General features: G+C 65.0%; 203 protein-coding genes, 3 tRNA genes, 14 pseudogenes and 1 other annotated feature (2 of these 221 cut by a window edge). Of the genes and pseudogenes, 94 read left to right on the top strand and 126 right to left on the bottom strand.

Going from position 1 to position 226,721, the window contains the following annotated elements; translation table 11 throughout:
- Both ACQCSZ_RS21090 and ACQCSZ_RS21085 read left to right on the top strand, forming a co-directional pair.
- A protein-coding gene (locus tag ACQCSZ_RS21090) for a chain-length determining protein (protein ID WP_427005580.1) crosses the window boundary here: on the top strand, positions 1-171 show its 3' portion. The gene continues 666 nt to the left of window position 1, outside the view; 171 of the gene's 837 nt are visible here — the last part of the coding sequence; its start codon lies off the left edge, out of view; its stop codon occupies positions 169-171.
- Positions 172-866: 695 nt separating this feature from the next.
- Positions 867-1,865 (top strand): hypothetical protein, encoded by a 999-nt coding sequence (locus tag ACQCSZ_RS21085; protein WP_427005579.1) that lies wholly within the window; start codon positions 867-869, stop codon positions 1,863-1,865.
- Between the two features lie 21 nt (positions 1,866-1,886).
- Here ACQCSZ_RS21085 and ACQCSZ_RS21080 read toward each other — a convergent pair whose 3' ends face one another.
- The 14 genes and pseudogenes from ACQCSZ_RS21080 to ACQCSZ_RS21015 form a co-directional block, all read right to left on the bottom strand.
- On the bottom strand, positions 1,887-3,239 hold the full coding sequence (locus tag ACQCSZ_RS21080; RefSeq protein WP_427005578.1) for a glycosyltransferase family 4 protein: 1,353 nt from the start codon (positions 3,237-3,239) through the stop codon (positions 1,887-1,889).
- Positions 3,240-3,636: 397 nt separating this feature from the next.
- A complete protein-coding gene (locus ACQCSZ_RS21075) occupies positions 3,637-4,983 on the bottom strand; it encodes a M18 family aminopeptidase (protein ID WP_427005577.1) in 1,347 nt (448 codons plus the stop codon).
- 48 nt (positions 4,984-5,031) lie between these two features.
- Positions 5,032-5,943 (bottom strand): intradiol ring-cleavage dioxygenase, encoded by a 912-nt coding sequence (locus ACQCSZ_RS21070; protein ID WP_427008406.1) that lies wholly within the window; start codon positions 5,941-5,943, stop codon positions 5,032-5,034.
- A 145-nt stretch (positions 5,944-6,088) separates the two neighbouring features.
- On the bottom strand, positions 6,089-7,522 hold the full coding sequence (locus tag ACQCSZ_RS21065; RefSeq protein WP_427005576.1) for an amino acid permease: 1,434 nt from the start codon (positions 7,520-7,522) through the stop codon (positions 6,089-6,091).
- 437 nt (positions 7,523-7,959) lie between these two features.
- Complete coding sequence (locus ACQCSZ_RS21060) at positions 7,960-8,859, bottom strand: ABC transporter permease subunit (protein ID WP_427005575.1); 900 nt, start codon at positions 8,857-8,859, stop codon at positions 7,960-7,962.
- On the bottom strand, positions 8,856-9,806 hold the full coding sequence (locus ACQCSZ_RS21055; protein ID WP_427005574.1) for an ABC transporter ATP-binding protein: 951 nt from the start codon (positions 9,804-9,806) through the stop codon (positions 8,856-8,858). Before ACQCSZ_RS21055 ends, ACQCSZ_RS21060 begins: the two co-directional genes overlap by 4 nt.
- Before the next feature lie 176 nt (positions 9,807-9,982).
- Positions 9,983-11,484: pseudogene (locus ACQCSZ_RS21050) on the bottom strand (bifunctional phosphatase PAP2/diacylglycerol kinase family protein).
- A gap of 59 nt (positions 11,485-11,543) precedes the next feature.
- Positions 11,544-12,740, bottom strand: a complete 1,197-nt coding sequence (locus ACQCSZ_RS21045; protein ID WP_427005573.1) for an MFS transporter — start codon at positions 12,738-12,740, stop codon at positions 11,544-11,546.
- Between the two features lie 97 nt (positions 12,741-12,837).
- The gene (locus tag ACQCSZ_RS21040; RefSeq protein WP_427005572.1) at positions 12,838-14,520 is read right to left on the bottom strand and encodes an ABC-F family ATP-binding cassette domain-containing protein; all 1,683 of its coding nucleotides are present in this window, start codon (positions 14,518-14,520) and stop codon (positions 12,838-12,840) included.
- Positions 14,521-14,581: 61 nt separating this feature from the next.
- Positions 14,582-16,027, bottom strand: coding sequence for an amidase (locus tag ACQCSZ_RS21035; protein WP_427005571.1), 1,446 nt, complete (start codon positions 16,025-16,027; stop codon positions 14,582-14,584).
- Positions 16,024-17,289, bottom strand: a complete 1,266-nt coding sequence (locus ACQCSZ_RS21030) for a M20 family metallo-hydrolase (RefSeq protein WP_427005570.1) — start codon at positions 17,287-17,289, stop codon at positions 16,024-16,026. Before ACQCSZ_RS21030 ends, ACQCSZ_RS21035 begins: the two co-directional genes overlap by 4 nt.
- Before the next feature lie 45 nt (positions 17,290-17,334).
- Complete coding sequence (locus ACQCSZ_RS21025; RefSeq protein ID WP_427005569.1) at positions 17,335-18,702, bottom strand: MFS transporter; 1,368 nt, start codon at positions 18,700-18,702, stop codon at positions 17,335-17,337.
- Between the two features lie 354 nt (positions 18,703-19,056).
- A complete protein-coding gene (locus ACQCSZ_RS21020; protein ID WP_427005568.1) occupies positions 19,057-19,974 on the bottom strand; it encodes a LysR substrate-binding domain-containing protein in 918 nt (305 codons plus the stop codon).
- 35 nt (positions 19,975-20,009) lie between these two features.
- The gene (locus tag ACQCSZ_RS21015) at positions 20,010-21,689 is read right to left on the bottom strand and encodes a PucR family transcriptional regulator (RefSeq protein WP_427005567.1); all 1,680 of its coding nucleotides are present in this window, start codon (positions 21,687-21,689) and stop codon (positions 20,010-20,012) included.
- Between the two features lie 114 nt (positions 21,690-21,803).
- Here ACQCSZ_RS21015 and ACQCSZ_RS21010 point away from each other — a divergent pair, with 114 nt between their 5' ends.
- Both ACQCSZ_RS21010 and ACQCSZ_RS21005 read left to right on the top strand, forming a co-directional pair.
- The gene (locus ACQCSZ_RS21010) at positions 21,804-23,291 is read left to right on the top strand and encodes a CoA-acylating methylmalonate-semialdehyde dehydrogenase (RefSeq protein ID WP_427005566.1); all 1,488 of its coding nucleotides are present in this window, start codon (positions 21,804-21,806) and stop codon (positions 23,289-23,291) included.
- A 28-nt stretch (positions 23,292-23,319) separates the two neighbouring features.
- Entirely contained in the window at positions 23,320-24,693 is a 1,374-nt protein-coding gene (locus ACQCSZ_RS21005; RefSeq protein WP_427005565.1) for an aspartate aminotransferase family protein, read from the top strand.
- A gap of 97 nt (positions 24,694-24,790) precedes the next feature.
- Here ACQCSZ_RS21005 and ACQCSZ_RS21000 read toward each other — a convergent pair whose 3' ends face one another.
- The 5 genes from ACQCSZ_RS21000 to ACQCSZ_RS20980 all read right to left on the bottom strand — a co-directional run bounded on the left by ACQCSZ_RS21000 (position 24,791) and on the right by ACQCSZ_RS20980 (position 32,006).
- A complete protein-coding gene (locus ACQCSZ_RS21000; RefSeq protein ID WP_427005564.1) occupies positions 24,791-26,791 on the bottom strand; it encodes a penicillin-binding transpeptidase domain-containing protein in 2,001 nt (666 codons plus the stop codon).
- A 132-nt stretch (positions 26,792-26,923) separates the two neighbouring features.
- On the bottom strand, positions 26,924-28,363 hold the full coding sequence (locus ACQCSZ_RS20995; RefSeq protein ID WP_427005563.1) for a phytoene desaturase family protein: 1,440 nt from the start codon (positions 28,361-28,363) through the stop codon (positions 26,924-26,926).
- Entirely contained in the window at positions 28,356-29,825 is a 1,470-nt protein-coding gene (locus ACQCSZ_RS20990; RefSeq protein ID WP_427005562.1) for a glycosyltransferase family 87 protein, read from the bottom strand. Before ACQCSZ_RS20990 ends, ACQCSZ_RS20995 begins: the two co-directional genes overlap by 8 nt.
- A gap of 66 nt (positions 29,826-29,891) precedes the next feature.
- Positions 29,892-30,476 carry a histidine phosphatase family protein gene (locus ACQCSZ_RS20985; RefSeq protein ID WP_211877247.1) on the bottom strand — a complete coding sequence of 195 codons (585 nt, stop codon included), beginning with the start codon at positions 30,474-30,476 and terminating at the stop codon, positions 29,892-29,894.
- Complete coding sequence (locus ACQCSZ_RS20980) at positions 30,477-32,006, bottom strand: CCA tRNA nucleotidyltransferase (RefSeq protein ID WP_427005561.1); 1,530 nt, start codon at positions 32,004-32,006, stop codon at positions 30,477-30,479.
- Between the two features lie 180 nt (positions 32,007-32,186).
- Here ACQCSZ_RS20980 and ACQCSZ_RS20975 point away from each other — a divergent pair, with 180 nt between their 5' ends.
- From ACQCSZ_RS20975 to trxA, 5 genes are all read left to right on the top strand, one after another.
- Positions 32,187-32,735 (top strand): NUDIX hydrolase, encoded by a 549-nt coding sequence (locus ACQCSZ_RS20975; RefSeq protein ID WP_427005560.1) that lies wholly within the window; start codon positions 32,187-32,189, stop codon positions 32,733-32,735.
- A gap of 73 nt (positions 32,736-32,808) precedes the next feature.
- Positions 32,809-34,872 (top strand): murein biosynthesis integral membrane protein MurJ, encoded by a 2,064-nt coding sequence (gene murJ, locus ACQCSZ_RS20970; RefSeq protein ID WP_427005559.1) that lies wholly within the window; start codon positions 32,809-32,811, stop codon positions 34,870-34,872.
- Positions 34,873-35,044: 172 nt separating this feature from the next.
- A complete protein-coding gene (locus ACQCSZ_RS20965) occupies positions 35,045-36,685 on the top strand; it encodes an ABC transporter substrate-binding protein (protein WP_427005558.1) in 1,641 nt (546 codons plus the stop codon).
- 177 nt (positions 36,686-36,862) lie between these two features.
- Positions 36,863-37,819 carry a thioredoxin-disulfide reductase gene (gene trxB / locus ACQCSZ_RS20960; protein WP_427005557.1) on the top strand — a complete coding sequence of 319 codons (957 nt, stop codon included), beginning with the start codon at positions 36,863-36,865 and terminating at the stop codon, positions 37,817-37,819.
- Between the two features lie 37 nt (positions 37,820-37,856).
- Complete coding sequence (gene trxA, locus ACQCSZ_RS20955) at positions 37,857-38,183, top strand: thioredoxin (protein WP_211877234.1); 327 nt, start codon at positions 37,857-37,859, stop codon at positions 38,181-38,183.
- 3,173 nt (positions 38,184-41,356) lie between these two features.
- Here the strand turns inward: trxA and ACQCSZ_RS20950 are convergent.
- Positions 41,357-41,914 (bottom strand): GNAT family N-acetyltransferase, encoded by a 558-nt coding sequence (locus ACQCSZ_RS20950; protein WP_427005556.1) that lies wholly within the window; start codon positions 41,912-41,914, stop codon positions 41,357-41,359.
- 173 nt (positions 41,915-42,087) lie between these two features.
- On the opposite strand from ACQCSZ_RS20950, the gene ACQCSZ_RS20945 reads away from it, so the two are divergent.
- Positions 42,088-43,008, top strand: coding sequence for an alpha/beta hydrolase (locus ACQCSZ_RS20945; protein ID WP_427005555.1), 921 nt, complete (start codon positions 42,088-42,090; stop codon positions 43,006-43,008).
- A gap of 142 nt (positions 43,009-43,150) precedes the next feature.
- Here the strand turns inward: ACQCSZ_RS20945 and ACQCSZ_RS20940 are convergent, their stop codons facing one another.
- The 8 genes from ACQCSZ_RS20940 to ACQCSZ_RS20905 all read right to left on the bottom strand — a co-directional run bounded on the left by ACQCSZ_RS20940 (position 43,151) and on the right by ACQCSZ_RS20905 (position 50,205).
- Positions 43,151-43,633 carry an MFS transporter gene (locus tag ACQCSZ_RS20940; RefSeq protein WP_427005554.1) on the bottom strand — a complete coding sequence of 161 codons (483 nt, stop codon included), beginning with the start codon at positions 43,631-43,633 and terminating at the stop codon, positions 43,151-43,153.
- Positions 43,634-43,923: 290 nt separating this feature from the next.
- A complete protein-coding gene (locus ACQCSZ_RS20935) occupies positions 43,924-44,820 on the bottom strand; it encodes a dihydrodipicolinate synthase family protein (RefSeq protein WP_427005553.1) in 897 nt (298 codons plus the stop codon).
- 186 nt (positions 44,821-45,006) lie between these two features.
- Positions 45,007-45,912, bottom strand: a complete 906-nt coding sequence (locus tag ACQCSZ_RS20930) for an EamA family transporter (protein WP_427005552.1) — start codon at positions 45,910-45,912, stop codon at positions 45,007-45,009.
- A 54-nt stretch (positions 45,913-45,966) separates the two neighbouring features.
- Positions 45,967-46,338 carry a hypothetical protein gene (locus ACQCSZ_RS20925; protein WP_427005551.1) on the bottom strand — a complete coding sequence of 124 codons (372 nt, stop codon included), beginning with the start codon at positions 46,336-46,338 and terminating at the stop codon, positions 45,967-45,969.
- Between the two features lie 7 nt (positions 46,339-46,345).
- Complete coding sequence (locus ACQCSZ_RS20920; RefSeq protein ID WP_427005550.1) at positions 46,346-46,951, bottom strand: helix-turn-helix domain-containing protein; 606 nt, start codon at positions 46,949-46,951, stop codon at positions 46,346-46,348.
- Between the two features lie 188 nt (positions 46,952-47,139).
- Positions 47,140-48,072: an alpha/beta fold hydrolase gene (locus ACQCSZ_RS20915; protein ID WP_427005549.1), complete on the bottom strand. Its 933-nt coding sequence runs from the start codon at positions 48,070-48,072 to the stop codon at positions 47,140-47,142.
- Positions 48,073-48,568: 496 nt separating this feature from the next.
- Positions 48,569-49,219 carry an FMN-binding negative transcriptional regulator gene (locus ACQCSZ_RS20910; protein ID WP_427005548.1) on the bottom strand — a complete coding sequence of 217 codons (651 nt, stop codon included), beginning with the start codon at positions 49,217-49,219 and terminating at the stop codon, positions 48,569-48,571.
- 44 nt (positions 49,220-49,263) lie between these two features.
- Positions 49,264-50,205, bottom strand: a complete 942-nt coding sequence (locus ACQCSZ_RS20905; RefSeq protein WP_427005547.1) for a DMT family transporter — start codon at positions 50,203-50,205, stop codon at positions 49,264-49,266.
- Between ACQCSZ_RS20905 and ACQCSZ_RS20900 the strand changes: the two genes are divergently transcribed.
- Positions 50,204-51,616 carry a PLP-dependent aminotransferase family protein gene (locus ACQCSZ_RS20900; protein ID WP_427005546.1) on the top strand — a complete coding sequence of 471 codons (1,413 nt, stop codon included), beginning with the start codon at positions 50,204-50,206 and terminating at the stop codon, positions 51,614-51,616. The two genes, ACQCSZ_RS20905 and ACQCSZ_RS20900, sit on opposite strands and share 2 nt — an antisense overlap.
- Before the next feature lie 243 nt (positions 51,617-51,859).
- Here ACQCSZ_RS20900 and ACQCSZ_RS20895 read toward each other — a convergent pair whose 3' ends face one another.
- From ACQCSZ_RS20895 to rpmH, 8 genes are all read right to left on the bottom strand, one after another.
- Complete coding sequence (locus ACQCSZ_RS20895; protein WP_427005545.1) at positions 51,860-53,131, bottom strand: ParB/RepB/Spo0J family partition protein; 1,272 nt, start codon at positions 53,129-53,131, stop codon at positions 51,860-51,862.
- A gap of 69 nt (positions 53,132-53,200) precedes the next feature.
- Complete coding sequence (locus ACQCSZ_RS20890) at positions 53,201-54,268, bottom strand: ParA family protein (protein ID WP_427005544.1); 1,068 nt, start codon at positions 54,266-54,268, stop codon at positions 53,201-53,203.
- A gap of 86 nt (positions 54,269-54,354) precedes the next feature.
- Complete coding sequence (gene rsmG, locus ACQCSZ_RS20885) at positions 54,355-55,005, bottom strand: 16S rRNA (guanine(527)-N(7))-methyltransferase RsmG (protein WP_427005543.1); 651 nt, start codon at positions 55,003-55,005, stop codon at positions 54,355-54,357.
- 17 nt (positions 55,006-55,022) lie between these two features.
- Positions 55,023-55,637 carry a protein jag gene (locus ACQCSZ_RS20880; protein WP_427005542.1) on the bottom strand — a complete coding sequence of 205 codons (615 nt, stop codon included), beginning with the start codon at positions 55,635-55,637 and terminating at the stop codon, positions 55,023-55,025.
- A complete protein-coding gene (gene yidC, locus ACQCSZ_RS20875) occupies positions 55,637-56,626 on the bottom strand; it encodes a membrane protein insertase YidC (protein ID WP_427005541.1) in 990 nt (329 codons plus the stop codon). Before yidC ends, ACQCSZ_RS20880 begins: the two co-directional genes overlap by 1 nt.
- A gap of 16 nt (positions 56,627-56,642) precedes the next feature.
- A complete protein-coding gene (yidD, locus tag ACQCSZ_RS20870) occupies positions 56,643-57,053 on the bottom strand; it encodes a membrane protein insertion efficiency factor YidD (protein ID WP_427005540.1) in 411 nt (136 codons plus the stop codon).
- Positions 57,046-57,456 (bottom strand): ribonuclease P protein component, encoded by a 411-nt coding sequence (gene rnpA / locus ACQCSZ_RS20865; protein ID WP_211877204.1) that lies wholly within the window; start codon positions 57,454-57,456, stop codon positions 57,046-57,048. The genes yidD and rnpA overlap by 8 nt, the downstream gene beginning before the upstream one ends.
- Before the next feature lie 40 nt (positions 57,457-57,496).
- Complete coding sequence (gene rpmH / locus ACQCSZ_RS20860) at positions 57,497-57,634, bottom strand: 50S ribosomal protein L34 (protein ID WP_062008104.1); 138 nt, start codon at positions 57,632-57,634, stop codon at positions 57,497-57,499.
- A gap of 465 nt (positions 57,635-58,099) precedes the next feature.
- Here rpmH and dnaA point away from each other — a divergent pair, with 465 nt between their 5' ends.
- From dnaA to ACQCSZ_RS20805, 11 genes are all read left to right on the top strand, one after another.
- A complete protein-coding gene (dnaA, locus tag ACQCSZ_RS20855) occupies positions 58,100-59,521 on the top strand; it encodes a chromosomal replication initiator protein DnaA (protein WP_427005539.1) in 1,422 nt (473 codons plus the stop codon).
- A 661-nt stretch (positions 59,522-60,182) separates the two neighbouring features.
- A complete protein-coding gene (dnaN, locus tag ACQCSZ_RS20850) occupies positions 60,183-61,307 on the top strand; it encodes a DNA polymerase III subunit beta (RefSeq protein ID WP_427005538.1) in 1,125 nt (374 codons plus the stop codon).
- Between the two features lie 103 nt (positions 61,308-61,410).
- Positions 61,411-62,295: a phosphogluconate dehydrogenase (NAD(+)-dependent, decarboxylating) gene (gene gnd, locus ACQCSZ_RS20845; protein WP_211877178.1), complete on the top strand. Its 885-nt coding sequence runs from the start codon at positions 61,411-61,413 to the stop codon at positions 62,293-62,295.
- A 26-nt stretch (positions 62,296-62,321) separates the two neighbouring features.
- Entirely contained in the window at positions 62,322-63,530 is a 1,209-nt protein-coding gene (recF, locus tag ACQCSZ_RS20840) for a DNA replication/repair protein RecF (protein ID WP_427005537.1), read from the top strand.
- Positions 63,527-64,090 carry a DUF721 domain-containing protein gene (locus ACQCSZ_RS20835; protein ID WP_427005536.1) on the top strand — a complete coding sequence of 188 codons (564 nt, stop codon included), beginning with the start codon at positions 63,527-63,529 and terminating at the stop codon, positions 64,088-64,090. The genes recF and ACQCSZ_RS20835 overlap by 4 nt, the downstream gene beginning before the upstream one ends.
- A gap of 411 nt (positions 64,091-64,501) precedes the next feature.
- The gene (gyrB, locus tag ACQCSZ_RS20830) at positions 64,502-66,592 is read left to right on the top strand and encodes a DNA topoisomerase (ATP-hydrolyzing) subunit B (RefSeq protein WP_427005535.1); all 2,091 of its coding nucleotides are present in this window, start codon (positions 64,502-64,504) and stop codon (positions 66,590-66,592) included.
- Positions 66,593-66,653: 61 nt separating this feature from the next.
- On the top strand, positions 66,654-69,317 hold the full coding sequence (gene gyrA, locus ACQCSZ_RS20825; RefSeq protein WP_427005534.1) for a DNA gyrase subunit A: 2,664 nt from the start codon (positions 66,654-66,656) through the stop codon (positions 69,315-69,317).
- Positions 69,314-69,949: a DUF3566 domain-containing protein gene (locus tag ACQCSZ_RS20820; RefSeq protein WP_427005533.1), complete on the top strand. Its 636-nt coding sequence runs from the start codon at positions 69,314-69,316 to the stop codon at positions 69,947-69,949. Before gyrA ends, ACQCSZ_RS20820 begins: the two co-directional genes overlap by 4 nt.
- A 99-nt stretch (positions 69,950-70,048) precedes the next feature.
- Positions 70,049-70,122, top strand: a tRNA-Ile gene (locus tag ACQCSZ_RS20815).
- Between the two features lie 34 nt (positions 70,123-70,156).
- A complete protein-coding gene (locus tag ACQCSZ_RS20810) occupies positions 70,157-70,309 on the top strand; it encodes a DLW-39 family protein (protein WP_246527244.1) in 153 nt (50 codons plus the stop codon).
- A 71-nt stretch (positions 70,310-70,380) separates the two neighbouring features.
- Positions 70,381-70,453: transfer RNA gene (locus ACQCSZ_RS20805), tRNA-Ala, on the top strand.
- Between the two features lie 109 nt (positions 70,454-70,562).
- Here ACQCSZ_RS20805 and ACQCSZ_RS20800 read toward each other — a convergent pair.
- Positions 70,563-70,931 (bottom strand): cupin domain-containing protein, encoded by a 369-nt coding sequence (locus tag ACQCSZ_RS20800; protein WP_427005532.1) that lies wholly within the window; start codon positions 70,929-70,931, stop codon positions 70,563-70,565.
- A 117-nt stretch (positions 70,932-71,048) separates the two neighbouring features.
- Between ACQCSZ_RS20800 and ACQCSZ_RS20795 the strand changes: the two genes are divergently transcribed.
- Entirely contained in the window at positions 71,049-71,963 is a 915-nt protein-coding gene (locus tag ACQCSZ_RS20795) for a DMT family transporter (RefSeq protein ID WP_427005531.1), read from the top strand.
- Between the two features lie 30 nt (positions 71,964-71,993).
- Here ACQCSZ_RS20795 and ACQCSZ_RS20790 read toward each other — a convergent pair whose 3' ends face one another.
- Both ACQCSZ_RS20790 and ACQCSZ_RS20785 read right to left on the bottom strand, forming a co-directional pair.
- Positions 71,994-72,869 carry a glycosyltransferase gene (locus tag ACQCSZ_RS20790; protein ID WP_427005530.1) on the bottom strand — a complete coding sequence of 292 codons (876 nt, stop codon included), beginning with the start codon at positions 72,867-72,869 and terminating at the stop codon, positions 71,994-71,996.
- A gap of 204 nt (positions 72,870-73,073) precedes the next feature.
- Positions 73,074-74,096: a hypothetical protein gene (locus ACQCSZ_RS20785; protein ID WP_427005529.1), complete on the bottom strand. Its 1,023-nt coding sequence runs from the start codon at positions 74,094-74,096 to the stop codon at positions 73,074-73,076.
- Positions 74,097-74,250: 154 nt separating this feature from the next.
- Here ACQCSZ_RS20785 and ACQCSZ_RS20780 point away from each other — a divergent pair, with 154 nt between their 5' ends.
- Entirely contained in the window at positions 74,251-74,796 is a 546-nt protein-coding gene (locus ACQCSZ_RS20780) for a peptidylprolyl isomerase (protein ID WP_427005528.1), read from the top strand.
- A gap of 8 nt (positions 74,797-74,804) precedes the next feature.
- On the top strand, positions 74,805-75,674 hold the full coding sequence (locus ACQCSZ_RS20775; RefSeq protein ID WP_427005527.1) for a rhomboid family intramembrane serine protease: 870 nt from the start codon (positions 74,805-74,807) through the stop codon (positions 75,672-75,674).
- Between the two features lie 1,089 nt (positions 75,675-76,763).
- On the opposite strand, the gene ACQCSZ_RS20770 is transcribed toward ACQCSZ_RS20775, so the two are convergent.
- Positions 76,764-77,369: a DNA-3-methyladenine glycosylase I gene (locus ACQCSZ_RS20770; protein WP_427005526.1), complete on the bottom strand. Its 606-nt coding sequence runs from the start codon at positions 77,367-77,369 to the stop codon at positions 76,764-76,766.
- Positions 77,370-77,406: 37 nt separating this feature from the next.
- Positions 77,407-77,661, bottom strand: coding sequence for a cell division protein CrgA (locus ACQCSZ_RS20765; protein ID WP_427005525.1), 255 nt, complete (start codon positions 77,659-77,661; stop codon positions 77,407-77,409).
- A 179-nt stretch (positions 77,662-77,840) separates the two neighbouring features.
- Here ACQCSZ_RS20765 and ACQCSZ_RS20760 point away from each other — a divergent pair, with 179 nt between their 5' ends.
- From ACQCSZ_RS20760 to ACQCSZ_RS20745, 4 genes and pseudogenes are all read left to right on the top strand, one after another.
- A complete protein-coding gene (locus tag ACQCSZ_RS20760; RefSeq protein ID WP_427008405.1) occupies positions 77,841-78,641 on the top strand; it encodes a class E sortase in 801 nt (266 codons plus the stop codon).
- A gap of 3 nt (positions 78,642-78,644) precedes the next feature.
- Positions 78,645-78,800 (top strand): hypothetical protein, encoded by a 156-nt coding sequence (locus ACQCSZ_RS20755; RefSeq protein ID WP_427005524.1) that lies wholly within the window; start codon positions 78,645-78,647, stop codon positions 78,798-78,800.
- 11 nt (positions 78,801-78,811) lie between these two features.
- The gene (locus ACQCSZ_RS20750) at positions 78,812-79,453 is read left to right on the top strand and encodes an anthranilate synthase component II (RefSeq protein WP_427005523.1); all 642 of its coding nucleotides are present in this window, start codon (positions 78,812-78,814) and stop codon (positions 79,451-79,453) included.
- A 21-nt stretch (positions 79,454-79,474) separates the two neighbouring features.
- Positions 79,475-79,700, top strand: a pseudogene (locus ACQCSZ_RS20745) (ATP/GTP-binding protein); the annotation flags it as partial.
- A 339-nt stretch (positions 79,701-80,039) separates the two neighbouring features.
- Here ACQCSZ_RS20745 and ACQCSZ_RS20740 read toward each other — a convergent pair.
- The 4 genes from ACQCSZ_RS20740 to ACQCSZ_RS20725 all read right to left on the bottom strand — a co-directional run bounded on the left by ACQCSZ_RS20740 (position 80,040) and on the right by ACQCSZ_RS20725 (position 84,830).
- On the bottom strand, positions 80,040-81,074 hold the full coding sequence (locus ACQCSZ_RS20740; protein WP_427005522.1) for an ISKra4 family transposase: 1,035 nt from the start codon (positions 81,072-81,074) through the stop codon (positions 80,040-80,042).
- A 124-nt stretch (positions 81,075-81,198) separates the two neighbouring features.
- Positions 81,199-82,026, bottom strand: a complete 828-nt coding sequence (locus ACQCSZ_RS20735) for an IclR family transcriptional regulator (protein ID WP_427005521.1) — start codon at positions 82,024-82,026, stop codon at positions 81,199-81,201.
- 85 nt (positions 82,027-82,111) lie between these two features.
- Positions 82,112-83,368 (bottom strand): aminopeptidase P family protein, encoded by a 1,257-nt coding sequence (locus ACQCSZ_RS20730; protein WP_427005520.1) that lies wholly within the window; start codon positions 83,366-83,368, stop codon positions 82,112-82,114.
- A gap of 58 nt (positions 83,369-83,426) precedes the next feature.
- The gene (locus ACQCSZ_RS20725; protein ID WP_427005519.1) at positions 83,427-84,830 is read right to left on the bottom strand and encodes an MFS transporter; all 1,404 of its coding nucleotides are present in this window, start codon (positions 84,828-84,830) and stop codon (positions 83,427-83,429) included.
- 203 nt (positions 84,831-85,033) lie between these two features.
- Between ACQCSZ_RS20725 and ACQCSZ_RS20720 the strand changes: the two genes are divergently transcribed.
- Positions 85,034-85,288 carry a hypothetical protein gene (locus ACQCSZ_RS20720; protein WP_427005518.1) on the top strand — a complete coding sequence of 85 codons (255 nt, stop codon included), beginning with the start codon at positions 85,034-85,036 and terminating at the stop codon, positions 85,286-85,288.
- A 343-nt stretch (positions 85,289-85,631) separates the two neighbouring features.
- On the opposite strand, the gene ACQCSZ_RS20715 is transcribed toward ACQCSZ_RS20720, so the two are convergent.
- Positions 85,632-87,791: a glycogen debranching N-terminal domain-containing protein gene (locus ACQCSZ_RS20715; RefSeq protein ID WP_427005517.1), complete on the bottom strand. Its 2,160-nt coding sequence runs from the start codon at positions 87,789-87,791 to the stop codon at positions 85,632-85,634.
- 189 nt (positions 87,792-87,980) lie between these two features.
- Positions 87,981-88,106, bottom strand: coding sequence for a hypothetical protein (locus tag ACQCSZ_RS20710; protein ID WP_427005516.1), 126 nt, complete (start codon positions 88,104-88,106; stop codon positions 87,981-87,983).
- A 279-nt stretch (positions 88,107-88,385) separates the two neighbouring features.
- On the opposite strand from ACQCSZ_RS20710, the gene ACQCSZ_RS20705 reads away from it, so the two are divergent.
- Both ACQCSZ_RS20705 and ACQCSZ_RS20700 read left to right on the top strand, forming a co-directional pair.
- Positions 88,386-88,679, top strand: a complete 294-nt coding sequence (locus ACQCSZ_RS20705; RefSeq protein ID WP_427005515.1) for a LapA family protein — start codon at positions 88,386-88,388, stop codon at positions 88,677-88,679.
- Positions 88,680-89,331: 652 nt separating this feature from the next.
- Positions 89,332-90,726 (top strand): IS1380 family transposase, encoded by a 1,395-nt coding sequence (locus ACQCSZ_RS20700; RefSeq protein WP_427004787.1) that lies wholly within the window; start codon positions 89,332-89,334, stop codon positions 90,724-90,726.
- Between the two features lie 147 nt (positions 90,727-90,873).
- Here the strand turns inward: ACQCSZ_RS20700 and ACQCSZ_RS20695 are convergent, their stop codons facing one another.
- The 8 genes and pseudogenes from ACQCSZ_RS20695 to ACQCSZ_RS20660 form a co-directional block, all read right to left on the bottom strand.
- The gene (locus ACQCSZ_RS20695; protein ID WP_427005514.1) at positions 90,874-91,077 is read right to left on the bottom strand and encodes a cold-shock protein; all 204 of its coding nucleotides are present in this window, start codon (positions 91,075-91,077) and stop codon (positions 90,874-90,876) included.
- Between the two features lie 211 nt (positions 91,078-91,288).
- Positions 91,289-91,413 (bottom strand): annotated as a pseudogene (locus ACQCSZ_RS20690) (aldehyde dehydrogenase family protein); the annotation flags it as partial.
- A 135-nt stretch (positions 91,414-91,548) separates the two neighbouring features.
- Positions 91,549-91,776, bottom strand: coding sequence for a hypothetical protein (locus tag ACQCSZ_RS20685; RefSeq protein WP_427005513.1), 228 nt, complete (start codon positions 91,774-91,776; stop codon positions 91,549-91,551).
- A gap of 127 nt (positions 91,777-91,903) precedes the next feature.
- Positions 91,904-93,232 carry an MFS transporter gene (locus ACQCSZ_RS20680; protein ID WP_427005512.1) on the bottom strand — a complete coding sequence of 443 codons (1,329 nt, stop codon included), beginning with the start codon at positions 93,230-93,232 and terminating at the stop codon, positions 91,904-91,906.
- 97 nt (positions 93,233-93,329) lie between these two features.
- Positions 93,330-93,710: a RidA family protein gene (locus tag ACQCSZ_RS20675; RefSeq protein ID WP_427005511.1), complete on the bottom strand. Its 381-nt coding sequence runs from the start codon at positions 93,708-93,710 to the stop codon at positions 93,330-93,332.
- Entirely contained in the window at positions 93,707-94,447 is a 741-nt protein-coding gene (locus ACQCSZ_RS20670) for a hypothetical protein (protein ID WP_427005510.1), read from the bottom strand. Before ACQCSZ_RS20670 ends, ACQCSZ_RS20675 begins: the two co-directional genes overlap by 4 nt.
- Positions 94,440-95,432, bottom strand: coding sequence for a membrane dipeptidase (locus tag ACQCSZ_RS20665; RefSeq protein ID WP_427004956.1), 993 nt, complete (start codon positions 95,430-95,432; stop codon positions 94,440-94,442). Before ACQCSZ_RS20665 ends, ACQCSZ_RS20670 begins: the two co-directional genes overlap by 8 nt.
- A 1,275-nt stretch (positions 95,433-96,707) precedes the next feature.
- Complete coding sequence (locus ACQCSZ_RS20660) at positions 96,708-98,600, bottom strand: aldehyde dehydrogenase family protein (protein WP_427005509.1); 1,893 nt, start codon at positions 98,598-98,600, stop codon at positions 96,708-96,710.
- A 128-nt stretch (positions 98,601-98,728) separates the two neighbouring features.
- On the opposite strand from ACQCSZ_RS20660, the gene ACQCSZ_RS20655 reads away from it, so the two are divergent.
- The 3 genes and pseudogenes from ACQCSZ_RS20655 (at position 98,729) to ACQCSZ_RS20645 (ending at position 100,583) form a co-directional block, all read left to right on the top strand.
- The gene (locus tag ACQCSZ_RS20655) at positions 98,729-99,643 is read left to right on the top strand and encodes a LysR family transcriptional regulator (RefSeq protein WP_427005508.1); all 915 of its coding nucleotides are present in this window, start codon (positions 98,729-98,731) and stop codon (positions 99,641-99,643) included.
- 334 nt (positions 99,644-99,977) lie between these two features.
- Positions 99,978-100,136 (top strand): annotated as a pseudogene (locus ACQCSZ_RS20650) (transposase); the annotation flags it as partial.
- 15 nt (positions 100,137-100,151) lie between these two features.
- On the top strand, positions 100,152-100,583 hold the full coding sequence (locus tag ACQCSZ_RS20645) for a hypothetical protein (protein WP_427005507.1): 432 nt from the start codon (positions 100,152-100,154) through the stop codon (positions 100,581-100,583).
- A gap of 139 nt (positions 100,584-100,722) precedes the next feature.
- On the opposite strand, the gene ACQCSZ_RS20640 is transcribed toward ACQCSZ_RS20645, so the two are convergent.
- The 7 genes from ACQCSZ_RS20640 to ACQCSZ_RS20610 all read right to left on the bottom strand — a co-directional run bounded on the left by ACQCSZ_RS20640 (position 100,723) and on the right by ACQCSZ_RS20610 (position 105,450).
- Positions 100,723-101,445: an HAD-IA family hydrolase gene (locus ACQCSZ_RS20640; RefSeq protein ID WP_427005506.1), complete on the bottom strand. Its 723-nt coding sequence runs from the start codon at positions 101,443-101,445 to the stop codon at positions 100,723-100,725.
- 193 nt (positions 101,446-101,638) lie between these two features.
- Entirely contained in the window at positions 101,639-102,631 is a 993-nt protein-coding gene (locus tag ACQCSZ_RS20635) for a Gfo/Idh/MocA family protein (RefSeq protein WP_427005505.1), read from the bottom strand.
- A 939-nt stretch (positions 102,632-103,570) separates the two neighbouring features.
- Positions 103,571-103,786 (bottom strand): hypothetical protein, encoded by a 216-nt coding sequence (locus tag ACQCSZ_RS20630; RefSeq protein ID WP_427005504.1) that lies wholly within the window; start codon positions 103,784-103,786, stop codon positions 103,571-103,573.
- A gap of 61 nt (positions 103,787-103,847) precedes the next feature.
- A complete protein-coding gene (locus ACQCSZ_RS20625) occupies positions 103,848-103,988 on the bottom strand; it encodes a hypothetical protein (RefSeq protein WP_427005503.1) in 141 nt (46 codons plus the stop codon).
- Between the two features lie 44 nt (positions 103,989-104,032).
- Positions 104,033-104,413, bottom strand: coding sequence for a cupin domain-containing protein (locus ACQCSZ_RS20620; RefSeq protein WP_427005502.1), 381 nt, complete (start codon positions 104,411-104,413; stop codon positions 104,033-104,035).
- Positions 104,414-104,529: 116 nt separating this feature from the next.
- The gene (locus ACQCSZ_RS20615; protein WP_427005501.1) at positions 104,530-104,895 is read right to left on the bottom strand and encodes a cupin domain-containing protein; all 366 of its coding nucleotides are present in this window, start codon (positions 104,893-104,895) and stop codon (positions 104,530-104,532) included.
- A 141-nt stretch (positions 104,896-105,036) separates the two neighbouring features.
- Positions 105,037-105,450 carry a cupin domain-containing protein gene (locus ACQCSZ_RS20610; protein WP_427005500.1) on the bottom strand — a complete coding sequence of 138 codons (414 nt, stop codon included), beginning with the start codon at positions 105,448-105,450 and terminating at the stop codon, positions 105,037-105,039.
- Positions 105,451-106,484: 1,034 nt separating this feature from the next.
- Between ACQCSZ_RS20610 and ACQCSZ_RS20605 the strand changes: the two genes are divergently transcribed.
- Positions 106,485-106,865 (top strand): cupin domain-containing protein, encoded by a 381-nt coding sequence (locus ACQCSZ_RS20605; protein WP_427005499.1) that lies wholly within the window; start codon positions 106,485-106,487, stop codon positions 106,863-106,865.
- Between the two features lie 560 nt (positions 106,866-107,425).
- Positions 107,426-109,525, top strand: a complete 2,100-nt coding sequence (gene betT / locus ACQCSZ_RS20600; RefSeq protein WP_427005498.1) for a choline BCCT transporter BetT — start codon at positions 107,426-107,428, stop codon at positions 109,523-109,525.
- Between the two features lie 569 nt (positions 109,526-110,094).
- Here betT and ACQCSZ_RS20595 read toward each other — a convergent pair.
- Together ACQCSZ_RS20595 and ACQCSZ_RS20590 are read right to left on the bottom strand one after the other, a co-directional pair.
- Positions 110,095-110,346 (bottom strand): tyrosine-type recombinase/integrase, encoded by a 252-nt coding sequence (locus tag ACQCSZ_RS20595; RefSeq protein ID WP_427005497.1) that lies wholly within the window; start codon positions 110,344-110,346, stop codon positions 110,095-110,097.
- 235 nt (positions 110,347-110,581) lie between these two features.
- Positions 110,582-112,024, bottom strand: coding sequence for an IS1380 family transposase (locus tag ACQCSZ_RS20590; RefSeq protein ID WP_427005496.1), 1,443 nt, complete (start codon positions 112,022-112,024; stop codon positions 110,582-110,584).
- 167 nt (positions 112,025-112,191) lie between these two features.
- Here ACQCSZ_RS20590 and ACQCSZ_RS20585 point away from each other — a divergent pair, with 167 nt between their 5' ends.
- A complete protein-coding gene (locus ACQCSZ_RS20585; protein ID WP_427005495.1) occupies positions 112,192-113,391 on the top strand; it encodes an IS4 family transposase in 1,200 nt (399 codons plus the stop codon).
- Positions 113,392-113,619: 228 nt separating this feature from the next.
- Positions 113,620-114,841: pseudogene (locus ACQCSZ_RS20580) on the top strand (IS3 family transposase).
- Positions 113,899-114,013, top strand: a sequence feature (AL1L pseudoknot). It overlaps the preceding pseudogene by 115 nt.
- 124 nt (positions 114,842-114,965) lie before the next feature.
- On the opposite strand, the gene ACQCSZ_RS20575 reads toward ACQCSZ_RS20580, so the two are convergent.
- Positions 114,966-115,295: a cupin domain-containing protein gene (locus ACQCSZ_RS20575; protein ID WP_427008404.1), complete on the bottom strand. Its 330-nt coding sequence runs from the start codon at positions 115,293-115,295 to the stop codon at positions 114,966-114,968.
- Between the two features lie 310 nt (positions 115,296-115,605).
- Between ACQCSZ_RS20575 and ACQCSZ_RS20570 the strand changes: the two genes are divergently transcribed.
- From ACQCSZ_RS20570 to ACQCSZ_RS20560, 3 genes are all read left to right on the top strand, one after another.
- Complete coding sequence (locus tag ACQCSZ_RS20570; RefSeq protein WP_427005494.1) at positions 115,606-116,193, top strand: TetR/AcrR family transcriptional regulator; 588 nt, start codon at positions 115,606-115,608, stop codon at positions 116,191-116,193.
- Positions 116,194-116,809: 616 nt separating this feature from the next.
- A complete protein-coding gene (locus ACQCSZ_RS20565; RefSeq protein ID WP_427005493.1) occupies positions 116,810-117,427 on the top strand; it encodes an IS110 family transposase in 618 nt (205 codons plus the stop codon).
- A gap of 5 nt (positions 117,428-117,432) precedes the next feature.
- Complete coding sequence (locus ACQCSZ_RS20560; protein WP_427005492.1) at positions 117,433-118,275, top strand: transposase; 843 nt, start codon at positions 117,433-117,435, stop codon at positions 118,273-118,275.
- Between the two features lie 47 nt (positions 118,276-118,322).
- On the opposite strand, the gene ACQCSZ_RS20555 is transcribed toward ACQCSZ_RS20560, so the two are convergent.
- The 3 genes from ACQCSZ_RS20555 to ACQCSZ_RS20545 all read right to left on the bottom strand — a co-directional run bounded on the left by ACQCSZ_RS20555 (position 118,323) and on the right by ACQCSZ_RS20545 (position 120,457).
- A complete protein-coding gene (locus ACQCSZ_RS20555) occupies positions 118,323-119,132 on the bottom strand; it encodes an ISL3 family transposase (RefSeq protein WP_427005491.1) in 810 nt (269 codons plus the stop codon).
- Positions 119,116-119,394: a helix-turn-helix domain-containing protein gene (locus ACQCSZ_RS20550; RefSeq protein WP_427005490.1), complete on the bottom strand. Its 279-nt coding sequence runs from the start codon at positions 119,392-119,394 to the stop codon at positions 119,116-119,118. Before ACQCSZ_RS20550 ends, ACQCSZ_RS20555 begins: the two co-directional genes overlap by 17 nt.
- Before the next feature lie 76 nt (positions 119,395-119,470).
- Complete coding sequence (locus ACQCSZ_RS20545; protein ID WP_427005489.1) at positions 119,471-120,457, bottom strand: HAD-IIA family hydrolase; 987 nt, start codon at positions 120,455-120,457, stop codon at positions 119,471-119,473.
- 596 nt (positions 120,458-121,053) lie between these two features.
- On the opposite strand from ACQCSZ_RS20545, the gene thiS reads away from it, so the two are divergent.
- Together thiS and ACQCSZ_RS20535 are read left to right on the top strand one after the other, a co-directional pair.
- The gene (gene thiS, locus ACQCSZ_RS20540; RefSeq protein ID WP_427005488.1) at positions 121,054-121,302 is read left to right on the top strand and encodes a sulfur carrier protein ThiS; all 249 of its coding nucleotides are present in this window, start codon (positions 121,054-121,056) and stop codon (positions 121,300-121,302) included.
- Positions 121,295-122,107 (top strand): thiazole synthase, encoded by an 813-nt coding sequence (locus ACQCSZ_RS20535; protein WP_427005487.1) that lies wholly within the window; start codon positions 121,295-121,297, stop codon positions 122,105-122,107. Before thiS ends, ACQCSZ_RS20535 begins: the two co-directional genes overlap by 8 nt.
- On the opposite strand, the gene ACQCSZ_RS20530 is transcribed toward ACQCSZ_RS20535, so the two are convergent.
- A complete protein-coding gene (locus tag ACQCSZ_RS20530; RefSeq protein WP_427005486.1) occupies positions 122,104-122,319 on the bottom strand; it encodes a hypothetical protein in 216 nt (71 codons plus the stop codon). The two genes, ACQCSZ_RS20535 and ACQCSZ_RS20530, sit on opposite strands and share 4 nt — an antisense overlap.
- 550 nt (positions 122,320-122,869) lie before the next feature.
- Here ACQCSZ_RS20530 and ACQCSZ_RS20525 point away from each other — a divergent pair.
- The gene (locus tag ACQCSZ_RS20525) at positions 122,870-124,327 is read left to right on the top strand and encodes a GntR family transcriptional regulator (protein WP_427005485.1); all 1,458 of its coding nucleotides are present in this window, start codon (positions 122,870-122,872) and stop codon (positions 124,325-124,327) included.
- Between the two features lie 128 nt (positions 124,328-124,455).
- Positions 124,456-124,944 carry a hypothetical protein gene (locus ACQCSZ_RS20520; RefSeq protein WP_427005484.1) on the top strand — a complete coding sequence of 163 codons (489 nt, stop codon included), beginning with the start codon at positions 124,456-124,458 and terminating at the stop codon, positions 124,942-124,944.
- Here ACQCSZ_RS20520 and ACQCSZ_RS20515 read toward each other — a convergent pair.
- The 11 genes from ACQCSZ_RS20515 to ACQCSZ_RS20465 all read right to left on the bottom strand — a co-directional run bounded on the left by ACQCSZ_RS20515 (position 124,916) and on the right by ACQCSZ_RS20465 (position 138,306).
- Positions 124,916-126,736: a glycoside hydrolase family 15 protein gene (locus tag ACQCSZ_RS20515; RefSeq protein WP_427005483.1), complete on the bottom strand. Its 1,821-nt coding sequence runs from the start codon at positions 126,734-126,736 to the stop codon at positions 124,916-124,918. The two genes, ACQCSZ_RS20520 and ACQCSZ_RS20515, sit on opposite strands and share 29 nt — an antisense overlap.
- Positions 126,737-127,038: 302 nt before the next feature.
- Positions 127,039-127,689, bottom strand: coding sequence for a DUF5134 domain-containing protein (locus ACQCSZ_RS20510; RefSeq protein ID WP_427005482.1), 651 nt, complete (start codon positions 127,687-127,689; stop codon positions 127,039-127,041).
- A 128-nt stretch (positions 127,690-127,817) separates the two neighbouring features.
- Positions 127,818-129,758: a primary-amine oxidase gene (locus tag ACQCSZ_RS20505; protein WP_427005481.1), complete on the bottom strand. Its 1,941-nt coding sequence runs from the start codon at positions 129,756-129,758 to the stop codon at positions 127,818-127,820.
- Positions 129,759-130,127: 369 nt separating this feature from the next.
- Positions 130,128-131,126 carry a heme-dependent oxidative N-demethylase family protein gene (locus ACQCSZ_RS20500; protein WP_427005480.1) on the bottom strand — a complete coding sequence of 333 codons (999 nt, stop codon included), beginning with the start codon at positions 131,124-131,126 and terminating at the stop codon, positions 130,128-130,130.
- A complete protein-coding gene (locus ACQCSZ_RS20495; RefSeq protein ID WP_427005479.1) occupies positions 131,123-132,109 on the bottom strand; it encodes a PDR/VanB family oxidoreductase in 987 nt (328 codons plus the stop codon). Before ACQCSZ_RS20495 ends, ACQCSZ_RS20500 begins: the two co-directional genes overlap by 4 nt.
- Positions 132,106-132,573: a dimethylamine monooxygenase subunit DmmA family protein gene (locus tag ACQCSZ_RS20490; protein WP_427008403.1), complete on the bottom strand. Its 468-nt coding sequence runs from the start codon at positions 132,571-132,573 to the stop codon at positions 132,106-132,108. The genes ACQCSZ_RS20495 and ACQCSZ_RS20490 overlap by 4 nt, the downstream gene beginning before the upstream one ends.
- 23 nt (positions 132,574-132,596) lie before the next feature.
- Complete coding sequence (locus tag ACQCSZ_RS20485) at positions 132,597-132,977, bottom strand: cupin domain-containing protein (RefSeq protein WP_427005478.1); 381 nt, start codon at positions 132,975-132,977, stop codon at positions 132,597-132,599.
- A gap of 1,361 nt (positions 132,978-134,338) precedes the next feature.
- Entirely contained in the window at positions 134,339-134,527 is a 189-nt protein-coding gene (locus ACQCSZ_RS20480; protein WP_427005477.1) for a hypothetical protein, read from the bottom strand.
- 272 nt (positions 134,528-134,799) lie between these two features.
- Positions 134,800-136,272 carry an APC family permease gene (locus ACQCSZ_RS20475; protein WP_427005476.1) on the bottom strand — a complete coding sequence of 491 codons (1,473 nt, stop codon included), beginning with the start codon at positions 136,270-136,272 and terminating at the stop codon, positions 134,800-134,802.
- A gap of 640 nt (positions 136,273-136,912) precedes the next feature.
- A complete protein-coding gene (locus tag ACQCSZ_RS20470) occupies positions 136,913-137,620 on the bottom strand; it encodes a cache domain-containing protein (protein WP_427005475.1) in 708 nt (235 codons plus the stop codon).
- Entirely contained in the window at positions 137,617-138,306 is a 690-nt protein-coding gene (locus ACQCSZ_RS20465) for a FadR/GntR family transcriptional regulator (protein WP_427005474.1), read from the bottom strand. Before ACQCSZ_RS20465 ends, ACQCSZ_RS20470 begins: the two co-directional genes overlap by 4 nt.
- A gap of 359 nt (positions 138,307-138,665) precedes the next feature.
- On the opposite strand from ACQCSZ_RS20465, the gene hxlB reads away from it, so the two are divergent.
- The 8 genes from hxlB (at position 138,666) to ACQCSZ_RS20425 (ending at position 147,307) form a co-directional block, all read left to right on the top strand.
- On the top strand, positions 138,666-139,265 hold the full coding sequence (hxlB, locus tag ACQCSZ_RS20460; RefSeq protein ID WP_427005473.1) for a 6-phospho-3-hexuloisomerase: 600 nt from the start codon (positions 138,666-138,668) through the stop codon (positions 139,263-139,265).
- Positions 139,266-139,347: 82 nt separating this feature from the next.
- Positions 139,348-139,971: a 3-hexulose-6-phosphate synthase gene (gene hxlA, locus ACQCSZ_RS20455; RefSeq protein ID WP_164204622.1), complete on the top strand. Its 624-nt coding sequence runs from the start codon at positions 139,348-139,350 to the stop codon at positions 139,969-139,971.
- 261 nt (positions 139,972-140,232) lie between these two features.
- Positions 140,233-140,424 (top strand): hypothetical protein, encoded by a 192-nt coding sequence (locus ACQCSZ_RS20450; protein ID WP_427005472.1) that lies wholly within the window; start codon positions 140,233-140,235, stop codon positions 140,422-140,424.
- A gap of 46 nt (positions 140,425-140,470) precedes the next feature.
- Positions 140,471-142,027 carry a glucose-6-phosphate dehydrogenase gene (zwf, locus tag ACQCSZ_RS20445; RefSeq protein ID WP_427005471.1) on the top strand — a complete coding sequence of 519 codons (1,557 nt, stop codon included), beginning with the start codon at positions 140,471-140,473 and terminating at the stop codon, positions 142,025-142,027.
- A complete protein-coding gene (locus tag ACQCSZ_RS20440; protein WP_427005470.1) occupies positions 142,024-143,016 on the top strand; it encodes a glucose-6-phosphate dehydrogenase assembly protein OpcA in 993 nt (330 codons plus the stop codon). The genes zwf and ACQCSZ_RS20440 overlap by 4 nt, the downstream gene beginning before the upstream one ends.
- Positions 143,017-143,121: 105 nt before the next feature.
- Positions 143,122-144,228, top strand: a complete 1,107-nt coding sequence (locus ACQCSZ_RS20435) for an S-(hydroxymethyl)mycothiol dehydrogenase (protein WP_427008402.1) — start codon at positions 143,122-143,124, stop codon at positions 144,226-144,228.
- Positions 144,225-144,845: an MBL fold metallo-hydrolase gene (locus ACQCSZ_RS20430; RefSeq protein WP_427005469.1), complete on the top strand. Its 621-nt coding sequence runs from the start codon at positions 144,225-144,227 to the stop codon at positions 144,843-144,845. The genes ACQCSZ_RS20435 and ACQCSZ_RS20430 overlap by 4 nt, the downstream gene beginning before the upstream one ends.
- 110 nt (positions 144,846-144,955) lie before the next feature.
- Positions 144,956-147,307 (top strand): FdhF/YdeP family oxidoreductase, encoded by a 2,352-nt coding sequence (locus ACQCSZ_RS20425; protein ID WP_427005468.1) that lies wholly within the window; start codon positions 144,956-144,958, stop codon positions 147,305-147,307.
- A 176-nt stretch (positions 147,308-147,483) separates the two neighbouring features.
- Here the strand turns inward: ACQCSZ_RS20425 and ACQCSZ_RS20420 are convergent, their stop codons facing one another.
- The 3 genes from ACQCSZ_RS20420 to ACQCSZ_RS20410 form a co-directional block, all read right to left on the bottom strand.
- Positions 147,484-147,666 (bottom strand): ATP-binding protein, encoded by a 183-nt coding sequence (locus ACQCSZ_RS20420; RefSeq protein WP_427005467.1) that lies wholly within the window; start codon positions 147,664-147,666, stop codon positions 147,484-147,486.
- Between the two features lie 179 nt (positions 147,667-147,845).
- On the bottom strand, positions 147,846-148,586 hold the full coding sequence (locus ACQCSZ_RS20415; RefSeq protein WP_427005466.1) for an IclR family transcriptional regulator: 741 nt from the start codon (positions 148,584-148,586) through the stop codon (positions 147,846-147,848).
- A complete protein-coding gene (locus tag ACQCSZ_RS20410; protein ID WP_427005465.1) occupies positions 148,583-149,980 on the bottom strand; it encodes an APC family permease in 1,398 nt (465 codons plus the stop codon). The genes ACQCSZ_RS20415 and ACQCSZ_RS20410 overlap by 4 nt, the downstream gene beginning before the upstream one ends.
- A 525-nt stretch (positions 149,981-150,505) precedes the next feature.
- On the opposite strand from ACQCSZ_RS20410, the pseudogene ACQCSZ_RS20405 reads away from it, so the two are divergent.
- The 5 genes and pseudogenes from ACQCSZ_RS20405 to ACQCSZ_RS20385 form a co-directional block, all read left to right on the top strand.
- Positions 150,506-150,775: pseudogene (locus ACQCSZ_RS20405) on the top strand (aldehyde dehydrogenase family protein); the annotation flags it as partial.
- Positions 150,776-150,792: 17 nt separating this feature from the next.
- On the top strand, positions 150,793-152,742 hold the full coding sequence (locus tag ACQCSZ_RS20400; RefSeq protein ID WP_427005464.1) for a primary-amine oxidase: 1,950 nt from the start codon (positions 150,793-150,795) through the stop codon (positions 152,740-152,742).
- The gene (locus ACQCSZ_RS20395) at positions 152,739-154,397 is read left to right on the top strand and encodes an APC family permease (protein ID WP_427005463.1); all 1,659 of its coding nucleotides are present in this window, start codon (positions 152,739-152,741) and stop codon (positions 154,395-154,397) included. Before ACQCSZ_RS20400 ends, ACQCSZ_RS20395 begins: the two co-directional genes overlap by 4 nt.
- 151 nt (positions 154,398-154,548) lie before the next feature.
- On the top strand, positions 154,549-155,214 hold the full coding sequence (locus ACQCSZ_RS20390; protein ID WP_427005462.1) for a DUF5134 domain-containing protein: 666 nt from the start codon (positions 154,549-154,551) through the stop codon (positions 155,212-155,214).
- 321 nt (positions 155,215-155,535) lie between these two features.
- Positions 155,536-157,263 (top strand): IS1634 family transposase, encoded by a 1,728-nt coding sequence (locus tag ACQCSZ_RS20385; protein WP_427005461.1) that lies wholly within the window; start codon positions 155,536-155,538, stop codon positions 157,261-157,263.
- A gap of 385 nt (positions 157,264-157,648) precedes the next feature.
- On the opposite strand, the gene ACQCSZ_RS20380 is transcribed toward ACQCSZ_RS20385, so the two are convergent.
- Positions 157,649-158,917: a LuxR C-terminal-related transcriptional regulator gene (locus ACQCSZ_RS20380; RefSeq protein WP_427005460.1), complete on the bottom strand. Its 1,269-nt coding sequence runs from the start codon at positions 158,915-158,917 to the stop codon at positions 157,649-157,651.
- A 202-nt stretch (positions 158,918-159,119) separates the two neighbouring features.
- On the opposite strand from ACQCSZ_RS20380, the gene tkt reads away from it, so the two are divergent.
- The 5 genes from tkt (at position 159,120) to fbaA (ending at position 164,916) form a co-directional block, all read left to right on the top strand.
- On the top strand, positions 159,120-161,273 hold the full coding sequence (gene tkt, locus ACQCSZ_RS20375; protein WP_427005459.1) for a transketolase: 2,154 nt from the start codon (positions 159,120-159,122) through the stop codon (positions 161,271-161,273).
- Positions 161,274-161,378: 105 nt separating this feature from the next.
- Positions 161,379-162,500, top strand: coding sequence for a transaldolase (gene tal, locus ACQCSZ_RS20370; protein WP_427005458.1), 1,122 nt, complete (start codon positions 161,379-161,381; stop codon positions 162,498-162,500).
- A 34-nt stretch (positions 162,501-162,534) separates the two neighbouring features.
- On the top strand, positions 162,535-163,254 hold the full coding sequence (rpe, locus tag ACQCSZ_RS20365) for a ribulose-phosphate 3-epimerase (protein ID WP_427005457.1): 720 nt from the start codon (positions 162,535-162,537) through the stop codon (positions 163,252-163,254).
- A gap of 10 nt (positions 163,255-163,264) precedes the next feature.
- Positions 163,265-163,738: a ribose-5-phosphate isomerase gene (locus tag ACQCSZ_RS20360; protein ID WP_427005456.1), complete on the top strand. Its 474-nt coding sequence runs from the start codon at positions 163,265-163,267 to the stop codon at positions 163,736-163,738.
- Between the two features lie 158 nt (positions 163,739-163,896).
- The gene (gene fbaA / locus ACQCSZ_RS20355) at positions 163,897-164,916 is read left to right on the top strand and encodes a class II fructose-bisphosphate aldolase (RefSeq protein WP_427005455.1); all 1,020 of its coding nucleotides are present in this window, start codon (positions 163,897-163,899) and stop codon (positions 164,914-164,916) included.
- Between the two features lie 7 nt (positions 164,917-164,923).
- Here the strand turns inward: fbaA and ACQCSZ_RS20350 are convergent, their stop codons facing one another.
- Both ACQCSZ_RS20350 and ACQCSZ_RS20345 read right to left on the bottom strand, forming a co-directional pair.
- Positions 164,924-165,949, bottom strand: coding sequence for an ATP-dependent 6-phosphofructokinase (locus ACQCSZ_RS20350; RefSeq protein ID WP_427005454.1), 1,026 nt, complete (start codon positions 165,947-165,949; stop codon positions 164,924-164,926).
- 392 nt (positions 165,950-166,341) lie between these two features.
- Positions 166,342-167,835 (bottom strand): glyceraldehyde-3-phosphate dehydrogenase, encoded by a 1,494-nt coding sequence (locus ACQCSZ_RS20345; protein ID WP_427005453.1) that lies wholly within the window; start codon positions 167,833-167,835, stop codon positions 166,342-166,344.
- 248 nt (positions 167,836-168,083) lie between these two features.
- Between ACQCSZ_RS20345 and ACQCSZ_RS20340 the strand changes: the two genes are divergently transcribed.
- The 4 genes from ACQCSZ_RS20340 to ACQCSZ_RS20325 all read left to right on the top strand — a co-directional run bounded on the left by ACQCSZ_RS20340 (position 168,084) and on the right by ACQCSZ_RS20325 (position 171,411).
- Positions 168,084-168,446 carry a cupin domain-containing protein gene (locus tag ACQCSZ_RS20340; protein ID WP_427005452.1) on the top strand — a complete coding sequence of 121 codons (363 nt, stop codon included), beginning with the start codon at positions 168,084-168,086 and terminating at the stop codon, positions 168,444-168,446.
- A gap of 314 nt (positions 168,447-168,760) precedes the next feature.
- On the top strand, positions 168,761-169,747 hold the full coding sequence (locus tag ACQCSZ_RS20335) for an HAD-IIA family hydrolase (RefSeq protein WP_427005451.1): 987 nt from the start codon (positions 168,761-168,763) through the stop codon (positions 169,745-169,747).
- Between the two features lie 87 nt (positions 169,748-169,834).
- Positions 169,835-170,869, top strand: coding sequence for a Gfo/Idh/MocA family protein (locus ACQCSZ_RS20330; RefSeq protein ID WP_427005450.1), 1,035 nt, complete (start codon positions 169,835-169,837; stop codon positions 170,867-170,869).
- A 143-nt stretch (positions 170,870-171,012) separates the two neighbouring features.
- Positions 171,013-171,411, top strand: coding sequence for a DUF4913 domain-containing protein (locus tag ACQCSZ_RS20325; protein ID WP_427005449.1), 399 nt, complete (start codon positions 171,013-171,015; stop codon positions 171,409-171,411).
- 61 nt (positions 171,412-171,472) lie between these two features.
- Here ACQCSZ_RS20325 and ACQCSZ_RS20320 read toward each other — a convergent pair.
- A pseudogene (locus ACQCSZ_RS20320) lies at positions 171,473-172,089 on the bottom strand (pyridoxal 5'-phosphate synthase lyase subunit PdxS); the annotation flags it as partial.
- A 23-nt stretch (positions 172,090-172,112) separates the two neighbouring features.
- Positions 172,113-172,367, bottom strand: a pseudogene (locus tag ACQCSZ_RS20315) (formyltransferase family protein); the annotation flags it as partial.
- 66 nt (positions 172,368-172,433) lie between these two features.
- Here ACQCSZ_RS20315 and ACQCSZ_RS20310 point away from each other — a divergent pair.
- A pseudogene (locus ACQCSZ_RS20310) lies at positions 172,434-172,580 on the top strand (ATP-binding protein); the annotation flags it as partial.
- A gap of 135 nt (positions 172,581-172,715) precedes the next feature.
- On the opposite strand, the gene ACQCSZ_RS20305 reads toward ACQCSZ_RS20310, so the two are convergent.
- The 3 genes from ACQCSZ_RS20305 to ACQCSZ_RS20295 form a co-directional block, all read right to left on the bottom strand.
- Positions 172,716-173,117 (bottom strand): CBU_0592 family membrane protein, encoded by a 402-nt coding sequence (locus tag ACQCSZ_RS20305; protein ID WP_427008401.1) that lies wholly within the window; start codon positions 173,115-173,117, stop codon positions 172,716-172,718.
- Between the two features lie 168 nt (positions 173,118-173,285).
- Positions 173,286-174,044, bottom strand: coding sequence for an SDR family NAD(P)-dependent oxidoreductase (locus ACQCSZ_RS20300; protein ID WP_427005448.1), 759 nt, complete (start codon positions 174,042-174,044; stop codon positions 173,286-173,288).
- A gap of 178 nt (positions 174,045-174,222) precedes the next feature.
- Positions 174,223-174,477 (bottom strand): hypothetical protein, encoded by a 255-nt coding sequence (locus tag ACQCSZ_RS20295; RefSeq protein WP_427005447.1) that lies wholly within the window; start codon positions 174,475-174,477, stop codon positions 174,223-174,225.
- 406 nt (positions 174,478-174,883) lie between these two features.
- On the opposite strand from ACQCSZ_RS20295, the gene ACQCSZ_RS20290 reads away from it, so the two are divergent.
- Complete coding sequence (locus ACQCSZ_RS20290; protein ID WP_427005446.1) at positions 174,884-175,282, top strand: hypothetical protein; 399 nt, start codon at positions 174,884-174,886, stop codon at positions 175,280-175,282.
- Here ACQCSZ_RS20290 and ACQCSZ_RS20285 read toward each other — a convergent pair.
- From ACQCSZ_RS20285 to ACQCSZ_RS20265, 5 genes are all read right to left on the bottom strand, one after another.
- A complete protein-coding gene (locus ACQCSZ_RS20285) occupies positions 175,279-176,079 on the bottom strand; it encodes an IclR family transcriptional regulator (RefSeq protein ID WP_427005445.1) in 801 nt (266 codons plus the stop codon). The two genes, ACQCSZ_RS20290 and ACQCSZ_RS20285, sit on opposite strands and share 4 nt — an antisense overlap.
- Positions 176,080-176,268: 189 nt before the next feature.
- Positions 176,269-177,393, bottom strand: coding sequence for a mandelate racemase/muconate lactonizing enzyme family protein (locus ACQCSZ_RS20280; protein ID WP_427005444.1), 1,125 nt, complete (start codon positions 177,391-177,393; stop codon positions 176,269-176,271).
- Positions 177,390-178,562, bottom strand: a complete 1,173-nt coding sequence (locus tag ACQCSZ_RS20275; RefSeq protein ID WP_427005443.1) for an alcohol dehydrogenase family protein — start codon at positions 178,560-178,562, stop codon at positions 177,390-177,392. Before ACQCSZ_RS20275 ends, ACQCSZ_RS20280 begins: the two co-directional genes overlap by 4 nt.
- A 48-nt stretch (positions 178,563-178,610) precedes the next feature.
- Positions 178,611-179,417 (bottom strand): HpcH/HpaI aldolase family protein, encoded by an 807-nt coding sequence (locus ACQCSZ_RS20270; protein ID WP_427005442.1) that lies wholly within the window; start codon positions 179,415-179,417, stop codon positions 178,611-178,613.
- A 92-nt stretch (positions 179,418-179,509) separates the two neighbouring features.
- Positions 179,510-180,871: an MFS transporter gene (locus tag ACQCSZ_RS20265; RefSeq protein WP_427005441.1), complete on the bottom strand. Its 1,362-nt coding sequence runs from the start codon at positions 180,869-180,871 to the stop codon at positions 179,510-179,512.
- Between the two features lie 300 nt (positions 180,872-181,171).
- On the opposite strand from ACQCSZ_RS20265, the gene ACQCSZ_RS20260 reads away from it, so the two are divergent.
- From ACQCSZ_RS20260 to ACQCSZ_RS20230, 7 genes are all read left to right on the top strand, one after another.
- Positions 181,172-182,572, top strand: coding sequence for an LLM class flavin-dependent oxidoreductase (locus tag ACQCSZ_RS20260; RefSeq protein ID WP_427005440.1), 1,401 nt, complete (start codon positions 181,172-181,174; stop codon positions 182,570-182,572).
- 39 nt (positions 182,573-182,611) lie between these two features.
- Positions 182,612-183,913, top strand: coding sequence for a flavin monoamine oxidase family protein (locus ACQCSZ_RS20255; RefSeq protein WP_427005439.1), 1,302 nt, complete (start codon positions 182,612-182,614; stop codon positions 183,911-183,913).
- Positions 183,910-184,419, top strand: coding sequence for a flavin reductase family protein (locus ACQCSZ_RS20250; RefSeq protein WP_427005438.1), 510 nt, complete (start codon positions 183,910-183,912; stop codon positions 184,417-184,419). The genes ACQCSZ_RS20255 and ACQCSZ_RS20250 overlap by 4 nt, the downstream gene beginning before the upstream one ends.
- Positions 184,420-184,448: 29 nt before the next feature.
- Positions 184,449-185,006 (top strand): flavin reductase family protein, encoded by a 558-nt coding sequence (locus ACQCSZ_RS20245; RefSeq protein ID WP_427005437.1) that lies wholly within the window; start codon positions 184,449-184,451, stop codon positions 185,004-185,006.
- The gene (locus tag ACQCSZ_RS20240) at positions 185,003-185,419 is read left to right on the top strand and encodes an ester cyclase (RefSeq protein ID WP_427005436.1); all 417 of its coding nucleotides are present in this window, start codon (positions 185,003-185,005) and stop codon (positions 185,417-185,419) included. Before ACQCSZ_RS20245 ends, ACQCSZ_RS20240 begins: the two co-directional genes overlap by 4 nt.
- A gap of 47 nt (positions 185,420-185,466) precedes the next feature.
- A complete protein-coding gene (locus ACQCSZ_RS20235) occupies positions 185,467-187,050 on the top strand; it encodes an aldehyde dehydrogenase (NADP(+)) (RefSeq protein WP_427005435.1) in 1,584 nt (527 codons plus the stop codon).
- A 114-nt stretch (positions 187,051-187,164) separates the two neighbouring features.
- Entirely contained in the window at positions 187,165-187,947 is a 783-nt protein-coding gene (locus ACQCSZ_RS20230; protein WP_427005434.1) for a 2-keto-4-pentenoate hydratase, read from the top strand.
- Between the two features lie 665 nt (positions 187,948-188,612).
- Here the strand turns inward: ACQCSZ_RS20230 and ACQCSZ_RS20225 are convergent.
- Positions 188,613-188,882 (bottom strand): annotated as a pseudogene (locus tag ACQCSZ_RS20225) (ISAzo13-like element transposase-related protein); the annotation flags it as partial.
- Between ACQCSZ_RS20225 and ACQCSZ_RS20220 the strand changes: the two are divergent.
- Positions 188,824-189,162 carry a TatD family hydrolase gene (locus ACQCSZ_RS20220; protein ID WP_427008400.1) on the top strand — a complete coding sequence of 113 codons (339 nt, stop codon included), beginning with the start codon at positions 188,824-188,826 and terminating at the stop codon, positions 189,160-189,162. The pseudogene ACQCSZ_RS20225 and the gene ACQCSZ_RS20220 sit on opposite strands and share 59 nt — an antisense overlap.
- A 231-nt stretch (positions 189,163-189,393) precedes the next feature.
- Here the strand turns inward: ACQCSZ_RS20220 and ACQCSZ_RS20215 are convergent, their stop codons facing one another.
- Positions 189,394-189,726 (bottom strand): hypothetical protein, encoded by a 333-nt coding sequence (locus tag ACQCSZ_RS20215; protein WP_427004571.1) that lies wholly within the window; start codon positions 189,724-189,726, stop codon positions 189,394-189,396.
- An 81-nt stretch (positions 189,727-189,807) separates the two neighbouring features.
- Here ACQCSZ_RS20215 and ACQCSZ_RS20210 point away from each other — a divergent pair, with 81 nt between their 5' ends.
- Positions 189,808-190,959, top strand: coding sequence for an IS630 family transposase (locus ACQCSZ_RS20210; protein WP_427005433.1), 1,152 nt, complete (start codon positions 189,808-189,810; stop codon positions 190,957-190,959).
- Between the two features lie 47 nt (positions 190,960-191,006).
- Here ACQCSZ_RS20210 and ACQCSZ_RS20205 read toward each other — a convergent pair whose 3' ends face one another.
- The 10 genes from ACQCSZ_RS20205 to ACQCSZ_RS20160 form a co-directional block, all read right to left on the bottom strand.
- Positions 191,007-192,365 carry an IS4 family transposase gene (locus tag ACQCSZ_RS20205; RefSeq protein WP_427004280.1) on the bottom strand — a complete coding sequence of 453 codons (1,359 nt, stop codon included), beginning with the start codon at positions 192,363-192,365 and terminating at the stop codon, positions 191,007-191,009.
- 135 nt (positions 192,366-192,500) lie between these two features.
- A complete protein-coding gene (locus ACQCSZ_RS20200; RefSeq protein ID WP_427005432.1) occupies positions 192,501-192,794 on the bottom strand; it encodes a type II toxin-antitoxin system RelE family toxin in 294 nt (97 codons plus the stop codon).
- Positions 192,791-193,066 (bottom strand): type II toxin-antitoxin system Phd/YefM family antitoxin, encoded by a 276-nt coding sequence (locus ACQCSZ_RS20195; protein ID WP_427005431.1) that lies wholly within the window; start codon positions 193,064-193,066, stop codon positions 192,791-192,793. Before ACQCSZ_RS20195 ends, ACQCSZ_RS20200 begins: the two co-directional genes overlap by 4 nt.
- A 450-nt stretch (positions 193,067-193,516) precedes the next feature.
- On the bottom strand, positions 193,517-195,493 hold the full coding sequence (gene pknB / locus ACQCSZ_RS20190) for a Stk1 family PASTA domain-containing Ser/Thr kinase (RefSeq protein ID WP_427005430.1): 1,977 nt from the start codon (positions 195,491-195,493) through the stop codon (positions 193,517-193,519).
- 6 nt (positions 195,494-195,499) lie between these two features.
- Positions 195,500-197,365, bottom strand: coding sequence for a protein kinase domain-containing protein (locus ACQCSZ_RS20185; RefSeq protein ID WP_427005429.1), 1,866 nt, complete (start codon positions 197,363-197,365; stop codon positions 195,500-195,502).
- Positions 197,362-198,816 (bottom strand): peptidoglycan D,D-transpeptidase FtsI family protein, encoded by a 1,455-nt coding sequence (locus ACQCSZ_RS20180; RefSeq protein WP_427005428.1) that lies wholly within the window; start codon positions 198,814-198,816, stop codon positions 197,362-197,364. Before ACQCSZ_RS20180 ends, ACQCSZ_RS20185 begins: the two co-directional genes overlap by 4 nt.
- On the bottom strand, positions 198,813-200,264 hold the full coding sequence (locus tag ACQCSZ_RS20175) for an FtsW/RodA/SpoVE family cell cycle protein (protein ID WP_427005427.1): 1,452 nt from the start codon (positions 200,262-200,264) through the stop codon (positions 198,813-198,815). The genes ACQCSZ_RS20180 and ACQCSZ_RS20175 overlap by 4 nt, the downstream gene beginning before the upstream one ends.
- A complete protein-coding gene (locus ACQCSZ_RS20170; protein ID WP_427005426.1) occupies positions 200,261-202,105 on the bottom strand; it encodes a PP2C family protein-serine/threonine phosphatase in 1,845 nt (614 codons plus the stop codon). The genes ACQCSZ_RS20175 and ACQCSZ_RS20170 overlap by 4 nt, the downstream gene beginning before the upstream one ends.
- Before the next feature lie 2 nt (positions 202,106-202,107).
- Positions 202,108-202,590, bottom strand: a complete 483-nt coding sequence (locus tag ACQCSZ_RS20165) for an FHA domain-containing protein FhaB/FipA (RefSeq protein WP_427005425.1) — start codon at positions 202,588-202,590, stop codon at positions 202,108-202,110.
- Positions 202,587-203,336, bottom strand: coding sequence for an FhaA domain-containing protein (locus ACQCSZ_RS20160; protein ID WP_427005424.1), 750 nt, complete (start codon positions 203,334-203,336; stop codon positions 202,587-202,589). The genes ACQCSZ_RS20165 and ACQCSZ_RS20160 overlap by 4 nt, the downstream gene beginning before the upstream one ends.
- A 442-nt stretch (positions 203,337-203,778) precedes the next feature.
- Here ACQCSZ_RS20160 and ACQCSZ_RS20155 point away from each other — a divergent pair.
- Positions 203,779-203,861 (top strand) — tRNA-Leu (locus tag ACQCSZ_RS20155).
- A gap of 153 nt (positions 203,862-204,014) precedes the next feature.
- On the opposite strand, the gene ACQCSZ_RS20150 is transcribed toward ACQCSZ_RS20155, so the two are convergent.
- Entirely contained in the window at positions 204,015-205,487 is a 1,473-nt protein-coding gene (locus ACQCSZ_RS20150) for an NCS1 family nucleobase:cation symporter-1 (RefSeq protein ID WP_427005423.1), read from the bottom strand.
- 361 nt (positions 205,488-205,848) lie between these two features.
- A pseudogene (locus ACQCSZ_RS20145) lies at positions 205,849-206,258 on the bottom strand (DUF1097 domain-containing protein).
- Between ACQCSZ_RS20145 and ACQCSZ_RS20140 the strand changes: the two are divergent.
- On the top strand, positions 206,182-206,457 hold the full coding sequence (locus ACQCSZ_RS20140; protein ID WP_427008482.1) for a hypothetical protein: 276 nt from the start codon (positions 206,182-206,184) through the stop codon (positions 206,455-206,457). The pseudogene ACQCSZ_RS20145 and the gene ACQCSZ_RS20140 overlap by 77 nt on opposite strands.
- Here the strand turns inward: ACQCSZ_RS20140 and ACQCSZ_RS20135 are convergent.
- The 6 genes from ACQCSZ_RS20135 to ACQCSZ_RS20110 form a co-directional block, all read right to left on the bottom strand.
- A complete protein-coding gene (locus ACQCSZ_RS20135) occupies positions 206,454-207,722 on the bottom strand; it encodes an amidohydrolase family protein (RefSeq protein ID WP_427005422.1) in 1,269 nt (422 codons plus the stop codon). The two genes, ACQCSZ_RS20140 and ACQCSZ_RS20135, sit on opposite strands and share 4 nt — an antisense overlap.
- Before the next feature lie 44 nt (positions 207,723-207,766).
- Positions 207,767-208,675, bottom strand: a complete 909-nt coding sequence (locus tag ACQCSZ_RS20130) for an alpha/beta fold hydrolase (RefSeq protein ID WP_427005421.1) — start codon at positions 208,673-208,675, stop codon at positions 207,767-207,769.
- On the bottom strand, positions 208,672-209,535 hold the full coding sequence (locus ACQCSZ_RS20125; RefSeq protein WP_427008399.1) for a fumarylacetoacetate hydrolase family protein: 864 nt from the start codon (positions 209,533-209,535) through the stop codon (positions 208,672-208,674). The genes ACQCSZ_RS20130 and ACQCSZ_RS20125 overlap by 4 nt, the downstream gene beginning before the upstream one ends.
- A gap of 150 nt (positions 209,536-209,685) precedes the next feature.
- On the bottom strand, positions 209,686-210,294 hold the full coding sequence (locus ACQCSZ_RS20120) for a GntR family transcriptional regulator (protein WP_427005420.1): 609 nt from the start codon (positions 210,292-210,294) through the stop codon (positions 209,686-209,688).
- A 69-nt stretch (positions 210,295-210,363) separates the two neighbouring features.
- Complete coding sequence (locus ACQCSZ_RS20115; protein ID WP_427005419.1) at positions 210,364-211,059, bottom strand: TetR/AcrR family transcriptional regulator; 696 nt, start codon at positions 211,057-211,059, stop codon at positions 210,364-210,366.
- Between the two features lie 123 nt (positions 211,060-211,182).
- Positions 211,183-211,632, bottom strand: a complete 450-nt coding sequence (locus tag ACQCSZ_RS20110) for a hypothetical protein (protein WP_427005418.1) — start codon at positions 211,630-211,632, stop codon at positions 211,183-211,185.
- 254 nt (positions 211,633-211,886) lie between these two features.
- Between ACQCSZ_RS20110 and ACQCSZ_RS20105 the strand changes: the two genes are divergently transcribed.
- The 4 genes and pseudogenes from ACQCSZ_RS20105 to ACQCSZ_RS20090 all read left to right on the top strand — a co-directional run bounded on the left by ACQCSZ_RS20105 (position 211,887) and on the right by ACQCSZ_RS20090 (position 216,320).
- Positions 211,887-213,275 carry a flavin monoamine oxidase family protein gene (locus ACQCSZ_RS20105; protein WP_427005417.1) on the top strand — a complete coding sequence of 463 codons (1,389 nt, stop codon included), beginning with the start codon at positions 211,887-211,889 and terminating at the stop codon, positions 213,273-213,275.
- A gap of 86 nt (positions 213,276-213,361) precedes the next feature.
- Positions 213,362-214,238, top strand: a pseudogene (locus ACQCSZ_RS20100) (APC family permease); the annotation flags it as partial.
- 159 nt (positions 214,239-214,397) lie between these two features.
- Positions 214,398-215,033 (top strand): annotated as a pseudogene (locus tag ACQCSZ_RS20095) (amino acid transporter); the annotation flags it as partial.
- Positions 215,034-215,147: 114 nt separating this feature from the next.
- On the top strand, positions 215,148-216,320 hold the full coding sequence (locus tag ACQCSZ_RS20090; protein ID WP_427005416.1) for an ATP-binding protein: 1,173 nt from the start codon (positions 215,148-215,150) through the stop codon (positions 216,318-216,320).
- 66 nt (positions 216,321-216,386) lie between these two features.
- Here the strand turns inward: ACQCSZ_RS20090 and ACQCSZ_RS20085 are convergent, their stop codons facing one another.
- Positions 216,387-217,025, bottom strand: coding sequence for an NADPH-dependent F420 reductase (locus ACQCSZ_RS20085; protein WP_427005415.1), 639 nt, complete (start codon positions 217,023-217,025; stop codon positions 216,387-216,389).
- A 31-nt stretch (positions 217,026-217,056) separates the two neighbouring features.
- The gene (locus ACQCSZ_RS20080; protein ID WP_427005414.1) at positions 217,057-217,653 is read right to left on the bottom strand and encodes a hypothetical protein; all 597 of its coding nucleotides are present in this window, start codon (positions 217,651-217,653) and stop codon (positions 217,057-217,059) included.
- A gap of 139 nt (positions 217,654-217,792) precedes the next feature.
- Here ACQCSZ_RS20080 and ACQCSZ_RS20075 point away from each other — a divergent pair, with 139 nt between their 5' ends.
- Positions 217,793-218,170, top strand: coding sequence for a VOC family protein (locus ACQCSZ_RS20075; protein WP_211881211.1), 378 nt, complete (start codon positions 217,793-217,795; stop codon positions 218,168-218,170).
- 148 nt (positions 218,171-218,318) lie between these two features.
- Here ACQCSZ_RS20075 and ACQCSZ_RS20070 read toward each other — a convergent pair whose 3' ends face one another.
- On the bottom strand, positions 218,319-219,032 hold the full coding sequence (locus ACQCSZ_RS20070; RefSeq protein WP_427005413.1) for an SDR family oxidoreductase: 714 nt from the start codon (positions 219,030-219,032) through the stop codon (positions 218,319-218,321).
- A gap of 13 nt (positions 219,033-219,045) precedes the next feature.
- On the bottom strand, positions 219,046-220,119 hold the full coding sequence (locus tag ACQCSZ_RS20065) for an alkene reductase (protein WP_427005412.1): 1,074 nt from the start codon (positions 220,117-220,119) through the stop codon (positions 219,046-219,048).
- 169 nt (positions 220,120-220,288) lie between these two features.
- On the opposite strand from ACQCSZ_RS20065, the gene ACQCSZ_RS20060 reads away from it, so the two are divergent.
- Positions 220,289-220,891, top strand: coding sequence for a TetR/AcrR family transcriptional regulator (locus ACQCSZ_RS20060; protein ID WP_427005411.1), 603 nt, complete (start codon positions 220,289-220,291; stop codon positions 220,889-220,891).
- Here the strand turns inward: ACQCSZ_RS20060 and ACQCSZ_RS20055 are convergent.
- Positions 220,875-221,084 carry a hypothetical protein gene (locus ACQCSZ_RS20055; protein WP_427005410.1) on the bottom strand — a complete coding sequence of 70 codons (210 nt, stop codon included), beginning with the start codon at positions 221,082-221,084 and terminating at the stop codon, positions 220,875-220,877. The genes ACQCSZ_RS20060 and ACQCSZ_RS20055 overlap by 17 nt on opposite strands.
- Here ACQCSZ_RS20055 and ACQCSZ_RS20050 point away from each other — a divergent pair.
- The 3 genes from ACQCSZ_RS20050 to ACQCSZ_RS20040 are packed head-to-tail and all read left to right on the top strand — an operon-like array spanning position 221,014 to position 222,060.
- Positions 221,014-221,316, top strand: a complete 303-nt coding sequence (locus ACQCSZ_RS20050; protein ID WP_427008398.1) for a type I restriction-modification system subunit M N-terminal domain-containing protein — start codon at positions 221,014-221,016, stop codon at positions 221,314-221,316. The genes ACQCSZ_RS20055 and ACQCSZ_RS20050 overlap by 71 nt on opposite strands.
- Positions 221,246-221,659 (top strand): HIRAN domain-containing protein, encoded by a 414-nt coding sequence (locus tag ACQCSZ_RS20045; RefSeq protein ID WP_427005409.1) that lies wholly within the window; start codon positions 221,246-221,248, stop codon positions 221,657-221,659. The genes ACQCSZ_RS20050 and ACQCSZ_RS20045 overlap by 71 nt, the downstream gene beginning before the upstream one ends.
- Complete coding sequence (locus ACQCSZ_RS20040; protein ID WP_427005408.1) at positions 221,641-222,060, top strand: type I restriction-modification enzyme R subunit C-terminal domain-containing protein; 420 nt, start codon at positions 221,641-221,643, stop codon at positions 222,058-222,060. Before ACQCSZ_RS20045 ends, ACQCSZ_RS20040 begins: the two co-directional genes overlap by 19 nt.
- A gap of 21 nt (positions 222,061-222,081) precedes the next feature.
- On the opposite strand, the pseudogene ACQCSZ_RS20035 reads toward ACQCSZ_RS20040, so the two are convergent.
- Together ACQCSZ_RS20035 and ACQCSZ_RS20030 are read right to left on the bottom strand one after the other, a co-directional pair.
- Positions 222,082-222,681, bottom strand: a pseudogene (locus ACQCSZ_RS20035) (NADPH-dependent FMN reductase).
- Between the two features lie 141 nt (positions 222,682-222,822).
- Positions 222,823-223,227 carry a DUF5997 family protein gene (locus ACQCSZ_RS20030; RefSeq protein ID WP_427005407.1) on the bottom strand — a complete coding sequence of 135 codons (405 nt, stop codon included), beginning with the start codon at positions 223,225-223,227 and terminating at the stop codon, positions 222,823-222,825.
- A gap of 100 nt (positions 223,228-223,327) precedes the next feature.
- On the opposite strand from ACQCSZ_RS20030, the gene ACQCSZ_RS20025 reads away from it, so the two are divergent.
- Positions 223,328-224,092, top strand: coding sequence for a LysR family substrate-binding domain-containing protein (locus ACQCSZ_RS20025; RefSeq protein WP_427005406.1), 765 nt, complete (start codon positions 223,328-223,330; stop codon positions 224,090-224,092).
- Here the strand turns inward: ACQCSZ_RS20025 and ACQCSZ_RS20020 are convergent.
- Positions 224,089-224,424: a hypothetical protein gene (locus tag ACQCSZ_RS20020; RefSeq protein WP_427005405.1), complete on the bottom strand. Its 336-nt coding sequence runs from the start codon at positions 224,422-224,424 to the stop codon at positions 224,089-224,091. The two genes, ACQCSZ_RS20025 and ACQCSZ_RS20020, sit on opposite strands and share 4 nt — an antisense overlap.
- Positions 224,425-224,513: 89 nt before the next feature.
- Here ACQCSZ_RS20020 and ACQCSZ_RS20015 point away from each other — a divergent pair, with 89 nt between their 5' ends.
- The gene (locus ACQCSZ_RS20015; protein WP_427005404.1) at positions 224,514-225,026 is read left to right on the top strand and encodes a hypothetical protein; all 513 of its coding nucleotides are present in this window, start codon (positions 224,514-224,516) and stop codon (positions 225,024-225,026) included.
- Between the two features lies 1 nt (position 225,027).
- Here the strand turns inward: ACQCSZ_RS20015 and ACQCSZ_RS20010 are convergent, their stop codons facing one another.
- Positions 225,028-225,246, bottom strand: a complete 219-nt coding sequence (locus ACQCSZ_RS20010) for a three-helix bundle dimerization domain-containing protein (protein ID WP_427005403.1) — start codon at positions 225,244-225,246, stop codon at positions 225,028-225,030.
- Between the two features lie 62 nt (positions 225,247-225,308).
- Entirely contained in the window at positions 225,309-225,476 is a 168-nt protein-coding gene (locus ACQCSZ_RS20005) for a hypothetical protein (RefSeq protein WP_427005402.1), read from the bottom strand.
- 222 nt (positions 225,477-225,698) lie between these two features.
- Between ACQCSZ_RS20005 and ACQCSZ_RS20000 the strand changes: the two genes are divergently transcribed.
- Complete coding sequence (locus ACQCSZ_RS20000; protein WP_427005401.1) at positions 225,699-226,160, top strand: MarR family winged helix-turn-helix transcriptional regulator; 462 nt, start codon at positions 225,699-225,701, stop codon at positions 226,158-226,160.
- Positions 226,157-226,721: the beginning of an MFS transporter gene (locus ACQCSZ_RS19995; RefSeq protein ID WP_427005400.1), read on the top strand. It continues 719 nt past the right edge of the window; 565 of the gene's 1,284 nt are visible here — the first part of the coding sequence; it begins with the start codon at positions 226,157-226,159; the stop codon falls past the right edge of the window. Before ACQCSZ_RS20000 ends, ACQCSZ_RS19995 begins: the two co-directional genes overlap by 4 nt.

The following is a 226,721-nucleotide window of genomic DNA, read 5'->3' as shown; positions in this document are numbered from 1 at the left end:
GGACGGCCCAAAAGATGGCAGGGACCAACGGTGAACAAGTTCCGGGAAGAACAGACAGGTCCGTCAAGCCCCTCGGTGCTGGCCCCACACATTGACGGAGAACACAGCCAAGATGAATCCAAAGACCTAAAGGCAACGCAGGATCACCGTCTGGCCGGGGTCAAGAGATGACGGAGCGGACTGCGAAGGATCCGGTCCGCCTCGGATACCTTGTCCCTGAATTCCCTGGGCGGACGCACGGTTTCTTCTGGCGTGAAATAGGGGTCCTCACACAGCTCCGCATCCAACCGGACATCGTGTCCACACGGCGCCCCCGCAAGGATTCCGCCAACCAGGAATGGGGTGGGCAGGCCGAGGGGCTCACAACCTACCTGGCGCCGTCGTCCCTGCTGGAACTTGTGTCCATGGTGCGGGAGCTGCGCACATGCTCGCCAACGGTGAGGTTTACACGCATCCCGGCGCGGACTTCTGCCTAAGGAGGGAACCGGAACGGTGCATGACCGTGCGTCTATTTTCGTACCAGAACCGCAAGCTAATCGAGTCCGATGCATCAGCAGGGAGTTAAGATGTCCGCACATGCCCGAGGAGTAACTGCCACCAAACGCTCCCGATCCCGGAGAGTAGCGCAGACAGCCATCCTCGGACTGGCGCTGGCGGCGACGCTTAACGCCTGCCATGCCGTCGATGTGGCTTCGGTGGACACTTCCGCCACATCCTTGGAAGAGCTTCCACGGATCCCTTGGGAAGGAGGACCGGCGTATTTTGACCAGTTTGCCAAAGCGTCTGCCGCCGGTTGGAATGACCCCTCATTTTTTCCCATCGCCGTCTACATGGGCAAACCTGAGCACGCTCCTCAGCTAAAAGCTATGGGCATCAACACGTACATGGGGGCTGAGCATGACGGCTCGGCACTGTCGACCATCACGGACGACGGACTCTTTGTCCTCGCCCAGGACGAATGGTCACCCGCCGAGGTGGGAGACGACGGCCGCGTCGTCGGTTGGTTCGTGTCCGACGAATGCGACATCGGCCTGGGCTGCTCAGGGTTGGACGCCGCCGCAAACCTGGTCGACCAGCAGGGAAAGGTCGCCAGGATCCGCGGCCTCAACGACGGGCGCTTCGCCATGGCCAACTACTCCAATGGCGTCCTGGACACCTATTGGGCCCAAGGATCAATGGCGGGGCTGATGGACGTGGTTGACGTTGCCAGCGTGGACAAATACGCGTATACCAGTCCCTTCGTGGATGACCAGATCGTTCATTCGCCGCATTGGCCCGAAGGCGCCAAGCCAGCCACCTCCGCCGCATATGGCTGGTTGGTGGACCGGATGCGGTCGTACCAGGACCCGGCTGGAAACAAGCCCAACTGGATTTTCGTCGAGTCGGCAATGCCGCTCCTGCGGGACCAAGGCTCTTTGACCATCTCCATGGAACAGTTGGAGGGGGCTGCCTGGTCGGCCATCATTCACGAGGCCAGGGGGTTGGCGTACTTCCAGCACAACAACGGCACACGCTGCGGTTTTTACTCCCTGGTGGACTGCGATGCCGAACGACTCAGCGGTATCCGGGCCATCAACAAAGGCATCACGGCCCTCGCCCCGGTCCTGAACACGCAGTCGTATCAGCACAGGTTCAACACCACCACGGAAACCATGCTCAAGACCTACGAGGGATCCGCGTACATCTTCGCCGGCATCGGCCTGGGGCAGTCACCTGGTGCCAAAGCCTTCAACCTTCCGGTGGGAGTCACCGGTTCAATAGTGGAAGTCGTTGGTGAAAACCGGACCCTGACTGTTGTGGACGGATCCTTCACCGACACCTTCGCCAGTGAGTTCTCCCATCACACGTACAAGGTGGCCATCTAGGAACGGAGCAAAGACCGCCCTTCACCGTGCGGGCTGTGCCAGGCTGATGGGCTCTCCGAGGGCGGCCGCTTTGAGGACGTCCGCGTGACGCCTAAGGCACAGCGCGCCGTCGAATCTCGCCGCGGCCTCCGCTGCAAAGCTTCCCGGTGCGCGGTCCGACATTTGATCCCGGGTAAACGAAATCATTGCCTCCACCAGCTCATCCTGGTTGTTCTGGCGCTGGAATCGCGCCGCAGTCATGCTCTCCCAGTCCACTTCCAGGGGGTTGCCAAGCGGGTTGCAGACCAGCCGCCCCCATTCCGGGCGGTCGGCCAACTGTTCAACGGCACCGCCCACATCACTGACGATTACCGGCACGCCAGCCACCAAAGCCTCCATTGACGAAAGGGCCCACCCCTCGAAGAACGAGTCGAGGACGAAGCCGTCGGCTGCTGACAGCAGGACGCGCGGATGAGGCGAGTGGTCCCGCAGGTGCAGCCGGTCGCCGTTCTGCATCTTGCCCTTCAACCCCACCACCTGCCCCGCATAGGCTGTGTCGTCCGGGCGCCCGCAGATCAGCAGGTGGGCCCGGGGGACCGTGCCTGCAACCCGCGAAAACGCCGTGGCCAGGCCGTAGGTGTTCTTCTGGATGCAGTGGCGTGACAGGGACAGGAACAGATATTCGTCATTGAGCCCGAGTATCTTCCGGGCCTGTTCACGTGGCATCGCCTGCTGGCGATGGGCTGGCACGCCGTTGGGGATGGTCACCACCGAGGCCGGATCGCAGCTGCTGTGGATGGCCAGGTACTGCCGGCGGACCATTTCGCTGACGCTCACCAGGCCTGCAAGCAATCTACGGCGGCCTGCGACTTCGGACGTGGCCGCGTTGAACTCGTTATGCATACCGTGGAGCGTCTCAATGGCAGGCACCGAACACCTTGCTGCCGCCTCGAGCACCCAGTTGGGGGCGCCATGGATACTGAGCACATCGGGTTTCCAGTCCCGGATCCAAGCTTCGCAGTTTTCCCTGCCCACATTGGCAATTTCGATGCCCTGCTTCCGGAGGACCTGTCCCAGGCGCCCTAGCGGACTCGCGCCGTCCGTGGGCGCATGCAGGATTGCCACACTCAGGCCGAACTGCGGCAAACCCCGTGCCAGGAATCCGACCACCTCGTCCATGCCACCGGCATCCAGCGTTTCGGTCGCGATCAGGCACCGGACATTCGCGCTGCCCTGACCCCGACTGTGCGGAAGGGTGCCGGGATGAGCCACGTCAGCGCTGACCGGGTCGGGCCACTGTACTTGCACCGAAGTATTGTCGGGGATGAGCGGCTTCGTCCAGTCCGCCACCGGCGCCATCTCCAGGGTGACAGCCCGGCTCAGTTGCCCCCGCACCAGCTGCCTGACCCCGGCGGGTACCAGCGTGGAATGTCGCTGCATGAACAGGAAAGTCCGGGTAAGGAGTTCGCGCCCGAGCCTCCGGGGAAGATCAGTGTTGAGCTTACTCACGGGTTGTGTCGTCCCTTTCCCACTCGTTGGACCGGATGGCGCGCCGGCGCCCGAGTCAAGCGAACACTGCGGCGCCTTGACTGGTGCGTCAGTCAGTTGTCACCTATGCCCCTTCGCCGGGGACCACTCGGTCTCCCGCTATGCAGTCCGGAACCGGGGGCTGCAAGCCAAGAAGGCATCTGTGTCTGACAACCGTAGACACGCCGAACCCCCGTTCATAGGTGTAGTCACCGGGGTCTGTGGGTATCCGCACCAGCTATGTGGTGCCCGCCGGCACGCCAGGCTACGCCGCAGTCCGGAAGAACCGTTCGGTGACCGCGGCCAGCCGGTACGGGTCTTCCACGCCGCAGAGCTCGCGCGCGGAATGCATCGAGAGCAGGGGCACGCCGACGTCGACCGTCCTGATCCCGAGCCGGGTGGCCGTCAGCGGCCCGATCGTGGAGCCACAGGGCATCACGTTGTGGGAGACGAATTCCTGGTACGGGATGCCGGCCGCGGTGCACAGCCGGGCCCAGAAGGCGGCGCCGGGGGCGTCCGTGGCGTAGCGCTGGTTGGCGTTGATCTTCAGCAGCGGCCCGCCGTTCAGGGCCGGCCGGTTGGCGGGATCGTGCCGCTCGGCGTAGTTGGGGTGCACGGCGTGGCCGGCGTCGGCCGAGACGCAGAACGACGCCGCGAAGGCCTGCCGCCGCTGGCTCGCCGACGCGCCCAGCCCGTCGGAGATACGCACCAGGACGTCCTCGAGGAGGGGCCCGCTGGCGCCGGAGCGGGAGGCCGAGCCGATTTCCTCGTGGTCGAAGGCGGCCAGCACGGCGACCGGGGCGCCGTCGGGCAGCGGAGTGGACGCGTGCCCGATCAGGGCGGTGAGTCCGGCGTGCGTGGCCGAGAGGTTGTCCAGACGGCCGGAGGCGAAGAACTCGCCCTTGGCCCCGAACACCGCCGGCGCCTGGGTGTCTGCGACGACGACGTCGTACCCGCCGATCTGCGCCGGGTCGACTTTTGCCCCGGGGACCCGGGCCGCCAGCAGCCCCAGCAGGTCCTCGCCCGCCGGATCCCCGAGTCCGAAGACCGGATTCATATGCTGCTGCTTGTCCAGCGCCAGGCCTTCGTTCACCGCACGGTCCAGATGAATGGCCAGCTGCGGGAAGCGCAGCAGCGGGCCCGTGGCCGTGAGGTGCTGCGTGCCGTCCAGCATCACCAGGCGGCCGGCGAGCTGGAGTTCGCGGTCCAGCCACGAGTTCAGCAGCGGTCCGCCGTAGATCTCAACGCCGGCCTGGAGCCAGCCGAACTTGCCGGTGGTGGGTTTCGGCTTGAGTTTGAACGAGGGCGAATCGGTGTGCGCGCCCAGGATGTTGAACCCGGTAGTGGGCCCGGCGCTCCCGGGCGTCACCCAGGCGATCAGGGCGCCGTCGCGGATCACATAGTATTTGCCGGCGCCTGCCAAGCCGTTCCGGTGACCGGCGCCGCCGTCCGGGCGCCCGCCGCCCCAGGCCTGAAGTTCGTCCAAGCCGGTGAAGCCCGCCTCGTCCAGCCGGCGGGCGGCCTCGTGGACGGCGTGGAAGCTCGAGGGTGACGCGGTGACGTACGCCCCGAGGTCCCGGATGTGGTCTGCGGCAGTGGTCTGTGTTGGCATGGCTCCGAGTCTAGCGGCGCCCGCAGCCGTGGCTTCTTGTACCAAGACCTACACCGTGACGTTGAGCCCCGCCGCGTAGCCGCCGGATACCGAGCCCGCCATCGTGGCCAGCTGGTAGATCCCGCCGTCGTTGCCGAAGACGTTGTCGGACTTCAGCGTGGTCCGGGGGAAGTTCCGCGCGCTGGATTCGTAGCCGGCCGAGGCGTAGACCTCCTTGCAGGCCGCCTCGGTCAGCGCGATCTGGGAGACGGCCAGGACCTGGCCGGCCGCGGTGGCGTTGGACATGGACTCGAAGACTTCGAAGTGGATGTGCGGCCAGCGTCCGCTGTACGCGCCAGGGAAGATGGTCTTGAAGGTGACCTGCCCGTTGGCGTCCGCCTCCTGGACGCCGCGGAGGAAATTCTCGTTCTTCAGCCCGGAGTCGTACATGGAGTACCTGCCGTCCCGGTCGCAGTGCCAGGCATAGACGGCGGCGCCGGCCAGGGGCGTGCAGCCGTTGGCATTGTCGAGCAGGGTCAGCGTGACCGTCAGCGGCACGCCCCCGGCCGTGGTGGTGGAGGTCCCGAAGCTGGACGTGATGTCCTGCCGGATCACCCCGGAGGCCGCCAGCGCATTGGGCCCGTTGGAGCCGTCACCGGGATAGGGCCCGGCCGTCTCCTTCGGGATCTCGACGCCGCACTCGGCGATCGCGCGGGTCAGTGTCGGAGCGGCGGAGGGGACCGCCGTCGGAGTGGCGGCCGCGGGGGCCGTGGATGTTGCCGTGGCTGTGGCCGTGGCCGACGACGCAGGCGTGGTTCCGGGGCCGCTTCCGGAGGCGGCCGGCGTCGGGCCCCCCGGCGTGCATGCCGCCAGGGCCGCCGCGGTCCCGGCCCCGAGGAACAGGCCCAGGGAGCGGCGGCTCATCAGGGCGGAGAGATCGAATTCCAGGCCGCGGTCATGGTCGGGATGCGGCTCATGCATGGGCTGCGGGGATGGGTTCATGCCTCCATGGAACGTCCATTCGCTATGCCGTGACTAGGCCGGTCCTGTGAGCGCGCTGTACTCCCTGCGCCTGAGCGACCGGAACGCCGGCTGAACCGTCCGCGGACGGTTCAGCCGGTGCGGACTACGCTGCCGGTCCGGCGCCGACGCTGGCTTCCTCGGGGACGGTATCGGCCTGAATCTCGGCGCTGGAGAGTCCCGAGGCCTTCGCGCCCCGCCTGCGGTAGCGCCAAAGGCCGATGCCGACCACGACGACAGCGAGGGCCAGCGAGAGCACGAGAGACTCCCGCGTCGATTCGAGAATCACCATGCCGATCAGCAGTGCGACGATGCTGATGATGGCCATCCAGGTCAGGTAGGGGAAGAGCCACATCTTGAGCTGGAGGTCCTTGGCGGCTGCGCCCATCCGGCGGCGCAAGATCAGCTGCGAGCCTGCGATCACAAGCCACACGAACAGAGCGATGGCTCCCGAAGTGTTGACCAGGAACAGGAAGACCGTGTCCGGGGCGATGTAGTTCAGGCCGACCGTGATGAAGCCGACGAGGGTGGATGCAAGCACCGCGGCGGCGGGGACGCCGCGCTTGGAGATGCGCATCCAGGAGCGCGGTGCGTCGCCGCGGCGGGAGAGCGAGAACAGCATCCGGCTGGCGGTGTAGAGGCCGGAGTTGAGGCAGGACAGCACGGAGGTGAGCACGACGATGTCCATGATGGTGCCGGCGCCCGGGATGCCGAAGAGCTCGATCACGGCGACATATGGGCTCTTGGCCACCGAGGCGGAGTTCCAGGGGAGCAGGGTGACCACAACGGCGATGGAGCCAATGTAGAAGACAAGGATGCGCCAGACTGTGGACTTCACTGCCTTCTTGACGGCGTCGACCGGGTTCTCGGACTCGCCGGCGGCGATGGTTGCGATTTCAGCGCCGAAGAAAGAGAAGACGACCACCAGGATGCCCGCCAAAACCGCGCCGGGGCCGTTGGGCATGAAACCGCCGTTTTCGATCAGATTGCTCAGGCCCGGGGCGGGAACTCCGGGAATGAGGCCGAGGATGGCCGCCACGCCGAAGAGCAGGAACAGCGCGATCGCTGTCACCTTGATGGAGGCGAACCAGAATTCAAACTCGCCGAAAGACTTCACGGAGCCGAGGTTGGTGAGGGTCAGCAGCACCATCAGGAGCAGCGCCCAGACCCACTGATCGATGCCCGGCACCCAGCGGTGCATGATCGCGGCCCCTGCCGTGGCCTCGATCCCCAGGACGATGATCCAGAACCAGGCATAGAGCCAGCCGATGCTGAACCCGGCCCAGCGTCCCAGGGCCTTGTCTGCGTAGGTGGAGAAGGAGCCTGTTTCCGGGTTGGCTGCTGCCATTTCGCCCAGCATTCGCATGACCAGGATTACCACCAGCCCCGCCGCCATGTAGGCGATCAGGATGCCGGGACCGGCCTGCTGGATGGCGGCGCCGGATCCGACAAACAGTCCGGCGCCGATCACGCCGGCGATGGCGATCATGGACAGATGCCTGGGTTTCAGGGACTTTGAAAGCTGTTGGTCAGCGTGCATGGAAGCGCCGTCCTTCGTGAATTGTGCGGGCCCGGTTACAGGGGATGTGCTGCGGGCCACATGGTCGTTTCACCCTAGCCCGGGCCGGCGACAGTGCGTCCTGTGCAGTCACACAAATAACCCGCCGCGAGGCAGGGCGGTGCTCCAAAAGGTGGCGCAGAAGGCAAGTAAAGTTGCCTGAGGGGCAATTGTGAAATGTGCCTGAAACCACTGCTTCAGGACTCGGCGGTCAGGCCGGACTGCTACCGATCAGTAGCGGGCGGTCAGTAATCCGGGTTGCTCGTGGTCCCGAGCCGGCCTCGTGGGCGTACCAACTCGACCCCGCCGTCGGGCAGTGATTCCAGTGAAGGACGCGTCAGTCTGGCGGGCTGGCGCGTCCTTCACGGGTACAGCATCGATCATGCTCTGAGCCTAGACGATGGGAACCGGCGCCCGGCCTAGACGTCGCGCTTCTTCAGCAGCACGGCGGCCAAGAGGACCGGGATGAGAACCCAGGCGCCCAGGACGAGACCGGCCTGCCATGCCTCCAGGGTGTCGGTGACATGTTCGGCGGCGGTCATGGGCGGCAGGGTGTTGTCCGGGATGAACTTGCGGAGTTCCTTGACGAAGTCGCCCTGGATAATCTGCAGGGCAATCGGCAGGACAAAGAAGATCCCGACGAGGCTCATGATGCCGCCCGCGGAGTTACGGATCAGGGCGCCAAGGGCCATGCCGATGGCGGCAACGGCGGCAACGTAGACGCTGTTGATCAGCAGCGTCCTGAGGTAGTGGCCGCTGGAGATGTCCAAGGTGTGCCCGTACTGGTCGAAGATGGGCACTGCCACGAGGCCGGCCAGCCAGAGCGAAAGAGCGGTGACCAGGAAGGCGGAGACCACCACGACGAGGAGCTTGGCCAGGAAGGCCGGGATCCGCTTCGGCACGGCGGTGAACGTTGAACGCGCCATGCCCGTGGTGAACTCGGAACTGACGATCAGCACGGCCAGCGATCCGAGGATCAGCTGCGCGAAGGAGATCCCGGCGCTGGGCGCGGAGGCGGCGATGTCGCCTTGGGCGGCCAGGGCGGCGGCCCGCTGCGGATTCGCTCCGGAGGCCTGCAGGGCCTGGCCGATTCCCCACGCCGCGAGGGCGCCGACGCCCACAATGACGGCGATGGTTGCGCCGAGCAGGATCAGGGTGGACAGCAGGGTCCGGAACTTGATGAATTCGGAATGGAGCACGCGCAGGAAGCGCGGGCCCGGGCCGGTGCTGGTGCCGTTGCCGGACAGCGCGCGGCGGACGTCGGGCCCGGCGTGGGCGCCGCGGCGTGAGGGTGTGGGGTCGAGGGTGGTGGAGCTCATGCTTGGTTGCCTCCGGACTGGGCGGAAGCGGCAGCGCCCGCGGTGATCAGCGAATGGTATTCGACCTCATCCTTGGTCAGTTCCATGTAGGCCTCCTCGAGACTGGCCTGAAGCGGGGTGAGTTCGTAGATCATGACCTGGCGCTCGAGGGCGGCGCGGGCAATCTGCCGCGGATCAAGGCCCTTGACCTCCAGCAGTTCGTTCTCCTGCACCTCCACCGAGACGCCCGTTCCGGCCAGCGCGTGCATGAGCTGGTCCGGCTGGTCGGTGCGGACGCGCGTGCGGCTTTGGCCATTGCCGTTGATGATCTCCTGGATCGGGGCGTCGGCGATGATCCTGCCGCGGCCGATCACGATGAGGTGGTCCGCCGTGACGGCCATTTCGCTCATGAGATGGCTGGAAAGGAACACGGTGCGCCCCTCGGAGGCCAGATACTTGGCCAGGTTGCGGACCCAGACGACGCCCTCCGGATCGAGGCCGTTGACGGGCTCGTCCAGGATGACCGTCTGCGGGTCGCCCAGCAACGCCGCGGCTATTCCCAGCCGCTGGCCCATGCCGAGCGAGAAGCCCTTGACTTTCTTCCTGGCCACCTCGGCCAGGCCGGTCATTTCGATAACCTCGTGCACGCGCTTCCTCGGAATGCTGTGCGTCGCTGCCATCGCCAGGAGGTGGTTGTAGGCCGAGCGGCTCGTGTGGACGGCCTTGGCATCGAGCAGCGCACCGACGTCGCGCAGCGGGGCGGCATGACTGGCGAACGCGGCACCATTGACGGTGACGGAGCCCGACGTCGGCCGGTCCAGTCCCATGATCATGCGCATGGTGGTGGACTTGCCGGCTCCGTTCGGGCCCAGGAAGCCGGTGACCCGGCCGGCTTCGACGGTGAAGTTGACTCCGGCGACGGCGGTCTTGTCGCCGTAGACCTTGGTCAGGCCTCTTGCTTCGATCATGGAAGCGTTCCTTTGCGTAGCGGGATGTGCGGACCGTCGTGGACACGAGTCCGTGTGCACACCCCACGGTACAGAGGGCCGCGGCGGATTCCACCGGTCTCAGGGATGATTCAGGGTCGAATCAGGGTAATCCCCACTGAGAATTGCCGGGTCGGCACGTCCCCGACGGCCGGACATCAGCTCTCCGGCCAGGGTGAGTAGTACCGAAGCGCGCCACGCTTCACCGAAAATTCGGCGGCGCTGATCCCGGGCATGGCTTCGCCGTCCACGGCCAGCACCATGGGCGATCCGGCGCGTTCCACCCGGATCCGGCTGGTTTCGCTGAGATGCGTGATTCCGGAGGTGGCGATCGTGCCGGTCAGTACTGACCAGAGCAGCCGCAGCCGGGCAAACGGTTCGTCGGCGGTGATCATCCGCAGGTCCAGGACACCGTCGTCCAGCACCGGGCGCACCAGGGGGCGTGGTCGCGGGGGTAGTAGCGGCCCCGGCCCACATACAAGATCCAGAGCTTGTGCCGGACCCCGTCCACGATCAGCGTGGTCGGGGTCCCGGCGGCGAAGGTCCGGAACATGGCCACGACCCCGGCCAGCGGCTTGCCCAGCGCAGGCTGGAGCCGTTCCCGGCGTCGTACCAGGTTCGGGTAGAGGCCGATGCTGGCCGTGTTGAGCATGGTCAGCTCCAGTGTTTCGGGACTGTCCGGCCGGCCGCGTTCCACTGCCACGTGACCGACGTCGGCCAGGGCGGCCTGGCCCCGGGAGGCCGCTGCGGCGGCCGCCGTCAAGGTGGGCGTCCCGGCGTCGCGGGCGAAGTGATTGAGGGTCCCGCCGGGCAGCATAAGCAGCGGGAGTGAGTGTTCGACGGCGGCGGCGGCGGCGGTGCCGACGGTCCCGTCGCCGCCCCAGACGCCCAGGGCCACAATGCCGGGGCGGTCCGCGACGGCGGCGATCCCGGCGGCGACGTCCTCGTCGTGCCCGATTTCTTTTATATACGCCTTAGGGAATACTTTTTGGAGGGCGGCCGCGGTCTCGGCGGCGTAGGAGCCGCCGAGGGTGTTTACCGCGATGCCCAACCCTTCCCCGTCGGGAAGTTCCGGGGCACGTGCGCGGGTGCAGCTGCTTGCCGGGAACGGCGGCCGGACGGGCCACCACTTCCGCGTCACCAAGGCTGCGCCGGCCCCGATGGCGGAGCCGAACACTACATCGGAGGGCCAGTGGGCGCCGGTGTGGACCCGGGAATAGGCGACGCCCGCCGCCACGGGAGCCAGCGCTGCACCCAGCCAGGGGCGGACTATTCCGACCCCCAGCGCGAAGGCCACCGCCGAGGCGGAATGGCCGGAGGGCATGGACGAACTCGTGGGCTGCGGATGGACGAAGCGGAAAACGGGCAGATGCTCGGGACGGGGACGCGCCCGGGGCAGGAGGGTCTTGAACCCCAGGTTGGTGACCCCGGAGGCCACCCCTTGGGCAAGGAGGCCATGCAGGGCCGCGCGCCGGGTCTTGCCCGGCGCGAGTGCCAGCACACCGGCGATCCCCAGCCACAGCCTGCCGTTGTTGGCCGCCGCCGACAGCCGGCGGAAGAAGTCGTCGTGCCTCCCCGCGGGGAGTGCCGACACCGCCCGCACCAGTTTCCGGTCCAGCCGTGACAGGCGGCCCGGCGCCTTTCTCAGCATGCTTCGCATCCGATCACCTTACTCCGGGACCGCAGCGGCGGGTGCCGGTGCCGCGGTGCTGTTGGGCCTCAGCCGGCGCGCAGGGGTTTCGCGGCGCCGGCGAGCAGCAGTGCACCCAGAATCGGAACCCCGATAACCAGCAGCGCCGGCCTGATTCCGGTCACGTCGCCGAGGTAGCCGATCAGCGGCGGCCCGGCGAGGAACGCGACGTACCCGATCGTGGACACGACGGACACGCGGGCGGCAGCGCGCCTGGGATCATCCGCGGCGGCGGACATGCCCACCGGGAATGCGAGGGCAGCCCCCAGACCCCAGAGGGCGGCACCGGCGGTGGCCAGCCAGATGTTCCCCGCCAGCACGAAGAGCCCCAGCCCGGCAGCGGCCGCGGCCATGCTGGCACGAAGCACCGCCACCCGGCCGTAGGCGTCGATGGCCCGGCCGCCGAAGAAGCGCATGGCAGTCATCGCCAGGACGAACGCCGCGAACAGCAGGGCACCGGCTGACTGGGAGGCCCCGAGGCCGTCGACGGCGGCCTTCGCAATCCAGTCATTCCCGGCGCCCTCCGTGAGCGTGGCGCCGAGGACAACGGCGCCGATCAGCAGGGTGCGTCCGTCAGTCCACGCCGCCCCGCCCCTGGTCTCTTTCCCGTCCCCGGCCAGCGGGGCGGCCGCCGGGAGGTGTGGCAGGAAATACCGCGGGGCCAGCATGGTCAGCACGGCCACGACGGCGGCGATGACGAGCAGATGCGCAGGAAGCCCGACGCCGAGGTTCGACAGGCCCGCCCCGATCAGGGCGCCCAGGAAGGCGCCGCCGCTGAATGCTGCGTGGAACTGCGGCATGATGGTGCGCCCGAGCCGGTGCTCGACGTCGGCACCTTCAATGTTCTGCGAGACGTCCCACAAACCGATGCCGATGCCGAAGACAAACAGCGCGATTGCGGTGCCCGGCACGGATCCCGCCAGCAGCGCCAACGCCACCGCGACGCCGGCGGCGGCGGCCAGGAGGCCTGCCGCGCGCACGGTGTTGGCCGTCCCGATCCGGCCGACCACGAGCCCGGCGGTGGGCAGCGCAATAAGGGAGCCGAGGGCCAAGCAGAGCAGCAGGGTCCCCAGCTGCCCGGACGTGACGTGCAGCAGGTCGGCGACCGCCGGAATGCGTGCCGCCCAGCTGGCGAACACGAGGCCGTTGATGCCGAAAACAAGGAATGTGGCCGCGGCCGCGGCGTTGAGCTGTGCCGTGCGGGCCGCCGGGGGGAGCGCTGTCATGCCCCCACTCTATCCACGGCAAAGAGCAACGCGGGGTCACTTAGCGCCCATAAACCCCGTGGGAATGGGCGCTAAGTGACCCCGCGTTGCTCTCGGTTTACCGGGCGCGCTCGACGCGCTTCTCGTCCCAGACGGGTTCCTCGGACTCGTAGACCTTGCCGTCGGAGCCGAAGACCAGGAACCGGTCGAAGGTGCGCGCGAACCAGCGGTCGTGGGTCACGGCCAGGACGGTGCCCTCGAAGTGGTCGATGGCGCGTTCCAGCGCCTCGGCCGAGTGCAGGTCCAGGTTGTCGGTGGGCTCGTCCAGGAGCAGCAGGGTGGCGCCGGAGAGCTGGAGGAGGAGGATCTGGAAGCGTGCCTGCTGCCCGCCGGAGAGCGACTCGTATTTCTGTTCCGACTGCCCGGCCAGGCCGTAGCCGTCCAGGGCGCCGGCCGCGGCCTCGCGGCCCAGGCCGGAGCGGTGTTCGTCGCCCCGGTGCAGGATCTCGAGCAGGGTCTTGTCCAGCAGGTCGGGCCGGGCATGCGTCTGGGCGAAGAACCCGGGACGGATGCGGGCGCCGAGTTTCACGGTGCCCTCATGCGGGACCTCGGCGATGTCGACGTCGGACACCGGCAGGTGCTCGCGCTCCGGATCGGTGCCGCCGGTGGCGAGGAGCCGCAGGAAGTGGCTCTTGCCGGAGCCGTTGGACCCCAGGACGCCGATCCTGTCCCCGAACCAGACCTCGGTGGAGAACGGCTTCATCAGCCCGGTCAGTTCCAGCCGCTCGGCCACGATGGCCCGTTTGGCGGTGCGGCCGCCCTTGAGCCGCATCTTCACGTTCTGCTCGATCGGCAGGGCCTCCGGCGGACCCGCCTCCAGGAACTTCGCCAGCCGGGTCTGCGCGGCGTGGTACCGGTTGGCCATGTCGGAGCGGAACGCCGCCTTGTTCTTGTACATGTTGACGAGTTCCTTGAGCTTCACGTGCTCCTCGTCCCAGCGCTTGCGCAGCTCCTCGAAGCGGGCGTTCCGGTCCGCGCGGGCCTCCACATAGGAGCCGAAGCCGCCGCCGTGGACCCACGCCCCGGCGCCGTTGATGCCGGGTTCCAGCGTGACGATCCGGCCCGCGGCGTTGTCGAGCAGCTCGCGGTCGTGGCTGATGAAGAACACGGTCTTCTTCGACTGGTTGAGTTTGGCCTCCAGCCAGCGCTTGCCCGGGACGTCAAGGTAGTTGTCCGGCTCGTCCAGGAGCAACAGCTCGTCCGGGCCGGCGAAAAGCGCCTCGAGCACCAGGCGCTTCTGCTCGCCGCCGGAGAGGCTCGACGCCGGGCGGTGCTGGGCGCGGTCGAAGGGCAGGCCCAGCGCGGCCATGCAGACCTCGTCCCAGACGGTCTCGACGTCGTAACCACCGGCATCCCCCCAGTCGACGATCGCCTGGGCGTACTGCATCTGGGTGGGTTCGTCGTCGAACTCCATCATAGCCAGTTCGGCCTCGTCGACGGCCCGGGCGGCGGCGGCCAGCGCGGGCGGGGCGGCGGAGACCAGGAGGTCGCGGACGGTCGAATCGTCCCGGACCTGGCCGACGAACTGCCGCATGATGCCCATGCTGCCGGAGCGCCCGATCACGCCTTCGTCCGGGACGAGATCCCCGGAGATGATCCGGAACAGCGTCGTCTTGCCGGTTCCGTTGGGACCGATCAGCGCCGTCTTGGTGCCGTCCGGGACCTTGAAGGTCACGCCGTTGAGGAGCTGGGTGCCGTCGGAGAGGAAATAATCAATGCCGGAAACGTCAATATGGGCCACCCAGCAATCTTCCCACGTTGCACGTGCCACCCCGGCCGTGGGAGGGCCGCTGGTGCCGGGCTCAGGACTGGCTCCTCAGCAGGAGCTCCGGACGGCGGGCGGCCCAGGGCCGCACAGCTTCCACGGCGGCGCCAACGGTGAAGACCGTGGCGTCGTCGAAGGGGTGGCCCACAATCTGGACCCCGGTGGGGATGCCGCAGTCGGCCATCCCGCTCGGCACGGCCAGCACCGGGCAGCGGTTGGCGATATTGAACGGCGCCGTCATGTGGCCCTGCCAGTAATGTTCCAAATGCACGTCACCGGCTTCGATGCCGTCAAGATACATGCCGTCAGCGTCGAGCGCGGCAACGGCGGAGGCCGGGCAGATCAAGGCATCGAAGCCGGCCATCGCAGCGGCCAGCTCCGCCTGGAGGCGCGTCTCCGCCCTGATGCCGTCGACGAAGCGGTTTTCCTCTGCGGCCTTGCGTGCGTCCGCCATGAAGCGTCGGGTGTAGGCGGCGAGGAGCCCCGTTGAGTTGGCAGTGTCTTCCTCCATGGCCGGGCCCAGAAGGTAACCGAAGTGCGTGAACATCGTCCGGCTGATGTCCTCGGTGGTCCATGGCAGTTCGATTTCCTCCACCACAGCTCCGGCGGCGCGCAGGGCGGAGGCCACGGCGCGGGTGTTGGCCTCCACGTCCGGGGCCACGGGGTAGTTCCCCAGCCGGATGCACAGCGCCATCCGCATGCCGGCCACGGCAGCGGCGGCATCGGCGGCCGGAGGACAGGACAGCGCCGGGCTGCCGGCGAGGGAAGTGTGGTCCCCGGGATGCCGCCCGGCCATGACGTTGGCCAGCAGCGCCGTGTCGGCGACGGTCCGCGCCATCGGGCCGTCGCCGCGGTAGTGGTCCGCGGAGAGCGGAGCCAGGCCCGGAATCCGCCCGTAGGGTGCCTTGTAGCCGACCGTCCCCGTGAACGACGCCGGCAGCCGGGTTGAGCCGGCGATGTCGGAGGCGGTGGCGAGCGGCGCGAACCCGGCGGCCAGCGCAGCCGCCGAGCCGCCCGAGGAACCACCGGGCGAATACTCCGGGTTCCAGGGGTTGCGGGTGACACCCCACAGCGGGCTGTGGGTGACCGTGGCACAGCTGTATTCCGGCGTGGTGGTGCGCGTGTGGATGATTCCGCCCGCACGCCGGATCCGGTCGATGACGGGATGGTCCGCCTGCGCCAGCTCGCCCTTGCGGGCCACCAGTCCCTGCGAGAGGGTGCGTCCCTTGAGTCCGTGCTTTTCCTTGGCGGCGACCGGCAGCCCCAGCAGCGGCGTCAGGTCCCGGCCGCGCGCGTATTGGGCGGTTGCCTGCCGTGCGGCGGGCAGCGCTTCCTCGAAGAGGGTTTCGGTCAGGGCGTTGATCTGGCCATTGACGGCTTCCGCCCTCGTAATCACAGCTTCCAGGTGCTCCACGGGGGAGAGCTCCCTGGTACGGAAGAGCTGCAATGCCGTGGCGGCGTCCAGGTAATGCAGTTCGGTCATGCCAGGGCTACCGCCGCCAGCGCCGAGGACCCGGCGAGGGCGCCGGCGGTGAGCTCACGGGCCACGCCGGTGAGCATGTCCACCCCGGCAACCATGTCGGCGTCGGTGGTGAATTCCCGTTCGCAGTGCGAGACGCCGTCCACGCTGGGGATGAACAGCATCACGGACGGTGCCACCGTGTTGATGGCGACCGAATCGTGTCCGGCCATGGTCCGGATCCGCCGCGAGGAGAGCCCCAAGTCGGCCGCCACCTTGTCCGCGAGTTCCAGGCCGGCCTCAGGGAAGCGGCGTATGGGGCGGACATCGAAGTCCTTCACGTTGACCTTGATGTTATGCTCGCGCGCCAGTACATCGATGTCCTCGATGAGCTTGGCGCGTGCGGCCTTGACGATGTCCGGGTCGCCCGAGCGGAGGTCAGCCACGAGGCGGACCCTGCGCGCCACCACGATGGGCGAGTTCGGCTCCAGGGTCAGCTGCCCCACCGAGGAGACGAGGGCCTCCTCGGCGAAGTCCTTCGTGACATCGTGCACCATGAGGATGATTTTGGACGCTGCCACCAGGGCATCGTGCCGGTCGGCCATGGCCGTCGCCCCGGTATGCGACTGTTCGCCCAGCACCTCGATGTCCAGCTTCTGGGTGTACCAGCTGCTGTCCACCAGGCCGATCGAGATCCCTTCGCGCTCCAGGATCCGGCCCTGCTCGATGTGGATCTCCGCGTAGCCGGCAACCTCGGGCCCCTCGGACGTGCCGAGGTACCCGATGCCCTCCAGGGCCTCGCGGACGGTGACCCCCTGCAGGTCAGCGACATCCAGCATCTGTTCCCGCGGCAGCAGCCCCGCGAAGACCGAACTTCCCATGATGCTCGGGGCGAAGCGGCCGCCCTCCTCGTTGAACCAGTTCACCACCGCCAGATTGAACCGTGGTGCGGCGCCGCCCTCCTCGACGTCGGCGCCTACCCGCCGGGCCGCGTGCAGCGCGGCGACGACGCCGTACGCTCCGTCGAACCGGCCGCCGAGTGGCTGGCTGTCCAGATGCGAACCGATCAGCACATACGGTGCCCCGGGCGTCCACTCCAGCAGCCCGAACATGTTGCCGATTCCGTCCACCCGGAGTTCCCACCCGGCGTCGCGCACCCAGGCGGCGAACCAGTCGCGTGTCCGCGCATCCTCCGCCGTGGCCGCCTGGCGGTCCACGCCCTGGTTGGGGGTGGCCCCGATGGTGGCCACCTGGTGGAAGTCTTGAAGGAAAGCTGCTGAGTTCATGGGAAGTCCTTTGTACGTTGCGGTGACGAGGATGAGGCAGCGGGCTTAGCCCATGCGACCGCGGGTCTCGGGCACCTTGGTGAAGAGAACCAGGAGGAGCACGACGGCGGCAGCGGCGGCCATGTAGAAGCCGGGTGCGTGGGGCACCCCGGTGCCCCCGACGAGGGCGGTGCCGATGAACGGTGCTGTGCCGCCGAAGAGCGCATAGGCGCCGTTGTAGCTGATCGCGGCCGAGGTGAAGCGCGTCCGCGTCGTGAAGATTTCGACGAAGAATGTGTAGCAGCCGCCGCCGTAGATGCACAGTGCCACCACGAAGACTGCCTGTCCCAGGAGAGCGAGGGGAAGGCTGCCGCTTGTCACAAGCATGAAGCTCGGCACCGAAAGCAACGCCAAGGCGGCGGAGCCGGCAATGAGCATCGGCTTGCGGCCGAAGCGGTCTCCGAGCCGCCCGCCGATGGGAAGCAGGATGGCGTAGAGGGCGAGTGCCGCGGCATTGGCCATGAGCGACTGCTCGCGGCTCAGGTGGCCGGTGGTCTGCACGTAGGAGACGAAATAGGCGGAAAGGAAGTAGAAGCCCATCGCCGTAAGTCCCATGACGAAGATGACCTGGAGCATCCGGAGCTTGTTCTCTCGGAAGGCCTCGCGCACCGGGCTGAATTCCTTTGTCTGGGCTGCCTTGGCCTCGTTGAACGCCTCGCTTTCAACCGTGCGGCTGCGGATCCATGCGCCGAAGAGTGCCAGCGGGAGTGCCAGCAGGAACGGCAGGCGCCAGCCCCACGCCATGAACGCCTCATTGGGCATCGACTGGCTCAGGATCAGGATCATCGTCCCGGCAACAACCGAAGGCAGGGCTGTGGCAGCGATGGTGATGTTGAGCCAGAATCCGCGACTGTTGACCGGGGCATGCTCGAACACGAACGAGGGGGCGCCCACGGACTCGCCCCCCGCGGAGAACCCCTGGATGAGGCGGCAAAGGACCAGCAGCATAGGCGCCCAGGCGCCGATCTGACCGTACGTCGGCAGCAGCCCCATCAGAGCTGTGGCCCCGCCGATGGCGATGAGGGTGATCGTCAGGACGCGGCGGCGGCCAATGCGGTCACCGAGAGCTCCGAAGAACAGGCCTCCGATGGGGCGGACCACGAAGGCGACGCCGAAGGTGGCGAAGGTGGCGAGCATGGCGGTGACAGGATTGCTGCCCGGGAAGAACAGCTGCGAGAAGATGACGGCGGTGAGTCCGTAAAGGGTGAAGTCGTAGAACTCGATGAACTGGCCGATGCTGCCGCCGGCCAGGACCCGCTTCTGCATCTTGGTGATGCGGGGGGTTCCGGACCGGGAAGAGTCGCGGTCCAAGGAGGTAGTTGTCAGGGAAGACTCGGGGACAGGTGGCTGGTCCTTGGTGTCGTTGATCGTCATGCCAGCCACGCTAGAGCCGCCGTGTTTCCGATTTCCTCTGGCTGGTTACGGCCGTGGGAAATGAAATCTGCTGATGTTGCCGCCGTGTTGCCGGCATCCCCCTTTCCGGACATGCTGTGGACACGTTGGGCGTCAATCGGAACCATTGAATCTCCTTTGATCAACATGGTTGTCGCGCGTCGGGAATCGGTCAGGGCCGTCCTTGCGGGGGATTTGCCGCTGGAGGCTCCCCGGCATTACCGCACTGCACTAACTGTCTGTGATCGGCTTCACATCTGTCTAATTGATTGTTTTGGACGAGCCGATGGATTTTATCAATGCCAAATCTCCGGGGTTCCCGCCAGCCGCGCGCGGCTAGCGTCCTGCGGCTCCGTAGAGACGCATGCAGGTCTCCTCAAAGGCAAGGGCCCTGCGGGTAGGCTGCACACCCTCGGGCCGGACCAGCATCACCTCGATCGGCGGAAAGTCGTCCGTCAGGCTTAAAGCCACCACCCTGCCCCCGGAATAGGTCAGGTCACTGTGGATTCTCTGGTTGAGCATTGCGTAGCCATGGCCCTTCGCCACAAAGGAGCGGACCGTTTCATAGCCAGCGAAGCGGTGCCGGACCTTGGGCACCACCCCCGCGATGGCATATAGCTGCTCGTAGTATTCCCGGCTGTGCGGGAGATCCAGCACAACCGAGGGTTCGCCGTCGAGATCCTTCAGCGCGATGCTCCGCTCCGGGCGGGACGCCGCAGGATGTCCGGCATGGACCAGGACATGCGGCGGCACCCGCTCCAGCACCTTGTGGGTGAACCCCCGGCCCAGGCCAAGACCGTACGTCAGCGCCACGTCGCAATGGCCCTCCAGCAGGGCTGTCTGCAGGCTCGCCAGATCGGCTTCGAGGATGGAGACCTCAACACCGGGATGCTGGGCTTCGAAGGTCTGAAGGATCGCGGGAAGCCTGAAAGGCGCCAGCGGGGAAAATACCCCCACCTTGAGTTCGCCCACCAGGCTCGTCGCAAGCCCCCGGGCCGACTCGTACAGGGAGTCGGCGTGCTCCAGCAAGACTTTGATGTCCTGGGCCAGCTGCCGGCCCGACGGCGTCAGCCGCAGGCCGCGCGTCCTGAGCCGCACGAACAACTGCGTGGACAGGCTGGCCTCAAGCTGGGCCATGGCGGTGGACAACGTGGACTGCGTCACCAGCAGCCTTTCGGCCGCCGCCGTCATATTCTCGAGCTCTGCCACCACCGCGAAGTACCGCAGCTGGGTCAGGGTGAAGGGCTTCGTCATTCGTCAACGCTCGCATTCTGCGCGGTTCCACGCTGTCACAGGGCTCGGAGCCGATATAGAAGGAGGGCGACGTGCAACGAGGTGCGTGATTCCGCATCGTCGAGGTCCACGGCAAGGAGGTCCTCGAGACGGTCGAGCCGCGCGTAGAGCGTCGGCCGGCTGAGGTAGCTGTTGCGGGCCAGGGCTGCTTTGTTGCCGCCGGATTCAAGAAACTGTCCAAGCAGCTCCAGGTGCCCTCCTGCGCCTCGGGCTTCGGCTTGCAGCACGCCCGCCAGTTCGGACTCGACGAACTGTTGGACCCGTGGGTCCTTGCGCAGCAGGGCCAGCAGCCCCCGCAGGCGGACGTCCGTTGCCCGGTAGAACGGCTTGCGATCACCCGGCAACGTGGCAGCCGTTTCGGCGACGTGGGAGGCCTCGTCGATGCCCGCCGCTGCCTCGAGCAGGGTGCCCCGCAGGCGGCCGACGCCGATGCTCCAGGCCACGTCCGCCTGCCCGCGGGCCCGGCTTCCATCCACGGACTGACCGGATTGTCGGGTGTCCGCCGCGAGGGCATCGGCCAGGCGCTGCAGGGTCGGATCTTCGAGTTGCTTTGCCGGGATGGCCAGGACCATCCCGACCGAGCCGGACCGGATGCTCGCCGTCAGGGCGGTGCCCGAAAGGGATTTGAGGGCCCGGGCGAGCTGCTCGAGCAGCGCACGCTCCTCCTGCTGCCCTGCCAGCGGGTCACTGGCCGGGTCCGCGGCCTCCGGCGAGGCACCGGACGACGCCCTGCAGCTCCGGAACACTATCGGCACATAGTAGGGGGAGCGTCGCAGGCCCAGCGCGGCGGCCCGGGCCTGCGCTTCTCCCTCGCTCAGCCCGCGGGGCTGGCGCAGGGCATTGAGGAGCCCGGCCTGCGCCTGGTGGCCCAGCTCGCGCCGGTCCCGTTCAGCCAGCCGGTTGATGGCCAGCGTCTGGGCAGCGCGTTCCAGCACCATGGCCGCCGCGGCGTCGTCCTCCAGCGGCATCGGAACCACCAGCCGCCCCCACAGTTGCCGGCGCACTCCGACCGGCGTCTGCAGCCAGGCCTCGGGACCGGTCCGGGACGTCGCCGCCGGGGACGGCGTGGTCCGCGACCGCCGCTCCCAGTCGTCCAGCAACTCGGTAGTGGTGAGTTGCCGGGCCGAGTAGGCGAGGACAAGATGCGAAAGGTCCTCCAGGACCACCGGAGCGCCGATCATGGCGGCGGCCCGCTCCACGACTTCCTGGGTCCCGGCGCTTTCCAGGCTCAGCACCGTGAAGGCTTCGTGGACGTCGCGGGCTCGTTCCACCCGTTGCAACTGCTCGGCCACGATCATCCGGTGCACGATTTCCGTGATCTCCACGAAGCGCACCCGCCGTTCCACCACAATCACGGGCAGGTCAGTGCCCAACGCAGCCGTGCGCAGGGCGTCCAAACTGCGCTTCCGGTTTCCGATGACTTCCACGATCAGGCCCGCGGCTGCCGCGTCCTCCAAGGACCGGATGAACGACGCCGTGAGGCCGGGTTCCTTTTCCAGTTCCAGGCCCGTCGTGAGCACAAGCTCTCCGCCGGACAGCAGCCCGGAAATGTCGAGCACTTCGCTCACGTGGACCCAGCGTACGGGGGTATCAAGGCAGCCGGAGGCACCCAGAAGCCGCGGACTGGCGTCCTGCAGCACGGGGAGCTCAAGGATGGAGCGGAGGGTTGGCAACATTTACAAAGTGTAAAGCATGATGCCATTTCCTTTACACACCGCAGCTTACGGCGGGCCGCCGCGGCAGACACACTGGACGCAACGCACACCTCGTCCGCATTTAGGAGAACCCTTATGAACACCATCGAGCACTGGATCAACGGCAGCTACGTCCCCTCCGGAGTGCGCACCGCCCCCGTGACGAACCCGGCCACGGGCAAGGTCACGGGCCAGGTTTCCCTGGCGACCGGGGAAGAAGGTCATGCCGCCGTTGCAGCGGCCAAGGCCGCGTTCCCTGCCTGGCGGGACACCTCCCTCGCCCGCCGCACACAGATCCTCTTCGCCTTCCGGGAGCTGCTTAACTCGCGCAAGGGCGAACTCGCCGCCATCATCACCGCCGAACACGGCAAGGTCCTTGACGATGCGCTCGGTGAAGTGACCCGCGGCCAGGAAGTCGTGGAATTCGCCTGCGGCATCCCGCACCTGATCAAGGGCAGCTACACGGAGAATGCGTCCACCAATGTGGACGTCCACTCGATCCGCCAGGCCCTCGGCCCGGTAGCCGTCATCAGTCCGTTCAACTTTCCCGCCATGGTCCCGATGTGGTTCTTCCCGCTCGCCATCGCCGCCGGCAACACCGTGATCATCAAGCCGAGCGAAAAGGTCCCCACGGCCGCCAACTGGATGGCCGAACTGTGGAAGGAAGCCGGGCTGCCGGACGGCGTCTTCAACGTCCTGCACGGCGACAAGGTGGCTGTTGACACGCTCCTCACCCACCCGGACATCAAGGCCGTCTCCTTCGTCGGCTCCACCCCGATCGCCAAGTACGTGTACCAGACGGCCACTGCCAACGGGAAGCGTGTCCAGGCCCTGGGCGGCGCCAAGAACCACATGATCGTCCTGCCCGACGCCGACCTCGACCTCGCGGCCGACGCCGCCATCAACGCCGGCTTCGGCTCCGCCGGTGAACGCTGCATGGCCATCTCGGCGCTGCTCGCGGTGGGCGGGATCGCCGATGAACTGGTGGCCAAGATCGCCCAGCGTGCACGTTCGCTGCGCACCGGCGACGGCCTGCGCGGCTGCGACATGGGACCGCTGGTCACGGCGGTCCACCGCGACAAGGTGGCAGGGTACGTTGATGCCGGAGAAGCATCCGGTGCCACACTGGTGGTCGACGGGCGGAGCATCGCCCCCGACGCAGAAGGCGACGGCTTCTTCGTCGGCCCCACACTCTTCGACAACGTCACCCCGGACATGTCCATCTACACCGACGAGATCTTCGGACCGGTCCTGTCCGTGCTCCGCGTGGACAGCTACGAGCAGGCCCTCGAGCTGATCAACACGAACCCCTACGGCAACGGCACCGCGATCTTCACGAACGACGGCGGAGCGGCCCGCCGCTTCGAGAACGAGGTGGAAGTCGGCATGGTGGGCATCAATGTTCCGGTCCCGGTCCCGATGGCCTACTACTCCTTCGGCGGCTGGAAGAACTCGCTGTTCGGCGACACCCACGCCCACGGCACCGAAGGCGTCGGTTTCTTCACCCGCGGCAAGGCGGTCACCTCGCGCTGGCTGGACCCCAGCCACGGCGGCATAAACCTCGGCTTCCCGCAGAACGCCTGACCGATCCGGCAACCGAAAGGCCATTGACATGACTTCCACGATTGACAGCGGCACCGTTCAGCAGGACCTCGGCCTGGACGCCGCCAAGCGCGCCTACGAACTGGACCGCAAGCACGTCTTCCATTCCTGGTCAGCCCAGGACCTTATTGACCCGATGGTCATCACCGCCGCCGCAGGCTCCCACGTCTGGGACGGAGAGGGCAAGAAGTACCTGGACTTCTCCTCCCAGCTGGTCAACACCAACATCGGCCACCAGCACCCCGCCGTCGTCGCCGCCATCGCGGCCCAGGCCGCGAAGCTGTGCACCATCGCCCCGAGCTACGTCAATGACGCCCGCTCCGAAGCCGCCCGGCTGATCGCCGAACGCACCCCCGGGGAACTGGACCGGATCTTCTTCACCAACGGCGGCGCCGACGCCAACGAGCACGCGGTCCGCATGGCCCGGCTGCATACGGGCCGCCACAAGGTCCTCTCCGCCTACCGCTCCTACCACGGCGGCACCCAGTTGGCCATCAACCTCACCGGAGATCCGCGCCGCTGGGCCAGCGACACGGCCAGCACCGGAACCGTGCATTTCTTCCCGCCTTATCTGTACCGCACCGCGTTCCACTCCAGCACCGAGGAGGAGGAAAGCCAGCGGGCCCTGGAACATCTGGAACAATTGATCGCCTTCGAGGGCCCGTCCACCATCGCCGCGCTGATCCTCGAATCAATTCCGGGCACCGCCGGCATCTACATGCCTCCGCCCGGCTACCTCCAGGGCGTCCGGGAACTGTGCACCCGGCACGGCATTGTTTTTATCGCCGACGAGGTCATGGCCGGCTTCGGCCGCACCGGCAAGTGGTTCGCCGTCGAGCACTTTGACGTCGTCCCGGACCTGCTGACCTTCGCCAAAGGCGTGAATTCCGGCTACGTCCCGCTCGGCGGGGTGGCCATCAGCCCGGAGATCGCGGCCACATTCGGCCGGCACGCCTACCCCGGCGGCCTGACGTACTCCGGCCATCCCCTCGCGACAGCTGCCGCTGTGGCCACCATTAACGCCATGGAGGATGAGCAGATGGTCCATCACGCAGCATCCCTTGGAGAGACGGTGATCGGCCCGGCGCTCCGCGGATTCGCGGAACGGCACCGCTCCGTCGGCGAAGTCCGTGGAGCGGGAGTTTTCTGGGCGATCGAACTGGTCAAAAACCGTGGGACCCGCGAGCCCCTTGCCGCGTACGGAGGCTCGAGCCCGGAAATGAACGAACTCGTGGCGGCCTGCAAGTCCCGCGGTCTGCTGCCGTTCGCGAACTTCAACCGCATCCATGTGGTGCCGCCCTGCAACACGAGCGTGGAAGACACAAAGGCCGGCCTTGCCATTCTCGACAGCGTCCTGGACATCGGGGACGGCTACACGGCCTGAGACGCCCCGCCGCCCTTCGCGTGACAATGACGGACGCTCCCTCACATCGGGGGAAGGAGCGTCCGTCATTCTCGTAGGCATCCGCGCCTTCAGCGCCTCAGCCGGCGGCGGTGAGGAACTCCTTGAGCAGCGGCCCGGACACGGTGGCGCCGAGCCCGCCCTCCTCGACGAACACCGCGACGGCGAGGTCGCCGTGGACGGCCACGATCCAGGCGTGGGTTTTGGGCGGGTTGTCCTTGCCGAATTCCGCCGTGCCGGTTTTGGCACCCACGGGCGCCCCCGGGACGGAGGCGAGGAAGCCGGCGTGCCCGGAGGTCACCACGGCGCGCATCATGTCGGCCAACGCGGCGGCTTCCGCCGCGGTCACCGGCGTGCCGGCGGTCTTCGCCGGGGCGGGGGCGGACGACGCCGTCGCGTCGCCCTGCGGCGCGGAGGCTGCCGTCGTCGGAGCTGCTGAAGGGGTGCCGGGCGTGGGGCCGGCGCTCGGGTTCAGCACGAGCTGGGCCGAGACGGGGGCTCCCTTCGCGACCGAACCGGCCATGACGGCGGCCGACAGCGGTGACAACAGCACCTTGCCCTGGCCGATCATGGAGGCGGCGTGCTCGGTGCCCTCGGCCGCGCCGGGGACGGAGCCCAGGAACGCCGCGGCCCCCAGTGCCGGCGCTTCGACAGCGACGCCCAGCGAGGTGGCGGCGCTCTCCAGCTGGGCCTGGCTGACCTTGTCCCGGGCGTTGATGAAGGCCGTGTTGCAGGAATGGGCGAAGGCGTCGCGCAGGGTCACGGAGCCCAGCGAGGAGGCGGGGTAGCCTTCGGCGTTCTTGAAGGTCCGGCCGTCCACCGTCAGGGTGGCCGGGCAATCGACCTTCGAGTCCGGCGTCATCCCGTTGCGGAACATGGCCAGCGAATCGACCATCTTGAAGATGGAGCCGGGGGCGTACTGGCCCAGCATGGCGGTGTCGTAGCCGTTGCTGCCGGGCCCTGAGGCAGCCGCGAGGACGGCACCGCTTGAGGGGCGCAGTGCCACGATGGCCGACGCCGGGCCGACCTTGGCCAGCACATCCTCGGCCAGCTGCTGGAGTTTCGGATCGAGGGTGGTTTTCAGCGGGGTCCCGGCCTTGATCTCAACCCGGAACAAGACCCGGCGGGGGTCGGGGGAGGCAGCCTTGATTTCCTCGGCCGTGAGGCCGGCCTTCTGCGCCCGGACCACGATGCCGTCGGTGCCGCGCAGCTGGGCGTCGTATTGCTGCTGGAGGCCGCCGGTGCCCGTGGTGTCGCCGGCTTTGAGGACCCCGCCGGACTTTTCGATCTGTTCCGCACTGGCCTCGGCGGCTGTGCCCAGCAGCGCCCGCGCGAACGTGCGGGTGGGAGCGAGCGGCAGCATGTCCTTGATGGCCCGGCCGCCCGGAATCGCCGAAATCTGTCCGTCCGTGATGGTCCGGGTGCCGTCGTCGCGCAGGGTGATGGCCGCAACGAACGCCTCGGGGCCGGCCGCTGTGACCTGTGTGGCGTACGCGGCGGGGTCCACCCCCACCAACTGGGCGAGCTTCGTGGCGGAGTCCGCGGCGTCGGCCCCGCCGAGCTGGGGTTTGTCGATCCCGACGTTGACCACCGGGCGGTATGTGACCAGCGGGACGTCGCCGGCGCCCAGGATGGCTGCCCGTTGTGGAGTCTCGTTAGAGCTGCTGAGCACTTCGCCGTCCGCCAGCCCGGGCACCAGGATGGCGGGGTTCCACACGGTCAGCCATTTGTCGCCGGACTTCTTCAGCTGGGCCGAAACCGTGTATTTCCACTGTTCCGTGCCGATGTTCCAGCTGTAGTCCAGCGGGACGGTGGCCGTTCCGGAGTCCAGCTTCAGCTCCCCTGCCTGCACCGACGGCTTCGCCGGCGCCAGGGCCTTGAACACCTCTTTGAGCTGGTCGTTGGCTGCGCCGGAGTCCTTGCCCTCGAAGGCGACGGCGCCGACGTCGAGCGCCGAAACCGCGGAGGCGAGCTGCTTGACGGCATCCTGGGCGCCGGCCCGGCCGTCGTCGCACGCCACCAGGGAGGCGCCAAGAATGAGACCGATCAGGACAAGTGAAAGTTTCGATGAGTTCCCCACCGCGCCATTATGCCCCGAGTCGCGGACAATTTACGTGTCACATGGTGCATGCCAGCACTTAGGGCGACCGCGCGCCAGGGTTCGGCGCGGGTTGCCGGGCAGTAACAGGCCGGCAACCGGCGGCCCGAAGACCTAAATCCCGAGGTCCGGAACCGGAAGTTTGAATATGTCCTTGAGGGCATATGTTGCGGCGTGGAAGCCGGGCATGCCGGTCACCCCCGGGCCGGGGGGCGTCGAGGACGAGCACAGGTACACGCCCGGCAGCGGGGTCCGCCACGGCACAGGGCTCAGGACGGGCCGGCGCAGCAGGCCCCGGAGGTCCATCAGGCCGGCGCCGTAGTCGCCGCCCACGTAGTTTTCGTTGTAGTCCGCGAGCCCGGCCGCCGTCGTCACCTGGTACCGGACCACGAGATCCCGGAATCCCGGGGCGAACCGCTCCAGTTGCGCCATGACGGCTTCCGCCATATCCACGCCGGAGCCGGCCGGAACATGGCAGTAGCTCCAGAGGATGTGCCGGCCGTCCGGGGCGCGTCCGGCGTCGAACCGTGAGGGCTGGGAGAGCAGGACGTACGGCCGCTCCGGATGCCGCCCCGCGGCCACGAGGTTTTCCGCCTCGGCCATCTCGTCCCGGGTGCCGCCCACGTGGACGGTTCCGGCGTCGGCCAGTCCGGGCGCGGCCCACGGCACCGGCCCGGAGAGAATGAAATCGACCTTGCAGGCGGCATTGCCGAACCGGAACGCTTCAAGTGCCCGCCGGTAGCGCGCCGGGAACCTGCCGTGCGCCAGCCGCAGCAGCGCGGGCGGGGCCACATCCAGCAGGGTGGCCCGGACGGGGGGCAATTCCGCCAGCGAGCCGATCCGCACACCCGTTTCGACGACGCCGCCGTGTGCTTCAAGGTCCGCGACCAGGGCACGGGAGATCGCCGCGGATCCGCCCTGCGGGATCGGCCAGCCGCCTGCGTGCGCGAGCGTGCCCAGCATGAGGCCCGCTCCGGCGGCCGCGAGCCCCGGCAGCGCCGCGGTGGCATGCGCCGCTGCCCCGGTCAGCAGGGCCGGTGCCAGGTCCTCCCGGAACCTCGCGTTCCACAGCCTCGTGCCTTGTTCGAGCGTCCTGAGGCCGAACACCGCGGCCGCTGCGGGGTCCCGGGGCACCCGCAGCAGCTGGTTCAGGGTCAGCCCGGTGATGCCTTCCACGTGCCGCACCAGCGGGGCCATCAGCCGGCGGTACGCGCCGCCGTCGCGCCCCAACCCTGCGGCCGTCCGATCGAGCGAGCGGTGGGCGAGGGCCGCCCGGCCGCCGTCCAGGGGGGAGCCGTAGGAGACGTCGGGGACCGTCAGGCGGATCCGCCGGGACAGTTCGAACTCCCGGAAGAAGGGCGAGGCGATGGCCATCGGATGCACCGCGGAGCAGACGTCGTGGAGGTGCCCGGGCTCCATCAGCTCGGTGGTCCGCAGGCCGCCGCCGGGCGTCGGGGCCGCCTCGTAGACGTGCACCTTAAGCCCGGCCCGGGCCATCGTCACGGCCGCGGCCAGTCCGTTGGGTCCGGAGCCGACGACGGCGACGTCAGGCATCGGCCGGGGCCTTCCGCCAGGGCAGCAGCGAGGCGGAGGGCCGGACCGGATCCAGCCGCAGCCGGTCCGCAGCGCGGTCGAACGGACCGCCGTGGGGATCATCCATGCCGTGGCGGCGGATGACGTCGTACCCCGGCTCCCAGGCGTCCCACGCCACCCGCACCATCAGGTAGGCGATGGCGAGCATGTGGAAGACCACGGCCAGGACGTAATAGGGCATGTCTATATTGTGCTGGGAGGAGCCGCCGCTGGTCACCTGTCCGAGGTACATCCAGACGGCGGCCCAGTGCAGGCCCTCAATGGCCTGCCAGATGAGGAAGTCCCGCCATTTGGGCCGCGCGAGGGCAAGCAGCGGGATCAGCCACAGGACGAACTGGGGCGAATACACCTTGTTGGTGAGGATGAACGCGGCGACGATCAGGAAGGCCAGCTGCGCGAGCCGGGGCCGCCGCGGAGCCGTGAGGGCCAGCACCGCGATCAGGACGCAGGCCAGGAGGAACAGATTCAGGGCCAGGGCGTTGATGGTGTCGGCCGGCAGCGGTGTCCAGCCGGTGCGCCCGGCCACCAGGTTGTACGCGAACCAGGGTGAGCTGTAGCCGGCCGGCCGTTCCTCCGTGAACTGGTAGAAGTATTTCCAGCCGTCCGGGTTGAGCGCGGCGACCGGGAGGTTGACGGCGAGCCAGGCCGCGACGGCGGCGCCGGCGGTCACCAGGATGGCCCGGAGCCGGCCGGTGCGCAGCGCCAGCAACAGGATGGCGCCCAGGATCAGCAGCGGGTACAGCTTGGTCGCCGTTCCCAGGCCGATGCAGATGCCTGCCAGGACCAGTTTGTTCCTGGCGAAGAAGTACATGCCGACCGCCAGGAGCCCGACGGCCCACATGTCCCAGTTGATGGTTCCGGCCAGGACAATGCCGGGGGCGAGGGCCACCATGGCGGCGTCCCAGGGCTGGCGGCGGGTCATCCGGGCCGTGGCCAGCACGGTGACGATCCAGACGGCAGCGATCAGGGTGGCGTTGACGTCAAAGTAGGCCAGGACGCGGGGGGCGCCGGCGCCGCCGCCGGGCACCAGCAGTGCGGTGGCGCCGGCGATGAAACCCATCAGCACGGGGTATTCGAAGGAGCTTCCCTCCGTGATGAAGGGGAAGGCGCCGCCGCCAAGCCCCCGGTTCCGGAAGAGCTCCGGGAAGTCCGAGTAGCACGTGGCGTAGAACTGGCCGGGGGTTTCCCAGCCGTTGCTGCGGCAGTAGTTCTTGATAAGGATTCCCGCCAGTGCCGCCAGGACGGTGAGCAGGATGAGGACCCGTTCCACGGTGAAGAAGCCGGGCGAGACGATGCCGGGTGCCGAACGGCTGCCCATCGGACCGCCGATGAGTTCGGTGAAATTCCCCAGCAGCAGATCGCTGCGGCTCGGGATGACCAGTCGGGCCCGTTTGCGCTGCTCCGCCGGCGTTGTCTCCTGCATGACCTCGAGCTTACCGGTGAGACCGGGGCTGCCCGCGGTGGACACCGCGTCCGGACTAAACCGGATTCACAGCCCCCAGCGGACCACGGCCGGCGTTTTCTTGTCCCAGCCCAGGGTGCAGACTTTCGCGGTGCCCAGGACGAAATGGCGGCCCTCGCGGGGATCCAGTCCCAGCCACCTGGCGGTCAGGATCCGGGAGAAATGGCCGTGCGCCACAATGAGGATGTTGTCCAGGCCGGATTCGAGCACCCGGGCCACAATCTTGTCCGCCCGCGCGGCCACGTCATCGAGGGACTCGCCGTTCGGTACACCGTACGTCCAGATCAGGTAGTCGGGATTGTCCTTGCGGATGAGGTCCGAGCTGATGCCCTCGTAGTCGCCGTAGTCCCATTCCACCGCGAGCGGTTCCAGCTGCGCGTCGGGATAGCCGGCCAGCTCCGCCGTCCGCCGCGCCCGGCGCAGGGGAGAGGTCAGCACGAGGTCAAAGTCGACGGTTTCCAGTACCTTGCGCGCCTCCACGGCCTGCTGCTCGCCCTCCACGGTGAGGGGAAGATCGGTCAGCCCGGTGTACTGCCCGCTCTTGGACCATTCGGTTTCGCCATGCCGCAGGATCCACAGTTGTGGACGGGGGCTGTTGGACGGTGTGATCACTTAGGGCTCCTCGATGGTGGAAGGTTCGACGGCGGCGGCCACGGCGGCGGGCCCCTCTGGCGTGCCGGCGGCCGGAGAGTCCGCCGGCGACGCGGCCTCGGGCTGCGCCGCCCACCACTCGCGCAGCCTGGCCTCGGCCACGGCGGGATCGAGCGGGCCGTGCTCCATCCGTTCCTCGAGCAGGAACTTGTAGGCGCGGCCCACGACGGGGCTCGGCCTGAGCCCGAGCAGTGCCATGATCTGCCCGCCGTCCAGATCGGGACGGACGGCCTCGAGGGATTCCTGTTCCCTCAGTGCAGCGATCCGTGACTCAAGATCGTCATAGGCGAAGGAGAGCCGCTCGGCCTTGCGCTGGTTGCGCGTGGTCACGTCGGAGCGGGTGAGCCGGTGCAGCCGTTCCAGGAGGGGCCCGGCGTCGGTGACGTAGCGGCGGACGGCGGAATCACTCCAGCCTGCCTCGCCGTAGCCGTAGAACCGCATGTGCAGCTCCACGAGCCGGGCCACGGCCTTAATGGTGTCGTTGTCGAAGCGGAGGGCCTTCATCCGCTTCGCGCTCAGCTTGGAGCCCACCATGTCGTGGTGCCGGAAGCTCACCGCGCCGCCCGGTTCGAAGCGGCGCGTGGCCGGCTTGCCGACGTCGTGCATCAGGGCGGCGAACCGCAGCACAAAGTCGGGGCCGGGAACCGGCCCGTCCGCCCCCGTTTCCAGGGCGGCCGCCTGCTCCAGGACCTGGAGCGAGTGCTGGTAGACATCCTTGTGGCGGTGGTGCTCGTCGGACTCGAGGCGCAGGGCGGACACTTCGGGCAGCACAAACTCGGCGAGCCCGGTATCCACCAGCAGGTCCACGCCCGGCCGGGGACGGGCCGAGCAGATGAGCTTGACGAGTTCATCGCGCACGCGTTCCGCGGAAATAATGGTGATCCGCTCGGCCATCCGGATCATGGCCTCGCGGACGTCCGCGCGGACGCTCACGCCCAGCTGGGCCGCGAAGCGGGCGGCGCGCATCATGCGCAGCGGGTCATCGGAGAAGGAAATTTCCGGTGCTCCCGGCGTGGCGAGGACGGCGGCATGCAGATCGCGGACGCCGCCGAACGGATCCACGAGTTCCAGCGTCGGCAGGCGCAGGGCCATGGCGTTGATCGTGAAATCCCGCCGCAGCAGGTCATCCGTCAGTGAATGTCCGAACGCCACCACGGGTTTGCGGGACTCCGGATCGTAGGCGTCGGCCCGGTAGGTGGTGATCTCGATCTGGAATCCGGCCTTGCGCATCCCGATGGTGCCGAAGGCGCGGCCGATCTCCCAGTAGTTGTCCGCCCACTTCTTGATCAGCGCGACCGTCTGGTCCGGAGTGGCATCGGTGGTGAAGTCCAGGTCGAGGGCCGCGCGGCCCAGGAAGAGGTCGCGGACGGGCCCGCCCACGAGGGACAGTTCATGGCCGGCGTCGACGAACCGCTGCCCAAGCTCCAGAACCACCGGGTCCACCTGGAAGTCAACGGTGTGGGAGTCAATCTTGTGATGTGCGTGCGCCATAGTCTCTTAAGCTTGTCAGAAAACCGCGCCAGCACCACACCGGAACCTTGGGGAATCCGGGTGCCGGCCGCCTGTTGGCCCGGAAAGCCCGCCGGCGGCGGCAATCCACTTTCCCGGCAGTCCATGTTCCGGCCATGTTTAGGTCATCAACTGCGGGCAAGAGTAGTTAGAGTGGACTTCATGGCCCATCCCGTACCGAGCGCTCCCGGCAGGAGGACGAACCCACCGTTGCCGTCGGCAATCGGTGCCAACATCGCGCCTGTCCAGCACCTGGGACAGGCCCCGCTGCCCACCGTGGAGGAAATCTCCGCCGGCGGCGTCGTCGTGGACACGTCCGACGCCGAACTCCGGGTTGCGATCATCGCCCGCCTCAACCGCGGGGGGCGCCTGGAATGGTGCCTGCCGAAGGGCCATCCGGAGGGCAAGGAAAGCAACGAGGAAGCGGCCGTGCGGGAAATCGCGGAGGAAACCGGCATCGAGGGCAAAATCCTCGCACCGCTGGGGAGCATCGACTACTGGTTCACCGTCAGCGGGCACCGGGTCCACAAAACTGTCCACCATTACCTGCTGCAGGCCACGGGCGGGGAACTCACGATTGAGAACGATCCGGACAAGGAAGCCGTGGATGTCGCCTGGGTCCCCATCCACGAACTGGCACGCAAGCTCTCCTTCCCGAACGAGCGCCGCATCGCGGATCTCGCCAAAGAAGTGCTTCCGGGACGCCGCTGAGCGCACCGAAGCCGCTACCGCCCGCGGTAGGACACAAACGCGGTAGCGCACAAAACGGTGCCCGGGTGAGACGATGAAGACGATGTCACCAGCCAAATCCACCCCCTCATCCTCCGGCGCCGCCAGTTCCCCCGCGGCCCACCCCGGAGAAACCCGTTCCAGCGCCATCATGGCAGCAGGGACCCTGGTTTCGCGTTTCCTGGGGTTCGGCAAGACCTGGATGCTGGGCGCCGCGCTTGGCCTGGGCTCCACCGTCAATGACACGTTCATCAACGCCAACAACCTGCCGAACCTGATCTTCCTGCTGGTGGCCGGCGGCGTCTTCAACGCCGTACTGGTCCCGCAGATCATCAAGGCCAGCACGGCGCCGGACCGGGGGGCGGACTACATCAGCAGGCTGCTGACCCTGGCCGTCCTGGTCCTGCTGACGCTGACCCTGCTGGTGACCCTGCTGGCACCGTCGGTGATTGAACTGACCACCCAGGGCTATTCGCCCCAGCAGAAGTCCCTGGCCGTGTCCTTCGCCTTCTGGTGCCTTCCGCAGATCTTCTTCTACGGCCTGTACGCCCTGCTGACGCAGGTGCTCAACGCCAACGGGGCGTTCGGGCCGGCCATGTGGGCGCCGATCATGAACAACATCGTGGCGATCGCCGGGCTCGGCATGTTCATCGGGATCCTGGGCGCCAACGTTTCCAACCCCCACACGCTGGACAACTGGGGGCCCTTCCAGACTTTCCTCGTGGCCGGTTTCTCCACGATCGGCGTCATCGCCCAGACCGCCATCCTGCTGATCCCCGTGTTCAGGCTGAAGCTGGGCCTGCGTCCGCGGTTCGGCTGGCGCGGGGTGGGACTGGGCCAGGCGGCGAGGCTGAGCGTGTGGACCCTGGCCACCGCCGCCGTCGGGCAGCTGGCGTTCCTGTATGTCATGCGCATCGCCACCATCCCGGGCGCCGAACGCCTGCGGCTCGAACACTCGGGGGACCCGGCCGCGGACACGCTTCCCGGCAACGCCGTGCTGGAAGTGGCCAGCCAGCTGTACCTGCTGCCGCACTCCATCATCGCGCTCTCCCTGGCCGCCGTGCTGTTCAACCGGATGACCCGGGCCTCCCAGGACGGAAACCGGAACGAACTGCGCAACGCGCTCTCCCACGGGCTGAGGACCATGGCGGTGGCCACGGTCTTCGGCGCGCTGGCGCTGTTCGCCCTCGCCGGGCCGCTGGGCATGTTCTTCTCCGGCGGGGAGCGCCAGGACGGCGTCATGCTGGCCCAGACTCTGACGATCCTGGCTCTGAGCACGCCGTTCATGAGCGCCAACTTCATGATGTCCCGGGTGTTCTACGCCAACGAGGACGCCCGGACCCCCTTCTTCATCCAGCTGGTGCTGGCTTTGGTTAACGTGGTGGCCGCGTTCCTGATCCAGTTCCTGCCCTTCGACCAGATCATCTTCGCGATCGCGATCCTGTACACCGGCGGGAACATCCTCTCGGTCATCGTCAGCGCGTTCTTCCTCCGCAGGCTGCTGGGGCACCTGGACGGGCCGCGGATCGCCAACTCGTATATCCGGATGGGCTATGCGGCGCTCGGATCCGCCATCGTCGCTGCCGTCGCCCTGTGGCTGATGGGCAGCTACAACCCGGACGGGTTCGCCTGGAGCAGCCGGCCGGCCGCCCTGGTGACGATCGTCGTCGTCGGACCCGTCATGCTCGCCGTCTACCTGTTCCTGCTCAAGATCTTCCACGTGACCGAACTGCGGGACCTGCTCCAGCCGCTCCTGGGCAGGCTCCGCCGCGGGCCGGCCGCTGGGCCGGGTCCCGGCACCCCCGCGGAAGGGGCCGCTGCGGAACGCCCAACGCCGGGCCGTGCCACCGTGTCGGTTGATACCGGCCTGATCCCGAGGATCTCCGGTGAGTTCGACGCCGCGTCCTTCCGCGCCGGTCCGGATCTTCGAGGCCGGGACGATTTCCCTGGCGGGCGTGCTGACGGGCGTGAAGGCGGCTATCTGCCGGAGGAGGACCTGCCGGCCACCGCGCAGGGCGGCCTGGGGCGCGCAGACATCCCGCTGCCGGGACGCAGGACCTACCAGGGCCCGGCCGGGCACAATCCGCATTTCCCGTCTGAGCGGAAAAAGAAAAAATAGTGTCCTGCCGGCGTCCCCCCGCCGTGCTCACGTGGCCCGGACCCTGCATCGGCTAGGATCGAAGACTAACAAGGGGAGTTGCAGACCAAGGGTCAACCGGCTTACCGGGGGACCTGCGGACACTGTTGAGGTGGTCGCGGTCGAAAACTCCCGGACAGTCTAGGAGGAGCCCGTGTCCCATCCGATCGATGTCGGATCAGTACTTGGCGGCCGCTACAAGGTCACTGCCACCGTACTGACCTCGCATGACCAGGATCTGGTGCTGGACGGTGTGGACCAGGTACTGAACCGTGACGTGAGCATCCTCGTCGCCGGCCCGGAAAACGCCGACCAGGTGGCCCAGAGCGCGCGCGAGGTGGCCACCGGCGAGCGGCCCGGCCAGATGCAGATCCTGGACCTTGGCGTCAGCGAATCCACCACCTACCTGATCACCAACCACGCTTCGGCAGCTGACCTGCTGGACCTCGTGGTGTCCTCCAACCCGCCCTACGTGGAGCCGTTTTTCACGGACACCCTGGGCAGTGAAATCTTCGGGCAGGCCCGGTCGCAGGAGCCCGAAACCTACGACGGCCTCTACGATGACGAGGAAGTCGACGCCGGGTACATCAATTACGGACAAAACCGGCCGCAGCAGCCGGGGCAGCAGGCCGCCGTCCCGCCGGTCCCTCCCTCCCGCGTTCCGCCGGCGGCCGTGGCCGGGCCATCGGCGCCCGCTGCGGGTGGCGGCGCTGCAGCCGCTGGCGCGGCAGGTCTCGGTGCGGGTGCCGCCGCCTCGACTTCCCCCGATACCGCGCCCCAGGAGACCGCACCGCAGCCGACGGCGCCGCACCCGCTCCAGGACGGCGCCGCCTACCGTCCCGCCGGGGCGGCAGCCGCTCCGGTTCCGTCCCCTCCGGCCGAGGAGCCCAAGGTCTCCCTGTGGTCCGGCGAAGACTACGACTACGACGCCGCCGGTCAGCCGGCGCACCCGGCCCAGGAGGAATATGTTGCCGGGCCGTATGGTGCCGAGCCGTATGTTGCCGAGCCGCATGTTGCCGGGCCGCCGGCGACAGCCGGTGCCGGGGGCAACTCCCTGGACCGCGCCCCGGGCAACTTCCCCGCTTCCGCCCGGAACCATGACTCCGCGCAGGACGACGGGTACTACGGGAAGGACGACGAGCCCCGCCGCGAGCCGCGGTCCGCGCGTTGGCTTGTCGGTGGCCTGCTGGCCGCGGTACTGGTGGTTGGCATGATCTTCGCCGTCACCAATCTGGGCAGCCTCTTCAAGAGCAGCCCGCCGCCCGCCGCGGGCGGAACTTCCTCCTCCAGCGCCCCGAGCCAGTCCTCGGCGCCGCCGTCGGGCACCGCAAGCCCTGCACCCGTGGCGGGACCGCCGGCGATCGAAGGCGTCACCCGGCTGGGCAACTTCGATTTCGCGGCCACGTATGACGGCGATCTGGGGAAGACTTTTGATGGAAATGGTGCCAGCTACTGGTCGGACATGGAGTTCGCCTCGGACAACTGGGGCGGCTTCGCCACCGAAGTTCCCCTTGTCATCAAGCTGAAGAGCCCTTCACAGGTTTCCTCCGTGACACTGAGCCAGCTGGGCGGCTCGGGCGGAAGCATCAGCGTGTTCACCAACGACCGTCCCGCCCTGGACGGGGCCAAGCAGGTGGGCGTCAACAGCTTCACCTCCCCGGATCTCACCATGCCGTTGCCGGAACCTGTTACGGCCCAGTACGTGATCGTCTCCATCAAGTCCCTCCCCAAGCTGGCAGCACCCAAGACCCGCTTCGGGTACGGGCTCCGCCTGGCAGAAGTCAAGGTGCAGTAGCGCGTCCGTAACCCGGCCGGGTTCCCGCCGGTCTTCGGCGGGAACCCGGTACCCTGAATGATGGTGTCCTCCGGCGACACCAAGCCCCACCGGAATATTCAGCACGAGGATTTAGTTGTGCCATGTGGCCGGCCCATGCAGGCGGGCGCATCAACAAGGGAAGAGGTTCACCGTTCAGTGAGCAACGCAGAAAACACCGCGTCCGAAGTACGTGATGTCATCATCGTCGGCTCCGGCCCGGCGGGCTATACCGCCGCGGTGTACACGGCGCGCGCCAACCTGAAGCCGCTGCTGCTGGCAGGATCCGTTACCGCCGGCGGCGAACTGATGAATACCACCGACGTCGAGAATTACCCCGGTTTCCCGGACGGCATCATGGGGCCGGACCTGATGGAGAACTTCGAGAAGCAGGCTGCCCGTTTCGGCACTGACATCCAGTTTGAGGACGTCACCGAACTGGACCTCGACGGCGACATCAAGACCGCGACCATCGCCACGGGGGAGACGTTCCGGGCCCGCTCCATCATTCTGTCCACGGGTTCGGCCTACCGCGAGCTTGGCCTGCCGAACGAAAAGCGCCTCTCGGGCCACGGCGTCAGCTGGTGTGCAACCTGCGACGGTTTCTTCTTCAAGGACCAGGACATCGCCGTTATCGGCGGCGGAGACTCCGCCATGGAGGAAGCGCTGTTCCTGACCAAGTTCGCGAAATCCGTCACTGTGGTGCACCGCCGTGACTCCCTCAGGGCGTCCAAGATCATGGCGGACCGCGCCCGGGACCACGAGAAGATCAGCTTCGTCTGGAACACCGGCGTCGAGGACGTCATCGGCCAGGACAAGGTCACCGGCCTCCGGCTGAAAAACCTGGTGGACGGCACCGAATCTGAACTGCCCGTCACCGGCGTGTTCGTGGCGATCGGCAACGATCCCCGCACCGAACTGGTCAAGGGCAAGCTGGACCTCACCCCGGCAGGAACCATCGCCGTCGAGGGAAGGACTTCCAAGACCAGCATCAAGGGCGTCTTTGCGGCGGGCGACGTCATTGACCCGACCTACCGCCAGGCGATCACGGCTTCCGGCTCCGGCTGCGTGGCCGCCCTCGACGTCGAACACTACCTCGCAGACTTCCACGCCTAACCGGCGCGCAGCACCAACCGAAGAGAGAGACAACGTTATGAGCAACGCAAAAGACGTAACAGACGCAAGCTTCAGCACCGATGTGCTGGCTTCCGACAAGCCGGTCATCGTGGACTTCTGGGCCGAATGGTGCGGCCCGTGCCGCAAGCTCGGTCCCATCCTCGATGAAATCTCGGTGGAGTACAGCGAAAAGGTGGACGTCGTCAAGGTCAACGTGGACGACAACCCGGCGATCGCCGCCCAGTACGGCATCACTTCCATCCCGGCCGTCTACCTGTTCCAGGGCGGCGAGGTGAAGAGCACCGTCATCGGCGCCAGGCCCAAGCAGTTCTTCGAGAAGGAATTCGCGGACGTCCTGTCCTGATTCTTTTCCGGTCCGTGGACACCACGGACTGAGTATCGTGGCCCCCACTTCGCGGAAGTGGGGGCCATTGGCTTTTGGGCGGTGCCGTCATGGGTGCTCCCGTCTGCCGGCCGGCGGGGTCCAACGTCGGGATGGACAAAGCCCCGACGACGGCCGGACACGGCGGCGGGGAACGTCACTGGCCGGGCGGGGCGAGATGCTGTCGAGCGAATGAATCCTTTGCCGGTTGTGTATCTGTTTGTTTTTGCAGTGGCGGACTTCTCTTATTCAAGAGTTTCCGACCTTACCCGGGGTAGGGGAGAGATGCCCGCCCAAGAGTGGATTTCACTCGGCCTACGGGCGTTTCACGTGAAACATCCGGAGAACGGGGCAGGGTCGGTGCGCCGGGCCGCCCAGGTGAAATGAACGGCCCGTATTGTGGGTCCCGGACCGGCGGTCCCTGTTTCACGTGAAACCTGAGAACCAGATCGGGCAGCTCGGCACTCTTCGGGCCATCCGGATGGTGGCATTCATGGTCCCTTGAGGCGTGTCAGCGTCCCGAGGAGATCCGGCATTCCCCTAGAAGGGCAACTGAAACTACTTGACAGAGGGAGTCGGCAACGGAGTTCTGACGGGCGACAGTGCTTGCCCGTTGTTTTCCGGGACACGTGGAGTGCGTACCGCCCGGGACGCGTGGACTCCAACGGGCGGCATGGCGAAGAGAGGTCCCCAAGAGCTTGACCCTTCGTGGGCACATCCGCCCCAAGCCGCGGTCCCGCCCTCAATGCGCCGCGGCGCCGATGACGGTTTCACGTGAAACACTGCGGGACGATTCCGGAACTACCACTGCGCAGCTGCCCCGTGGAACACGCGAGTAGGCTTCCGAAGATGCAATCAACAATGACGAATTCATACTTAGCTATCACATAGGGGTGCAGGGATTATTGGGCGGCCTGCAGCGGGGGACCGTATGGCCCAAAGGAAATCCCGACAGACCCGGGGCTCCGTCACATACCCAGAAGCGACCCGCACGATATGCGGGGCCGGGTGGTACCGAGGAACCCCCGGAGCGCAACTTCTCCGCCTGCCCGGGCCACCCTGTTTCACGTGAAACGTTCAGCTGCCCCAGGCGAGCCCAAGTTCAGTGCGCAGAATTGCCCAACTTGCTGAAGCGTCTGCGAGCTTCGCCTGGACCGCTACCCGGACCACCACCCGGCACGCGGTGGTTGCGCGTCACAGGATAACGGCGGTAAGGGGCGGGCAAACTGCCCTAGCGTGCGGTTAACCAGCGTCCTGACAGGAGGCACGCCGCGCTCCCGGCCTGTACCCACTCCACGCCTATGGCTGCGCCGCCGCAAAGTTGAATGACCAGGAGAACCGTGTGCTGGTGGCGCTGCCTGCTATCCGGGGATTCTTCATGACCATGTTGCCGTGATCCTCGATATAGTCACCAGCGCTGTCCCCGGTAGATTGGCAACAGGCCAGCTCGAGACGGCGCACAGCGCATCGAAACTTCCGTCGCCGGCGGGCCACATCGCCTGTGTGGTGGCTGGTTCATCTTGCGTTGCTGCGCAGTCCGGACCGGACCTCTCCTGTGGAGTCTTCCCGGCGGGGGCATCCTTGTCGGTGGTCCGGGCCGCCGGGTCGAACCCCGCGACACGACTCGCCCTGACCGTGATGGCCTCCAAGAATGTCGCCCTCTCGCCGACGCAGGCGTGGCGCCCACTCCGCGGATGCGTCCGGCTGGCGGCCTTGCCAGTCCCGAAACTGGGCTTGGGACCAGAAGCCCAACCCACAAGGCGAGTACACCTGACGAGCTGGCAACGACATTGGCTGACTGCACGTATGACCACTGACGCACCACTTCCTGTCCGCGGCTACCAGCACCGGGCGCTTCCACAGCTTCTCCCGCGCGGTCCGGTTGCCGCCACGCCGATGCTCTCCCGTGAGTTCTCCACAGAAGTTATTCACATCGTTATCCACATCCGCTGAGTTGTTGCTCACAGCTCACGCTGCCACCCAGCCACGGCCCCCCACAGACCTCCCCAACCAGGCAGACTGGTAGGACCCAAAATTTGCGGGCGCACGAATTAGGTCTTGCGTGGGTCCCTTGCGTAATTCGCAGGAAAGGCTGTCCGGGCAGAAAACGCCGAGATGTAGGCGAAAATGACCGGGTGGCGGAGTTCCGGAAGGCACAACTTCCGGGTTTGTCACAAAATCATCCACGTCCCGGCCCCGCCAATGTTTCACGTGAAACGCAGAGCGGCCCCGAAGGGGGAAGGTACCCGGCCACATATCTGCCCCGTCGCATGTCACGGCGGAGACCGCGGCGTGGCGAATTAATCCACACAGTTATCCACAGGCAAATCCGCGAGAGTATTCGCCCGCCCACAACTACGCCGTCACGGCAGCGCACCCCGTAGCCTGGGCAAATTCTGCTTAGCCTGGGTGGCGGCGCTAGAGGGTGGCGCCGATCCCCGCCCGTCCAAACGGGGTGGGAATCGGACCCCGCCATCCGGTGCGACGCCAGGAGCCCGACGGGCAGACGGGTGTGGCCGGGCAAGGGTGATTCTCACCTGGCATCGACAAAGTCGTCACGGATCCTGAGTTTGACTCTCTGTCTGGATGCGGAGCCGCCGAGATGCAGGAGACGACAATGTGGATCGGATTCAACAGGCCAAGTCGCTGTCGTTGACTGCTGTTCCTGAGAAGGAGTGGCGAAGCAGGTGTCCGGGGGAGTCATAGATCCAACGGCACATGGCGTTGCGTCGGGCCTCAGCGCCGGAAGACCGCAAGCGTCCCCGCGCCTGACCCAGGCAGAGGCCCAAAGACGGTGATGGCGCCACCCACCATGCGGCCGACGCCGCCGTATTCCAGGGACGGCGCGATATAGGTGAGTACGGCAAAGCGATCCGGCGGTAGGCCCAGCCCTCCATGTTCTGAGCCGTCTGGGAAGGCGCATCCTGCGCAGGGACCACTGGGGTCCGGGCGCAGAGATGCCGGTGCGGTGGCGCTGGCCCTCGGCACAGGCTCAGCACTACGACGGGCAACAGGGAAGCACGGGGAGGGTCGTGCGCGGCGGCAGGTCGCCCTGCCGTCCGAGCCCCGGCGGACCGCCGGGGCTCGGATCACCGGTGAAGTGCTGGCGGACGTTGTGCGCTGCCCACCGCGTGATTGTTAGCTGACGATGGCGGTTAATTCGCAGGATAAGTTGGCGGTTCGGGCTCCGGAAGGCGGAAGTCCTGTGTGGCGCCTAGCTGCATTCCGAGCACAGTACGGACGGCGATCGCGCCGCCGTGGTCGTCCTCGAGGGGCTGCATGCCGATCTTTTCTGCCACTCGACGCGAAGAAGCGTTGTCCGGCTGGATGATTGCGATGAGCTGCTGTGCGTGCAGTTCATCCCGTGCAAAGTTCCTGCAGGCTGCAGCGGCTTCGGTGGCGTATCCACGTCCCTGGAATTCGCCGCGGATGTGGTAGCCAACCTCCAGCTCGTAGCGGCCGTTGACTTCCTGCCAGGTAAGGCCGCAGTCACCCAGGAACTCGCCGTCGTGCGTTTCAACAATCCACAGCCCGTGTCCGTGCTCGGAGTAGTTGGCTTCATTCCACGCTATCCACTGTGCAGCTTCGTTCCTGGACTTAGGAGCGGGGTAGTACGCCATGACGTCCGGATCACCGAGGAGCGCGCTCATGTAATCGAAGTCCACTGAAGTCATCTGACGCAATCGGAGTCGAGCAGTCTCGTTGGGAAGCACCCACAAAGCTTACAGACAGCCGCACATCACTGACCGTGAGATCTGGGGCGCTGGCGTTCAGTTTGCCGGGCGATCGTGAATCACTCGCGGCATTATTCGGGTATCGATGGGGCCGCGCAGCCGATCAGGGTCACTGTGTAGGCGATGGGCATTCACCAGGAGATCATTGACAAGTGAATGAGATTCTCGCCGATGACGAGCTGGTGCGATGGATATCTGACATCCGGTCGCAGCCAGCGGAGGCCCCGCCCCTGGATGTGAACCGGCTGCGCGCCGCACGCGTGCGGGCAGCAGGGCCAAGCTTGCCCGTTGTCAGGGACCTTTCGGTGGCCGGTGACCATCCGGTTAAGGTTCGTTTCTATCGCCCTAACGAGCGCCCTTTGCCCCTTATCGTCTACGTCCATGGCGGAGCTTTCATTTTCGGGGACCTCGATTCCCATGACCGGACGTGCCGCCGTTTGGCCGTGGAAGCCAACGCTGCGGTACTGGCCGTCCACTATCGACGTGCGCCGGAGAACCCGGCACCGGCGGCGATTTACGATGTCGTCGCCGCGCTGAAATGGGCTATCAGGCCGGCGGCAATCCTTGGAGGAATCGTTGGCTCTCCTGCCCTGGCCGGAGACAGCGCCGGCGGCCTGATCGCCCTCCTGGCGGCCCGGCAGCTGGTTGCGGCGGGTGTCGGCCTCAGCGGACTCCTACTGGTTTGTCCCAACGCCGATCTGACGCTGTCGCAGCCAAGCGTGCAGCAAAAAGGGTCGGGGTGGGGACTGGATGCTGCAGCCCTGGCGTGGTCGCTGCAGCAGTGGGTTCCGGATATGGACGCTGAACGACTCGAGACATGGAGCCCACTGCACGCCATGTTCAGCGGACTGCCACCGACTGTCATAGCAACGGCGGAACACGACCCGCTTCGTGACGAGGGCACGGCTCTGGCCCAAAAGCTGAATGCTGCAGCAACAGAGGTCCATCACATCCGTCATCCGGGACTCGTTCACGGATTCCTCAGCCTCGACACTGTGTCGCCAACGGCGTTGGAAGCCGGCAACAATCTCATGCGCAAATTCGGATCCGTCATTCGCGGCGACCACGACTAGTTACTCGCATCCCCGCTCCCGTCACCTGCCTCGTGGACGGACAAGACGCTCACCCATCCACAACGAAGCAACCGGAGCCTCCAACCACCGTGAACTACGCCGCGGACAGTAGCTGGAGGACTAGGGATTGTGCATCGCGGAGCTATTTGGCGTGGCTTTGGCAGCGATTTTTGGCGCGCGCCTGGTGCCCTCGCCCGACGTGCTGCGGGCATGTCGGGGCGAGGGTGCTGTTGAAATCAGGCGGCCTAGTGCTTGGACCTGGACGGGATCGCTCGATAATGCTGGTGGTCGCAGCAACTGCTGTGAGTGCGGTCGCCAAAAGAAGCGGTGCCCAAACTGTTTGTGCAATGGTTGCACCCGCGACAGCTGCCCCGGCTGATCCTGCAGCGATCTTGAGTGCGCCTACCCAGATGAAGACTTGGCCGCGAGCTTCAATCGGTGAGTATTCACTTCGCGCGGCCAGCGTTGCCGCGAAGAACATCGCGTTAGCGACCCCTGCCAAGCAGAAGGCTATGAGCGATGTGGGGAGTGTCGGAGTAAGCATCACCAGTATCAGCGTTGACGCCACGAGTGCAGCCAGAGAACTCATGAGAGGGTCCGCGTCGCGGCGAAGCGGCCGAAGCATGAGCCCTGCTGATCCGAGAAGATTCCCTGGCCCGTATGCCGCAACCAGTGTTCCGGCGGCTGAGGCGCGAGGACGGCTCCCGCACCGGCCACGGTGGCCCCGGCCAGAACCAGTGTTGCGGTGAGTGCGTCAGATGCTGCCGCGATCCATGCGACTGCTGCGGGGCCGAGGGTGCCGCTCAGCCCGTAGCTTGCGACGTCCCAGCTTAGTGCTCTGCGTTGGCTGCGCAAGACGTAGCGCGCCAGCGCCCCGACCGGACGTTCCTCCTGCGTGGAACGCCGAGGCCAGCGCTACGGGTTGAGCCCGAGCTCATCGACAATCCTGCCAACATGGGCACGCTGGTTCTCGGTCAATCCTTGGAGGGGAAGCGGCAGGCTCGATTTTGAAGCGAGTCCCAACTGTTCTGCTATTGCCGCAACTACCCGGATACTCCCGCCAAACTCGACAAACAACTGCCACAACGGTGCAAGCCGTTCGGACTCGGCCATCGCCTCGGAGACCCGTCCTTCCAGGGCGGCCCGGGTGATCCGCATCGCAAGGGCGGGTAAAGTGCCGCCGATGACTGAGTACCAGGCATCACATCCGGCGGCCAGTCCAGCGACGGCCTTGGCGTCACCGGAAACTCCGATGGTCACGTGCGCGGGGACAGCCGCCCGGATTACCTGGACCCGTGCTTGTGCCTGTTCCGGATCGGCCGGTACGCCCGGGATTTTGATGGAAGCGATACCGGGCAGTTCCGCGATGCGTCCGTAGAGTTCGGTGGTGAAGGTGAAGTGGGTGGTGCCGGGGTTGTCATAGACGATGACGGGCAGCGATGAGTTCACAGAGACGGTTCGGAAAAGTTCGAACACATCATCGTCAGTGAGGGGCTGATACGTCATCGGAGCGAGCAGAACACCCGAAGCTCCTGCCTGTTCTGCGTTCTCAGCGTTCGCGAGGACGTGGGAGGTCCGCAGCGCCCCGATGCCAATGAAAACGGGTGTTTCGCCGGCGTGCTCGACTGCCAGGCGGGCGACGCGGCTTCGCTCCTCGCTGCTCAGGTAGGCGTAGGAGCCGGTGGATCCGAGCGCGGTAATGGAGCCAACCTTCGCCTCCGCGAGCCGTTCTATCAGGCGAACGAAAGCAGTCTCGTCAACCGCATCATTGGCCAGCGGGGTCAGGGGGAAAGCACTCAAGCCGGTGAACATCGTTCTATCTCCTTGGTTTGAATCACGGTGGAAGCAAAGTGTGCGGCACGTGCCATTGCCCGGGCAGGGCAGGGTGGATGCAGAGAAGAATGTGGAGTTTGCCGCTGAAGCACATGCGGCGAAGCCCACTGAGCTGCGGGTGCAGCAGGACGTGGCCGGGATGGATGCCTGTCGGCTGTTGCGACCTTAGCGGATGAGGTCGAGATCCGCGTGGCTGCCGGCCTGCTCGGGGGACCGTGGGCGGCGTCGGCCACCGCGTTGTGCGGCGGCGCCGGCGAGAACAACGAGCAGGATGCCGACCAGCTGGGTGGCCGAGGGTTGCTGGTGCAGCACGAGCAGTCCCAGGAGAACACCGAGGGCGGGTTCAAGGGCCATCAGGGTCCCGAACGCGGTCGGCGTCATCCTGCGCAAGGCGAGCATCTCGAACGCGAACGGCAGGACCGGCAGCAGGACGGCCAGCCCGGCCGCGGCGGCCAGGACCCCGAGCGTGAGGTGGCCGGCGGCCTGCGGTATGCCGACTATCGCTGCCGTAACGGCGGCGATAGGCACGGTGAGAGAGAGTGTTCCGATGCCGGTGAAGCGGTCGCCGATCCGTTGGGTGAGCACGATGTAGGCGGCCCACGCGACGGCCGCAAGCCCGGCGAACCCCACGCCGGCCGGATCGAACCCGCTCTGCCATGGCTGTGTGAGCAGAACGACCCCGAGCAGCGCCACGGCGGGCCAGATGAGCGCCCGGGCACTGTGACTGCGCACGGCGGCCACCGTCAACGGGCCGAGGAACTCGACCGCGACGGCGGTCCCGAGAGGGATGTGCTCGATCGCAGCGAGGAACGCGACGGACATCAGGCCGGTCGCCATGCCCAGAGCGAGCAGCGTCGGAACGTCTCGACGGCGGACAGCGCGCAGCGGGGGGCGGGCCAGCGCCAAAAGGATGAGGGCCCCCAGGCTGAGCCTGAGCCATGCGGTTCCGGCCGGACCCACGGCCTCAATCAGATCCACCGACAAGGCGGAGCCCAGCTGAACCGACAGCATCGCCGCCACGGCCAGACCCCATGGCGGCACCGGGACATTGTAGGAGGCACGATTTGTCATGGCCGGTCCCCGGGGCAGTCACCGATCACAGCATCGAACGGGTGTAAAAACATCTCAGTCTCCTTCTTCGATCGTCGTTCCGGCGGCCATCAGACGGCGGACGACCCTGACATCGGGACCGAGCCGGGCCAGATGGGCGGACAGGTCCTCAGCGGCAGCGCCGAGTGCCTCGGCGGTCATGGGTTCCAGCGCGTCCAGGATGAACAGTGCAGCGGTGGTGTCTTCGCGGAGTTGGGTGCGCCGGCCCTGGCGCCAGTTCCAGCGCCGGCAGGTCACGCCGGTATCGTCGCACCAGACCACCTCGCCAGGGATCGGGGTGGTGCCCGGGACGAGCCCCTCGGCGGCCAGCAGGACGGCGCGGTAGTCGGGCCGCAGCGAGAACACCCCGGCGTCTACCCGGCCGCCGTCAAGGAATCGCCGAAGCACGCCCGGATCACGCATCGGTCACCGCCGGACGGTGTCCTGACCCGACGCCCGGCTCGAAGACGGCGAGGGAGAACCTTGCCGGTTCCGTACCTGGATTGGCGTAAGAGTGTGCCACGTCGCCGGGGAAAGTGACCGCATCGCCGGCATCGAGAATGACCGGCTGGTCTGCCACCACAACCGTGATCGTGCCCTGCTGGACCTGCAAGAGTTCCTTCGTGCCAGGCGAGTGGGCCTCGCTCAGATGTTGGTCCCCAGGACCCAGGGTCCAGTCCCAGAGTTCAACCACATCCGGTGATTCCGTACCGGCCACCAACAACCCGCGGCCACCGGACTCCCCGTTCCACAAAGCCGCACCCTCACCACGCCGGGTGACCTTCACCGGCTTGGGCTGAGGCGACTCGACCAATGCCGGCAGCCCGACGCCGAGCGCGTCGCTGATCCTCAACAGGGTCCCCACGCTGGGATTCGCAGCGCCCTGCTCGACGTTGACCACCATCCGTCGGCTCACCCCGGCAGCCTCCGACAGCTGATCAAGGGTCCAACCCCGTGACTGTCGCTCCTGCCGCACCCGCCCACCGATTGCCATCGCCAATATAGTTGCGCTCTGATCCATGAGTGCATCATACTGCACTTGAAGTGCACTTTGAATTATCGACTTCGCCCGCATGGAAGCAGAAGGCCCGAGTCTCTGAGGAGTAGGGTGGTCGGCACCGGTCGCCAGATCGGCGGTGTTGGTTCATGAACGACCGGCGACGTGCGTCGGAGTGCCGTCCTGCAGGCGCAGGCGCAGGCTCAGGTTACTCACCGCCGGCGGACATCTCGCGGGGGCCGCAGGTCATCGAGCAGCCGTTGCACTTGTTCCGGCCGCTCGATGTTGGCGAAGTGGCCGCACCGCGGGATCGTCACCAGCTGGACGTGCGGGACCATTTCGGCCAACCGTTCCAGGTCGGACGGAGGCGTGAACACATCGCTGTCCCCGCGGGTGGCCAGCACCGGGCAGCGGATGCCGCGCCACTGGCCAAAATCGTAGTGCGCCGCGGCCCGGGCTGCCGCACAGAAGCCGGCCGGCCGGGCGTCGTCGCCGAGTCCGCGGATGACCCCCGGGGAAATGGCTGCGGGATCTGCGAAGAACGGGGACATCAGCGGCCCCATCACGGGTGTGGCGCCGATGGCACGGATCAGTGCCGGCCCTGCCGGACCGAGGGCCGCCATGGAGCGCATGACCAGCAGCATGCCGGCAAACGCCGGGAACCTGGACAGGCCGTGCAGCGGCCGCCGGGCCGCCTCGGCCACGCCGAAGGTGGTGGCCGAGATGGTGGCCACGCTGGCGGTCCGCTCCGGCCACGCCGCGGCAATGTGCAATGCCAGGAAGCCTCCCATGGAGTGGCCCACCAGGTTCCACCGCCGGTAGCCGAGCGCATCCAGTACCCCGGTGACAGCGCGTGCCATCGCCTCGATGCTGAAATGTTCCAGTCGGGCACCCTTCGTGGATTCACCCCAGCCCGGCAGGTCAATCAGCACCCGGGCATGGGCCGGCACCCCGGAAAGCAACGGGAGGAATGTAGTCCAGGACCCCGCGGCGCCGTGAAGGTAGACAACCGGTGTGTCGGACGCGGGACACCGGCCTCCGGTGCCCCGCTGCACATGCACCGTGCAGGGGCCCAGCTCCGTGGGAAGGATCTGCCGCCGCAGCGTGGCCGCTCCCGCGGGCGCGGTTTCCTGCTGAACACTCATGGTCACCTTCTGCTCTTGGTCTCTGAAACTGATTCGGAGCCGCAGGGGTACCGGACCGGACCCGCGGGCTCCAGTCCGGAAGCCAGGACGTCAGCACGGATCCCACCGGGGCGGAAGAGGCGGTGCAGGCCGCCGTCGAACGGTTCGGATGCATCGATGTGCTGGTGAACAAGACCGGGAACTTCATCGCGGGTGTCTTCGAGGAGATCCCCCCGGGGGGACTTCCGGCCGCAGATCGACACCAACCTGCTCGGCCCGATAATTATCATCCCGTACGGTGCTACCCGTAAGGCTTTCCGGCTCCCATGCTCACCAGGACGATGATTCTCGGAGCCTGCATCCCGGGGTGCAGGCGGTTTCACGTGAAACACGGCAGGGCGGGCACGCGCGTTCGATCCCGGAATCTTCACAACACCTCATTGTTCCAGTCAGTTGATGTGGCGTCCCCGGGCCTGCTTCGCCAGTTCCAAAAGCATCTCGGTGCCGAGCCGGCGCCCTACGCGCGGCCGGTTTTCAGATCCACATGTCCCCGTCTTGCCCGAGCGACGTCGGCGGCACTCTCAGCTTGCCCCCGGGCAGTCAGTCCTGCCACGACGCCGTCGACGTCGGCGCCGGGCCGGTTCTGGCTGAGTTTGGTCTTCGTTTCTATCTTGGTGATGAGCAGTTCGATGCCGACGATGGCGCGTAACTGGCCGGAGATATAGGGACCGGGTGCATCGTCCACCGTCCAAGGGTGATCTGACCGGGCTTCGTGGAGGTCGGTCAGCCGCCTGACGTGGCCGCCGAGCCAGGCCGGGTCCTCGTGGATGACGAGCTTGCCGTAGACGTGGGCGGTGGAGTAGTTCCAAGTCGGGACGACGCGTCCGTGTTCAGCTTTCGATGCGTACCAGGACGGAGAAATGTAGGCATCCGCACCTTGGATGATGACAAGCGATTCGCCGAGCGCGGGTTCGGACCACTGGGTGTTGTTGCGGGCAAGATGACCGTGCAGCGCACCGTGCTCACCTATCGAAGGTTCGTAGATGAAGGGCAGCAGGGTGGCGAGCAGGCCGCGCGAGGTCGTAGTTACCAGGTTGGCTGCGGCTGGCCGGGTGAGGAGGTCGTGGATTGCGCCGGGGCCGGCTGCGAAGTGCGCTGGGATGTACATAGGGCTCTTCCCTTGGTTGAAGGATTTTCGGGGTCGGTAACCCGTCAGGGGCTCTGGGTCGCGGGCGGCGGGTTGAGCCGGACGCGGACCGCGGCGCCGGCGCAGAGGATGACGGCCAGGCCGCCGAGGATGGTGGTCCAGCTCAGGTTCTCGCCCAGCAGGAGTCCGGCCCAGCAGATGCTCAGCACGGGCTGGATGAGTTGGATCTGGCTGACCTGGGCCATGGGGCCAATGGCCAGGCCGCGGTACCAGGCGAAGAAGCCGAGGAACATGCTCACGACGCCAAGGTAGGCAAGAGCGGCCCACTGGACCGGTGTGCCCGACGGCGGCTGCTGGGTCACCGAGAGCGCTGCCAGGAAAACCATCAGGGGCGAGGCAAGGACGAGCGCCCAGGATACTGTCTGCCACGCGCCGAGTTCGCGTGCGAGCAGGCCACCTTCGGCGTATCCGATGGCCGCTGCCACGACCGCGCCGAGGAGCAGCAGATCCGCCCAGTGCGGCTGTCCGAAGCCGCCGGACTGCGCGAAGCCGAAGACTATGGCAGCCACCGCGCCCACGGCGGTGATGACCCAGAAGGCTGCCAGCGGACGCTCGCGCCCGCGGAGAACTGCTGCCGTTGCCGTCGCGGCCGGGAGCAGGGCGATGACGACGGCACCGTGACTGGCGGGAGTCGTGGTGAGCGCGAAGGACGTGAGCAGCGAGAAGCCGACGACGATTCCGGCGGCGACCACCGCGAGCCGCGCCCACTGCACACCGCGGGGAAGGCACTGCCGGGTCAGAGCGAGGGCGAAGGCGGCCAGAACCGTGGCTACGACCGCACGGGCTGACCCGATGAACAACGGGGCGAGTCCCGCGACAGCAACCCGGGTGAACGGAACGGTGAACGAGAAGGCCGCTACTCCAAGGAGGCCCCACCACAGGCCGTTGGGCTGACGTGACGGTATCACTTGGCGGATAAGTGTAGTAGCGCTACTATTGTCTCTCATGAACAACGATAGCAGTTCCCGGATTGCGGCGCGACTAAGGGAATGGATCGCCGGGGCTGCGCCGGGATCCCGGCTGCCGTCCACACGGTCGCTCGTTGCCGAGCATCAGGCCAGCCCCGTGACCGTGCAAAAAGCCCTGCAGACCCTCACGGCGCAGGGTTTGATCGAGAGCCGGCCCGGCGTCGGGACCTTCGTGCGGGCCGTACGGACCGCACGCCCGTCGGACTACGGCTGGCAGAGTGCGGCCCTGCGTTCACCTCAGAGGCCCCTTCCCAAAGCCTCCACCACGATGCGCAGCGCATCCAACGATGCCATTGCCTTCCACTCCGGCTACCCGGACCGGGAACTCCTGCCGGAGCGCCTGGTGCGCGCGGCACTGACCCGTGCGGCCCGGGGCGACGCGGCCCTGTCCCGTCCACCGGTAGCGGGGCTTCCCGAATTGCAGTCCTGGTTCGCGCACGAACTCGGGGCCTCGACCCCGGTTGGGATCACCCCGCCAACACCGAGCGATGTCATCGTGCTGCCGGGAAGCCAGAGCGGACTCAGCTCCATCTTCACGGCACTGGTCGGCCCCGGGCAGCCATTGCTCATGGAGTCGCCGACCTATTGGGGCGCCATCCTGGCTGCCGCGCAGGCGGGCGTCCGCGTCGTCCCGGTGCCCAGCGGACCCGAGGGTCCCGACCCGGAGGAACTCGCCCGGGCATTTGAGGAAACCGGCGCCCGCCTGTTCTATGCACAACCTAACTACGCGAACCCCACAGGTGCGCAATGGGCCCCCGGACGGGGCGAAAAGGTCCTGGGTATCGTGCGCGAGAAAGGCGCCTTCCTCGTTGAGGACGACTGGGCGCACGACTTCGGCATCACCACTGACCCCGTGCCCGTTGCAGCCCGGGACGACTCTGGCCATGTTATTTACCTGCGATCTCTGACTAAGAGCGTCTCTCCAGCCATTCGCATCGCCGCCGTCATCGCCCGCGGCCCGGCACGTGAACGCATCCTCGCGGACCGGGGAGCCGAGTCGATGTATGTCAGCGGCCTCCTCCAGGCCGCAGCACTCGATGTCGTCACACAGCCTGCCTGGCAGACGCATCTGCGCAGCCTCCGCCACCAGCTCCACTCGCGCCGCGACCTGCTGGTCACCAGCATGCGCGATCATGCCCCGCAGGCCCACATCGAGCGCGTTCCAAAGGGAGGGCTGAATCTCTGGGCGCGCTTGCCCGATGGGACCGACGTCGAACAGCTGAGCCGCGACTGCGAGGCCGCCGGGGTCCTCATCGCCGCCGGCAGTGAATGGTTCCCGGCCGAACCAGCGGGCCCGTTCATCCGGCTCAACTACGCGGGACCGAACCCCGGCGCGTTCCCGGAAGGCGCGCGCATCCTCGGCCAGGCCATCGAAAGCAACAGGTCCTAGAAACCAGACCGGGACGCGGAAGGGCCTCGTCCGAGGAAATACCAGTCCCGTCGCCCGCGACGCCGGCTGGCCGACGTGGACAACGGGGCAGCGATCCACCCTCGAGTTGCGTAGCCGCATGAGAGGCCGCCGCAGCACAGCCGGACCCGTGCCGACAACGGGTTCCGGACGCGACGGATCCCAGCTACGCCTATGGCCTGTTTCACGTGAAACGTTGAACAGGCCTTAGCAGGAACTCTGGTGCTAGTCCGACGGCCCAGGGGTCAGCACGTCCATGATCCGGTTGAGATCCTCGACGCTGGCAAATTCAATGCTGACGCGGCCCTTTCTCGCACCCAGCGAGATCTTGACGTTGGTGTCCAGCCGATCGGATAATGACGACGCAAGGTAGTCAAGCCGCTCATGGCGCGCACCGGGACGCGGAATGTTGTTCTTGGTGGGGGAAGCCGGACTCTGATACAACGTCACGGCCTCTTCCGTGGCACGGACGGACATGCCTTCGGCAACAATTTTCTGCGCCAGGCGTTCCATGGCCGCCGCGTCGGGCAGGGCAAGGAGCGTCCGGGCGTGGCCGGCGGAAATGATACCGGCGGCAACGCGGCGCTGGACCAGCGGCGGGAGTTTCAGCAGGCGGAGCGTGTTGGACACCTGGGGGCGCGAGCGGCCGATGCGGTCGGCCAGCTGCTCGTGGGTGGTTCCGAAGTCCTCCAGCAGCTGCTGGTAGGCGGCGGCCTCCTCGAGCGGATTCAGCTGGCTGCGGTGCAGGTTCTCCAGCAAAGCATCACGCAGGAGGTCGTCATCGGTCGTGTCACGGATAATTGCCGGGATCGTTTCCAGCCCTGCGGCCTGTACTGCCCGCCAGCGGCGCTCACCCATGACGAGTTCATAAGGTTCGCCACCTGTTTCCGTTGAGGTACGGACGACAATTGGCTGGAGGACGCCGATTTCCTTGACCGAGTGAACCAGCTCCGCCATATCGTCTTCATCGAAGACTGAACGCGGCTGCTTGCGGTTGGGATGGATGTCCGTGACGGGAATTTCGGCGAAACGCACCCCGGGAACTTCGACCAGTTCCACGCCCCCGCCGTCGTCCGGCTCAGGGCCCGAATCCCGGACCGCCTGGTCGGCCGTCTGGTCGCCGGCCTGATCGCCGGCCTTCGAGGCGGCGGACTTGGATGCGGCGGACTTGGATGCGGCCGGCCTCCGGGCGGGAGCATTCCTGCGTGCAGGAGTCCCAGCCGGAGCCGCACCCGGAACGTCCGCCTCATCCGGAGTCTCAGCGGTGGCGGCCTTCAGGGAAAACAGCTGCGGCGCCGCTGCGTCCTGGTTCGTTCCGGCGGGGGCCGTGTGCCCGGGCACCGGAGCATTTTCGACGAGAGTCGTTTTCCGGGACTCGGGAAAGAAGAGATCCACCGGTCGGGAAGGGGCAGAACCGTTTCCGGAGGCGTTAGCCGCGGCGGAACTTGGAATGAGTGCGCCAAGTCCGCGGCCGAGGCCGCGTCGCTTATCGCTCATGGATAAATCCCTCCAGTGGAAGAGCCGGGCATGACCTTGGCTCTGGCTAGTGCAGTTTTTGAAAAGATTCTAACGTTCAGCGATTTCCGCTGCGGCTTCCAGATAGGACAGGGCGCCGCTGGACGAGGGGTCATAGGTCATGACGGTCTGCTGGTAGCTGGGAGCTTCGGAAATACGCACGGAGCGGGGAACCACAGCGCCGAGGACTTGTTGCGGGAAATGCTCGCGGACCTCTGCTGCCACCTGGGCGGCAAGGTTGGTGCGGCCGTCGTACATGGTCAGCAGGATGGTGGAAACAACCAGATCGGCATTCAGATGCTTCTGGATCATTTCGATGTTCTTCAGCAGCTGGCTCAGCCCCTCCAGCGCGTAGTACTCGCACTGAATCGGGATGAGCACCTCGTTGGCGGCACAGAAGGCGTTGACCGTGAGCAGTCCCAGGCTGGGAGGGCAATCGATGAAGATGTAGTCCAGCCGCTCTTCACCGTTCGCGGCGCGTTCCTTGGAATAGACCTCGATCGCCCGCCGCAGCCGCTGTTCGCGGGCCACAAGGCTGACGAGCTCGATCTCTGCGCCGGCCAGATGGATGGTCGCCGGTGCACAGATCAGATTGCCGATGTCCGGGCACGGAGCCACGACGTCCTTCAGCGGCATGTCGTTGATCAGGACATCGTAGATGCTGTCGACGTCGGCGTGGTGTTCGATCCCCAGGGCCGTCGAGGCGTTCCCCTGCGGGTCAATATCAATCACGAGGACATTGAGGCCGGCGGCGGCAAGGGCGGCGGCGATGTTGACCGTGGTGGTGGTCTTGCCCACGCCGCCCTTCTGGTTGGAGACGGTGAAGATCCGGGTCTTCTCCGGCTTCGGCAGGTTCCGGCCCAGCAACCGTTCCCGGCGCTTGTTCTCGTGCGCGAGCTCCCGGGCAATGGGGCTGGAGTCGTCGATCGAGTCCAGGACGTTGCGGCTTGCGACAACCGATGTTTCACGTGAAACATTTGCCATACCGGCACCCCTGGCAACCGAAGCCGTGTGATTTCCGGAGTAATCACGAGCGACTGCGGGCGCGGCGAACGCCCTTGCTGACCCCAGGGACACAAACGGGGGGATCCGCTGTGTGGAGGCTTCGCTACTGGTCACTGTGACACACTCACTCTCGTCCGGCTTTTTCTGCCGGTTACTAGCCTAACCTCTACCCCTTGGACTCCGCGGGCACCGGGCTGGTGCTAGGTAATCTTTTGAGGCTTCTTCACGACGATCCGGACAACGGTCGTGGGTTCTTCAAGCAGACCCTCGCCCACCACCACCACGGATGTCTCGATCCCGCCCAGCTTCCGGATCACCTTGGCTGCTTTTTCTATTTCCTCGCCGGCACTGCGCCCCTTGATGGCAATGACCTCACCCTTGCCGGAAAGCAGCGGAATGGTCAGCCCGGCAAGGTTCGACAGCGCAGACACGGCGCGGGCCGTGACCACATCGGCGTCGACCATGCCGACGGCGAGTTCAGCCCGGGTGCGCATGACCGTGACATTTTCCAGGCCCAGATCATCCACTACTTCCTGCAGCCAGATGACACGCCGTTCCAGGGGCTCGATGAGCGTCAGCTCCAGGTCTGGCCGCGCAATGGCAAGGCACAAACCCGGCAATCCGGCTCCGCTGCCGACGTCGGCCACGTGGCTGCCGTGCGCAATCTGGCTCTCGATCACCGCGCAGTTCAGCACATGGCGGCTCCACAGCCGCGGTACCTCCCGCGGGCCGATCAGGCCCCGTTCGGTCCCGGAGGTGGCCAGGTGCTCCACATAGCGCTGCGCGAGGCCCAGCCGCTCACCGAAAATCGATTGCGCCGCCTGCAGTTCGGCCGCCGTGATTTCAACCATCAAGCTACTCAACGGATTCAGTCTGTGGAGACGACGATGTGCCGGTCGGCACCTTCGCCTTCGGACTCACTGACGAACCCCAGCTCGGCGACGGCGTCGTGCACGATCTTCCGCTCATAGGCGCTCATCGGCGCCAGGGCCACGGCGTCGCCGGACTCCTTGACGGCGGCGACGGCGTCCTCGGCGATCTTCTGCAGGTCGCCGGCACGTTCGGCGCGGTAGCCGTTGATGTCCAGCACGAGGCGGGACCGGTTCTCCGTCGCGGACAGGACGGCAAGGCGCGTCAGTTCCTGGAGGGCTTCGAGGACTTCGCCGTCGCGGCCCACCAGGTTCTCGAGACCGGCCGACTCTTCCTCGGCAACGATCGAGATGTAGGTGCGGCCGTTGCGGACCTCGATGTCGATGTCCCCGTCGATGTCGGCGATGTCCAGGAGTTCCTCGAGATAGTCCGCCGCAACGTCGCCTTCCTCTTCCAGGCGGCTGGCGGTCACGCCCTTGTCGGGGCCGTCCTCGGACTCCGGGCCAGTGTCCTGCGTCGCGTTTTGCGCTTCGTCCCCTGACCCGTTCGGGGTCCCGTCCTGGTCGTCGATGACCTCGGTGGAAAAAGTCTGTTCGGTGCTCTCGGCGGACATTACTTCCTCTTCCTGTTTTTACGTTGCGGCTGGACGCGCTGGCTCCTGGCCTCGACGGCAGCGGCCGCGGCGGCAGCGGAAGCGGAAGCCGCTGCCTCGGCGTCGGCTTTTTTCGCACCCATCAGGGGCAGTGCCGGCAGGCCCTTGGCGGCCCTGCGCTCGGCGAGGGCCTTGGCGGCCGGGGATCCCGGCGTCGGCATGCGGCGGATCACGAAGAACTGCTGCGCCATGGTCCAGAGGTTGGTGGTGGTCCAGTAGATCAGGACGCCGATGGGGAAGTTGATGCCGCCCACGCCGAAGACGACCGGCAGGATATACAGCATCATCTTCTGCTGCTTCATGAACGGGCTGGCCATGGCCTCTTCGGACATGTTCTTGGCCATGATCTGCTTCTGGGTGATGAACTGCGAGGCCGTCATGGCCAGGATCATCAGGATCGAGAGCACCCACACGGCCACCTCATTGCCGCCGGCACCGCCGTGCAGCAGGGACGCCGAGAGCGGGGCGCCGAAGATGCTGGATTCGTCGAACTGCCGGACCTGCTCATGGCTCATGGCACCGATGCCCTCGCCGCTCGCCTTGGCGGTGCTGATGCCGGAGAGGACCTGAAACAGCGCGAAAAAGAACGGCATCTGGATCAGCATCGGCAGACACGCCGAGAACGGGTTCGTCCCGTGCTTCTTGTACAGGGCCATCTGCTCCTGTGCCATGGCCTGGCGGGACAGCTGGTCGGTCTTGCCCTTGTACTTGTCCTGCATCTTCTTCAGGTCAGGCTGCAGCAGCTGCATGCCGCGCTGGGCCTTGATCTGCTTGACGAAGACGGGAATCAGGGCGGCACGGATGACCAGCACCAGCCCGATGATGGACAGCGTCCAGGTCCAGCCGTTGGCCGCCGGCAGGCCGATGGCGCTCAGTCCGTCATGGAATCCGACCATGATGACCGAGACCAGCCACTTGAACGGGAACATGATTTGTGCAAAAAGGTCCATACGATATCCCTATTCGTCAGGCCGCAAAACGGCCTTCTCCATCAGACTGAGCAGGCAAGTACTTGTCCGGGTTGTTCAACACAACAATTGTGGGGGTGCGGTCTTCGGGCCACTCCCGGTGCCCGGCGGGGACATGGTCCACTCCACCGGCATTCCAAGGATGGCAGCGCGACAGGCGCCTGGCAGCGAGCCAGCTTCCCTTGACCGCGCCGTGGACCGTGATCGCCTCAAGGGCGTAGGCCGAGCAGCTGGGGAAGAAGCGGCATACCTGGCCGTACAGCGGTGAGATCACCTTGCGGTAGGCCATGAGCAGCACGATGAGGATATTGCGGGGCAGCTGCCAGAGGGCGGTGCCCAGCCAGCGCAGTGCCGATACCGGTGCTGCTGGTTTCACAGGAGGGACGACGGCGGCAGCTGGGTTACGCACGCGGGGTCCCTTCCTGTGTTGTCTCGTCAGAAACTGAGGAAGCAGCCCGGGGAAGGCGGCTGCCCAGCCGTTTCATAGTTGTCTCCAAAGCGGCGTCATAGTCGACAAGCAGCTGGTCCCAGCTGGCCTCCGCCGCGGCGGGCAGGGCCCGGACCACGATGGCAAACCCGCTGCCGTATTTCTGCAACGACAAAGCGCCGGCTTCCCTCAGTCTCCTCTTAACGAGGTTCCTGACGACAGCGTTCCCGACACTCTTGGAAACGATGAATCCGATCCGGCTTGGTTCATCGGCAGCGAGGGCTGCCGTATATAACACTACGTTCCGGCGTCCATTGCGGACACCGGAACGTACAGTTGTTGAAAAATCGGTTGATGTCCTCAGACGGTTGCGGGTGGCCAGCACCGTTAAACTCGCACAGGGAGGTGGACCGACGAGTCAGTATTTAGGCCGACAGTTCGATGCGGCCCTTGCCACGACGGGCTGCCAGGATGGCACGGCCGGCACGGGTACGCATACGAAGGCGGAAGCCGTGCTTCTTGGCTCGACGGCGGTTATTCGGCTGAAAAGTCCGCTTGCTCACGTTAGTTACTCCAGTGGATCAAAGGTGCGCCCACCCGATCAAGGGGAAGAACTGGCCGACGCTAAGTTTTGTATGTGCCGCTACCCTCGACTCGCAAGACGCGGGGCGTCGGGGAGAGGTTCAAAATGAAGTCGGAAAGCGGACACAAAGGACTTCACAACGTTAGGTCAAAATCGCACCGGGAGTCAAACCGGGGGTCGCTTGGCGCACTATCCCCAGCTGTGGCTAACTTCCGTCCGGGCCTGTGGATGAAGCGGGTTAAAGACACCCATTCCGAACTACACGAGTGTAATTATCCACAGGAGCCAGCCAGCTATCTTCTAGGCTTTTGATCCCCTAGAGTGGCTCAGTAGCCGATTATCCACGGGCTGTGCATAACCCTGTGGATTAATCCGGGGCCAGGGCACTGGTTCGGGACTTGTGGCTGCAGTTAATGCAGGCAAGCAAGTTTGAGGAAACCGATTGATGACAGTAGACGAAGCCGACCAAGCCAACACTGTCGGAAGTTCCTGGCGGCGGGTAGTGAGCCTGCTGGAGAACGACCACCGTGTCTCACCCCGGCAGCGCGGCTTTGTCATCCTCGCCCAGGCGCAGGGACTGATCGGCTCCACCCTTCTCGTGGCGGTGCCGAACGAACTCACCCGGGAGGTTCTGCAGACCCAGGTCAAGGAAGCCCTCGACGAGGCCCTCCGGAATGTCTTCTCCGATGAAATCCGCTGCGCGATCGACGTCGACACCGATCTGGTGCCGCTGCACACCGAGCCGGAACCCGCCGTCGAACTCTCCCTCGTGGCGGACCCCGCGGCGGAACTCAAGCCGCAGCCCATGCTGCCGAGCACGTCCCATGAATTCGGCCGCCTCAATCCGAAGTACGTCTTCGACACCTTCGTGATCGGTTCTTCCAACCGTTTCGCCCATGCGGCGGCCGTCGCGGTGGCCGAGGCACCGGCGAAGGCCTACAACCCGCTGTTCATCTACGGTGACTCCGGACTGGGCAAGACCCACCTGCTGCACGCGATCGGGCACTACGCCCGGCGGCTCTACAGCGGTATCCGGGTCAGGTACGTGAACTCCGAGGAATTCACCAACGACTTCATCAACTCCATCCGCGACGACGAAGGCACCAGCTTCAAGACCACGTACCGCAACGTGGACGTCCTGCTGATCGATGACATCCAGTTCCTGGCCGGCAAGGACCGGACGGTGGAGGAGTTCTTCCACACCTTCAATGCCTTGCACAACAACAACAAGCAGGTCGTCATCACCTCCGACCAGCCCCCCAAGCTGCTTGCCGGTTTCGAGGACCGGATGAAGTCGCGCTTCGAGTGGGGCCTGCTGACCGATATCCAGCCGCCTGAGCTGGAAACCCGGATCGCGATTCTGCGGAAGAAGGCGCTGAGCGACTCTCTCTCCGCCCCCGATGACGCGCTGGAATACATCGCCTCCAAGATTTCGAGCAACATCCGCGAACTCGAGGGCGCCCTGATCCGGGTCACCGCCTTCGCGAGCCTGAACCGCCAGCCCGTCGACGTGGCCCTGGCCGAAATGGTCCTCAAGGACCTCATCACCGACGACGGAGCCCAGGAGATCACCTCCGGGCTGATCCTGACCCAGACCGCGGACTACTTCAAGCTCAGCATGGAGGAGCTCTGCAGCAAATCCCGTACCCGCACCCTGGTGACCGCCCGGCAGATCGCCATGTACCTGTGCCGCGAGCTCACCGACATGTCGCTGCCCAAGATCGGGCAGGAGCTGGGCGGCCGCGACCACACCACGGTGATCCACGCGGACCGCAAGATCCGCGAACTGATGGCCGAACGCCGCGTGATCTACAACCAGGTGACCGAGCTGACCAACAGGATCAAGCAGCAGCAGCGCAATTCCTGAGCCGTCCGGCCGCGCACTCCCGACCTTATTAACAGGCACCTGTGGACAACCCTGTGGATAGTTAAGGGGACAACCGCGGTTAATGGGCTTAAAACCCTTAAGGCGCCTGTGGATCAGCGATCCGGGCAAAAACGTTATCCCCATCTACACCCTGTTTAAAACCTGCTGGACCCACAGTCCATGAACAGGGCTTAACCGCGGAATCGCACCGCGAAACAGAGTTATCCACAGTTTCCACAGCAGTTATTAACACTACTAATCCCAAGAAAATGAAATTCCCTCAAATAACAGTCTCGTTCCGCCCCCTCACAGCCGCCGGGCAGCGGCCGGGCACCTCCCCGCCGCTGGCGAAGACGCTGGCGCCGAAACCGGCGACGAGCAGATCCGGCGGCGCCGGCGGCGGCAGGGCAAAACGGTCGGCCGGGCGGAACAGCCTGCCCGGCGGAACAACAGCGGTGTAACCCCGGGGATGGGAGAACGCACCTCGTGGGGCTAAGCTGTCTGCAGTGTGTCCGTTCCGGAATAATTTGTAGTTCACAACTGCCATGACGCCCGGGCCGGCCGGCACATCCCCTCGATGACGTGCGCCGGCAACCCTGCCGGTCCGCGTAGTTCGGCGTGTTTTAGCGATGACAGCAGCAATGAAAGGCGGCACCCTTCCGTGAAGTTCAGAGTCGAGCGGGACGTCCTGGCAGAAGCCGTGACCTGGACCGCCCGGTCGTTGTCTCCGCGGCCGCCGGTACCAGTGCTTTCCGGCCTGCTGCTCAAGGCCGAGGCCGGCACTGTGAGCCTCTCGAGCTTCGACTACGAGACCTCCGCCCGGCTCGAAATCCCGGCTGACATCAGCACCGAAGGCACCATTCTGGTGTCCGGGCGCCTGCTCGCCGACATCTGCCGCAGCCTGCCCTCGGCACCGGTCGAGGTTGAGACCGACGGCAACAAGGTCACCCTCACCTGCCGCCGGAGCAGCTTCCACCTGGCCACCATGCCGGAAGCCGAATACCCGCCGCTGCCCGCCCTGCCCGCGATCAGCGGCACCGTGCCCGGCGATACCTTCGCCCAGGCCGTCTCCCAGGTGATCATCGCGGCCAGCAAGGACGACACCCTGCCCATCCTCACCGGCGTCCGGATGGAGATCGAGGACGACCTCATCACCCTCCTGGCCACCGACCGCTACCGGCTGGCCATGCGCGAACTGCCCTGGAAGCCCGTCACCCCGGGGATTTCCACGAGTGCCCTGGTCAAGGCCAAGACGCTCAACGAAGTGGCGAAAACCCTCGGAAACAGCGGCGACATCAACCTTGCCCTCGCCGACGACGACAGCCGGCTTATCGGCTTCGAGAGCGGCGGCCGCACCACGACGTCGCTCCTGGTCGACGGCGACTACCCCAAGATCCGCTCGCTCTTCCCGGAATCGACCCCGATCCACGCCACGGTCCAGACCCAGGCACTGGTCGATGCGGTGCGCCGCGTGTCCCTCGTGGCCGAACGCAACACCCCCGTCCGGCTGGCTTTCACGCAGGGGCAGCTGCACCTGGACGCCGGCACCGGTGAAGATGCGCAGGCCTCCGAAGAACTCGAGGCGCAGCTGACCGGCGATGACATCACGGTGGCCTTCAACCCGCACTACCTGGTCGAGGGCCTGAGCGTCATCGAGACCAAGTTCGTGCGCTTCTCCTTCACGACAGCCCCCAAGCCGGCCATGATCACGGCACAACAGGACGCCGACGGCGAGGACCAGGGCGATTACCGCTACCTGGTCATGCCGGTCCGCCTGCCCAACTAGCTCGCAATTGTTGCCGTTCTGGGCCGCCAGAACGACCACTAATGCGAGTCAGTTGGGTGGGGTTTCCACCCGAAGTACCCCAGCGCAGAAAAGAGTTCACACCGTGCACATCGGACTGATCGGCCTTGGAAAAATGGGTTTCAACATGCGCGAACGGCTGCGCAAGGGTGGAATCGAGGTCACAGGCTTTGACCGCAACCCGGACGTCGCCGACGTCGCCAGCGTCGAGGAGCTCATCGCCGCCGTTCCGGCGCCGCGCCTGATCTGGGTGATGGTTCCGTCCGGGGACATCACCGATGCGGTCATCACTGAACTCGGCAGCAAGCTCGACGCCGGCGACCTCGTGATCGACGGCGGCAACTCCCGGTTCACCGAGGACCAGAAGCACGGCGCGGCGCTGGCCGAAAAAGGCATCCGCTTCGCCGACTGCGGCGTTTCCGGCGGTGTCTGGGGCCTGGCGAACGGCTACGGCCTGATGGCCGGCGGGGATGCCGCGGACATCGAACGGGCCCTGCCGGTTTTCGACGCCCTTCGTCCGGACGGTGAACGGGCCGACAGCTTCGTCCACGTGGGAGCCGTCGGCGCCGGCCATTACGCCAAGATGGTCCACAACGGAATCGAATACGGCCTGATGCAGGCCTACGCGGAAGGCTACGAACTCCTGGCCGCGAAGGACATCGTCGCCGATCTTCCCGGCACCTTCCGCGCCTGGCAGAAAGGCACCGTCGTCCGATCCTGGCTGCTGGACCTCATGGTCAAGGCGCTGGATGAGGACCCGGGCCTGGAATCCATTGACGACTATGTCGAGGATTCCGGCGAGGGTCGTTGGACCGTGGAGGAAGCCATCGCCAATGCGGTGCCCGCCCCCGCGATCACGGCCGCGCTGTTTGCCCGCTTCTCCTCCCGCGAGGACAACTCGCCGGCCATGAAGATGGTGTCCGCGCTGCGTCACCAGTTCGGCGGGCACGCCACCCGCCCGGCCAAATAGCTCCGCCCTGGAATCTTGAACCCGGCGTGTACCTTGAAAAACTCTCCCTGACTGATTTCCGCAGTTACGCCCAGGTGGACCTGAGCCTGGAACCCGGCGTCACGGTCCTCGTGGGGGCCAACGGGATCGGCAAAACCAACCTCATGGAAGCGATCGGCTACCTGGCCACGCTCAGCTCGCACCGGGTCAGTTCGGACGTGCCGCTGCTGCGTTTCGGCACGGACCGGGCGCTGGTGCGGGCCAAACTGGTCCGCGGCGGGCAGTCCACGGTCCTGGAACTCGAAATCAACGCCGGCCGCGCCAACCGAGCACGCATCAACCGCAGCAACCCGGTCCGGGCCCGCGACATCCTCGGAATCTGCCAGACCGTGCTCTTTGCCCCGGAAGACCTGGCGCTGGTCAAGGGTGACCCGTCCAACCGCCGGCGCTTCCTCGACGAGCTCCTGGTCAGCCTGATTCCGCGCCATGCAGCCACCCGCAGCGATTACGACCGGGTGCTCAAGCAGCGCAACGCGCTGCTCAAATCGGGCCGGTCCGGCAAGTTCACCTCCGCCCATGAGGCCACGCTCGATGTCTGGGACCAGCACATGGCCAGGGCCGGAGCTGAACTGCTGCACGCGCGGCTGGAGCTGGTGGAGCGGATCCGTCCGCACCTGAACAGCGCCTACGCGCAGCTCACCGACGGATCCAAGGAAGCCGGTGCCAGCTACCGCTCCACGCTGCAGCATGTGGGCGAGGACGACGGCGCCGCGCCGCCGGCCCACGCGGCGGCCGGTGAGACAGCCGGGCAGGCCGAGGATCTCCGCCTGCTCACCGTCGACGAACTCACGGACCGCTATGTCCAGGCCTTCGCCGCTTCCCGCCGCCGGGAACTGGAGCGGGGCATCTCACTGGTCGGGCCGCACCGCGATGAACTCGACCTAGCCCTGGGCATGGCGCCGGCCAAGGGCTATGCCTCCCACGGGGAAACCTGGTCCATGTGCTTGTCGCTGCGGCTGGCCTCGTACTACGTGATGCTGGACGACGCCAGGACCGGCGGTTCCGCGCCGATCCTGATCCTCGATGATGTTTTTGCCGAGCTGGATGTCCAGCGGCGGCGTAAACTGGCGGCAATAGTATCCGGTGCCGAGCAGGTGTTGGTGACCGCCGCCGTCGAGGACGACATCCCGGCGGAACTGGCCGGACGCCGGGTGAAGGTCATCCCGGGAGGAATTGATGAGCGGGACGCTCGATGAATAAGGATAGCGACGGCGGCCTGCAACCGGGCCGCGATCCTGATGACATCAATGCTGCCCAGGCGGCCCTGAACCGGATGCGTGACGCGGCCGCGTCCCGGGGGGAGATCCGGCGCAAGGCCCCGCCGCGGCCGGGCTCGGGTCCACAGAAACCCGCCCGCAGCACCGGCGGGACGCGGGGCTTCAAGCAGTTCCACGGCACCGGCCGGGACCCGCTGGGGCTGGGAAAAGTCGTGGGACGCCTCGTCGCGGAACGCGGTTGGAGCTCCCCGGTGGCGGTCGGATCGGTGATGGCCCAGTGGGGAACCCTGGTGGGACCGGAGATTTCGGCCCACTGCACCCCGGAGAGTTTCGAGAACACGACCCTGCATGTGCGCTGTGATTCCACGGCCTGGGCCACCCAGCTTCGCCTGCTGAGCATGAGCCTGCTGGAGAAGTTCCGCACCGAACTCGGCGACGGCGTCGTGACCAGCATCCAGGTCCTCGGACCCGCCGCGCCGAGCTGGCGGAAGGGCATCCGGACGGTCAACGGCCGCGGCCCCCGGGACACCTACGGGTAGGTCCGCCGCACCGGTGCCCCCGGGTGTGAAGCAGTCCTTGCAAAAATCCTTGAAAATTCAGGAAACGGCGTGTGGGGCGCTTTAACGCCCCGGAGTCGTATAGGCACCCTAGGGCGGGACCCCTAAAGCCTTGCAGGGGGAGCCACTGGCCTCCCAGCGGCATCTTCCGGCGCGTTTGAGGCCCTGGAATGCGGGTTTGCGCTCCCTCACACGGTAGAATCGTGGTAGATAACTGGGCGCCGGTGAAACGTTGACTGAGTCCGTTTCCGACGCGCTGTCAGTGTGCGGCAGACGGTTCCTCGGGCCAGCGGACCAGCCGGCGCCATCAGCGACGTGCCTGTTGGCAGAAGCCTTTCCCCCGGGAAGCGGCAACGCCGGCCTTCAACGAATACAGAGGAGTCGAAAGCGCCTGTGGCTAACCACAATGCAGATATCCCGACAGTGGAAACAGCAGCGGAGGACGCCTTCACGGCTGATGCGCCGCCGGAGGCCGATACGCGACACGGGTACGGTGCCAGCGACATTACCGTGCTGGAGGGTTTGGAAGCCGTCCGGAAACGTCCGGGCATGTACATCGGGTCCACCGGTCCGCGCGGGCTGCACCACCTGGTCTATGAAGTCGTGGACAACTCGGTTGACGAAGCGCTGGCCGGCTACTGCACCCACATCGAAATCGTTCTCCAGGCGGACGGCGGGGTCAAGGTGGTTGACAACGGCCGCGGCATCCCCGTCGACATGCACCCGACGGAGCACAAGCCCACGGTTGAAGTCGTCATGACCATCCTGCACGCGGGCGGCAAGTTCGGCGGCGGGGGTTATGCCGTTTCCGGCGGACTGCATGGCGTCGGCATTTCGGTGGTCAACGCCCTGTCCAGCCGCGTGGACACGGAGGTCCGGCGGCAGGGCCACGTCTGGCGGATGACCTTCGTCGACGGCGGCAAGCCGCAGGGTGGACTGGTCAAGGGCGACGAAACCACCGAAACCGGGACGACGCAGACGTTCTACCCGGATGCCGGCATCTTTGAGAGCACGGAATTCGACTTCGAGACGCTGCGCGCCCGGTTCCAGCAGATGGCCTTCCTGAACAAGGGCCTGCGCATCACGTTGACCGACGAACGCAGCCTCGTGGCGGAACCCTCCGAGGATGACGACCTTGACCTCGACACCGTCCCCCTCGAAGGCGAAGTCCCCGCCGAGCACCACACCGTGGTCTACCAGTACGACGACGGCCTGCTGGACTACGTCAAGCACCTGAACTCCGGAAAGAAAGTCGATGTGGTCCACGAGGACGTCATCTCCTTCGAAACCGAGGACACGGAACGCCACATCGCCCTGGAAATGGCGATGCAGTGGACCACCTCGTATTCCGAGAGCGTGCACACGTACGCCAACACCATCAACACCCATGAGGGCGGCACCCACGAGGAGGGTTTCCGCGCCGCGATGACGTCGCTGATCAACCGTTACGCGCGGGAGAAGAGCATCATCAAGGAGAAGGACGACAACCTCACGGGGGACGACATCCGTGAGGGCCTGACCGCCGTCATCTCCGTCAAGCTGGCCGAGCCCCAGTTTGAGGGGCAGACCAAGACCAAGCTTGGCAACTCCGAGGTCAAGGGCTTCGTCCAGCGGGTCGTAACCGACGGGCTCGGCGACTGGCTGGAGCGCAATCCCGGTCCGGCCCGGGACGTCATCCGCAAGGCGATTTCCGCAGCCCAGGCCCGGATGGCCGCCCGCAAGGCCCGCGACAACGCGCGCCGCAAGAGCCCGCTGGAGTCCTTCGGCATGCCCGGCAAGCTCTCCGACTGCTCCTCCAAGGATCCCTCGAAGTGCGAGGTCTACATCGTGGAGGGCGATTCCGCCGGCGGTTCCGCCAAGCGCGGCCGCAACCCGGAAACCCAGGCCATCCTGCCGCTGCGCGGCAAGATCCTCAACGTGGAGCGGGCCCGGCTGGACAAGGCCCTGGGCAACGCCGAGGTCCAGTCCATGATCACGGCCTTCGGCACGGGCATCGGCGAGGACTTCGAGCTGACCAAGCTGCGCTATCACAAGATCGTCCTCATGGCCGACGCCGACGTCGACGGCCAGCACATCACCACGCTGCTGATGACGCTGCTGTTCCGCTACATGCGCCCGCTGATCGAAAACGGCTACGTCTACCTCGCCCAGCCGCCGCTGTACCGGATCAAGTGGTCCAACGCCCCGCACGACTACGTCTACAGCGACCGCGAACGCGACGCCAAGCTGGTGTCCGGCCAGGCCGCCGGCCGCCGGATCCCCAAGGACAACGGCATCCAGCGCTACAAGGGCCTCGGCGAAATGGACTACACCGAGCTCTGGGACACCACCATGGATCCTGACCACCGCACGCTGCTGCAGGTCACCATGGATGATGCCCTGGCGGCGGACCAGACCTTCTCCGTACTGATGGGCGAGGACGTGGAATCCCGTCGGAACTTCATTCAGCAGAACGCCAAGGACGTTCGGTTCCTCGATATCTAGAGGCCATCACCACCTCGAATATTCCTGGACCGATATATACCTGAAACGGAAAATATAGATTATGAGTGACGAAACACCCGAGGTTCCGGCTGAATCCGCCGGTGACGCCGAGGCCGTCCTGGTGGGCGATGTCCTGACCGACCGGATCGAGCAGGTGGACCTGCAGACCGAAATGCAGCGCTCCTACCTCGACTACGCCATGGCCGTGATCGTCGGGCGTGCCCTGCCGGACGTCCGCGACGGTCTCAAGCCCGTCCACCGCCGTGTGCTGTACGCGATGTTCGACGGCGGCTACCGCCCGGAGCGCTCCTTCAACAAGTGCGCCCGCGTCGTCGGTGAGGTCATGGGCCAGTACCACCCGCACGGCGATACCGCCATCTACGATGCGCTGGTCCGCCTGATCCAGGACTGGACCATGCGTTACCCGCTGGCGCTGGGCCAGGGCAACTTCGGTTCGCCCGGCAACGACGGCGCGGCCGCTCCCCGGTACACCGAAACCAAGATGGCGCCGCTCGCCATGGAGATGGTCCGCGACATCGACGAGGAAACCGTCGACTTCCAGGACAACTACGACGGCAAGAACCAGGAACCCACGATCCTGCCGGCGCGGTTCCCGAACCTGCTGGTCAATGGCTCCTCGGGCATCGCCGTGGGCATGGCCACGAACATCCCGCCGCACAACCTCCGTGAGGTTGCCGACGGCGTCCAGTGGTACCTGGCGAACCCGACGGCCACCCGCGAGGAGCTGCTCGAAGAGCTGATGCTGCGCATCAAGGGACCCGATTTCCCGACCGGCGCCACGATCCTGGGCCACAAGGGGATCGAGGACGCCTACCGCACGGGCCGCGGCTCGATCACCATGCGTGCCGTGGTCAACGTCGAGGAGCTCCAGGGCCGCACCTGCCTGGTGGTGACCGAACTGCCCTACCAGGCCAACCCGGACAACCTGGCGATCAGGATCGCCGAACTCGTCAAGGACGGCAAGATCTCGGGCATCGCCGACCTCCGCGATGAAACCTCCGGCCGCACCGGCCAGCGCCTCGTGATCGTGCTCAAGCGCGACGCCGTCGCCAAGGTGGTGCTGAACAACCTCTACAAGCACACCCAGCTGCAGGACAACTTCGCCGCCAACATGCTCGCGATTGTGGACGGGGTGCCCCGCACGCTGAGCCTTGATGCGTTCATCCGGCACTGGGTCACGCACCAGCTGGACGTCATCGCCCGCCGGACGCGCTACCGGCTCCGCAAGGCCGAGGAGGAAGCGCACATCCTGCGCGCCCTGCTCAAGGCGCTGGACATGCTCGATGAGGTCATCGCCCTGATCCGTGCCTCCAACACCACCGAGGCCGCCCGCGACGGCCTGATGGAACTGCTGGACATTGACGAACTCCAGGCCCGCGCCATCCTGGACATGCAGCTCCGCCGGCTCGCAGCCCTGGAACGCCAGAAGATCCAGGCCCGGCACGCCGAACTCGAAGCCCTGATCGCCGAATACAGCTCAATCCTGGCCTCCGAGGTGCGCCAGCGTGAGATCATCAGCACCGAGCTCGCCGAAATCGTTGCCAAGCACGGCGACGACCGCCGCACCAAGGTCCTGCTGGGCTTCGACGGCGACATGTCCATGGAAGACCTGATCCCCGAAGAGGAAATGGTCGTCACCATCACCCGCGGCGGCTACGTCAAGCGCACCCGCAGCGACAACTACCGCACGCAGCAGCGCGGCGGCAAGGGCATCAAGGGCGCCCAGCTGCGCGGGGACGACGTCGTGGAGCACTTCTTCGTCACCACGACGCACCACTGGCTGCTGTTCTTCACCAACCTGGGACGCGTCTACCGGGCCAAGGCCTACGAACTCGCGGAAGCGGGACGTGATGCCAAAGGCCAGCACGTGGCCAACCTGCTGGCATTCCAGCCGGATGAGACCATCGCCCAGGTGCTGGACCTGCGGGACTACCAGCATTCGCCGTATCTGGTGCTCGCCACCAAGCGCGGCCTGGTCAAGAAGACCCGGCTGGAGGACTACGACACCAACCGCTCCGCCGGCGTCATCGCGATCAACCTGCGGGACGGGGATGAGCTCGTGTCCGCCCAGCTGGTCTCGGAAACCGATGACCTGATGCTGGTGTCCCGGATGGGCCAGTCCATCCGGTTCACCGCCACCGACGACGCCCTGCGTCCCATGGGCCGGGCGACCTCCGGCGTGACCGGGATGAAGTTCCGCGAGGACGACGAACTGCTGGCGGCCGACGTCGTCAAGGACGGTTCGTTCGTGTTCATCGTCACGGAGGGCGGCTACGCGAAGCGGACCGCGGTGGAGGAATACCGGCTTCAGGGCCGCGGCGGACTCGGCATCAAGGTCGGCAAGTACCAGGAGGAGCGCGGGCACCTCGTGGGTGCCCTGATCGTCCAGGAAGAGGACGAAGTCCTGGTGGTCATGGAGGGCGGCAAGGTGGTCCGTTCCTCGGTGGCCGGCGTTCCCGCCAAGGGCCGCGACACCATGGGCGTCATCTTCGCCAAGCCGGACAAGAATGACCGCATCATCGAGGTTGCACGCAACAGCGAACGCGGGCTGGACGGCGATGAATCGGCCGATGACGTAACGTTGGCTGAAGAAACCGGATCGCATGAGGGGTCCGCAGAGGCAGAATCAGTACCGGCCCCGGAGTCAGATGAGTCATCAGGCCATGCCGAGCTGGACGAAGACAACACCGGAGGTAACGAGTGAGTAATTCCGACTCATATCCCAAGCCGAGCACCGGCGTTCCCAGCGGAACGCGGCCGCCCGCAGCAGCGCCGCGCGTGAGCGCCCCGACCCGTCCGCAGCAGCGCCCGGGCGTACCCGGGGCCGCCGGTTCAGACCAGCGTCCGCCGGTCCCCGGGCAGCGGCCCATGCAGGGCCAGCGCCCTGCCGCGCCGGGCCAGCGTCCGGACGCCTACGGGCAGCATTCCGGCCAGAACACGGCGGGCCTGATCAAGCCGGCTCCCAAGGCGAAGGTCCGCCGTGCCCGCCTGCTGGTCAGCAAGGTGGAGCCATGGTCAGTCCTGAAGATGGCTTTCCTGCTCTCGGTGGCACTGGGCATCGTCACGGTGGTGGCAGCGATCGTGCTCTGGACGGTGCTGGACCTGACCGGGATCTTTGACCAGGTGGACAGCCTGCTCGGAACCCTCGCCGGCTCGGAAGGCGGCGGCTTCGAGCTCAAGAAGGTCGCCTCGCTCGGCCAGGTGGCGTCCTTCGCCACCATCATTGCCGTGATCAATGTCGTGCTGCTGACCGCCCTCTCCATGCTGTCGGCGGTGCTGTACAACATCTCCGCGACGCTGGTGGGCGGCATCGGCGTCACCCTCACGGACGACTGAAACCCGAATTTTTTTCCCGGGATTCCGGGGAAAACAGCCTCGATTTGAGATCGGGCCGGGATGTGCTGTACAGTCATATCTCGGCCCGATGAGGCATCGGGGCGTATAGCTCAGGCGGTTAGAGCGCTTCGCTGATAACGAAGAGGTCCCAGGTTCAAGTCCTGGTACGCCCACGGAACCTGTACAGGTTCTGTAGGGATTGAAGTGATGGTCCGGAGTTATTTGGACCGGAACGGGGTGCAGGTGAAGAAGTTGCTGGTTGTTGCAGCTACGATCGCGGGCGTCCTGCTCTACAGGAAAGTACAGGAGTCTGAGGCCCGGAAAACCATCTGGAGCGAGTCGACCGATACGGTCGATTAGCCCGGAGTCCCGGTACGGAAGCAGGAAATCGGTTTCCGGAACCAGGGTATGATTGTCGGGTTGCTTCTTACGGGGGCATGGCGCAATTGGTAGCGCACCTGCTTTGCAAGCAGGGGGTTCGGGGTTCGAGTCCCCGTGCCTCCACCGTAAGAAAGGCCCCGGACCGCGGAAACGCGGTCCGGGGCCTTTTGCATGTCCTGTGCAGCTGATTCCCGCGGCTGGCCTGCTGTCCCGGACACTTACTCTGGCAGCCTCAGCCCTTGGGTTTGGCGTAGTCCGCCATGCCCTGCCAGTCGATAAACACGTAAGGCTCGTCGCCCAGGACCCAGGCGTCGTGCCCGGGCGGGATGATTCCGAAGTCGCCGGGACCGAATTCGCTCTCCTCGCCGTCGTCCATGACGACCTTCAGGCGCCCCGAGATCGTGTAGCCGACGTGGCTCGCCATGCAGCTGTCAGTTCCGGCGATGGGCTTGACGTGCTGGGACCACTTCCACCCCGGCAGGAACGTGGCGCGCCCAACCGCGCCGGCATCGAGATTGACGAGGTCCACCTGGCCCATCCCGTCTTTCACAGGACGTGATTCCTCCGGACTTTCAAAGCTCCTGCGGATGATTGAAGACATGATCGTCACCTTCTTGGATGATGTGAAACCGGAGCTTAAGACTGGCACCGGCCCACGCCGGGGTCAAGGATTCCCGGAGCGGCACCGGCCGCACCGCCGCCCCACTACTGTTGGAGCGTGAACTTCTTCCTTGCCGCCCTGGGGGTCCTGGGCGTGGCTTCCTCCGGCCCGCTCATCGCCGCCACCCTGGGCGCAACATCGGTCAGTGCCCTGGCCATCGCGTTCTGGCGCAATGCGATCGCAGCTGCCGTCATGGCCGGGCCCGTCCTGGTCAGGGAGCCCCGCCAGTTCGCGCGCGTCACTGCCCGGGAGTTCCGCTGGTCACTGGCAGCAGCCGTTGCGCTGGCGCTGCACTTCGCCTGCTTCATCAGCTCCCTGCAGCTGACCTCCGTAGCCGCAGCCACGGCGCTGGTCTGCCTGCAGTCCGGCTGGATCGCCATCTTCCAGCTGTTCCGGGGAGTCAGGCACCCTTGGCCCGTGCTGGCCGGCCTCGGCATCGCCTTCGGCGGCGTCGTGGCCATCACGGGATTCGATCTGGGCACCTCGCCGGATGCCTTGCTCGGAGACCTTCTCGCCCTGGCCGGAGGCGCCCTGGCCGGCGTCTACACCCTCGCCGGCGGCAAGGCCCGGCAGACGATGGGCACCGGCGTTTACACCACCCTCTGCTACGGCATGTGCGCCGCCGTGGTCGCCGTCCTGGCCCTAGCCTCCCGCCAGCCGCTTGCCGGATTCGACGCGGCCGGCTGGCTGGGCATCCTGGCCATCACCGTGTGCGCGCAACTGGTGGGCCATACCGCCTTCAACCACCTGCTGGCCACGATGAGCCCGCTGCTGGTATCCATGATCATCCTGCTGGAGATCCCGGGGGCGGCGCTGCTCGCTGCCGCGTTCCTGGCGGAAACACTGCCTGCCGGGACGTATGCGGGACTGGGGATGATCCTGGTGGGGCTCGCCGTCGTGGTGCTGGGTCAGCGCGGCTCGCGGTCGGTCCGGGGCAAGGCCGCGGTGCTGGCGGAACTGGGCACCGACTGACGCCGGCTGGCGCCCCGCGCAGCGTGGTGGCTATTGGCCGCCGCGGCGGGCCGGCTGGGCGGTGTTGACCGTGTGGATGGCACGCAGCAGCTTCGCCGGGAAGTACACGGAGAAGAAGACGACCATGGGTGCCTTGAGCGCCATTTTCTTGACGTTGTGTGCCTTGTACGTGCGGTCAAAGCGCGTCACGTAGTAGCGGTAGTCGCGGGGCGAGTCTTCCAGCCTTCTGGCGGACATTCCCGAAATCATCTTCGGCCAGTACTGGATCCGCAGCTCATGGTCGGCCAGATGCAGGGAAAGATCGATGTCTTCATGCATCTCGTCCTTTTCATCCAGGCACGTTTCGGTGCGGATGATCTCCCAGGCGGACCGGCGCAGGGCCATATTGGACCCGAAGAGGAAGTGGTACTGGTGTTTGGCGAGTTTGAGCATCAGCTGGCGCATCTTGTCGTCGGCCTTGAGGCCGAAGCGGCGCATCGGCATGTCGTAGTAGACGACCGGTCCCGTGGCGGCGTGGACGGACTCGTCCGCGAAGGCCTTCTGGACCTGTTCGACCCAGTCGGGTTCCAGCACCGAATCGGCGTCGATGCGGCCAAGGATGTCGCCGGTGGCGTGGTCCAGGCCGAAGTTCCGGGTCGGGATGAGCCCCTGGGTCTGGTCCTGGCTGAGCAGGATGATGCGGCTTTCCGGGTACTCCAGCTGCATTTGCCGGACGATGTCGGCTGTGCGGTCCTTGGACATGTTGTCCACCACGATGATCTCGTGGGCGGGGACGGACTGGTACACGGCGGCGATGAGGCACTGCCGGATGACACTTTCCTCGTTGTAGGCCGGGATCACAACAGACACGTCCGGCGGGGTCACGGCAACGTTCAAGTCATCCTCGAAGGATCTATCGGGTGGCATCTCCTCAAATCTAGCATCAACGCCGCCGTTTCAAGCGGGCGCCGTGCGCTGCACGGCGCGTGAAGAGACAAACAAGGGAGCGGGGAGCAATGCGGGAAGCAATAACGACCGGGCAACAAAAAAGGGAGGGATCCCGTCCAGGACGGAATCCCTCCCTTTTTGCCGGCTGCCAGCGGCAGCCTGCGTCTTGAAGCTACACGGAGGCTACTTGGACGTGTCGTCCTCTTTACCGTTCAGGCCCGCGGCGGTGTTCTGGTGGGCGGGTTCCGCATCGGTGCTTTCCTCGGCGGCGCCCGAGGCTCCTTCTGCCGCACCGGCTGCGGTCCCCGCGGTGTCGTCCTTAGACCCGGCTGCGGACCCGGCCAGGGAACCGGCAGTATCGGCGGAGGTGCCTGCGGAAGTGTCGGCGGCGGTGCCGGCTGCGCCAACAGCGGGGGAACCGGCCTTGTCAGCGCTTTCCCCGCCCTGGACCGTGGCGGCCGGGACCTCGTTGACCGTGGCGGCCGGTACGGGCGCGGGCGTCACCGGCGTCGGGGTCTTCCACGGATCTTCCACCGGCTTGGACGCCTTCCAGGCGGCGACACCCGCGGCGGCGGCAGCGGCGATAACGCCGAGGATCAGCAGCCCCCGGTGCTTGGGCTTCGTCGGCCTGGACAGTTTCCCGTTCGCGGCCTTGCTGGCCTGCTTGGCCACAGCCTTAAGCTCGGCAGGCTTGAGCTGCCGGCCCGCGGTCTGTGCCTGCTCCTGGACGGCGTGGATGATCCCCGCTTCGCCGAGCTTCCGGGCGACGGCATCCACGTGGGCCGGCGCGCCTTCCAGCGTGCGGTGCACGGCCCCGGAGGCGGCACCGATCTGGTCCGAAAGCCTGGGCAGGTATTCGACGACGACCCTGTCGCGGGCCTGGGCGATCACCGGCGCCGCCTTGTCCAGGGCCTCGTGCAGCCGCGGAGTGGCGACCTCGACGGCGTCGTGGATCTTCGGGGCCAGCTGGGCCAGGCCGTCCTGGAGGCGCGGCGTGACGGTGGCGACGCCGTCGGCCAGGTTGTGGGCTGCCGATTTGAGCCCCTCCTGGATCTTGGGAGAAGCGTTATCGATGCCCTGCTGCAGGCGCGGAACGGCCCAGTTGACTGCTGCCTCGACCCGCGGGGCCGCCCAGTCCATGGCGTTCTCTACTCCGGTGCTGACTGACTGCTCCAGCTCACGGGCAATACGATCCGTTTTCTTCACAACTACCTCCCGATTAATGTGACGGTTCTGGAGTCAGCCTACGTGTCCGGGACCGCACCGGCTATTATCCGGGCCGATTTCAGGGCGATTTCACCCAGCGCGGAACTGGCTGGTCAGCCCGGTGCGCTTTGGCCCGTCATGGAAGAATGGGCCCATGACTGCCATCGCAACTGCAAAAGCAACCATCCACACGAGCCTCGGCGACATCGTCGTCAACCTCTTCGGCAACCACGCTCCCAAGACCGTGGAGAACTTCGTCGGGCTGGCCACCGGCGAGAAGGCCTGGACGCATCCCGAATCCGGCGAGGACAAGACGGGGACGCCGCTGTACAACGGCACCATCTTCCACCGCATCATCAAGGACTTCATGGTTCAGGCCGGCGACCCGCTGGGCCGTGGCGTGGGCGGCCCGGGCTACAAGTTCGACGACGAAATCCACCCGGAACTGACCTTCAACGAGCCCTACAAGCTGGCCATGGCAAACGCCGGCGTCCAGATGGGCCGCGGCACCAACGGATCCCAGTTTTTCATCACCACCATCCCCACCGGCTGGCTGCAGGGCAAGCACAGCATCTTCGGCGAGGTCGCTGACGCGGAATCCAAGAAGGTGGTTGACGCCATCGAGGGTGTCCGCACCGGCATGGGCGACCGTCCGGTCGAGGACGTCGTCATCAACAGCATTGATGTAGAAAAGCTCTAGTCCAGCCCATGAGCTACGGAATTCCGGCGGCCGAGCCGTCCGCGCAGATCCCGGTGTGCCCCCGGCACCCGGACCGTCCCGCCTATGTGCGCTGCCAGCGTTGCGGGCTCCCGGCCTGCCCGGACTGCCAGCGGGCGGCCGCCGTCGGATTCCAGTGCGTTGACTGTGTCAACGAATCAAAACGTGCGACGCCGGCCGTCAAGACCGTTTACGGCGGGGCCGTGGCCACCGGAAAACCGCTTGTGACGTTTGGGATCATCGCCCTCTGCGCCCTTTTTTATCTGCTCCAATGGCTGATTCCGGGCCAGACGGTCTACAAAAACCTGGCCTTCGCTTCCGTGTTTGCCATTCCGGAGTATGGAGCCTTCGAACCGTGGCGCATGCTGACCTCGGCCTTTCTTCATTCACGGGAATTCATCCCGCACATTGTCTTGAACATGTACTCGTTGTGGATCTTCGGCCAGGTGCTGGAGCCGCTGCTGGGCCGGATCCGGTTCCTGACCGTGTACTTGCTGTCCGCCATTGGCGGCTCTGTCGGCTACCTGCTGCTGACCCCCGTCATGCCTCCGACTGGGGTCGTCGGCGCTTCCGGTGCCATTTTCGGCCTCTTCGGCGCCATGCTGGTGGTGCAACGCCACCGCGGCGGTGACACGAGGCAGCTCTGGGTGCTGATGGCCATCAACGGCGTCATCGGCTTCATGGTCCCCCAGATTGCCTGGCAGGCCCACCTGGGCGGCCTGGTCACGGGCGCCCTGTGCGCCGCCGTCATCGCCTATGCTCCCCGCGGCCGCCGGCAAGGCCTGCTGCATGCCGGCGGAATGGTCCTGGTCCTCGTCCTGTTGATTGCAGCCTGGGCCTTCCGGATGACCACCGCGTAAGTCCCCCTGAGAAGGGCACGGTACTGGCGCCGGACTGGTACTGGCGCCGGCCGGGCGCTGCCATTGCGAGGCTGGGGCACTGCCCTTGGGGCCGGCCCGGATTTCCCCTGGGCGTCCGTCCGGAGCCTTGTGCTACCTGATTCCTGCCGCACGGGCCTGCGGGGCAGCCGTCCCCCCGCGGCACTTCCTCTCCCTCTCTCTCCGCGCCCTGATCTAAACGACCGGGTCCCAGGCAGCGCAGCGGGGGGACTTTGACGCGGACTCGCCGCATTCTGCCGCGGAATCGCCGGTTTCGGGGTCCAAAGTAGCCCGGACCGTCCGCAGCAGGGATTCAGCGTGCGGCCCGCCGGCAATGGCCCCGAAAGTTATCCACAGGAGTTATCCACACTGTTGGTAACTTACACGGTTGTAGTTTAGGGGCGGGGCCCGATCTCACCGCGCCAGCTGGTGCTTTTTTAAACGCGCGGCTCCATTCTCCACAATTGTGGATAACTCCTGTGGGTTGTCCTGTGGTTAAGTGGACAACTTGAGCCCGAACTGATGCCGCCACAGGCCGCCCCGCCCGGAATTCCCGCGCTCCGCTGGGGATAGCGGGGCCGGACGCCTTCCATCCGCCCCCTGGATGCCTGTTTTCAACAGCGTTATTCACAGTGTTAATAACTCGATCCTTCGAGAGTCCGGGCAGAAATCCCCTCTTTCCCGCACCTTGACGGGGTCTGAGGGGGCTGCGGTTCCGGGTTATCCCCAGCTGTGGATAAGTTGTGGGTAGAGCCCTGTTGCTATGTGGATAACTTCGCTCGCCTCAGGGCAAGTTGTTGCCCACCGCAGCGGGGGAGCCGACCGCCGGGGCAGTCCGGCGCGATGTCGGTCCGGTCAGGGCTTTCGCGCTGTTTATCCACAGGAAATCCACAGTGTTAATAACTTGCGCTCGTGTATTTCGTGCGCGCGGCGGAGTGGCTTTCTACGCTCCCGGGCCATGGGGCGGCGCGTCGGCCTTGTGTGGCCCTGATTTTCCACGGAAGTTATCAACATTGGGGATAACGTTGCCCACAGCTGTGCCAAGGAGTTTCGCCGGGGAAGACTGGTTCTTCAGCGCGGCCAGACGCCGGAACTCCCGCGCCGGTGGCTGTCGAGCAGGTGCGTGTCCACCATGCCGATGGCTTCCATCAGGGCATACATGGTGGTGGGGCCGACAAACGCGAACCCCCGCTTCCGCAGTGCCTTCGACAGTGCGATGGACTCGGCCGAGGTGGTCGGGATGTGGTCGAGGGCCGTGGGCTCGGGAGTGGTGTCCGGCTTGAACTGCCACACGAAATCCACCAGGCCGCCGTCGGGCCGGAGCGCGATGGTGGCCTGGGCGTTGGTGATGGCGGCCCGGATCTTGAGCCGGTTCCGCACGATCCCGGCATCCAGCAACAGCCGCTGGACATCCGCGTCGGTGTACGCGGCGACGATGTCCGGTTGGAAGTCGCGGAATGCCGCGCGGAAGGCCGGCCGCTTCCGGAGGATGGTGGCCCAGGACAGTCCGGCCTGGAAGGCCTCGAGGCTGATGCGCTCGTACAGGCCCTGCTCGTCGCGGACGGGCAGGCCCCATTCGGTGTCGTAGTACTCGCGCAGCATCGGGTCGGCCGCGGCCCACGCGGGCCGCGGCAGCCCGTCGTCGCCGACCAGGATGCCGTTGACCTTGTTCAGCATGCCCCGCGAGACGGCAGGTGGAGTGCAGGTCCGCCGGTCAGGAACGCCAGCGGGTGGTCATCAGGAAGCCAATAATGGCAATGCCGAACCCCGCAACGATGTTCCATGATGCCCAGGCCTGGACCGGGAGGGTGCCGTTGCTGATGTAGAACGTGATGATCCACAGCAGGCCGATGATCATGAGACCGAACATCACCGGCTTGAACCACACCGCGTTGGGCTTGTAGGCCTGCGCGGCGGAAGTCTGCTGTCCGGCGCGGGCAGTGGTCTTTCGCGGCTTTGACTCGGGCACGGGTCCTCCTTGGCGGGCGGTACCAGGAGCGGCGCCTCGGCTTGATATCCTGCAGGAAGGAAACGCCGGCGGCGAACGCTCATGGTAACTCTTGGAAATCTTACTCGAAGCCCAATTCTAGCTGTAGTTCACCCCGCCCCGGCGTTAACTGCGGACCCCCAGGAGGAGAATCCAAGGTGTTGCAGCCCAAGGAGAGCTCCGCTCCCGCGCCGGCCCGCGGCGTCGGCGTCCTGGCCCGCGGCGTCGGCGTCCTGGCCCGCGCCGTCCAGATCGCGGGCGAACTCCTCATCACCGCCGGGGCGATCCTCCTGCTGTTCGTCGCCTGGCAGTTGTGGTGGACCAACGTGGAATCCGATGCCAAACAGCGCGACGTCATCAAGGACTTCGCCCAGGAGCTGAAGGCCGGGCCCGCGACGCCGTCGACCGTTACCCCTGCTGACGGCCCCGCCTCCTACGGCCCCGCCGCTGTCGGCGCCGAGCCAGCCGCCGGCGCGACGATCGGCGTCGTCTACATCCCGCGGTTCGGCGCGGAGTACACCCGGCCCATCGTCCAGGGAACCACCGCCGCCGTGCTGGACTCGCTGGGCATCGGCCACTACCAGGGCACGGCGATGCCCGGCGCGGCGGGGAACTTCGCGGTGGCCGGCCACCGGCAGACGCACGGGGCCGTCCTGGACAACATTGACGCCCTGGTGCCCGGCGACAGGATCTACGTCCAGACAAAAGACGGCTACTACGTCTATGTGTTCCGGAACAGCGAGATCGTGCTTCCCTCCCGGACCGATGTGCTGCTGCCCGTCCCGACCCAGCCCGCGGCAACACCCACCGAAAGTTACCTCACGATGACCAGCTGCAACCCGCGCTTCGGCTCCCAGGAACGCATCATCGCCTACTCGCTGCTGGAACGGTGGCAGCCGGCCTCCGCGGGGCCGCCCGCCGAGATCTCCGCCCAGGTGGCCCGCACCACCGGGGAGGGCTGAGTCGTGTACGGCTGGATTTTCCGCCATCTGCCGGGCCCCCTGTGGCTGCGGATCGCCACGGCGCTGGTGCTCCTCGCGGGCGGGCTGGTATTGATGGTTGAGTTCCTTTTTCCCTGGATGTCACAATTCACCCAGTTCACCGATTCGACGATTGATTGAGCAAGGCACCGATGAGCACAACCAAGATCCTGGTCGTAGACAACTACGACAGCTTTGTCTACACCCTGGTGGGTTACCTCCAGGAACTCGGGGCGGAGACCACCGTGGTCCGCAACGACGACGTCACCCTTGCGGAGGCGGTCGAGATGGCGGAGGCGCGCGACGGCGTGCTCATCTCGCCCGGGCCGGGAACGCCCGCCGGTGCGGGGGTCTGCATCGAGCTGATCAGGTGGGCCGGCAGCAACAACAAGCCCATGCTGGGAGTGTGCCTGGGCCATCAGGCGCTGGCGGAGGCCTATGGCGGAACGGTGACGCACGCACCGGAGCTCATGCACGGCAAGACCTCCCTGGTGGAGCACCGCGGGACCAGCGTGTTCGCCGGGCTGCCCTCTCCGATCACGGCGACCCGCTACCACTCCCTCGCCGCCGTCCGGGAGAGCATCCCGGAGGTCCTGGAAATCACCGCGGAGACGGCCACCGGCGTCGTCATGGGGCTCCAGCACCGCACCGCCCCGCTGTGCGGGGTCCAGTTCCACCCGGAATCCGTGCTCACCGAAGGCGGCTACCAGATGCTGGGCAACTGGCTGGAGTCCCTCGGCATGGAGGGCGCCGCGCAGCGGGCCTCCGAACTGAGCCCGCTGATCAAGCACTGACCGGGCAGGCACGGAGGCGGGCTGTGGCCGTTTTACTTCGGTACGTCCTCGCCCATGATCGGGGTGCCGCTGGGCCGGCACGAGGAACCCCCGGCCACGGTCTGCTGTGACCCGATCAGCTGGTTCCAGCGGGTGCACCGGATTTCCAACCCCTCAGCGTTCCTGCTCGGCAGCCCGGGATGGGAATTCCACGCTCCTGCGGCGCATGTTGCTGGGTCTTTCTGACCAGGGCGCTCACCCGCTGGTCTACCACCAACCCGATGGATCAGTTCCTTCCTCCTCCCCGCACCCAGCTCAGACCGGTTCTCGTCGTGCCGGGCCCTGACAACGAGAAAACGAACCCCGCAGGGGAGATCGCGTTCGGCTAACCTCAGCGGCCCGGCCCGGTTGCGGTCTGTGAGTTTCCCGGTTGTCCGCGCCGTTCGTGTATCTGCCCGAAGGGGACATCGCGGCTGACGGCCACGGTGTAGCTGGTGAAGCCGTGCTGGGTAACGAGGATACCGTGGCGGCATTCCTTCATGGCGGGGTGTGCGTCGGATTTGTAGGTAACTGGGCTGTGGCATGTTTCTGAGGTCGTGTGTGGCGGTTAGGCGGCTGTGGTCTGGTTGTGGTGGGTGCTGGCGTGCTGGCAGCGGAGGGTGATGATGCTGGTGGCTCCGGTGCCGGACCAGCGCATGCCGGAGAGTTTGAGGCGTTGGCCGACGACGGCCGTGCAGCCGGCTTCGACGGTGCCGGATCCGACGAACATGCCCCGGCGGCGAAAGCGGGCGTAGCGCATGCGGTGGGCGTTGGTTCGGAAGCAGGCCAGTGCTTTGCGCCGTTCGGTGGCCCTGGGGCCGACGAGCGGATAGATCTTTGCGGCGTTGATGATGGCTTCGATGTCGCCGTTGTCCAGTTCGGCGCGGCGTGCCTGGTACCAGTCGTTGGGGTCCTCGGTGATGATGAACGCGAGCAGATCGGCGAGTTCATGCAGGTGTTCACGGGCGTGGAAGAGGTCCACGATTTGGGTGGCTTCGGGGAAGCGGGCGGTGGCCAGGTTCCAGATCCAGTGCGCCCCGCCGCCGAGGGCGACGAGTTGGCGGATGTGGTTGGAACCGCGGCGGCGTGCCTCGGCGGCGACGAGGTCGGAGAATTTCTCCACCGGTTCCAGGGTGGCCAGGTGGCTCGTTGAGTCCGCGTCCCGGACCGGCCGGCCATCGGCATCGAGGCCGGTCTGGGTGAACAGGCAGGCGGGTTTCGCCTCGCGGGTGCGGGCCCGTCCGTCCGGGCCTTTGCCGGCCCGTCCTGCCGTTTCAGCCGTCGTCATCGGCACCCCGGTCCCGTCAACGGCGATGTACAGAATTTCCGGTTCCGGTTCCGGCACCGGCGGCAAGGGCACCACCTGGCCGGTTAGCACCGCCTCGGTGTCGGAGTGCAGGGCGGCGGTGGCTTGGGCCCCGGCGGCCTCGGCGGCACGTTCGACTCGTTTGGTGCTCAGGGTGATCCCGGGCAGGTCCTTGATCAGGGCCGCGGCCTGTGCGAAGGGCACCGCGGCGCCGGTGTTACGGGGCGCAGTCGCCGTAGCTGGCGTCAAAGACGGCCAGCGGCGGACGGTGCCCCAGCCGGCGGCCTCGTCGATCATTTCCAGGGCCAGCTCCCACTTCGGCCGTAGCCCGTTAGTGCCTGAGGAACCAGAGGGCCGAAAGTTGGAGGCTCCGAACAGCGTTTCTTTGGTAGGGGCCACGGGCGCCGAACCGCGCGGCAGGCTAGCTTTGCTTGCGTTGTTCCGCGTCCCCGGGCGCACGTCCGCCCAGGCGGGTGGTGACCCGGTGTGCCGCGGCGGCGCACGCTTCGCCCAGGCTTTGCAGCCGTTCCCGTGAGACGCGGAACCGGGGGGCCGGGACCAGGACGGCGGCCACGACATCGCCCCGGTGGTCATAGACCGGTGCTGCCACGCCCACTTCGTCGATGGAGGATTCGCCGTAGTTGATGGCCCAGCCCCGGCGCGATACGTCCTTGAGCCTGATCTGGTAGGCCTCGATGCCTGCGTCGTCCAGTCCCGGATAGGTGATCGCTCCGCTGCGTAGCATCGCGCTGACGCGTTCGGCGGTTTGGGCGGAGAGGAAGACCTGCACGGAGGCGCTCATGGCGTCGTTGTACCGCGCGCCGAGCGGGGTGGTGTGTTTGATCTGGTGATGGCTGGCGATCTGTTCCACGCACATCGATTCGGTGCCGTTCCACACCATGAGGGCGCTCGTCTCGCCCGTCTGTTCGGCAAGTTCACGCAGGACCGGATACGCCACGCGCCGTTCTTCCAGTTCGGCCAGCAGCGGCCCGGCGATGGCGATCAGCCCCAGGCCCAGGCGGAAACGGCGCGTTTCCGGGTCCCGTTCCACCAGGTGTTCCTGTTCGAAGGTGGACAGGATCCGGGAAACGGTGCTTTTGTGCAGGCCGACCCTGTTCGCGATCTCCGTGACGCCGAGCAGTGGTTCGTCCGCCGTGAAGGTCCGCAGGACGGCGATGGCGTTGACGATGACGGAGGTGCCCTTGGTGTCGCCGTTTCCGTTGGTGTCAGGAGAATCTGCTGGAGTCATGATATACACCATCATTCCGTACGGGAGCCGAAAAGCGGCGCCACGTCGGACGTGGCGCCGCTTCCTTGCGGGCTAGGGTTTGCGGTCAGGCGCCCACGATGTTGTGTTCGGGGCCGAAGGGGAACTTGGTGATGTTCTCGGCTCCGTCCTCGCCGACCACCAGGATGTCGTGCTCACGGTAGCCGCCGGCGCCGGGCGCACCGTCCAGGACGGTGATCATGGGTTCCATGGAGACCACCATGCCCGGCTCCAGCACGGTGTCGATGTCCTCGCGGAGCTCCAGTCCGGCTTCCCGGCCGTAGTAGTGGCTCAGGACGCCGAAGGAGTGTCCGTAGCCGAACGTCCGGTTGGCCAGCAGTCCGTGGCCCACATAGATCTCGTTCAGTTCGGCGGCGATGTCCTTGCAGACAGCGCCGGGCTTGATGAGCTCGAGGCCCCGCTTGTGGACTTCCACGTTGATGTTCCACAGCTGAAGGGAGCGGGCATCCGGTTCGCCGTAGAACAGGGTCCGTTCCAGGGCGGTGTAGTAGCCGGAGGTCATCGGGAAGCAGTTCAGGGACAGGATGTCGTGTTCCTGGATCTTGCGGGTAGTGGCCCAGTTATGCGCGCCGTCGGTGTTGATGCCGGACTGGAACCAGACCCAGGTGTCCCGGATTTCGGAATCCGGGAAAGTCCGCGCGATTTCGTGGACCATGGCTTCGGTGCCGATCAGGGCGACCTCATACTCGGTGATCCCGGCGGTGATGGCGTTGCGGATGGCCTCCCCGCCCAGGTCGCCGATGCGGGCCCCGTGCTTGATGACCTCGATCTCTTCGGCCGACTTGATCATCCGCTGGCGCATGGCGGCCTGGGCCACGTCCACCAGGGTGGCCGATCCGAAGGCGGCCTGGATCTTGTTCCGGTTGTCCAGCGGCAGCGAGTCGTCCTCGACGCCGAGCCGGCGGACGGAAATGCCGCGCGTGCGCAGCGCCTCCTGGATGGCGAAGATGTAGTTGTCCCGGCGCCAGTCCGTGTAGACCACGTTGTCGCCGTAGCTGCGCCGCCACGGCATACCGGCGTCGATGTTCGCGGTGACGGTCACGGTGTCGTCCTTGGTGACCACCATGGCGTAGGAACGGCCGAAGTAGGTGAAGAGGAAGTCGGAGTAGTACTTGATGGAGTGGTAGCTGGTCAGGACGACGGCGTCCAGGCTCTTCTCTGCCATGATCCGGCGGAGGCCGGCGAGCCGGCGCTCAAATTCCGCGGTGGAGAAAGTCAGCTTTTCCTTCTGCCCATTGTGCAGGACCTTCAGGCGCTCCAGTTCTGCGATGGACGTGGCGTTCTCGGATGCTGTGGTGGTCATTGTGGTGATGCCTTTCTTTGGTGCGGTTTCATTCGAGGAAAGTTTGGAGCCCGTCCGACTATTCGTGGCGGAGCGGTTCTTTGCAGGTTTCGCGGGAGAGGGCGACGGCGATCAGGGAGATGACAGCGGCGCCGACCAGGTACCAGGCCGGAGCCAGATTGTTGGCAGTGGCCGCTATCAGCAGGGTGGCCATGAACGGAGCCGTGCCGCCGAAGAGCGCGTTGGAGAGGTTGAAGCTGACCGCGAAGCCGCTGTAGCGGACCCGGGTCGGGAACATTTCGGCAAGGAAGCTCGGCAGCGTACCGTCATTGAGGGTGAGCATGGCGCCCAGCAGGATCTGGACGAGGACGATCACCAGGAAGTTCCCGGTGCCCAGCAGCGCGAAGGCGGGCACTGTCAGCACGATGAAGGTGATGGATGCGCTGATGAGCACCTTCTTGCGGCCGTAGCGGTCCGAGAGCATTCCGGTCAGGAAGATGAACCCGATGTACGTCAGCAGGGCGATGGTGGTTGCCAGGAAGGATTCGGTTGCGCCGAGGCCCAGCTCCGAGGACAGGTAGGTCGGCATGTAGCTGAGAATCACGTAAAAGCCGACGGCGTTGAGCAGCACGGCTCCGACGGCCTGCAGCAGCTGCCGCCAGTGGTTCCGGAACAGGCTGGACACGGGAGCCTTGATGGTCTCGTCCTCGGCTGCCAGTTCGCGGAACACCGGGGTGTCTTCGAGCTTGGTCCGGATGTAGCGTCCGATCAGTCCCATCGGGGCGGCCAGCAGGAATGGCAGGCGCCAACCCCAGCTTTGCATTGCCTCGGAACTGAGCAGGACTGTCAGCAGGCCCGCGATCAGGGAGCCGAGGAGCAGTCCCGCGGCGGTGCTGGCGGGAACGACGGCGGCGTACAGGCCGCGCTTGTTGGCCGGGGCGTACTCCACCAGGAAGGCCGACGCTCCGGCGTATTCACCGGAGGCGGAAAAGCCCTGCGCGACCCTGACAACCAGAAGCAGGATCGGAGCCCAGATGCCGATCGTGTTGTATCCGGGGATCAGTGCGATGCAGAAGGTCGCCCCGGACATGATCAGGATTGACAGGGAAAGTGCGGTCCGCCGGCCGACCTTGTCGCCGATATGGCCCCAGACGAAACCGCCGAGCGGGCGCACCAGGAACGATATTGCGAACAGGGCGAAAGTCAGCAGAAGACCGGTCTGGGGGCTGGATTCGGGGAAGAAGACCACAGCGATTGTTGCGGCCAGATAGCCGTAAACGGCGTAGTCGAACCATTCGACGAAGTTGCCGATGAAGCTGGCAGCGATGACTCTACGGCGGGTGTCCTTGCTGACCGCCGGGTTTCCGGCGACGGCATCGGCGCCGGGTGGTGCTGTGGTTTGTGCGGCAGCGGAGTCCGGAACTCCCCCCGATTTTTTGTCCGGAATGGTTGCCGCTCCCGCTGGCTTTGGTTCGTTACTCATGTGTCCACCAGTATAAATATGGGTTGCATTGAACGCAACGCTGTTGCACCAGATTAGGCGTGAGCTGAAACACAGTCAAGGGTTTACGGGTTGGCCCATAAGAAATATGTTTACATGAGGTGGCGATAACAAGGTGCTGAGCGCCACACTTGCGCATCTCCTAGTTGCATTGAACGCAACCCTGTTGCATTATTCTGAAGGAAATGATCTGCGTTCTTCCAAGGAAGGCGCAGGTTCGGCTTCGCCTACCGACGACGGCCCTCACCGTGGCGATCGCGCAGGCCATGGAGGAACGGGCCGAGCGCCGCGGCGGCCGACCGGACCTGCCGTCGCTCCTCGCACTGACCCCCCGGGGCCCGTTCTACGACTGCGACAAGTGGAGTCACCGGGATCCCGCCCATCTGGAACCGAAACGGGCACCGGGAGGCGGGTTCCCTGACGTGAGGCTCCAGGGCTAGCGGCCGGAATGAGAAGAGGGCGGTCCAGGCGCCATTTTTCTCACGTCTTCGGTTACGCTGCGGCTTCCCATTCCCAAGCGGTCAAACATCTTCCCGGCACCCGCTGGACCGATGCGATATCTGGGCGGAAGAGACGGGGATGCGCCTTGCAACCGAGGAGCGCTGACAAGTGACAATTGAGGCAGGACCGTCGTGGGTCTCAAATAATAGGGGTCAGGCTCTCTTGCTGCCTTGTACCGCAGCCCAGCGCCGATTCACGAGGGCGGAATCCGGCTGTGAGACACTCAGGCGTCCTTGCCCCTGAAGCCCGTGAGCGCGGGCGCGGTCTGGCTGGCTGTGCCCCTTATTGAGCCTTTGGGCGGCGGGCGGCCTGCTCCACGAGTTCGGTAATCCAGGGCCGGTGCCCGCGGTGGAACACCATTCCTTCGGGCAGCCCCTGGACGGTCGGGACGGAACTGGTGATGTCGATGGTGATCCGGCCGCCGGCCATAGGTGCGTTGGTTATGTGCAGGTCGCCGTAGGATTCCGGGAGGACGGGATCCATCCAGAGGCCGCCGCGGGAAACATGGGCGTCGTACCGCATCAGGCTCGTCACCAGGAGGATCGGTGTGGTCGCCGCCCAGGCCTGCGGCGAGCAGGCCGTCGGATAGGGGACAGGTGCGGCGAACTGGTCCCGGCCGAAGCCGCAGAACAATTCGGGCAGCCGGCCTCCGGAATACTCGGCCGCTTCCAGCAGGGCGGTGGCGATCCGCTGCGCCTCCGCCACGAAGCCGTAGCGCAGCAGGCCGGCGGCGATGATCGCATTGTCGTGCGGCCAGACCGATCCGTTGTGGTAGCTGGCGGGGTTGTACGCGCCCATGTCGGATGCCAGGGTCCGCACGCCCCAGCCGCTGAACATTTCCGGGGACATCAGCCGTTCCGCCACCTGCGGGGCCTTGTCCTCATCCATGAGGCCGAGCCAGAGGCAGTGGCCCATATTGGACGCGCACGCATCGACCTGCCGCTTGTGGCCGTCCAGGGCGATGGCGTAGTACCCGCGCCCGGGCATCCAGAACTGTTCGTTGAACTGTTTCTTCAACTGCGCCGCCCGGTCGGTGAGCCCGTCCGCCAACGCCGCGTCGCCGGCGTCGTACGCCATCCAGGCGCGCGCCAGGTACGCGGCATAGACGTAGGCCTGCACCTCACAGAGCGCGATCGGCGGTTCGGCCAGGTGGCCGTCGGCAAAGTTGATGCCGTCCCAGGAGTCCTTCCAGCCCTGGTTGAGCAGCCCCCGGTCGTTGAGGCGCTCGTACTCGACGAACCCGTCGCCGTCCTTGTCCCCGTAGTCCCGGATCCAGTCCAGCGCGCGGTCAGCGTGCGGCAGCAGCGCGGCGATGGTGTCTTTGGCGAATCCCCAGCGGCTGACGGCCCCGAGCACGTCCACGAACAGCGGGGTGGCGTCGACGCTGCCGTAGTAGGCGGACTTGCCGCCCAGGGCCAGGCCGGTGGAGACATCGAGCCTGACCTCGTGCAGGATCTTGCCCGGTTCCTCCTCGCTCATCGGGTCCACTACGGTGCCCTGGCGGTCCGCCAGGGTCTGCAGCGTGCCCAGGGCCAGGGAGGGGTCCACCGGCAGCGCCATTTCCGAGGCCCACAGCGAGTCGCGGCCGAACAGGGTCATGAACCACGGTGCCCCGGCGGCCACCACCACGCGGTCCGGATGGTCCGGATCCTCGATGCGGAGGGCGCCCAGATCCTCGTAACTGCGGCGTAACGTCCGTTCGATGGAGCGGTTTCCCATCTGGAGCACCGGAATCTTGGCCACCCACTCCCCGTGGCGCCGGTCCCGGGGGGACAATCCGTCCCCGCCGGAATGGACGAACGACGCCGCGGTACCGGCTTCCTCGGTGCCGGGCACCACGGTGAGAACCGTGCTCCAGTGGCCGTGCGGCGGGACGGACACCCGGTATGTCAGGGCTTCGGGTGTGACGTCTGCTCCGGGGGCATGGACGGTGACGCCCTTCCGGACCTCCTGCCAGAGCGCCCGGATGGTCACTGCGTCGCCGTCTACGTGGCGGGTCTCGTCCCAGCGCCGCTGGATCCGTGCCTCCTTCACCTCGAAAAGATCGGCGAAATCCGCCTCAACCTTCAGGGAGACCACGCATTCGGCCGGCTCCAGGGAGTAATTGCGGACGGTGACCTGCTCCTGGATGCCGGCCCCCACTTCGCGCAGGCGCTCCACGATCAGCGGGCTGTCCGCATACCCGTCCAGGCGGGGCACGCGGCCGGCAAACAGTCCCCGGTACGGCTCCTTCGTCTCCGCCGCCAGCGGCTCCAGCGGCTGGCCGTTAATGGTCAGGCTCCAGCCGGAGAGGACCCGGGTATCAAGCACGAAAACACCGTGCGGATATTCCGGATGGATGTCCCCGTTCGCCAGGGAGATGCAAAAAGACGATCCCTCGACCAGAGTGACCGCCCCGGCCCCCAGCGGACCGGCTGCCGTGTCAGCATTCCATCCAGCCATCCCGGCTCCTTCAAGAAACCAACACCAGCATGTCTGCGCCCCTTGGTCATGCTTGTGCCCGTCGCCGCCAAATTCTGCAACCGACGCTACTCTTGCTTACTCTCCGACGCCAGAGCCCGTGATGACTCATAAAAAAACCTCCGCGGGTCTGGATACGTTGCCTCAAAACTAAACCTCCGTTCAGAGTTGTCAGGACACCGTTGCAGGGTTGCCCCGCGGCTCCGCCGCACTTTTCTTGCCGGTGATGGATTCCGGCCTGGCGCACCCCGGGCAATCGAAGCCGTTGCGCTGGTTGACGCGGGGCATCGAGTTCATGACAGCCGCCTTCCCGCACCCGGCGTACCGCTGGGCCATACCGGGCAGAGGACGCAGGCTTCCGGGAGGAGTAACCTGTGACATATCCGTCCGGCACGGAGGGACTGCTCCGCTTTTAGGGGATGAAAGAACGTGGCTGCTGATCCAGCGCCGAGTCCATCAACGGGGCCGCCCCCGGCCCCGCGTCGGGAAAACGAACCTACGCCCTCGAAGCCGGAACGCCCTCCCCGGAAACCGTCCCCGGACAGGGCCGGGGCCCCGGAGGTGACGCGGGCCGGGATGATCTGGGTTGCCGTCACCGCCGGGCTGGTCGTCCTGGTGTTGCTCATCATCTTCATCCTGCAGAACCAGGATCGCGTCACCGTGCACTATCTTGGGGCCGCCGGCGAGCTTTCCCTGGGCATGGCGCTGTTCATCGCAGCCGTGGCTGGCGGGGTCCTGGTCGCGATCGCCGGGGCAGCGCGGATCCTTCAGCTGAGAAGCCAACGCCGCCACCCGCCCGGCCAGCCGCCGGCCCCCGCGACAGCCACCCGGCACGAACCCACGCCCGGGCCCGGGGGCCCACCGCGCTAGTCGCGGCGGCGCTCCAAGGTCCCGGCCCGGATCCGGAGGTGGCCGCCACGGGCAAACCGGCTGATGAAGCCCACAAAGTCTTCCTCCCCGACCTGCCAAGGGTGGTCGGGGATATCGGCACCGCCAATCCTGCATGCAAGGCGTGCGAGGAGCCCCAGCCCCGTGCCAGTCCGGCCGGCTCCTGCACGTCCACCACGCAGACACGGGCCTCCCGGCCCGGCGGGGCGGGGGATATTTGTCCGGGTGCGGGATTCCCGAACGTGCGGCCGCCTGCGCGGTGACGTCCGAAACCGTCCGGGGGATCCCCCGCCGATCCCGGCCCGCCTGGCTGTCATCGGCGGAGGCCCACTTGGCTGTGAGCAAAGGAACAAGCCCTCACAAAAACTGTATGCCGCCACCCCCATTCGACTAAACGTGGACTGTGATGCAGGCAACATGCGCTGCCTGCCTATCAGTCTGCGAAGCGGTGGACGTGGGTCCTCAGCGTTGCGGCGCGGTATGGTCGCCCGCGTCCGCCCGCCTTGCTTTAGCCTTGATCCACCGATGTTGGTCGGGGCGCCGACGGCGGTTTAAACCGAGAATGCCCGTCTTTTCAAGGAAAATGGAGCTTGTCTAGAACCCTTTGACCACCGAAAAGAGAGGCATCTCGTAAGTGGAAGTTTCCCATAAACCGTCCGCGGTGTCAGTTTCCTTTGACGAGCCGAATCTCGTGTCGGCGGCAGGGCTGTTGCCGGTCATGACGTTGGCCCGGGACGCCGGGCTGCATGAGTTGGCCGATGAATGGCTGTCGGTCCCGACGGACAAGGGTGCGAACGCCGGGCTGAAGGTCGCGTCCCTGGTCGCCGGGATGGTCGCCGGCGCGGACAGCATCGATGACATGGCCCTGCTGCGCCACGGCGGAATGAAGCGGCTTTTCAAGGCCTGCTACGCGCCCTCGACGCTGGGTTCGTTTCTTCGGTCCTTCACGTTCGGTCACGTGCGGCAACTGGACGCTGTCGCGTCCCGTTTCCTGGCCAACCTGGGGACCCGGGCCCCGCTGCTCGGGCGTCCCGGGGTGGAGGACTTCGTGTTCGTCGATGTCGATGACACGATCATCGAGGTCCACGGCTACGCCAAGCAGGGCTCCGGCTACGGATACTCGGGAGTCCGCGGGCTGAACGCCCTGCTGGCCACGGTCTCCACCAAGGACACCGCCCCCGTGGTCGCCGCCCAGCGGCTGCGCAAGGGCGCGGCGAACTCGGCCCGCGGAGCCAAACGCCTGATCACCGACGCCCTGTCCACGCTCAAGCGCGTCCACACCGGCGGGCGGGTGCTCTGCCGTTTCGATTCGGCCTTCTACGGCCATGCCGCGGTGTCCGCAGCGCTGGCCGGCGGGGCGGAGGTCTCGGTGACCGCGCGCATGGACCCGGCCGTCAAACGCGCCATCGCCGGGATCCCGGAGACGGCGTGGGAAACAATCGAATACACCGACGCGGTCTTCGACGAGACCACCAACACCTGGGTCTCGAAGGCCGAGGTCGCCGAGACCGTGTTCACCGCGTTCAGCTCCCGCAAAAAGGACGAGCAGATCACCGGCCGCCTGGTCGTGCGCCGCATCCCGGAACTGAACCGCAAAGCCGACGAGGGGCAGGAAACCCTGTTCCAAACTCACCGGCACCACGGGTTCTTCACCACCGTGGACGCCGGGGTCCTGGACACCGTCGCGGCGGACAAGACCCACCGGAAACACGCCATTATCGAGCAGGTCAATGCAGACCTGAAGGACAGTGCGCTGGCGCACCTGCCCTCCAGCGTTTTTGCCGCGAACTCGGCATGGCTCGTTGCCGCGGTCATGGCCTACAACCTCACCCGCGCCGCCGGGATCCTCGCCTCCGGGCCCTTCGGCAAGGCCCGTACCGGCACGATCCGCCGCAAACTCATCCACGTCCCGGCCCGCATCGCCACCAGCGCCCGACGCATCCGTCTTCACCTCCCCGAAGCCTGGCCCTGGCAAACATCATGGCAGGACCTGTTCGACCAGCTCTACCCGCCGCCGCAAGCCGCCTGAACCCGTCCACCCAGCCGCACGGCGCAACCAGGAAACCCGTGGAACACCCAGGGCAGCGAGACCCGGCACCCCGGCATACCCTCAGGCCGCACAACGAGCCGAAACCGGATACAGACCATCCACCCAGGCGGATCGGTGGATCAAGGCTTAGAGCGGACGAATGTTCTCCGCCTGGGGTCCCTTTGGACCTTGGGCGAGATCGAACTGGACTTTCTGGTTCTCCTCCAGTGAACGGTAGCCGCTGCTGGCAATCGCCGAATAATGGGCAAATACATCGGCAGAGCCGTCATCATTGGCGATGAATCCGAAGCCCTTTTCGGAGTTGAACCATTTCACTGTTCCAGTTGCCATGTCTATTTTCCCCGCCATACTCTCTGTTTCCCCCGGCCTTCAGTGGCCGTGGGGCTGCGGAGACCCTTCTCCGCTGTCCCAAACGTACGGTGCCGGATCGGCAGGTGCAAGCATCCCGGCCGGGAAAGCCCCGGGACCGCGCGTACACGGGCTGCCCCGGCTCGACGCGTGGCCGAAGCCTGATCGGGGGTCCCGACAAGGAACGAAAGGGTCGGCCCAGGCCGGACTGCTTGACTCCGCCGAACGGGCGGCCGCGTTGGATACCACGCCGGCGTTCAGGCCCAGCATGCCGGTCTCCAGTCGTTCGCCCATCCGGATGCCCCGGTTCAGTTCGCGCGCTTCCGACGCGGAACTCATTCCCGGGAGGCGGGGATGGTGCAGCCGGTGGATGGGCAGGAGTCGGGGCTATCGCCGTGGCTTCCGAGGGGCGGATCGGCTCTCCCGGTTGGATTGGTTTCCCGGTGGGGTTGCCTATCCGAGGGAGTTGCCGAGCCGTCGTTCCTCGCGTGTTTGGCCGAACGGCACGTCGGGGTGAAGGGTGACGGTGAAGTCGTTGTAGGCGTTCTGGGTGACCAAAACGCCGTGACGGCCCACTGCCATGGCCTGCGTGATGGCCGTGTCGACGGCGGCGGTCAGGTTGGTTTGGATCGTGTCGGGGTCTTCGCCGCTGACGTCCAGGGTCAGGGTTGTCGGGCGCATGGTTCCTGCTTTCTTCCGGTCGCGGAAGCGGTCGCGGGGCGGTGGGGTTGCCTGGCGCGGTGGCGGGAGCGGCATGGCCTCGGAAGGACAGCCGCTCCCGCTCCGCTGCGGTTGGTGGGTGGTGGTGTCAGGGGTGGAGGGCGGCTGCTTGTTCGAGGTTCTGGCCCTTGGTTTCGGGGGCCATGAAGAAACTGACGGCTGCGCCGAGCAGTGCGATGCCGGCGGCGATCCACATGGTGCCGGAGAGCCCGAGGTGGGTCAGGGCCAGCGGGGTGGCGAAGGTGCCGATTGCGGCGCCGATGCGGCTGGTGCCGGTGCAGAGTCCGACGGCGGTTGCGCGGACTTTGGTGGGGAACAGTTCGTTGGGGTAGATCCATTCCAGGATCGAGGGGCCGCCGTTGAAGATGGCGTAGAAGGCGAAGGCCAGGGCGATCAGGCCCAGGGGTGCGGTGGGGAAGAGCGCCAGGAAGAGCAGGCCGACGCCGGAGAGGATGAAGCCCCAGATCAGGACGGGCCGGCGGCCGAGCTTGTCCACGACGAGGAGGGCGGCGATGTTGCCGACGAGGAAGAACAGGTTGATCAGGCCGTAGCCGATGTTGGCTTCGTCGCCGGACTGGAGGTTGAACAGGGCCAGGATCTGGGGTCCGAAGGCGTAGATGGAGAACAGGGTCACGATGGTGCAGGTCCAGAAGATGGAGATGAAGATGACCCGGTGCAGGTAGCCGCCGGTCAGGACCAGTTTGAAGGCTTTGGCGGTGCTGAGTTTGGCCGCGTTGGGGTCGTGGGCGGTGATGCCGTCCAGGGTTGCGCCCTCGCCGATGGTTTTTTTCAGGATCTCCAGGGCTTCCTGGTGCCGGCCTTTGCCGACGAGCCAGTGGGGGGACTCGGGGATGGTGGCCCGGGCGATGAGGATCAGGACGGCGGGCACGGCGGAGGAGAGCAGCATCCAGCGCCATCCGTCCTCGAAGGAGAGGAGCCAGTAGCCGACGAAGGCGGCGACGGTGGCGCCGACGAACCACATGGCGTTCAGGCCGCCCAGGAGCCGGGCGCGCCAGTTTTTGGGCACGAATTCGGCGACCAGGGAGGTCGCGATGGGGTAGTCGGCGCCGACGGCGATGCCGATGAGCAGCCGCAGGACGAACAGCTGCCAGGGGTCCTGGACGAAGAACTGGGCGATGGAGAACACGATGATGGCCATGAGGTCGATCGTGTACATGAGCTTGCGCCCGATTTTGTCGGTGATGTTGCCGAAAACGAGCCCGCCGAGGAAGACACCGATCAGGGCGGAGGCGCCGATGAGACCGTTCCACCAGTCATTCATCTGCCAGGCCGGGATGACCTGGACCAGGGCGATGCCGATGATGGCCAGGATGTATCCGTCCAGGAACGGGCCCCCTGAGCTGAAGAGGGTGAGGCGTTTGTGGAAGGAGTTCAGCGGCGCTGAATCGATGGTCATTTGAGACGCAGGTGCTGCGTGGGAAAGCATGGTGGTTCCGATCTGGGAAGAGGGAAAGCGACGTTGGTAACCCAACAGATCCGTGGCCGTGGTCCGGTCAGGCTGTTACGGCTGCGACCGCATCGATCTCGATGCGTTTTTCGCCTCTGAACCGGGCCACCTCTACGGTGGTCCTGGGAGGCAGGGGGTGGCCGCTGAGCCTGGTGAGGTAGGCGGCGTTGTAGTCATCAAACTCGTCAAGGTCGGCCAGGAAGACCGTGAGCTTGAGCAGGCGGGACAGGCTGGACCCTGCTTCTGTGAGAGCGGCTTCGAGGTTGTCGAACGCCTGGGTCACCTGGCCGGCGATGTCGGCCGGGACGGTGCCGTCGTCCCGGGCCGGTATCTGCCCGCACAGGTAGATGATGCCGCCGGTTGCTGCGGAGGCAGAGTAGGGCCGCGGTTTACCGTCGGTGAACTGGGTCCGGGTGATCGCGCTCATGCGTCCGGCACTAGGTACTTCCGGGACAGCCGGTACATGCTCTGCCATTGTTTCTCCCGCACTTTCAGCGCTTTGGGCGCGATGTTGGTTGTTTCCGGATCTGTGTTGACCGGTTCGGGCAGGACCATGACGACGGTGCTGTCCGCGTTGGTTTGGGGCAGGAGGGCCGTGACTGCTTCCGACGCCAGGGTCTGCGTGGCCGAAAGCACCCCGTCCTGGACGGTGAGGTAGTCTGTGGCGTCTCCGTCATCCGGTGCCGTCCCGGCATGGGCCGTGGCGATGACGATCCGGCGGTGCAGGGAAGCGGTATGCCTGAGCAGCAGGTCGTTCCAGAGAAGTCCCGGGATGCGGGGGGCCGGTGTGCGGGTCACGGATATCTCGCCGTCTTGGGTGTCGCTTGCGAGGTCGAGGAGTTGGAGGGCGGTCCGCAGGGGCGGCTGTCCGGCGGAGTCAAGCTCGCGCAGGGTGCCTCCCGCCCAGGACGCGTCCCTGGCGGCTGCCGGCCGGAGGGGTGTCGTCCAGTCCGCGTCCAGGAGTTGTTCGAGGAGGCGGAGGCCGGCGTGTTCTTCGGCTTCGGCGCGGAGGACTGCGAGGGCTCCTTCCTGGGCTTCGAGGGGGTCGGCGCCGGCGGCGCAGAGGGCACGGAAGGCCGCTTCTTTGATTTCGCGGGGCTGGACGTCGATGGTGCGGTCCGTCAGCTGGCGATCGGGGGCGTCTCCGGTGGTGGTGTCAGACATGCGCGTGTTCCTTTGTGGTGTCCATGACGTGGGTGAACAGCCGGGCCCAGTTGCCGCCCATTACGGCGGCGATGGTGTGGTCCGTGAGGCCTGCGGCTGCGAGGCCGTCGGTGAGCCGGGGGAAGTCCTGGGGGCCGGTGAACCAGTCCGGCCACAGGGGCCAGGTGGGAGTGTTCTGTGGGTCGGTGGGTTGCCAGCGGCCGTTGCGGAGCCAGCCGACGAATTCCTGGTCCCAGCCGCGGGTGCAGTCGCTGCCGATACCGACGCTGCCGGGACCATACTGGTCCACCATGCGCGCCACCATGGTGCAGAAGCTTTCGATGGTGACGTGTTCACCGCCGCTGACGGTGGGGTAGAGGCAGCAGCCGATGACGCCGCCGCGGTCCACGAGGGGCTGGATGACGTCGTGGGGTTTGTTCCGCGGGGTGTCAAAGAACCAGAGCGGGTTGGAGTGGGTGACGGAGACCGGCACCGAGGACGCTTCGATGGCGTCGCGGCTGGTCCGGTATCCGACGTGGGAGAGGTCGATGAGCATGCCGACCCGGTTCATCTCTTCCACTATCACCCGCCCGTAGCGGGTCAGGCCGGCATCGTCGGCTTCGAAGCAGCCGCTGCCGATCAGATTCTGGTTGTTGTAGGTCAGCTGGGCGATCCGGACGCCGAGCCGGTGGAAGAGCTCAACGTAACGGTAGTCGTCTTCAAACGGGCTGCCGTTCTGGAACCCCAGGAACACGGCGATCCTGTTTTGCTGCTTCGCGGCGTCGATGTCTGCCCCGGTGGCGGCGAGGAACACCAGGTCCGGGTTGTGGTTGACGAGGTCCAGCCACTGACCGACGGACCGGAGGGTGTCCGCGGCGTTTTCCCAGACAGCGCAGGTCGCGTTGACCGCGCTGACGCCGCCGGTACGCAGTTCCTCCAGGACGGGGCGGCTCCAGTTGCTGATCTGCAGCCCGTCCACGACGGTCAGCTGCTCGTGCAGGCTCATTGTTCCGGCCCCTTCGGCGCCGTCGGGAAGAGCCAGTCGTCCTCGTCCGTCCCGTGGTTGATATCCACCGCGCGGGGGGCCCCGCTGAACAACGTCACGCGCAGCCAGTCCGTGGACTGTGGACTGAAGTTGTTCATCCCGTAACTGGCCAGCTGGAAGCGCTGGGTACTCAGGGGCAGGAACTCGGTGTCGATGAGGTTGTCCTGCAGCTCCCCGTAGAGGTAAGGCCGGGTCTGCTGGACCCGGGCCGCGGCGAAGCGGTGGCCGGGGTGTGCCAGGAGGAAGTCTGCGATGCTGCGGTGGGCCGGGAACCGCTCGAGGTCCGCGGCGAGGGCGTTGATGCGGCGGGCGATGTCTGTGCAGTGCTCGGCGGCACCTTCGGGCCGGGTGGCGCGCAGTGCACGGCGGGGTTCTTCGTTGGCTGCGGAGGAGAACCAGTAATAGCCCGTCCGCTCCGGATCGGTGAAGTCGTAGCCGCGGGCCCAGGCGTAGTTGGTCTCCAGCAGCTGCCTCAGTTCCCAGCAGGGCATGGCCGGCTCGAACGGCGCGGCGCCGTCAACTCTGAGCAGGGACTCGGCGTCCTCGTCGAAGTCGGTACGCAGTTCAATGACGATGGAGGCAAAGATCCCCCGGGCCTCCGGGCTGAGGCTTGCGGCCTTCTCGTGGAGGCGTGCCAGGACCGGCGCGGGTTCCGTCGCGGAGGCCGTGTGGGTCTGCAGCTCGCTCAGGAGTTGCTGCAGCTGGGGCCGGATCGCGTCGGTGGGCAGGAACGGGGCGGTGTGGAGGGCGTGTTTTTCTTCAAGGTGGCGGTCAGCCTTGAGAAGGAGTTCCGCGACGCGGGCAAGGTCGGGATGCCCGGGGGCGTAGTCCCGGCCGAGGCCGGCGGCGAGGGGAGTTTCCCGCAGCCGGCACCAGGCGTCCAGGTAGTCCGGGTGGTTGATCACGAACGGGACCATGCCCAGCCCGGTGGCGTTGCCCAGTCCCAGGTATTTGCCCCACTCCGGGTCCAGGGGGACCGCGGTGGTGCCGGCCGCCGTGGCTTTGGCGCGGGCGACGTGTTCCACCATGTCCATGCTCAGTTCACGCAGCAGCCAGGCGGTGAGCATCTGGGACCGGTAGGGGACGGCAAGCGGGTGGCCGGCGGGGATGTCCGTGAATTCCTTGAGCCCGAATTTTCCGTTGCCGTAGAACGCGGTGCTGCGGATCAGATACGGGCTGGGGCCGATGGCGTCGACGTCGGGCTGGGACCCGGCGGCCAGGCAGTCGCTGACGTAGTCAAAGAAGCGTGCGCTGCGGTTCGCCCGGGTCAGGATGATGGTGTCCGGGTCGACACGGCCGCGTTCCTGGACGGGGACATTGAGCCGCAGTTCGGCTTCGCGCTCCGGTGTGAGGTCTCCTTCGATGAGTGCCGCGGTAACGTCCCAGGCGTCGGCGATGACCCGGTCGGTGCGTTCGCTTTCCTGAAGGGTGCGGCAGAAAGCGATGAAGGTCAGCTGCCGGCCTTCGGCGTCCACGGTGTAGACGGCGGTGCCCCGGGCATCGGCGTCGAGCTCCAGGCGGGTCCTGGCCACGGACCACTGCCGGGCTGCGGCGCGCCGGAGCATCGTGCGGGCAAAGCTGTGCCGGGTGGCCCAGGCGCCGTTCATGTCGGCGCCGGAGAGCACGTCCTCCGGGGCACGGAGCCCGTGTGCGGTCCGTTCGTCCTGAAGTGTCATGATCATGCCTTCCCGGGTGCCAGGCGGAGGTAAGCGGTTTTTTCGTGGGTGAAGAAGCCGCGGCGACAGCACTGTTTTGTTCCCGGGGACCGGCGAAGGTTGAATCCTTCATCCCGCCGAAGGGGGCATGGATTTCGGAACCGGTCGAGGGAGCATTGACCTTCACGAGACCGGCGTCCAGATACGTGACGCACTGCCGGGCGGCGCGCTCATCGCTGGTGAACACCGCGGCCGTGAGGCCGAAGTCGGTGTTGTTCGCCAACGCAATGGCTTCATCGAGGGTGGCTGCGCGGAGAATGGTGACCACAGGGCCGAAGACCTCTTCGCGGCAGATCGTCATCGACGCCGGCCCGGTCAGCACGGTGGGCCGGACGTAGTGCCCGTCCGTGGCGGGAGCAGGGGCCTGGGCGAGGATTTCCCCGCCTTCGGTGAGGGCCGTCTCGATCGCGGCATTGATCTCGTCGCGGGCGGAGGCGGACACGACGGGGCCGATCTGCACCGACGGGTCAGTGCCCGGGCCCAGGACAAGTGCGGTGACCTTCTCCTTGACCCTGGCCAGGAACGCCTCGTGCCCGTCGCCGACGAGGATGATCCGCCGGGTGGCCGTGCACTTCTGGCCGGTGGACCCCATCGCGGCGTTGACGGCGCTGGACGCGGCCAGTTCGACGTCGGCATCGGGCAGGACCAGGGTCGCGTTGTGTCCGCCCAACTCCATCTGCAGTTTCGCGCCGCGTCCACAGACAATCCCGCGGATGTGGTGGCCCACCGGAACAGATCCGGTAAAGGTCACGCCCGCCACCGACGGATGGGACACGAGTTCGGAGCCCAGCGGGCCCGGGCCAAGGAGCAGGTTGGCGACGCCGGCCGGCACACCGGCGGCGGCCAGGATGTCCATCAGCAGGACCGACACTCCGGGGGTGTGGCTGGCGGACTTCCAGACCACGGTGTTGCCGTGCAGCAGGGCCGGTGCGATCTTCCACGCCGGGATCTGCAGCGGGAAGTTCCACGGTGTGATCACCCCGACGATGCCCAGCGGGCGCCGCACGGTCAGGATCCGCTCATCGGGGTGGCTGGACGGGTATTCGGTGCCGACCGGGTTCCGGGCCGAGCCCGCGTGGTAGTCGAACGTGTCGGCGGAGGCGTCGACTTCCATCCTGGACTCCGTCAGTGTCTTGCCGTGTTCGGCCGTCATGACGCGGGCTATCTCGTCGGCCCGTTCCCGGATCAGCGCGGCCGCAGCCGACAGGATCCGGCCCCGGGCCAGAATCCCCAGCCTGTCCCACGCCGGAGCGGCGTCAGTGGCCGCCTGGATCGCCTGCGCCAGCTCTTCGGAGCCGGCCTGGTGATAGGTGGTGACCGCTTCCTCCGGTGCCGACGGGTTGAACCGGGACGTCGTGTCCCCGGTCCCTTCAACCCAACTACCGTTGATGAAGCTGCTGGCGGGCCTGGTCATGACGGGCATTCTCGAACCTCTTAGTGTTTGTTGATCTGTGACTGTCCTCACGATCAACGGTAGACCCGGAAGGTCGTCCAAAGAAGTATCTATTTGACGCTAATCAATATGCGTTTAGTCTTGTTCGTATGAACCTTCGTCGCCTGGAACTTTTCGTCGCAGTAGCCGAAGAACTGCACTTCAACCGTGCCGCCGAACGGCTGCACATGGCCCAGCCACCGCTGAGCCAGCAGATCCGCAAACTCGAAGAGGAATGCAAGACCCAGTTGTTCGTGCGCAACTCCCGCAACGTGCAGCTCACCGCCGACGGGGAACTGCTCCTGAAACACGCCCGTAAAGTCCTCAGCCAGTACGCGGCCATGACCGCGGCACTCCGGCAGGCCCGGGACGGCGAAATCGGGCGTCTGCGTCTCGGTTTCGTCTCATCGGCAGCCATTTCGGCTCTTCCGCCCGTCGTGCGGGAACTCCGGTCGCAATGGCCCGGCATCGACCTCGAACTCCGCGAGGAAACCACCGACGCCCAGATCGACCTCATTACCGCCGGAGCCCTCGATGCCGGAATCGCCCGGGAAGTCCGGACCCTGCCGGGGATCAGCACTACGCTCCTGCAAAATGAACGCCTCGTCGTTGCCGTCCCGGCAGACCACCCCCTGGCCCACCGGACCTCGGTCGGGCTTGCAGAACTGAAGGGGGAGAGGTTCATTGCCTTCTCGCGGGACCGGATCTCGCGGCTTTTCGACCACATCGCTGCACTGCTTCACGCCGCCGACGTCGACTTCGACCTCGCCCAGCAGGCCGTCCAGTTCCCCACCATCCTCGGGCTGGTGGCCGCCCACCTGGGCATCGCAGTCGTCCCGGAATCCCTCCGCGCCTTCGCCATCCCCGGCCTTGCCTACCTGGACATCCAGGACGCCAGCGCCATTTCCCGCGTCAGCCTGATCTACAGCAACGACATGACCGATTCACCCCTCATCGCCAAAGTCAGGGACGCCTGCCGGCAAACAATGGGAGCCCCCGAGCTGGCGCCGCTGGACGCTGGATAACGGCCGTCCATGTTCCCAGCGGCGGAATGTCAGTGGCCTGGCCCCCTATGACAGAGGGCCGTTTCCCTTCCGATCTGTGGGGTAGGGTCACACGTCTCCATCTCGGAACAAGTCCCTGCGGGATTGCCCGGTCGAAAGTTTCAGTGGATGCCACTTTCGACCGCCCTGTCTCTCCAATCGGCCGTATTGCGTGACGTGGTGAAGGTGAGAGACTATGCGATCAAACGATCCCGGCTACCGCGTGGTTCCTCGAATTTGCGGATCCTTTTTAGGGCGTTAACCGCGTAGTGGGTGTCCGCTTTGCTCAGGTAGATTTGATGAATGTCGGGGCAGGATTTCCGCTGACGATTTTGGAGTTCCAGTCACGTTCGGAGATGAACAGGCATGCCTGGACTACTTGTTCGAGTGCCCCTGGCCTGATGGTTTCGTGTGCCCCCGGTGCAAAGGACTCGGTGTCTGGCCGATAGCCACGCGGAGGTTGTGGCAGTGCTCCGGATGCCATTACGAGGTGTCGCTGACGGCCGGCACGGTGCTGCACAGGACGCATACAGCGCTGCATTTGTGGTTCTGGGCCGCTTACCTGATGACGACCGGTACGCCGGGGATCTCTGCCGTAGCAGCCGGCACGGGCGAAGGCAAGAGCCTGATGTTCAACGGCCACCTCGATACCGTCACCGTCGCCGGCCTGCAGGCCGCACGCGAACAAGGACGAGTAGGCGGCCGCAAACGCATCACGACGGAAGCCAAGATCCGCTCCGCCCGCAAACTCCTCAACCAAGGAACACCCCCCGGGAAGTGGCCAACAGCCTCGGCGTCTCCGTGCCGACGCTTTACCGGTGGGTCCCGGCCGCAGGCACTGCTGTGGCTTCAAAGGAGTAGGTCCTGCTGGTTGGTGCAGGCGACTTCTGAAAAAAAGATGGTTGGTGCAGAGGACTATTGAGCAGAATGCGGTTCCGTGCACGGCACTTCTGACATTTCCGTTGTCAACACTCGTCTGCAGCCCCGGAATTCCGCGGGAGCGTGTGCAATCGACTCCTGAAAACGACAGTCAGCTTGGGGTGTGCCTAATATTTGTTTGTTTACTGGATTTCGAGGCCGGCACTGGTCCAGTGCACGGACCGCAGATCAGGGACTAAGGCGTCCGGCTGGTGTTCGCCGATGTCACGGCTGCCGACGCCAAGGACGTGTCCCACCTGAGCGGCGCGCGCCGCGCGAATGCCGGCCGGAGCGTCTTCCACCACGACGCACTGATCTGCCGACACGCCAAGACGTTGTGCTGCGGCCAGGTAGCCTTCGGGGTGCGGTTTGCCGTGTCTGACGTCGCCGGCCGTTACCAGTACCTCGGGGGCGGTGAGCCCGGCGGCCGACAGTCGGGCGTGGGCCAGGTCGCGTGATGCGGAGGTCACTGTAGCCCACCGGCCAGGGGGTATTGCTGCCAGGAGTTCGGCGGCGCCGGGGATCTCGGTGGCGGCAGCTGCGTCTTCGATTTCCAGTGTGTCGATCAGCTCCACGGCGGCTGGGCGCTTCGACGGGGAGATGAATTGTGCGACGGTATCGACCGATCGCCGTCCGTAAACGGTAGGGAGGACTTCTTCTGGGTCCAGGTTCATCTCGTGCGCCCATCGGGTCCAGGAACGCACAACGGCGGTGTCCGAATCGACGAGCACCCCGTCGCAGTCGAACAGTACGGCAGCGCAGTGCAGGACAGTCACGGTGCGGGCCCCGACCGTCGTGCTGCGCAGTTCCGACGTGCGCTCCTTAATGGGCCGGTTAAACCGGGCGAAGTGGTCATGAGACGCCATAGTGGGTCCTTTGCTAACTGGGGTTCCCGCGTGGGTCGCGGGAGTCGAGTCTGTGGTGCGCTTGCTGCTCGGGGCACGAGCACGGGGAGGATGAGCAGGCCTATGCGCGGATCGGAGACTTGGGTAATGGCGTCTGCGCTGAGGCCGACGATGTAGCCGATCCCGGCGGGGGTGAGTGCTAGCGAGCTCTGGGTCACGCCTCCTCTTGTTTCCGCGCGGCCTCGTCGAGAGCTTCCAGGATCCGGGCGTTGAGTGCCGCGTCGGTGAGATCGTAGCGGAGCGGCGTTCCGTTGAGGGCGCTGTCGGCGAAGTGTTCGCCCATCCGTACGAAGTGGTTTTCGCCCTTGACCTTGTGATAAATCGTGTCCTGCCCGAAGTGATGCTCCTCCAGGACCGAATCCTCCTCCAAGAGCCCAAAAGGATTGTCGAGGTAGAGCCGGCCCTCGGTGCCCGTGAGTTCCAGAAAGTTGCGGCGCTCGAGGTTGACTCCCGTATCAAAAAGCGCTGTTGCTTTGCCGGGAAAGCGCAGCATGCCCGCAATGCTGGTGTCGATTCGACCGTCGTCGTTGGCGTCGCGGTAGTTGCCAAACGCGGCGACCTGCACCGGCTCTTGCCCCGTGACCATCCGGCTCATGTTGACGCAGTAGCATCCAGCATCGAAAAGTGCGCCGCCGCCGAGCCCGGTATACCAGCGGATGTTGTCGTCTCCGCCCGCATCGAAGGAGTGTGCGACGTGGACAAAGGTCAATGTGCCCACCGCATGGGCCGCGAGCAGCTCTTGCAGCTTTTCGAAACGCGGGTGAAAACGGTACATGAAGCCTTCTAGGACTTTGAGCCCGGTCTCGTCGGCCTTGCGCGTAATCTCCCCGCACTCGGCGGCGCTCATCGCCAAGGGTTTTTCACAGAGGACGTGCTTGCCTGCGTCCAGGGCTTTAAGAATCCATTCGAGGTGCAGCGCGTTCGGCAGCGCAATGTAGACAGCGTCGATGTCCGGCGAAGCGAGCAGCGCCTCATAAGAGCCAAACGCCTGTGGGACGCCGTGCTTGTCGGCGTACTCCCGGGCCTTTTTCTCGGTGCGGGACGCGATACCTACGACCTCACCGTTTATCGTTTTCTGCAACGCCGGAATTGTCTTGCGGACGACGCGGGCGGTGCCCAGGACACCCCAACGCAATTTCTCGCTCATTGAACTCTCCATTTCTACAACTACCCTGACTGAGAACAGTACTGTTGGAACCAGCTTCCGCAGACAAACGGGCCGGCCGGATTCCGTGGATGCAATTTTTACTAGCATCCGAATCGTCATGATTGGGATTAGCGGACTGGCTGGCCAAACCCGTCATACCGTATGTGACACCACACGCTTGCAAGGCAACGACCTATCGCCTGACTATGCTGAGGTCAGAGGGCACCATTTGCCATGGCGGTATGAGTTCCTGCTCAACAGACGGGAATTTCAGTGTCAAATCATCCCTTAAAACCCAAGCTGGGAGGCGCGGACGCTGCCTGACCTTAGGCGATTTCTGTTCCGGAAAGAGGCACTTCGTTAAGCGGCATGGCACCTGGTCGGCTTCCGGTCCTGAGCGGTAGTGACAGTCATCAGAACACAGTTCAGTCATGATGCGGCGAGCTGTAGTTCGTAGCCATCCTGAATGTGGAACAGGCGGCGGCCTTCAACAGGGTCGTGGACCCAAATGATGTCACCGTCCGCTGTCCGGGCGTCCACTAGTCCGACATACTTTGGGCGCCTGCTGCCGACCAGCTGCACCTTGTCTCCAACTTGGACATTGTCCCAGCCGGAACCTCCTGTTCGATTCATTCCTGAAGTCACAATTCTCTCCTCGTTGTTGGTTTAGCAGCAGCATCTGGTGCACTGACGCAAGCGGAAGGCGGGGAACCTCTCAATGGAGGAGTTGCCGATGAAATGGGTCATGGCTGTGCCACCGTCAATCCCCGTGAGAGCGAAAGTTGAGTCAGCCAGCGTACTCAGCTGAACTTGCCTGTTTTGAGTTCGATGACGATGGCTGGAGGGTGAGCGGGACGCAGGCTGAGCCCGGGCGTGTCTGCTAGGAGGGAGGCATTGTTGCCGCACGGCCCAATCCGGTAGCGAGGCCCGCGACGACGGTCACCAGCCTGTCTGCTCCCAGGTCTCGCCAAACGGAACCGTGTCGCTGAGTTCGAATGTGTACCGGGCAGGATCATGCCGGGTGACCCTAATGCCGGCAGACCCATGGGCCATTGCTGCTTGCCGGAGCAGGGCCTCTGCCTCGTTAAGCAACTCGTAAAGTTCCTCAGGCCTGTCGACGACGACTTCCAGGGACTCAGTTGTCTGACTACTCATGGTCAACACTTCCTTGTGATATGGGTCACTATGTTGTAATTACTTTGACATGAACACTTGTTCAAGTCAATTGTTCTTCTGTGGTCGTAGTCAGGATCAGCGCCAGATGCGCGCCGCAGAGGCCTTTGCCCCTGCAGCAACAGCAGGTGATGGATAGCTGTTGCTGCAGGGGCAAGGTGGCGATACCTGCGATCTGGTTCATAGCCGCCTGCTGGCGCAGGCTATGCCCCGGTCGCGTAGGGCTCCTTAAGATGACATGGAGCCGTGTGCGGTGAAGAAGCCGAGACCGTAATCGGGCGTTTCAAAGGTAATTTCTGATCCCTTCGGGAAGAAGAGTACGTCGCGTTCCTTGGCATGGGTCACTTCTCCTGTCGCACGGTCAGTGAGGATGAACTCACCCTTCACGACAACCTTCATTTCGTCGCAGGTGTACGTGTAGACCAGTGGCTCGGAGGCCTTGAGCTCGAAGAATCCGGAGCTCATGACTGAACCGTTGGGGTGGGTGAGGGAGTCGCCGATGGCGGCGTCGACTCCTGGGACGTTCATTGACGGCAGTCCGATAAAGCCGTTTTCCACTTTATGGATGGATCCGGTCTTGGTGAATGTTCCCAGTGTTGTGGCTTCCATGATTCTCTCCTGTGAGTGGTGTTGTGTAACTCTGGCTTGTCTTTGTCAGAACTGTTCATCTTTGCCAGAACCGTCCATCTTTGGAATGGTTCTCTGTTGATAGCCTTTGTTCGTGATTAGAAGATCACATAGAGCTTGCGCAGCGTCTCGTGAATTTCCCAGTTACCGCTCCAGCCGCGGGGGATGAAGACGGTGGTCCCAGGGCCAACGAGCTCGGGCTCGCCGTCGTCGGGCGTGATGGTCATCGAGCCTGAAAGAACGTGCACAAATTCGTTCGTTTCCAGTACCCAGCGGGAGGGTCCCGCGGTGCATTCCCAGATGCCGGACTCGGCACCGTTCCCGTCGTCCTTCCACAGATACATTCCGCGGGTGTTCATCTGCTGTCCGGTCGCTTCGGGGCAGGTGCCCCAATCGTCGAGCTCCGTGACGTTCTCCGCGTCGCGGATGAGGGCTGCTGAGATGGAGGCTGTCTGTTGTGTCATGTGTTTTGCCTTTCGAGGAGCTATGGAAACTTCTACTGCTGACAGCGTTTTGTTGTTGCATTGCGGGCCGGAGGGCCCAGAGATGCGGCGCTGAAGGGTTTCGGCGTTGCAGGGCGTGCGGTCATTAGGGGTACGTCAGGCTCAGACTTCGGAATACTTGAAAGAGTGCGATTCCAGGCCTTCGGGGTTAGGGCCATAAATGGTGATCATCCGCGCATAGACGGGTGCCCAGTACCGGCCCAGGCCGCCCGGATTGACCCGGGCCGAATCGCCCGGCCTCAGGATGACAGTCTTGCCCATGCTCGCAATATGGAGTTCGCCCTCCAGTACGAAAGCAGTTTCACTGTGCGGGTGGAAGTCCTCCCAGGCGCAGGAATCCAGCGTCCATTCCGAGAGGACAAAGTCATCCCAGCTACCCACTGGATGAGCATTTATGAACCGGCAGCGCAGCCGCCCATAGTCGCCGCCCAGGGCCTCCATAGGCTTCGCGGCCCAGAAATCAATTGCATTCCCCGTCGTCGCTGTCGGGGACTGAATGGTGCCTGCATCATTCATGGCTTCAACCGTTTCAATAGTCGGAAATCTTCTCTAAAGACTTGCCCGGTGAATGTCAGTTACATCGCGTCATAGTGAGGTGGATCACCGTGCTGCCATAACCGTGACATGAACAACTGTTCTAGTCAAGCGTTCATGTTAGATCTTTTGAAAATGACCTGCAGCCGTAAAGCTTGGGTTGGTCCGCGTGAAGGGGTGGCTATGCTCTTGATTGCCAGGCGAGCCGAAACGAATTGCTCGGCGAAAAACAGCGCGGCCCCCTCGTTTGGAGAGGCCTGCTCGGCTACCCACCAGCCCGACCCCCACGGGCCGGCCACTCGGCGGCGCCATGGCCCCCTGGCGAGGGCCACGATGGACGGCGAGCCCTGCTCGGTCATGCTCATTGCTGCAGTGGTCATGTCTGCTTTACATCGTTCGGACTCTTGCTGGGAAGGATGTCGGCGGGAGCGTCGGGGGACTGGCCCCGCCGCTCCTGGATTTCGTCTGTAAAGCTGAACAGGGGCGAGGTCATCGCATCGGCTGAAGAGGCGCCCGGACAATAAGGTTTAAAGTGTTCACTCGTCCGGGAGTCCTGCAGGGGGTGCCCCTGTTCGCTAACGTCCGGAGGCTGCCTCTTGCGGAACGTAATGGTCTCGGCGGCAGGGCCTATGTGAATTTGTGGGCTCCTTGGGCGCGACTGGCCGAGCTGAGTCGGATCCCATCCGCGATGCGGCGTCACCATCTGGAGCCCTCCTTATGCCATTGCTTTGGCAAAAAAGAGGTTTGAAATCTTTGTAGTGAACGATTGACTTGAACTTCTGTTCATGTCAAAGTTTGTGGGACGAACAACGTGACTGGCATCACACCGGCAGGGCTCAACGCAGAGCTCAGCCGGTTAGTACAAATGCCAAACTTCGGGTTTGCAGGCGATCCCTCACGGAGCCCCCCAGCGGCGTTCCAGCCTGGTTCTTCAACGCAGCCTTGTGCACCCCAGCTCTGACAATGATGAACAGCTCTGACGAATCTTTCACCGCACTATTTATAGGAGATACACCATGGAAACCACCCTCGTAGGAACTCTGAGCAAGGCCGGATCCATCCACAAGGTAGAGAACGGCTTCATCGGCTTGCCGTCGATGAACGAGCCGGGGACGATCTCCGCGATCGGCGACTCCCTCCACAACCCCGAGGGGTCGGTCATGTGCGCCGGATTCTTCGAGCTGGAGGCCTCCGAGCCGTTGGTGTACACGTACACCTACGACGAAATGAAGGTTGTCATCAAGGGTGAATTCATCCTCACGGACCAGACCACGGGCGAAGTGACGCACGCGAAGGAACGCGACGTACTGTTCTTCCCCAAGGGCACCACCGTGAAGTTCGAGACCCCTGAGTACGGCCTGGGGTTCTTCGCCGGCGACCGCACCTTCGCACCCTAAGGACCGACCATGCGTTCCGCGTCCATGCCAACAGGCGCGGGGCCCGAAGCCGATGGCCGTTATCCGCTGCCTTCTTTTGTTCCGTATTAACTGCCCACTCGCTCACGCTTCAGGCAGCCACCTTCCGAATAGACCAGTTCCGCCGTCAAACCAAGGGCGGCGCTGGGCACTCACCGGCGGTGCATACCGCCATCGGTGACCGGGTCAGCTTTCACCTCCCGCATATCCGGGATTTTGGTTGGCTGACTGGCTCGCTGCATTCACAAGCCCTCGGCGTGGCCGAAATTGACGAGGGCCAACGGTTCGCTGTGAACCTGGCTCGTAGCGGCATCAGATTGGAAGTTCCGGCCGGCATTTCGTTGCTGGAGACCATCGAAAAAGCAGGAAAGGCGTCCCCAGCCTGTGCCTTGAAGGCATCTGCGGGTGGCTGCTCCCTGTCAATACTTCGAGCGGCACCTCTGCATCGAGATTTCAACCTGACCGACCAGCAAAAGGCCGCGAACACCATCATGATGTGCTGCGTTTCACGCAGCAGAGACCAAAGAATTGGAGTTGGACCTTTGAGCATCACCATCACCGACAAAGAACCTGACACCGCGCCAGCCGTAGTCATTGAGGACCGCGGGCCCAAGGTCAACTGGCGGGTCTTCATCATCGCGTCAGCCATCATCATGGCCTTCTCTGTCTGGGCGATGCTGGCGCCCACCAACGCGGACGCCACCATGAAAACGGTGGTGGCCTGGATCGCGCAGAACCTCGGCTGGTTCTACGTCCTCACCGTCACTGTAGTAATCGGTTTTGTCCTGTGGGTGGCGCTATCCAAGGTGGGCTCGGTCCGGCTGGGCCCGGACCACTCCCGTCCCCAGTACAAGCTCTTCACGTGGGTGGCCTACCTGTTCGCCTCCGGTGTGGGCATCGACATGCTCTTCTACTCCGTGACCGAACCCATCACCCAGTACATGACGCCCCCGGAGGGCAGCGGCCAGACGGCCGCCGCGGCCCAGGACGCCGTGGTCTGGACCATGTTCCACTACGGCGTGGCCGGCTGGGCCATGTATGCGCTCCTCGGCATGGCCATGGGGTATTTCGCCTACCGCTGGGGCATGCCGCTGTCCATCCGGTCGGCCCTGTATCCGCTGCTCGGCAAGCGTGTCCGCGGCGGCATCGGCGACGCGATCGACATCGTCACCCTGGTCGGCACGGTCTTCGGTGTGGCCACGGCCATGGGGATCGGCGTGGTGCTGCTGGACGTCGGGTTCGCCATCATGTTCGGCCTGGAGCAGGGCCTGGCCCTGCAGATCGCGCTGGTGATTGTCGCCGTCATACTCACCATCGCGGCGTGCACCTCCGGCGTCGACAAAGCGATCCGCTGGATCGCGGAGCTGAACATCTGGAGCGCCGCGGCCCTGCTGCTGTACATCCTGGCGACCGGCCAGACCTCGTTCCTGCTCAACTCCTTGGTGGAGAACATCGGCCGCTTTGTCGTCACCATGCCGGGCCGCACGCTGCAGACCTTCGCGTACCAGGAGGGCGGTTCGGAGTGGATGGGCGGCTGGACGCTGTTCTTCTGGGCCTTCTGGCTGGCCTGGGGCCCGTTCGTGGGCCTGTTCCTGGCCCGCATCTCGCGCGGCCGCACCCTTCGCGAGTTCGTCATCGCCGCGATCACCGCCCCGGTGCTGTGCGACTTCCTGATCGTGAGCATTTTCGGCAACAGCGCCATGCACGAGGTCCTGGGCGGCAACATGGAGTTCGCCCACCTGGCCGTGGACAGCCCGGAACAGGGCTGGTATGCGCTGCTCGGAATGTTCCCCGGAGCCTCTTTCCTGATCGGGCTGGGCACACTGTCCGGGATGCTGTTCTATCTCACCAGCGCCAACTCCGGCGCCATGATGATGTCCAACTTCTCCTCCCACATCAAGGATGCGTCGCAGGACGGGGCCAAGTGGCTGCGCATCTTCTGGGCCGTACTCACCGCGGTGCTCACCATCGCGATGCTGGTCGCCGGCGGCGTGACCACCATGGAGCACGCCACACTGATCTTCGGCCTGCCGGTGACGATCATCGCATGGCTGGTAATGGCCTCCTTCACCAAAGCGCTGCGGATGGAACGGGCGGATCTAGAGGGCCGGGTACTGCGTCGACGCTCGACGGCGGCGCACGGCGGCCACGTACCGGAGCGCACCTGGGGCCAGCGACTGGCACGGATACGTTCCTACCCGTCCAAGGACGAGGCGGCGCGGTTCATCGAATTCACGGCGCAGCCGGCACTGGCCGATGCCCTCGAGGAGTTCACCAAACAGGGCCATGACGCAACCATGGACACCATCCCGAACGAAAACACGGGTGTCCCAAGCCATGTGCTCGTGGTCACCATCCCGGACCACCGCGATTTCCACTATCAGCTCCAGGCTGTAGAAGCTTCGGTGCCAAAATTCGGCCGAGGCATGCACCGTGAATCCGACGTCTACTACCGTGTGGAGGTTTTCGCGCAGACCGGCTCCGAGGGCTATGACCTGATGGGCGTGACCCCGCAGCAGATCATGGAAGACGTCCTCGTCCGTTACGAGGCCCACCTGGGCTTCCTGGCCTACTCGAACGAGTACGACCACCCTTCGCTCATCACCCCGTCGGCACCACCGGCGACCGGATCTCTCGCATAGGCGGAGCCTGCGGATGTAACACCCGTGGAGATGGCGGCAGGACGGTCTTCCGCGCTACGGAGTGACACGAGAAATCAAGACGAACAGGGTGGGTGACCTCGTCGCCCACCCTGTTCGTCTTTTGCGTATTCATGTTCACCCCGTTTCATGGCTGCCAGCCCAAGGCCTGAGAGCGCGGAAAGCACGTTCCCCGACACGGAACAAGTTGGTCATCGCCGCTCCGGGCAGGTTTGTCCGCATGGGCGCGACGAACCGGAAGTAGTCCTCGCACAGATCTGTCCCACCAGGCGCGGCCGAGAGGACGGGTTTTGGCAGAAGACATCATGACTTCAATCGAGATCTGGACGCCGCGTGCTCCTCGGCCAGCGTTGTTGCCGACGGACGGACATATCTGGAGTGGCCCATGAGATGGCGCAGCACCAGCAGTTCGGTCCCGGGCAGGCGAGTTCCTGCCATGGGTAAAGTGCAGGCGCGCGGACGCCCGTGCGGGGTATCTGGCCTCAGCCGATGGGTGCGGAAGATCAACCGCAACCGGCCTTCGGTCAGGGCATGGCCGATGGTCGGTCCGTTCAACACCTCAAAGCATTCACCGGCAGTGCCGCCGGCCGGACGCTCGGCGCCAGGTAGGACGCCGGTTCCGTGAACAATGACGCGTCGACCGGCACGACCCGTTCCTTTCCGCCCTTGCTCGTAACCCTGACCCGCCGCAGACCAAAATCAACTTGGTCAGTGCCAGCAGGTCGTACCTCTGACGCGCGCAGTCCGCCCAGCTGCATCAACAGCGCCATCGAACGATCACTGGCGGTCAGCAGATCGGCCATGAATCGGTCACTTGGGCAGGATCCAGAGCAGAGGGAGGCCTCTTCGCTGCACGCACTAGCCCGGATTTTTCATCGGATGGCGGTCGGGGCGCCGGGCCTGGTTTTTGCCGTCCCGGCGGCCTGAATCGGATTTCGGGCGTGGCTGAAGGCCCGGGGGCGCCGGGCGGTGCGCGGGTTTCCACTGATCCCGTTGGTGTTCTTCTTTCCTGCTCGTTGGTTGACGGGGGCTGCGGTGTCAGGCCCGCAGCAGGAGTGCGGGGCGGTTCGCGGCTGCGGCGATCCGGCTGATGGCTTCGAGCAGGGCGGCGATGAGGGGTTGCTCCGGCGCGGCGGCGGGCAGCAGCAGGTGGTTCCGGCGGGCGCGGGTGATGATTTTCCCGGCGGTGGCGAAGAGCCGGTAGCGCCAGCGTTTGATGTCCCAGCCCCGTGCCTTGTGGCCGTCGGGCAGGGCGGTGAGCTGGAGCCAGGAGACCAGGTTCGCGGCCAGGACCGCGAGGTTGGCCCAGGCCTGGTTGGCGGCGAAATCGAAGAACGGGAGCTTTCCGAGCCCGGTGTTCTTTAGGGTTTTGATGCGGTTCTCGGCCCGGCCGCGGGCCCGGTGCCGGGCATCCAGAAAAGGTCCGTGCCAGCGCGGGGCATTCGTCAGGAACGCTGTCACACGGTGACCGTCGATGTCGAGCAGGGTCGGTGTCGCGCCGGGGTGCAGCGGTTCGGCGCGCAGGAAGATCTTCGTCCCGGGCGGGTAGTCCTGGAGCGGGATCACCTGGGTGGCGTTGATGACCCAGGCGTTGTCGCGTTCGACCCCGTCCTGGTCCAGGGCCGGCTGCCAGTATTTCTTGTCGTTGATCCAGTCGATCATGTGGGCCTTGCCGACCGGAACCGGGTACGAGGCGGAGAACTGCACGCCGCGCGAATGCAGGTACCAGAGGAACTTCCGGGACGCGCCGGCGCTGTCGGTGCGGACCAGGATCTTCTCCCCGTCCAGTTCCTCGTCCTCACCGTAGAGGGCGTCGGGCAGGACGGCGATGGCGGCCTCGAAGATGCGGATGTGGTCCCCGGCGTTGTTCGCCGTGGCCCCGCCGTGACGCAACAGTACCGCGAGTTCCTCCCCGGTGCCGCTGCCGGCACCATAATCAATGCTGGCGGTGAACGGGGCGAATCCAAAACCGCCCTTGTAGTTTCCGGTGGCCTGTTCCTTGTCCGAGTGCGAGGTCACCAAGGTGGCGTCGAGGTCGATGAGCAGCGGGTCCGCGGCCGTCGCCTTCACCGCGGGGCTGCGGTCCCCTGCGGCTTCCCAGGCCCGGGTCCGCAGTTCCTTGGCCAGGGTCGAAAAGCCGTAATCGAAGACGTCCGGGTTCTTCACGGTGCGTTCGAAGAACCGCGAGACTGTCGCGTTCGAGGGCACCTGGCCGAACACGCCGGGCTGGGAGCGCAGGATGTCCAGGTCGGAGGCATGCTCGCCGCCGGCGGCGAGCATCACCGCCAGCGACCCGAGCAGCCTCCCGGGCCGGTGCGAGGCCGTCACGGGGACGAACTGGCCCAGCCGGTCCTCGCACAGATCCCGGAACCCGAGGGCGTCGATGAATGACGTCAGGATCCGTCCTCCGGCATGGGAGACCAGCGACTGGCCGGTGAAAGTGACCGGGACGGACGGGAAAACCTTGGTAGGCTGGTGCATCGAAAAGGTGCTCCTTCAAGACACGGAAATAACGGCGTAGACACCCCTATTTTCCCTTGTCAGAGCACCTTTTCGTCTCTTAAACACACCCCTCAGCCCAACATTGATGAAAACCCCGGGCTAGGCTCAATGCCGTTCACTTAGAGTAGTTGTGTTAATCTTTCGGCATGGCGCGTAGCGGATGGGTGACTCCCGAGGGTCCTGAGCGGTTGAGTGACCACGTCTCGCTCGGTGTTTTGACGCGGGTTTTCCCGCCGGATGTCGTTGATGCGGTGATTGGGCGGACCGGGGCCCGTGAGCAGCGGAACCGGTTGCTGCCGTCGCGGTTGATGGTCTATTACGTGATGGCGCTGGCCTTGTTTTCGGCCGGTTCGTATGAGGAAGTGATGCGGTCCCTGCTGGCCGGCATGGAATGGATCACGGGCCGGTTCCGGGACTGGCAGATGCCGACGAAGGCCGCGATCTTCAAGGCCCGGACCCGCCTCGGTTCCGCCGTGATGGCCGAACTGTTCGCCGAGACCGCGAAGCCTCTGGCACTCCCGGGCGGTCCGGGATTCCACGGCTCCTGGCGGCTGGTGTCCGTGGACGGGACCTGCCTGGATCTGGCGGACACGGAGGCCAACGAGCGCGCGTATGGCAGGCCGGGCACGGCCACGGATCTGAAAAGCGCCTACCCGCAGGCGCGGGTGCTCGGCCTGGTCGAATGCGCCACGCACGCGGTGATCGGGGCCGTGGTCTCCGGCTTTTCCACGTCCGAGCACGACCTCTATCCGGGCCTGCTCCACCGGCTGGAGGCGGACATGCTGGCCATGGCCGACCGCGGGTTCTTCTCCTACACGGCCTGGAAGGACAGCTCCGGAACCGGTGCGCAACTGCTGTGGCGGGTCAAGGCCAACGCCGTGCTGCCCGTGCTCGAGGACCTGGCCGACGGCTCCTACCTCTCCGCCGTCTACGCGAACCCGAAGACACGGCGGAACAACACGGACCCCATCCGGGTGCGCGCGATCGAATACACCGTCAGCACCGGCGACACGAGCAGCGAATTCCGGCTGATCACCACGATCCTTGACCCGCACGCCGCCTCCGCGGAGGACCTTGCCGAAGCCTACGCCAAACGCTGGGAAATCGAGTCCTGCTTCGATGAACTCAAAACCCACCAGCGCGGCCCCGGGACCGTGCTGCGCTCCAAAACCCCCGACGGGGTCCTGCAGGAAATCTACGGATACCTCTGCGTGCACTACGCCATCCGGTCCCTCATCGGCGACGTCGCCCACCACTTCGAGGAAGACCCCCTGAGGTTCTCTTTCACCCGCACCCTCCGGGCAGTACGGCGTTCCCTCGCCGCGCGCCCGGCTATTTCCCCCTGAGCGTCTGGCGGAGGCCTTCACGGTCTTCTGCCGCGAAATCCTGCATGAACTGCTGCCCCCGCGCCGGCCAAGAACCAACCCCCGCGTCATCAAAAGGAAAATGTCGAACTGGCCACTCAAGCGAATACCAAAAAAGCCTAAGTAAACAGTATTGGGGCTAGGCTTCACGTTCGGAGTGAATCGCACCGGGATTGATGGAGACATCGATTACCCGGAAGGATGATTCCCATGCCAGCACAACGGAAGTACCCGGTCGAGTTGCGTGAGCGCGCAACGCGGATGGCCATTGATGCACGGAAGGACCCTGAGACCAGGACCGGCGCGTACCGCCGGAACGGTGAGCAGCTCGGGGTGAATCGCGAGGCGCTGCGGACCTGGGTGAGCCGGGCCGAGATCGACGAGGGCCTGCGCCCGGGGACGACGACGGCGGACGCGGACCGGATCACCGAGCTCGAGCGTGAGGTCCGTGAGCTGCGCTAAGGCGAACACGATCCTGAAGCAGGCCTCGGCTTGTCTATCGCGGCGGAGCTCGACCGCCCGTCGAGGTGATGTGCGCCTTCGTGGACAAGCACCGCGATGAACACGGGTCGAGCCGATCTGCAAGGCGCTGCAGTTCGCCCCGAGCACGTACTACGCCCGCCGGTCCCGGCCGGAGTCCGCCCGAGCGGTCAGCGACCGGGAGCTGGGGGAAAAGATCGAGAGCATCCACGCCGGGAACTACGGCGTCTACGGGGTCCGGAAGGTTCACAAGGAGCTGCACCGGCAGGAGATCCCGGCGGCGCGCTGCACCGTGGAACGGCTCGTGCGGGTCGAGGGCCTGCGCGGGATATCGCGGGCCAAGGGGCCGCGCACGACGAGGCCGGCGGCGGAGACCGGCAGGCCCTCGGATCTGGTCGAGCGCCGGTTCCAGGCTGCGGCACCGAACCGGCTGTGGGTCGCCGACATCACGTACGTCCGCACGTTCGCCGGCTGGGTCCACGCGGCGTTCGTTCTGGATGTCTTCTCGCGCCGCATCGTAGGCTGGCAAGTGGCAACCAGCCTCTACACCGAGCTGGCCCTGGACGCTTTGGAAATGGGCATCTGGGCCCGGACCCGGGACGGCACCGACCTCACGGGCCTGGCCCACCACAGCGACCGGGGGGTCCAGTATCGGGCCATCCGCTATGCCGAGCGCCTCGCCGCCGAGGAGGCTGTGGCTTCGGTGGGCTCAAAGGGCGATAGTTACGACAATGCCATGGCGGAGGCTCTAAACTCGCCGTTCAAAGCCGAACTGGTCCGGAACAAGGGTCCATGGCGTGACATCAACCACCTCGAGGTCGCCGTCGCCGAATGGGTCGATTGGTACAACCATCGAAGGCTCCACGGCGAGTTAGGCCACGTCCCGCCAGCCGAATACGAGCAGCTCCACGCCGGCCACCCGGGACCGGAACTGCTCTCAATTTCCAACTAAAAACGCCTCCACAAAACCCTGGGCTTGACAGACGATCTACCGCACCGCTTACCCGTCGAAAACAGGGTGGCGTGTCTCCGCCCAATCATCCAAATTGATCACCTTCCATAATGGTCGCCCGGGCTCAGACTTCGAGATATCGAAAGGAATGCGATTCCGCACCTTCGGGGTTGGGTCCGTAGATAGTGACCATCCGCGCGTAGACGGGTGCCCAGTATCTGCCCTTTCGTCCCGAATTTACGCGGGCTGAATCGCCCGGCTTGAGGATGACGGTCTCTCCTCCACTCTCGATGTGGAGTTCGCCTTCAAGCACGTAGTTCGTCTCGGTGTGCGGGTGAAAGTCCTCCCAGGCGCAGGCCTCCAATTCCCACTCAGAGAGGATGAAGTCGTCCCAAGGGCCTTCAGGATGGGAATTAATGAACCTGCAGCGGAGGCCCTGCCACCGGTCCTTCATGGGGGTCAAGGCCTGCGCTGGCCAGAAATCGATCGCTTCCCCCGTCGTCCGTGGCGGGGGCTGAGGGGTGGATGTGGCCATTGTGTTTTCACCGTTTCTTCAGTGGGGAGGCTGCACTACGACATGCTTTGCTGGACCTAGGTGACATCGCATCATCGTGATGCAGGTCACTGCAGTGTGTTTACTTTTTCACGGACGAATGTTCAAGTCAATCGTTCTGAACAGAGATCTTGAACATTTTTTAGACACTCAAGCAATAGTCTTAAGGAAGTGTCCCTGCCGGGCCAAACGGGAGACTGGAGAGTGAGCCATGCGGGTATCCGCTGAAGAACGAAAAGAACAACTTATTGCTGCGACGGTTGAACTTATGCGCCGTGAGGGTGTTCAGTCGGTGACCATCAGAGCCATCGCCAAGGAGGCTAATGCTCCCCTGGCTACGGCTCACTATTGCTTTAGTAACAAAGAAGAGCTCATGGACGCCGCCGCCGGGGCATGGTTTAAGAACCTGAGCCGCTTTTCCCGTGACGTCCCGGTCCATCTGGGACTCCGTAAGGCCGTGGAACAGGTGGCCGAAGGCTACTGGCGCGCACTGGAGGAAGAGCCCGCTAGCATCCTCTCTGAGATAGAACTCATTCTGTGGGCAACACGCAATGCCGCCGTCAGCCCGCTAGCCGCGAAAATTTATCCCGCCTATGAAGTGGAACTGGGAAATATCTTCGCCGCCGCCGCCCAAAGCAACGGCGACCACTGCCTCATAGACTTCCCCACGCTGGTGAGGATCTTTCTCATGATCTACGACGGAGCGGCCATCCAATATATGACCGACCCGAAGGCCACCGATCACCGCGCCCAGTTCTTCATGATGATTGACGCGCTTCTCCTCAAAGCCGGCGTCTGAACTACGCACCCAACGCTTACGGGACTGGTTGACTTCTTGCGCGCATTTTGAACCCGCATCAGGCTCCTGACTAGGGACGGCGCCGCTCCATAGGCAGAAAGGGCCGCAACGCCGGGGGAAACAGCCGCTGCCCACGGGCCGAGGTCCTTAGCTTCAAACTCCATACCTACCAGCTTTCGCGACTCGCCCGCGCGATTTCCCGGCTTGTATCTCCTAAGTACCCCCTGTTGAGGTGGGTGGTCGTCGTTTACGGTGGCCTTGGGAGGGGCCGGGGTGGTTCCGGTTTTCGGCTGGGCGTCATGGCCCGTGAAAGAGATCGACGCCCCCGGCCTGTCTTCCAAGCAGACCCGATTGAGGGAATTGGTGGGCCGGAGGAGAACGGTGCGCAGCACCGGTTTCGTCTCCGGACTTGGCACCGGATGACTTACAAGCGCGGGAGCCGTATACGACGCTTCCTCAGCAGTTGCGGGCGTGCGAGGGAGGTCGCCGCCGGCGCTCAAAGTAACGCATGACGGTTCTCCCAAGAATGGGATACCCGGCCTGGTGACTCGGCTGGTGGACCGGCAACGACGGGTTGTCCCATCGCACGTATTCGTTGCGAAAAGGGAGAACCATCATGCAGGATCAGGATAAGCCCGCAGGGCTCGTGCGGGCAGTGGCAGGTATCGACGCGGCCATCACGGCCCGGCACCATATCGCCGTCCGGGAGTTTTTCGACGACGGAACAGAGCATCTGAGCCGTTTCACGATTGACCCGACACTCGCCGGGCTGGAGAGACTCTCCCAGCGGCTGGCCGCAATTCAGGCGCCGCTGACAGCGGTCGTGGAACCGACCTCGATGACCTGGCTCGCGCTGGCCCTCGCCGTCGAACGCGCCGGCGGACAGATGGAGATGATCGGCGCCCGGCACTCCGCACGGCTGCGCGAGGCCATCATGGGAAAGAACAAATCCGACGTCATCGACTCCGAAGTGCTCACCCACGCCGGGGAGATCTTCGACCCACCACCGCTGGTCCTGGCATCTCCGGGACAGTTGGCGCTGCGCCGGGCCGTGGTCCGCCGGGCCGGTGCCGTCATCGACGGCAACCGGTACTGGCGGCGGCTGCTGTCCCTGGCCCGTTGGGCCTTTCCGGACCTGTGGACCGCGTTCGCGGGATCCGAGTCAACCGCACTGGCTGTGCTGGGACGCTGGCCCACCTCCGATCTCTGGCATCCGCGCGCGCGGCAACCCTGACCGGGGTGGTCGCCGAGCACACCCGCGATGTCTCCGACACACCCGCCCGTGCCGCCGTGATCAAGACCGCGGCCCGGGGATGGGCAGACTTCTGGGAAGGGCACCTGGACCTTGGGCGCGCTGTCCGTCGACGTCACCGAACACCTGACCGACCTGCAGGAATCCCAACTGGTCCGTGTATCCGCGCCTACTTCGGCGACGGATCCGGGTTCGACAGCGCCAAGAAGGCCGCGAACTACGTCGGGATTACGCCCTCGAACTGGTCCACCGGGACGATGAATCAGCCCCGCCGGGCCATCAGTAAGGAGGGGCCGGCACCGCTGCGCCTGGCTTTCTACCAGGCCGGCAGCGTCGCCCGGACCACGGACCCACAGCTGGCCGCGTTCTACCACCGCCTCATGACCGAACACCGCCACTGCCACACCCAGGCCACGATCGCCGTCGCCAGGAAAGTGGCCGAAAGGACCTGGAAAACCCTGACCACCGAGCGGATGTATGAACTGCGTGACCTCGAGGGGAATTCTGTCACCAAACGGGCCGCGAAAGAGCTCATCGCCTCCCGCCATACCGTCACTGACAAACAGCGCACCCAGTCCCGGTCCCACACCGTCGAAGCGAAACGGGCATGCCTGACACGACAAATACCAGACCAACCATCCAGACCGGATACGGGCCCGGCACAAGCTCCCGCTCTCGACCACCCTCCACCAGCCAGGGCGACAGCGCCGGCGATGCCCTGGCCCGGGATGTCCGGCACGCATCAACACCCCGCCACCGGCAAAACAGCGGTGACGGTGCACTCAACCATGCCTGCCGTCCAGAGCCAAAAAAGGCTTGACAAGCGTTAGGGAATCTCTTCGCGGTTCGTGGGGAAATGAATCCCCTGGAATGAGCATCATGCCGCCGTCCGGACGGCACTTTTCAAGAGAATAACCGATTTGTAGTTGTCTGGGTTGCGGTAGCCACGGGCAGTGCGTTTGATGTTCTTAATGGCGGTGTTGTTCGCCTCGACTTTGCCTGTCGTAACTTCGGTGATGATGAGTACCTCGATCTCTTTCCACCACCGGCAAACTGTGCGGTAGAGCCTGTTTGTTTCCGGCCGTGCGGCCGCCTTGACCAGTTTCTCGAGTTCGGCTTTCGCAGTTTCGGCGTCCTCCAGGGAGCCGGTGCGCAGCAGGGCCCTGAGCTGTTCCTTGACCTTCCAGACGGCTTGGAGCGTGCCGGTCGGATCGTCGGCTGCGAACACTTCTTCCAGCCGGTGTGCTGCCTTCTGGGTGAGTGTGTCGCCGCCGCGCAGCAGCAGCATCCGGTGGGCCCAGGCCTTGTCGACGGCGCTGCCGTGGCGGCCCTTGACCTGCTGGGAGAGGTTCTGCCGGGTCTCGGTCATGGCCTGGTTGGCCAGCGAGATCAGGTGGAAGTGATCGACCGCGACTGCGGTGCGGGGAAGCCACATCCGCAACGCTTTTCGGAACGCCGCCGAGGGGTCGATCGCGACGACCTGCACGGCCAGCCGCCACTGCAGGGGCCGGGCGAAGTGCCAGATCCCGACGCCTTTGTGGTCCCGGCCGTCAACGACGCCCAGGACCTGTCCGGTGTTCAGATCCACAATCGTTGTCATCCAGGGCTCGAATCGTGTCCAGGCCTTCGTGGCCGGGTTTTGGAAGTAGCGCACGGACCGGAACCGGTGTTCATCGATGCCCAGCATCCGGGGGGCTGAGTTTGTCCACGTCGGGCAGCCGCAGCAGGCACGCTTCGTTCAGCGCCGCCCGGACCATCCACCAGGACACGGCGAAGCCCGCAGCTGTTTCCGATACGGCCCTGCCGGAGCGGATGACGGCGTCCACGAGCTGGTCCCGGAGCCGGCTGGTGGAGCGGGCGCGGCGCGGGACCTGCGGCGTGGATTCGAAGAACGACAGCCGGTCGCAGGCGGGTTCTTCGCAGTACCAGCGGTACTTGGACCAGAGCACATCCACCGGCCCGCAAAAGCCGCCGCCCCTGTATGCATCCGGAGGACGGCTATGTCAGCGCACCAAGGCAAGGTTCCTAACGAGCGGTTGTGAAACTGACCTCTGGTGCGGCAGCCGGGGTCACCTCGGGGTGGACTGCCCACGCGGCGCATGCGGCACGCCAGTTGTCGAGGTCGTCCTCACTTCCGCTGATGGTCACCGTCGAGTCGGTCGCAGAGGCAACTGCCCCACCGCAGGAGTACGAGATGCCGTCGAACGTTACCGCCGGGTATTGCTCATACAACTCCTCGAGGGAGCCGATCAAGTAATCCGGGCGCTCGTCCACCCGTGCTGCCAAGGCTGTGTGAACCGAGTCCACGCCTGTGAGGACGAGCGCCGTGGCCATACCCGCGCGGTTTCCACCGAGGATGTCGGTGTCGAGCCGGTCCCCCACCACGATCGGGCGGTCGATATCGGAGTGGCGGGCGGCGGTCTCGAAGAGGGCGGCCCCGGGCTTTCCCGCGACCGATGGCGACTTCGCGGTAGCAGCGGCAACCGCCGCCACGAGCGTACCGTTCCCCGGCGCGATCCCGCGCTCCTGCGGAAGAGACATATCGGTGTTCGTGGCCACCCAGACCGCACCCGCGGCCACGGCGTAGGCAGCCTCCGCGAGGTCCTTCCATCCCAGCCCCGGAGAGAACCCTTGGATGACGGCATCCGGTCGGTCATCGGCGGTGCGGACGACGACGAGCCCCTGTGCCCTGACCGCATCCGCGAGGGTCTCGCTCCCGACGACGAGGACTGCCGACCCCGCAGCAACCTGTCCGGCCAGCAGTTCCGCGCCGGCCAGGGCCGAACCGAACACCTGTTCCGCACCGGCTGGAGCCCCCAGCTCCCGGAGATGGGCCGCCACCTGCTCGGACGAGCGGGACGCGTTGTTCGTCACGTAAGCGAGGCTCTTACCTTCCCCCGCGAGCTTCGCCAGGGCCTTTGTTGCCCCGCGGATTGCCCGCGGCCCGGTGTAAACGACGCCATCCAGGTCCGCGAGTACGCCGTCATATCTGTCGATCAACCGCTCAGTCATCGACGACGTCATCCAGAGTCGTTTTCGCCGTGGTTATGAGCACCGCGTTTATGACCAGGCTACGGGTCATGTTGTGGGCGAAAGTGTTTTCGTTCATGCCGACATACTGACGAACATTATCGCGGTACAGCCGGACGATCACCGGAATCATGGCCTCGGCGAGAGCCTCCCGGTCCATCCACGTATCAAGACAAGAATCTAAAGTCTGTAGCACGGGCTTCCTTTCCAAAGGGTCTCCTCCTTTAGAGGTGGGCCTTACATCCAATCGTCCTGTCATCTGCGGATAGTGGCAACGCTAATTCGGGATGGCTTAAACTATCCATTTTGGTAGTCCGCCGCTGCGTGGGTCGTCCCGTACGCTGGCTGAATGAGCGAGCTCGCTGGCCCAGCGCCCCATGCAAAGGTGAGCGGCCCGGGCTACCGTGGCCGCTCCTTCGTTCCATAGCCCGGGTCGCGCACGCGCCGCTTTCTTGATAAACGGAGCTGCTGTGGGAGGCATTCCTGCCCTTCGCCGGGACACGCTCTGGTGTGCTTTACGGAGGGTCCGCTCAGCCGCTGCAAACCCGAGTCACTTTTGACCAGAACAAGGAATCAGCATGAACATCACACTGAACGGCGAACCCCGCGCCGTAAAGGCAAAAGCCTCCGTGACATCGCTCGTCAGCCAGATCACAGGGCGGGAACCTGCCTCCAACGGACAGACCGCCGACGGCCAGCGGCTGGGTGTGACATTAGCGCGCAACTCCGAAGTCGTGCCCCGGAGTCAGTGGTATGGTATGGCGCTTGCTGAGGGCGATGACATCGAGCTCCTTACGGCATTCAGGGAGGATGAGGATGATGACTGAAACAACTGCACTTCCAGCCGGGCATGGAACAGACACCGACCGCCTGCTCATCGACGGCATGGAATTGAGCTCCCGGCTAATCATGGGCACAGGCGGAGCGCCCAGCCTGGACGGGCTCGGTGCCGCGCTCCTGGCCTCCGGCACGGAGCTGACCACGGTAGCCATGCGCCGGTACTCGCCCACCGAAACGAGTTCCCTTTTCCAGCTACTCGTGGACAATAACATCAGGGTCCTGCCGAACACCGCCGGCTGCTTCACCTCAAGGGATGCGGTTATGACGGCGGAGCTGGCCCGCGAGGCGCTGGAAACGGACTGGGTCAAACTCGAAGTCATTGCAGATGAGCACACGCTCCTGCCCGACGCCGTGGAACTCGTTGATGCAACCGAGCAGCTCGTCAACCGTGGTTTCAAAGTCTTCGCGTACACGAACGACGACCCCGTCCTGGCGTTGCGTTTGGAGAACCTGGGAGCCACAGCCGTCATGCCGCTCGGCTCCCCGATTGGGACGGGCCTGGGAATTCTCAACCCGCACAACATTGAACTGATCGTGTCGCGCGCCTCTGTGCCTGTGGTGCTGGATGCGGGCATGGGTACCGCCTCTGACGCTGCCCTTGCGATGGAACTGGGCTGTGACGCCGTGCTGCTGGCCACGGCCGTGACCCGCGCGCAGAACCCTGCGCTCATGGGCGCAGCCTTCAAACACGCTGTCGTCGCCGGCAGACTGGCGAAGGCGGCCGGGCGGATCCCGCGCCGCGAGCATGCATTGGCGTCTTCTGCAATGGAAGGCCGAGCCGAGTTCCTCTAGGACCACAGTTCTGGCTGCGGGGGAGCGGCGATGCGCAGCCCGGCACCGTCCCGCACTTCCTGCAACCAAAGCCCTCGGCCATCCCACATTTGAAAAACCTTCGCGTGGGCGAACGCGTCACCACACGCATGGTTGTGGTGTTCATCGATCTGACTAATCTCACTGGTCGCAGTTTTTGGAACGATGAGATGGTAGCCGCCGACCTCGTCCATGCCCTGCTAGCGGATTCATCGAGACTTTCACCGCGTTCGGAAGACTCCGGTAGGACTCCGCGGGGACGGTCTCTTCACTGGATTCGGCCCCGGGGCCACTCCGGTAGACAGCATCATGGCGTTGAGCGTTCGACCAAAGCCGTAGCCGTCCCATCCGCAAGTGTGACTGATGGACGGGGCTTTCTGCACATACCGCTGACAGGCAGAGGTGGTCGGTTGGTCAAAGACGTCAGATCTAGTAACGCGCGCCCCGCCTGTTGCCAGGCAGACAAGTGAAAAAGGAGGGCTGCTCAACAGGCTCGAGTGGAACGACAAGCCATTGGCCTCCGTAGAACTCCACGTAGGAGTCCGAAGGACAACCGGCGAAGGCTTGTTCTCGCGTCATGCTGATCATTTCCTTTCAAACCAGGTAGTGGAGGTGGTCTTGATCTCCGAGGTGATACTCTAATTATTAGACCTTTAATGTTACATGTCAATAGACATTGAAGGTTAAAGGTCAGATAATGAAGTTGGCGGAGCGAAGCGCGCCTGAGGCAAGGAGCAAGGGTCCATGACCACGTGGAGAGAGCAGCTCGCATTCGCCCCCTTGGCCACCTTCGACCGGGGGGAGGAGGTCGGGAGGCGGCTCAGGCATGCCATCGAGCTCGGAGTGCTTGAAGACGGGACTCAGTTGCCCAGCGAAAGCGAGCTTGCAGCCAAGATGGGTGTGTCGACTCTAACCCTTCGCGCGGCGTTGGCCGAGCTGCGGGGGCGCGGCTTGCTCGAGACGCGGCGGGGTAAGGGCGGCGGAAGCTTCGTCAAGGCCAATACCGGCGACATCATCAAAGCGGAGCGCGAATCGCTCATGGCCTACTCTCTTGAGGACCTGCGAGACATCCGTGACTACTGGGCCTTCCTGGCGGGCTCGGCAGCTGCTACCGCTGCGGAGCGGAGTGAGCGGCTTTCCCTTGGGCGCCTCGCATCCATGGCGGTGAAGATCGAGTCGTCTGCGGATCCTGCGAATGCCACTCGCGCCGACAGCAGGTTTCACATCGAGCTTGCTGCAAGCTCGGGCTCTGTGAGGCTCACACGCGAGGAGATGGCGATGCAAGCCGAGGTCGGGCCGCTGATCTGGGCCGTCCATGCCGGACACGGCAGCGCCGCAGCAGAGCATGCCGCAATCGTGGAGGCGATTCGGTCCGGAGACGGGATTCGTGCCCGGACTCTGGCCGAGGAGCATGTGCGTTCGGATATGAACCGGGTGCTCGACCTGCGCATGAGCGTCGATGCATCACGCGAAGAATCTCCTCCTGACCCCGGCAGGGAGGAACGTGAAGTAGCGTCGATCGAATCCTTCACCGGGCTGCTGGCAGATACGGCCTCATCTTCGATCCGTTCAATTGAACACGCGGTTCGCGTTCAGCTCGGCTCACGGCGTCAGGGGGACAGCTCTGACCTGGACGCTATCTACGACGCTTCGCGACGGACTCTCGAGGGGGCTACTCCACTTTTGTACGGAGCGGGCTTCCTGCCTGACTCCTCTTTCGGCCCTTCAGGCGCCGCGTGGTGCCACGCCCCGACAGGACCTCAGTCACTTCAGCGGCTCGTGATCGACTGGGACTTATATCAGGGCGGTACCGCGACTTGGCGGCCCGACGACTACGGCGACGGCGCCGTCCACATCAGCCATGCATATCTGGACGCCAATGGAAGCAACGAAAACATCGTCACCTTCAGCAAGGCCGCTTTCGTGGGGGAGCAAATGGTCGGGATCGTGGCTGCAGACGTACTTGTCCGAGGAATCCAGAGCCAGCTCGAATCGCACCTTCGGGCGCTACCTCCGAATACGTGCCTCGTCGACCAGAACGATGTGATCATCGCAACTAACACCGGCCGTTTCATGGGCGGGGTCTACTCACCCGCAAGATATGCCGGGAAGCAGATGGCCCTCCAAACCATGCCGTGGAAGCTCTTCGTAGGCACCCCTACCGCCGACCGTGCGCGTCGAACGACCGCTCCACACACATAGCTTAGATTGTGGACAACCGGCCGTTGAAGGGTTCGTCGTACAACCAGCTCCAGCAGAACGGGGCACGCTCTTGCCCGAACTAACCTCAATGATGGCCAGGATGCAACTTGCACGGATGTGGGGCAGTTATGACAGCCCAACTGGCCGAGTCCGAGGGCAACGAAGTGGACGTCTGGGTCAGGCGCAACTTTCTGGAACGCACGGGCACCGAGGGCCGGCTCTACCTCGACAATCCTTTTGGGCTCTTGGAGGAGGATTCGGTCCTGGAGGAGTATCACTTCGGGCAGGACACGATTTATCACAAGGTCAAGGGCGAAAACCACTTCGTACGGATGGGCGAACACTTCGTCGACAGCCTCCTCAACGGCACGCCGCTCCGCTACGATCTCACGGACGCGGCAAAAAATGCGCCGGTGCTGGAAGCTCTCGACGAGGCAGCGAGGAAACAAGAGGGGGAGAACCCGGTGGGTGGGCCGGTCGTACCAAGCCTGCGGACAACCACGCTGCTGGCTCCTGCTCTGTCTCGAGAATGCTGGCAACCACCTGAGCTGGTTTTACTCCAAAACGAGGCACCTCCGACAATGGCCACTAGACTGGAGCGTCGACGGCCAGACTGAGGCGGTCGATCCCATGCATGGCGTCGGCCGCCCTGACCAGAGTCAAGTGTGAGAATGCCTGGGGAAAGTTGCCAGCCATCCGCCTTTCGTTCGTTGCGTACTCTTCGCTAAGCAGACCGAGCTCGTTGGCAAACCCCACGAGTTTGTCCATAAGGATCTTTGCCTCGACCTGTCGACCTGTACGCGCATACTGTTCCACCAGCCAGAAAGAGCATGCGAGGAAGGGGTGTTCACCCGGTTGCAGGCCGTCAACGCCACTCTCCGTTCGATAGCGCAGCAAAAGGCCGTCGTCGGTAAGGAGTTCTTGTTCCAGCCGTGCGACTGTGCCGAGCATATGCTTGTCGTTGTAGGGGAGAAAACCGACCTGCGGCATGACTAGTAGCGCCGCGTCTGTTTGCCTTCTGCCATAGGTCTGCGTAAAGGAGCCAATCCTCCGGTCGAATCCCTCGCGCATGATCTCTTCACGCAACCGCTCACGGAGATGCTCCCACTTCTTAGCATCCCCAGCTAGTCCGTGGATCCGTACCGCCCGGATCCCGCTGTTGAAGGCTGCCCACATCATCACCCGGGAGTGGGTGAAGTACTGTGCGTCGCCGCGCATCTCCCAAAGGCCGAAATCCCTGTCATCGAAGTGTTTCTCGACGAATCCCAAGAGTGCCCGCTGAAGGGCCCAGGAGAAATGGTCTTCTTTGCCCCCGGCCATACGCAGTCTTTCCAATGCCACCATCACCTCGCCGACAACATCCGCCTGGAACTGCGAAACGGCCGCATTGCCAATGCGAACAGGCCTGGAGTTCGCATAACCTGGAAGGTGGTTGAGCTCTCGTTCAGGGAGTTCCCGCTCTCCTCCAACCCCGTACATGATCTGCATCTGCTCGGGATCGCCGGCCAGTGCCCGAAGGAGCCAGTTGCGCCACTGAAGTGCCTCCGTTTCATAGCCGTGGGTCAGCATTGACTCCAGTGTCAGGGCCGCATCGCGCAACCAGCAGTACCGGTAATCCCAGTTCCGCGGTCCACCGAAATCCTCCGGGAGGGACGTCGTGGGCGCTGCGACAATGCCGCCCGTTTCCAAATGCGTAAGGGCCCGCAGTACCAGCAGCGAACGCTTTACCGCACCCCCATACGCGCCGTCCTGCCGGCAGTGACTTCCCCAGCGGCTCCAGTAGTCAGTGGCTTCTTCGAGGGCGGCATCAACATCCACCGCTGCTGGCAAGGGGCGGTGCGAAGGGAACCACGTTAGTTCGAAATCAAGCTGCTCGCCCTTCGAAATGAGGAATTCTCCCTCGTGCCCGTGCGCGTGGGCATGCGGAAGATGAGGGCCTCTCAGCGCGAGAGCATCCGGACCGGCCATGGCCAACAGGACTGGCGCCGGCGTCTGCGCATTATCGCGTACACGACTCATCCACGGCAGGACCGTTGAATATCCAGGGCGGATCCGAAGCTCCTGGCGCATTTCAACGCTGCCTTCCAACCCGGTAACACGGCGGACAAGGGAGGAACCGTTATCCCCCAGCGGCATGAAATCGGTAACTAAGACGATTCCGCGACTGGTCTTCCAGATGGTTTGGAGCACGAAAGTCGAGTCAATATAGTGCCGATCGACAACGGCAGCGCCTGCTTCGCTGGGCGCCAACAGCCAGCGGCCGTGCTCATCGGTGCCTAAGATTCGGCTAAACACGGACGGCGAGTCGAAGCGCGGGAAACAGAGCCAGTCCACGCTGCCATCCCGGGATATGAGAGGCCCAGTCTGAAGATCCGATAGCAACGCATAGTCCTCTATGGGGGAAGCCATGCTCCACTCAATCACAACTTTTCAATCCAGGTTAGGCCCAATATATGCCCGACCTGATTCGCACGGAACCGACAAGCCGATAGATTCTTATCCGGGATCTGGTTGAACTTCATCCGCCGGCCACGCCGAAGGCCCCGGGTCCGTTGCGCTCAGTCGGTCTCAGGTCCGGTGCAGAAAAAGCGCTCCCCGGCCCTCCAGGCTTGAGTCGCAGGTCTTTTCGATGAGGAGGGATCGCTTGGCGTTTGATAGGGCTCGGATTTTTACGACGCCCTGAGTTGCTTGTGAGCGATCAATTGCCAGGGTCATGACATGGTGGCAAACATCATTGCCATGACGGCGGCGCCGAGAGCTTCCAGCCCGTGTTCTGCACGGACGGAAGGCCGCGAAGTCGCCGCATCGTCGAGAGTGGTTTTCGTTACGCGGCGACGCGCTAAAAGGAAAATGAAAACCACGGCCGCAGCTGCGAATAATACTGTCAGCCAGATTGCCAGACCGGGTGAGTGATCTAAGGTTGCTGCAGCCGTGCTTGGGGCGGCTGCATGTGCCATCGAGTGATGGGCGTTCGACATTGAAATTCCACCGGCCGGAACGGGGCCGGTAGTGACCTGACCCATCATGGCAAGCATGACCGCAGCGCCGGCCATACTGAGGCTGTGGTAGAGGCATTTCAGCCGGCCTTGGCTGCCGGCGCAGAGTGTTTTGAATTCCGACCGGGCGACGGCCTGTATGACAAACCACAGCGCTGCGCCAGTGAGGACTGCGATCTGGGCCAGCACCGTTGACGGCACAAGGTTCCATAACATGGCAGCCATGAGGACGTTCATGATTCCATGGAGGACCCTATTGATCTGGTCCGTGCGCTGGCAAGACTTTGTAGCTTGCAGGAAGTGGTAGCTCCCGCTAAGCAACAGGACGGCCGTGAGGGCGCAGGTAATCGCCGGGATATTGAACACGCGGATCACGCTCTCACTACTGGGGTGGGCTAGGTGCAGGACGGTCCCCGGTGATGCTGCCACAGCACCGGGGACCGTCCTGTTTGGGTTTGTTCCTTTTCCAGCTCTAATTCGTCAGCTTGGTCGGTTCACTTTTCCGTTCCGCAGCACTGCGAGGGTTCGATAGCTGCCGTGATGTTGCTGGGGAGGTTGAGGGTGGGGTTTTGGTCGAAGAAGCCGTGGGGTTCGAGCATGAAGCCGATGTTCTGGCGGGGCATGACGGGCCAGTCTTCGAGGCGGACGACGTGGTGCATGCCGAAGGTGTACCAGACCACGAGGTCCTGGTCGACGATGTTCCGGTCTGCCTGGGTCCAGATGTGCAGGCCGTCGTCGGCGCCGGTGGCCTGGTTCGGGAATTCGCCGGCTGCGAAGCGTTCGGTCCGGTCGTAGGCGGTGACCCAGAGGTTGTTGCGGGCGAATTGTGCTCGTTTGCTGACGTAGGACTCGTCGCCGGCGGCGAGCTGGATGCCGTTGGTTGGGATGAGGCGGTAGGCGACCGGTTCGTTGACCAGGTTCTTGCTGTCGTGGTTGGCGATCTTCCAGAAGCGGTGCTTGGAGGAGTCTGTCTTGCGGATGGCGGCCTGTTCGGTTTCCAGGAGCCGGTCCACTGCCTTGAAGGCGGTGTGGGTGGGGTTGTCCTCGGGGATTTCCATGTCCACTTCGTAGACGGCGTTGCGGGGTCCGTCGATTTCGAAGTCCATGCGGACGTTGAACATGTGCTGGTGGATCGGGGCGTACAGTCCGTCGTTGTTCAGGGTCTGGCCGTAGGGGCTCTTCTCGCCGGGTTTCTGGCCGGCGGTGGAGAGGATGCCGGTGGCTTTGACCAGGAACTCGATGCTGCCGTCGAGGAAGAGGTGCCAGTAGAAGGCGTACTCGTAGTTCGCGACGGTGGCGATGAAGGAGATCACGAGCTTGCGGCTGCGCCGGGTTTCGGTGGTGCCTTCGCGGAAGTCGAAGTGCTTCCAGAGGATGGAGTCGTCTTCCTCGTGCATGCAGATGGCGTTCTCGATCGTCAGCGGGTTGCCGTGGCTGTCGGCGGTGATGCCGTCGAAGTACTTGATTTCGCCCAGGCAGTCACAGCCCAGGGTCAGGGAATTGGCCATGTTGCCGATGTTGTATTCGCCGGAGTCGAAGGCGTTCTTTTTGGCCTGGACGGGGGCGGTATCGCCGTAGGGGACGACCATTTCGGACAGTGAGGCCCGGTTGATCACGGGACGTTCGACGCCCTTGTTGCGGAACTTCAGCTGGTGCAGGACCAGGCCTTCGCGGGGGGTGAACCCGACGCGGAAGGACCAGTCGGCCCACTGGACGTGGTTTCCGGTGACCGTGAAGGACGCGCCTTCGGGCTGGGTGATGGAGATGGGTTTGAGGTCGGTGCGGGCTTCGCCGACGTACTTGGGCAGGTAGTTGCCGCTGGCGCTGGGGACGGGGATGGCCTGGTCGTCCTCGACCTTGACGACCTCGCCGGAGTTCAGGTCCACGATGACGATGAAGTTCTCGATCGGGTGCGCGTACGGGCTGTCATCGGCCTCCTCGCGGACGAAGACCAGGGCGCGCATCAGGCGCCGGCCCTCGTTGTCTTCACCGAAGTAGCCCACGGACCACGGTTCGAAGCAGACCAGGGACATGTCGGTGATGCCGCGCCTGGCCAGGGCGGCCTGGACCTCGGGGTTCTTCCGGCAGCTCTCTTCACCCTCGGCGAACTCGTCCAGCATGAACGGGGGATGGATGTTCGCGGCCAGCTGGGTCCACTTCGAGACGATGCCCGAATCAAGGTCGACAATGGCTTCGTAGGAGCGTCCCTCGGCACGGTTGACCAGGACCGCATCAGCCTCGCGCACCGTCGCGGCGCCGGCCCGGAGCAGTTCCTTCTCCGGCTCGCGCAGCTCAATACTGATAAAGCGGAACGATTCCGCCGCGGCCGGTCCATCCTTCAGGATCGCCGCCGCCCGGGAAATCTCGGCACGGGACAGCGGATCCAGAGGATGCGCCACCCCAACTACGGTGTCGGTTTCAGTGCTAAGAGTCATGGTTTTCTCCTTGGTTGTTTGTTCAGGACGCGGGTCGTGCCGTGTGTTGGCCCGTACAGGCCCGGTTTGGATTCCCGGTGCTGTTCACCTTTGACAGAACTGTTCATCCCTGGTTGCGAATAAGACTGCGCCGAAGACCTCTCCAAACCCTGCGGAGCCTGGGAGAGACTGTCTGCAAACCCGGGCATCCCCACTTCCAGGGGCCGGCCGGGTTCCGCTCCGAACCCTGCCGCTGTGACGCCAGCCACATGCATTCCGTCTGTAGAAAAAACTACGCCATGAAAATCATCTAGTCCAGCTTTTTTTAGGGACTATTTGAGAAGACTTTGATGTTCCGGTGGTGTGGTGGGTCGGGGGCCGGGAAGGATGCTAGCTGGCGAGCAGCCAGTCGGATGCGGTTTTGCGGTAGCGGATGATGCCTTTGTATTCGGCCATGTCTTCCGGGAGCTCGGCCAGGACGTGTCCGAATTTTTCCCGCCAAGCGGGGACCTTGGCGATGTCGGAGAGGGGCAGGAGGTAGCTGCGGATCAGGAACATCAGGACCCCGGTGTGGGGGAGGCGGATCAGGTGCTGGACTTCGACGCGGAGGTGGAGCTTGTCGGGCATGTCGGGGTCGGCGGCGATGGTTCCGCGGTCCGGGCCCCACTCGGGGTAGGTTTCCGTGGAGGTGTCCAGGCGCTGGCCGATGGTCATGGTCCAGTTGGTGCGGCGGAATTGTTCTCCGGGTTGCAGCCGCAGGAGGAATTGCTCAGCGCGGCTGACGATCTTTTCTTCCTTGACCCGCGGGACGGGACCGTGGATCTCGAGGAAGTTCATGCCGACGTCGAAACTGAAGGACCAGTCCGCGGCAAAGGTCACCAGGCCGGCGTCGAGCCACATCGTGTTGTCCCGGATGTCGAGCAGAACGATGTCGTCCTGGATCTGGGTGCCCAGGAACCGCAGGGGACCTCCAGGCAGTGAATCATCGTCGCCGACGGTGAACTCGATGTCGAGGCCCTGCAGGGTATTCTGCCAGCGGCAGGCATTCCCTTCCCGGTGGAAGGACATCGTGTCCGGGTAATCCTCGGCCGTGGAGGACAGCACGGTGGTGAGGGCGTCCCACACGGCGGGCCGCATGTGGGGCAGGACCTGCATGCGTGAGGGGTCCCGGGTCAGGATCTCGTCGCGGTCCGCCAATTCCTGGTGGTAGAACTCGTCGATGTCGATCAGCCGGGCTCCCCAGGCGCCGGCTTCTGTTGGCACCGTTTTGTGCGCCGGTTCGACGTTGGCGCTGTAGCGGTACTGGTCGCCGGTAAAGGGGAAGGGGAAGCGCCTGATGCGTTCCGGGAGGGCGGTGGTGTCAGGGTCTTTGTCGATGGTGATGCTCAAAGGTCCAACTCCAATTCTGGGTCTTCGCTGCGTGAAACACAGCACATCATGGTGGTGTTCTCGGCCTTTTCCTCGTCGGTGAGGTAAAGGTCCCGGTGCTGCGGGGTTCCGCGGAGGACCGGCAGGACACATTCGCCGCAGATGCCTTTGCGGCACATATTGGGGATGCTTTTCCCTGCCTTCTCGAGTGTGTCCAGCAGCGAAACACCGGCCGGCACGTCAAGCTTCAGGCCGCTGCGGGCCAGGTTCACCGTGAACGGTTCGCCATCGTCCAGTTCGGCCGCGCCGAAGGCTTCTGAATGCAGCCTCGCCGGTGACCAACCAAGCTCCCGTGCCTGGTCCAGGACCGCATCCATGAAGGCAGCCGGCCCGCAGACGTAGAGGTGGGTTCCGAGGTTCTGGGTCGTGAGCTGTTCGGTCAGGACCTTCTGGAAACTGCCGCGATCAGTACATTCGATCAGCGCGGTCAGCCCCGGTCCCAGCAGTTCCCTCGCTTCTGCCACGTGCGCCCCGGCCCCGGGCCGGTGGACGTAGATCAGGGATGCTTCGATGCCCCGTTCGGCCGCGGCCCGGGCGTGCGAAAGCACCGGCGTGATGCCGATTCCTGCCGCAACCAGCAGGTGATGCGTCGCTGTTGACACCGGGGCAAAGGCACTGCGGGGCCGCGAAACATACACACGGTCACCGGCTGAGAGCCGGTGCATGGCCACCGAGCCGCCGCCACCGTCTTCGACGCGGAGGACCGAGATGGTGTATTCGGACGGGCCGTTGCCTGAACCGGTGAGCGAATAGGCATTGACGCCGCTGCCGTACTGGACCACGAGGTGGCTCCCCGGGACATAGGAAGGCAGCCTTTCACCCGACGGGTCAGCCAACGTGATGCTGATAATCGATTCCGTCTGAAGGCTTACGTTTGTCACCTCCAGCTGGAGACCTCCTTCCACCGCCGGGTGGGCACTGGTCTGGATCGCCGTCATTGTCATGATGCCTCCTCGGCATGAGCTGAGTAACCCAGATATGCGCCTTTTCGGCGGGAAAAGTGATCAGTGATAGCCAGGACGGTGGCACATCCTTGGCACTCCACCTCGGAGCCGGCTGCCCGATCAATGGTGGTGGTAAGGCAATGCGGGCAGTAAACAACGCAGGGTCCGGCTTCGTCAGACAGGAGGGTCACCTCCTCCTCCAGCAGTCCGCATTCCGCGGCGGCGGCTGCGGCTGCACGGATGTCCGCCGGCGGGCCAGCGAGTACAAGACGGACACCGACACGCGAACGCCCGAGCACAGATCTCAGGTCCGAGAGAGTCCCCGGGGTTGCAGATTCGAAACGGAGGTCGTGCCTGGGCCGGCCACCGGTGTCGTGATCCGCGGTGTCATCTGTTGCGCCAAACGAGGCACAGATGACACCGCGGAAACCCGGTGCCAAGCCAGCGCCTGCTTCATGCGGCATGGACGCGGTACGCATGGAGGGTCTTACGGTGCGAAAGTGCGGTCGCCGGTGAAGAACCCCAGACCATACTCAGGGGTCTCAAACTTGACCGTGGTGCCCTTGGGGAAGAACAGCACGTCGCGCTCCTTGGCGTGTGTCACTTCCCCGGTGGTCTGGTCGGTGAGGATGAACTCACCCTTCACAACGACCTTCATTTCGTCGTACGTGTACGTGTACACCAACGGCTCGGAGGCCTTCAGCTCAAAGAATCCGGCACTCATCACCGACCCCTCAGGGTTGTGGAGGGAGTCACCGATAGCAGCGATCGTCCCAGGCTCGTTCATCGGCGGCAGCCCGAGATAGCCGCCTTCTACCTTGTGGATGGATCCGGCCTTGCTGAGTGTTCCTACGAGGTTGGTTTCCATGGTCTCTCCTGTGAATACCGTTGGGAAATGGTTCGTCTTTAGGTGCATATAAGACTGCGTAAGGATGAGGTCAGAGCGCTGGCTGTGACTCCTGTAAGGAGGTCGCAAACCCGGCGTCCTCTATTTCCAGAGGGCCAGCTGAGCTCTACTGTGAACCCTCCGGGCGTGTGATGCGAGTCACGTGCGTTCATCCCAGTAGCAAAACTACGCCACCGAATTCATATAGTCCAGACTTTTTTATAAAAATTCTTATGAGATGTTCCAGTTATCTTTTTTCAGGGTCGGTTGACATTCGGGAAGCGTTCAGGTGCATGTTCGCGGCCGTCGCCATCGGACCTGATGATGCTAGTGTCTTGGGCCCGGGTCCATGACTTGCGCCAGAACGAACGTGTGCCCGGGACATCTGACCCGCGTGGATTCGCACTCGGAGACGCAATCTCCGGGCCTGATTACGGCGGCGCCCCGCCGACCGTTCCCCCGTCGCCTGGCAGGAGGATGGGACCGTTGCAGGGCGCTTTCTTGCCGCCCGTCATGGGACCACCTGTTGAGCCAGGGGAGGGGCGCCCGGTCTTGTGCCGTATTCACCGTTATGTCCTAAGTCCCGTTCCTGCGGATCTGAGAGTTCTCGGGCTTCATCCAGGCCCCGGATGCTGCCTTTCTGGGGGATGTCGGACCTGTTGGGCGGGGTGTGGGCCCTGCTGCAGTAGCGCGCAGGCCGTGGCGGTCTTGGCTGCTGCGGGACAGCGGGGCCGGCATCGGCAGGCCGGGCCACTGAACCGGTGGCCGCGTTCGCTGGCTCGGTGGGACCTGATCAAGCTTTCGCCAGGGGGTCCCGAGCCCGGGGGCATGGTTGAGAGGCTGAACCGGTTCTTCCGCCAATGCTCCGTGGCGTGCCGGCGCTTTCCCCCGCCCGCTGGCTTCAACGTCCCATTCGACGAGTGGTTGCCCCCGGCCAACCACACCGTCATTCGCGCTCCCGCTGCCGAGGCCCGGACGAGCTGATCATCCTGGGTCGGGGCGAAGATGCCGGCGGCCGAAACCGTGACCGCTGCAGGCTCCGGCTATTGGTGTACACGGCAGCCCAACAGGGCATGCTGAAAAACCCGGCCGCCATGCTGGCAGGGCGGATGATCCGTTAAACGGCGCGGCGCCGGGGCGCCTTGCGTGGCCCGTGCCGTCTTTGCTGCGCCGGCCACCTGGTTCAGCGCTCACGGGCACAACCGGGTAACGCCGTCCTGCGGCACAAAAGCAAGGAAAAGTGCGTACGGTGGAACAAGCAAGGCCGCACTCCCACCCCGGACGCCCAGACAGGAAGGCAAGACCGAGTTCCTTGACCGGTCCGCCTTCCTGCCTTTGAGAGATCAGTTCATTGCGGGTTTAAGCTGATCGTCCTCGTCAGCATCAACGGAGCCATGCACAGTTGCCGCATGCTCTTCCAGGACGCCGATGCGGTGCCTGATACGCAGCCTGTACAGCAGGAGGCCGACCATAATGACGAACCCCATGTAGATAACCCGCACCACTGGAAATTGTCTCTCGAACGGAGCCACAGAGTTGTAGCTCCTGGGCGAGGCCAGATCAGGTTGTTCATTATGGCGGCTTCTACACCACCGCAATGAGATTGACGATAAAGCCCCACTTACCGAGGCTGAGGCCCCCCTTTGTCCCCTCGTTGGCCAGCGGCCACTTTTCTTGAACCTGTTACAGGGCATGAGAGCGGTGACCAGCAGGTAGGTCAGGACGATTCCAATGTTGGAAGGAATCGTAACGATGGCGGGGCTGCCCGATATTGATCAGCAACGGGACAAGCGCGACGGTTCCCTCACCGAGGAACTGTCAGGTCTGCGGCATCGTGATCTGACGAGCGGGCAGTCGCTGCTTTTTGGGAGCGATTCGATTCATGCTGGGAATAGAACCAGATGGGTATGTAGAGCGCCAATACGAGGAAGCCCACCCAGGTCGGGGTCCAGCCGATCTCCAGGCTGTTCAAGTAGACCACACCGACCAGACACAGCGGCAGATTGAACAGGCCAAAGGCCATGGCGACATTTTTCCAGCCCTTGGGCGCCTTGAAGGGCCTTTCCAGACCAGCAAAGGCAGGGTGCTTTTTGGCCCTGACATAGGCGAATAGGCTGATGCCGTTGGCACAGGTGTAACCAATCGCCGAGGCCGCGACAATTGCCGCGGGGTTTCCCATCGAAATCAGGACCAGATTGAAGACTCCGATGACCAGCATGGCAACAAACGGAGTTCCGTGGCGGTTCAGTTTGCCGAGGGACTTGGGAAGGTTGCCTTCCGTCGCCATGGAGTGCATGGCGCGGGAAGAACCGAGGTAAGCCGTTTGGATGATCAGTACCATCGCGGCGATCAACATGATGATGGTGATCATGGAGCCGGCTTCGCCAAAGACAGCCCGGGCGACCGGAATCAGGGGCGACACAGGTTCGGCCAGTACACCGTCGACACCAAGCACGCCGATCACTGCGGCTTGCACCAGTACAAACGAGAAGAAGCAGATGATGCCGCAGGCAAACAGCGCGTTGGAGACATCCCTGGCCGGATTTTTGTATTCAGGGCCATAGATGGCCGCCGTTTCCCAGGCACAGGCACTCCACTGAGCGATCGCAAAGATGCCAAAGAGAATCAGGATATGGTGCAGATCCCAGGCCCAGTCAGCCGGCAACCAGTTGCCGGTGATATTGGCCATCTCAACGTGCCCGGTAGCAAAGGGCGCCACGGTCAGGACAACCAGCGGGATCAGAGAAAAAGCCGCCAGGATGTAACCCAGTTTGGCGCCATCCTTGAGGCCGAACCAGTTAACCGCGAACAATCCGGTGAAAATCACCAGACCTGAGATCAACGAGAGCTGATATGCGGTAAACGTCTCGCCCAGCACCGGAAACAGCCCGTGCAGGTAACCGCCGACCAGGATGGAAAAGATCGCCAGTACCGGGGTCCAGGCGAACCAGTAGCTCCAGGCGCTGAAGCCGCCGAGCAGCTTGCTCTTGTCGTACTTGCCCTGGTAGTTTTCGGTGCGAAAAATATGCTGCGCGAACCCCGGCAGACCAGAGGCCTTGGGAAACGTGGTGGCCATTTCAGCATACGCGGTGCTCTGTATGAAACCCTGAAGGACCGATAATCCCCAGATAAGAATGGCCGCAGCCGATAAATACATCGGAAGGTAGCCCAAAGAGGGCAGAATCAGCAAGGGCACACCCAGCGCAATGGCCAGACCCTGCTTCCAGTCGATCGACCTTTCCAGATGATCGACTCCATCTGAACGATTTTCACTCATAACTATCTCCCTTGATCGTCTGATTTGGCTTGAGTAGCCGACGAATGCGCCATTGGGTCGTTGAGGAAGAAGAACACCGGGGGTCGGGTTCGCGCCGACTTCGACGAAAGTGTGTCGTAGTTGGGGAGATGCTTCTTCATCCGGTCTGCGAGCGTGTGCAAGACTTCGGACCGTTCGGGGCGGCGTCTGCTGTGAAGCAGATCACTTCACTTCCGAGGTTACAGCCAAATAGCTATAGTTCAACAGTTTTTTGAAAATTAGACTTTTGCATCGGTGCACGCTTGTCAGGAGAGCTGTTCTCGGCTAGCCTTCGTCAGCCCCGTGTGAACGATGAGGCCCTCGTACCGCGGCTGAAGCCCTTGCAGCGAGGTGGTTCACGCCTGTCTTTTTGGGGGCCGGGCGTTCAAGTTCGGGCATGCCCGACCCCCTCGACGGGATCACTTCCCGACTGCTGGCCGGCGGCGGCGGGCTTGGACGTTAATGCCATGATCACCGAGGTACTCACCCACACAGCTATCAGGCTCCCCTGCGACCCCCGCACCCTGACCTGCGAAAGCCGCAGTGGGGAAGATTCTGGACACTGGATCACCGGGCCTGGGACTCCAACATGATCTCCTGCCTGCTTCAGGAGGTCCGAGGCTTAGATGGTGTAGATCAGTGAGAGCCCCAGATGGGGAACATCCAGAGCCAGTCGATGCTGGTGTGGGGATCCGGATTTGATCCGCTCGCCGACCAGGTACATCCCGGAGTTGCCGAGAATGACGCGGTTGCTGGCGTTGACGAGGGCCGCATCTCCGGGAATGGAGCGAAGGATGGGCATGATGAGGGGTTCCAGATCCTTGACCCGGATGTCGCAGGCAGCTACCCCGGTGAAACGTCCCTGGACCGCAAGCGGAGCCGCAAATGTCAGGATGTATTCCTCGAAGCCGAGAAAGTCCACATACGGCCCCCACAGGCTCTGCTCACCTGTCGACGCGGCGGTGGAGAAGAACGGCAACTTCTCATAGTCGTAATAGCGGTTGCTGCCTGGAGTTATGTCCAGGTCGAGCCTGCCGATGGTGCCGTGTTCCTTTCGGGCCCACCAGTCCAAAGCCGGCACCCCCTCCCCGAGGGTTTCCACGGCAAAGAAGGTCCCGGCCCCAGCTGAAAAACTGTTCTTCGTCAGGAACTCCCGGGGATATTCGTCCATTCCCTCCAGAGCAGCCCTATCGACGCTGGACTTGCCGGCAAGATTTCGTTCAAGGAGGGAAGAAACGTCGCTGGAGAGTTTGTTGACCTCCATGCAGACGCCGCTCAGCCAGGAAGAAAGGGCAGAGGCAGCACGTACGACTTCAGCGGTGGGCTTCATTGACCATCCTGGTTTGATTGGGCGTATCCGAGGGTCAGTTTCTTGTCGATCAGGTGGAAAATGTTCCGCCTGATGTGCTCAAGGACAAGTTTCTGGGCCTTCTCGGGCTGGTCCTGGGCGACTGCCCGGACCAATTCCAAGTGTTCAGCGGCTGCCTGCTCAGGGTCAAATGCCACCGTCAGGGGAGTCCAAAGCTGCTGAACTGTTTCTTCCTGAAGCCGGATCTCGGCATTGGCAAGCCTCGGTGACTGGGCGGCTATCGCCATCTCGATGTGGAAGCGACTGTCGGCAGGGGCGCGCACTTCGGGGGAATCGGCCAGAACCAACGCCCGGGCAAGTTCCTGCAGCCGCTCAAAGTCATGTGCTTCGGCACGCTCACAGGCCAGCCGGACGGTCGTGGCTGCGATCGCAGAATGTTCGTCTCCGATGTCACGGATTTCGGAAATCGACGTCGAGAGGAACCAGTCCCGTATTACGTCGGTCTGGGTACGAGGCTGACTGACGACAAAAGTCCCCCCGCTGCGGCCTCTCCGGGTCTCGACGACTCCGCGCTCGCGCAACTCCCCCAAAGCTTCGCGAAGAGTCGCGCCGCCAACCCCGAACATTTCCGAGAGTGCCGCTTCGGGAGGCAAACGTTCACCCACCTTGAGCAGCCCGAGCCCGATGGCCTTGGTAATCCTGTCCACGATCGCATCGGCCCTCTCGATTTCCGGCAGGGACCGATATATCTGGGACTGGAATGAGGGCGGCGAGGCCAAAAGTCTGCGCTCCGGGAACTGGGCTACGGGGTGGGTCAATAACAAGCAGGTCCGGACAGCTCCGACAGGACTCAGCTCGTTGTACAGAGTCTATGCAATAAATCCTTCAAAGCTGTGGCTTTCCGGCACCCCAGCATGCCTCAGGCGGCAGCGCCAATCCTAAAGTGTAGTCAGAACCGTCAGAAAACAGTGTTACCCCTGCCCAAACGCTTCGGGAGTATGGATATCAACCAGAAAGCGTCGTTCGGCTGCTACCGGCCAACGACCGAATAGAAGGGGAAAACATCGTGACTACGACAGCAGGTGAAGTTCGTACCGGCTACAGCAGCACAGACGACATTGTCCGGAATCTCTCTCTTGTCAGGGACGAGATCACGGACACAGCGGCCAAGATCGACGAACAGCAGATCGCCGATCTGGCGCGCCACCTTAGCCAGCCTGGCCGGGTGTTCGTCGCCGGAGCCGGCCGCAGCGGCCTGGTACTGCGAATGGCCGCCATGAGGCTGATGCACCTTGGCCTGAACGTCCACATCGCCGGTGACACCACCACTCCCGCAATCGCTTCCGGCGACCTGCTCCTGGTGGCCTCGGGATCGGGAACAACCTCGGGGGTAGTCAAGTCGGCCGAAACAGCGGCTAAGGCGGGTGCACGGATTGCCGCGTTCACCACCAACCCGAGTTCACCGCTTGCCGGCCTCGCCGACGCTCTGGTGATCATTCCCGCAGCCCAGAAGACCGACCACGGCTCCAGCGTTTCCCGCCAGTACTCAGGGTCCCTTTTCGAGCAGGTACTATTCCTCGCCACCGAAGCACTCTTCCAGTCCCTGTGGGACAACACGGATGTACCTGCCGAAGAGCTCTGGCTCAGGCACGCAAACCTCGAATAGCCGTGGCCCAGATTTCACCCACCGCAGCATCCACTCAATTTTCAACACCCACCGCATTTCCCAACAGAAAGAAAACACCATCATGAAGCTCCAAGTTGCTATCGACCTGCTGACCACCGAAGCCGCCCTCGAACTCGCCGGCCAGGTTGCCGAATTTGTTGACATCATCGAGCTGGGAACCCCGCTGATCAAGGCCGAAGGCCTCTCCGTCATCACCGCGATCAAGAACGCCCACCCGGACAAGGTTGTTTTCGCTGACCTCAAGACCATGGACGCCGGCGAACTCGAAGCTGACATCGCCTTCAAGGCGGGCGCTGACCTGGTCACCGTGCTCGGTGCAGCCGATGACTCCACCATCGCCGGCGCCGTCAAGGCTGCCAAGGCCCACAACAAGGGTGTTGTCGTTGACCTCATCGGTATCGAGGACAAGGTGACCCGCGCCAAGGAAGTACGCGCCCTGGGTGCGAAGTTCGTTGAGATGCACGCTGGCCTGGACGAGCAGGCAAAGCCCGGCTTCGACCTGAACGGTCTGCTCCGCGCCGGCGCAGAAGCCCGCGTTCCGTTCTCTGTGGCAGGCGGCGTGAAGCTCGCCACCATCGGAGACGTCCAGAAGGCAGGCGCTGATGTCGCCGTCGCCGGCGGCGCCATCTACGGTGCAGCCGACCCGGCCCTGGCAGCCAAGCAGCTCCGCGCCGCCATCAACTAACCAGCCGGTTGACGGTGGCCTCCCGCACTCCAAACAGTCGCGGGACGCCACCTCCGGGCTGCAGGACCTTGTGATTGGGGCCTGCAGCCGGCAATGTCTTTCCTGTACTGCCCGCGGAGATACGTCACCGCGGGCAGTACAGTTCAGTGCTGAATCCAATTCCAGGAACACAACACCCCCAATGACGTGGGGTGGCGCATGGGCGCACTCAAACCCATGGGAAGGAACTGTTTCATCATGCGAAGTCAGGCCACACACAATTTGGAAGTAGTCGTTACCGAGCCGAGTCGTCTTTACGAGTTGCTCGACGATGCCGAGGCCGCGCTCCGGCAGGTAGCGAGGCCCCAGTGCTATTCCGGCATTCTGGTCACGCGCCATACTCCCAGCCGGTACACCCTCGCCCTCAGTGACACCGTTCCCTACGGGGAGACCCGCGAGCAGATCCTCTCGTAACCGCCGGTCCACGGTCGGACTGCCCTGTCGAAAGTTAGAAGCAAGTATGTCACTTACCGACGTTGATTCAAGTGTGCGGTCCGGGGTCAATCCGCTGCGTGATCCGCGGGACCGCCGTCTGAACCGGATTGCCGGCCCGTCGTCGTTGGTGCTCTTTGGAGTGACGGGGGATCTTGCCCGTAAGAAGCTCATGCCGGCCGTGTATGACCTCGCGAACCGGGGGCTGTTGCCGCCGAGTTTCGCGCTGGTGGGCTTCGCCCGCCGGGAGTGGGAGAACGAAGACTTCGCCGCCGAGGTGAAGGCATCGGTCATGGCCTATGCCCGCACCCCGTTTGACGAGGCAGTCTGGAACCAGCTCTCCGAGGGCATCCGTTTTGTCCAGGGAGAGTTCGACGACGACGACGCCTTTGAGCGGCTCGGCGACACCATCGATGAACTGGACGAGCAGCGCGGCACCCGCGGGAACCACGCGTTCTATCTGTCGATTCCGCCGAAGGCATTCGAGCAGGTCTGCCGGCAGCTGTCCAAGCACGGACTGGCGCAGGCCGAGGGGGAGAAGTGGCGCCGTGTGGTCATCGAGAAGCCGTTCGGGCACGACCTCGAGTCGGCCCGGCAGCTCAACGACATCGTCGAGTCGGTGTTCCCGCCGGATGCCGTGTTCCGGATCGACCACTACCTGGGCAAGGAGACGGTCCAGAACATCCTGGCGCTGCGCTTCGCAAACCAGCTGTTCGAGCCGCTCTGGAACGCCAACTATGTGGACCACGTCCAGATCACCATGGCCGAGGACATCGGCACCGGCGGCCGCGCCGGGTACTACGACGGCGTGGGCGCGGCCCGCGACGTCATCCAGAACCACCTCCTGCAGCTGCTCGCGCTGACCGCGATGGAGGAACCCATTTCCTTCAACGCCGATGACCTGCGCGCGGAGAAGGAAAAAGTCCTCGCCGCGGTCCGGCTCCCCGAGGACCTGTCCGCCCACTCGGCCCGCGGGCAGTTCGCCGGCGGCTGGCAGGGCGGCGAGCAGGTGCTCGGGTACCTGGAGGAGGACGGCATTCCGGCCGATTCGACCACCGAGACGTTCGCCGCGATCCGGGTGGACATCCACACCCGCCGCTGGTCCGGGGTGCCGTTCTACCTGCGTGCCGGCAAGCGGCTCGGCCGCCGGGTGACGGAGATCGCGGTGGTATTCAAGCGGGCACCGAACCTGCTGTTCCGTGACCACGCCGAGGACGACTTCGGCCAGAACGCCGTGGTGATCCGGGTCCAGCCCGACGAGGGCGCCACCATCCGCTTCGGGTCCAAGGTCCCGGGCACCCAGATGGAAGTCCGCGACGTCACGATGGACTTCGGCTACGGCCACTCCTTCACCGAATCCAGCCCGGAGGCCTACGAACGGCTCATCCTGGATGTGCTGCTCGGCGAACCGCCGCTGTTCCCCCGGCACGCGGAAGTGGAACTGTCCTGGAAAATCCTGGACCCGTTCGAGGACTACTGGGCGTCGCTGCCCGGACAGCCCGAACCCTACGCCCCCGGCAGCTGGGGCCCCGCCTCCGCCGACGAGCTGCTGGCCCGTGACGGACGAACCTGGAGAAGGCCATGATCGTAGACCTGCCCGACACCACCACCTCGAAGATCTCCAAGAAGATCATGGCCCTGCGCGAGGCGGGCGGCGTGATCGCCCTGGGCCGGGTCCTGACCCTTGTGGTCGTGACCAAATCGGGGCTGGAAGAGGAGGCCATCGAGGCCGCCAACGAGGCCAGCCGCGAACACCCGTGCCGGATCATCGTGCTCGCCGACGCCGGCGCTGACGCGCCCACCCGCCTGGACGCCCAGATCCGGGTGGGCGGGGACGCCGGCGCCTCCGAGGTGATCGTGCTCCGCGGCTACGGCGAACTCGCCCAGGAAAGCGAATCCCTCGTCGCGGCCCTGCTGCTGCCCGACGCGCCGATCGTGGCATGGTGGCCGCACGGCGCCCCGGACAACGCCGGCCAGACCTCCATCGGGCGCATCGCGCACCGCCGGATCACGGACTCGGCCAACGAGGCCGACCCCCAGGCGGCCCTGGAGACCATCCGACGCACCTACAAGGCCGGGGACACCGACCTCGCCTGGACCCGGCTGACGAACTGGCGGATCCAGCTCGCCGCGGTCCTGGACCAGGCCGACGACTCGCCCGTCACGGCCGTCACCGTCGAGGGTGCCTCGGACTCACCCAGCACCCTGCTCCTCGCAGCATGGCTCAAGTTGTCCCTGAGGGCTCCGGTTACTGTTGTACCGGAGCGCGCAGGGATGGGTATCCGCAGTGTCCGGCTCTGCCGTGATACCGGGGATGTCCAGCTGTCCCGGCCAGGTCGCTCAGTGGCTGTGCTGACCCAGCCGGGACAGCCCGCGCAGCGGATCTCCCTGCCCCGCCGCAGCCTCAAGAATTGCCTGGCGGAAGAACTCCGCCGCCTCGACCCCGACAAGGTCTTCGGCGAAACCGTCCGTAGTCTTGATACCTCCAAAATGCACCAAGAAACCGACATGACGTTCACGTGCAACGGGGAACCAAGGCGTAACCGGGATCTTCAGTCACTGATCGCCGTTTAGGGGGACCGCGCAACCGAGGACCAGGAACCCCAACGCGTTAGTTAGATTGGCACCTGGTGCCGATACAGCGGATCCGGCCGGGTCCAGGAAAGGAACACAAGAATGATGGTCCATAAAGTACAGGCAGTCATCGCCCGGGCGAAGAACGCCCCGGTTTCGGTGGAGACTATCCTGGTGCCGGATCCCGGGCCGGGGGAGGCGCTGGTGGACATCCTCACCTGCGGTGTCTGCCACACGGACCTGCACTACCGGCAGGGCGGCATCGGTGATGAGTTCCCGTATTTGCTGGGCCATGAGGCCACGGGTGTGGTCAGCGCGGTGGGTTCCGATGTCACGCAGATTCGGCCGGGCGACCGGGTCATCCTGAACTGGCGGGCCGTCTGCGGCCAGTGCCGGGCCTGCGCCAAGGGCCAGCCGCAGTACTGCTTTAACACGCACAACGCGACGCAGAAGATGACCCTCGAGGACGGCACGGAACTCTCTCCCGCGCTGGGCATCGGCGCCTTCGCGGAGAAGACGCTCGTGGCCGCCGGGCAGTGCACCAAGATTGACGACGACGCCGATCCCGCCGCCGTCGGGCTGCTCGGCTGCGGTGTGATGGCCGGCATCGGTGCCGCCATCAACACCGGCGAGGTCAAGCGCGGCGAATCCGTGGCCGTGATCGGCTGCGGCGGCGTGGGCATCGCCGCGATCGCCGGCGCAAAGCTCGCGGGCGCCACCACCATCATCGCGGTGGACATCGACGCCAACAAGGTGGAAATGGCCAAGTCCCTCGGCGCCACCCACGGCGTGGACTCCAGCAAGGAAGACCCGGTCGAGGCCATCCGGGCCCTCACCGGAGGCAACGGCGCGGACGTGGTGATCGACGCCGTCGGACGTCCCGAAACCTACAAGCAGGCGTTCTACGCCCGCGATCTCGCCGGCAGGGTGGTGCTGGTGGGCGTCCCGACGCCGGACATGAAGCTTGAGCTGCCCCTGCTGGACGTCTTTGGCCGCGGCGGGTCCCTGAAGTCCTCCTGGTACGGCGACTGCCTGCCCTCCCGGGACTTCCCGATGCTCGTGGCGCACTACAAGCAGGGCAACCTGGATCTGGACGCCTTCGTCACCGAGCGCATCACCATCGACCAGGTCGAAGAGGCCTTCGCGAGGATGCATGACGGCAAGGTCCTGCGTTCCGTCGTTGAAATACAGTCTCTGAAGGAGCTCTCATGACAGTCACCATCGAAAACCTCGTCACCTCGGGCACTTTTTCGCTCGACGGCGGCACCTGGGACGTGGACAACAACGTCTGGATCGTGGGCAACGACCATGAGTGCGTCATCATCGATTCGCCGCATGATGCGGCAGCGATCATCGGCCAGGTGCGCGGCCGGAAGGTCCTGGCCATCCTGCTGACCCACGCGCACAACGACCACATCGGCGCGGCGCGGGAGGTCGCGGACGCTGTCGGCGCCCCCATCGTCCTGAACCCGGAGGACCTGGTTCTCTGGAAGCAGGTTTACCCGGATATGGAACCGGACCGCTACCACGGGGACGGTGACGTGTTCGAGGTGGGCGGCACCGCGCTGTTGGCCATCCACACCCCGGGCCATTCCCCGGGCTCCACCTGCTTTTACCTCGAAAGTGAGGGAACGGTCTTCACCGGCGACACCCTCTTTAACGGTGGACCGGGAGCGACGGGACGATCCTACAGCGATTACCCCACCATCCTGACTTCCATCAGGGAACGGCTGCTCACCCTCCCGCCGGAGACCGTGGTCCGCACCGGCCACGGTGATAACACCACCATTGGTGCGGAACGGGAAACGCTGGCTAAGGTTTCCCAGTAGAGCAGGGTTCCCCCATCAGCAGGATCCCGACGAGGCGCGCCAGGACAGCTGGCGCGCCTCGTTGGGCGTTTTGAACAAGAACGGCGTGAGCCGGTAAGGAAGTTGGAACAATGAAGTTCGGTAAGCAGCCCGCCCCCGTCGCAGACATCAACGAGGACAACCTCGCAGTCCACAAGCCCAAAACAGAAGCTGCCGGAGTCAAGGCCGTCATGGTTGCCCTCGAACGCGCCGTGGCCCAGGCCGGCGTGACCCGCACGGCGCAGTCCCTGCTGCGGCTGAACCAGCAGGGCGGATTCGACTGCCCCGGCTGCGCCTGGCCGGAATCGGCCACGAAGCGCAAGGCGGCCGAGTTCTGCGAGAACGGCGCCAAGGCCGTGGCCGAGGAAAACACGCTGCGGACGGTCGGGGCGGAGTTCTGGGCCCGGCATTCCATCGCGGAGCTGGCGGGGAAGACGGAGTACTGGCTGGGCAACCAAGGCCGGCTGAGCGAACCGATGGTGATCCGCGAGGGCGAGACGCACTATTCGCCGATTTCCTGGGCTGATGCCTTCGAGCTGATCGGCGAACACATCCGGGCCTCCACCCCGGACCGCTGCGTCTTCTACACCTCCGGGCGCACCGCGAACGAGACGGCGTTTATGTACCAGCTGTTCGCACGGGCTCTGGGCACGAACAACCTCCCGGACTGTTCCAACATGTGCCACGAATCCTCGGGCTCGGCGCTGAACCCGACCATCGGCATCGGCAAGGGAACCGTGTCCCTGGAGGATATCCACGACTCGGAACTCATCTTCGTCGTGGGGCAGAACCCCGGGACCAACCACCCCCGGATGCTCTCAGCTCTGAAGGAGTGTAAGGACAAGGGTGGCACGGTTGTGGCGGTCAATCCGCTGCCGGAGGCCGGGCTGTTCAACTTCAAGGATCCGCAGACCGTCTCGGGTGTGGTGGGCGGCGGCACACCGCTGGCAGACGAGTACCTCCAGATCAAGGTGGGCGGCGACCTGGCGCTGTTCCAGGCACTGGGCCACCTGCTCCTGGCGGAGGAGGAACGCAACCCGGGCACCGTCGTCGACCGTTCCTTTATCGACGCGCAAACCGACGGGTTCGAAGCCTACCGCGACGCCCGCGGGGAGCTGGACTGGGCGGAAACCGAGAAAGCCACCGGCCTGTCCCGGGAACAGATCGAAACCGTGGCCGGGATGCTGATCCGGTCCAAGGCCACCATTTTCTGCTGGGCCCTGGGCGTGACGCAGCAGCCGCACTCGGTGGACACCATCAAGGAAATGGTCAACGTCCTGCTCCTGCAAGGCAACTTCGGCAAGCCCGGCGCCGGCGCCTGCCCGGTCCGCGGGCACTCCAACGTCCAGGGCGACCGGACCATGGGCATCTGGGAGAAGCCCAAGGAATGGCTCCTCGAGGCACTCGACACAGAGTTCGGGATCCAGTCCCCGCGGCACCACGGCCATGACGCGGTGGAGTCCATGGAAGCGTTTGAGCGCGACGAGGTGGACGTTTTTGTGTCCATGGGCGGCAACTTCTCACTCGCCTGCTCTGACACGGAGACTCTGGAAGCCGGCATGCAGCGGATCGGCCTGACCGTGCACATCTCCACCAAGCCGAACCGGTCCCACGTGGTGCACGGCCGCACCTCGCTGATCCTGCCCACGCTGGGGCGGACGGACAAGGACGACAAGCACCCCGAGGGCGCCCAGTTCCTGTCCGTGGAGGACTCAATGTCCGTGGTCCACTCCACCCAGGGCAGGCTGCAGCCGGTCTCCGAGCACCTGCTCGCCGAACCGGTCATCGTGGCCCGGATGGCAGCGGCGACCTTCGGGCCGGACCACCACGTGGACTGGAAGGCCATGGCCGAGGACTACGACTTGGTCCGGGACCACATCTCCCGAGTCCTGCCCGGTTTCGAGGACTTCAACGCCCGGGTCCGGACCAAGAACGGCTTTGTGCTGCCTAACCCGCCCCGGGACACCCGCTCCTTTAAAACGGACATCGGCCGCGGCCGCTTCACAGTCAGCCCGCTGGAATACCTTACCCCTCCCGACGGGCATCTGGTACTCCAGACCATCCGCAGCCACGACCAATACAACACCACGTTCTACGGCCTGGACGACCGCTATCGCGGGATCTCGGGCGGCCGCCGCGTGATCCTGGTACACCCCGAAGACCTGGCAGAACTCGGCTTTAAGGACCGGGACCTCGTGGACGTCGTGAGCACCTTCCGGGGCCAGGACCGGCAGGCGGACAAGTTCCGGCTGGTCGCCTACCCGACCGCGAAGGGCTGCGCCGCGGCCTACTTCCCCGAGGCCAACGTCCTGGTCCACAGGGAAAACGTGGCCCGGGAATCCAACACCCCCGGGTTCAAGGCAATGTTCGTCCGCTTCGAGCCGCACGCCGGCGGGACTGCATCTGCCGTGGCCGCCGCTCTCGAACCGGCCGCTGTCGTCTAGGAACAGCAGAACGGCCCCGCATCCCACAGAAGACGGGGCCGTTCTTGTGATGTCGGCCGGCCGGCCGGCCGCGCAGGCGTTCCATTCCCGGATCAGCCAGCGGCGCGGCGGCGACCGTGGCGGCCACACGCTTCACGTGTGCACAGTGTCCTGCCGTTTAGGTGTTGGGGCTCATTTCATGAGGGCGTGTTTGACGTGTTGGATTCCCAACGGAACTGCAGGAGCCGTCCCTGGTGGACGATGCGGTCGGTGACGGCGGCTGCCATGTTGTCGCCGCGGTTCCCCAGCGTACTGATTTCGAGGTTGGTGGTGATGATCAGGCTGCGTTTCTCACAGCCGTCGGTGATGACTTGGAACAAGAGCCCGGCGCCTTCTGTACTTCGAGGAGCCGGCTATTCCCGTATCGAAGTGCGGGCTCACCGCACCATCCAGCAGGCGACAGGGGGAGGCGTTGCTCAGCGGTGGGCTTCGCTACTGGATCCTGGCGATCGGTGCACGGTGTCCGGAGTGCCCTGTCGGTTCCGTTCCGGTTTGTTAATCAGAACAGGAAAGGTGCTAGGCGTGAGGTCAGTTCACGGGCCGCTTCGGCGTGTTCGCAGATTGTGGTGAACCGTTCTGAGGGGCCGGAGAGGCAGAGGGCTGCGCCGGCGGGCCTGCTGGGAAGTCTTACTGGAAGTGCCAGACTTGCGGATCCTTGTGCTAATTCGTTGATTTCCGAGGCCTCGCCTTTGAACCGTATTTCCGCGAGTTGCCCTTCCAGTTGCGCCTCTGTGAGCGTGTGCTGTGTCAGCTTCATCAACGGCCCTCTCGGCAGAGGGGAGGCCGAATCGCCAAGTTCAGCGAGCATCAGTTTCCCTGCGGCGGAGGCGTGTGGATACCGGAGCATTTCGAATGCTGATTGGAGCGGATAATCCGGATCTTCATCGGCGATTCTGAGGGAAGCGTTCCGGAACATGATGAGATGCACAGCGAAACGGTTTCCACTCCGGAACTCTTCTATTACGGTGTGGGCCGCGGTGGGGACGGTTGGCGGGGTCGCAGCGGTAATCAGGCCTGAAATCGCGTGTCCGAGGGCGAATCCGCGGAGATCAGATGTGCGGGCCAGATACTCGTCCCCGACGAGCGCATTCAGCACCCGGTAGGCGGTCGCCGGGGGCATCTGCAGGGCGTCGGTGATCTCTTTCGCCGTTGTCCCGGTGCCGAACCGTGCCACGATCTCCAGGATCCTGAGCGAGTTTGACGCTGTGCTGGGCCCCGGGTGTTCGGACCTGTGGCTCATGGGACGGGCCCAGCATGAAACAGGTCTAGTTCCCGGGTCTCGTCGTAGATGCCCACGGACGCCAGACGCTCAGGTAACCGAAGGCGAAGGAACATGGCGTAAAGGACGCTGGCGAGGAGGACACCGCCGTAAATGACGGTCTGCAGGTTGCCTGTGTGAATCGATACCGTCGCAGCCATCCAGACCACGGCCCCGAGGGTCAGGGAGGTTGCTGCCCCGAGTATCCAGCTGGCGTAAGTGTCCTCCCCGATCCGGCGCAGGAAGAAGGGCAGGGACGCGCTGGCAAGGATATAGGCCCCAAGGTATCCGTAGGCGCCCAGCGTGAAGAGGTTCGCGAGGCCCTGCACCGGACTGGCACCGGAGATGATGACCGCGATGGGAACGATGGCAACTACCGGCATTATGACCATGATTGCCATCGAGGGGGTTCGAAAGGCGGGATGGGTCCGGCCGACTATTCGCGGCGCAACGCCTTCTCTGCCCATACAGAAAAATATCCGGGCGAGGGCGTTTACAGATGCGATCGCGCACGCAAACCACGATGCTGCGATTCCCAGGTCAAGGACTGCGGCGAACACCGGAGAAGTCTGGGAAAACAGGTCGGACAAGGGAGTGGAACTCGCTTTAATGTTTAACGGTGCCTCGTTGAGGGCTACGTCCTGGGCGGTCGCGGCAAGCAGATAAAGCACGCCCGTCACGATGGGGGTCCAAGTGAGGGCCCGAGGGACGCTGACGAAGGGTTTATACGCCTCGCCTCCCAGCGTGGTCGGGCTTTCGAAGCCGACAAAGGCGCTTACGGCCACGACGATTCCGATCCACAACGAATCAAAATTTCCGTTCCAGACAAACACACTCCCGAGACTCACCTTCGGCGCGTAGAAGGCGAAGTAGACAATCATGAGGGCGGCGAGGACTCCAATTGCAATGGATTCAATCAACAACGTGGACCACGCGGATATCCGGATCCCCCTAACCATGAGGAAACAGGCGGCGCCCGCGGCGGCAAGAATGACCAGCACCGTGAAAACCTTGGGATCCGCGAGGGGGACCCCAAGATTGATCAACAGCTGAACGACATATGTGCCAACAGCCAACAGACTGGCCATGGCCACGAGGCCGTAACCGAACATGGCCGACCAGCCGGCGGTAATTGCCGTCCGTTGGCCAAGTCCCTTGGCTGTGTAGCTGTAGAGGCCGCTGACGGCAGCCATGCGCTTTGCCATCGGTCTCAGACAGAAGGAAACCAGGACCATGACCGCCATGGCCGCGCCGAATGTCAGCACAAGGTTCGGTCCGGTGGATCCAAAGACAAGAGACGGAAAGACAAGAGCCGGAATGACGGCCATGGCACCCGCAGGCGCCACGGCGGCCACTGCCTGCGCGAAGACCGGCAAGAAGGAAAGCTTCCGGCGGCTCAGGCCCTCCACCGGAGAGCGGGGAGTGATGAAGCGATCACCGCGGGCAGACACTGGGAACCAACTTTCCCTCCGACGGGCAGGCTCGCCTTGCTTATGAAGGACGCAAGTCATCGACCCGAGGTGCAAAACCTTAGCATTCTCGGCCCCTGTCATGACAGCCGCGAACATGTTTCCGAATGTTTCCAACATGTTAACTGCAATGGGAAAATATGGTCCCGAATTTCTCATGCAAATGTTCACAAAAAGACTCGCCTAAATGAATCCCCTGACGTAGTTTTGCTACGTGAAGGGAAAGTTCGTGACCCACATCACGCCGGCAGAACTCGGAGCAGAGCACGGCCGGCACTCTATAAATTTGAGGATGTCGGGTTTACGGACGATGCCTTCCGGAGCCCCGGCCGGGGGCTTTTGAGGTGATCTTCAGCGCAGCCTCATATGCACCAAAAATAAACAGTTCTGACAATAAACAGTTCTGATAATCCAAGGACCTTTTGTGTCTATTGGTCCCGCAACGGCAATACCGCCTGCCGGACCGGGCACGAGATCCAGGCCAGGCGTGTGTGGGTCAACGACTACCATGCCTACCCCGCGGGGGCGGCGCGGGGCGGCTACAAGTCCTCAGGCATCGGACGTGAGAACCACTCCATGATGCTGGACCACTACCAGCAGACCAAGAACCTCACGGTCAGCTACAACGAGGACACGCTCGGCTTATTCAATACCGGTTCCTGGAACATTTCGGCTGTCAGCCCCTGGGGACCCTCATCCTGAACAACCAAGGAGAAACCATGACTCTCAACACTGAAATCCACACCGAGGTAGGGGTATCACACCCTCTGGATCCGCTGTCCCGCGCCGAGATTTCCCGGGCGGCGGCGATCCTGAAGGATGGACCGGCCGCGGCGGAATCGTTCCGCTTTATCAGTATTGAGCTGCGCGAGCCGGAGAAGGAACTGCTCCGGGCCGGCGCCGCGACGGTGCGCGAGGCTGATGCGGTCCTGGTCAACCGTGCCGAGGGACGCTCCTACGAAGCCATTGTCGACCTTGATTCGGGCATCGTCTCGAAGTGGACCCAGCTGGCCGCGAACATCCATCCCCCGTTCATGCTGGACGAGTTCGCCGAGGGTGAAGAGAGCTGCCGGAAGAACCCCGAGGTCCAGGCCGCCCTGGCCAGGCGCGGCATCACCGACATGTCCCTGGTCTGCTTCGAACCGTGGTCCGTGGGCTACTTCGGTGAAGACAACGAGGGCCGGCGCCTGATGCGCGCCCTGGTCTTCGTCCGCGAGGAGGCCGATGACAGCCCGTACGCGCACCCGATCGAGAACTTCATCGTCATCGTGGACCTGAACTCCGGCGAGGTCGTCAAGGTCGAGGACGACCAGGCCATCCCCGTCCCCAGCGCCAGCGGCAACTACCTGCCCAAGTACGTCGGCGAAGCCCGCACCGACCTCAAACCCATCTCCATCACCCAGCCCGAAGGCGCGTCCTTCACGGTCACCGGAAACCACGTCCAGTGGGCCGACTGGTCCTTCCGCGTCGGGTTCACCCCCCGCGAAGGCCTGGTCCTGCACCAGCTGAAGTTCCGCAACAAGGGCGTCGAACGTCCCGTGATCAACCGGGCCTCACTGTCCGAAATGGTCGTCCCCTACGGCGATACCGCCCCCGTCCAGGCCAAAAAGAACGCCTTCGACTCCGGCGAATACAACATCGGCAACATGGCCAATTCCCTGACCCTGGGCTGTGACTGCCTGGGCGAAATCAAGTACTTCGACGGCATCACCGCCGACAGCCACGGCAACCCGCTGACGATCGAGAACGCCATCTGCATGCACGAGGAAGACGACTCCATCCTCTGGAAGCACTTCGACTTCCGCGAAGGCACCACCGAAACCCGGCGCAGCCGCAAGCTCGTGATCTCCTTCATCGCCACCGTCGCGAACTACGAGTACGCCTTCTACTGGCACCTCTTCCTCGACGGCAGCATCGAGTTCCTGGTCAAAGCCACCGGCATCCTCTCCACCGCCGGCCAGAAACCCGGCGAGAAGAGCCCCTACGGCCAGACCCTGAACAACGACGGACTGTACGCCCCGATCCACCAGCACATGTTCAACGTCCGCATGGACTTCGAAATCGACGGACCCCGCAACGCCGTCTACGAAGTGGACATGGAAATCCCCGAGGACAACCCCACCCACACCGCCTTCAAGGCAGTGGACCGGCTCCTGGAAACCGAACAGGCCGCCATCCGCAAGACAGACTCCTCCAAGCACCGCTTCTGGAAGATCGCCAACCACGACAGCAAGAACCTGGTCAACGAACCGGTCGCCTACCGCCTCATCCCAACCAACGGCATCCAGCTCGCCGCCGGCGACGAGTCCTACGTCAGCAAACGAGCACAATTCGCCCGCAACAACCTCTGGGTCACCGCCTACGACCGGACCGAACGCTTCGCAGCCGGCGAATTCCCGAACCAGGCCACCGGCGCCGACGACGGCCTGCACATCTGGACCCAGGCAGACCGGAACATCGTCGACCAGGACCTCGTGGTCTGGTACACCTTCGGCATGCACCACGTCGTCCGCCTCGAAGACTGGCCCGTCATGCCCCGCCAGAACATCGGCTTCATGCTCGAACCCCACGGCTTCTTCGACCAAAACCCCACCCTCAACCTCCCCAGCAACGCCAACACACCCGCCTCCGCCGACGCCGGACAATGCTGCTCCGGACACGAATCATGAGCACCCAAAGCCCCCGCGCGGACGCCCCCGCCAAGCGCGGCTCCCAACCAGGCAAGCTGAAGGCCAACACCCTGGGGCTGTGGGATGTGGTGTTCATGGCGGTCGCGACGTCCGCGCCGATTACGGTGATGAGTGGAAATGTCCCGTTTTCGGTCGGCTACGGCGTCGGAACCGGAACCCCGGCAACATATATCTGGGCGACGGTTATCCTGACGGTCTTTGCGGTCGCATATGTCTCCATGGCCCGCTACGTGACCTCAACAGCGGCCTTCTACGGATTCATTTCCCGCGGTTTGGGACGCGTGCTTGGCCTCGGGACTGGCTTCATGGTCACCTTCAGCTACATCGTCTTTGAAGCCAGCATCATCGGTATCTTCTCCTACTTCGGCCATCTGGCCTTCCAGGACCAACTCGGGCTGGATATTCACTGGGTCGTTTTCGCCGTGGTCGGCCTCCTCCTCATCGGCTTTCTGACCTACTTCGAGATCAGCCTCGCAGCGAAAATCCTTACATTGCTGCTGGCCACTGAGATCGGAATTCTCGCAATCATGGCCTTCGGCGTGCTCTTCCATGGCGGCGGCCCCGACGGGCTGATGCCTCAGACGCTGAATCCGGTTAACATATTCCTGCCAAACGGTCTGCAGGTGGCCGCGCCGGGTCTCGCGATGTTCATCGCGTTCTGGTCCTGGACCGGATTTGAATCGACGGTCATGTATGGGGAGGAATCGAAGAACCCGAAGAAGATCGTCCCTATCGCCACGTTGATCGCGGTCACCGGAGTCGGCATCTTCTACACGTTCGTCTCCTGGATGTCCGTCGCCGGGAACGGCGCCGACCAAGCCATCGCTTTGGCGCAAAGCGCCAATCCCCTCGACATGTTCTTTCACCCCACGGACGTCTTTGTCGGCCACGGGTGGGTTCTGGTCATGGAATGGCTGATGATGACAGGATCCTTCGCTTGCGCGATGGCCTTCCACAACGCCGCAGCACGCTACATGTACTCCCTGGGACGAGAAGGAATCCTGCCCAGCGCACTTGGCAAAACGCACCTGAAGCATGGGTCGCCGCACGTCGCGTCGTTCCTCCAGACAGGTATTGCAATCCTGTGGATTCTCGGATTCTGGTTCTTCAACAAGGACCCCTACCTGGATGTCTTTGTCCTGCTGGCGGTGCTCGGGACCTTCACGCTACTGATTGTGCAGACGGTGACCATGGGCGCGGTGTTCAACTACTTCCGCAAGCACCACCCGGAAGAAAATGTGTGGCGCACCAAAGTCGCTCCCATCATCGGCGGGGCGGGGATGCTGGGTGTGGTCATCCTGATGTGCCTGAATTTGGACACGGCTGCCGGACCTGCCGCATCGTCCCTGCTTTTCAAGCTCATCCCCTACATCGCCACAGGGCTCTTTATCGCGGGGGCGGGCCTGGCCCTTTACCTTCGGAAGACCGATCCGCTCAGATACGAGACTATCGGTTACGTGGTTCTCGCCGACGATGCTCACGGCCCCGTCCTGGACGAGGAAGATCCGGAGCCGTTGCGCCCGATCGATCTCGAAACCATCAGGGAACTGGAGCGGCAGCAAGCCTCAGGTCAACTGGGGCGGGAGCTCGATGAACTGGAGCTGGAGAAGAACCTGGAGCTGGAGAGGGACTAGTCCTCAACAGGGGGTCCCCGGCGCTGTCCGCAGCAGCATCGGGGACCGGCCCCTTTTCCTGACCCGAACTTCGGTCCCCGGCGCTGTCGACAACCGCGTCGGGGACCGAACCCATACCTATCCCAAACCCAGTAGTGAGAGCGTGATCCGCGTGTTCAATATCCCCGCAATTACCTGGACCCTCACGGCCTTCCTGCTGCTTGGCGGAAGCTATCACGTCCTGCACGCGACAAGGTCCCACCACATCACGGACCGGGTTAACTACAGCCTCCATGCCCTCATGAACGCCCTGATGGCTGCCATGTTATGGAACCTCGCGCCCTCGACCATGCTGGCCCAGATCGCAGTCCTCGCCGGCGCGGCACTGTGGTTTGTCATTCAGGCGGTCGCCCGGCCGGAATTCAAAATACTCTGCGCCGGCAGCCAGGGCCGCCTGAAATGCCTTTACCACAGCCTCACCATGGCTGGTGCCGCCCTCATGGCCGCCATGATGGGCCATGTGACTACCGCCGGCCAGGGAACCGTCCCGGCAGACGGAATGTCAATGTCAATGCCGGCCACCCACCACGCGATGGCAGCCGTGCCCCAAAACACGGCTACAGCAACGTTTGATCACTCACCCGCTCTGGCGATCCTGCTGACAGTATGCTTCGGAGCCGCGGCGGTGGTTTTCCTTGTCCGCCTACTGCGTTTCCGGGCAACGACAACCACTCTCCGCCACGCGGCGGCTTCACGACTCTCCCTCCGCGCAGACCACGGACTCGAAGCCCTCGGCGCCGCCGTCATGGCCCTGATGTTCGCCACCATGGCCGCATAACCCCCCGACCACACAGCCGTATGCCGGAACCGCACCGACGCCGGCATGAGCACCGCACGGGCTGGCGACGGCGAAGACCCGGATGACTACCGTTACCCCGTGATGCCCGTCCGGCTCCCCGACCAGCAGCCCCATTCCCATCACTAGCCGGAAGTTACGTGGGTCTCTCGCCCGGATTCGTTGAGTTTCCGGGCGGGGGGCCCGTTTTATACGGTTTCGCGTAGTCAGAATAGTTGTCGTGTCTTTCCCGAATGTGAGGGAAAAGCACTCTAAAATGTTGTTATGATGAAGCGAGGCGGCGCGGTTCATGTAGTCAGAGTTGTGAAGTCCCATACGGACAAGCATGGCCAGGAGCGCGTATACCGGTCGGCGTACCTGCGCCGGACCTACCGCGAGGGCGGGAAGGTCCGCAACGAAACGGTCGCGAACCTTTCGGCCCTGCCCGGGCATGTGGTCGACTTCATCGACGCCGGGCTCAAGGGCCGGCACCTGGTGCCCGCGGACGCCGTGGCCACCATCACCCGGTCCCTGCCGCACGGCCACGTCGCCGCGGTCTTCGCCCAGGCCAAAGCCCTCGGCATTCCCGCTCTGCTCGGCCCGGCCTGCGGGCAGCGGGACCTGGCCCTGGCCCTGGTGATCGCCCGGGTCTGCAGACCCGGTTCGAAGCTGGCGACCACCCGCTGGTGGGCCGACACAACCCTCGCCGAAGACCTCGGAGTCGCCGGCGCCACGACCGATGAGGTCTACGCCGCGATGGACTGGCTCGCAGGCCGGCAGGAAACCATCGAGAAGGCGCTGGCGAAAAGGCATCTGTCCCCGGAGGCCAACCCGGACCGGCTCGCGTTGTTCGACCTGTCCTCGTCCTGGGTCACCGGGCACAAGTGCCCGCTCGCGGCCCGCGGCTACTCCCGCGACGGGAAGAAAGGTCTGGAGCAGATCGAGTACGGTCTGCTCACCGACCCCGAGGGCCGGCCGGTCTCGGTGCGTGTCGTGCCCGGGAACACCGCGGACCCGGCCGCGTTCGAGGCCCTCGCCAAGGACTTCAAAACCCGCTACGGCCTGGCGGACATGGTGATGGTCGGAGACCGCGGCATGATCACCTCCGCCCGGATCGAACAGCTCAAGGAACTCGGCGGACTGGGCTGGGTCACCGCGCTGCGCGCCCCCGCCATCCAGGCCCTGGCCGCCGACGACGGGCCCCTGCAGATGAGCCTGTTCGACGAGCAGGACCTGGCCGAGATCGCCCACCCGGACTACCCGGGCGAACGCCTCATCGCCTGCCGCAACCCGCTCCTGGCCGCCGAACGGGCCCGCAAACGCACCGCACTGCTCGCAGCCACCGACACGGAGCTGGCCAAAATCACCGCCGCCGCCGAAGCCGGGCGGCTCAAAGACGCCGGGAAGATCGGCGTGCGCGCCGGCAAGGTCGTCGGCAGATACAAGATGGAAAAGCACTACACCCTGACCATCGGCGACACCTCGTTCGCGTACGCCCGCAACGAGGAACAAATCGCCGCCGAGGCGGCCCTGGACGGAATCTACATCATCCGCACCACCATCCAGGACACCCACATGGACGCCGGACAAGTCGTCGCGACCTACAAGTCCCTGGCCAACGTCGAACGCGACTTCCGCTCCATCAAGGCCATCGACCTGGACCTGCGCCCGATCCACCACCACACCGAAACCCGGGTCCGCGCCCACGTATTCATCTGCATGCTCGCCGCCTACCTCACCTGGCACCTCCGCCGGGCCTGGGCACCCCTGACGTTCACCGACGAAAACCGCCCCGAACCGGAGAACCCCGTCGCCCCCGCAAAACGATCGGCCGCAGCGCAGACCAAAGCAAGCCGGCGCACCACCCCAGACGGACACCCCGCCCACAGCTTCCGGTCCCTGCTGGACCACCTGGGAACCCTGACCCGCAACGAGATCCGCTACGGCGCCGAGGAGACCGCGCCCCTGATCCCCACCCTGGCCGTGCCCACCCCCATACAACACAAGGCCTTCGACCTGATCGGCCAAAGCTTCCCGCTGACCCTGAAGTAGACAGAAGGAGGAACCCCGGAAACAGCGGAATCCCCGCCAACGCGGGGATTCCGCACGTCATGCCAGACGTAACTTCGGACTAGCGCAGGAAAGGGTTCCATGCATATCGGAATGATCGGCCCTGGAAAAATGGGATCCCGCAAGCGCTCTCTGTTCCCTCTTCCGGCCCGAGTGCTATAAGACAAGTGCTGGACGATTCAATGCCTCTGGACGATTTCCACCTTGTCTCTCGCCCTGCTGCTGGTCCAGATGCCTGAATCCTGGTCTACGGGACCGGCGAGCAGCGGCCTGGGGATGGCCCGCTTCGTCCCGGGTGCGCGGCTCATTTCGCCGTCGTGCCTCGATGGGGCACAGATTGTCCCGGTGCCGCCGGTTTCTTACATCGTCACCGGAGTCCGTGACTGTGCGCCAGCGCGATCGCCTCGGTGCGTGAACCGACGTCGAGCTTCCTGAACAGGTTCCGCACGTGGAACTTGACCGTGTTCTCGCTGATGCCCAGCGTGGAGGCGATGGTCCGGTTGCGGTGCCCGGCAACCAGGTGCTGGAGCACCTCGAGCTCCCGGGCAGCAAGATCCCAGCCGTCGACATCCCCCGCCGGGCGTGACATTTGCAGGTCCAGGGGGAGGGTGACAAAAACGTCCGCACCCCAGCCTGGCATGACGTCGATCCGCAGCTGCCCGGTGAGCGCCTGGACCCGGCGGTCCAGGCGGGCGATGCTGGGCGCGTCGGCTTTGAGTGCACCCCGGCCGTCGTCGCGGACGTTGATCAGCAGGTTTTCGCCGTCGCAGTCCCATTGCGTCCGTACTCTGCTGACGTCGGGTTGTTCCGTCATGGCCAGCACAAGTCCGCGGACGATGGCCCGTGCCGCATGGGCAACTTCGCCGGGCAGGGCCCTTCCATTCAGCGGCGGTTCGATAAATTCGATCTCGATGCCGCTGTAGCGTGTGAGCGGCCGCAGGTCCTCCCGCAGGCGTTCGAAGGCCTTGGCAACGGGCTCTTTCACCAGGTCTGTCGTGCGGTCACTGTGGGTCCGGAGCCCGATCAAAGCCTTGGCGGTGAGGTCGATAACGGTTGTGCGGGCCGCCGCATCGTCCAGAGAGGATGAACGAAGGGCTGCCAGAAGGGTCTCCAGGGTGGTGGAGTGCACATCGGTCAGTTCTGCTGTCACGCGAAGGCGTTCAGCGGATGCCGCCCGCGATTCGAGCAGGTACGACGGCGGCGCATCAGCCACCTTCTCCCGGATCCGCCGCGCAGTGAGGCGCCACAGATACGTCACCAGGTCCAGCCCGGCATTGCGCCCCGGATCAGCAGGGGGATCGGTGAGGACCAGGAGGGCGTTGCTCGAGGCGTGTTTCAGGGCGAGCACGGGGCGGGTCTTGCCGGCGAGCTCGGCTTCCCCGAACCAGGGTCCCTCATCCTTAAGGGTGGCGCGGAGCGTGTCCAGCTCGGTGATGGAGACCCGGGAAATAATGTCTTCATCGCCCGCCTTCTTCTGCGGGCGGCCTGTGCAGTCTTCCGTGAAGATCACAAGCGCGCTGCTTCCCATGTAGGGCAGCGTGGCATCACGCAGGCGCTCCGCTATCTGGGCCAGGGGGGCATCGGCCAATGCTGCCACACTCTGCAAAAGCGGCCACGGCAGGTCTGGTAGGGGCATGGTGAATTCCTTCAGGGATGGGTCCGGCGCTGCACTCATCCGGACAGCATACCCGGGCGGAATACTTCATTCCAACCCAAAAGGGTAGTAAGAACCGTCAGAAAACAGTGTTACCCCTGCCCATTTGGTTCGCAATCATTGATATCAACCAGAAAGTATCCGTCCGGCTCCTTCAGGCCGACCAGATCCAAAAGGACAAACTGTGAACCCGACAACAAATGTGACACTCCCCGGCACTGAAAATTCAGCAACCCTCAAATGGACGCCCGAGGATGAGCGCGCTGTGGACACCGCCCGTGTTTTGGCTGCGGACGCTGTGGAGAAGGTCGGCAACGGCCACCCCGGCACGGCCATGAGCCTGGCCCCGGCCGCCTACCTTCTTTTTCAGAAGCTGATGCGCCATGACCCCCGCGACCCTGACTGGCTGGGACGTGACCGTTTCATCCTGTCACCCGGCCACTCCTCGCTGACGCTATACATCCAGTTGTTCCTGTCCGGCTACGGCCTGGAACTGGACGACCTCAAGGCGCTCCGCACCTGGGATTCCCTCACGCCGGGCCATCCTGAGTACAAACACACCGCCGGCGTCGAGATCACCACCGGTCCGCTGGGCCAGGGCCTGGCCTCGTCGGTGGGCTTCGCGTACTCGCAGCGGCGGATGCGCGGCCTGTTCGACGCCGACGCCGCCGCGGGCACGTCCCCGTTTGACCACACCATCTGGGTCATCGCTTCCGACGGCGACATCCAGGAAGGCGTGACCTCCGAGGCTTCCTCGCTGGCCGGGCACCAGGAACTGGGCAACCTCGTAGTGGTCTACGACGAGAACCACATCTCCATCGAGGACGACACAGACATCTCCTTCACCGAGGATGTCCTCAAGCGCTATGAGGCCTACGGCTGGCACACCCAGCGGGTGGACTGGACCGAGACGGGCGAATATGTTGAAGACGTCCAGGAGCTGTACTCTGCCCTGCTCGCGGCGAAGGCTGAGACCTCCAAGCCGTCCATCATCTCGCTGCGCACCATCATCGGGTACCCGGCGCCGAAGAAGCAGAACACCGGCAAGATCCACGGTTCCGCCCTGGGTGCTGACGAAGTGGCAGGCCTGAAGACCGTGCTGGGCTTCGATCCGGCCAAGTCCTTCGAGGTGGACAAGGACGTCTTGGCCCACGCCCGTGCCGTCGTCGACCGGGGCGCTGCCGCCCGCAGTGAATGGGATTCCTCATTCGAGGCGTGGCAGTCGGCCAATCCTGAGGGCGCTGCCTTGCTGGAGCGGATCGAAGCCAAGAAGCTTCCCGCCGGACTCGATGCAGTCCTGCCGGTCTTCGAAGCCAACAAGGATGTCTCCACCCGCGCAGCATCGGGCAAGGTCCTGAACTCGCTGGGCCCGGTCATGCCCGAGCTGTGGGGCGGTTCGGCTGACCTCGCCGAGTCCAACAACACCACCATCGAGGGCTCGGCGTCGTTCATCCCGGTCTCCCGCTCTACCGATGCCTGGTCCGGCAACCCGTACGGCCGGGTCCTGCACTTCGGTATCCGCGAGCACGCCGCGGCCTCGATCGTGAACGGCATCTCGCTGCACGGCCGGACCCGGGCTTTCTCCGGCACGTTCCTGATCTTCAGCGACTACCAGCGCCCCGCCATCCGCCTCTCCGCCCTGATGGGTGTCCCGTCCATCTACGTGTGGTCCCACGATTCCATCGGCCTGGGCGAGGACGGCCCCACCCACCAGCCGGTGGAGCAGCTCTCCACGCTGCGTGCCATTGTGGGCCTGGACGTGGTCCGCCCCGGCGACGCGAACGAGGTGGGCATAGCGTGGAAGACCATGCTGGAGAACCACGACAACCCGGCCGGCATCGTCCTGACCCGTCAGAACGTCCCCACTTTCGCCCGCGGTAACGGTGCAGCACAGGGTGACACCTTTGCTTCCCCGGCGGGTGTGGCCAAGGGCGGCTACGTCCTGGCCGAAGCGGCCAAGGACGGCGCAACCGTTCCGGCTGACGTGCTGCTGATCGCTACCGGCTCCGAGGTGCAGCTGGCCGTCCAAGCCCGCGAAGCGCTCCAGGCCGAAGGCATCGCCGCCCGCGTCATCTCGATGCCGTGTGTCGAGTGGTTCAACAAGCAGGACGCGGCGTACCGCGAGTCCGTGCTTCCCGCCGCCGTCAAGGCCCGCGTCTCGGTCGAAGCCGGCCTGGCACTGGGCTGGAAGGAATTCGTCGGTGACGCCGGCCGATCCATCTCGCTTGAGCACTACGGCGCTTCGGCAGATTACAAGCGCCTGTTCCAGGAGTTCGGCATCACTGCGGAGGCAGTTGCCGCCGCGGCCAAGGAATCCCTGGCCGCTGCCCGCAACTGACCTTTACCTGCACTGCGGCCAGCGCCGCGGGACGGCCTCATGGGGGACGTCCCGCGGCGCGGCCCCGAACTGTCACCAGTCCACAAATTTTTGAAGGAAGAAGCTATGACCAACGCAACCCCCACCGCACAGCTGTCCGACGCCGGCGTCTCCATCTGGCTCGATGACCTCTCGCGTGAGCGGCTCGCCAGCGGCAGCCTGCAGAAGCTCATCGGCAAAAAGAACGTGGTGGGCGTGACCACCAACCCGTCCATCTTCCAGGCCGCGATCACCTCCGGCTCGGACTACGACGCAAAGATCGCCGAACTTGCCGCACAGGGCGCCGGCGTCGAGGAGACCATCTTCGAGATCACCACCACCGACGTCGCCGACGCCTGCGACCTGTTCGCCCCGATCGCCGCCGCCACCAGGGGTGTCGACGGCCGTGTCTCCATCGAGGTGGACCCCCGCCTGGCCTGGGACACCGAAGGAACCATCGCCGAAGCCAAGAACCTCTACAAAAAGGTGGACAAGGACAACGTCCTCATCAAGATCCCGGCCACCCTTGAGGGCCTGGAAGCCATCACCGCGGTCCTGGCCGAGGGCATCAGCGTCAACGTGACCCTGATCTTCTCCCTGGACCGCTACCGCGCCGTCATCAACGCCTTCCAGGCTGGCCTGAAACTGGCCAAGGAAAACGGCCACGACCTGTCCGCGATCCACTCGGTGGCATCGTTCTTCGTCTCCCGCGTGGACAGCGAGATCGACAAACGGCTCGACGCCCTCGGCACCGACGAAGCCAAGGCCCTGAAGGGCAAGGCCGGCGTAGCCAACGCCCGCCTGGCCTACCAGGTCTACGAGCAGCTCTTTTCCACCGATCGGTGGGAGGTCCTGGCCGAAGCCGGCGCACGTCCGCAGCGTCCCCTGTGGGCTTCCACCGGCGTCAAGGACCCGGCCTACCCCGACACCCTGTATGTCACGGGACTGGTAGCTGCCGACGTCGTCAACACCATGCCGGAGAAGACCCTGGACGCCACGTTCGACCACGGCGTGGTCACCGGGGACACCATCACCGGCGCCTATGCCGAGTCCAAGGCCGTGCTGTACGCACTGGACGCACTGGGTATTTCCTACAACGAGGTGGTTGCCCTCCTCGAATCCGAGGGCCTGGAGAAGTTTGTAGCCAGCTGGAAGGAACTGCTGGCCGACGTCGAAGGTGCCCTTGCCGCTGCACGGAAGGCATCCTGATCCGAGCTCTGACAGCTACCGAAAGGCAGACACCATGTCCGCATCACCTCTGAAATGCTGCATCAACCCCAGCATCCTCTCGGCCGACTTCGCCAACCTCGAGGCCGAGCTTGCCCGCATCAGCAACGCCGATGCCGTGCACGTGGATGTTATGGACAACCTCTTTGTGCCAAACCTGACCATCGGCCTGCCTGTTGTGGAACGGCTGCAGAAGGTCAGCCCCGTCCCGTTGGACGCCCACCTGATGATCGCCAACGTGGACCGTTGGGCGCCGCAGTACGCCGACGCCGGCCTGAGCTCTGTGACGTTCCACGTCGAGGCATCAGATGCCCCCATCAAACTCGCCCGGGAACTCCGCGCCCGTGGGGCCAAGGCTGGCATGGCACTTCGCCCGGCCACTCCGGTGGAACCGTACCTGGACATGCTCACCGAACTGGACATGCTGTTGATCATGACGGTGGAGCCGGGCTTCGGCGGCCAGGCATTCCTGGACGTCATGCTGCCCAAGATCCGCCGTGCCCGCGCGGCAGTGGACGGTGCGGGGGTGAACGTGGCCATCCAGGTGGACGGCGGCATCACAGAGGAAACCATCACCCGCGCCGCGGAGGCCGGTGCCAACGTCTTTGTGGCCGGATCCGCCGTATACGGTAAGGCCTCACCTGAGGACGCCATCGAGTCGCTGCGCGCCAACGGGCAGCTCGCTTTTGGCGCGCGGGCTCTCCACTTCAACAAGACCGCACCCCAACCAGCCTGAAGGACCACTCATGCGCGTTCACATCGCAACTGACCACGCCGGGATGGAGCTTAGCTCCCACCTCATTACTGCATTGTCTGCCAGCGGCTACGAGATGGTGGACCACGGGCCGGCCGCCTATGATGCCGAGGACGACTACCCGGCGTTCTGTATCAAGGCAGCAACTGCGGTCGTGGCCGATCAGGCCGCGGGTGTTGACGCCCTCGGGATTGTGCTGGGCGGCTCGGGCAATGGTGAGCAGATCGCCGCGAACAAGGTCAGGGGCGTCCGTGCGGCCTTGGCCTGGAATCTCGACACGGCGAAACTGGCCCGCGAACACAACAACGCCAACGTGGTGGCAGTGGGCGGGCGGCAGCACACCGTTGAGCAGGCCACCGAACTGATTGAGGCGTTCCTGGCAGAACCGTTCAGCAATGCCGAGCGCCATGAGCGCCGCATCGGCAAGATCGCCACCTATGAGGCCACCGGTGAGGTGGCCGAATAAAACCCTGGCTGCGTCATAGCTCCGTCCCATGCGGCGGGGCTATGACGTGGCCGCCTTCTTGTTTTAAGCGCTTTCCTGGTCAAGACCAAACCGGAAGCGGAGAACGCCTGGACCAAAAGGGGAAGGGCGGCAGACGAAAATTCACCATAGGAGTCAGCATGCCCATTGCCACCCCCGAGATCTACTCCGAGATGATCGACCGCGCAAAGACGGGCGGCTTCGCCTTCCCGGCCGTCAACGTCACCTCCTCCCAGACCCTCAACGCAGCCCTCCGCGGCTTCGCCGAGGCCGAGTCCGACGGCATCGTCCAGGTCTCCACCGGCGGTGCGGCCTACTGGTCCGGCGCCTCCACCAAGGACATGGTCGCAGGGTCCCTGGGCTTCGCCGCGTTCGCCCGCGAGGTCGCGAAGAACTATGGCGTGAACATCGCCCTGCACACGGACCACTGCCCCAAGGACAAGCTCGAGGGCTTCGTCCTGCCGCTGCTCGCCGCCTCGGAGGCCGAGGTCAAGGCCGGGCGGAACCCGCTGTTCAACTCGCACATGTGGGACGGCTCCGCCGAGACGCTGCCGGATAACCTGCGGATCGCCCGTGAACTGCTCGAGCGCACCGCGGCCGCCAGGATGATCCTCGAGGTCGAGATCGGCACCGTCGGCGGCGAGGAAGACGGCGTGGAGAACGCCATCAACGACAAGCTGTACACCACGGTCGAGGACGCCCTGGCCACCATCGATGCGCTCGGTTCCGGCGAGAACGGCCGCTACATCACCGCGCTGACCTTCGGCAATGTGCACGGCGTGTACAAGCCCGGCGGCGTCAAGCTCCGCCCGGAGATCCTCAAGGACATCCAGGAGCAGGTCGGCGCCAAGATCGGCAAGGCCAACCCGTTCGACCTCGTCTTCCACGGCGGTTCCGGCTCCTCGGACCAGGAAATCGCCGACGCCGTCTCGTACGGTGTGATCAAGATGAACATCGACACCGACACCCAGTACGCCTACACCCGTCCGGTGGTGGACCACATGTTCCGCAACTACGACGGCGTGCTGAAAATCGACGGCGAGGTCGGGAACAAGAAGCTCTACGATCCCCGCGTCTGGGGCGCCTCCGCCGAGGCCGGCCTGTCCGCCCGCATCGTGGAGGCAACCACGCAGCTCGGCTCCGCTGGAAAGACGTTCTAAAGAAAGGTCAGCCGAACAGGACCGCTGCTTCCTCGTAGCGTTCATGTGGGACTGTCTTCAGCCGGCCCAGGGCCTCCTGGAAATTCACGTGTTGGATATCCGTGCCCTTGAGCGCCACCATCGTGCCCCAGCAACCTTCCACCACCGAGTCAATCGCGGCCATGCCCAGGCGCGTTGCGAGGACGCGGTCGAAGGCTGAGGGCACGCCCCCGCGCTGGATGTGCCCCAGGATGGTAGCGCGGGTCTCGATGCCGGTCCGGGCTTCCAGTTCCGGGACCAACTGGTCCGCGATGCCGCCCAAGCGGGGGCGGCCGAAGGTGTCCAGGCCCCGCTCGGAGTGCGGGGACTCCATGTGCTCTGGAACAAAACCCTCGGCCACCACTACCAGCGGTGCGCGTCCGCGGGCGTGGGCTTCCTTCACCCATTGGGCGATCTGCTCGATGCTGACCTTCTGTTCCGGGATCAGGATGGCATGCGCGCCTGCGGCCATGCCCGCGTGCAGGGCGATCCAGCCCACATGCCGACCCATGACCTCGGCGATCATGCAACGGTGGTGGGATTCGCCGGTGGTGCGCAGCCTGTCAATTGCTTCGGTGGCGATCTGCACGGCGGTGTCAAAGCCGAAGGTGTAATCGGTGGCGTCGAGATCGTTGTCCACCGTCTTGGGAACACCCACGATCTTCAGCCCTGCGTCGGTCAGCCGTTTTGCCGCGGCCAGGGTTCCTTCGCCGCCGATGGCGATGATGGCGTCGATGCCGAGGCGGTCCATGTGGGCCTTGATGACCTCGGGTCCGCCGCCGTTTTCGAAGGGATTGGTGCGAGAGGTACCCAGGATGGTGCCGCCCTGCTTGGCGATGCCGCGGACCATGGTGCGGGGGATCTCGATGATGTCGCCCTCAACCACGCCGCGCCAGCCGTCGAGGAAGCCGACGAACTCGTGGCCGTGCACGGTAATGCCTTTAAGTACGGCGCCGCGGATGACCGCGTTCAAGCCGGGGCAGTCGCCGCCGCTGGTGAGGATTCCAATTTTCATGTTTCGGCTCAAATTCTGGGAGAGGGTTTACAGGCAGAGCGCCACACTGAGGCACCTGGAAGTGTTGTGGAAGCGATGTAGTAGGGCATGAACCGGTTACAGCTCCGGGGTGCGCCACACCGTACAAGCCGGAGCTGCACGTGCCGCTTCAAGGCAAGACTCCTGTCGGGGAATGCCCGCCACTGACCTGCTGATCATGCTTTGCTGCCAGAACGGCGAGATCGTGAATGAGCTGTTGCATCTCGCGGTCACGGCCCCGGGCGGGCCGGACCTGGGAGAGGGGAACAGGTTTCCTGAAAGGAGTGGGAACGGGAGGCAGGGTTGCCGACGGCGGCGTGCGAGGCGGCTCCTGACCCGCAGAGGGATCAATAAAGAGCATTGAGTCTCCTCACCTAGGCCGATTTCAACGCGGCGAGCACTGACATGGCCTCCTGGACCACATCCCTCGCGGGGAACGACGGCCGATTGATGCCTGCCATTTCCTCCATGACCCGGACTACCTGGCAGCTGTAGCCGAACTCGTTGTCGTACCAGACGTAGAGCACGAGGTTCTTGCTGTTGGAGATGGTGGCCAGGCCATCAACAACGCCGGCATGGCGGGAACCAACGAAGTCCGTGGACACAACTTCAGGTGAATCCATGTAGTCGATCTGCCTGCGCAGGTCCGAGTGCAGCGACATGTCGCGGAGGAAGTTGTTGACCTCTTCCTTGGTGGTGCTGTTCTCCAGGCTGAGGTTAAGGATGGCCAACGACACGTCAGGGGTGGGGACGCGGATGGAGCTTCCGGTGAGTTTGCCCAGTAACTCCGGCAGCGCCTTGGCCACGGCGGTAGCGGCACCGGTTTCGGTGATGACCATGTTCAGCGCGGCGGAGCGGCCTCGGCGGTCGCCCTTGTGGAAGTTGTCGATCAGGTTCTGGTCGTTGGTGAAGGAGTGGACGGTCTCCACGTGGCCGTGCACCACGCCGAACCTGTCGTTGACGGCCTTCAGGACCGGGGTGATGGCGTTGGTGGTGCAGGAGGCGGCCGAGACGATCGTGTCCGAGTCGGCGATCGTGCCGTGGTTGATGCCGTGCACGATGTTCTTCAGCTCGCCCTTGCCCGGGGCGGTGAGCAGGACACGGGCTACGCCCGTGCTCTTCAGGTGCTGGGACAGGCCTTCGGCGTCGCGCCAGCGGCCGGTGTTGTCCACCACGAGCGCATTGTCGATGCCGTAGGCGGTGTAGTCGATGGTGGCGGGGTTGTCCGAGTAGATGACCTGGATCTGCACGCCGTTGGCGGTGATGGTGTTGGATTCCTCGTCAACGCGGATGGTGCCCTCGAACGGGCCGTGGACCGAGTCGCGGCGGAGCAGGCTGGCGCGCTTGGCGAGGTCCTTGTCCGATCCGCGGCGCACCACGATGGCACGCAGGCGCAGGCCATGGCCGCCGCCTGACTTTTCGATGAGGAGACGGGCCAAGAGTCGGCCGATGCGGCCGAAACCGTAGAGCACAACGTCGGTGCTGGCGCGGTCATCAGCGCCGCGGCGGCCGACGACGTCGGCGAGTTCGGCGCGCAGGAACTCCTCCAGCGTCGCCCCGCCGCCTTCTTCCTTGAACTTCTGGTTGAGGCGGGCGATGTCGATCGCTGCCGCGCCCAACTCCAGGCCGGCGAGGGCGTTCAGGAGCGGGGCGGTCTCCTCCAGGAGGAGCTCATCTTTGCTGACCCGACGCGCGAAGCGGTGCGCCTTCAGGATGTTCATGGTGGACTTGTTGACCAGGCTGCGCCCGTGGATGCTCGTCACCACATTGTTCTCGCGGTACAGCCGGCCAATCACCGGAACCATTGCCTCGGCAAGGGCCTCCCGGCCCATCCACGTCACAAGGCAAGAATCTGAGGGTTGTAGCATGGGGCGTCCTTTCGCAATGGGGCGGATCTGTTGGAGCTTGGCCTAGCCTCCATCGTCCTGTCATTTGCGGATAGGGGAAACGCCATTTCGGGATGGTTTTAACTACCCCATTGGGTAGTCTGAGCGGCGCGCCGTGGCGGCACGCTGTCGCTTCCCCACCCGAACAGGCTGGGCTACAGTGCCTCTAACTGGTCATCCACCAGCCCGCCGGAGACATTGCCGGCGAGTAAAGCAGAAAGGCAAAGCCAATGAGCATAACTTTCCAGCCCACCGAACTCTTCGAGGGGAAGCTAGCCGAATCTCTGCTGGGCCCTCCGTTGGCCGAGGTACTTGGCGACGACGTACCAACGCGGATTGCCATTCCCTTTACCAGCGACGACTCCCGGATCCTCTCCGGAGTCTGGGAGGCCGACCCAGGCCTCTCACGGTGGGAGTTCCTTGAGCGCGGTGAAGCGATTCATGTCCTTGAAGGACGCATGGTGGTCACCCAGGACGGCGAAGAACCGATCACTCTGGAGGCCGGAACAGCCGCCATCTTCCCGATCGGGTGGCAGGGGACCTGGGAGATCCAGGAGCGGATCAGGAAATTCTTCGTGATCTTTGCGGCCTGATACGAGACCGCTGCCGAGCCAGGTCAGGGTAGCGCGGCCTGGCTCGGTCGTTCGCAATCTGAATTTCATGCCTGAGCCGTGGCGGAATCTGTGCATGCAGCCATCGGGGAAAGCGGCCGCTAACTGCGCAGGGGATCGGCCAGCTTTACAACTATCTGTACGCTCAAAACGGCTGCAGCTCTGACGAGCTCGAACCAGGCACAACGAAGCGTCAAAAGGTAGCGCCAGGGGTCACACCGTCTCCTGCTGACTTCGACAAGGGCTCCCATAAGAGCGCAAGCAGGTGATCAACACCAGCGGAAGGTGAGGTATCAATGAGCAGGCGGTTAATTGACGGCTTTGACGGAGTGCTAGCGGACCTCGACGGCGTCGTGTATACCGGACCGAGGGCGATCGATGGCGCTACCAAGGCACTCGATAAGCTCGAAGGTGAGGGCAAGAGCCTGGCATACGTGACAAACAACGCGTCGCGCTCACCAGAGGAGGTTGCCACCCACCTCCGGGAATTAGGAGCACCTGCCACCGCTGAGCAGGTCTTCGGATCCGCGGTGGCCGGTGCAGAGCTGCTGGCCGCCAAGATGGCGCCCGGCGCGGCTGTGCTCGTCGTGGGCAGTCAGATCCTCGCAGACTCCGTCAGGGCGCAAGGGCTCGTCGTCGTGCGAAGCTCGGATGATCGGCCAGACGCAGTCATCCAGGGATTTTCCCCTGACCTCGGCTGGAAGGACCTGGCAGAAGCCGCCTACGCGGTCACAGCAGGTGCCACTTGGGTAGTGACAAACATGGACATGACCCTTCCACAGGAGCGGGGGTTCGCTCCCGGGAACGGGTCATTGGTGGCAGCGGTTGCCGCTGCCACCGGCAAGTCGCCCCTAGTAGCAGGAAAACCAGAAACAGCCCTCTTCGAGACGGCGGCGCGCCACTCCGGCGTTGAGTGCGCTCTCGTCGTCGGCGACCGACTGGACACCGACATCCTCGGCGGAAATCGCGCAGGCATGGCCACAGTTCTCGTTCTCACGGGCGTGGACTCGGTCCAAACGGCGCTGGCTGCACGCTTGGATGAGCGTCCGAACTACTTGATTCGTTCTCTGCGCGAACTCTACGTGGAGTACCCCGCGATCACGGCCGACGACGGAGCCTACTCCTGTGGCACGGCAGTGGCCCGGGCATCGGGATCGACGGTAAATGTCAGTGGCCGTGAAAACGACCTTAACAGCTGGCGCGCAGCGTGCGCCGCCTGGTGGGCAGCCCACCCCGTTATGACACCGCATTCCGCGCCGGAAATCGTGTTTGCGACGGGATAGGGATCGACAGGTCGTTCGGTCAGGAAGGAACCGCAGTAGGTGCAGAACCCTCCTCAAGCGGGGTAGGTATTAGAAATGGAGAGTTCAATGAGCGAGAAGCTGCGTTGGGGTGTCCTGGGCACCGCGCGCGTCGTCCGCAAGACAATTCCGGCGTTGCAGGAAACGATAAACGGTGAGGTTGTAGGTATCGCGTCCCGCACCGAGGAAAAGGCCCGGGAGTACGCCGATAAGCACGGCGTCCCACAGGCGTTTGGCTCTTATGAGGCGCTGCTCGCTTCGCCGGACATCGACGCTGTCTACATTGCGCTGCTGCCGAACGCGCTGCACCACGAATGGATTCTCAAAGCCCTGGACGCGGGCAAGCACGTCCTCTGTGAAAAACCCTTGGCGATGAGCGCCGCCGAGTGCGGGGAGATTACGCGCAAGGCCGACGAGACCGGGCTCAAAGTCCTAGAAGGCTTCATGTACCGTTTTCACCCGCGTTTCGAAAAGCTGCAAGAGCTGCTCGCGGCCCATGCGGTGGGCACATTGACCTTTGTCCACGTCGCACACTCCTTCGATGCGGGCGGAGACGACAACATCCGCTGGTATACCGGGCTCGGCGGCGGCGCACTTTTCGATGCTGGATGCTACTGCGTCAACATGAGCCGGATGGTCACGGGGCAAGAGCCGGTGCAGGTCGCCGCGTTTGGCAACTACCGCGACGCCAACGACGACGGTCGAATCGACACCAGCATTGCGGGCATGCTGCGCTTTCCCGGCAAAGCAACAGCGCTTTTTGATACGGGAGTCAACCTCGAGCGCCGCAACTTTCTGGAACTCACGGGCACCGAGGGCCGGCTCTACCTCGACAATCCTTTTGGGCTCTTGGAGGAGGATTCGGTCCTGGAGGAGCATCACTTCGGGCAGGACACGATTTATCACAAGGTCAAGGGCGAAAACCACTTCGTACGGATGGGCGAACACTTCGCCGACAGCGCCCTCAACGGAACGCCGCTCCGCTACGATCTCACCGACGCGGCACTCAACGCGCGGGTGTTGGAAGCTCTCGACCGGGCAGCGAGGAAGCACGAGGCGTCTGAACCGAAACCGCATTCTGGCGCTGGCCCAGGCGTCAGCTGACAATTTGACGCTCGAGCCGGAGACGGCAAAGCTGGTTTTCGGCCTTCCCGGAGGCTGCCACGTTTAATAGGTACGTGTTGGAACGTCTGGGTTGATCGAACATCGGCCCCCGTAACGGCAAGGGATCGCGTCTTACCCAGAGCTTGTGGAACACTCGCCTGCCCCGCCCCTTTGGTCCCGCGTCGGGATGGACGAGGGGTCTGCCGCACGAGGCTCTTGTCGGGGGAGGGGTACTGCCAACGTACGTCCGCGACGTCGATGACAGGAGCGCCAAGTGGTGCATGGACCGGTACTTCCACCCCGAGGCCGTCTCCCGGGTGGAGGCCCTGTGGCGTGCCTGGGAGCACCTGCGCCTCGACGGTGCCACAGGGATGAGCGTGTGGTGGCGTGACCATGCCGACCACCACATGCGCGTCCTCCTCGATCCCAAAGGGTCTTTTTACAACCGCGACATATCCGGCCATCGCGACGCCCCGCATCTGGAGCCTGTGAGGGCACCTGCTGGTTGGTTCCCTGACGTGAGGCTCCCCAACTCGAAGTAGGACTGTCCTGTCTGGGCGTCCTGCCAAGAACAGGGGGCCGCGCTGGGCGAGGCGGTGCGGGGCCGACGAACACGCCGTCGGCGCCGAGCTGCATCATCATCGCCGCGTCCGCCGGGGTGGCGATGCCGCCGGCGGTGAACAGCACCACGGGAAGCTTGCCGGTGGCGGCGACTTCCTTGACCAGTTCGTACGGGGCCTGCAGTTCCTTCGCCGCGACGTAGAGCTCGTCCTCGGCCATGCCGGCCAGCTTCTTGATCTCCGCGCGGATCTGGCGCATGTGCGTGGTGGCGTTGGAGACGTCCCCGGTGCCGGCCTCGCACTTGGAACGGATCATCGCCGCGCCCTCGTTGATGCGGCGCAGCGCCTCACCGAGGTTGGTGGCCCCGCAGACGAACGGAACGGTGAAGTTCCACTTGTCGATGTGGTGGGTGTAGTCGGCCGGGGTCAGGACCTCGGACTCGTCGATGTAGTCCACGCCGAGGGACTGCAGGACCTGGGCCTCGACGAAGTGGCCGATCCGGCCTTGGCCATGACGGGCACGGAGACGGCGTCGATGATCGCCTCGATCATGTCCGGATCGGACATGCGGGACACGCCGCCCTGGGCCCGGATATCGGCGGGAACGCGTTCCAGCGCCATGACGGCCACGGCACCGGCATCCTCGGCGATGCGGGCCTGCGGACTTCTGGCGGATCCGGTCGCTATTTGAGTACGACGGTCCGGTTGCCCTGGAGGAAGACGCGGCCTTCGCAGTGCCAGCGGACGGCGTTGGAGAGCGCTTTGCGCTCGGTGTCGCGGCCGGCTGCCACGAGGTCGTCGGCGGTGTAGGTGTGGTCCACGTCGACCACTTGCTGGGAGATGATCGGGCCTTCATCCAGCTCCGCGTTGACGTAGTGGGCGGTGGCGCCGACGGTCTTCACTCCGCGGGCGTGTGCCTGGTGGTAGGGCTTGGCGCCGATCGGCGGAAAAGCCACGTCAGAAGGGGATTGGGCCAAAACGAACGTATGCCAGTTGCAGTTGAGTGGGGTAAGACCTTTACCGATCCCCGCCTCGCGGCGGCGGTCGTGGACCGGCTGACCTTCCGCGGCCACATCATCAACACCGGAACCGATTCCTACCGGCTGAAAATGACCCAGCAGAACATCAACACCAAGACCCGGCAAGCCTGACCGGAACACCAACCGGGTGGGGCCACAACAAATGGCGAACCCCCGGGGCCAAATCAACTTGCTATTCCCCTTCTACTGCCTGGCGAAAGACCGAAGGGCCAATTTGGCGGATCGTGCGGAAGGATTAGCGGAATATTATGCCGAGCCGGACACGTCCGGGCATGAGTGGGATGAACCTTGTCCGTCAACGTCGCCGTGAACAGAACCAGTGAGAACCTCGACCACGGCAAGTTGGGCGGTGGTGTCAGGCACGCCTGGGAATTGAACTTGCGGGGCATCAACAACCGGCGCCCGCGGCGGGCTCGCCGCGCGCATCCGGATAAGCGCGATGGCGGAGATGAGGAACCAGGCGATATTCGTGGCTACGGAGGGCCATGCTTCGTGGAAGGCACCGTTGACAATGAAGGCGCATGCGCCGAGGAGATTCGCGGTCTGGAAGCCCCTGCCGGCCTTCAACCAACCCATGGAGACCGCCAGGTACGCGCTTAGTATCGCTGCTGCGCCGGCCCAGCCGGCAATCTCCCAGAGCGGTTCCATGGGTGTCCTTTCAAAGGTGTTGAGCTGCTTCAAGTGAAATAGGCCGAGCACAAAGCCAATGACGCCGTTCAGGCCTTGTCGGGGACGCAGCCTCACTCCAGTTCTTCCGCATAAAAAACTTCCTCGACAGCCTTCGGAGGAGCGTTTGTCGAAGGACGAGCAGCGTCTTCAGAACGGCAGCGGCAGTTTTGCGGTCCGGCCGCCGTCGAGCGTTATGACCTCACCGGTCAGGAAGCCGGCCCTGTCGCTGGCCAAGTAGACCGCGAGGTTTCCGACGTCATCGGGTTCTCCCAGGCGTCCTAGCGGGTGCAGTTTGTGCAGGGCACTGCGGGCGGCTGCGGGGTCGGGCTGGGTCGCCAGATAGGTTTCGCTGAGGTCGGATGTGATCCATCCTGGAGCGATGGCATTGCAGCGGATGTTGTCAGTGCCAAGGTCAACTGCCAGGGCTTTGGTCATTCCATGGATGCCGGCCTTGGAGGCGCAGTAGGCGGCGTGGCCTGGGTTCGCGGCTAAGCCCTCGATGGAGCCGATGTTGATGATACTTCCGCCGCCGCGTTCGCGCATATGCGGCAATGCCGCCTGCGTCAGGAACAAAGGTGTTCGCAGGTTGAGCACAATCATTTGGTCCCACTCCTCCGGCCGAATCTCGAGAACACTGCGCTCGAACATAGTGCCGGCGTTGTTGACCAAGATATCGATAGCGCCAAAGTGATCGATAGTTTGCTGAACAGCGTTCGGGACGGCCGAGGGAACCCTCAGGTCCAACTGGAGGCCGAGCACCGCTGGGTTCCCCGCCAGTTCAGGTTCCAGTGGCCTGCGTTGCACTACGGCGACCTGGGCTCCTTCCCGCAGGAAGCATTCCACGATGCCGCGGCCTATGCCCTGTCCCCCGCCGGTAACTAGGGCGGTCTTTCCTTCGAGTTCCACTAGCACTTCCTTTGGGTTTCCAGGCGGGCGGGTGCTTACTTTCTTGGGCTTAGTCTGTTTCCGGGCTGGTGCAATAGAAACAGCTATTGGTGTCACATTCATCAGCTGCGGCCGCGTCCGACGCCGCAATGGTCGGGACTTCGGTGTGAAGCATTGCTGTCATCGCCTCAGTCTCTGCTTATTCGCCGTACATCAGGCTGGTGAGGAAGGAACCCAGCTGCCGGCCTGTGGTGGCTTCATGCTGCATTGAAGCTGCCGGCCGCGCCTGTTCCAGGTAGAGGCCCTCCCAGGGCGAGCAGTTCAGCTCTCCCATTTCGGCGGCGGCCCGCGTTTCCGTTTCCCTGGCCGCGGGCGGGGCGGTGGTCCGCGTTGCTGAGTGGTTGCGGTGGCCGAATGCAGTGAAGATGGCCCGGTGGCCGATAGAGATAGACACGATTTTTCTTCCTTTCTGTTCAGGCCTCTGAAACGACGGTGTACCAGGGCCAGACAATGGAGCTACTAGTTTGAACGTCACGTTCGATATTTGAACGTACGAACATTGTGGCATGGCTCACGCTCGAGCGCAACGATCTTCCGTTGCCGACTTTGTCCGGCTTGCCATCACGACTTCTGGGCAGTCGGCCAGGCGGGTCATGACCCTCCCGCGGCCACCGTCCCGGTTGATCCAGAAGACGCTTCGGTCCAAGGCCAGCATGTCGATCCGACCGGAGGTGGCCGTGTCCTTGCCGTGGAGCACTTGAACCTCGTCATCCCGCGACAACTTGGACCAATCGGGAACCGGGCCGGCGGGTCCGGCAGGCAGCTGAGGGGCTTCGGTACTGGTGCGTCGGTACATCTTCATGATCCATTCGACGGGGCTGGAGGCGCTGATGGGCCTTGCAAAAAGAGGTGAGTCGACCCAGAATATAAGTGTTCACCATATGAACGCCACGTTCAATCTGTTACGGACGTGGATGTCCCTGGGATCGATGGAGATGATCATGGCGTACTGGCGTCAGAAGCCGAAGCAAAAGCGTCGGAGGGCGGCAGCCGAGATCCTCAAGGATCGCGACGCGCGCAGAACCGCCGCCCTTGCAGCCTGCGTGACGGAGCTGAACCGCCGCCAGGGACCTGGCCGTGTCACTCACACGTTGGTGGCGGAGCGGGTAGGAGTTCCCGTGCAATACGTCCACTGGAAGTACCCTTCCATTGAGACTCTCCTTGCCATGGCGGATACCACACGCCATGGCGACGATTAGGCCAGTACTTTCGCGATCTCCACGGCCGCCTGGCGCAACAGGTTTATTGCGCCCGGCAGCTTATCCGACTTGAGCCGCTGGGTCGGCCCTTGGACGGCCAGGATGCCAATGAGTCCGCCGGTCCCGTCGCGAACCGGGTAGGCGGCCGCGAAAAGGCCCTCCTCAAGTTCGTCATCGATGACAGCGTAGCCCTGCTTGCGAACCTCCCTGATTTCCTGCAGGAGAGTCTTTAGGTCCGTGATGGTGTGGGCCGTGTAGGACTCCAGCTTCTCCGGTAGCGTCGCGGTAATTTCGTCGTCGCTGAGTTCGGCAAGAAGCAGCTTGCCGGTGGCACTGGCGTGTGCAGGGTAGAGCATGCCGACATAAAGGTGCGACGCGTTCAGGTAGCGGGAGCCCGAGGCTTCGGCGATCACATCGTAGGTCGTTTTGTTTCGGACCATCGCGAAGCTGATTGTCTCGTTGAGTTTCGCCGCGTATTCGTCCATGATCGGCTGTATCCGGGCCACGGCGCCAGCGTAGGGGTCGGCAAGCCTGCCCAGCCGGGCCATCTGCCATCCGAGCAGATAGCGGTTGTCCACCCTGTCCACAAAGCCCGTCTGTTCCAGACTCAGCAACAGGCGGAACGCCGTTGGACGGCTCATCCCCACTGCCTGGGCCAGTTCGGTGACGGTGATGCCCTTGCGGTGGCGCCCGAGTTCGCTCAGGAGGACGGTGGCCTTGACGACCGACTTGTTGGTGAGGTCGACTGCATCGTCGGAAGCCTGCACTTCATCTTCGGCTGCCGCCTGCATGTCCATGCCTGTTTCCGCTGCCATATCAGCCCCCGGTCCGTTCGGTTCACGTCTCAAGGCATGGTGGCCTTGACTGGTGTCTCCACCATCGTATGCCTCGTCGCGCTTCGGACATGGTGTTCAACCGGACCGGGCCGCATGCAAGGGGCAGAGCTGCCGGCCTCCAAAAAACCATGTGTTGTGCCCGGGCTGCCCTCACTGACCCCAGACGGCTACCGCGTCGCCGAGAACGGCCTCGTTGACTTCAATGCCGAGCCCCGGCGCTTCCGGGGGAAGGATTCCCCCGTCGCCACGGATTGCGTTAAATCTTGCCGTCTCGAGGGTCACCATGTCTTCGACATTCAGGATGCAGCGGAGCAGCCGCACCGGCACGGTTGCCGCGAGATGGGTGATGGCGGCAAATGCTATTGCTGATCCCACCGTGTCCTGCACGCTGAACGTGAGTCCGGCGGCCCGGGCGATGTCGCGTTGGCGCCGGCCTGGCGTCAATCCGCCCGCCTTGGAGATCTTCAGTCCGAACCCGTCAGCCACGTCGTGGGCCACCGCCCAGGAAAGGTCTGCGTCCTGTTGGGCGAGTTCGTCGACCACGATGGGGTACGGGCAGCGTTGCCGGAGGGACATGGTTTCGCGCCACGTGGCGCAAGGGGCTTCGAGGACGAAGTCCAGGCCGGGCGGCAGCATGCGGAGCATCCGCAAAACTGTTTCGGGAACCATCCCGCCATTGGCGTCGGCCAGGAAGTATTCGCCCGGTCGCTTGTCGGCCAGGGAAGCGGCGATCCGTTCGGCGTCGAGGGCCGGGCCGCCTTCGCTGTCCAGGGCCCCGATCTTTATCGAATGGCCGCGGTAGCCACGGGCCCGGTGCTCAGCGACGCGCTGGCGCATGTCCGCGGGGTCGCCCGCATAAATCGAAGAGATCATGGGCATCGGTATCCCTGTCGAGCCACCGAGCAGCTCACAAACGGGCAGCCCCACGGACTTGCCGAAAATGTCCCAGCAGGCCACGTCCAGGGGTGTCTTGGCATGGTTGTGGCCAACGAGCGCGGCGTCCATGACCTCGTTAATACGGTCGACCTGCCGTGGGTCCCGGCCGAGCAGCGCCGGGGCGAGTTCCGCGATGCCGGCTCTGGCGCCCAAAGCGTGTGAGGCGACGTAAGTGGAACCGAAAGGCGTGCTTTCGCCCCACCCCTGCGTGCCGTCGTCGCACGTAATGCGGACAATCGACGCGTCGAACGAGTCGTACGTGCGGCCCCCGGACAGCAGGTAAGTGCCTCCGGAGTACGGTAGGTCCACCTGGAAGAGTTCGATCCGTTCAATTTTCACTGCGGGGCCTTCGTTTCGGTGCTGGTGCTGGACGTGGTCGGCGGGAGAAGGACGAGTTTGCCGGTGTGCTTCTTGGCGAGGAAGTCCTCCTGGGCGCGGGCGATATCTGCCAAGGGATAGGTCTTGGAAACAACAGGACGGATTTCGTTGCGCTGGATATAGCTGATGAGGTTCTCGAACACTGCGTCGTCCTGGAACGTGCAGCCAATGAGCTGCAGGTCCTTGAGGTATACCGTGCGCAGATCGACTTCGGCGAGTGGACCGTCAATGGCTCCCGCAATGGCATAGCGGCCGCCTGGCCGCAGCAGTTCCAGGAGGCGGGGCACCTGGGTGCCCCCCACGATGTCAAGGACCACGTCCATCGAGTTGCGTCCCAGCGCGGCGAAAAGGTCCGCGCCCCGGTCGATGACCTGGTCTGCTCCCTCGGCAAGGACCTGGGCGCCTTTCTCGGGCGAGCAGACAGCCACCACGGTGGCGCCCCGCCTTTTCGCCAATTGGACGGCCGCCAAGCCGACTCCGCCGGATGCGCCGGTCACCAGGATCCGCTCGGAACCTACGTTTGCACGGTGCAGCATGTTTTCGGCGGTGGAATAGGCGCACGGTATTGCAGCCAGTTCCTCGTCGCTCCAGTCAGAGACCACGGCATGTGTTTCCCGTGCCGGGGCAACCGCGAACTGCGCGAACCCGCCGTCGCATTCGCTTCCGAAGGTCCAGCATTCATGGGGCCGGTATCCGACGTACGTGCGCAGCATGTTTCGCACCAGGACCCGATCGCCTATGCGCTCTTCCGGAACGCCTTTCCCTACGGCGACGATGTGCCCGCAGGCATCCGCACCCTGGATACGGGGAAAGGACAGGGGTTCACCGGACCACGTGGCATCGGAATTGGTAATGTCATCGAACCCCGCTGCACCCCCCACGTTTGTGCCAGCGCCCACAGCCTTCGAATACCAGCCGATGCGGGTGTTGATGTCCGTGTTGTTTATGGCGGCGGCAGCTACTTGAATCAGGACTTCCCCTGCCCCCGGGCGGGGAACGGCCACGTCCGTGCGGTATTCGAGCTTGTCCAGTCCGCCGTGGCCCGTGAGCAGTACTGCTGCCATGGTTTCGGGCAGCTCTTCCCGGCTCCGCAAAGTGCGTGGTGCGTGTACTTCTTCGGTGGTGCTCATTGAACTCCTTTGCTCATGTGGGCCGGCAACTCCGGTGTTTCTTTCAAGTCAGCTGGGGATCTTTTCTGCGGTCGGCTGCCGGGATGCTGCGACGGTGGCGCGGGCGGCGACGGCCAGCAGGCCCGTGTCCGAGGCGGTGGGCATAAACCGGAATCCGAGGGAGATCATTTTTTCGGATAATTCGGGTTCCCCTGTATAGATGCCAGGGGTGACGCCGGCTGACGAGCAACGGCGCGCGATATCGGCAAGGATGCCGCCGGGTCCTTCAGCGGTGAGCTCCTCCAGGGGCATCCCCAGGCTGAGGGAGAGGTCGTAGGGGCCGACGAAGATCGCGTCCGGTCCGGTGGCAAGGATGGCGTCGAGGTTTGCCAGCCCTTCCGCTGTTTCGATCATCAGGATGCAGAGGACGTCGTCCTGGCGGTTGCCGGGAGCCGGCTTTTCGTACCGCGGGCTGCGGCGGGTGGGTCCGTAGCTGCGTTTTCCGCGGGGCGGAAAGCGGGTTGCCGCTACCAGGGCGACTGCCGCGTCTGCGTTTTCCACGGTGGGGAAGATGATCCCGCCGGCGCCGGCATCGAGGATCCGGCCGAGGGTGCCGGCTTCGTGGCCGGGAACGCGGACGATCGAGGGCACGCCGAACAGGTGGGCTGCTTCGATCAGAGGTTGCAGGTCTGGGGTTTCGGGTCCTCCGTGCTGGCCGTCTATGCAGATCCAGTCGAATCCTTCAGCTGCCAGGATGTCCACCACGGCCGGATCACGAAGGCTGACCCATGCACCGGAATGGGTGCCACCATCGTCGATGTTCAGGCGCGGGGTGGTTAGTCCGCTGGAGTGAGCGCTTTCACCGTGGATCTTCATGGTCGCCTTTCAGCGTGTCGATGATGTTTGGCTGGTATGCGTTGACGCCTGGCCGGGGCCGGCCAGGCGTCAATCGTTTATAAAGAGTGGGCTTACTGCACCAATGCCTTGCCCAGCGGCGCGGAGGTGTCGCTCAGGCTAAGGCCCTTTGTCTCCGGAGCCATGTACTGGGAAATAACTGCACCGAGCACGCAGATGGCTGCGGCGATCAGCATCGTCGTCCCCACGCCGAGGCCGGCTACGGACAGGGGGAGGATGAAGGTTCCGGCGGCCGCGCCGATCCGTGAGAAGGCGGTGGCGAATCCGACTCCCGCGCCCCGGATTTCCGTGGGGAACACCTCGCCGGGGTAGACGCCGGTCAGGGCGGTGGAGATGGCGTTGAAGAACGAGAACGCCATGAAGCTGATCAGGATGATCATGGGCGAAACATGCGAGAACAGGCCGATGACCACGAGGGCGACGGCGGCGATCCACATGGGAGGGATGGAGAGCTTGCGACGTCCCACCTTCTCGATCAGGAACATGGAGGCCAGGGAGCCGGCAACCACGACACCGTTGAGCAGCAGCGCACCGGCCAGACCGTCCTCAACGCCCAGGCTTTCCAGAACAATGGGTGCGAAGGTGGCGATGGCGAAGTAGGGGGTGACGTTGCAGACCCAGTACATGCAGACAAAGATCGTGGCCCTGCGGTACTGCGGGGAGAAGAGCTTGCGGAAGCTTGGCTTTTCCGACTTCTCAAATGCCAGGTCCTTGACGTCTGCTTCCTCCATGAACTGGTGGGCGATGGCGAATGCCTCCTCACGCCGCCCCTTGCTGATGAGCCAGCGCGGGGATTCGGGGGAACCGAGCCGCAGCAGGAAGACGATGAGGGACGGCACGGTGCTCATGCCCAGGATGATGCGCCAGTCGGCGTGGATCGACGTGGACAGGTAGTAGCCCACCGCGTAGGAGAGCAGGTAGCCGACGTACCAGGCGACCTCCTGGAATGCCATGAGCTTGCCCCGAAGGCGGGCCGGGGAAAATTCGACCAGCAGGGGCCAGCCGATGGCGTAGTCGGCACCGATCGCCATGCCCATGAGCAGGCGAATGACGAACAGCTGCCACGCGTCAGCAACAAAGAACTGCGCGGCCGAACCGACCAGGAAGATGGCCAGGTCCACGATGAACATCGGCTTGCGCCCGACCTTGTCGGCCAGGTACCCCCCAATGGGCCCACCGAAGAAGATGCCGATCAGTGCGGAGGCGCCAATGAGTCCCTGCATGGTCGAGGAGAGGCTGAGGTCCGTGGTCAGCGCCGGCATGACGAGGCCGATGCCGCCCAGGATAAAGCCGTCGATGAACATGCCGCCGGCGATAACGCCGCTGAGCCTGACGAGGAACCGCTTCTTTTGCCGATCCAGGGGAGCCGCTGACTTCACGGGCGGCCTCGGGGTGGGTGTGACAGATGTATTCACGACTGACTTCCTTGTAGATCGTGCTGTTTCCGGGGAGGGGGAAATTCGATGCCGGCGTTGTTGTGCCGGGAGTCTGGGGGCGGCAACCGCCCGCTTCCGTTCATCTTTCGAACGGCGTGATCAAAAATATGGCATGCGCCACATCCGGTGTCAATAGTTACGACCCAATCCATTTGCGCGGGAACCGGCCCTTGACAGTGAGCTGACTAACATTCTAAATTGAACGCAGCGTTCGATTTATGAACGTATAGCCATCTGTTACGGCAATGTCCGGCACGAGTCCAAGGAAGCACCGCTGCCATGAAAAATGAACCTCTTAGCCTTTTCGCCTTCGACGTCTTCGCTCCTTCCCACCTGACATCCGGGTCATGGCGCACCGAAGGCGACCAGGGGCACCGTTACACCGATCTCCACTACTGGACCGGTATCGCGCAGATGCTGGAAAAAGCTGGTTTCGACGGCATTTTCTTTGCAGACAACGTCGGCTACCACGACGTCTTCCGTGGCAACGGGGACGCTGCCCTTCGCGATGCCGCGCAATTCCCGATCAATGACCCCACGGTGCTGATCAGCGGCATGGCCGCGGTGACCAAGCACCTCACCTTCGGAGTGACGTGCTCAGCTACCTATGAGCCGCCCTATATGCTGGCCCGCAAGTTCAGCAGCCTGGACCACCTCACCTCCGGCCGCGTGGGCTGGAACATCGTGACCTCGTACTCAGAGGCCGCCGCCAGGAACCTCGGTATGGAACAGCAGCTCACCCCCGCCGAGCGCTACGACATGGCCGACGAGTACATGGACGTCGTGTACAAGCTATGGGAAGGATCCTTCGAAGAGGACGCTGTGGTCCGGGATGCTGCATCGGCCACGTACATCAATCCCGAAAAAGTGCACCAGATCAAACATTCCGGCCAGCACTTCACGGTGCCGGGCTTCCACCTCTGCGAGCCTTCCCCGCAGCGGACTCCGGTGCTGTTCCAGGCCGGCTCGTCCTCCAGGGGCATGGAATTCGGCGGTAAGCATGCCGAAGCTGTTTTCATTCAGAGCACCTCCGTGGAAGGCGCCAAGCGCACGGTTTCCAAGCTCCGCCAGGCAGTGGCCGACGCGGGCCGCGACCCCCGGGACGTGAAGATCGTTATCCTGCTCACGGTTGTGGTGGCACCCACCGATGAAGAAGCCCAGGCCAAGTACCGGCAGGCTGTGGACAACGCCCCGATCGATGGAATCCTGGCGCGTTTCAGCGGCTGGACGGGCATCGACATGTCCGAGTACGACCTCGATACCCCCTTGCGGTCCGTGGGAACGAAGGCGGGCCAGTCAATGGTGGACATGTTCTCCAAAGCCGACCCGGACCGGGACTGGACCCCGCGCCAGATCGCAGAGTTCCTCGCCGTCGGCGGCACCGGTTCCACGATCATCGGCTCTCCGGAGACGGTCGCGGCGGAACTGCGCCGCTGGCGGGACGAAGCCGACGTCGACGGCCTCAACCTCAGCTACACCACCAAGCCCGGCGGCTGGGAAGACTTTATCGAGCTTGCACTGCCGGAACTCCGTGCCCAGGGGCTGATATCCCCCGCCCGAGCTGAGGACCAGGAGCCCGTCACCCTGCGCGAAAAGCTCTTCCCCGGCCACAAGTACACCCTGGACGGCCACCCCGCCACGGCACACCGTGCCAGGCACCTCAGCGAAGCCGCCCTCTGAGCGCCGCCGCCCCACCCCATATCAACGAAAGAAACTTCAATGACTGAACAGACCGACGTAGTCGTCATCGGTGCCGGTCTTGCCGGCCTCATCACCGCCCGGGAGCTGAGCCACCGCGGCCACAAGGTGGTTGTCCTGGAAGCGCGCGACCGTCTTGGCGGCCGCTTGTGGACCGACCGCCGCCTGGGCCAGAACCTGGAGATCGGCGGGAACTGGCTGCACTGGACCCAGCCTCATGTCTGGGCCGAGGTCACCCGCTACGGCCTCGAGGTCTCCCGCGGCCCGCGATCGGAGGAAACCTTCTGGCTTGCCGGCAACGAAGTGCGCCGAGGCACCCTGGACGACTTCATGTCCCTCATTGACCCGGGCATGACCCGGCTGCTCGAGGACACCATGAAGTGGCTCCCCCGACCGGATGAACCCCTGACGGTGGAGAACCTGGCCGAGGTCGATCAGTACAATCTGCAGGAGATCCTGGACAAGCTGGACCTTTCCGAGGACGAGCGGAACGCGAACGAAGCCGCCTGGGTGGGCCACTTCAACGCGCCCCTTGACCAGTGCGCCTATGTCAACGCCCTGCGCTGGACCGCCGCATCATCTGGCCATTGGCACCTGATGCACGAGGCCTCAGCCATCTTCCGCCTGAAGAACGGCAACGACACGCTGACCAAGGCGATCGCCGAGGACGCCAACGCAGACATCCGCCTGGATGCCCCTGTGACGGCAGTGCGCCACACCAGCGGCGGAGCAACCGTCACCTACGGCGACGGCCAGGAAATCCACGGCACAAAGGTCGTCATCACGCTGCCGCAGAACATTTTGCACAAGCTCAACGTCCAGCCCGCCCTGTCCGAGGGCAAGCTCGCCGCCAGCCGGGAAAAAACCGCGTCCCAGGGCGTCAAGGCATGGATCCGCGTCAAGGGACCCATCAAGCCGTTCTTCGCCTACTCGGCACAGGACAAGCCGCTGTCCGTGATCCGCACCGAATTCGTCAGCGATACCGACGCCGTGCTGGTCGGCTTCGGTGCCGACTCGAACCGCATCGACGTCACCGACATCGAACAGGTTCAGGAAGCCGTCAAGGTATGGCGCGACGACCTGGAAGTCCTTGAGGTTGCCGGCCACCAATGGATGTCCGACCCGTACGCTGAGGAGACCTGGCAGATCCAGCGTCCAGGCCAGCTGACCAAATATCACCGGGAACAACAGGCCAGCGAAGGCGCCCTGCATTTCGCCAGCGGCGACATCGCCAACATCTGGGCCGGCTTCTTCGACGGCGCCATCGAAAGCGGCCTTCGCGCCGGCCGCAACGTCCATGCAGAACTGACGGCCCGGCCATGAGCGCTCCCGCAATCGCAGCCCGGCCCGTCAGCTCCGAAACGTACCGCGCCGTCATGCGGCACCTGCCCACCGGCGTGGCAGCCGTTTGCTCAACGGATCCTGTCACCGGCGTCCAGAACGGCATGATCGTGGGAACGTTCGCCTCGCTGTCCATGGAACCCGCGCTGGTGACCTTCAGCGTGATGCACTCCTCCACCAGCTGGCCCAAAATCGCCGGGGCTGGACAGTTCAGCATCAGTTTGCTCGCCGAGGACCAGCAGCAGGTCTGCCACGCACTATCCGCCAAGGGCGAGGACAAACTTCGCACAGTGGACTGGTCCGAATCTCCTTGGGGCAGCCCGCACCTTCACGGGTCACTTGCCTGGTTCGACTGCCGGATTGAACATCAGTTCACAGCCGGGGACCACGTCGTCGTCATCGCCAGCGTGCTGGACATGACACCCGGTGAGGGAACCCCCCTCATCTTCCACGGCGGCCGCTTCGGAAGCTTCCGCGAAGCCGTCTGATCGACATCACCTGATCAAGGAACACTGACATGGATATCACTCCAACCGCCGTTCCGGCGGACATCACACCTGCCTACTACCGCCAGATCCTGGGCAAGCTGCCGACCGGCGTCACGGCCATCACCGGCATCAACGACGATGAGGAGAAACTCGGCCTTGTCGTTGGCACGTTCCAGTCCCTCTCGCTCGAGCCGCCGCTGGTCATGTTCTGCGTCGACAAGTCCTCCTCCAGCTGGCCGAAGCTTCGGAAACTGCAGAAATTCACCGCCAACATCCTTTCCGATGACCAAATCGGCATCTGCAGGTCACTGTCCCGGAAGGGACCGCTGAAGTTCGAAGGCCTGCCGTGCACGGCCGGTCCCCTGGGCACCCCGCACCTGCACGGCGCTACCGCCTACATCGACTGCCTCGTCACCGCAGAAGTTGTGGTGGGCGACCACTACATGGTGGTTGGAGCTGTCACCAATATGGAAGACGGCACCGGCGATGCCCTGCTGTTCCGGGCCGGCAAGTTCGGCCAATACCAGCCCGTCGAGATCCCCGCGCCGGCAGAAACGGTTCCAGTAGCAGCGGAGAGCGCATCATGAGCCGCCAGCAAATAATTCTCGAGGCGTGGAACCGGGCCTGGGGCGAGGGCGACCTGGCCGCGTTCGAACAGTTGCTCGCACCTGACTACGTCCGGCGTTCCAAATCCGGCACCGAGGACTACGCCAGCCTGCGCAAGACCATCGAGGCCACCCATGCAGCCTTCCCGGACACCACCACCGAGATCCTGCACATCATCGAAGACGGAACCACCGCCGCGATCCACTGGCAGACCCAGGGCACGCACGAGGGCGAGTTCATGGACGTGCCCGCCACCGGCCGCAGCATAACCGTCTCCGGCGCATCGTTCCTCCGCTTCGAAAACGACCAACTCGCCGAGGAATGGGTCGTTTGGGATCCCCGGGAACTTCTCTCAGCCCTCGGCATCTGGCACCTGGGACCAGGCAACGCCTAAGCCGATCCGCCCCTACCTACTTTCTACCGCCCAGGAGGGCGCCACAAATGACACTTCACGGACACTCCCTCATCGCAGGGGAGACTACCCCCGGCACCAACGGCACAGCCAACGGGATTAACCCGGCCACCAACGACACACTGGAGCCGGCTTACACCCTGATCAGTGAGCAGCAGCTCAAGGCAGCAACTGACGCAGCCACCGACGCCCTCGAATCCTTCAGCGCCCTCGAACCGGAGCACCATGCAAGGTTCCTGGAGGCTATCGCGGAAAACATTGAAGCCATCGGTGATGAGCTCGTTGAGCGCGCATCCACCGAGACGGGACTTGGTCTTGACCGTCTCCGCGGCGAACGGGCCCGGACCACCGGACAGCTGCGGCTCTTCGCCGACGTCGTCCGCGACGGTGACTTCCGCGGTGTCCGCATCGACTCCGCGCTGCCTGACCGCGCCCCCCTGCCGCGTGCCGACATCCGGCAGCGCCAGATCCCGCTCGGACCGGTAGCCGTCTTCGGTGCCAGCAACTTTCCGTTCGCATTCTCGGTCGCCGGCGGCGACACCGCCTCCGCCTTCGCGGCCGGATGCCCGGTAATCGTCAAGGCACACAACGCCCATCCCGGCGCGGCCGAGCTCGTGGGCCAGGCCATCGTCAAGGCCGTCCGCGACCTCGACCTGCACCCGGGCGTCTTTTCCCTCATCTACGGCTCCGGAGCAAGCATCGGCCAGGCACTTGTTGCCGATCCCGCCATCAAGGCCGTGGGCTTCACCGGCTCACGCGCGGGCGGCACCGCCCTCATGCGCACTGCAGCCGCCAGGCCGGAGCCGATTCCTGTCTACGCGGAAATGTCCTCGATCAACCCGGTGTACGTTTTCCCAGGTGCACTGGAGAGCGGCGACGTCGACACGCTGGCCAAGCAGTACGTCACCTCAGTCACCGGCAGCTCCGGACAGCTGTGCACCTCGCCGGGGCTGGCCTTCGTCCCCGCCGGTGAAGCCGGCGACCGGTTCGCCACCGCTGTCACCAGGGAAGTGACGGCACTTTCCGGACAGACCATGCTCAGCGGAGGTATCGCTTCCGCCTGGCAGCACGGCCACGATGCCCTCGAAACAGCTGCCGACGTCGAACTGATCGGCCGCGGCCAGAAGGGCTCCGGCGAGAACGCGCCGGCACCAGCGGTATTTGGTGCTGAACTGGACGTTTTTACCAGCAACCCGGTCCTGCATGAGGAGATTTTCGGCGCCGCCAGCCTGGTAGTCCGTTACAAGGGCATCGAGGACCTGGTTGCCGCCACCAACAAGCTGGACGGCCAGCTGACCGCCTCACTGCACATCACCGAGCAGGACTACACGGCGGCCGCGGCGCTTATCCCGGCACTGGAACGCAAAGTGGGCAGGATCATCGTCAACGGCTGGCCCACCGGCGTGGAAGTCGGCCACGCCATGGTCCACGGCGGCCCCTTCCCGGCCACGTCCGACTCAAAGACCACGTCCGTGGGGACACTGGCCATCAACCGGTTCGTTCGCCCCGTTGCTTACCAGAACTTCCCCGAGCAACTGCGCCCGGCCCCGCTGCAGGACGCAAACCCCTGGAACGTCAACCGCCTGATCGACGGCAAACCGGAACAGAACTAGCCACAGCCGTTCCTTACCTCCAAATCTTCCGGCCCCGGGCACGCCTCTCGCACGAGTCGTCCGGGGCCGGAAACCCACTTCCCGGCCCTGGCCGGAACACAGAATCGAGCAACCGTGCCCACCATCACGCTGGAAGATATCGCGGGAACACTCCGCACCGCCCGGTTGAAGGGCGAACCGATCGCGGCCCCCACCGAAACCTGGCCCTCCCTTAACGCCGACATGGCGTTCGAAGTCCAGAAGATCAACGTGGGCCACGCAGTCGCCGACGGCGACCGCTTGGTCGGCTACAAGCTGGGAAACATCGCCAAAGTCATGCAGGACGCCTTCGGCCTGGACCAGCCCGACTACGGGCATCTCCTGGCCAGCAGCTTCGCCTTCGAAGGAACAACCCTTAACCTGGGCAACTTCATCGAGCCCTTCGTGGAGCTGGAGCCGGCCTTCATCCTCGGAAAGCGCCTCGGCGGCAAGAACACCACCATCGCCGATGTCATCAACGCTATCGACTACGCCGTGCCCTCCATCGAAATCATCGACTCCCGGGTCAAGAACTGGGCCATCGGACTTGCGGACACCTTGGCCGACAACGGCTCCACCGGTGCCATTATCCTTGGGGGCACACCCCGCCGGGTCACGGACCTCAACCTGCGGGACACCCGCGGCGTCCTGAAGTTCAACGACCGGGAAGTCATTTCAGGCACCACCGGAAATATCCTCGGAAACCCTCTCGCTGCCGTCGCCTGGCTGGTCAACCGCCTGGCCGATTACGGCGTCGAATTCGAAGCCGGACAGGTCATCCTCTCAGGCAGCTGCCTGCAGGCAGTGCCGATGAAGGAAACCGGCCGCTGGTCGGGGACATTCGAGGGCTGGGGCACCATCGAGTTCGACGTCGCCTGACCGTGCGCCGGAGAGTGAGGTTGCAGACGTATCACGGGAGACAGGCGGGCTCTTCAGTCCTCGGATCCAGGACTGCTACGAACGCTGGAATGAGCTTCTCGACGTCGCTGCCACCTTGGACCTCAGGATTGAGATCAGAAACCCATATGCTCAGCGGACCAAAGGCGGGATGCTCAGCCAGTGTGGACCGGGACCTCCTAAAAAGCCCAGCCATCCGTATCGACAAGCTGCGGACGATTCCAGCGATACAACTATCAACACTGCGGTCGTTGTGTGCCCTGCCAGATAAGACGGCCGGCGTTCATTGCCTGGGGCGTCGCTGACGATACTTCCTACGTCTACACCGACCTGGGTAGGGCGGATGAGGACCACGCGGCGTTCGACGACGTTCGATCCGTTGCCATGGCACTCGCGTCCGTGAAGCAGGACGGTATGGACCGATGGCTCGGAGCTTCCCTCAGCTCTCCGAGAATATCTGCCCCCAATCGCTGAGGGACATGATTCGGCGAGGATTGGCCGAACTGAGCGCCCTGCATGGGGAATATGGAGTGTCATGATCGATTTCCGCTGTCATCTCGATCTAGATCCCAACTCGGATCAAATGGCAGATGAAATTCAGCGTCGCAATCTTGGGTGTCCTATCCGTCACTAGTGCCTGTGATGATTTAACTCAGTGCGTTTCGGGTGTCATGTTGTCGCGGGTTCAGGGTGTAGTTCCATTCGCCGTGGAATTCGTGCCGCACCAGGACGCCGTTGTTTTCGAGGGCTTTCATCTGCCGGTCGGGGATTTTGACGCCTATGGGGTAGGTGTTTGTGTCGAGTTCGGCCTGGACCGTCAGGCCGGGCCGGGTGGTGGTCGCGGAGATCGTTTCAACGATGACTTCGTGGCTGGTCAGGGGCCTGCCGCGCCAGTTCATGGAGATATGGGAGAAGACTGAACTTCGCCGGGCGGTGGCACGGGGCTGCTGGTTCAGTGTCGGTCCAGCTATGCTTGCCGGCGCGAAGGGACGAAGCTTGGTGTTGGACGTTCCCCGCAACCGCATAGTCCTGGAAAGCGACGGCCCCTTTGCGCAGGTGAGCAAGCGGGCGCTGCACCCTTGGGACGTCGGCCTTGCATCACAGCGTCTCGCAGAAATCTGGGACGTAGAGCATCAGGGTGCCATTGCAATTGTCAGGAGTAACGAGAAATCACTTCTGAACGAGCGAGGCCTCTAGGCCGGCGACCATCCTTGGGAGGCGGCCCGGGAAGCGGCGCCAGGGAACGTGCCGATGAATTTCTGCGACTGGTGCCGTTGAAGCAAGTCAATACAGCGGTCAGTACTCAGATGACGATGACTGACAATTCGCCGGCCTGAGGACGCGGAATACACCGCGGACCACGGGGTGTCGTATTGAAGCGTTCCGGCATGCTCGGCTAGTGGTCATTTTCGTTAGTTCGTCGGGGGTCTAGGTCCAGGCGGTGGGGTCGGCGAGGTAGAGGCCGCAGGCGGTGTCGAGGGCGTCTTCGGCAGTGCCGCCGGCCAGCCCGGTGGGCAGGTAGTTGTCCTCGTAGTCGTCGTGGCTGGCGCGGTAGATCGCGAAGCCCCACTGGTTGGCGTAGCCGGCATAGCGCAGCCGGCACAGCTGCTGTACTTCCCCGCCGGGAAGGACGGCGTCGACGTAGGCGAAACCGGCCCGGAAGCGGGTGTTGATCCTTTCGATCTGCGGCCAGCGTTCCCTGGCGCGGGCGGTCAGGCGCTGGTGCAGGGAGGTCTTCGTCGATTCGGGAATCCTGGCCATGGCCTTCATTCTGCCCTACCTGCCGCGGCGGGGTGGCCGTGCGGCGTGGCACCGCGGCGGGGCGCGGCCGGCGGAGGATAAATGGATCCCATGGTGATCTCTTCCCCGTTCACGATCAACCTGTCCACTGCCGCCGAGGCCGTGCTGGCCGCACGCGCCGGTTCCGCACGGGCCCCGTACCGTGATGTCCTGCGGGCGCGGATCGTGCTCGCCGCCGCGCGGGGAGAACCCAACGCGGTCATCGCCACGGGCCTGCGGATCCATGTCGATACCGTGCGCAAGTGGCGTAAACGCTACGCCGCCGGCGGGCTGGACGGGCTCAAGGACCTGGCCCGGACCGGGCGGCCGCACACGTTCACCCCGGTGCAGGTCGCCGGGATCAAGGCCCTGGCCTGCACCCCGCCGGCGGAGAAGGACGTGCCGCTGGGACGCTGGTCCGGTGCGGAACTGGCGCACGAGGCTGTCGCCGAGGGGCTGGTCGCATCGATCAGCCAGGCCACTGTCGCCCGCTGGCTGGCCAAGGACGCGATCAAACCGTGGCAGCACCGGTCCTGGATCTTCCCCCGCGACCCGGCCTTCGAGACCAAGGCGGCGCGGGTGCTGGATCTCTACGCCCGCATCCGGGACGGCGAACCGCTCGGGCCGGACGAGTACGTGATCAGCGCCGACGAGAAATCCCAGCTGCAGGCCCTGCGCCGGCGCCATCCAGGCCTGGCCCCGGGCCCGGGGCGGACCCGCAGGATCGAGTTCGAATACCGCCGCGGCGGCACCCTGGCCTACTTTGCCGCCTACGACGTCCACCGCGCGGAAGTGATCGGCACGATCGCCGAAAAGACCGGGATCGCACCCTTCGCCGAACTGGTGGAGAAGGTCATGACCACCGAGCCCTACGCCTCGGCCAAGCGGGTGTTCTGGGTGGTCGATAACGGATCCTCGCATAACGGGGCCCGCTCCATCGAGCGGATGGACGCCGCGTGGCCTACCGCCACGCTGGTCCACCTGCCCGTGCATGCCTCATGGTTGAACCAGGTCGAGATCTACTTCTCCATCCTGCAGCGCAAGGCCATCACCGGAGGCGATTTCAAAGACCTCGACCAGCTCGCCAAGCGCGTGCTCGCCTTCCAGAACCGCTACAACGCGACCGCGGAACCGTTCGATTGGAAATACACCCGCGCCGACCTCAACGACTACTTGCACCGCCTGAACAAACACGACCACGAACTGGCCGCCTGACCCCCGACGAACTAACGGAAATGCCCACTAGCGACAATGCCGTTCGGTTAGGGGCCGGGATCCGGTGTCAAGATCCTGGTGTCGAGTGTCGCGGGATAGGTCCGACGGTCGACATCCCGTTCCTTGGCGCGGTACTTGGAGATCGCGCGTTTGACCACCCGGGGCCGGGAGCGGATGCGGCGGGCGGGCAACGGTTCGGCCAGCATGGCCGCCCCGATGCGACCGACCAGGTCCACCACGGTTCCGCTGAGGATCCCGCGGGCCTGGACCACCTGGTCGCGGGCGGACCTCAGTCCGATGGTGAAGGACAGGCGGTCCGGATCGATCTCGGGATGCCGCAGCGTCACATCGGTCATCGCGGTGCGCAACACCTGGTAGCAGGACAGCAGCGCCCAGGTCTCCTGGATGACCGCGGCAGGGTGCCGGCCGCGCAGCACCCGGCCGTTCAGGATGCGTGATTTCAATTCGCAGTAGGCCGTTTCGATCTCCCAACGCTCATGGTAGAGCCTGACCAGTCCCAGGGCGGGAGCCTGGATCGGGTCGAGCAACGTGGTGACCAGCCGGTATTCGGCGGTGAGCGTTTTGGCCTCGGTGGTGACCGTGAGTTCGGCGTCGATGACCCGTACGCGTTGGCCGGCGGCATGGGAGAGGTAGGAACCGTCGGCCAGCTGCTGAAGGACCGGCAGTTTCATGGCGCTGAGACCGGTCCTGGCGCGGAAAAGGAAGTCCGCGCCCGTTTCGGCCACTTCACGGAAGAAGCCGTAGGTGGCGAAGTTCCGGTCCCCGAGCAGCACCATGCCCGGTTGCAGGCAGGAGATGAGCTGCCGGGCGTAGGTCAGCTCGCCCACGGCGTCGGTGCCGAAGGCCGCGTCGATCACCGAACGGGTCCCGGCCGTGAGGATCGCAACCAGCCGGATCATCGGGTACCCGGCCTCCCCGTTGACGCCGCCGCGCGGCTTGGGGTACCTGGCCCGGTTGGCCTCGGTATCGGCCACGGCCATCTGCGTGCCGTCGATGGCCACGACCAGCCGGCCAGCGAACCGGGTCACCTGCCGGGACCCGCACACCGCAGGGCCCTTGAGAAGGGTGAACAGCTCACGCAGCGGGGCCGTTCCCACCCGGCGCATGGCCTGGCTCAAGGATGAGGCCGAAGGTGTCTTCACCGGTGCCGGCGGCCCCGTGACCAGGCGTGAAAAGACCTGCTTCCAGCCCTGGTCGGCGAACAGGACCCCGGCGAGCAGCAGGTAGATCACCACCCGTGAGGGCAGCCTGCGCACCCGGCGTTCCCGGCCTCCGGCGGCCTCGAGCGCGGCATCAACCATGTCGAAGGGAACGACACGGGTCAGCTCGCCCAGATGCCCGGGTGCGAATACCCCCGGAGCGTGATTGATGGCAGAATCGGGCATAGTGGCTCCCGTGGGGGTGGATCAGTCTTGGTGGACCGAACTACTCAAGCAGGAGCCACACCCATATCCCCACGGACACGCCGATTCGACGGGACTTGACCCTGGACCCGAACGCCTAACCGAACGGCATTGCCACTAGCGAGGCTTGTAGGCGTCCGCGCGGTGCTCGATGCGGTGGACGTATAGGGTGTGCTCTTCGATATCGAGGGTGAACAACACGCGGTAGTCACCACGGCGTGCGGTGCGCAGGCCGAGGAGTTCATTGGTGAGAGGTTTGCTGAGCCGGCGAGGGTTATCGGCCAGGGTGCCGGTGACGAATTCGACGATTGCGGCGGCGGCCTTTTCCGGCAGCCGGCGAAATCCCTTCAGCGCAGGGCTGGTGACTTCGACCTTCCATGGCCCCTGCTCGTTTGAGGGTTCATCGGTCACTTCGGCGGCAGCCCAAACTCACGGCGCAGGTCATCGCCGCTGGCCGTGTTTCCTTCGGCGACGTCGCGCCTGGCCTGTTCCAAATCTGTCCTGATGTCCGGCTGCGAGAGCCAGTGGATGGTTTCCTGCAGTGACTCGAGGTCGTCGGCGGACATCAACACAGCTGACGGGTGCCCGTGGCGGGTGATCTGGATGATCTCATGCGTCTTGTCCGCCTCTTCCACGAGCGCGGAAAGCTTGTCCTTGGCTTCGCTGAGCGGCACGGTTTTCATGCTCCCGATTGTAGCCTGAAGTCTGGCCAGTTAGTAGCCTGACTTTTAGCCGATAAACGCGATTATGCAAAAGGTTGGCGTAGTCACCACTATCGGTGATTCAAGGTGTCATCCCCGCCGTCGTTAAGGCCGCCGGGACCGTGTGGCGCGTGGGCTTCAAGCCCGAACTGTGGGCCTGGTCGCGACGAGCAGGGGCCGTCGAAGGCCGCTTTCCCGGCCGGTGGGATGATGCGGCGGGAAACGTCCGCACCGTCCATGCCGCACCGGCCCCTATCACCGGAAGCTACTGCCACATTTCGGCATCCACGACGGCCTGGAACCAGGCGCAGTTGTCGTCATTGGGGGCAGCAGCTGGGTCGCATGACCCGGGCCGGCCCGGCGCGCCAATCCACAGCGGCCGGCGGCGCGGATGCGCTGCGCCTCCCGGGCGGGTCTGACCGCCTGCCCTCCCTACGGGAGCAGCAGCTCGAGGCCCTCGGTTTTGTTTTGCTTGGGCGTGGGAGTCGGCGTGGGGCTCGGTGCCGGCGCAGGAGGCGCCGCCGGAGCCTTGGCCACCGTGACCGTGATGCTCTTTCCCTGTTCGATCTGGGCATCCGCGGCGTCACTCTGGGCGGTCACTTTCCCCGGTTCGACCTGGGAGTTTTCGACTTCCTTGACGGTCATGGTCAGCCCGAGGTCCTTCAGGGCCGTTTCCGCTGCGGCCACCTGCAGCCCGATCAGCTGCGGCATGGCCACCTTGCCGTTCGAGACCACGAGCTCCACGGTGCTGCCGACGGCCACGTTCTCGCCCGGCGCGGGTTTGGTGGTGATGACGGCGCCGGCCGGAACCGTGGGGCTGTTCGCCATGGTGGTGAAGGGCGCACCCGTCAGTCCCTTCTGGCGCAGGACATCACGCGCGGCCGCCTCGGTGCGGCCGGGAAGATCCGCGGGAATGGTGATGGCGCTGGGGCCGTCCGAGATATTGAGGATGATGTCCGCGTTGGGCTCGAGCCAACTGCCCGTCGCCGGGGCGGTGCCGATGGCAATGCCCTTGGCGATGGTCTCGTGCCTAAGCCTGTTCAGCTGGGGTTTGAGGCCGGCGTTGTAGAGCTTCTGCAGGGCCTCGGACTCGGTCATCGTTGTCACCGACGGGACCAGGATCTTCGCCACGGGCGGAGGCTGCTGGTTCACCATGTTGTACAGCCACAGGCCGCCACCGGTCAGGACGAGCATTGTGAGGACCACCAGTGTGGCAATCCAGGTCCGGCGGCGCGACTTCTGACCCGAAGTGTGTTCGCCGGCAGCGGGCAGGACCAGGGGAAGGCTGCCCGTGTCCGCTGCCGGATAGACCGCGGTCCCCTGTTCCGGAAGGACAGCGTCATCGCCCGACGCGTCCCCGGCGGGACGGAACCGGCCGCCGGGGACATCATCCAGGAACTGGGCGCCGGTCAGCGAAAAAGCGGCGGTCGGCGGAGTACGGTCCGGACCCTGGACGGTGTCGGTGGGACTGGTGGGAGCCTCGCTGGAACCAAGCGGGGCGACCCCGACGCCGGCGCGCGCCGCCCGGAGGGCGCGCTGGAAGGCCGCCGCATCCTGAAAGCGGTCCGCCCGGTTTTTCTGCAGGGCCTTCACCAGGACGCTGTCCAGGGCTTCGGAGATTTCAGGGTTCAGGCTGCTGGCCAGCTCGGGGATCTCCCGCACATGCTGGTAGGCCACCGAAACGGGGCTGTCCCCGACGAACGGCGGCCGGCCGGTCAGCATCTCGTACAGCAGGCAGCCGGCAGAATACAGGTCGCTGCGGGCGTCCACGGTCTCTCCCCGCGCCTGCTCCGGAGACAGGTACTGCGCCGTGCCCACCACGGCCTGGGTCTGCGTCATGGTCGCGGCCGAGTCAGCCATGGCGCGGGCGATGCCGAAGTCCATGACCTTGACGCTGTTTGAGTCAGGGCAGAACATCACATTGGCCGGCTTGATGTCGCGGTGCACGATTTTGGCCTTGTGGCTGTAATCGAGGGCCGAGAGCACCCCCAGGCTGAAGTCGATCGCATTGTCGATGCTGACCTCCTTCGCCCGGATCAGGTCACGGATCGTCCTGCCGGAAACGAATTCCATCACGATGTAGGGCACCCGGACGCTGCCGTCGTGGTCACCCGGGACCGCGTGGTCCCCGGTGTCGTAGACGGCCACGATCGAGGGATGGTTCAGTGCCGCCACGGCCTGGGCCTCGCGCTTGAACCGGGCCTGGAACTGCGGATCCCGGGCCAGGTCCGGGCGCAGCAGCTTCACGGCCACGGTGCGCCCCAGCCGGGTGTCCACCCCGCGGAACACGTCCGCCATGCCGCCGCGGCCGATCAGTTCACCCAGCTCATAGCGCCCGCTGAGGACGCGCTGGGTGTTTTCGGGGCGGCGGTCCTCCCTGTGCGACGGCGTGCGGGGTGAAGTAGACATGACGGGCTACGGTGCCGAGCAGGTCGGCGGAACGGAGGGCGTTTCGCCCTTCTTGCAGGGGAGCAGGGCGGCGGCCTTGGCCAAATGGTAGGTCACCAGGGAACCGGCAGTGACGTCACTGCCGGGGGCAGGGTCCGAGCTGACAAAGGTGCCCTCGGCTTCCTTGTTAAGGGGCTCGACGTCGGCGCCTTTGGCCCAGCGCAGCCCGGCGTTCTGGAGAGCCAGCTGCACGTCCGCCTCCTTCGCGCCGGACTTGATCGAAGGAACCGTAGCGGGCTGGGGGCCCTTCGAGTACGTCACGGTGATGGTTTCACCGGGCTGGACCGGGCCGGACGGATCGATATTCGTCACGGTGCCCGGTGTGGCGTTGTTGAAGACCTCGACGCCGGTGACGCGCAGCTTCATGGTGATCAGTTCGCTGCGGACATCGTTGTACGGCCGGCCGCGGTAAGCGTCCGGGATGAGGTTGATGGCAGCCGGGGTGGTCTGGGAAGGTGTCGCCGAGCTGGCCGTGGGGCTGGGGGTGGGGCTCGCGGAGGTTGCCGAGGCCGACGGGCTGGCGCTGCTTGGCTTGGCACTGCTGGCAGTGGCACCGCTGCTGGACGGGGACTGCGAGGGGAAGAGGATGCCGGCCTGGCTGAGGAAAACACCCACCAGGGCGAAGAGCACGAGCAGGATCAGGGCTATCAGCGGCCAGGTCCAGGGGCTGCGGCCGCGGCGCTCCGGTTCATCAACCGGCTGGTCGTACTGCTCGTCTTCCTCGTCTTCCTGCACCCAGTGCCGTTCGGCGGCCAGAGCATCCGCGCGGGAGAGGGCATTGCGGGCCCCGGAGCCGCCGGCCGCACCGGCTGCCAGGCCCGCCGCGGCCCCGGCGGCGGCGCCGGAGGCACCAACAACCGGCAGTGCCGACGTGGCCGACGTCGAACTGTCCTCTGCCGCACTGGCGCCGATGACGCCCGTCGCGGCCGTGGGGACGTCCACGGGCGCGGTGATGGGCCCCGTCGCTGCCTCGAAGAGCAGCATGCCGGGAACGGCGGCGTGGGCAGCGGCGATGTCACCGAGGCGGATGGCTTCGGCTGCCTCGGAGAGCTTGTCGGCGCTGGCCGGGCGGTTCTTCGGGTCCTTGGCCAGCATGGACATCAGCAGGGCCCTGACCGGCTTGGGCAGGGTTGCCGGCAGCGGCGGCGGCGCGTCGTTGACCTGCGCCAGGGCAATGGCGATCTGGGATTCACCGGAGAAGGGGCGGCGGCCGGCGAGGCACTCGTAGCCGATCACGCCCAGCGAATAGATGTCAGAGACCCCGGTTGCCGTCTGGCCGGTGGCCTGCTCCGGGGCCAGGTACTGGGCGGTACCCATCACCTGGCCGGTCTGCGTCAGCGGAACCTGGTTGGCGAGGCGGGCGATGCCGAAGTCGGTGACCTTCACGCGCCCGTCCGGAGTGATCAGGAGGTTGCCCGGTTTGATGTCGCGGTGCACGAGGCCCTGGGCATGGGCCACCGAAAGGGCACGGGCGGTCTGGGCGATCATGGAGAGGGTGCGGTCCGGGGAGAGGACCTGTTCGTGTTCGATGATGCTGCTCAGCGGCTGGCCCGGAACGAGTTCCATGACCAGGTACGCGGAGCCATCCTCCTCGCCGTAGTCGAAGACGTTGGCGATGCCCACATGGTTCAACAGCGCGGTGTGCCGGGCCTCGGCCCGGAACCGCTGGAGGAACCCGGGATCGCCGGTGTACTCCTCCTTGAGGACCTTGATGGCGACGATGCGGCCAAGGATCAGGTCTTTGGCTTTCCAGACTTCCCCCATGCCGCCGATCGCAATACGCGTGGTCAGCTGGAACCTGCCGCCGAGGGTGATTCCTGATGAAGGCCTCACTTATTCAACACCGCCTCAAAAATCTTCTTCGCGTTCGGACTGGTTAGCTGTGCGCCGGTGGTGATGTCAACGCCTTCCATGACGATGGTGACAGCCACCTGCGGGTCATTCGCCGGGGCGAACCCGGTAAACCATGAGTTGTTCAGGCCGTTGCCGAGTTCCGCCGTGCCGGTCTTGCCGGCCACCTGGACCCCGCGCACGGCCGCCCCCCGGCCGATGCCGTCGCTGACGACGCTCGCCATCCACTCGGTGATCTGCTGGGCGATCTCCGGAGTGGTGGAGGTCCGCAGGGCCTGCGGCTTGGGTTCGCTGATCGCCCGCAGATCCGGGGCGCGCACGGCCTTGATCAGGTTCGGCTGCATCTGCACGCCCCCGTTCGCGATCGCCGCAGTCATCAGGTTGATCTGGAGCGGGGTGGCCCGGACATCGCGCTGGCCGATGGCCGACTGCGCCAAGCCGGCCTGGTCCAGATTCTCGGGGAAGGCCTTCTTGGCGTAGTCCAGCTTGAGCTGGTCGCCGAGGTCCTGGCCGAAGCCGAACTTCGCCGCCTGGTCCGCGATCGCCTTCTCGCCCAGGTCGAGGGCGATGCGGGCGAAGGGCGTGTTGCAGGACTGCTGCAGGGCGAAGGCGAAACTAGCTGTGTCCCGGGTGTAGCAGTTGCCGCCGGCATAGTTGGGCAGCTTGTACTGGATGCCGGGGAAGGTCATCTCGGCCGGGTTGGGCAGCACGCTGTCCTTGTTGTACTTGCCGGAACTCAGGGCGGCCGCCGTATCAACGAGCTTGAAGACCGATCCGGGCGCCAGGAGTGCGCCGGTGGGGCCGCTGACATTCTGGTTCAGATTGATCCCGGGGATCTGGTTCAGCTCGTTGATGTTCGCAGCCTCGGCCTCCGCGTCCTGGGTGGCGACCAGGTTGGGGTCGTAGGACGGTTTGGACACCATCGCGAGGATCGCTCCGGTCTTCGGGTTGGTCACCACAATGGAGCCGCGCCGGCCCTCCGGGATGAGGTCGTAGGCGAGCTTCTGGATCTTGGGATCCAGGGTGAGCTCCACCGAGGCGCCCTTGGGCTGGTTCCCGAGGAAAAGCTGGCCGATCCGGTCCAGGAACAGCTGGTCCGAGCTGCCGGCGAGCTGGCCGTCCATGGCCTTCTCAATCCCGGACAGGCCGTAGTTCTTCGAGAAGTAGCCCGTGATCCCCGCGTACAGCTCCGGCTGGGTATAGGTGCGCTGGAAATTGCAGCTTTCGGTGGCGGCCACCGACTGCGCCACCGGGGTCCCGCCGACGATGATCGCGCCGCGGTCGTTGCAGTAGTTCTGCAGGAGGGCCCGCTTGTTCCAGACGTTGGCCTGGAGCTGGTCCGCCCCCACGACCTGGACGTAGCTGAGGGCGCCGAAGATCAGCACGAACATCGCGATCGCGGCAATCCAGGAACTGCGGATGGCCTGGTTCACAGGCGCCCCACCGCCTCGGTGGGTGCGTCCGGGCTGGTCCGGCTGCCGGGGCTTATGGCCGGCTTCGAAGGCATGGCAGGGGCGCCCTTCCTGGTTCCCGGATCCTGTCCGGGCTGCATCGGGGTGGTGTCCACGGGGCTCCGTGCCGTGTGCGAGATCATGAGCAGCAGGCCGACGATGATCCAGTTGGCCAGCAGCGAGGAACCGCCTGCAGCCAGGAACGGGGTGGTCAGGCCGGTGAGCGGGATGAGCCGGGTAACGCCGCCGATCACCACGAAACACTGCAGCGCGATGGCAAACGAGAGCCCGGTGGCGAGCAGCTTGCCGAAGGCGTCCCGCGTGCCGAGAGCAGCGCGGAAGCCCCGCGTGAACAGCAGCAGGTACATCAGGACGATCGCGAAGAGCCCGATCAGTCCGAGTTCCTCGCCGAAGGAGGCGATGATCATGTCGCTGTTGGCGAACGGCACGAGGTTGGGGCGGCCCTGGCCGAGTCCGGTGCCGACAAGCCCGCCGTTGGCCATGCCGAAAAGGCCCTCGACGATCTGGCGGCTTCCGCCGAATTGCCGGTCGTAGACCTCGGGGGTAAAGGCGTTGACCCAGCCGTCGATCCGGAGGGCCACATGCGAGAAGACCCGGGAGGCCACGAAACCGCCGCCGGCCATCAGCACGACGCCGATGATCACCCAGCTGATGCGGCTCGTGGCAACGTAGATCATGACCAGGAACAGGCCGAAGAACAGGATGGAGGAACCCAGGTCACGCTGGAAGACCAGCACGCCGATGCTTACCAGCCAGGCCGTGATCATCGGTCCCATGTCCTTGAACCGGGGGAACTGCAGGGGCCCGATCTTGCGGCCGGCGAGCAGGATGAGGTCCCGGTTGGAGGAAAGATACCCGGCGAAGAATATGGCGAGGGTGATCTTGGCGATCTCGCCCGGCTGGAACGTCATGGAGCCGATCTTGATCCAGACGCTGGCGCCCAGCACCTCGCCGGCGGAGACGCCCGGCACCAGCGGCAGGATCAGCAGCACGGCGCTGACGGCCAGGGAAATGTAGGTGAAGCGGCGCAGGACCCGGTGGTCCTTGAGGAACCAGATGACGGCGATGGATACTGCCATGGCCACCAGCGTCCAGCGGAGCTGGTTGTTGCCGGTATCCTCGCCGACCCGGTCCAGGCGGTGGATCATGGCGAGGCCAAGCCCGTTGAGGGCCACCACGAGCGGAAGTATTACCGGATCGGCATATTTAGCCCTGAGGCGGAGCACGAGGTGGAATGCGAGGGCAGCCGCGGCGAGGAGGCTCGACTGGAACCAGAAGTCCGTGTCGAAGGCCTTTTGCCGGTCGACGCCCACGAGGGCATTGGCGCCGATGCCTACGCCGAGGGCCAGGATCAGCAGGACCAGCTCCACGTTCCGCCGTGGCTTGGGCGCCGTCTCGATGGGTGTCATTTTCCCCCCTCACAAACCGGAGCCGTCGGCGCGGCCGAGGGCTCTGCCGTCCCGGAGGCTCCGGGAGTGGCCGTGGCGCCCGGGCTGGTGGTGGTCCCCGGACTGGTGGTGGTCCCCGGGCTGGGGCTGGCAGCCGTCGGGGCCGGGGAGGGCGTCAGGCATTCATCGGCCGGGGCCGTCGTGCCGGTACGCTCCAGGTTCTTCACGATCCGCTGGGCGTCATACAGGTCGCGGGCGGGGACCGTCTGGCGCACGCGCTGCTGGGAGAATTCGGGGAGGTCTGACATCCGGATTTCGGTCACCGTTTCGAGCGTGGAAAGCTGGATGGGCCCCAGCCGCTGGGAGACCCCGTTGAAGATGGCCACGTGCTGGTCGTGTTCGCCGATGTAGTACCGCGTCTGGGTCCAGGCATAGCCGAGCCACAGGCCGATGGCGAGCAGGGCGACGATGGCCGCCGCGATGGTCACGGTCAGCCAGCGGCGGGGCCTGCCCGCAGGCCTGTATTCCTCGGCCTCCTCGCGCGCCTGGTCCGACTTGTGGGTCAGGAACGTCGCCGCCCGGCGGGCGACGGTGCGTCCGGCGATGGACGGGATGGAGCCGGATTCGGCGGCGCTGGCGGCCGCGCCGACAAGTTCGTGGGGGCGGCTGGAGAGTTCCTCCCGCAGGACTTCAGCCGAAAGGTGCTCGCCGAGGTGCGGGTCGGTCGTTGGCCCGGGCTCCTTCGTGTCCGCTGCGCCGTCCGCTCCATCGTCCGCTCCGACGTCCCCTCCGCTGCCGGCTGCGCCGTCCGCTCCATCGTCCGCTCCGACGTCCCCTCCGCTGCCGGCTGCGCCGTCCCCTCCACTGCCGGCTGCGCCGGCCGGGGACTTCTCGGCGGCAGCGGCCTGGCCGGCGTCGGCCTTCCCGGCTGATTCCGCCGAGGCCAGGGCGGCCCCGTAGGTGCTCCCGGTCCGCGGCGCGCCTGGTCCCGCGGTTCCCGGAGCGGACGCCGCCGTGTCGGCGGAGGGGAGGGTGGCCGGAGCGGGGACGATGTCGACGGCGGCGGTGCTCACGTCGTCGGGGGTCTGTTCGGCGATCTCCACCATCACGACGGTCACGTTGTCCGGCGCGCCGGCCTCGAGGGTGAGGTCGACGAGGAGTTCGGCGCATTCCCGGAGGTTCTTCGTCTCCCGGACCGTGCGCTCGACGACGTGGCCGGCGACGTAGTTGAGGCCGTCCGAGCAGAGCAGCCAGCGTTCGCCGGGCTGGACGTCGAGGGTGTCCAGGTCAAGCTCCGGGCTCGCGTCGACGTCGCCCAGGACGCGCATCAGGACGTTCTTGTGCGGGTGCGTTTCCGCCTCTTCGGGGCGGAGCCGGCCTTCGTCGATGAGCCGCTGGACAAAGGTGTGGTCGACGCTGACCTGTTCGAATTCGCCGTTGCGCAGGCGGTAGGCGCGCGAGTCGCCGATGTGGGCGAAGTGGAGTTTGCCTTCCGCCAGCAGCAGGGCTGTGACGGTGGTTCCCATTCCGGCGAGCTTGGGGTTGATGTGGACCAGCTCGGAAAGCAGTGAGTTGGCGGTCTGGATCTCATCGGCCAGGATGGTGCCGGCGTCGGCCTCGTAGTGGTCATGGTCCAGGTGGATCATGTCCAGCACGGTGGCCGCCGAGGCGACGTCACCACCGGCATGGCCGCCCATGCCGTCCGCCACGACGGCCAGGTGCCGGCCTGCGTAGGCGGAGTCGTCGTTTTTTGCGCGCACGCGGCCGACGTCGGAACGCGCGGCGTAGCGCATGATGAGCGGCCGCTTCGGGGCAGGTGTCTTACCGGCGGCCTGGTCGGCGGGGATGTCCGGGGCAGCCATGGCTACGGCCTCAATTCGATGACCGTCTTGCCGATTCTCACGGGGACACCCAGCTCCACCGGAAGGGCCCGGGTCAGCTGCTGGTCTGCCAGATACGTGCCGTTCGTGGAGCCGAGATCCTCGATGAACCAGCGGCTGCCCTGCGGAAACAGGCGGGCGTGACGGCCGGAGGCGTAGTCGTCCTCCAGGACGAGGGTGGCTTCCTGCGCCCGGCCGAGCAGGATGGGACTCGCGGCCAGGGGGAGCGTGGTCCCCTTGAGCGGGCCTTCGGTCACGACCAGCTGGCGGGCCTGCTGCTTCACGGGGGCCGGCGCCGCATCGGCAAGGGCAGGGTTCTTCCGCACCTGGCGGGCGGTGGGGGCCCCCGCTGCCGCCTTGCTCCCGATCATCAAGTCACGGCGCATTGCGGAGACAATGCTGAAGATCAGCACCCAGAGGAGGAGAAGGAAGCCGAAACGCAGGGCCGTGATGGTCAGGTCGCTCATCCGCGGCCGCCCGTGGTGGCGGGCAGGAGGCGGAAGATGATCTTGGTGCGTCCCATCGTGATGGTGGAGCCGTCGGCCAGCTCCGAGCTGCCCACAATTTTCCGGCCGTTGAGGTAGCTGCCGTTCGTGGAGCCCAGATCCAGGGCCAGGGCGGTTCCCGGGCCCGTGCGGATCTCCAGATGGCGGCGCGACACGCCGGTGTCGTCAATGAGGATGTCCGCCTCGGATGAGCGGCCGAGGACGATCGAGGGCGCATTCAGGGAATAACGCTGGCCGTCAATGTCCAGCACAGGCTGCAGCCGGGCGGGCTGGCGGGTCGGAGCCGCCGGCAAGGTGGAGTGGATGCCGGGCTGGGCCGGTGCGGACGGGGCAGTGGCCTTCTCGGTCCGTGAGGTGATTTCGAAGTCCCCGGCCCGGGCATCCTCATCCCGGCGGAAACTGATGCGGACCGGTCCCTGAAGCGTGTAGCCCTGGCTGCGGACGTGGTTGATGACGACGTCGCACAGTTCCTCCGCGAGCGGCGTGCCCCATTCCTGGGCCCGACGGAAGTCGTCGTCACTGAGGAGGACGTCGAAGACGTTCGGAGCCAGCGTGCGTCCCGCGGCGATGGTCATGGCTTTGTTGTCCACTTCGCGGCGGAGGCGGCTGGCGATCTCGACCGGTTCAACCTGGGCACGAGAACCGGTGGAAAAGACTCCACGGACGGCCTTTTCGATGCCGCGCTCGACTTTGTCCAGCAATCCCATGGTCCTTCTCCTTTCCTGATGGCTGCAGGGCAGCGTTCGTTCCGGAACTCGGTTTCCAACATTTCGGGAGCCCGCGGTGAACGGGCACTCCTACATCAGATACTACTGGGCATGGCTGGGAATGACCTTAATCGGCGTCGCCACCGTGTGCGGGAAAACTACGGCGGCCCGGCCCTGACGTGCGGTGACATCTGCGGTGACATCTGCGGTGGCGGCGCCGTAGCGGCGCCGCGGCGGCGCTGCGGAAGGCTCCGGCCCCGGACCTCCTGATTGCCCCGTTGCCGCCTTTTTGGCGCCTTTTTGGTGCCTTGAAAACGGGCGCGGAGGGCCCGTAACGTCCTCGATTGGTGTTTTCCTGCAGTTGTCCGTTATGCTTGATCTCGCTGCTTTTACGAGGTTAGCGGACCGGAAATCGGGCCGAAAACCGGGTGGAAGAAGTTGCGCGCGAGTGGCGGAACGGCAGACGCGCTGGCTTCAGGTGCCAGTGTCCGAAAGGGCGTGGGGGTTCAAATCCCCCCTCGCGCACGCAAACAAAAGGAACCCCGGTCTTCGGACCGGGGTTCCTTTGTTAATTACGGGAAATCTGGCCCGCTCCCCGCAGCCGAACGATGGAGACGGGCACTCCGCAGCTCACGCCGTAGCGATTGTCTGTTCGGCCGGCAGCGGGGTGCGGCCGCCTTACCCCGGAACCTGCGTCCATATCGCACCCGGCTCGGCTTCTTCGGCGGCCGCGATCGATTCGGCCAGAGTCGTGTCATTGCGCGAGATGAAGTAGTGCACCGCGGCCGCCAGGATTGCCCCGATGAACCAGGAGAAGGCAGAGAGGGCGCCAAAGATGGGACCGAGCGCGAAGATCACCGCCGGGACGGCCGAGACGAGAAACGAGATGACGGCCTTGGGATTCCAGCCGCGCGTATACGTGTAGTACCCCTGCTCCCTGAACAGGTCCTGAACCAGCACGTGCTGCTTGCGGAGCACGTAGTAGTCGATCATGATGATCCCGAACAGCGGCCCGAGCAGCGCTCCGAGCCCTCCGAGGAAAAGGTTGATCACGATGGGACTGTTGAACAGGTTCCAGGGCGTGATGACGAGCGCGATCATTGCGGCGATCAGGCCGCCCCGTTTGAAGTCGATCTTCGAGGGCCAGGCGTTCGCGAGGTCGTAGGCCGGCGAGACGAAGTTCGCCACGACATTGATTCCCAATGTGGCGACAGCGAAAGTGGCCGCCCCCAGCAGAAGCGCCCAGATGCTGTCGATCCGTCCGACAATCTCGACCGGGTCGTAGATGTGCTCCCCGTAGACCTTGAATGTTCCGGCGGTGACGACGACGGAGACCACAGAGAAGGCAATGAAGTTCACCGGCAGCCCCCACAGGTTCGCCGTGCGCACCGCCTTGCGGGAGGGCGCGAACCGGGAAAAGTCGCAGAAGTTGAGCATCAGGGTGGAAAAGTAGGTCACCGTCAGCGCTATGGCGGCAAAGAAGGCATGTGTGACGCCCCATTCCGCGTTTCCCCCGGGCAAGTCGAAGGAAATGTTCCAGCCCGCGTTGATCAGGATGTAAACGACCAACAGGCCCATCACCACCCAGACGGCCGGGCCGGCCCAGTCCTGGAACCTCCTGATCGTCTCCATGCCGTTTCGAAGCAGCAGAAGCTGGAGCGACCACATCAACAGGAAAGCCAGCCAGCCAAGGGTGGATTCGCCGAGGAAATTGTTCCCCGTCAGACCCTTGAGCTCGGGCCAGATCCTCAGGGCGATGATAATGACGGCGCGGGAGGCCAGCCAGGTCTGAATGCCGTACCAGGCGATTGCCACGAGCGCACGAAGCAGGGCCGGCAGGTTGGCGCCGAACGTTCCAAACGAAACCCGCGCGAGCACGGGGTAGGGAACGCCCGTCTTCTGGCCGGCGAAACCGGAGAGGTTCATCAGGAAGAAAACGATGATGATCCCCACCACCAGCGCGAGGAACACCTGCCAGGCTCCCAGGCCCAGCGCGAAGAGGCCAGCAGCGAAGGTGTAGCCGCCGAGTGAATGAATGTCCGACATCCACATCGCGAACAGCGAGTAGAAACCCCACGTGCAATGTTCCGTCGGTGCGAGGTCTTCGTTGTACAGACGCCGACTGGCGCCGGGTGGAATTGCGTGAGACATCTAACCCTCACTTCCTAAATTCCACATACTGAGAGTAAGTTCTTCAGCCCCAACCAACATTGGATCCGTGATAACCGTCCCCCTAGTGCCAATATACTCAGCTTGGCGATGGTGAGGTAGGCCGATTCTTCATGCGAGCGAACCGTGCTGGACCACCACGAGCCCTCGCAGTTGCGCTTGCCGGCTGACGGCTCACCCGCGGCATATCAGATGTCCCAGTGATTGCGGTTGAGCGTGCGGGGGTCGGCGCACAGATAGCGTGCGAACCGGCCGTCGGGGTCGCGGGCGGCGATGATCTCCACGAGCCGCGCATAGTTCTCGGCACCTGAGCTTTGGCGGCGCCCGTGGTGAGGCCTATCGTTCAGGCGGCGGGTTGCGTCTCCACAAGCAGGGCGGGCGCCGGGTTTTTCCTACCGGCGCCGGCCAGGAGGCCCGCCGTGTATTCGGAGAGCCAGCCCAGGCACGCACCAGCGACCAGGGCCAGGCACGTGCCGGCCAGGTCGAAGGTGGAGCCGAAGTACGCTGCACATCCGGCGAACGCTCCCGGGATGAAGCCGAGAACCGACCACCGTGCCTGGACGCACATCGCGAAGGCTGCGACGGCGACGGAAATGCCGAGGGCGCCTGGTATCGGGAGCGTCGCTGCTCCCCAGACGATGCTGCGCCCCAGAGGACGCCGGAGAGGTTGGCGGGGATGGTTTTAAGCAGTCCGGCGCGTTTGCCGCCGGCGGCGAAGAAACACGCCCAGGACAGGAACCCGACCCAGGTGATGAGACCGAAGGGCGTGCTGAACTGGGTCCACAGGCCGGCGAGGATGCCGGCGGTGATGCCGATGGTGACGAGGGGCTTCATGGGGTTCCTTGCTGTCAAAAACACGTCATTGGATTTTTTGAGTAGAACAGAAGTGCACGGCGGCACCGTCCTGGCCTTGTGGAGCAGGACGTTGCCGCCGTCGGCGTTGCGCGGCTAGGGTGCGGTGAGCGCCAGATCCGCGGTTTCCGGGGTGGCCGGCGTGGGTGCGGCGGGTGCGCGGTGGAATTCGCCGTTCTTCATCACGGCGGTGATCCTGGTGAGGTCCTGGAGGATGGTGATGTCTTCCAGCGGGTTGCCGTCGACCAGGATCAGGTCCGCGTAGAAGCCGGGCAGGACCTTGCCGAGTTCGTCCGGTTTCTGGAACAGTTCCCCGCCCAGGGCGGTGGCGGCGATGATGGTTTCCATTTCGGTGTAGCCGAAGAGGTTGACGAAGTGTTCCAGGTCGCGGGCGTAGGTGCCGTGCGGGGTCCAGGCGAAGCCGTAGTCCCCGCCGGGCAGGACGCGGATGCCGCGGCGGCGCATTTCCTGGATGGCTTTGCAGGCGATTTCGAGTTCGTGGGCGTAGCCGGCTTTTTCGGCGGTTTCGTGGGAGTAGCCGAAGGCTTCGGCGTCGTTGAGGGTGGCGACGATCCAGTTGATGGCCGGGGCGACGAAGACCCGGTCTTTGGCGGCTTCGAGCAGGTCCATGCCTTCGTCGTCGATGTAGGAGGCGTGGTAGATCATGTCCACGCCGGTCTTCAGGGAGATGATCACGGAGTCGCGGCTGCGGGCGTGGGTGCAGACGCGCACGTGGCGGCGGTGGGCCTCGTCCACGGCAACCTGGAGCTCTTCTTCGGTGATGTAGGTGTCGGTGGCGGCCTTGGTGCCGGTGATTTCCTCGCCTGAGATGCTGAGTTTGATCTGGTCCACGCCCAGGCCGATGGTTTCGCGGACGATCTTGCGCATTTCCTCGACGCCGTCGGCGATCTGGGTGATGCCGGGGACGAGGTCGCCGGCGGTGGTGGCGATTTCCTGGCCGTTGGCCAGGTAGCGGGGGCCGGGGATCTCGCCGGCGTTGATGGCGTTGCGGACAACGACGTCGAGCCGCTTCTTGGCGCTGGCGGCTCCGAAGCACATGGTGTAGCCGTAATCGATGTAGGTTTTGGCGGACCGGACGGTGTGGAGCAGGTGCTCCTCGACGTGCATCGTTTCCAGGCCGTTAAGGTCACCGTCGTTCCAGGTGAAGTGGGTGTGGGCGTCGCACAGCCCCGACATCAGGGTCTGGCCGCGGCCGTCGATGACGTTGACATCCTCGCGGGGCAGGTTTCCCGAGCCGGCGCGGACGTCGGTGATGCGCTCATCGACGATCAGTACTTCGCCCAGGAAGGGCTGGGCGCCGGTGCTGTCCAGGATGTTGACGTTGGTGAAGAGGGTTTTCGACATGACTTCGTTGTCCTTATCTTGAGAGGGAGACGGTGGAGCGGTTTTCAGGGGGTCTTGCGGATCTGCAGGGTGATGGCCTGCTGGCGGCGTGACTGGCAGCCGGGGCCGGCGTTGCTGCAGGCGCACGTTTTCTTTGCGCCCGGCGTGAGGGTGGTGCTGGTGAGGAAGTCGACGACGGCGGCGGTGACGAAGTCGGGTGCCTCCGGTACCGTCCAATGGCCGGTGCCCGGGGCGACCAGGAGTTCCGCCCTCCCCAGTTCTGACGCCATGGCCTCGTTGGAGGCCGGGGTGCTGACTTTGTCCTCGCTGCCGGTGAGGAGCAGGACCCTGGACCGGATGGCTGCCAGATCCGGGCTGGTCGCGGCGGCGAGGGCTTCGCAGGCCTGCGCGTAGGCTTCCGGGTCCTGGCCAAGGAGCAGCTCGCGGACGAACGGCCGGACCAGCGGGTTTCCGATCGCTGCCTGTTCGGCGGTGGCGGCCTGGGCGACGGTGTCGGCTACGGCTGCCATGCCCTGCTCCCGGACGAGCGCGGCCCGTGCCCGGGTGGCGTCCTTGGCGGCCTGGGTCTGTTCGCGGACCGGACCGAGCAGGACGACGTCCTCGACCAGGTCCGGCCGGGTCGATGCCAGCTGCTGGACGATGAGGGTTCCCATCGAGTGGGCCACAAGGTGGGCCCGTCCGGAGGCGGTCCGGGATTCGATGACCTGGGCCAGTTCGGCGGCCAGGGATTCCAGGGTCAGTTCCCCGGCCAGGGGTGAGCGGCCGTGGCCGTTGAAGTCGTAGCGGGTGACCCGGAACCGTTCGGCGAGGGAGGCGACGAGGGGTTCGAAGAAGCTTGTGGTGCCGCCCAGGCCGTGGACCAGGACAACGTCGGGGCCGGTGCCGGCGGTTTCGACGAAGAGCTGCTTCGTCCCGACGGCGCTCAGGCCTGCGGCAATGGTCGCGGTGCTCATCGTCCTTCTCCGATCCGGTTCCGCAGGGTGCCAAGCTTGCTGATGCTGATTTCGACGACGTCGCCGGTGGCCAGGAACCGCGGCGGTGTGAAGCCGATGCCGACGCCGACCGGGGTGCCGGTGGCGATGATGTCGCCGGGCTGGAGGGTGATGCCGGCGCTGATGGTTTCGATGATGGTGGGGATGTCGAAGATCAGGTCCGCGGTGGTTGCCTTCTGCCGGGTTTCGCCGTTGACGGTGCAGAGCAGGTCCAGCGGACCGTCCCCGACCTCGTCGCGGGTGACGGCCCAGGGGCCCATCGGGGCATGGGTGTCCAGGCTCTTGCCCAGGAACCACTGCTTGTGGTCTTTCTGCAGGTCCCGGGCGGTGACGTCGTTGATGATCGTGTAGCCCCAGACGCGGTCCAGCGCATCGGCCTGGCTGATGCCGCGCCCGCCGGTGCCGATGATGACTCCGAGTTCGGCTTCGTAGTCGAGTTCGGAGGTGACGCCGGTGTGAGGGTCGATGTCGGCGCCGGTGCCGATGACGGTGGAGGGGGCCTTGGTGAACACGACCGGGTAGTCCGGCTGGGCGGTGGCGCTGGCGGTGGCGTCGTAGCCGGAGTTGGCGAATTCCTTGGCGTGTTCGACGTAGTTGCGTCCCACGCAGAAGATGTTGCGGCGGGGGAGCGGGATCGGGGCGAGCAGCTCGACGTCGGCGATGTTGATCGCCGGCCCGGTGGAGGCGGCGAGCTGCGCGGCGGCTTCGTCCCAGGTTTCGATCAGTGAAATCAGGTCCTGGGAGCCGGGAACGGGGGTGACCGTCGAAGCGTCCTCGCTGAGGACTCCGGTCTGCTGGATGCCCCGGTGGCGGAAAGTCACGAGTTTCAAAAGATCTCCTTGATCGATTATCGATAATTGATAGGACAGGCTATACACAGGGGTGATCGGGGTCACAAGGGGTTTTCCGGAATCTATCCGCGGGCCGGATCTGGTCCCGCGGCAGCGGGCCTACTCCTGGGGGAGGATGGACTACTCGTGCTGGTGCTCGACGACGAGCTTCGTGCAGAGGTCCGGGGTGCCGGTCTCGAACGCTTCCAGGATCGGCACGTGGGCTTCGGCCGCGGCGTGCAGGTCAACGTGGCCGCGGACGACGGTGGCCATGGTCCGGGCCTCGACGTAGAGCGAATCCCAGATTTCCATCATGAGCCGGTTCCCGGTGGCGGCGATGACGGCGCGGTGGAAGTCCGTGCTGTATTTGGCGAGGCCGTGGGCGTCGTTTGTTTCGGCGGCTTCGCGCATGCCGGCCAGGGCATCGCGCAGCGGTGACGGATCGGCGTGCAGGGCGGGGTAGGCGTGGGCGGCCGCTGTTCCTTCCAGCGCGAGGCGGACAAAATAGACCTCGGCCAGATCATCATGGGAGGCGGCGCGGACGAAGGTCCCGCGGCGGGGGATGCTTTCAACCAGCCTGGTGGAGGACAGCTCCCGCAGCGCTTCGCGCACGGGGGCCTGGCTGACGCCGAACTCCCGGGCGAGCTGGAGCTCCACGAGGCGGGTGCCGGGCGGGTAGGTGCCGTCAACGACCCTGTCGACGATGGTCCGCTTGACCTTTTCCGAGAGGCTTTCGTTCTCAAATGCCATCGCCGCCGCCATGCCCACAGTCTTTCACAATGTTTCGCCTCGACGCCGCGGCGCCCGGCTGCGCGGGAGTCAGCCGGGGCGCCGCAGAGCCCCGAAAGCCGAAATCAACGCCTCCAGGCCCAGGCTGAAGGCGGCGTCGGCCGGCTTTTCGAAGCCCTGCCGGGCGAGGCTCTCGACGGCGGCGGTGAAGTTCGGCGTCGATTCCGCCATGCTGCCCGAATCGAAGATGTCCGCCGGCGCGGTGACGTCGTAGGCCGAGCCGAAAATGAAGGACTCCAGCGCCACGATGGCCGAGACGATGCGCTCCTGCGGGATGCCGGCCCTGCTGAAGCCGGCGCTGACGGCCTCGTACATGGCCAGGGTCTTCGGAGCGTCCGTCACCGGCAGCACGGCGATGACCGGAATCAGCGGGGTGTGCTTGGAGAAGACATCCCGGTAGCTCCAGGCCCAGTCCCGGACGGCCTGGTCCCACGGCTCGGTGTCGAACGATGACACATCCACGAACGAGGTCAGGTGGTCCTGGACGAGGACCAGCACCTCGCGCTTGGAGGAGACATGGTTGTAAAGGGCCGACGGCGCGACGTTCAGGGCGCGGGCCAGCGCGGCCATGGTGAACCCCTCGTAGCCGCCCTTCCGGACCACCTGGAGGGCGGCGGCGGTGATGCCGTCCTGGTCCAGCACGGCGGCCGGCGGACGGCCCGCCCGGCGGCGGGGCCTAGTGTCCGCGGGGTGCTGATCTGCTGGGGCGCTCGTGGCTGCCGGCATTCCTGGCCTTTCTGCTGGGTATCCCAAGGATTATTCCATTGTGCGCTTGCTGCGGTGTGTGCTTCCGTCGTTATCTTCCACGTGCGAGGTGTCCGGTCCGGCCGCGCTAATGCGCCGCAGGGATCAGGTCGACCGCTCCCAGCAGTCGTCTGCGGCTTGAAGAAATCTCCGTCTGCGGGTCCGTTCCCCGAACAGCGGGTAGCTGGCTGGACTTCCCAAGGGGCCGGAAGCCTCATTGCCTGGAGCGAAGGTGATGGCTATCAGAACCGCTATCGCGGGTACTGATGCGAACGTGAACAGGGAGAGAATCAGCCCGTAAGTGCGCCCGGGTGCCTGTCCGGTCCGGGTCCGGATCCGAAAGCCGCCCAGATATGTTCCCAGCGTGGTTCCGCGGACATAGAGCGTCCAGTTGGCTGCCACCGCGGCCAGTACGGTCCCCGCAGCGAGCGGAAGCTGGTGTCCGGGAGCCAGAAAGAAAACAGAGGCGGCCGGGACCCAGACGAGGAGCGAATCGACAAGAAGCGCGAACAGGAACGAGGGCCAGTTCACTGTCAGGAGGTCCGGGGCATCCACGCAGTGATTCTTCCACGCGACGGCCGATAATCCCTCAAACCCGGAAAGGCCGGAGCGGCGAGGCCATCGGAGGCCGTAAGCGGATGACCTGGCAGGAGGGGCCGGGCGCGGATGATCTTGAAGTCATGACCCGCGGCGTGCACTTCTTTACGTGAGGGGTCTTCCCTCTTCCGCAGCGAGCCGCTATAGTCGTTCCTAAATGAATGGCATTCATTTAGTGGTTCGCATCACTCCGCGGCCACAGAGAGGACATCATGCTGGAACTTGACCGCGACGTCGTCATCGTCGGAGCCGGCCCCGCCGGGTTGACCGCAGCCCGGGAACTGAAGAAGGCCGGACTGAGCGTGGCCGTACTGGAGGCCCGCGACCGCGTCGGCGGCCGCACCTGGACCGACACCATCGACGGCGCCATGCTCGAAATCGGCGGCCAGTGGGTCTCGCCGGACCAGACCGAACTGCTGGCGCTGCTGGACGAGCTCGGCCTGCAGACCTACTCCCGCTACCGTGAGGGGAAGTCCGTCTACCTCGGAGCGGACGGCCAGCGCACCCTGTACACCGGGGAATCCTTCCCGGTCAGCGAAACTACCGCGGCCGAGATGGACAAGCTCACCGCCCTGCTGGACGCCCTGGCCGCCGAGATCGGCGCCACCGAGCCGTGGGCCCACCCGAAGGCCCGCGAGCTGGACACCGTCTCCTTCCACCACTGGCTGCGCGAGAACTCCCCGGACGAGGAGGCCTGCAACAACATCGGCCTCTTCATCGCCGGCGGCATGCTCACCAAGCCCGCCCACGCCTTCTCCGCCCTGCAGGCGGTGCTGATGGCGGCCTCCGCCGGATCCTTCACCCACCTGACCGATGAGGACTTCATCCTCGACAAGCGGGTGATCGGCGGGATGCAGCAGGTGTCCCTGCTGCAGGCCGCCGAGCTGGGCGACGAAGTCGTGCTCAACAGCCCGGTCCGCACGATCAACTGGGAGCCGACCGCCGAAGGCGGCCACCGGGTGACCGCGGTTTCGGAGCGGGCCACCGTGAACGCGCGCTTCGTGATCATGGCCGTGCCGCCGAACCTGTACTCCCGGGTTTCCTTCAACCCGCCGCTGCCCCGCCGCCAGCACCAGATGCACCAGCACCAGTCACTCGGCCTGGTCATCAAGGTCCACGCCGTCTACAGCTCGCCGTTCTGGCGTGAGGACGGACTGTCCGGAACCTGCTTCGGTGCCGGCGCCCTGGTCCAGGAGGTCTACGACAACACCAACCATGAGGATCCGCGCGGCACTCTGGTCGGCTTCATCTCGGATGAGAAGGCTGACGCGGTGTTCGAGCTCAACGCAGGGGACCGGCGCCGCGCCGTCCTCGAATCGATCGCAGGCTTCCTCGGCGAAAAGGCCCTGACGCCCGAGGTCTACTACGAGTCCGACTGGGGCGCCGAGGAATGGACCCGCGGCGCCTACGCCTCCAGCTACGACCTCGGCGGCCTGCACCGCTACGGCAAGGACCAGCACACCCCGGTAGGCCCCATCTACTGGTCCTCCTCCGACCTGGCAGCCGAGGGCTACCAGCATGTCGACGGCGCCGTGCGGATGGGGCGCCGGACGGCGGCCCGCATCGTGGCTGCGGCGGACCGCACGCCCGCGGCGGTCTGAGCACGCTGCCGGTGATGGTCGCCGCCGGCCACTACCCACATGCCAATCCATTCAACGTCGAATGACTCCCCAGGAGGGGCAACCGCATGACTGCTGCAACAGAAAAGGCACAACCGTCGCACAAGACGCTGAGCGACAAAGGACTGAAAGCCGGGTCGGTGGGGCTGATCGGCGCCGTCGTCATCGGCGTGTCCTGCATCGCCCCGGCCTACACGCTCACGGCGGCCCTGGGCCCCACCGTGTCCGAAGTCGGCGTGCACCTGCCGGCGATCTTCCTCGTGGGCTTCATCCCCATGCTCCTCGTGGCGCTCGGCTACCGCGAACTCAACAACGCCATGCCCGACGCCGGGACCTCCTTCACGTGGGCCTCCCGGGCGTTCGGACCGTGGATCGGCTGGATGGGCGGCTGGGGCCTGATCGCGGCAACCATCATCGTGCTCTCCAACCTGGCGGCAGTCGCCGTCGACTTCTTCTACCTCATGCTGGCGCAGCTCTTTGGCAATCCGGACCTTGCTGACCTGAGCAAGATCCTGCCGCTCAACATCGCCACGACGCTGGTGTTCATTGCGCTGGCCTGCTGGATCTCCTACCGCGGCATGGAAACGACCAAGGGCGTGCAGTACGTGCTGGTGGCCTTCCAGCTGCTGGTCCTGGGCTGGTTTGCCGTGGCCGCGTTCAGCCACGTCGCCAACGGAACGGCCTTTGACGCCACCGCAATCTCGCCCGACTGGTTCAACCCGTTCGCCGTCGGCTCCTTCTCCGCCTTCGCGGCGGGCGTGTCACTGTCCATCTTCATCTACTGGGGCTGGGACGTCACCCTGACCATGAACGAGGAGACGAAGAACCCGGAGAAGACGCCGGGCCGCGCCGCCACCGTCACGGTGCTGGTCATTGTGGTCATCTACATGACCGTGGCGCTGGCCACCCTGTCCTTCGCCGGCGTCGGCGACACCGGGGGGGGCCCCCCCCCCCCCCCCCCCCCCCCCCCCCCCCCCCCCCCCCCCCCCCCCCCCCCCCCCCCCCCCCCCCCCCCCCCCCCCCCCCCCCCCCCCCCCCCCCCCCCCCCCCCCCCCCCCCCCCCCCCCCCCCCCCCCCCCCCCCCCCCCCCCCCCCCCGCCGGGCGGAAACCCGGAAAACCAGGGCAGCATCTTCGCCGTCCTCGCCGGACCCGTGATGGGCCCGTTCGCCATCCTGATGTCCCTGGCCATCCTGAGCAGCTCCGCCGCCTCGCTGCAGTCCACCTTTGTCTCCCCGGCCCGGACACTCCTGGCCATGGGCCACTACCAGGCGCTGCCGCACAAGTTCGGCAGGATCAGCCCCACGTACAAGTCCCCGAGCTACGCGACGATCGCGGCTGCCGTGGCCGCCGCGGCGTTCTACGTCATTACCCGGACCACGTCCGAGAACGCCCTGTGGGACACCATCACCGCCCTGGGCATGATGATCTGCTTCTACTACGGCGTCACCGCCCTTGCCTGCGTCTGGTTCTTCCGCGCCCAGGCCTTCAGCGGAGCGCACTCGTTCTTCTTCAAGTTCCTCGCCCCCTTGCTGGGCGGCGTGATCCTGCTGGTGATGTTCTTCAAGACCGCCTACGACTCGATGGACCCCGAGTACGGCTCCGGATCATCCATCGGCGGCCTGGGCCTGGTGTTCATCCTGGGCATGGGCGTGATCCTGCTGGGCGTGGTGCTCATGCTCGTGATGTCCAGGCTCCGGCCCGGGTTCTTCAAGGGCCAGGTCCTGGCCCGGGGAATTTGAGCGCGCGGCCCTCGCGTCCCGCAGAAGCGGGAAGGTTCCCCTCCCGCCGCCTCGCAACATAGCAACTTATATCCAAGTATAGTTTTTTTCATATAACCCAATATAATTTGATATATGCACCTCGAACTGAACCCATACAACCCTGGATCCGGCCTTCCTCCGAAGGTGATGGGCGGCCGCCAGCCAGAAATCGACGCATTCGACCTTCTCGTGGCCCGCACCAAACGTGGGCTGCCGAACCGAGGAATGGTTCTCTCAGGCCTGCGGGGCGTCGGCAAAACGGTGCTGCTGAATTATCTGCGCGCCCATGCTGACAACCAGGGCTGGTTCACGATTTGGATGGAAGGCAAGCCGGAGGCCCAGAGCTTCACCGAGGTCCGCGAAAAGTTTGCCCGGGAACTGACAACGGCGGCACGCAGGTATGGTGGAGCGCGGCCCGGGGAGCGGTTCAAGCAGGCCATAGGAACGATCCGGTCTTTCAACCTCTCGCTGGGCGTGACTGGCCTGACAGCCGATGTTGGGTTCAAGACCGGACGGGCGGACTCCGGACAGATAGACATTGATCTCGAAGAGCTCGTGGAGGATATCTCCAGTTCCCTGCAGGGAGACAGGAGCGGGTTCGGGATCTTCATTGACGAAATGCAGGATCTGGATCCCGCTCTGCTCACCGCACTGATCTCCGTGCAGCACGTGGCGGGACAACGTGGCTGGCCCTTCTATATCATCGGGGCCGGCCTCCCCAATCTGCCGACGACGCTGAGTGCAGCCCGGACATATGCCGAGAGGCTCTTCGACTACCGAATCATCGGGCCTCTGGATCAGCCAGCGGCCGAGTATGCATTCGGCAGGCCCGCCCAGGAGATGGGGGCGGCCTACGAACCCGGCGCCCTTGCAAAAGTCGTTGAAGCGTCCGGCAGGTACCCGTACTTCATTCAGGAATTCGGCAAAGCAATTTGGGAGGTGGCTCCGGAAACCCCCTTCACGGACGCCGACGCGGACCTGGCCATAGAGGTTGGGCGGGGGCAACTCGATGCCGGATTCTTCCCGTCCCGGTGGGGCCGGGCGACAAAGAAGGAAAAGGGCTATCTGCGCGCCATGGCCCAGGACGGCGATGACGGATCGAGCACGAGCCAGGTCGCGGAACGGCTAGGGGTCAAGCTCAACGGCCTCGGCCCAACGCGTGCGCAACTGATCAGCAAGGGACTCATCTATTCACCCGAATACGGAAAAGTGGCATTCACTGTGCCAGGGATGTCTGGTTTCATCCAGCGACAACACGATCAGTGACCCGACAATCGTTTTCTCCTCCCCAGATCCAGGCGGAGAACAGCCATATTGGACCGGTCCTGCCGGCTAGTCGATGACCTTCAGGCCCGTGCCCCAGTTGAAGTTCTCATAGGCAGGGTTGGCCTGCAGCGCCATGATCAGGAGCATGAATCCCTCCAGTTCCCGCGCGTGGTGCAGCCCGCCGACCTTCAGCGGCCGCAGCCCGGCAGCGGCAGCGAACGCCGCCACCTCATTGCCGGCCGTTTCGGAGTCGGTGGCAATGAAGACATCCAGCGGCATCCCGCCCGTGGAGCCCGCGGCAAGGGGGCCTGCAAACGTGGTGTTGAACGCCTTCACCACGCGGGCTCCCGGAAGCAGTTTGGCGATCTCCTCGGCGGCGGACGTGCCGGATTCGACGACGAGCGAGTCAAAGGTCTCCGTATTGATGGGATTGCCGATGTCGATCACCGTCTTGCCGCTCAGGGTGTCCCCGTAATGCGTGGCAACTTCCTTGGCCGGACCGAAGTAGAGGGCCAGCACCACAATGTCGCCGTCGGGGATGTCGCCGAGCCCCCCGGACGTGGTGGTGCCGCCAATCTCCGCCGCGAGCCTGGCGGCGTTCTCCGGGCTCCGGTCCAGGATCTGGACCTTGCGGCCGGCCGACACGGCACGCGTGCCGATCGCCCGGGCCATGTTTCCGCTGCCGATGATGGTGATGTCTGTCATGGTGCTTCCTTCCGGGAAATGGTGGAGAGATTCAGCTCAATAGGGAAGCATCCAGATCCATACCGGCCGCGCGTTCGGCCTCGTTCAGGGCCTGTTCCAGCCGCCGGACCGCGGGTCCGTAGCCGGCGTCGTTTCCGTCCCGGAGCCGCTCGGCCGCCTTCATCGCCTTGATGAGGGCGGCCGTTTCCGGCTGGCGCGGATCGCTCATGGCCGGGAAGTCGATCCGGTAGGCGGGGTCGAGCTCGTAGCGCTGCCACCGGGCCAGCACCCTCCGGTGGAGGGCGGCGGCGGCTTCATTGGCGGACACCGTTTCCCGGCAGGCGCGGCGGACCTCCTGGCTGCGCAACAGCACAGGTGTCCACCGGTAGGCGGCGACGCCGGTCCCCGCCGCGAGGAGTCCGAGCATCAGCCCGGCCCACGGCGCGGCGAGGGAGGGGAGGATCACGGCCGGGGCAACGACGGCGAGTCCCGCGAAACCGTCCCAGAACACCGCGTCCGGCAGCCCGGCGTCGGCGTTCCGGTGTTTCCGGGCCAGATAGGCGGAGCCGGCCACCGCGGCAACGACCAGACCGGCCAGGGCGAGCAGCTGCCAGATCCCGAGCGGGGAGGATCCTGATTGAGTCGGCATTCCAACACACCTCCAGGGAACGCTTACAGGGAACGGGCCCGGGCGGGCCTGGTTCCGCTAGTTCCATTGGAATCCACGGGGCGCGGGCCGTCAATGGCGTTCGCGGCGCGCGCAGCCCGGGCGTAGTAGCCTTGGCCCCATGCGATTGAAAATGTGCAGCATCCACGTCCGGGAGCCTGCCGCGGCCCATGAGTTCTACACCGGAATCCTGGGTTTTGAGACCCTGATGGCGCTGCCGGAGCAGAACCTGTATATCGTCAAGGACCCGGCCGGGGCGGGCTCCGTGGGGCTCCTGCTGGAGCCCAGCGAGAACCCGATCGGTGCCGCCTACATGAACGGACTTCACGACGCCGGGATGCCCGCGATCGTGCTGGGCGTTCCGGACGTCCGGGCCGAGTATGAGCGGCTCACGGCCAAGGGTGTCATGTTCCAGGGCGAACCGTCGGAGGGTCCCGGAGGGATCTCAGCGGTGCTCGACGACGGCTGCGGCAACTTCGTGCAGCTGCACCAGGACTGAGCTGTTCGTGAGCCGGGGACCCGGCGCACCGCGTCGGCCCTGGCCTGCTTCCGGGCCAACGCCCGTCGCAGGCGGCGATGCAGCTTCGACGGGCCCGGGGCGCCGTGGTCATGCTTGTGTCATGACCACGGCGACATCAGGGTGTCGTTTACGCGCTCGTCGTCGCCAGCTGCGGGTAGACCGCTTCGATGGGTGCGCTGAGTCCGGCCTTGAGGTTCACGGAAGCCTCGTCGGCGAGGACCTCGTATTCGCCGGCTTCGACGGCGTTGAACACGGAGCGTACGAGATCCGCGGGGTCCGTTTTGGGGCCGGTGTGGTGCGCGGCCATGGCCGTGTCGACATAGCCGACGTGCACGCCGATCACGTGGACGCCTGCGGGGGCGAGCTCCAGGCGCAGCGAGTTGGTTGCCGACCATAGGGCTGCTTTGGTGGCGCTGTAGATGCCGGAGGTGGCGTACCAGCTCAATGCGGAGTGGATGTCGATGATCACTGACTCGTCTTTCGCCGCCAGGACTGGTGCGAAGGCGCGGGCCAGGAACAGCGGGCCGAGGAAGTTGGTCTCGACGTTGGCACGGATTTCCTCGTCGGTGTGGGTGAGGATGCCCGGGCTGGACACGGACGCGCCGGCGTTGTTGATCAGCACTGTCACGTCCCCGGCGGCCTCGACTGCCGCACGGATGGAGTCAGGGTCGGTGATATCGAGGGTGAGCGGGACGACGCGCTCATCGTCCCAGGTTCTGGGGTTGCGGGCGGTGGCGTAGACCTTGCTCGCGCCGCGGGCCAGGGCTTCGCGGACGAAGTGGGTTCCGATGCCACCGTTTGCGCCGGTGACGAGGACGATTGCTCCGTTGAGGGTAGGCATGATGACGCTCTTTCTAGTTTGCCAGGGTGGGATAGTCGATGTATCCGGTTTCGCCGCCGCCGTAGATGGTGGCCGGGTCCAGTTCATTCAGTGGGGCCCCGGTACGCAGGCGATCGACGATGTCGGGGTTGGCCAGCGCGAAACGGCCCAACGGGGCAATGTCTGCAAGGCCGGCGTCGATGTCGTCGGAGATCTGCTCGCGGGTCCGTTCGTAGCGGACCACCAGCACCGCCGTGGGCCACACGTCCCGGAAGGACCGCAGCAGTTCGTCGTCGCCGACGTGGTGCAGGTGCAGATAGGCCAGGTTCAGGGCCGCAAGCTCACCGACCAGGTGCCGGTATTGGATGCGCACGCTCCCGGTGTCGCCCTCGTCGATGCCGCCCAGCGGCATGGCCGGGGAGAGCCGGATACCGACGCGGTCCGCTCCGATCTCATCGGCGATGGCCTGGGCGACCTCGATGACGAACCGGGACCGGTTCTCTACCGACCCGCCGTAGGAGTCGGTGCGGTGGTTGGCGTTGGGGGAGAGGAACTGGTGCAGCAGGTATCCGTTGGCGCCGTGGATCTCGACCCCATCGGCGCCGGCGGCGATCGCGCACGCTGCCGCGTGGCGGAACTCGGCGACCGTGGCCTGGATGTCCTCAGCGCTCATCTCGCGCGGGACCGGGGTCTTCTGCAGCCCGGTCGCCGTCGGGATGTCCTTGCCGCTGGCAATCGCCGACGGCGCCACCGGCTGACGGTGGTGCGGCGTATTGTCCGGGTGCGACGTCCGGCCCGCGTGCATCAGTTGGATAAACAGGGAGCCTCCGCCCGCGTGCACGGCGTCGGCGACTTTCCGCCAGCCCTCAATATGCTCCGGCGTGTAGATCCCGGGGGTATTGAGGTAGCCCTGTCCGTCCTCTGAAGGCTGGGTGCCTTCCGTGATGACAAGACCCAGGGAAGCGCGCTGCCCGTAGTAGGTTGCCGTGTGATCGCCGGGAGTACCGTCAGGGTTGGCCCGGTTGCGGGTCATGGGTGCCAGCGCCAGCCGGTGCCGAAAATCCAGGCGGCCGAGCGTGAATGGTTGCCAGAGAGAAGATGAGGTCATGGGGATGGTGATCCTTTCCAACGGTCGGTCATGAGTGTCACGGCTGCCGGCGAGAGCGCTAGCTGTTTCGAGTTGCCGTGGGATAATGAACGCAGGCACATGTGAGCCCACGCAGTAGTGACCCTACTCATAACTGAGTATGGTCAGATTATATTCCGAAGGACGTGTTATGCCAGTCGCCCCTCAGCCGGTCGGACGACGTGAGCGGAACAAACAGGCCAAACTCGACCGCATCACGGCCGCTGCTCGCGAGCTTTTCGCCGAGCACGGCATTGATGAGGTCACCACCCAGCAGATCGCCGATAGGGCCGACATTGGCACCGGGACACTGTTCCTTTACGCCAAGTCAAAAGGCGAATTGCTGCTGCTCGTGCAGAACTCCGGCTACGCTGACGCGCTCGTCAGGGGCAAAGCTGCAGCGGGGGCGATACCTGATGTGCTCGAAGCGGTGATGGCGATCGTCCGCCCGGTTGTCGAATGCAACCGCACCCAGATCGAGAACGGCCGGACATACCTGCGGGAGATCGTCTTTGGCGATCCCGAGGAACCCCATCACCGCGACGCCCTCCACCTAACTTTTCAGACCGAAGAAGCGATCACCGTCGGATTGCGACGGGACCGACGCATAGAGCCCGCCGACGCTGCCGCGCTTGCGCATGTCGTCTCCGCGATTATGTTCCTCAGCATGGCGGCCACGACTAACGTCGCCAGTACCGTTGACGAGATCCTCCGTGAGATCAGGGACCAGGTCCAAGTTATCCTGCCGCGCTGATCGCCGGGGCTACGGAGCGGTCGGACGCGACGATGGCTTCGATGTCGCCGTTGTCCAGATCGGTGCGCCGTTCTTCGGCGCAAAGCGTCGCCCCTGCCACTAAGCTCGATCTGTGATTTGAAATAAAGTCCCAAGTCGACAAGGTCTGGAATACGTTCTGGAGCGGCGGCATCTCCAACCCGCTGGAGATCATCGAGCAGATCACCTATCTGCTTTTCCTGAAGAGGCTGGACGAGCGCCACACGCTGCAGGAGAAGAAGGCCAATCTGCTGGCCAGCCGATGGAGGACGCCGTCTTCCCGGCCGGCAATGATCCGAAGGGCCGACCGGCTGCAGCGGCTTGAGCTGTCCGAGGATGCGGCACCGTTCGAAATCCTGGGGCACTCCTTCGGAAAGCGGGTTGCGGACACCTACGAGTTTCTTTGATGAGCCGGAAATAGACCTGGTCAAGGGAACCCTGACGTTTGTCGTACCGGTCCACGGGGTTCGGTACATGACATCCGCGGCGCACGAGTACGTCGATCGATCTCTCACGAAGGGGGATCAGTTGGATGCTGTCGCTGAAACCGGGAACGCCGCTGACTCCCGTGCAGTTGGGCTCTGGGCCGGCGGCCACAAGATCGGGTTTGTCCCCGCTCCTGTGCTGGACTACGTAGGCATGCTCGGCAAATCCGGAACATACTCGGCGCGCGTCGTGCGCCGGAATCCGAAATCGGAGGGCTCCCACACCCGGGTGGTCACGCAATTGGTGTGGCGCCAGTTGCCCTAGTCACCCACCTCGAGAACCGGCAGCTGACCGATCAGGACCTTGAGGAGCTGGGGCGGATCCTGGCGCAGAGCGGAGTGGGCAGGCCCGTGGACCTGGAGCGGGCGGGGACGGAGGGCCTTGGCCTGTTTGTGCGCTCCCTGGTGGGCCTGGACCGGGAAGCCGTGGAAGAAGCCCTCGCGGAATTCATTTCCGACACCGCGCTCACCGCGTCCCAGCTGGACTTCCTCCAGTTGCTCGTCAACCAGCTCACTGAGAACGGCGTGGTCAAGCCCGACGCCCTGTTCAAATCGCCCTACAGCGAACTCGCCCCCAGCGGGCCGGACGAGCTTTTCGGCGAGGAGCGCGCGGTCCGGCTCATCCGCACGCTCCGGGCAATCGAAAATAGCGCCCGCGTGGGGTAGGCCGGGCCCCTAGTCAGCGGTTCATTTGTCCTTGTCCGGGTGCTCGTCGCCGATATGGCCGGGCGCATTGGCGGCCATGACCCGCTCCACGAAGGAGCCGTACTCCTCCATGTAGTGGCGCAGCAACTGAGCCGTGGTTTCGTCTTTGACGTCGCCGTCCTCGCCGTAGACCTCCGGAACGAAGCGGATGTACGCTTCCGGCGCGTTGAGCTGGGGAGCTCAGGAAGCTCAGGAAGCTTCGGAACGAGGACTGCATGACGGCGGTGCCGATGCCGCAGGGGGAGGCGCCGATGATCCCGGTGGGCTTGCGGGCGAAGGAGTTGGTGCCCCAGGGGCGGGATCCCCAGTCGATGGCGTTCTTGAGCGCTCCTGGGATGGAGCGGTTGTACTCGGGAGAGACGAACAGGATGCCGTCCGAGGCGGACACCGCGTCCTTGAGGGCCTGCCCTTCGGGCGGATAGGCGGCATCAAAATCCGGGTTGTACAACGGCAGGTCCTTGATGGGAATTTCGGTGAACTCCAGCTCCGCCGGTGCAAGCCGGATCAGGGCCTTGGACAGGGTCCGGTTGATGGAACTACTCGAAAGGCTCCCGACAAAATATATCCGATCTTGAAGGCCATGGCCTGATTCCTTCCCGATGCTCCGCCGGTCGCTGGTGGACTGAGAAATGAAGATGGGGATCGGGCCGGCGGTCCCGACTCCCGCGAGCATAGTCCTGCGTCCGCGGGATAAAAATAGGGGCCGGATAAGAAAGGCCGCCGCTATTCAGCCTGGGCGCGGGCCTTCCTGGCGTCCGCCTTCGCGGCCTCATCCTTGACCCGCTGGGCTTCGGCGCGGACGGCTGCGTGGGTGGAGCGCTCGGCCACCAGCCACGCCGGGGGAGCCTGCAGCAGCGCGGTGATTTCCGCCGTCGTAAGCGCCTCTTCGACGCCGCCGCGGGCCAGCCCGCTGATCGAGACGTTCAGCTTCTGCGCCACCACGGGGCGGGGGTGGGGGCCGTTGCGGCGGAGTTCGGCGAGCCACTCCGGCGGGTTGGCCTGGAGCTCGGCGAAATCGGCGCGGGAGATGACCGAATCCTGGAACTCCTGGGGTGTTGCGGGCAGGTAGATGCCAAGCTTCTTGGCAACGGTGGCCGGCTTCATGGACTGGGAGTTTTCAGAGGTCATGCTTCAAGGGTATCCGGCGAGCCGCCCGCAGGGCACCAGAGAGGCACCAGACAGGCACCAGACAGGCGCCCGGTCCCGGCACTGACGGTACTGTGAACTTGTGTCCGCTGAAGATGAATCACCCCAGAACGCCTCCCCGTCCGAGCCCTCCGAGTCATCCGCGCCTTCCGCGCCGGAAGCGCGGCAGCTGCGGTTCGCGTACGTCGCCGGCGTGACCCCCGGCAAATGGATCCGGCGCTGGGAAGAGCGGATGCCTGATGTTCCGCTGCGCTCCTTCATGTCCGACGACGGCGCCCAGCTGAGCGTGTTGCGCGACGGCGCCGCGGATCTGAGCTTCGTCCGCCTGCCGGTGGAGCGCGAAGGCCTGAGCGTCATTACCCTCTATGAGGAACAGCCCGTGGTGGTTGCGCCCAAGGGGCACGAGATTTCCTTGTTCGAGGAAGTGGCCCTGGCGGACCTGTCCAGGGAGACCTTCCTGGACGTGCAGGAGCTCGGCGGCCCCGAGACGGCCCTGCAGGTGGTGGCCTCCGGCGCCGGCCTGGTGATCCTGCCGATGTCCGTGGCGCGCCACTTCAATATCAAGGACACCGTGGCGCGCAAGCTCACGGGTGCGCCCGCAACGGAGATCGCACTGGCGTGGCCCAGCGAGGCCACGGACGAAGTGATCGAGGAGTTCATCGGAATTGTCCGCGGGCGCACCGCGGCAAGCTCCCGCCAGCCCTCCGCCCAGCAGGAGAAGCCCAAAAAGGAGCCGAAGCCGGACCGGCGCGGGACGGGCGTCAAGAAACCCAAGGTGGCCCAGCGCTACGCGCCCAACCCGGACAAGGGACGCGGCAAGGGATCGCGGAAGAAGGGCAAGCGCTAGGCTGCGCAGGCGTCCCTGAGCGACTTCACAGCGTCCGCCGGAACCTGGTCGCCCGAGGCTGCGATCTGCCGCAGCGGCGTGGTGATGTCGGAAGGAACCCCGGCCGTCTCCGCTCCGGCGGCAAGGCCGCCGAGCAGCTCCTTGTCCTTGATGCTGACGATGCCGTCTTCAGCCAGCGCGCAGGCCTGCTGCTTGATCTGGTCCGCGGCCGCGCCGGCAACCTTTGATGCGGCATCGCTGGCGGCACTCTGCGCTGCTTCCTGCACCTGGCCGCAGCCGGTCAGCATCACCAGGAGCGATGCGGCGGACAGGGCGGCGAAGGTTGCTTTCATGGTCCCAGCCTAGTTCCTGCGGGGCGCTTCGCTCCGCCGATTACTGGTAGCCGGCAATAAAGTGAACACATCGCGCGTACTATCGGGCTATGCAGAACCCTGACCAAGGGGAGTTGAAGCGTCGGCTGGAGTTGCTCGCGCCATTCCTTCGGGACCTCGGGTCGCGGATCCTTGAAAGCTACGCCAAGGCCGGAATACTCACTGCCATCCCCGACAACGCCTTCCCCGTCTCGGACGCCCGCTTCACCCGCAAAGCCGAGGGCTATGCTTACCATCCACACGGCCCGGTGTATTTCAACATCACCCGGGAGGGGGAGCTGGAACTCGCCGGCCAGGACGCCGGAGTCCCTCTCACGGAAGCCCTGAGTGCGTACGTGCGGTTGGCGCGACACGACGAGCTTGAGGACATCGGGCCAGATGACGGAGCTACAGAGTGGTTTCCGCCACCGCGCTTTCTTCTGGACACGGCCACGTCCCGGCTCCAGATCGCAGCGGTTGCCCGAATGAAGCGGTCGAATTCCCGTACCCGCTTCATACCGCTGGAGCAATACTTGGACGAACAGGCGCGGCTGTTTGTCGAAGGCTTCCTGGCTGTGCGCTGAGCTAACTGTCGAGGGAGCCGCCGTTGAACTCACGATGGAGTCGGTTCCGGGCACTGTGCTCGACCAAAGTGGGTATGAACGTTCGAATGCGGCCACGGTCCAGGGAGTCGTACTCTTCCCCGACGATGCCTGCGATAAGCGTTCGAGGGGCATCCGGGTAGCGGACCGCCAGCCGGTCAACTACGCGCCTCACGATGGGTTCCCTGGCTTCATCGCTCACCAGCCCAGTGTGTGCCAGGCGGTTCCCTGCGTCAAGGAAAGCAGGGTCCGCGGGTGCGGCCCCTACCGGGGGATCCGCCGGCCGCCGGAGCGTTTCAGGATGAACAGCAGGACGGCTATCACTACGAGGATGGGGGCTACCCACAGGAGAAATGCGACAGCCTTGACCATGGCGCCGATAATGAGGGCGAGAAGGGCAAGGACGCCCGCGGTCCAGATCAATCCCCTCATGATTTCCCGGCCTTCCCGCATCCGATCCTGGTAGTTAGCGGATCGTACCTCCGGCACGCCGGCCTTACAAGGCTTCGTTCAACGGGACACTGGTCCCAGGATTCTTCCGGCTGCACCTGTTCACCCAGCGAGCTGCTCAGGGCTGGACAGTCGCCAAAAAATGGTTAGCATTGCTAATAAGCGATGCTAACCATATTGACGTCCGAAAACCGGGAAGAAATAATGACCCTTGAAGCCCATCCCGAGGAGCCCGGCGAGCCTGCTGATATCCAGCCGGATGTCCTCGCGGTCGACCTGCGGATTGCCGTCATGCGCACGTCCCGCCGGCTGCGCAGCGAGGCCAGCGGGGATATCGTTTCGCCCGGACAGTATGCAGTGCTGGCCGATCTTAGCGGCGGGCCCCGGACACTGCGTGAACTGGCGGACCGGGAGAACGTGCAGGCGCCGTCGATGACCCGGATTGTCAACGCCCTGACCAGCCAGGGGCTGGTGACCCGCTCACCGCATCCCGACGACGGGCGCCAGGTCCTGGCCCGCATCACTCCGGCGGGTGAGGCTGTGCTGGACGAAGCCCGCAGCCACCGCACGGCCTGGCTGGCCCAACGGGTTGCCGTCCTCAGCGAGGAGGACCGCCGCACGCTCAGCCGGGCCGCCCACCTGATGCAGGAACTGAGCGCCCGATGAACGCGACCTTCCGGGCCCTGGGGATCCGGAACTACCGGTTGTGGGTTGGCGGGGCCCTCGTGTCCAACATCGGCACCTGGATGCAGCGGATGGCGCAGGACTGGCTGGTGCTGACGGTCCTCACGGACCATTCCGGCACCGCCGTCGGCATCACCACGGGCCTGCAGTTCCTGCCGATCCTGTTCCTGGGCCCCTACGCGGGGGTGCTGGCGGACCGGCACCGGAAGCGGGTGATCCTGCTCTGGACCCAGACGGCCATGGGCCTGTGCGCCCTGTTGCTGGGGCTGCTGGTGCTGGCCGGCTCGGCGCAGCTGTGGCAGGTCTACGCCATTGCCCTTGCCCTGGGCCTGGCCAGCGCCTTCGACGCACCGGCCCGGCAGGCCTTTGTCTCCGAAGTGGTCGGACCGGACGACGTGTCCAACGCCGTCGCCCTCAACGCCGCCTCTTTCAACATGGCCCGGCTCGCGGGACCGGGTATCGCGGGCCTGCTGATCGCCTGGACCGGCACCGGTCCGGTGTTCCTGCTCAATGCCGCCAGCTTTGCCGCCGTCATCGTGTCCC

Origin of the sequence: Pseudarthrobacter sp. H2 (genome assembly GCF_050157045.1) — a bacterium.
Classification (GTDB): Bacteria; Actinomycetota; Actinomycetes; order Actinomycetales; family Micrococcaceae; genus Arthrobacter.
Note: the sequence above shows the minus strand (reverse complement) of the source record. Positions and strands in the feature narration are given on the sequence as shown.

Excerpts from the sequence above, each read along its gene's own strand:
- ACQCSZ_RS21085 (WP_427005579.1), top strand. The coding sequence starts at position 867 with ATGGGCATCAACACGTACATGGGGGCTGAGCATGACGGCTCGGCACTG.
- ACQCSZ_RS21075 (WP_427005577.1), bottom strand. The coding sequence starts at position 4,983 with ATGCCAACACAGACCACTGCCGCAGACCACATCCGGGACCTCGGGGCG.
- ACQCSZ_RS21070 (WP_427008406.1), bottom strand. The coding sequence starts at position 5,943 with ATGCATGAGCCGCATCCCGACCATGACCGCGGCCTGGAATTCGATCTC.
- ACQCSZ_RS21065 (WP_427005576.1), bottom strand. The coding sequence starts at position 7,522 with ATGCACGCTGACCAACAGCTTTCAAAGTCCCTGAAACCCAGGCATCTG.
- ACQCSZ_RS21060 (WP_427005575.1), bottom strand. The coding sequence starts at position 8,859 with ATGAGCTCCACCACCCTCGACCCCACACCCTCACGCCGCGGCGCCCAC.
- ACQCSZ_RS21055 (WP_427005574.1), bottom strand. The coding sequence starts at position 9,806 with ATGATCGAAGCAAGAGGCCTGACCAAGGTCTACGGCGACAAGACCGCC.
- ACQCSZ_RS21045 (WP_427005573.1), bottom strand. The coding sequence starts at position 12,740 with ATGACAGCGCTCCCCCCGGCGGCCCGCACGGCACAGCTCAACGCCGCG.
- ACQCSZ_RS21035 (WP_427005571.1), bottom strand. The coding sequence starts at position 16,027 with ATGACCGAACTGCATTACCTGGACGCCGCCACGGCATTGCAGCTCTTC.
- ACQCSZ_RS21030 (WP_427005570.1), bottom strand. The coding sequence starts at position 17,289 with ATGAACTCAGCAGCTTTCCTTCAAGACTTCCACCAGGTGGCCACCATC.
- ACQCSZ_RS21025 (WP_427005569.1), bottom strand. The coding sequence starts at position 18,702 with ATGACGATCAACGACACCAAGGACCAGCCACCTGTCCCCGAGTCTTCC.
- ACQCSZ_RS21020 (WP_427005568.1), bottom strand. The coding sequence starts at position 19,974 with ATGACGAAGCCCTTCACCCTGACCCAGCTGCGGTACTTCGCGGTGGTG.
- ACQCSZ_RS21015 (WP_427005567.1), bottom strand. The coding sequence starts at position 21,689 with ATGTTGCCAACCCTCCGCTCCATCCTTGAGCTCCCCGTGCTGCAGGAC.
- ACQCSZ_RS21010 (WP_427005566.1), top strand. The coding sequence starts at position 21,804 with ATGAACACCATCGAGCACTGGATCAACGGCAGCTACGTCCCCTCCGGA.
- ACQCSZ_RS21005 (WP_427005565.1), top strand. The coding sequence starts at position 23,320 with ATGACTTCCACGATTGACAGCGGCACCGTTCAGCAGGACCTCGGCCTG.
- ACQCSZ_RS20995 (WP_427005563.1), bottom strand. The coding sequence starts at position 28,363 with ATGCCTGACGTCGCCGTCGTCGGCTCCGGACCCAACGGACTGGCCGCG.
- ACQCSZ_RS20990 (WP_427005562.1), bottom strand. The coding sequence starts at position 29,825 with ATGCAGGAGACAACGCCGGCGGAGCAGCGCAAACGGGCCCGACTGGTC.
- ACQCSZ_RS20980 (WP_427005561.1), bottom strand. The coding sequence starts at position 32,006 with ATGGCGCACGCACATCACAAGATTGACTCCCACACCGTTGACTTCCAG.
- ACQCSZ_RS20975 (WP_427005560.1), top strand. The coding sequence starts at position 32,187 with ATGGCCCATCCCGTACCGAGCGCTCCCGGCAGGAGGACGAACCCACCG.
- murJ (WP_427005559.1), top strand. The coding sequence starts at position 32,809 with ATGAAGACGATGTCACCAGCCAAATCCACCCCCTCATCCTCCGGCGCC.
- trxA (WP_211877234.1), top strand. The coding sequence starts at position 37,857 with ATGAGCAACGCAAAAGACGTAACAGACGCAAGCTTCAGCACCGATGTG.
- ACQCSZ_RS20940 (WP_427005554.1), bottom strand. The coding sequence starts at position 43,633 with ATGCTTCGGCCGCTTCGCCGCGACGCGGACCCTCTCATGAGTTCTCTG.
- ACQCSZ_RS20935 (WP_427005553.1), bottom strand. The coding sequence starts at position 44,820 with ATGTTCACCGGCTTGAGTGCTTTCCCCCTGACCCCGCTGGCCAATGAT.
- ACQCSZ_RS20930 (WP_427005552.1), bottom strand. The coding sequence starts at position 45,912 with ATGACAAATCGTGCCTCCTACAATGTCCCGGTGCCGCCATGGGGTCTG.
- ACQCSZ_RS20920 (WP_427005550.1), bottom strand. The coding sequence starts at position 46,951 with ATGGATCAGAGCGCAACTATATTGGCGATGGCAATCGGTGGGCGGGTG.
- ACQCSZ_RS20915 (WP_427005549.1), bottom strand. The coding sequence starts at position 48,072 with ATGAGTGTTCAGCAGGAAACCGCGCCCGCGGGAGCGGCCACGCTGCGG.
- ACQCSZ_RS20910 (WP_427005548.1), bottom strand. The coding sequence starts at position 49,219 with ATGTACATCCCAGCGCACTTCGCAGCCGGCCCCGGCGCAATCCACGAC.
- ACQCSZ_RS20900 (WP_427005546.1), top strand. The coding sequence starts at position 50,204 with ATGAACAACGATAGCAGTTCCCGGATTGCGGCGCGACTAAGGGAATGG.
- ACQCSZ_RS20905 (WP_427005547.1), bottom strand. The coding sequence starts at position 50,205 with ATGAGAGACAATAGTAGCGCTACTACACTTATCCGCCAAGTGATACCG.
- ACQCSZ_RS20895 (WP_427005545.1), bottom strand. The coding sequence starts at position 53,131 with ATGAGCGATAAGCGACGCGGCCTCGGCCGCGGACTTGGCGCACTCATT.
- rsmG (WP_427005543.1), bottom strand. The coding sequence starts at position 55,005 with ATGGTTGAAATCACGGCGGCCGAACTGCAGGCGGCGCAATCGATTTTC.
- ACQCSZ_RS20880 (WP_427005542.1), bottom strand. The coding sequence starts at position 55,637 with ATGTCCGCCGAGAGCACCGAACAGACTTTTTCCACCGAGGTCATCGAC.
- yidC (WP_427005541.1), bottom strand. The coding sequence starts at position 56,626 with ATGGACCTTTTTGCACAAATCATGTTCCCGTTCAAGTGGCTGGTCTCG.
- dnaA (WP_427005539.1), top strand. The coding sequence starts at position 58,100 with ATGACAGTAGACGAAGCCGACCAAGCCAACACTGTCGGAAGTTCCTGG.
- ACQCSZ_RS20835 (WP_427005536.1), top strand. The coding sequence starts at position 63,527 with ATGAATAAGGATAGCGACGGCGGCCTGCAACCGGGCCGCGATCCTGAT.
- gyrA (WP_427005534.1), top strand. The coding sequence starts at position 66,654 with ATGAGTGACGAAACACCCGAGGTTCCGGCTGAATCCGCCGGTGACGCC.
- ACQCSZ_RS20810 (WP_246527244.1), top strand. The coding sequence starts at position 70,157 with ATGGTCCGGAGTTATTTGGACCGGAACGGGGTGCAGGTGAAGAAGTTG.
- ACQCSZ_RS20800 (WP_427005532.1), bottom strand. The coding sequence starts at position 70,931 with ATGTCTTCAATCATCCGCAGGAGCTTTGAAAGTCCGGAGGAATCACGT.
- ACQCSZ_RS20790 (WP_427005530.1), bottom strand. The coding sequence starts at position 72,869 with ATGCCACCCGATAGATCCTTCGAGGATGACTTGAACGTTGCCGTGACC.
- ACQCSZ_RS20780 (WP_427005528.1), top strand. The coding sequence starts at position 74,251 with ATGACTGCCATCGCAACTGCAAAAGCAACCATCCACACGAGCCTCGGC.
- ACQCSZ_RS20775 (WP_427005527.1), top strand. The coding sequence starts at position 74,805 with ATGAGCTACGGAATTCCGGCGGCCGAGCCGTCCGCGCAGATCCCGGTG.
- ACQCSZ_RS20770 (WP_427005526.1), bottom strand. The coding sequence starts at position 77,369 with ATGCTGAACAAGGTCAACGGCATCCTGGTCGGCGACGACGGGCTGCCG.
- ACQCSZ_RS20750 (WP_427005523.1), top strand. The coding sequence starts at position 78,812 with ATGAGCACAACCAAGATCCTGGTCGTAGACAACTACGACAGCTTTGTC.
- ACQCSZ_RS20740 (WP_427005522.1), bottom strand. The coding sequence starts at position 81,074 with ATGATCGACGAGGCCGCCGGCTGGGGCACCGTCCGCCGCTGGCCGTCT.
- ACQCSZ_RS20735 (WP_427005521.1), bottom strand. The coding sequence starts at position 82,026 with ATGACTCCAGCAGATTCTCCTGACACCAACGGAAACGGCGACACCAAG.
- ACQCSZ_RS20730 (WP_427005520.1), bottom strand. The coding sequence starts at position 83,368 with ATGACCACCACAGCATCCGAGAACGCCACGTCCATCGCAGAACTGGAG.
- ACQCSZ_RS20725 (WP_427005519.1), bottom strand. The coding sequence starts at position 84,830 with ATGAGTAACGAACCAAAGCCAGCGGGAGCGGCAACCATTCCGGACAAA.
- ACQCSZ_RS20720 (WP_427005518.1), top strand. The coding sequence starts at position 85,034 with ATGATCTGCGTTCTTCCAAGGAAGGCGCAGGTTCGGCTTCGCCTACCG.
- ACQCSZ_RS20715 (WP_427005517.1), bottom strand. The coding sequence starts at position 87,791 with ATGGCTGGATGGAATGCTGACACGGCAGCCGGTCCGCTGGGGGCCGGG.
- ACQCSZ_RS20710 (WP_427005516.1), bottom strand. The coding sequence starts at position 88,106 with ATGAACTCGATGCCCCGCGTCAACCAGCGCAACGGCTTCGATTGCCCG.
- ACQCSZ_RS20705 (WP_427005515.1), top strand. The coding sequence starts at position 88,386 with ATGATCTGGGTTGCCGTCACCGCCGGGCTGGTCGTCCTGGTGTTGCTC.
- ACQCSZ_RS20695 (WP_427005514.1), bottom strand. The coding sequence starts at position 91,077 with ATGGCAACTGGAACAGTGAAATGGTTCAACTCCGAAAAGGGCTTCGGA.
- ACQCSZ_RS20685 (WP_427005513.1), bottom strand. The coding sequence starts at position 91,776 with ATGCGCCCGACAACCCTGACCCTGGACGTCAGCGGCGAAGACCCCGAC.
- ACQCSZ_RS20680 (WP_427005512.1), bottom strand. The coding sequence starts at position 93,232 with ATGACCATCGATTCAGCGCCGCTGAACTCCTTCCACAAACGCCTCACC.
- ACQCSZ_RS20675 (WP_427005511.1), bottom strand. The coding sequence starts at position 93,710 with ATGAGCGCGATCACCCGGACCCAGTTCACCGACGGTAAACCGCGGCCC.
- ACQCSZ_RS20670 (WP_427005510.1), bottom strand. The coding sequence starts at position 94,447 with ATGTCTGACACCACCACCGGAGACGCCCCCGATCGCCAGCTGACGGAC.
- ACQCSZ_RS20665 (WP_427004956.1), bottom strand. The coding sequence starts at position 95,432 with ATGAGCCTGCACGAGCAGCTGACCGTCGTGGACGGGCTGCAGATCAGC.
- ACQCSZ_RS20660 (WP_427005509.1), bottom strand. The coding sequence starts at position 98,600 with ATGACCAGGCCCGCCAGCAGCTTCATCAACGGTAGTTGGGTTGAAGGG.
- ACQCSZ_RS20655 (WP_427005508.1), top strand. The coding sequence starts at position 98,729 with ATGAACCTTCGTCGCCTGGAACTTTTCGTCGCAGTAGCCGAAGAACTG.
- ACQCSZ_RS20640 (WP_427005506.1), bottom strand. The coding sequence starts at position 101,445 with ATGGCGTCTCATGACCACTTCGCCCGGTTTAACCGGCCCATTAAGGAG.
- ACQCSZ_RS20635 (WP_427005505.1), bottom strand. The coding sequence starts at position 102,631 with ATGAGCGAGAAATTGCGTTGGGGTGTCCTGGGCACCGCCCGCGTCGTC.
- ACQCSZ_RS20630 (WP_427005504.1), bottom strand. The coding sequence starts at position 103,786 with ATGAGTAGTCAGACAACTGAGTCCCTGGAAGTCGTCGTCGACAGGCCT.
- ACQCSZ_RS20625 (WP_427005503.1), bottom strand. The coding sequence starts at position 103,988 with ATGAACCAGATCGCAGGTATCGCCACCTTGCCCCTGCAGCAACAGCTA.
- ACQCSZ_RS20620 (WP_427005502.1), bottom strand. The coding sequence starts at position 104,413 with ATGGAAGCCACAACACTGGGAACATTCACCAAGACCGGATCCATCCAT.
- ACQCSZ_RS20615 (WP_427005501.1), bottom strand. The coding sequence starts at position 104,895 with ATGACACAACAGACAGCCTCCATCTCAGCAGCCCTCATCCGCGACGCG.
- ACQCSZ_RS20610 (WP_427005500.1), bottom strand. The coding sequence starts at position 105,450 with ATGAATGATGCAGGCACCATTCAGTCCCCGACAGCGACGACGGGGAAT.
- ACQCSZ_RS20605 (WP_427005499.1), top strand. The coding sequence starts at position 106,485 with ATGGAAACCACCCTCGTAGGAACTCTGAGCAAGGCCGGATCCATCCAC.
- ACQCSZ_RS20595 (WP_427005497.1), bottom strand. The coding sequence starts at position 110,346 with ATGGCCGATCTGCTGACCGCCAGTGATCGTTCGATGGCGCTGTTGATG.
- ACQCSZ_RS20590 (WP_427005496.1), bottom strand. The coding sequence starts at position 112,024 with ATGCACCAGCCTACCAAGGTTTTCCCGTCCGTCCCGGTCACTTTCACC.
- ACQCSZ_RS20585 (WP_427005495.1), top strand. The coding sequence starts at position 112,192 with ATGGCGCGTAGCGGATGGGTGACTCCCGAGGGTCCTGAGCGGTTGAGT.
- ACQCSZ_RS20575 (WP_427008404.1), bottom strand. The coding sequence starts at position 115,295 with ATGAAGGACCGGTGGCAGGGCCTCCGCTGCAGGTTCATTAATTCCCAT.
- ACQCSZ_RS20570 (WP_427005494.1), top strand. The coding sequence starts at position 115,606 with ATGCGGGTATCCGCTGAAGAACGAAAAGAACAACTTATTGCTGCGACG.
- ACQCSZ_RS20565 (WP_427005493.1), top strand. The coding sequence starts at position 116,810 with ATGCAGGATCAGGATAAGCCCGCAGGGCTCGTGCGGGCAGTGGCAGGT.
- ACQCSZ_RS20555 (WP_427005491.1), bottom strand. The coding sequence starts at position 119,132 with ATGCTGGGCATCGATGAACACCGGTTCCGGTCCGTGCGCTACTTCCAA.
- ACQCSZ_RS20545 (WP_427005489.1), bottom strand. The coding sequence starts at position 120,457 with ATGACTGAGCGGTTGATCGACAGATATGACGGCGTACTCGCGGACCTG.
- thiS (WP_427005488.1), top strand. The coding sequence starts at position 121,054 with ATGAACATCACACTGAACGGCGAACCCCGCGCCGTAAAGGCAAAAGCC.
- ACQCSZ_RS20535 (WP_427005487.1), top strand. The coding sequence starts at position 121,295 with ATGACTGAAACAACTGCACTTCCAGCCGGGCATGGAACAGACACCGAC.
- ACQCSZ_RS20530 (WP_427005486.1), bottom strand. The coding sequence starts at position 122,319 with ATGGACGAGGTCGGCGGCTACCATCTCATCGTTCCAAAAACTGCGACC.
- ACQCSZ_RS20525 (WP_427005485.1), top strand. The coding sequence starts at position 122,870 with ATGACCACGTGGAGAGAGCAGCTCGCATTCGCCCCCTTGGCCACCTTC.
- ACQCSZ_RS20520 (WP_427005484.1), top strand. The coding sequence starts at position 124,456 with ATGACAGCCCAACTGGCCGAGTCCGAGGGCAACGAAGTGGACGTCTGG.
- ACQCSZ_RS20515 (WP_427005483.1), bottom strand. The coding sequence starts at position 126,736 with ATGGCTTCCCCCATAGAGGACTATGCGTTGCTATCGGATCTTCAGACT.
- ACQCSZ_RS20505 (WP_427005481.1), bottom strand. The coding sequence starts at position 129,758 with ATGACTCTTAGCACTGAAACCGACACCGTAGTTGGGGTGGCGCATCCT.
- ACQCSZ_RS20495 (WP_427005479.1), bottom strand. The coding sequence starts at position 132,109 with ATGACAATGACGGCGATCCAGACCAGTGCCCACCCGGCGGTGGAAGGA.
- ACQCSZ_RS20490 (WP_427008403.1), bottom strand. The coding sequence starts at position 132,573 with ATGCCGCATGAAGCAGGCGCTGGCTTGGCACCGGGTTTCCGCGGTGTC.
- ACQCSZ_RS20485 (WP_427005478.1), bottom strand. The coding sequence starts at position 132,977 with ATGGAAACCAACCTCGTAGGAACACTCAGCAAGGCCGGATCCATCCAC.
- ACQCSZ_RS20475 (WP_427005476.1), bottom strand. The coding sequence starts at position 136,272 with ATGAGTGAAAATCGTTCAGATGGAGTCGATCATCTGGAAAGGTCGATC.
- ACQCSZ_RS20470 (WP_427005475.1), bottom strand. The coding sequence starts at position 137,620 with ATGAAGCCCACCGCTGAAGTCGTACGTGCTGCCTCTGCCCTTTCTTCC.
- hxlA (WP_164204622.1), top strand. The coding sequence starts at position 139,348 with ATGAAGCTCCAAGTTGCTATCGACCTGCTGACCACCGAAGCCGCCCTC.
- zwf (WP_427005471.1), top strand. The coding sequence starts at position 140,471 with ATGTCACTTACCGACGTTGATTCAAGTGTGCGGTCCGGGGTCAATCCG.
- ACQCSZ_RS20440 (WP_427005470.1), top strand. The coding sequence starts at position 142,024 with ATGATCGTAGACCTGCCCGACACCACCACCTCGAAGATCTCCAAGAAG.
- ACQCSZ_RS20435 (WP_427008402.1), top strand. The coding sequence starts at position 143,122 with ATGGTCCATAAAGTACAGGCAGTCATCGCCCGGGCGAAGAACGCCCCG.
- ACQCSZ_RS20430 (WP_427005469.1), top strand. The coding sequence starts at position 144,225 with ATGACAGTCACCATCGAAAACCTCGTCACCTCGGGCACTTTTTCGCTC.
- ACQCSZ_RS20425 (WP_427005468.1), top strand. The coding sequence starts at position 144,956 with ATGAAGTTCGGTAAGCAGCCCGCCCCCGTCGCAGACATCAACGAGGAC.
- ACQCSZ_RS20415 (WP_427005466.1), bottom strand. The coding sequence starts at position 148,586 with ATGAGCCACAGGTCCGAACACCCGGGGCCCAGCACAGCGTCAAACTCG.
- ACQCSZ_RS20400 (WP_427005464.1), top strand. The coding sequence starts at position 150,793 with ATGACTCTCAACACTGAAATCCACACCGAGGTAGGGGTATCACACCCT.
- ACQCSZ_RS20395 (WP_427005463.1), top strand. The coding sequence starts at position 152,739 with ATGAGCACCCAAAGCCCCCGCGCGGACGCCCCCGCCAAGCGCGGCTCC.
- ACQCSZ_RS20380 (WP_427005460.1), bottom strand. The coding sequence starts at position 158,917 with ATGCCCCTACCAGACCTGCCGTGGCCGCTTTTGCAGAGTGTGGCAGCA.
- tal (WP_427005458.1), top strand. The coding sequence starts at position 161,379 with ATGACCAACGCAACCCCCACCGCACAGCTGTCCGACGCCGGCGTCTCC.
- rpe (WP_427005457.1), top strand. The coding sequence starts at position 162,535 with ATGTCCGCATCACCTCTGAAATGCTGCATCAACCCCAGCATCCTCTCG.
- ACQCSZ_RS20360 (WP_427005456.1), top strand. The coding sequence starts at position 163,265 with ATGCGCGTTCACATCGCAACTGACCACGCCGGGATGGAGCTTAGCTCC.
- fbaA (WP_427005455.1), top strand. The coding sequence starts at position 163,897 with ATGCCCATTGCCACCCCCGAGATCTACTCCGAGATGATCGACCGCGCA.
- ACQCSZ_RS20350 (WP_427005454.1), bottom strand. The coding sequence starts at position 165,949 with ATGAAAATTGGAATCCTCACCAGCGGCGGCGACTGCCCCGGCTTGAAC.
- ACQCSZ_RS20345 (WP_427005453.1), bottom strand. The coding sequence starts at position 167,835 with ATGCTACAACCCTCAGATTCTTGCCTTGTGACGTGGATGGGCCGGGAG.
- ACQCSZ_RS20340 (WP_427005452.1), top strand. The coding sequence starts at position 168,084 with ATGAGCATAACTTTCCAGCCCACCGAACTCTTCGAGGGGAAGCTAGCC.
- ACQCSZ_RS20335 (WP_427005451.1), top strand. The coding sequence starts at position 168,761 with ATGAGCAGGCGGTTAATTGACGGCTTTGACGGAGTGCTAGCGGACCTC.
- ACQCSZ_RS20330 (WP_427005450.1), top strand. The coding sequence starts at position 169,835 with ATGAGCGAGAAGCTGCGTTGGGGTGTCCTGGGCACCGCGCGCGTCGTC.
- ACQCSZ_RS20305 (WP_427008401.1), bottom strand. The coding sequence starts at position 173,117 with ATGGAACCGCTCTGGGAGATTGCCGGCTGGGCCGGCGCAGCAGCGATA.
- ACQCSZ_RS20290 (WP_427005446.1), top strand. The coding sequence starts at position 174,884 with ATGATCCATTCGACGGGGCTGGAGGCGCTGATGGGCCTTGCAAAAAGA.
- ACQCSZ_RS20285 (WP_427005445.1), bottom strand. The coding sequence starts at position 176,079 with ATGGACATGCAGGCGGCAGCCGAAGATGAAGTGCAGGCTTCCGACGAT.
- ACQCSZ_RS20275 (WP_427005443.1), bottom strand. The coding sequence starts at position 178,562 with ATGAGCACCACCGAAGAAGTACACGCACCACGCACTTTGCGGAGCCGG.
- ACQCSZ_RS20270 (WP_427005442.1), bottom strand. The coding sequence starts at position 179,417 with ATGAAGATCCACGGTGAAAGCGCTCACTCCAGCGGACTAACCACCCCG.
- ACQCSZ_RS20260 (WP_427005440.1), top strand. The coding sequence starts at position 181,172 with ATGAAAAATGAACCTCTTAGCCTTTTCGCCTTCGACGTCTTCGCTCCT.
- ACQCSZ_RS20255 (WP_427005439.1), top strand. The coding sequence starts at position 182,612 with ATGACTGAACAGACCGACGTAGTCGTCATCGGTGCCGGTCTTGCCGGC.
- ACQCSZ_RS20250 (WP_427005438.1), top strand. The coding sequence starts at position 183,910 with ATGAGCGCTCCCGCAATCGCAGCCCGGCCCGTCAGCTCCGAAACGTAC.
- ACQCSZ_RS20245 (WP_427005437.1), top strand. The coding sequence starts at position 184,449 with ATGGATATCACTCCAACCGCCGTTCCGGCGGACATCACACCTGCCTAC.
- ACQCSZ_RS20240 (WP_427005436.1), top strand. The coding sequence starts at position 185,003 with ATGAGCCGCCAGCAAATAATTCTCGAGGCGTGGAACCGGGCCTGGGGC.
- ACQCSZ_RS20235 (WP_427005435.1), top strand. The coding sequence starts at position 185,467 with ATGACACTTCACGGACACTCCCTCATCGCAGGGGAGACTACCCCCGGC.
- ACQCSZ_RS20220 (WP_427008400.1), top strand. The coding sequence starts at position 188,824 with ATGACTTCGTGGCTGGTCAGGGGCCTGCCGCGCCAGTTCATGGAGATA.
- ACQCSZ_RS20215 (WP_427004571.1), bottom strand. The coding sequence starts at position 189,726 with ATGGCCAGGATTCCCGAATCGACGAAGACCTCCCTGCACCAGCGCCTG.
- ACQCSZ_RS20210 (WP_427005433.1), top strand. The coding sequence starts at position 189,808 with ATGGATCCCATGGTGATCTCTTCCCCGTTCACGATCAACCTGTCCACT.
- ACQCSZ_RS20205 (WP_427004280.1), bottom strand. The coding sequence starts at position 192,365 with ATGCCCGATTCTGCCATCAATCACGCTCCGGGGGTATTCGCACCCGGG.
- ACQCSZ_RS20195 (WP_427005431.1), bottom strand. The coding sequence starts at position 193,066 with ATGAAAACCGTGCCGCTCAGCGAAGCCAAGGACAAGCTTTCCGCGCTC.
- pknB (WP_427005430.1), bottom strand. The coding sequence starts at position 195,493 with ATGTCTACTTCACCCCGCACGCCGTCGCACAGGGAGGACCGCCGCCCC.
- ACQCSZ_RS20175 (WP_427005427.1), bottom strand. The coding sequence starts at position 200,264 with ATGACACCCATCGAGACGGCGCCCAAGCCACGGCGGAACGTGGAGCTG.
- ACQCSZ_RS20170 (WP_427005426.1), bottom strand. The coding sequence starts at position 202,105 with ATGGCTGCCCCGGACATCCCCGCCGACCAGGCCGCCGGTAAGACACCT.
- ACQCSZ_RS20165 (WP_427005425.1), bottom strand. The coding sequence starts at position 202,590 with ATGAGCGACCTGACCATCACGGCCCTGCGTTTCGGCTTCCTTCTCCTC.
- ACQCSZ_RS20160 (WP_427005424.1), bottom strand. The coding sequence starts at position 203,336 with ATGGGATTGCTGGACAAAGTCGAGCGCGGCATCGAAAAGGCCGTCCGT.
- ACQCSZ_RS20150 (WP_427005423.1), bottom strand. The coding sequence starts at position 205,487 with ATGTCTCACGCAATTCCACCCGGCGCCAGTCGGCGTCTGTACAACGAA.
- ACQCSZ_RS20140 (WP_427008482.1), top strand. The coding sequence starts at position 206,182 with ATGGTTTTAAGCAGTCCGGCGCGTTTGCCGCCGGCGGCGAAGAAACAC.
- ACQCSZ_RS20135 (WP_427005422.1), bottom strand. The coding sequence starts at position 207,722 with ATGTCGAAAACCCTCTTCACCAACGTCAACATCCTGGACAGCACCGGC.
- ACQCSZ_RS20130 (WP_427005421.1), bottom strand. The coding sequence starts at position 208,675 with ATGAGCACCGCGACCATTGCCGCAGGCCTGAGCGCCGTCGGGACGAAG.
- ACQCSZ_RS20120 (WP_427005420.1), bottom strand. The coding sequence starts at position 210,294 with ATGGCATTTGAGAACGAAAGCCTCTCGGAAAAGGTCAAGCGGACCATC.
- ACQCSZ_RS20115 (WP_427005419.1), bottom strand. The coding sequence starts at position 211,059 with ATGCCGGCAGCCACGAGCGCCCCAGCAGATCAGCACCCCGCGGACACT.
- ACQCSZ_RS20105 (WP_427005417.1), top strand. The coding sequence starts at position 211,887 with ATGCTGGAACTTGACCGCGACGTCGTCATCGTCGGAGCCGGCCCCGCC.
- ACQCSZ_RS20090 (WP_427005416.1), top strand. The coding sequence starts at position 215,148 with ATGCACCTCGAACTGAACCCATACAACCCTGGATCCGGCCTTCCTCCG.
- ACQCSZ_RS20085 (WP_427005415.1), bottom strand. The coding sequence starts at position 217,025 with ATGACAGACATCACCATCATCGGCAGCGGAAACATGGCCCGGGCGATC.
- ACQCSZ_RS20080 (WP_427005414.1), bottom strand. The coding sequence starts at position 217,653 with ATGCCGACTCAATCAGGATCCTCCCCGCTCGGGATCTGGCAGCTGCTC.
- ACQCSZ_RS20075 (WP_211881211.1), top strand. The coding sequence starts at position 217,793 with ATGCGATTGAAAATGTGCAGCATCCACGTCCGGGAGCCTGCCGCGGCC.
- ACQCSZ_RS20070 (WP_427005413.1), bottom strand. The coding sequence starts at position 219,032 with ATGCCTACCCTCAACGGAGCAATCGTCCTCGTCACCGGCGCAAACGGT.
- ACQCSZ_RS20065 (WP_427005412.1), bottom strand. The coding sequence starts at position 220,119 with ATGACCTCATCTTCTCTCTGGCAACCATTCACGCTCGGCCGCCTGGAT.
- ACQCSZ_RS20060 (WP_427005411.1), top strand. The coding sequence starts at position 220,289 with ATGCCAGTCGCCCCTCAGCCGGTCGGACGACGTGAGCGGAACAAACAG.
- ACQCSZ_RS20055 (WP_427005410.1), bottom strand. The coding sequence starts at position 221,084 with ATGATCTCCAGCGGGTTGGAGATGCCGCCGCTCCAGAACGTATTCCAG.
- ACQCSZ_RS20045 (WP_427005409.1), top strand. The coding sequence starts at position 221,246 with ATGCGGCACCGTTCGAAATCCTGGGGCACTCCTTCGGAAAGCGGGTTG.
- ACQCSZ_RS20030 (WP_427005407.1), bottom strand. The coding sequence starts at position 223,227 with ATGACCTCTGAAAACTCCCAGTCCATGAAGCCGGCCACCGTTGCCAAG.
- ACQCSZ_RS20020 (WP_427005405.1), bottom strand. The coding sequence starts at position 224,424 with ATGAAAGCAACCTTCGCCGCCCTGTCCGCCGCATCGCTCCTGGTGATG.
- ACQCSZ_RS20015 (WP_427005404.1), top strand. The coding sequence starts at position 224,514 with ATGCAGAACCCTGACCAAGGGGAGTTGAAGCGTCGGCTGGAGTTGCTC.
- ACQCSZ_RS20005 (WP_427005402.1), bottom strand. The coding sequence starts at position 225,476 with ATGAGGGGATTGATCTGGACCGCGGGCGTCCTTGCCCTTCTCGCCCTC.
- ACQCSZ_RS20000 (WP_427005401.1), top strand. The coding sequence starts at position 225,699 with ATGACCCTTGAAGCCCATCCCGAGGAGCCCGGCGAGCCTGCTGATATC.